The organism is Burkholderia metallica (genome assembly GCF_902832845.1).
Classification (GTDB): domain Bacteria; phylum Pseudomonadota; class Gammaproteobacteria; order Burkholderiales; family Burkholderiaceae; genus Burkholderia; species Burkholderia metallica.
Window position 1 is genome coordinate 1,375,840 of the sequence record NZ_CADFDB010000001.1, and the last position, 230,198, is coordinate 1,606,037.

The window sequence follows — 230,198 nt, forward strand, 5'->3', positions numbered from 1 at the left end:
GCGCGAGATGCCTTCCCGCATCGCGCGCGCGAACGCCGGATACGACCACGCGCCGATGCCGGTTTCCGGATCGGGCGTGAGGTTGGTCGTGTAGATCGTGCCGAACGGCGTATCGAGCGCGAGCCCGCCCGCGTTGGTCGCGCCGCCCGGCGCGGTGTGACACACCGCGCAATCGCCGGCGAGCGCCACCTGACGGCCGCGCTCGAGCGTCGCCGCGCTCCACATCGCGCCGTCCGCGCCGCCGGTCGTCACGGGGGCGATCGGCGCGGGGCCCGGCAGGATCGCGCATGCGAGACCGATCAGCCCGCCGACCACGCCGCCCACGCCGCCGCCGGCCAGCCAGCGGCGCCAGCGCGACGCACGGCGCGGGGCGCCCTGTGGCCCTTCGCCGGCATCGACCGGCACCGGCCGCGCCAGCGCCGCGCGAATGCGCGCGGCATCGAACGGCGGTGCGCGAAACCGCACGCCCGTCGCGTCGTACAGCGCGTTCGCGATCGCCGCCGCGGCCGGCGCGGCCGCCTGCTCGATCCGGCGTGCATCGTGCGCGGACAGTTCGCCGTGTGCGCGATGCGCGGTGGCGTCGAGCGCCACCAGTTCGTGTGCGATCGCGTCCGGCGGCGTGCCCGCGCCGGGTTCGTCATGCGCGGGCCGCGCGGACAGGCGCGCACCCATCACGCGCGAAATCGCCGCCTCGATCTGCCACGCCGGCAAGCCGGCCATCGATGCGGCGCCCGGCTCGCCGGCGCCCTGCCCGGCCACGACGCGCCGCACCGCGACGTCGCCCGTCGTGCGGTCGACGTCGAGATCGACGACCCATGCGGACCACTGCGCAGCGCCGTCGTGTCTCTCGGCGGCGGCAGCAGCAGCGGCCGGTGGCGTGTTGCCGGACGGTGCGACGGCGCCGTCGAAAGCGAAACCGCGCCCGCTCAGGCGCGCCTGCGCACCTGGGTCGATCGCGGCCGGCGCGCCCCATGCGGCGCGTTCGCTGACCATCCGGATGATTTCGCGCGGCCCCGTGTCCCGCGCCGCATCGAGATGCTGCAGGCGCAACGCGACCGGGTCGCGCCGCAACGCGCCCGCGAGTTCGTCGACGAAGGATTCGCGCGCGAACGCATGCGCGTGCCCGGGAATCGCGTGGCCGGCGTCGGCGAGTTCGATCGACGTCTGCGCGTGCCGGTAGACGAACGGCGCGACGGGGGCGGGTTCCGCGCGCTCGGTCTTGGCGCCATGCGGTGCGTGAAGATCGTCCGTGGCCGCCCGCGCGCGATAGCGCCAGGTCGTCATCCGTCCGTCGGACGCGGTCCGCGTTTCGACGTCGAGCGATACCTGCGCGCCTGCATGCGCATCTCCGAGCGGCCATGTGTAGCGCGCATGGTGCGCGCACAATGCATCGACGCTAACGTCATCGCGCGGCTCGGGTAACGTGACGCGCGCCGGCGCGACGGGCAGGCCTGCGTCAGGCTTCATCGTCGCCTCGCAGATAGCGCGCCGCGCGCTGCACGGCCCGGATGATCTCCAGGTGCGTGCCGCAGCGGCACAGGTTGAAGCGCAACGCATCGCGGATCGCCGCATCGTCCGGGGCCGGATTGCGGTCGAGCAGCGCCTTCGTGCTCATGATCATCCCGTTCAGGCAGTAACCGCATTGCGCGGCCTGCTCGTCGATGAACGCGCGCTGGATCGGATGCGGCGCGTCGCGCGAGCCGAGCCCTTCCAGCGTCGTGACGTCGCGCCCGTTCGCGGCGGCGGCCGGCACGACGCACGAACGCGTCGCCTGCCCGTCGACCAGCACCGTGCATGCGCCGCACTGCCCGAGCCCGCAGCCGTATTTCGGGCCGTTGAGCGCGCAGTCGTTGCGCAGGACCAGCAGCAGCGGCGCATCGGGCGCCGCGTCGTCGAAGGTGTGCGGCGTGCCGTTCACGCGAAACGCCGGCGGCCGCGACAAAGAAGCGGAATGGGACATGAATGAATCCGGAATGCGGCGCGCGGGACGAAGGCGGCCGTTGGCAAGCGGCCGGCGGCGGGCACGGCCACCGGCGCGCCCGACATATAACACGCCGAAAAACAGGCGTACCGGCGCACGGGCGCCCGCCGCGGCGACGCAGCGAAGCGCCGTCCGGCGCAAGCGCCGCGCACGTGTCAGGCCGCCGCCGCGATCCCGTTGCGCGACGGCGCGACGAGCGGCACGTCGAACACGTCGTAGCCGAACACCCACGACGGATCCTCGTTCGTGCGCAGCCACGTGTTGTTGTGCGACACGAGTTGCACCTTCGACGCACGCGCCGCGCGATTCGCCTCGTACAGCGCGAACGCTGCGGCGTAATCGCCGACGCCGACTTCGCCGAGGCAGCGCGCGAGCATCGCGGCGTCCTCGATCGCCATCGCCGCGCCCTGTGCCATGTGCGGCTTCATCGGATGGCACGCGTCGCCGAGCAGCACGAGGCGGCCGCGGCTCCACAGCGGCAGCGGATCGCGTTCGAGCAGCGGCCACTTGGTGATCGACGGCGACACGTCGATCAGGTGCTGGATGTCCGCATGAAAACCCGCGAACGCTTCGCGCATCTCGTCGCGGCTGCTGTCGACCATCGATACGCCCTCGGGCCATTCCGCCTGCGGCACGCCGGTCACGTAGTAATACTCGTCGCGCTTCTCGGTCACGTAGTAGACCATCATGTGGCGATCCTCCGACCACCACTTCACGCACATGTCGTACGGCTTGTGGCCGAGCAGCGACGCCGGGAACACCGCGCGGTGCGCGACGTAGCCCGTGTAGCGCGGCGGCTCCGCGCCGAGCAGGTGCTCGCGGATCCGCGAATTCACGCCGTCCGCGCCGATCACGATGTCGGCCGTCTCGATGCTGCCGTCGGCGAACGTCAGGCGCACCGCATCGCCGGTGTCGTCCACCGCCGCGAGCCGCTTGCCGAAGCGGATCGTGCCGGGCGTCACCGCCTGCGTCATCAGCGCATGGAAATCGCCGCGATGCACGGTCAGGTAGCTCGCGCCGTAGGTCTTGCGCGCGTAGTCGCCGAGCGGAATCTGCGCGAGCACGTCGGCCGTGCGCCAGTCGCGGCTGTACCAGCAATCCGGATGCGAACCCATCGCCTCCAGCGCCTCCTCGCAGCCGATGCGCCGCATGATCTTCATCACGTTCGGGCCGAGATGGATGCCCGCGCCGAGGCGCGAGAACGCCGACGCCTGCTCGTACAGCGCGACGTCGTAGCCGCGGCGCTGCAACAGCGCCGCGGCGGCCGTGCCGCCGAGACCGGCGCCGATGATTGCGATACGGGGTGTGCTCATGCGGATCTCCTGATCGTGGGCCCGTTGCCGAACGCGGCGCGGGAACGGGCGGATTGAATGGCGTTTATGTAGCGTACACACTCAATTTATTCAGGACAAGCGGATTGTTGGTCGTCGCAACAGCATTCGGGAAAACACCAATAATCCCTCTAATTTTCTTATCGACAAACGCTTACGGCGCGATCGACATCATTTTGATACATTGCCATTTTCAAATGTACACACTAGACTTTGCTCGACATCAGGCGATCCCGCGCCAGCGCATCGCCCCACTCTTACCGACACGGAGCCTCCCGTCATGAGCAAGACCTACCGCATCGGCCAGATCGTGCCGAGTTCCAACACGACGATGGAAACCGAGATTCCCGCGATGCTGCGGCTGCGCGAAGCGATCCGTCCCGAGCGCTTCACGTATCACTCGAGCCGGATGCGGATGAAGAAGGTCGTCAAGGAAGAACTCGCGGCGATGGACGCCGAATCCGACCGCTGCGCGGTGGAACTGAGCGACGCGCGCGTCGACGTGCTCGGCTATGCGTGCCTCGTCGCGATCATGGCGATGGGGCACGGCTACCACCGCGTGTCGCAGGCGCGCCTGACGAGGCACACGGCCGACAACGGCGCGCAGGCGCCGGTGCTGACGAGCGCCGGCGCGCTCGTCGACGCGCTGAAGGTGATCGGCGCGAAGCGGATCGTCGTCGTCGCGCCGTACATGCTGCCGCTCACCGAACTCGTGGTCGACTACATCCGCAACGAAGGCTTCGACGTGCTCGCGTACCGCGCGCTGGAAATCCCCGACAACCTCGACGTCGGCCGCCACGACCCGGCGCGCCTGCCCGACATCGTGAAGACGCTGCCGTACCGGGACGCCGATGCGATCGTGCTGTCCGCGTGCGTGCAGATGCCGTCGCTGCCGGCCGTCGCGAAGGTCGAGGCGATGACGGGCAAGCCCGTGATCACGGCCGCGATCGCGACGACCTACGCGATGCTGCGCGAACTCGACCTCGAACCGGTCGTGCCCGGCGCCGGCGCGCTGCTGTCCGGCGCGTACTGAGCGCGGCCCTTTCGACGGAGTCCATCCATGCCCTCGACTTTCCTGTACGGCGCGAACGTCCGCGCCAACGGCATCCGCCAGCACTATCTGCGCTACGGCGGCGCGACCGGCGCACGCGCGGCGCGCCCGGCGATCGTGCTGATTCCCGGCATCACGAGCCCCGCGATCACGTGGGGGTTCGTCGGCGAAGTATTCGGCGCGGCGTTCGATACCTATGTGCTCGACGTGCGCGGGCGCGGGCTGTCCGACGCGTCGCCGTCACTCGACTACGGCCTCGACGCGCAGGCCGACGACGTCGCGGCGCTCGTCGCCGCGCTCGGCCTGCCGCGCACGAGCCTCGTCGGCCATTCGATGGGGGCGCGGATCGCCGCGCGCGCCGCGCGACGCGGCATCCGCGGCCTCGCGTCGGTCGTGCTCGTCGATCCGCCCGTGTCGGGCCCGAACCGGCGCGACTATCCGGGCAAGCTGCCGTGGTACATCGACTCGATGGCGCTCGCGCGCGCCGGCACCGACGCCGACGGCATGCGCGCGTTCTGCCCGACCTGGACCGACGCCGAACTGCAGTTGCGCGCCGAATGGCTGCACACCTGCGACGAGCGCGCGGTGCGCGCATCGTACGAAGGGTTTCATACCGACGATTTCCACGCGGACGCCGCGCAACTCGCGGTGCCGTCGCTGCTGATCACGGCCGAGCGCGGCGACGTGGTGCGCGACGACGACGTCGCCGAGCTGCAGCGCGCGACGCCGTCGATGCGGCACGTGCGCGTGCCCGACGCCGGCCACATGATTCCCTGGGACAACGCACCGGGCTTCTACGCGGCGTTCGGCGACTTCCTCGGCGCGCCGCTCGCGGCCTGATCGCGCGGCGCCCGCCCCTTTCCTTCACGCCTTTACCGGAGCCGACGATGCCAGTCAGCGACATTCAACTGATCGACGCGTGGAAGCAGGTGCTCACGCTGTCGCGCCTCGAACCGGGCCAGACCGTCACGATCCTGACGAGCGCGGCCACCCACCCGCAGACGCTGTCGTGCGCGCTGATCGCGACGCAATCGATGGGCGCCATCGTCAACCGGCTCGACCTGCCGCCGGTAAACGGCGACAAGGCGTTCAGCCGCGACCCGCTCGCGTATCTCGGCACGACGCCGCTGACCGGCAACCGCGCGGCGATCGCCGCGCTGCGCGAGAGCGACCTCGTGCTCGACCTGATGACGCTGCTGTTCTCGCCCGAACAGCACGAGATCCTGAAGGCCGGCACGAAGATCCTGCTCGCGGTCGAGCCGCCCGAAGTGCTGGTGCGGATGGTGCCGACGCTCGCCGACCGCACGCGCGTGCTGGCCGCGGCGAAACGGATCGCCGCCGCCCGCGAGATGCGCGTGACGTCGGCGGCCGGCACCGCGCTCGTGTGTCCGCTCGGCGAGTTCCCGCCGACGGCCGAATACGGCTTCGTCGACGCGCCGGGCCGCTGGGACCACTGGCCGAGCGGCTTCGCGCTGACCTACCCGAACGACCGCACCGCGCGCGGCACGATCGTGATCGATCGCGGCGACATCCTGCTGCCGCAGAAGCACTACGTGAGCGAGCCGATCGCGCTGACCGTCGAAGGCGGCTATGCAACGCGCATCGAAGGCGGCGTCGACGCAGACCTGCTGCGCGACTACATGGAGACCTTCGCCGACCCCGAAGGCTATGCGATCTCGCATGTCGGCTGGGGGCTGCAACCGCGGGCGCGCTGGTCGACGCTCGGGCTGTACGACCGGGAAGCGACGATCGGGATGGACGCACGCGCATTCGAGGGCAACTTCCTGTTCTCGCTCGGCCCGAACAACGAAGGCGGCGGCAACCGCACGACCACCTGCCACATCGACATCCCGCTGCGCCGCTGCACGGTCGAACTCGACGGCGCAACCGTCGTGCGCGACGGCCGCGTGACCGATCAACCCGCGTGACCCACGAGCACCCGACACCATGAACGATCTTTCCCGCCACGCCGAAGCGAACGTCTATCGCCAGCAGGGTTTCGGCACGCCGCTGCCGCCGCACGGCAACCTCGGCCTGCTGATCGTCGACTTCGTGGTCGGCTTCGCCGATCCCGCGACGTTCGGCGGCGGCAACATCGCGCCGGCGATCGCGCGCACGACGCATGCGCTCGCGCTCGCCCGCGCACGCGGCTGGCCCGTCGCGCACAGCCGCATCGTGTATGCGGACGACGGCAGCGACGACAACGTGTTCTCGCTGAAGGTGCCCGGCATGGCGACGCTGACCGAGCACCATCCGAACAGCGCGATCGTGCCGGAGCTCACGCCGGCGCCAGGCGAACTCGTCGTGCGCAAGACCGTGCCGTCGGCGTTCTTCGGCACCCAGCTCGCGCCGTGGCTCGCGCAGCGTGCAGTGCAGACGCTGCTCGTCGCGGGTGCCGTGACGAGCGGCTGCGTGCGCGCGAGCGTGGTCGACGCGATGTCGCACGGGTTCCGTCCGCTCGTGCTCGCCGACTGTGTAGGCGATCGCGCGATTGCGCCGCACGACGCGAACCTGTTCGACATGCAGCAGAAATACGCGGCGGTGATGCCGCTCGACGATGCGGTCGCCGCGATCGATGCGATGCACGCGCGCACGCGCTGAAGCGCCGCGGCGGGCCGGCGACGTGGCTGGCCGGCGCCCGTCCGCGCGATTGACGCTGCGCTTTTGGCGGCCTAGATTGGTGCCGCGCATGCTCGCGGCGACGGCCACCGTCACCGTGCTTGGCACACACCGCGAACCGGATGGCTGCGCCGCCGGCCGCCTCGCCCCGCACACGCCGCAGCCGGCCGCGCGCCGCCCCCTCCTCGACAGGACCCTCGATCCGTGAACCGCTCCGAACTGCTCGCGCGCGACGGCTGCCTGACCGTGATCCGGCCGCCCCCGCCGCCCGTCAAGCCGGCGCCCGGCCAGCCGGGCAGCCTGTCGTCCTACGTGCCGGCGCTGCCCGAGGTGTTCGTCGCGATCCTCGACGACGGCCGCATCCTCGCATTCAACGGCCACGTCGATCTCGGCACCGGCATCCGGACGTCGCTCGCGCAGATCGTCGCCGAGGAACTCGACGTGCCGGCCGCGCGCGTGACGATGGTGCTCGGCGACACCGCCGCGACACCGAACCAGGGCCCGACCATCGCGAGCGCGACGATCCAGATTTCCGCGGCACCGCTGCGCTGCGCCGCCGCGCAGGCGCGTCACGCGCTGCTCGCGCTCGCCGCCGAACGGTTCGGAGCAGACGCGGCGCAACTGCACGTCGACGACGCGACGATCTCGGCGAACGGACACACGGCAACGTTCGCCGCGCTCGTCGCCGCGCGCCGGATCGCGCTGACGCTGGACCTGAGCACCCGCACGAAGGACCCCGCCCGATACCGGATCGTCGGCCGTTCGTCGCCGCGCGTCGACCTGCCCGCGAAGGCGACCGGCCAGCTCACGTTCGTGCACGACGTGCGCGTGCCGGGCATGCTGCACGGCCGCGTCGTGCGGCCGCCGTATGCGGGCCACGACAGCGGCGCATTCGTCGGCACGTCGCTCGTCGACGTCGACCGCGCGTCGGTGGCCGACGTGCCGGGGCTCGTGGCCGTCGTGACGATCGGCGATTTCGTCGGCGTGGTGGCCGAGCGCGAGGAACACGCGATCCGCGCGGCGCGGCAGTTGCGCGTGACGTGGCGGCCGCTCCCCGTGCTGCCGCCGCTCGACGAGCCGGCCGCCGCGATCGCCGCCGCGCCGGCCACGCGCCGCGTGCTGCTCGATGAAGGCGACGTCGACGCCGCGCGTGCGCAGGCCGACACGATCACGCTGTCGCGCACCTATGCGTGGCCGTACCAGATGCACGGCTCGATCGGCCCGTCCTGCGCGCTCGCCGACTACCGCGCGCCCGGCTGCGGCCGGATCACCGTGTGGTCCGGCACGCAGAATCCCGTGTCGCTGCGCTACGACCTCGCGACGCTCATCGCGCGCGACGAAGCCGATTTCGACGTCGTGCGGATGGAAGCGGCCGGCTGCTACGGCCGCAACGGCGCGGACGACGTATGCGGCGACGCGCTGCTGCTGTCGCGCGCGGTCGGCCGCCCGGTGCGCGTGCAGCTCTCGCGCGCGGACGAACATCTGTGGGAACCGAAAGGCACGGGCCAGCTGATGCAGGTGACCGGCACCGTCACGCGCGACGGCCACCTGCTCGGCTACGACTTCACGACGCGCTATCCGTCCAACGACGCGCCGCTGCTCGCGGCGCTGCTGACCGGCGCGATCGCGCCCGGGCCGCGCGTGTTCGAGATGGGCGACCGCACGGCCGTGTCGCCGTACGCGAGCCCGCATCGCCGCTTCGTCTGCGAGGATCTCGCGCCGCTCGTGCGCGCGTCGTGGCTGCGCGGCGTGTCGGCGCTGCCGAACTCGTTCGCGCACGATGCGTTCGCCGACGAATGCGCGGCGCTGACCGGCGTCGATCCGCTCGCGTTCCGGCTGCGTCATCTGCAGGATGCGCGCGCGATCGAACTGCTGCAGGCGGTGGCCGAGCGCGCGGGTTGGACACCACGTGTGCCGCGCCAAGATCGCGAGCGCGACGGGTCGCGGCACGTGCACGGCCGCGGCATCGCGTACGCGCGCTACGTCCACAGCCGCTTCCCCGGTTTCGGCGCGGCGTGGTCGGCATGGATCGTCGACCTGAGCGTCGATCGCGTGTCGGGCGAGATCCGTATCGAACGCGTCACGGTCGGCCAGGACACGGGCACGATGATCAATCCCGACGGCGTGCGCCATCAGATCCACGGCAACGTGATCCAGGTATTGAGCCGCACGCTGAAGGAGCGCGTGCGCTTCGCCGACGGCAAGGTCGCGTCGCGCGAATGGGCGAGCTATCCGATCCTCACCTTCGCGGAAGTGCCGGACGTCGACGTCGTGCTGATGCCGAGGCAGGGCGAGCCGCCGCTCGGCGCGGGCGAATCGGCGTCGGTGCCGGGCCCCGCCGCCGTCGCGAACGCGTTGTTCGATGCGACCGGCGTGCGGTTCTACGCGCCGCCGTTTACGCCGGAGACGGTCCGCGCCGCGTTGCGCGACGCAGGCCGGTTGATGACGGTCGGTGCGGTCGATGCGGTCGGTGCGCAAACGGCAGCCGGCACGGTCTAGAGGCCACGGGTTTCATCGCGGGATCGCGCCCGACGGGCGGCGCACGTCACGCGTCGCCGTCTTCGTCCATCATCTTGCGCAGCAGGAACTGCAGCGCGACCCGTTCGCCCGGATTGAGCGTGCCATACGTGCGCTCCGTCACCTGCCGCGCGAACGGCACCGTGCGGTCGATCAGCGCGAGGCCCGTAGCGGTCGCGCGCACGATCAGCTTGCGGCCGTCGTTCGGATCGGGCAGCACCTCGACCAGTGCACGCGCCTTCAGTCGATCGACCACGCCGCGAATCGTCGCCTGGTCGATCGCGGTTGCCTTGACGATGTCGTTGAGCGAGCACGCCTGGCGCTCCTTGACCGCGCACAGCGTGACGAACTGCGCGGCCGTGAGATCCGAATCGGGGATCGCTTCCTGGAAGATCGACACGTGCCGCTGATACGCGCGGCGCAGCAAGTGCCCGATCTGATCGTGAAAGTCGTAGGAATCCTTCGAAGACGCCATGAAAGTGCAGGCCCACGCCGCATGTAAGGGAAAGACAAGCAGTGTACACCCTCCATTCGGCGCGACCGGCCGGCGGGGTGCCGCTTCATTGCGGTGCATCAGGATGCGCGGTGGTCAGCGCGCGGTGCGCCCGACGATCGCCCGACACGGCTTGCCTCGTCCGCCGCGCGCGTCGCCGCGACTGGCGCCGCCGCAGGGGCAAGCCGGTTTCCGCGCAGATGCTCGAGCGCATTGGCAGACTTCCGTTCACACACTCTACTTTTAAGCGCATACGCACGAATTTTGCGCATGCCGCCCGCACCTGTCCTCTTCTTATAAATCGTACGACTTTCCGTAAAAAACCTCGTTCCAAACGCAGTTTTTCACACGTAAACACCCTCCTCACGGCGGCCGGATTCATGCCTGTGCGATTCGGTATTTTCTAGTGTGTACGCTATTTAATTGCCGTGATATACAGACTCCAGTGCGCAGCGGAACGTCCGCTCGCGTCGATCGGCCACCCATTCATCCGTCACATTCGAACAGGGGCAATCCCATGTCTACCGCACACCCGAGCGCCGCCGTTTCCCCCGACGGCGCGCTGCACGGCAATCTGTATCGCAAGGTCACGCTGCGCCTGATCACCCTCTTCTGCCTGTGCTACTTCGCGGCCTATCTCGACCGCATCAACATCGGGCTCGCGAAACTCCAGATGCTCGACGCGCTGAAGTTCAGCGATACCGTGTACGGGCTCGGCGCCGGCCTGTTCTTCGCCGGCTACATCCTGTTCGAAGTCCCGAGCAACCTGGTGCTGCAACGCGTCGGCGCGAAGCTGTGGATCGCGCGGATCATGATCACGTGGGGGCTGCTGTCGGGGGCGACGATGTTCGTGCACACGCCGATGCAGTTCTACGTCGTGCGCTTCCTGCTCGGCGCGGCCGAGGCCGGCTTCCTGCCCGGCGTGCTGCTGTACCTGACGCAGTGGTATCCCGATGCGCGCCGCGCGCGGATCGTCGCGCTGTTCATGGTCGGGCTGCCGCTGTCGAGCATGATCGGCAGCCCGATTTCCGGCTGGATCATGCGTGCGTTCGACGGCGCGCACGGGCTCGGCGGCTGGCAGTGGTTGTTTCTGCTCGAAGCGCTGCCGTCGGTGCTGCTCGGCTTCGCGGTGCTGCGCTGGCTGCCCAACGGCATCGAATCCGCGCACTGGCTGAACGCCGACGAGAAGCGCACGTTGCGCGCGAATCTCGACGCCGATCCGGCCGGCAACAAGAGTCATGCACTCGCCAACGCGTTCTCCGATCCGAAGGTATGGGCGCTCGGCCTGATCGACCTGTGCGTGCTGCTCGGCCTCTATGCGGTGAGCTTCTGGCTACCGACGATCCTGCGCGACACCGGCGTGAAGGACGCGTATCACATCGGCTGGCTGATGGTGATTCCGAATGCCGCGGCCGTGCTCGCGACGCTGTACTGCGGCGCCAGCTCCGACCGCGCGCGCGAGCGCCGCTGGCATATCGTCGTGCCCTTCATGGTGTCGGCCGTCGCGCTGGCGATCGCGGCATCGTCGTCGCACGGCACGTTCGGCACGGTGCTGCTGTTCTCGCTGATCAACGCGGGCGCGGCCGCCGCGATGCCGGTCGTCTGGGCATTGCCGTCGACGTTCCTGAAAGGGCCGGCCGCAGCCGGCGGGATCGCGTTCGCGTGCTCGATCGCGAACCTCGGCGGATTCGGCAGCACCTATTTCATCGGCTGGCTGCGCGACACGTTTCATACGCAAAGCGCGGGGTTGTACGGTTTCGCCGCATGCATGGTGGTCGGCTGCGCACTCGCGCTCGCCTATCCGGCCCGGCTCGTGAACCGCTGACGCCACACGCTGCCCGCGCGGTACGGTCGTTTTTACAACCGCGCCGATCGCCGGGCCACCTCGCCCCCCCACGCGCCGCGCTCCGACGGCGCGTGCGCGCGTCCCGCCGCCGCTTCCCGTCGCCCGCCTCGTCACTTTCTCGCCGCCCCGCGCCGTGCAGGCACACCGCTTGCGCCATCCACGCGCCCGCCGATCCGGCGGACAGCCATCCTTCCCTCAACCGGCGTTGCGCCCCGCGCGACTTTTCGCGCGGCGACCCCGCATCGCAAGCAGGCTCCCTGAACGAGAGGACAACATGAAATCAATACGAACGCTGGTAGCCCTGTGCTCGGTCGTTTCCGTACTCGCGGCATGTGGCGGCGACGGTAACGACGCCGGCACGGTACTCGGTATCTCGAAGCCGCAGGCGCGCTTCATCAACGCGGTCCCGGCCGGGCCGAACCTCGATTACTACCTGAATGCGAAGCTCGACCAGTCGGGCATCGCGTACAAGGGCGTGACGCGCTATCACGACGTCGATTCGGGCACGCAGAACGCCAGCTACGATGTGTCCGGCACGACGTCGACGGTCGCCTCGCAATCGTTCAGCGCGGCGAACGGCCACCACTACACGACGATCGCGCTGCCGAGCACGACGTCGCTGATCTCGGTGATCGACGATCCGTACGACAAGGGCCTGCTGTCCGACAAGGCGCGCGTGCGCAGCTTCAACGCATCGCCGAATGCGCAGAACGTCGACGTGTACGTCGTGCCGCCGGGCACCGACATCACGACGCAGAGCCCGACGATGGCGGGCACCGCGTACCAGAACGCCGTGCCGGCGTCGACGCAGGATTCGGTCTACCTGAACGGCGGCAGCTACCAGGTGATCGTCACGACGGCCGGCAGCAAGACGCCGATCCTCAAGACCGCGCCGGTCAACATCAACAACAATGCCGACTGGCTGCTCCTGACGATTCCGTCCGGCGGGGTCGGCGACGTGACGCCGAACGACATTCACGTGCTCGTCGCGCAGGGCAACGACGCCGATACGTCCGCGCAGGAACTGGGTCCGCAGTAAGGGCCTGAAACGGTCGAGGCGGCCGGTGCGCTCGGCACCGGCCGCCTCGATGGTTCGACCTCCGTATCAATCGGTCCGCTCGAAGCGGATCACGTGCTCGGCGCGCGTACTGCTGCCGTGCTCGACATCGACGTCGCCGACGTGGCGCACGCGCCAGCCCGGCCGGGTCGCGATCTGCGGCAGGTTGCCCGATGACCGGCTCTCGATTCCGCCGAGCCCCTGGTCCGGCGTGTCGACCGCGTCGTCGAGCGACGCATTCGAATAGATCACGTTGTCCTGCCGTTCCGACGCGCCGCTGCGCGCCTGGAGGCCCTTGCCGTCGACGTCGACCGTGCTGTCGGTCATCGCCATGTTCGCGTTGTCGAGCGTGACGATCCGGCCGGCGGCCCGGCGCACCGGGTCACCGCTGTCGACCGCATGCGCGTCGACGTCGATCGGCGGCAGGCCCGTCGGCATCTTCCCGGCGATCGCCTCGGGCGTCAGCGGGCGCTGCGCGACCTCCGCCGCCTGGGTCGCCGCATCCGGCATGTCGCCGCCGGCCGCCGGCGTCTTTACCGGGCTCTTCTCGATCTGTTCGCGCTGCTTTTCCGGGGTTGAGTTCGATTCCGCGTTCTGCATCGCACCTCCTTGCCCGGCCGGCGAACGCCGGCTTCATGCGGGCGTCGCCGGTCCGGAAATCGCTACAACGATTCTTGCAAATCCTTCATGCGCACGGCCGCGCGCACGCACGCCGGCCGGCGCGCGTGCCCGGCCGGCACTGCACGGCCCTCGAACGGGCGGCGAATCTACCGGCGCGCAGCCGGCGCCGCCCGTGCCGCGAACCGCGCGTCAGCCGCCGCTCGCACCGGCCGGCGCGGAGGCCGCGCCCGGCATGCTCGCGCCGCTGTCGCTGCTGCCCATCGCGCCGCTGCTCGGCATAGCCGACGGTGCGGTGGACGGCGCGGCCGACATGCCGCTCGCACCCGAGTCGGAACTCGCGGCACCGTTGTCGTTCTTCTTCTGGCAACCCGCGCCTGCCGCCAGGCCCGCAATCAGGATGCCGGCGAAGACGGCTCGCGATACGTGACGAATGGAATATCGCTGCATGACACCTCCGCTGATGTCGATGTGGATGGAACTTGTCGGCGAGCAAGCCGCATGCCGCCCGTCGTCCACCCGGCCGTACGCGCCCCATTCATTTTTCAAATACCCCCCAACGGAATATTTAATTTCCCATCATGATGGCGCCCACCCATACTCGGGAACAAATCCGAGACATAACGTCCACGGCGGCCGGGCCGGCGCAGCGCTCCCACGCTGCCGGTTTCGCGCCCCGCACATGGAAGGAGACAACGGCGTGCAACTGGAAGCCACCCACCGCGCGGGCATCGTGCCCCGCGCGGACGACGCATCGCATCGAACCGATTCGGCCGCGCGCGACCCCGCGCTGAGCCCGCGGCTGCACAATCCCGACCTCGCGCCGACGAAGGCCGAGGGCCGCACGTGGGGCCGCTACAGCATCTTCGCGCTGTGGACCAACGACGTGCACAACATCGCGAACTATTCGTTCGCGATCGGGCTGTTCGCGCTCGGCCTGTCGGGCTGGCAGATGCTCGCGTCGCTCGCGATCGGCGCGATGCTCGTGTACTGCTTCATGAACCTCACCGGCTACATGGGCCAGAAGACCGGCGTGCCGTTCCCGGTGATCAGCCGCATGAGCTTCGGCATCTACGGCGCGCTGCTGCCCGCGCTGATCCGCGCGGTGATCGCGATCGCATGGTTCGGTATCCAGACCTATCTCGCGTCGGTCGTGCTGCGCGTGCTGCTCACCGCGATCTGGCCGGGCCTCGCCGCATTCGACCAGAACGCGATCTTCGGGCTGTCGACGCTCGGCTGGGTCACGTTCGTCGCGATCTGGCTCGTGCAGATCGGCATCCTCACGTACGGGATGGAGATGGTCCGCAAGTACGAGGGGCTGGCCGGCCCGGTGATCCTCGTCACGACGCTGTCGCTCGCCGCGTGGATGTATAGCCGCACGGGCGGCCATCTCGCGATGTCGATCGGCAAGCCGATGACGGGCTTCCGGATGTGGACCGAAGTGTTCGCGGGCGGCTCGCTGTGGCTCGCGATCTACGGCACGCTGGTGCTCAACTTCTGCGATTTCGCCCGTTCGTCGCCGAGCGCGAAGACGGTGCGCGTCGGCAACTTCTGGGGCCTGCCCGTCAACATCCTGGTGTTCGCGACGATCAGCTTCGTGCTCGCCGGCGCGCAGTTCAAGCTGAACGGCCACATCATCCACAGCCCCACCGAAATCATCGCGACGGTGCCGAACAAGCTGTTCCTCGTGCTCGGCTGTCTCGCGTTCCTGATCGTGACGGTCGCGGTGAACATCATGGCGAACTTCGTCGCGCCGGCCTTCGTGCTGACGAGCCTCGCGCCGCACCGCCTGTCGTTTCGCCGCGCGGGCCTGATCAGCGCGACGATCGCCGTGCTGATCCTGCCGTGGAACCTGTACAACAGCCCGATCGTGATCGTCTACTTCCTGTCCGGCCTCGGTGCGCTGCTCGGCCCGCTGTACGGGATCATCACGGTCGACTACTGGCTCGTGCGCAAGCAGCGCGTGAACGTGCCCGATCTCTATACGGAAGCGCCGACCGGCGCCTACTTCTACACGCGCGGCGTGAACCGCAAGGCGCTCGCGGCGCTCGTGCCGTCCGCGCTGATCTCGATCACGCTCGCCGTCGTGCCCGCGTTCAGCGCGATGACGCCGTTCTCGTGGCTGCTCGGCGCGGCCATCGCGGGCAGCGTGTACTGGCTGACGGCCGATCGCAACCGGCAATACGACGAGCGTTCGGGCGAATCCATCGCGGTCGCCTGCGCGCGACACTGAAACACCCGCATACGGAGTCGCAATGAGGATCCTGGTAGTCAACGTCAACACCACCGAGTCGATCACCGATGCGATCGCCGCGCAGGCGCAGGCCGCCGCATCGCCGGGCACGGAGATCGTCGGGCTGACGCCGCGCTTCGGCGCGGAGTCGGTCGAAGGCAACTTCGAGAGCTACCTCGCGGCGATCGCCGTGATGGATCGCGTGCTGAGCTACGACGAGCCATACGACGCGGTGATCCAGGCCGGCTACGGCGAACACGGCCGCGAAGGGCTGCAGGAGCTGCTGACGGTGCCCGTCGTCGACATCACCGAAGCGGCCGCGAGCGTCGCGATGCTGCTCGGCCACCGCTACTCGGTCGTGACGACGCTCGACCGCACGGTGCCGCTGATCGAGGACCGCCTGAAGCTCGCCGGGCTCGACGCGCGCTGCGCGTCGGTGCGCGCGAGCGGCCTCGCGGTGCTCGAACTCGAAGAGAACCCGGCCCGCGCGATCGAATCGATCGTCGGCCAGGCCGAGCGCGCGGTGAAGGACGATCACGCCGAAGTGATCTGCCTCGGCTGCGGCGGGATGGCCGGCCTCGACCGGCAGATCGAGGAATGCACGGGCGTGCCGGTCGTCGACGGCGTGTCGGCCGCGGTCGCGCTCGCCGAGTCGCTGGTGCGCCTGAAACTGAAGACGTCGAAGGTCCGCACGTACGCGCCGCCGCGCGCGAAGCGGATCGTCGGCTGGCCGGGCACCTTCGCAAAATGATGCGCGGCCGGCCCGCCCCCGCATCGCACTCGGGCATCGCGTCGCCGGGACGCGTATCGGCATGCGGGACCCGCTAGACCCGGCCGCGCTGCCCCGCGCCGCGGCCGATGCCGCGGGCGCGCTCGACGTGCTCGATGCACGGCTGATGCGCATCCTGCTCGTGCTGCTGACCGAGCGCACCGTATCGCGCGCGGCCGTGCGCCTGAACATGTCGCAACCGGCGACGAGCGCCGCGCTCAAGCGGCTGCGGACGCTGCTCGGCGATCCGCTGCTGGTGCGCAGCCGCTACGGGATGGTGCCGACCGAGTTCGGCGCGCGGCTGATCGAGCCGCTGCGCAACGCGCTGCGCGTGATCGACTTCATCCGCATCCAGCAGCCGACGTTCGACGCGCGCACGTCGGTGCGTACCTACCGGATCGGCTGCCCCGACTACCTGAACGTGCTGTTCGTGCCGAAGCTCGTCGCGCTGTTCCGCGAACGCGCGCCAAACGCGCAACTCGTGTTCCATCCGCTCGGCGACGGCTTCGACGACGAGCGTGCGCTGGCCGACGGCGAACTCGACGTCGTGATCGACAATCACCCGGCGCGCGCGTCGCGCTTCCGGCAGGACGACCTGTTCGACGATCGTATCGTGTGCCTGATGCGCGCGACGCATCCGCTCGCGCGGCGCGGCGCGTTGACGGCGGCCGATTTTGCCGAAGCGCCGCAGCTGTGCCCGACGCCGTCGTGGCTCGAAGCGTCCGGCGCGATCGACCGGCAGCTCGAACGCGTGGGCCTGCAAAGGCGGATCGTCGTCACGCTGCCGCACTTCGAACTCGCCGCGCATGCGCTCGTGCGCACCGACATGCTCCTGACCACCACGTACCGGCTCGCGCGGCACTATGCGAAGCTGCTGCCGCTCGCCGCCGTCGCGCTGCCGGCCGAACCGCCGGACATCGTGTACCGGATGACCTGGAACGAAGCGGGAGAATGCACCGAAGGCGTGCGCTGGCTGCGCGGGCTGATCGCCGAAGCGACGCGCGCGTGGCTCGACGCCGACGCGATGCGGCCGGCCGTCGCCGCGGTGGCCGCCGCCGCTGCCGATGCGGATAGCCGACCAACCGCGCCGCCCGCCGCCGATACACCGGAGCCCGTGCGGCGCACGCGCCGCAGGCGGGCGACACATTGCCGTGCGTCACACCCGGCGCGCGTCGCCCATGCGGCACGCATCCATCGCGGCGCGACGAAGCCGCACTGACCGTCGACGCCCGCACGCCGCGACGATTCGCGCGACAGCAACGCGCTGTCAGACCGGTCCTATTTACCCGGCCCGCACCGTATCGTCAGAATGACGCCTCGCACACTGGCGAATGGACATCGGCATCGACGATGCCCGTCGCGCCCTATCGAGGAAAACCGCATGAAGAAGGCACTCATCGCGCTGGCCGTGCCGGTCGCGCTGCTCGCGAGCACCGGCGCGTTCGCCGAAACGCAGGACTGCGCGACGCGCATCCGCGCGTTGCAAACGCAGATCGACACCGCGAAGCGGTTCGGCAATGCCAATCAGGCGATGCGCCAGCAGGCCGCGCTCGACCAGATCAAGACCCATTGCACGGACGCCGGCCAGCTCGCGCGCGCCGAACGCAAGGTGGTCGACAAACAGCGGGATCTGCAGCGTGCGCAGGATGACGTGGAGGACGCGAAGGCACGCATCCACAACGCCGAAGCACGCGGCGATGCGAAGAAGTTGAGCAACGCGCAGCGCAAGCTCGCCGACAAGCAGCAGAAGCTGCGCGACGCCACGCGCGACCTGCACGCCGCGCAGGCCGACCGCGACGCGCTGACACGCTGACGTGACGCGCTCGGGCGGTGGGTCGCGTCAGACGTGCCGCGCGAGCGCCAGCAGCACCGACAGCGACACGATCGACCCGAGCGTCGACAACAGGATCGTGCGCGACGTCACGTGCGCTTCCCGCCCGTAGAACTCGGCCAGCATGTACGGCCCCGTGCCGGTCGGCAACGCGGCGAGCACGACCGCGATCTGCGCGAGGACCGGCGGCAGCGCGAACACGCGCACGCCGAGCCACCACGCGAGCGCCGGCTGCACGAACAGCTTCACCGCCGTCAGCGCGATGCTGCCGCGCGGCACGGCGCCGGACGCGTCGCGCTTCTCCGCGAGAAACAGCCCGAGGCTGACGAGCGCACACGGGCTCGCGGCCGCGCCGAGCAGCTTCAGGAACGTGTCGACGGGCGCGCCGAGCGGCACCTGCGCGGCCGACACGCAAACGCCGGCCAGCGGCGCGACGATCAGCGGGTTGCGCAGCAGCGCGCCGACCACCTTCCCCATCAGCCGCAGCGGCGCACGGTCGCGCTGCAGCCCGATCTCGATCAGCACGATCGCGCCGGCGAACAGCACGCACGCGACGAGAATGGTCGCGATCGTGGTCGGCGTGAGGCTGTCGGTGCCGAAGGCGAGCAGGCACAGCGGGAAGCCGAGATAGCCGGTGTTCGGATACGACGCGGCGATCGCATCGATGCTCGCATCGGCGAGCCCGCGCCCCGCGAACAGGCGCCACGCGAGCACGCCGGCGAACACGAGCGCGCAGGTCAGCGCGAACGTGGCGACGAAGGCCGGCTGATACAGCTGAGGCCACGATGCGTGCGCCATGATCTGGAACAGCAGCGCGGGCAGCGCGAGCCACACGACGAACCGGTTGAGTTCCGAGGCCGCCGCCGGCCCGAGTACGCCGCGCCGGCGGCACAGGAACCCTGCCGCGATCAGCCCGAACACGGGCAACAGAATCTCGATCGTCGATGACATCTTGAATACGCTACGTGAAACCGGAACGCGCCAGCTTAATGGTTCCGGGCAAGCGCGTCCAATGCACGGCGTGCGTGCGCCGGTTCGTCACGCGCCGTCGCGCATCGGTTGCGTAAGCAACTTGTATGCAACGCGCGCGGTGACGAGCGCGAGTACGCCGCTCACCGTCGGCGCATCGGCGAACCCGCTCGCGAACGCGACGGGCGCTGCCTGCGCGAACGTGCCGGCGGCCGGGCAAGACGCCGCGTGAATCGCCCACGTGCGGCGACAGCGGCCGTATCGACCGTATCGGCGGTGACAGCCGTCGCCGCGCGAATACGGAATATGCATTGCACGATTCGATGTTTGTCGGCCGGAAACCGATTTCGTAACCTGCCCGGCAGCCGCGCCGCCTTGCGCGCGGATCACCGAGGACCCACCGCCGATGAACCCCTCTTCCGCTGCGGCGCGCCGCCGCGCGCTGCAGCGTCTTGCCGCCCTCGCCGCCGCGCCGCTCGCCGGCGGCATCGCCCGCCCCGCCCATGCGGCCGCCGCCGACCCGTCGGGCGTGACGCTCGTGCTCGGCGACCAGGCCGGCGGCCTGCGCGCGCTCGCCGAAGCCGCGCGCGTGCTCGACGGCACGCGCTACCGGTTCCGCTGGGCCAATTTCCAGGGTGCCGCGCCGCTGTTCGAGGCGCAGCGCGCGGGGGCGATCGATCTCGCGCCGGCCGGCGACCTGCCCGTGCTGACGGCCGCGCTCGGCGATCCGTCGTTGCGGATCGTCGCGACGCGGGTCGGCTCGCCGGCATCGCTCGGCATCGTCGTGCAGCCCGATTCGCCGGTGCGCACCGTCGCCGACCTGAAAGGGCAAACCGTCGTCGTGTCGTCCGCGCGCGGCAGCATCTCGCAGTACCAGTTGTACGGCGCGCTGCACGAACACGGCCTCGCGCCGCGCGACGTCGACGTGCGCTTCGTGCTGCCCGTCGACGCGTTCGCCGCGTTCGAGGCGAAGCGGATCGCGATCTGGGCAACGTTCGATCCGTACTACGGGCATGCAGTACGACGCGGCGCGCGCATCGTCCGCGACGGCAGCGGCATCAATTCCGGGCTGGCGTTCCTCACGTCGCCGGTCGACACGCTCGACGATCCCGCGAAGCGCGCGGCGCTCGCGGACGTGCTGGCGCGGCTCGCCCGCGCGGGCCAATGGGCGCTCGCGCACCCGGCCGACTATGCGGGCGTCTATGCATCGCTCACGCGCCTGCCGCCCGACGCGGCCTCCGACATCACGCACCGGGCCGCGCTCGCGCAGCGCAGCGTCAGCAGCGCGGACATCGACGTGCTGCAGCGTGTCGCCGACCGCGCGGCGGCCGACGCGATCCTGCCGCGGCGCGTCGATGTCGGATCGATCGCGATCCGGAACGTATCCGCGTGAACGGGAAGGCGTGCGGCCGACGACGACTGCCGCCCCGGTGTGCGTCGAGATGAAACGCATCCGGGCCGTCATGCGCCGCCGCACGGGCGACGTTCCGGCGCCGCATGTATCGTCACCCGGCCCACCGCGATAAGCATAGTTCAAATCGTTTCTTGTCCGGCCTTGGCACGTGATCGAGAATGCGCCGACGGGCTCACGCCCGGCCTCGTTTTCCAACGTTCCGGACCCATCGATTCATGCTTCCACTGCGCCTGCTTCGATCGCTGCTGATCGCGTCCCTCTTCGCGCTGCCGGCCGCCGCCGCGCATGCCGACCCCGTCACCACCATCCGCATCGGCGTCGCCCAGCAAGGCACCGGCGATCCGCCGACGTTCGGCGGATCGAGCGCCGCCACCGCGCAGTTGCAGCAGCTGGTCGAAAAGGAGTTCGCGGCCGACGGCATCAAGGTGCAGTGGCTGTTCTTCAAGGGCGCGGGGCCGGCCGTCAACGAGGCGATCGCGAACAACGCGCTCGACTTCGCGTACCAGGGCGACCTGCCCGCCGTGCTCGCGCGCGCGAACGGGATCAAGACGCGCCTGCTGCTCGCCGCGAGCGTGCGCTCGGGCGTCAAGATCGCGGTACCGCCCGACTCCGCGATCCGCTCGATCAAGGACCTGAAGGAGCGCCGCGTGTCGATCTTCCGCGGCACGAACCTGCAGCTCGTCGCCGACAACGCGCTCGCGAGGAACGGCCTGAGCGAACGCGACCTGCGCGTGATCAACCTCGACTCCGCGAGCGCGCTCGCCGCGCTTGCGTCGAAAGGCATCGACGCATCGGTGGGCGACTACCAGCTCTACAAGCTGCGCGACGCGGGGCTCGCGAAGATCATCTACGAATCGCAGAACGACGGCCCGCAGCTCACGCGCCAGACTCACCTGCTCGTGCTCGACGACTTCGAGCGCGCGCATCCGGACATCGTGCAGCGTGTCGTCAACGCACTCGTGAAGGGCGCGCAATGGTCGTCCGACGAAGCGAACCGCGATGCGCTGTTCCGGCTGTGGGCGAAGAGCGGCGTGCCGGTTTCATCGTGGCAGGCCGACTATGCGAACCAGCGCCTGAAGGATCGCCTGTCGCCGCTGATCGATCCGTTCCTCGTCGCGCGCTACAAGTCCGTCGCGCAGGATGCGCTCGCGCTGAAGCTGATCCGCCAGCCGGTGAACGTCGATGGCTGGTTCGAGCCGAAGTATCTCGACCACGCGCTGCGCACGCTGAAGCTCGAAAACTACTGGCAGCGCTACGACGCGGCCGGCAAACCGCTTTCCTGACCCGGACCGCCCGATGAGCGACACCGCGATTTCCGTTGCGTCGTCCGGCCGCCCCGCGCTCGCCGCGCCGCCGCATCGTGCGGCGGCCGTGAAACGGTGGGCGTGGCGGCTCGCGCCGTGGCTGCTGCCCGCGCTGCTGTTCGTGCTGTGGAGCGTCGGCAGCGCGCGCGGCTGGATCGCGCCGCAGATCCTGCCGCCGCCGCAACGCGTGTACGACGCGCTCGCGGATCTCGCGACGAGCGGCGACCTCGTGCGCCACACGCTGATCAGCCTGCAGCGCGTGCTGGTCGGGTTCGCGGCCGGCACGCTGCTCGGCTTCGCAATCGGCGACGCGCTCGGCCTGTCGCGCACGCTGGAAGCCTACGTGCTGCCCGGTTTCAACGCGCTCGTGCAGATTCCGGTGCTCGGCTGGCTGCCGTTCCTGCTGCTGCTCGTCGGCGTCGGCGAGCCGCTCAAGTACCTGCTGATCGCGCATGCGGCGCTGGTCCCCGTCACGCTGAGCACGTTGCAAGGGTTTCGGCAGACACCGCCCGCGCTCGACGAGGTAGCACGCATATTCGGCTACACGCGCCGGCAACGCATCGTGTACGTCGTGCTGCCCGCCGCGATCCCGACGCTCGCGACCGGCGTGCGGCTCGCGTTCACGAAATCGTGGCTCGCGCTCGTCGTCGTCGAGCTCGTCGCATCGTCCGAAGGCCTCGGCTACCTGATCGTGTACGGGCGGCAACTGTTCCAGCTCGACCTCGTGATGGCGGCCGTGATCGTCGTCGGCGCGGTCGGCCTGCTGATCAACCGGCTGCTCGACGCGCTCGAAGCGCGCCTGCGCCGAGGCGTGCCGTCCGCGTTCCGCGGCTGAACGCCGTTGCCCGCGCAATCGAAGGAGACCCATCCGTGACGCATTCCGCCTCGCAAGACGCTGCGCCGCCGGCCGCCCGCCGCCTGCACACCCCCGACTGGCGCGGTTTCGTGCTGCCGCTCGTCGCGTTCGCGCTGTGGTGGGCGATCGCGTCCGCGCATCTCGTGAACAGCGGGCTGCTGGTCGGGCCGGCCGACGTCCTGCGCACCGCGTGGGCGCAGGCCGCGAGCGGCGCACTCGGTCGCGCGCTGTCCGCGTCGCTCGCGCGCGAAGCGTGCGGTTTCGCGCTCGGCGCGACCGGCGGCCTGCTGCTCGGCGCCGCGCTCGGGCTGTCGCGCGTCGCGGCGCGGATGGTCGGCCCGAGCTTCGACACGTTCAAGCAGATCTCGCTGTTCGCATGGATTCCGCTGATTTCGGTGTGGTTCGGCCTCGGCGACGTCGCGAAGGTCGTGTTCCTGTCGCTCGCCGCGCTGCTGCCCGTCGCCGCGCACACCTGCGACGGCATTCATGCGGTGCCGCGCGCGTATGTCGACGTCGCCCGCGCGCTGCGCTACTCGCGGCTGCAACTCGTGCGCTACGTGATCCTGCCGGCCGCGCTGCCGTCGATCTTCACCGGGCTGTATCTCGGGCTGATCTATTCGTGGCTCGCGACGCTCGGCGCCGAATACCTGCTGGTCGCCGGCAGCGGCATCGGCAACACGCTGATCGACGGCAGCGAGCAGTTCCGGATGGATCTCGTGCTGTTCGGGATCATCGTCGTCGGCGTGACCGGCTGGGCCCTGAACGCGATCGCGCGTGCGATCGAGCGCACGGTGCTGGCCCGCCGCGGCGACCTGCCGCGCTGATCGCCCTTCCCTTTCCCGCCACCACGTTCCTCGCGCCGCCATGACGACCCTCGCCTCCGATTCGCTCGACATCCTCCACGTGAGCAAGCACTACGCACAACGCGGCGCCGCGCTCGCCGTTCTCGACGACGTGTCGCTGCACGTGCGCGCCGGCGAATTCGTGACGATCGTCGGCGCGAGCGGTTGCGGCAAGTCGACGCTGCTGCGGCTGATCGCCGGGCTCGACACCGACTACGCGGGCGAGATCCGGGCCGGCGCCGAGCGCGTGCGCGACACGTCGCTGCAGCGCGGCATCGTGTTCCAGGATCACCGGCTGTTCCCGTGGCTGACCGTCGCGCAAAACATCGAGGCCGCGCTGCGCAATGCGCCGCTCGACGCGGCCGCGAAGCGGCGCGCGGTGGCCGATCACGTCGCGCTCGTCGGGCTGAACGGCTTCGAGCACGCGTATCCGAACCAGCTGTCGGGCGGGATGGCGCAGCGCGTCGCGATCGCGCGCGGCCTCGTGAACCGCCCGCGCGTGCTGCTGCTCGACGAACCGTTCGGCGCGCTCGATGCGCAGACGCGTGCGCGGATGCAGAACGAACTGCTGCGCATCTGGGAACAGGAGCGCATCACGATGATTCTCGTCACGCACGACGTCGACGAAGCCGTGTATCTCGGCGACCGCGTCGTGACGATGGCGCCGCGCCCGGGCCGCATCGAGCGCATCGTCGACGTCGCGTTGCCGCGCCCGCGCCGGCGCGATTCGCCGGAGTTCGCGCGGTTGCGCGACACCGTGCTCGCCGATTTCGACGACCGCGACCCGCCGGGCGACGATCGCCCGGGCGGCACGCCCGTCGAGACTCCGCGCCCGCACCGGATCGGCGAATGGCGGCTCGCGTGGTAGCACGCGCGACGCCCCGATTCGTTCAGCATGACGACACATATCGATCATCGCAGCGCACACGCTAAGGTTGTGACGAATCATCGGTTCCGCTTGCGCGCGGTCCCTGCTTGAATGGAGATTCGACCGACCCGACTCCAGGAGACTCCCGATGTCAGAAGTCCAGCACGCCGCTCACTCGTCCTCGCCTGTTTCGCACGCCGCGCCGCGCACGGCCGCCGCCCCGCTCCAGCTTCGCCAGGTCGCCGGCCGGATCGGCGCCGAGATCGCCGGCGTGCGGCTGTCGGGCACGCTCGACGACGCGACGTTCGATGCGATCCACACCGCGCTGCTGCGCCACAAGGTGCTGTTCTTCCGCGGCCAGCAGCATCTCGACGACACCGCGCAGGAGGCGTTCGCGCGCCGCTTCGGCGATACCGTCGCCCACCCGACCGTACCGTCCGTCGATGGCAGCGCGAAACTGCTCGAACTCGATTCCGCCCATGGCGCGCGCGCGAATTCGTGGCACACCGACGTGACCTTCGTCGATGCGTACCCGAAGATCTCGATCCTGCGCGCGGTCGTGATTCCGCCGTTCGGCGGCGACACCGTGTGGGCCAACACGGCCGCCGCATACACGCATCTTCCCGACCCGCTGCGCGCGCTCGCCGACACGCTGTGGGCGCTGCATACGAACGCGTACGACTACGCGTCGACGCACGTGCATGCCGACGACGCGCAACTAAAGCGCTACCGCGAGGTGTTCACCTCGACCGTCTACGAAACCGAGCATCCGGTCGTGCGCGTCCATCCGGAAACCGGCGAACGCACGCTCGTGCTCGGGCATTTCGTGCAGCGGCTCAAGGGGCTGTCGGCACAGGATTCCGCGCATCTGCTGCAGGTGTTCCACGAGCACGTGACGCGCCTCGAGAACACCGTGCGCTGGAACTGGCAGGAAGGCGACGTCGCGATCTGGGACAACCGCGCGACGCAGCACTACGCGATCAACGACTACGGCGATGCACGCCGTGTGGTGCGCCGTGCGACGGTGCACGGCGACGTGCCGGTCGGCATCGACGGCCGCCGGAGCGTGTTGCTGAAGGGGCCGGGCGCGACGCTGCAATAACGCGCGCGTCCCGCGGCGGCGGTGCGCGATGCGCGCCGCCGCGCCCGCCCCGCTTTCCTCAACCGGACACCCGACCATGCCCTTCCCGCCACCGGCCCGACGCCTGCCCGCGCAACGATGTCGGCCCTGCGCCCCGTTCACTTCCGCCAGGAGCGTCGCATGAGCGCCCTACTCGAACCCGCTGCCCACCCCGTCGACGTGATTCCGCTGTCCGCCCACATCGGCGCGGAAATCCGCGGCGTCGATCTCACGCAACCGCTGACCACGCCGCAGATCGCCGCGATTCGTGCCGCGCTGCTGAAGTGGCGCGTGATCTTCTTCCGCGAGCAGTTCCTCACGCACGACCAGCACGTCGCGTTCTCCGCGCAGTTCGGCGAGCCGACCGTCGGGCACCCGGTGTTCGGGCACGTCGACGGGCATCCGGCCGTCTATTCGATCGCGAAGCATCGCAAGGCCACCCGCTTCGAAGGCGAGCCGGTGCGCCGGCCGTGGACCGGCTGGCACACCGACGTGACGGCCGCCGTGAACCCGCCGTGGGCATCGATCCTGCGCGGCGTGACGATTCCGCCGTACGGCGGCGACACCCACTGGACGAACCTCGTGCGCGCCTACGACACGCTGTCCGCGCCGCTGCGCGGCTTCGTCGACGGCCTGCGCGGCATTCATCGCTTCACGCCGCCGGCCGGTGCGCGCGCGACCGGCGCGTTCGACGACGCGGTCGAACGCCGCCCGCTCGTGACCGAGCATCCGCTCGTGCGCGTGCATCCGGAGACCGGCGAACGCGCGCTGTACGTGAGCCCGAGCTTCCTGAAATCGATCGTCGGGCTCGCCCCGCGCGAGAGTCAGGCACTGCTCGAACTGCTGTGGGAACACGTGACGCGGCCGGAATTCACGATCCGCTTCAAGTGGGAGCCGCGCAGCATCGCGTTCTGGGACAACCGCGCGACCGCCCACCTCGCGCCCGTCGACATCTTCGATCTCGACTTCGACCGCCAGCTCTATCGCACGACGCTCACCGGCGACGTGCCGGTCGGCCCGGACGGCCGGCCGTCGGTCGCGCTCGAAGGCTCGCCGGTCGAAACGGCAGCGGCCGTCGCGCTCAACTGAACGCCGCACCGGCGGCACCCGGTCGCCCCCGGCGCGCATCGCGCCGGTCTTTCCCGTCACGCCGTGCGGACGAAAGCGCAAACCGCGCGCGTCCGCACGGCCCGTCCGTCAGTCCAGCCACACACCATCGAAGCGGTGCCCGCCGAGCGGCGAGAACGTCAGCCCGTGCACGCGTTTCGACACGGGCAGCGACACGATCGACGTCGCGATCGGCGTGAACGGCACCTGGTCCTTGAACACGACCTGCGCCTGCTCGTACAGCGCCGTGCGCTTCGCGACGTCCGCGTTGGAACGCGCCGTGTCCACCAGCTTCTCGAAGTCGCGATTGCACCATTTCGCGAGGTTGCTGCCGTGCACCGCGTCGCACCCGAGCAGCGTGCCGAGCCAGTTGTCGGGATCGCCGTTGTCGCCCGACCAGCCGTACAGGATCGCGTCGTGCTGCCCGTCGTGCTTCGCGCGGCGGTTGTATTCGCCCCATTCGTAGCTGACGATCTTCGCGCGCACGCCGATCTTCGCCCAGTCCTGCTGGATCAGTTGCGCCATCAACTGCGCATTCGGGTTGTACGGACGCTGCACGGGCATCGCCCACAGCGTCAGGTCGAAGCCGTTCGGGAAGCCGGCCTGCGCGAGCAGCGCCTTCGCGGCCCCCGGATCGCGCGGCGCATCCTTCAGGCGCGGGTTGTACGACCATTGCGCGGGCGGCATCGGGTTCGTCGCGATCTTCGCGTCGCCGTTGAACACGGTCTTCACGATCGCCGACTTGTCGATCGCGATGTCGAGCGCACGGCGCACGTCGACGCGATCGAGCGGCGCATGCTGCGTGTTGTACGCGACGAATCCGACGTTGAAGCCCATCCCGGAGAACAACGTGAGCTTCGGGTCGCGCCGCACCGTGTCGAGATCGGCCGGCCGCGGAAACGCCGACACCTGGCACTCGTCGGCCACCAGTTTCTGCAGGCGCGCGGCCGGGTCGGGCGTGATCGCGAACACGAGGCGCGCGAGCTTCACGTCGTCCGGTTTCCAGTAGTCGGGATTCGCGTCGTAGCGGATCAGCGCGTCCTTCTGGTACGTGCGCAGCAGGAACGGCCCCGTGCCGACCGGGAACTGGTTGATGTCGGCCTCGCGATGGCGCGCCGCGAGCTGCGACGCATACTCGGCCGACAGGATCGACGCGAACGCCATCGCGAGATTGCGCACGAACACGACGTCGGGCGTCTTCAGCACGAAACGCACCGTATAGTCGTCGACCTTGTCGATGCGTTCGACGTTGCGGTCGAAACCGAGATCGCTGAAATACGGAAAGCTGACCGGATAGGCCTTGCGGAACGGATCGTCCGCATCGAGCATCCGGTGGAACGTGAAGACGACGTCGTCGGCCTGAAACGGCCGAGTCGGCGTGAACCATGCGGTGGTCTGGAACTTCACGCCGCGCCGCAGATGGAACGTGATCGTGCGCTGGTCGGGCGACACGTCCCAGCTCGTCGCGAGCGACGGTTCGAGATCGAGCGTGCCGCGCCTGAACTGCACGAGCCCGTTGTAGACCGTGTACGTGCTCGCGTCGAAATCGGTGCTCGTCGTATGCTGGCCCGGATCGAAGCCCGCCGGGCTGCCTTCGGTGCAGTACACGAGCGTCTTGCCGGCCGGCGCGGCGAGTGCCGGCGTGAGCGCGCCGGCGAGCAGCAGCGCCGCCGCGATGCCGCGCAGCGCGGCAGCGGCATGGGGGATGCCGCGCGCACGGCGCGCGGCTGACGAAACGAAAGCATTCTTCATGGTGGCGGAGATGACGGATGGCTGTCATGCGAATGACGACCGCCGATCTTCGCGCGCCTCCCGCCGATCGCTTACCAATTAATTTCGCGTTGCTTATCGTCGCGGATGCATCCCGCTGCCCGTGCGCGGAAACGTCCGCGCGAGCGCCGGGCGGCCTTCCCGGGCGGTCTGCTTGCGCGCCGTCTTCCGGCCATCTTCCGGCCCCCTGCAGACTCGCCCGAAATGGCGCATCGTATCGGCTGGCCAACGTCGGCAAGGGTGCCCCGGGATCGTCCCGGCACCGCCGCGCCGCCAATTCCAGGAGGACCCACGATGCCCGTCAGCTCCGATACGTCCACCCGCCCCGTGAAGACGCCGGGCCCCGATCATCCGATCACGGTCGAACCGCACCCGCGGCGCGTCGTGGTCAAGGCGGCCGGCAAGATCGTCGCGGATACGCGCCGCGCGCTGGCGCTGCGCGAAGCCGCTTACCCGGCCGTGCTCTACATTCCGCGCGAGGACGCCGACATGACGCTGCTGCAACGCACCGATCACGCGACGTACTGCCCGTACAAGGGCGACGCCGCCTACTACTCGATTCCGGCCGGCGGCGCGCGAGCGGTCAATGCCGTCTGGACCTACGAGGCGCCCTATCCGGCCGTCGATGCGATCCGCGGCCACCTCGCGTTCTATCCGGATCGCGTCGATTCGATCGAGGAAGGGCCGGCCGGCTCCGATTGAGTGTCGCGGCGGTCGTTTGGCGTTTGGCGTTTGCCGGTTTCGGTTCGCGCTTCGCCTGGCACCGCGAGTCGGGGGCCGGGCGTCAGGCGCCGAGCAGCCGCGCATGCAACGCATGCGATACCGCCCGCACTGCGCGCCGAGCCACCCCGCCCCGGCGTGCTCCCGCGTGCATAACCGCCCCAAACGAAGCCATTGCGCTTGCCGCTGATTTGCATATGCGCATTCGTTGGTTGGCTGCCGGCACGCGTGGCCGTATCGTCCTGAATCCGGCGCGCGGGCCGGCCCGTGGCGCGCATTGTCCGCATCGGGCCCCGCCCCGCGCCGACCGCGCCGCCTGTCGCGCGCGGCCCGTGAACCCGCAAGCAGGACGCTTCGATGAACGACACACCGCACGCAGACGTTGAACCCACCCCGGCGAATCCGCATCGCCGCCAGTGGCTGCAAGGCGCGGCCGCCGGCCTGGCCGGGCTCGCGCTCGGCCCGCTCGCCGGCCTGCCCGCGCACGCGCAAGACAGCGGCTCGCGGCTGCGCATCGGCTTCCAGAAATACGGCAACTTCGTCGTGCTCAAGGCGCGCGGCACACTGGAGAAGCGGCTCGCGAGCCAGGGCGTCACCGTGCAATGGCTCGAATTTCCGGCCGGCCCGCAATTGCTCGAGGGCCTGAACGCAGGCGCGATCGACGTCGGCACGGTCGGCGAGACGCCGCCGATCTTCGCGCAGGCGGGCGGCGTCGATTTCGTCTACATCGGCAACGAGCCGCCCGCGCCGCAGGGCGAGGCGATCGTCGTGCTGCCCGATTCGCCGATCCGCAACGTCGCGCAGCTGCGCGGCAAGAAGGTCGCGTTCAACAAGGGCTCGAACGTCCACTACCTGCTCGTGAAGGCGCTCGAGCACGCGGGCCTGACGTATGCCGACATCCAGCCGATCTACCTGACGCCCGCCGACGCGCGCGCCGCGTTCGTGCAGCGCAACGTCGATGCATGGGTGATCTGGGACCCGTACCTGGCCGCCGCCGAGCGGCAGATCGGCGCGCGCGTGATCGCAAACGGCGAAGGGCTCGTGCGCAATACGCAGTACTACCTCGCCGCGCGCAAGTATGCGGCCGCTCACCCGCAGGTGGTGCGCGCGCTGCTCGACGAAGTCGACGCGGTCGACCGCTGGGCGCGCGACCATGCGCCGGAAGTCGCCGCGCAACTGTCGCCGCTCGTCGGCCTCGACGCGCCGACGCTCGAAGTCGCGCTCAAGCGCGCCGGCTACGGCGTGCAGCCGATCACCGACGCGACGCTCGCGTATCAGCAGAACATCGCGGACGCGTTCAGCACGCTGAAGCTGATTCCGGGCAAGCTGTCGGTCGCCAGCGCACGCTGACGCACGTCACCGTCACCGACCACCGTCACCGCCGACGCGCGGCGCGGCACGCGTAAATCAACGCGCGGGCGCCGCGCCGATGCGCCGCCATTCGTCGTAATCGGTCACGAGCCCCGCTTCGTCGACCGCGATATCGGCCGCATAAGTACCGCTTTCATAGCGGTACACGTGCGGCGCGGTGCGCGTATAGCGCTGCTCGCCGCGCACGAATTCGAAATCCGGAAAGCGCAGCCACGCGGTATGGATCACGGCCGTGTCGCCGACGGCCAGCGCGAGCCGCCGGATCGGCAACGTATTCGTCGACGGGCTGAAACCGAGATCGACATCGGTCGCACCCGCGAGCGCCGGTACGTCGACGCCATCGATCGTCCACCGCCCCGCATCGCACGCGATCTCCCGTTGACGCGGCGGCAGCGCACCGCTCCACTGCGTGATGCGCGCCGAGCGCGTGAGCCAGTCGGCGCCGCAGGCGATCGCATAATCGATGCGAAACGGCGAACCGCCGATCGCCCCCGATACCGAACCCGACAGGTCGATTCCCGTTCGCGACTCGACGAGCCGGCACCATTCGGCCGCCTGCCACGTCTGCACGATCTGCCACGCCACGCAGCGTGTGCGACCCGCTTCATCCTGTTGCGTCATGTCGTCGTCCCCAGTCGCTCGCACCGATGCCGATTGTCGCCGATCGAACGGGCGAACACACGCGGCTTCGGCCACCGATGGTCAGTATCGGTTCGCCGCGCACCTTCGGGCGGCCCCGCTTTGGTACCATCCGTCGATCGGCATCAACCGGAACCGGACAAGGGGCGCGACTTCATGGATTTGCTGGCGACGATGCGCATCTACGTCCGGGTCGTCGAGCGCGGCACGATGTCCGGCGCGGCGCGCGATCTCGACATGGGCCAGCCGGCCGTCAGCGAGCGCATCGAACGGCTCGAGAAGCATCTCGGCACGCGGCTCCTGATGCGCAGTGCGCGCACCCTCGTCTGCACGGAGGAAGGCCGGATCTTCTATGAACGCAGCAAGGCGCTGCTCGAAGCGGCCGACGATGCGGTCGCATCGGTCTCGAAGTCGGAGAATGCGCTCGACGGCACGATCCGGCTCGCTGCGCCGCAATGCTTCGGCGAAGTCGTGCTGCCGCGCGTGCTGATGCATGTCCGCACCGCGTATCCGAACCTGCATATCGATCTGGTCCTGAACGACGACATCGTCGATCCGGTCACCGAAGGCGTCGACATTTCGATCCGCGTCGGCCAGCTCGGCGACGGCGGATTCATCGCATACCCGGTCGGCGCGGTCGGCCGCCGGCTCGTCGCCGCGCCGTCGTATCTCGAGCGGCACGGCCCGCTCGACACGGCGGCCGAGCTTGCGCACCATCCGTTCATCCGCGTGAAAGGCGTGTTCGCCAGCGAACGGCTGCCGCTGCAGCACGAAGGCGGCCCGCTCGAATACGCGCGCATCCGCACGATCATGACGACGAGCCATTGGCGTCCGATGTTCGACACGATCGCGGCCGGCGGCGGAATCGGCGTGGTCCAGCAGCCGGCCTGCGCCGACGCGCTCGCGTCCGGCACGCTCGTCGAGCTGCTGCCGCGGTACGCGCTGCCCGACTTCGCGCTCAACGTGCTCGTCCATGCACAGCGCCCGCTGCCGCCGCGCGTACAGGCCGTCGTCGACCTGCTGAAGCAGGACATCCCCACGCTGTTGGGCCGCGCTGCTCGATGACACCGTGACCAGGTGACGGCGGCGACCGCCGCCGAAGTCACGCGTGCAGCGACTTCCCCGGCATCGTCACGTGCGCATCGCGATCGCATCCGACATCGTCATCGCCTGCGCGACCTATTCATGGCGATTGCGGTCGCACATCGCGATCTGGTCGCGACTCACGCTCGCCATCAGGACGATGCGGTTCGACGTCGACCGCTTCGAGATCACCGCACGACACATGGCGCGCGCAAGCATGCTCACTTGCGCGCCGCCCGACCGTGCGGTACCGTCCACCTCTCCGGGATAACCGAAGCCTCGCGTCGAAACCCATCCGTCGATTCGATCCGATGCGGCCCCGCCCCTACCCGGCGCGGTCGCGTCGTCCGTACAGGAGGGGTTTCAATGGACGTTCGCGTGTACCTGCTGGCCGCCGCCGTGTTCCTGGCCGGCGTCGCCGAAAACATCTGCGTCGGCATCCTGCCGGCGATCTCGGCCGGCCTTCATGTGTCGATCGCCGCCGCCGGCCAGCTCACCACGATCTTCTCCGCCGTGTTCGCGCTTGCCGCGCTCGTCGCGGCCGCCTGCGTCGCGCGGGTCGAGCGGCGCACCGCGCTGCTCGCGGCGCTCGGCGTGTTCGCGGCCGCGAATCTGTGCGCCGCGGCCAGCCCCGGCTATGCGAGCCTGTTCGCCGCGCGCGTGCTGATGGCCGCGAGCTGCGCGACGCTGATCCTCGTCGCGACGCGATTCGCGGCCGAACTCGCGCCGGCGTCGCAACGCGGCCGCGCGATCGGCATCGTGTTCATGGGAATCAGCGCGTCGCTCGTGCTCGGCGTGCCGATCGGGATGCGGATCGCCGACTGGGCCGGCTGGCGTGCGGTGTTCGTCTCGATCGCCGTGCCCGCGCTGCCGCTCGGAATCTGGCTCGGCCGACGATTGCCGCGCATGGCGCCGGCCGCCGCCAACGAAGCGACAGCCGCGGCCACCCCGCCGTCCTATCGCGCCGTGCTCGCACGCCCGCGGCTGCTTGCCGCCCAACTCGTCTCCATCGCGATGATCGGCGGGCATTTCACGCTGTTCGCGTATCTCACGCCGTATCTGCAGGCGCTGCTGTCGCCCGGCGCGGCCGCGCTCGAAGGGTTGTACGTCGCGTTCGGGATCGCCGGCGTGACCGGCGCGTGGCTCGGCGGCTTCTTCTCGGACCGGCTCGGCGCGGCGCGCGCGCTGTGCGCGTGCCCGGCCGTGTTCCTCGTCGCGATGGCCGTGCTGCCGGCGGCCGCGGGCGTGTCGCCGCTCGCATTCGTGCCCGCGATGATGCTGTGGGGCGGCATCAGCTGGTCGATCTCGCCGATCGTGCAGAGCTACCTGATCCACACCGCGCCGTCGCTGGCCGATGCGAGCGTCGGCATCAACGTATCGGCCATGCATGCGGGCGTCGCGCTCGGCGCGGCGTTCGGCGGCGTACTCGTCGAACGCGGCGCGCTGCTCGTCACGCCGTGGGCCGGCTGCGCGCTCGTCGCGCTTGCGCTCGCATGCGCGTGCGGCGCGGCATGGCCCGGGCGGCCGGCCGCGAGCGCATCGTGAATGCCTGGCGACGGCCAGCGCGGCGCGCCCGCCCGCCGCGTCACCACGCCTGCCGGTAAATTTCCAGCGCGTCGGCCTCCGTCACCTCGCGCGGATTGTTCACGAGCAGGCGCGTCTGCAGCATCGCGTCCGACGCCATCCTCGGCAGATCGCCTTCGCCGATGCCGACTTCGCGCAGCGTGCGCGGAATGCCCGTCGCGGCGATCAGCCGGTCGATCTCGGCGATCAGCGCATGCGTCCGCGCTTCGTCGCTGCCCGTGGCCGACGGCGCGACGATCGCCGCGAGTTCCGCATACAGCGGCGCGGCGGCCGGCGCGTTGAAACGCAGCACGTGCGGCAGCACGAGCGCATTCGACAGCCCGTGCGGCACATGGAAGATCCCGCCGACCGGATAGGCGAGCGCATGCACGGCCGCGACCGGCGCATTCGCGAACGCCTGCCCCGCGAACATCGCGCCGACCAGCATCGCTTCGCGCGCCTGGCGATCGTGGCCGTCGTCGCACGCCGCGAGCAGGTTGCGCGACAGCAGCGTCAGCGCGTGCACGGCCAGCATGTCGGACACCGGGTTCTTCAGCCGCGCGGACGTATAGGCTTCGATCGCATGCACCATCGCGTCGATGCCGGTGGCGGCCGTCGCCGCGCGCGGCAGGCCGAGTGTCAGTTCGGCGTCGAGGATCGCGACGTCCGCGAACAGGTGCGGCGACACGACGCCCATCTTGCGCGCCTCGCCGACCGTGACGATCGACACGGCCGTGACTTCGGAGCCGGTGCCGGCCGTCGTCGGCATCTGCACGAGCGGCAGCCGCGCGCTCGCGACCTTGTCGACGCCGTACATGTCCGCCAGCGCCTGCTGCCCCGGTGCGAGCACCGCGATCAGCTTCGCGACGTCCATCGACGATCCGCCGCCCAGGCCGAGCACGATCTCGGCATCGGCCGCCACCGCCCGTTCGGTCGCTTCCAGCACCACGTGTTCGGGCGGATCGGCGATCACGTCGTCGATCACGGTGACCTGCCAGCCGTGCGCGGCGAGGCTCGCCAGCGCGGGCGCGAGCACGCCGCTGCGATGCAGGAACGCGTCCGTGACCACGCACACGCGCACGAGCGCCGGAAAGCGTTCGCGCAACAACGCGCCGAGCCGGCGCGCGGCGCCGAATTCGACGACCTGCGTCGGAACGGTACGGAATTGAAACGGGTTCATCGGGTGCCCCCTGGTGGCGTCGCCGTGCCGGTGTCCGGCTGCACCATGTAGCGCGTCACGTCGCGGCGATCGAGCAACGGCATGATCGCGCCGATTCCGATCCGCTGGAAATGCGGCGTTTCCCGATGCACGTCGAGGCCGTCCTCGGTGGAATAGCGCTCGAGGATCACGATGTGGTCGGGATTCTCCGCCGACCGGAAATACGCGTAGTCGAGATTCTTCGGCTCGTCGCGGGTGGCCGGTGCGAGCTCCGCGAGCAATTCGAGCACGCGGTCGCCGTTGCCGGGTTTCGCGTAGAAATGCGCGATGACCTGCAGGTAGGGTTCGTTCATGTTGCACTCCGTATTCGACGAAGGTTCGACGACGGTTCGACGAAGGCCCGTCACGCCGACGGGTCGAACTCCACCACGCGCGGTCGCTCGTCGATATCGCAACCGCCTCGTGCCGTGCCGCCGCGCGCCGCGTACGCCGTCCGCAGCACCGGGAACGCCGTGCCCAGCGAATCGCGCATGTGCGGCGAACGCAGCAGCGCCGCCGTGGTGACGACTCAACGCTGCATTGTATGGGATCGGCACCGCGTTCACCGCGTCGCGGGCCGCGCGCTACCATGCGGCCCGTGCGGCCACCGCGACGTCGCCGCGCAGCGACAAAACAGGCACGCGCCTTCCGCGTATGCATGCGACCGATGCGCGGAACCGGCGAGCGTGCCGGGCACCGCCTGCGGCACGGCCACCCCGTCGCAAAAAATCGCCGCAAGGTCGCGCCAGCGGCCGCACAGCTCCAGCATGTGGGCGCCGAAGCCCGCGCTGCGCGTGAAGCCTTCCACGCGCTTGCCGTCAAGCGCATCCGGTTATGCGACGCACCGCGACTCGTTGCGCACGCAACCCTATCGGCAGTTTCCCGAGCATCGTGAATCCGCTCGAAGCTGCCGCGTCGTCCGGTGTCGGTTCGCGCTCACCACGGCACCGTCCGCCCCAGATAGTCGAGGAATTCGAGCCCGGGCCGCGCGCGCTTCGCGAGCAGCACGTCGACGAGGCTCGGCACGCTCTCGGCGATCGTCAGCCGCGCATCGGGCCCGCCCAGGTCGGTGCGGACCCAGCCGGGCGCCATCAGCGCCATCGCGCGACGCGTATCGGCCTGACGCGCCGCGAAGCTGCGCATGAACTGGTTCAGCGCGGCCTTGCTGCCGCGATATACCTCGCGCATGCCGTTCACGTTGTTCGCGACGCTGCCCTGCCCCGACGACATCGCGCCGATCAGGCCGTCGTCGGTGACGAGATCCTGCAGCGTCTCGATCACGCGCATCGGCGCCAGCGCATTCGTGATCATCACGCGCACGAATTCGTCGGTCGTCACTTCGCCGATCGTCTCGGTCGGTTCGTTCGTCGTTCCCGCATTCACGAACAGCATGTCGAAGCGCCGGCCCGCCAGCCGCGCGCGCAATGCGGCCAGTTGCGCCGGCTCGCAGATGTCGAGCGTCTCGATGTCGAGCCGGCCGTCGAACCGGTCGACGAGCTCGTGCAATTGCGTGCGCCCCGATCCTGCGCGCACGGTGCCCGTGACACGCCAGCCCCGCTTCAGAAATGCCTCCGCCATCGCGAGCCCGAGGCCGCGAGATGCCGCGACGAGCAGGATCGCGGGTACGTGCTGGTTCGATACGGTCGATTGCATGGTGTGCGCCTTTGCCGGGTTTCGTGATGCAGCCACTATAGGTGCGCAACACGACAGGCGCCAGACGCATCGCATTCAATTCATAGTTGTACCAGACGCCATGTGATGTCGCGCGGTGGCGTATCCTGTCGTCATGGACGACATCGACCTGAACCTCGTCACCGCGCTCGACGTGCTGCTGTCGGAAGGCAGCGTGACCGGCGCCGCGCGCCGGCTCGGCCTGAGCACGTCCGCGATGAGCCGCACGCTCACGCGGCTGCGGCTCGCCACCGGCGATCAGCTGCTCGTGCGCGCCGGACGCAAGCTCGTGCCGACACCGCACGCAGCCGCGCTGCGCGACCGTGTGCACGCAATCGCAACGGAGGCGCGCGCGGTGCTGCGGCCGGCGACGGCCGACGTCGACATGGCGACGCACGCCGCCACGTTCACGATCCGCGCGGCCGCGTCGTTCATGGAAATGTTGTCCGGCCCGGTGGTCGCCGCACTCGGCGAAGTCGCGCCACAGGTGCGCGTGCGCTTCGTCCCGAAGTCCGACCGCGATCCGCAGGCGCTGCGCGACGGCGCCGTCGATCTGGAAATCGGCAAACGCGGCGACGATGCGCCCGAACTGCACACGCGCATGCTGTTCCACGACTGGCACGTCGCGGTCGCGCGCGCCGGGCATCCGCTGTTCGCGTCGGGCAGGATCACGCCCGCCCGCTATGCGGCCTGCCGTCACGTGATCGCCTCGCAGCTGGGCGACTTCGGCGGGCCGGCCGACGACCCGGCCGCTCCGGCCCACCCGGGCCACACCGTGTGCGTCGTCGTACCGGGCTATCCCGACGCGATGCGTGTCGCGGCCAGCACCGACCTGATCGCGCTCGTACCGCGCTCGAGCCTCGCCAACGCGTTCTCGCCGGGGCTGACGGAGGCCCTCGGGCTGCGCAGCTTCGAGATTCCGGTGCGCCTGCCCGAGATCCTCGTTTCCGCGCTGTGGCATCCGCGCATGCACGGCGACCCGGTACATCGCCGCCTGCGCGATGCGGTCATCGCCGTCTGCCAGCAAGCGTATCCGGATGCCCGCGCGCCGCGCCCGCCGGCGAGCCGCGCGCGCACGCGCGCTGCGGGCTGACGCGCGGCTCAGACCAGCCGGCCGCCGCCGTCGATGTGCAGGATCTCGCCGTTCATGAAGCCGTTGCCCAGCAGGAACGCGATCGCATCCCCCACTTCGTCGGCGCGCCCGACACGGCCGCCGGGCAACGCCGCCGCGGCGCCCGCGAGGATCGTGCCGCGCGCGTCCGGGCCGAACACGTCGTACAGCGGCGTCTCGACGAAGCCGGGCGCAACGACGTTCACGCGAATCGGCTTCAGCTCCAGCGCGAGCGACTGCGCCAGCGCCTCGACGCCGCGCACGGCCGCGGCGATCACTGACGTGCCCTGCGCGGCCGGACGATCCGACAGTTGGCCGCCGGTCAGCACGATCGAGCCGGTCGCGGGCATCCGCGGCAATGCGGCCCGGATCGCGTAGACCGGCCCGGCGATACGCTCCTGGAGCGCGACGAGCACGTGATCGGGGTCGGTCTCGCCCAGCTTGCCGGCGATGAAGCGGCCGGCCGTGACGACCAGGTGATCGACGCGTGCGATCGTGTCGAATGCGGCCTGCACCGCATGCCGGTCCGCGATGTCGGCCACCGCGATGCGCGCGCCGCCGATCGCTTGCGCGGCGGCTTCGAGCGTCGCGCGGGTCCGGCCGATCAGCGTCACGCTGGCGCCTTTCGCCTTCGCGGCGGCCGCGGCCGCGAGGCCGATTCCGGAACTCCCGCCGAATACCACCACGTGCGCACCGTCCAGTGCCGAAGATGGCGTTGCCTCGTTCATGTCGACTCCTCATCGGGGATTGAAGGTGCGTGAACGTTAGGTCATTCTCGATTGCGCTGGAACGTGCGAAACTTAAATAAGACTCATGCCATAAGGGAATAAGATGGATTCGCTGCGATCCATGCGCGTGTTCGTCCGCGCGATCGAGCTCGGCAATTTCTCGGCGGTCGCGCGCGAGGAAGGCACCGGCCAGCCGACGATCAGCAAGATCGTCGCCGCATTCGAACGGGAACTGGGCGTGCGCCTTCTCGAACGCTCGACCACGAGCCTCGCGCCCACCGACGAAGGCCGGCGGTTCTACGACCGCTGCAAGCGCGTGATCGACGAATACGCAAGCGCGGTGGCCGACGTGCGCGGGCAAACGGTGCGGCCGGTCGGCAAGCTGGTCGTCAATGCGCCGCTCGGGCTGGGGGAACTCAGGCTGAACGCGCTCGTGCTCGACTTCCTCTCCGCGTGGCCCGAGATCGAAGTCGAGCTGCAATTGACCGACCGCGCGATCGACCTCGTCGAAGAAGGCGTCGACGTCGCGATTCGCCTCGGCCACCTGCTGCCGCCGGATGCCGTGGCGCGCCACGTCGCGTCGTCGCCGCGCCTGCTGGTCGCCACGCCGGGATACGTCGCGCAGGCCCCGAAGCTTCGCCGCCCGGAAGACCTGACGAAGCATGCGTATGTCGGCTACGCGCGCGCTGACATCGGCAACGAACTGACATTCGCCCGCGGCGACGAGCAGGTCGTCGTTCCGGTGCACGGCAGGTATCGCGTGAACAGCTCGATCGCGCTGCGGGAATGCTTCCTGGCCGGAAACGCGGTGGGCAGCGCGCCCGCGTGGCTCGTTCAGGACCTGATCGACAGCGGGCAGCTCGTGCGCTTGCTGTCGAGGTGGGCCATGCCGCCGCCGCATGCGCTGCACGTCGTCTGCGCATCGCGCCGGTATCTGCCGCTTCGCACCCGCACGTTCCTGCAGTTCATGGAACAGCGGATTCCCGCGCTACCCGGATTCCATGCGATCCCCGCACCGACCGCCATCCCGACCGTGCCCGCCGCGCGGCAAGCCCGCTGACCGACGGGCGCCGCGGTCGTCACCCGCTGGGCGCCGATCCTCCGCCATTTTTACCCGATCCCGTCGAATCCCCGCTATTGCGCTGCCCCCGGCGGCGCCGGCGGGCCGTTCGGCTAAAATGCCGCACTTTCCACCTCGTCCGGCCCGCTCGCCATGCAACCCGCCTCCTCCGCCCAACCCGCCGCCCACGGCGCCGATGCCGCACATTCGGCCCGCGACCTCGTCTACGGCCCGAACGACCGGCCGGCGCCGATGGTCGCCTTCGTCGCCGCACTACAGCACCTGCTGGCGATCATCGTGCCGATCGTCACGCCCGGCCTGCTGATCTGCCAGGCGCTCGGCGTATCCAGCCGCGATACGACCCTGATCGTGTCGATGTCGCTGGTGATTTCCGGCATCGCCACCTTCGTCCAGTGCAAGCGCTTCGGCCCGCTGGGCGCCGGCCTGCTGATCGTCCAGGGCACGAGCTTCAACTTCGTCGGCCCGCTGATCGCCGGCGGCAGCCTGATGGTCAAGCAAGGCACGCCGGTCGAGACCGTGATGGCCGCGATCTTCGGCGTCGTGATTGCCGGGTCGTTCGTCGAGATGGGCGTGTCGCGCATCCTGCCATTCGTGAAGCGCCTGATCACACCGCTCGTCACCGGCATCGTCGTGCTGCTGATCGGCCTCACGCTGATCAAGGTCGGCCTCATCAGCATGGGCGGCGGCTTCGGCGCGATGGCCAAGGGCACGTTCGCGAGCGCGGAGAACCTGACGCTGTCCGGCCTCGTGCTCGGCACGATCATCCTGCTCAACCGCGTGCCGGTCGTGTGGGTGCGCAGCACCGCGCTCGTCATCGCGCTCGCGATCGGCTATCTCGCGGCCGCGTTCCTCGGCCGCCTCGACTTCACCGGCATGCATCAGGCCGCGCTGTTCCAGGTGCCGACGCCGCTGCACTTCGGCATCGGCTTCTCGTGGTCGCTGTTCGTGCCGATGCTGATCATCTACCTCGTCACGTCGCTCGAAGCGATCGGCGACGTCACGGCCACCAGCAAGATTTCGAACGAGCCCGTCGAAGGCCCGGTGTGGATGCAGCGAATCAAGGGCGGCGTGCTCGTAAACGGCGCGAACTCGCTGCTGGCCGGCGTGTTCAACACGTTCCCGAGCTCGGTATTCGCACAGAACAACGGCGTGATCCAGATCACCGGCGTCGCCAGCCGCCACGTCGGCATCTGGATCGCGGGGATGCTGGTCGTGCTCGGGCTGTTCCCGGTCGTCGCCGGCGTGCTGCAGGCCGTGCCCGAGCCCGTACTCGGCGGCGCGGCGATGGTGATGTTCGGCGCGGTGGCCGCATCGGGCATCAACATCCTCGCGGGTGTCCAGCTCGACCGTCGCGCGCTGCTGATCATCGCGGTGTCGCTCGCGCTCGGCCTCGGCGTGTCGCAGGTGCCGGACATCCTCAACAGCCTGCCGCACGCGCTGAAGAACGTGCTCGAATCGGGTGTGGCCACGGGCGGCATCTGTGCGCTCGTGATGAACTGGTTCCTGCCGGAAAAGAAGTAAGCGGACGAGCAACTCGTCCGGGAACGCAGGGGCGTCCGTGAAGGCAGCCGCCTCACGGATACCCGCGTTGCAGACCGGCACGTCGAACGCGGCAGGCGCGGCCTGCGCAATGTGCATAGCCGCTTCGACAGGCGACGCGATGTCGGCCTCGATCCGCTGAAGCTCGGCACCTGGCGGCAACGTCAGCGTGTCCGGACACGTGCTGGCGGCGGCCAAAAGTCAAACCCGGTCAGGTCGGCTTGGCCGATCGATTCGCGCTGGTTAGAATCACCGCATGCCCCAGCGCCCCGCACCCAATATCGCCTCCGAAGCGAGCGCCGTTCCGGTCAAGGAACGCGCGACCGTCGTCTGCTATCGCGGCGAACGAGTCTTGCTCGTCGCGCGCGCCGCGTCGCGCTGGGCCCTTCCGGGCGGCACGATCAAGCGCGGGGAAGCGCCGCTCGAAGCCGCGCATCGCGAGCTGTTCGAAGAAACCGGCATCACCGGCCAGTCTCTTGTCTACTCGATGCAGTTCACCGGGCTCGCCAAGATCCATCACGTGTTCTTCGCGGAAGTCGGCCCGGACCAGACGCCGCAAGCGAACAACGAGATCGATAAATGCAAGTGGTTTCCGGTCGACAGCGTCGACGGGCTGCGCGCCAGCATTCCGACGAAGCGCATCGTCGAACTCGTCTACCAGCACGAAATCAGCAAGACGTAACGCGCGTTACGGGCGCGCGCGCTCACGGGCCGGCAGCCGACCCGGATCAACGTGCGTGAATCGGCGGCGCGTGAGCGCTCAGTGCGGACGCCTTCTTCGCAACTCGTGCGTGGAATAGACGACCAGGAAGATGCCCAGCATCGCCACGCCGGACGCCATGAAGTCGTTCGCGCTTCCCGAGCTGTTCAGGGATTGCGGGAAAATGCCGAGACTCAATCCTGCGAGAGCGAGAAGCAACCCTGCGGCCACACCCCAGATCGGCCCGACCGTCTTTTCGATTTTATTTTTCATACAGCACCCGTCTACAGTCATTACCTGAACGGTATCGGCAAAAGGTGCCGCGTCTACCTTCAGTGATTTCACTATAGCCGGAAAATAATTCGCAGACTTGTAGTAATTTTCCCGATCAAGTTTCGTCGGGCGCGGACGCCGGCACTGGCGCCGGCGTGCACTTGCACGTCGATTGGCGCGGGCCGGGGAGACAGGAAAGAACGAGGGGGTATCGCACACGCCCGGTGTCGAACCGACCCGGGCGTGTGCGACACTCACAATCGACCTCGAAGGCAGATTCCACCGCAAGCGCGATCCGTGGACAGGTCGAGGCCAGCAACACCCTGCGTGCTCGAGCCATCGTCGATGCGGTCGATACGGACGGTGACGTGGCACGGCAAAAGAACCCATGCCGTCGGCTCACACCACGCGGTGCTCTCGCCGTTCCTTGACCAGCACTTCGCCGCCTCTACATTCAGAAGACACAACTGTTCCGCACCTCACCGACTTCTCTCGAAGTCATGCCCGCGCTTTATTCTGCGCGGCGCGGCTCGATTCACAAGCCAAACCACAAGTCTTATCCGATCAATTCCGATATTTGTCACTCGCCGCGAAATACCACCTCAAGGCTACCGTTCACGGATTGCCACTACCGCTTCCAGCAGACACAAAATCGTCCGGATATTTTTAAAATTATAAATTTCATAACCGATAATTTAATTTCACAATCAAGCTATATTACACAAAACATCTTGACCATCGCCCAAACGATACCCATACTGGCGCCGCTCAAGTGCATTTCCTCGAGCATGAGTCACCGCAATATTGATTTAATCGATAACACGCAGCATTCAAACGATGCTTTATTTGAAACAATCATAAAAACGAAACAACAAACGATCAAGACAAGCAAATTTTCACGCTGAATTTTCACTGAAATGAAACACCGGGGCAGATAGTTTCCATACCATCCTATAGACATCCGCTTTTATTTTTCAAGTAACGTTTCTAATCAGAATTCATAGCAATCCAAAGACCAAGGATCATGAAATGATTGGCAAATCGAAACTCGACCGCTTCCACGCTGGCCGCTCCGTCAGAAAAAATCCGCACGGCGCGCTCCTGCTTTGCAGCCTGATGCTCGCCTCCACGCCAGGATTCGCCGGCATCAATCAAGGAACGTACTTCCCGCCGACAAACCCTACGGGGAATGTGATAAATATCGACTACGACTTTCCAGCCAGCCGCCCCGCAAGATATTTCGACAAGCTGGAGACGAGCTTCACCTTCAACAAACTGAATTCCAACCCGATCGGCACACGATTTGTCGCGACTCAATTCTGGCTGGATCCGACAAACGGAGCCGGTGGCGGAGATACGATATACATCGGCATCAACCCGACCGTGCAATCTTACGGCTACGGCGGCCAGGCGCATTTCTCGTATTTCGGTAAAAATGCGGGCCAACTCTACAACAGCAATTGTGCCAAAGGCGCCGATGGCGGAAGCGGCATTACCTGCGCGCTCAATCTGCCGACGACACAAGGATATACCTATCACCTCACGGCAACCCTGATCGAAAGCACTGCTCAGCATGCAGTCCTGTCCGGCACCGTCGACGTACTCGATGGCGCCGGCGATCCGGTCCAGACTGTCGAGATCGGGAAATTCGAGATTCTGCGCGGCAACATGGCATTGAGTTATCCGGGGAGCTGGGTAGAAGGAAGTTCCGATCCTTGTACCTCCCTGGTAAAAACCGGCATTACCTTCAGCCCTCTGCTCGTCACCTATTTCAACACGGGCGGAAAAGATAAATATACGGCGCCGATCAACACCGTATCGTCGAATAAATGCGGCGTGAATGCGACGCCTGTCGGCGTGAGAATGGACTACGGGCGTTGACATCGCTCACGCGCGCCAAGCCGGATGAGCCACGCCGGCTTGGTGAAGACGTGCAAGCTTGACAGAAGCAGGCTCGAATACGACCTGGCTGCCCGGGTGGTCATTCGAACGCAGGCGAAGGCACGTTACATCGACCGGAGCGGCGTGAAATGGTGCAGATCGGCCGGGCGTGCGCACCGGCCAAGCCGCGCGGCACGCCGCGGTGCGTTTCATCCCTGGATGCGAATGAGCGAAATTCGGAGGGCTGTCCCGACGGGATTGGATCTTCGCCGGGAAGCATCACGAACGGGCGCGCGAAACTCCGTCAGCATACCCGAACGACTTGAAGCCCGTGGGGTGGAAGGCAGTCGACTACAACTACCACTCGCACGGCAGCTTGCGAATCCAATACGGCATCGCCAAAGCCTCTTCGTCCGGGATTGAAAACGTAGACGCCGCTCGACCGGAATCGCTCACAGGATGAAAAATACGGCGACAGCGACGCATATCGAGATGATCAGCAGACCCATGCATTGATTTCCGTAAAGTCTGACAGCATCGCCTACATTCATCGAACCGACAATCGGCCCAGTCCGAGCTGCAGCGCCACACGCACAAAATGCGCCCCGCCCGAATCCGATCAGCCGGATTTCTTACCCCGCCGAATACCGCAACCGACGTCGTGCCGCCTAGATGACGTCTGTGGGCGCGCGCCGTGGGCATTCATGCAATCCGCTGCTTCGGTCTTGACTATCGAGCAATCGCCAACGAGGCGCGTCGCGATGTCGGCGTCCGCGTCGATTGAATTTTGAGTCGATGGCTCAAATTTCGGTCGACGTCCATTCCTCCGGGAAGATCAGACTCGCCTCTACATGCGCAACCGCCGCGGCGACAAGGTGAAGCCGACAAAACGATAGCTTTGCGGAAAAGGGAGAAATTTGCGGAAATGAATCGCGCACATTTAGGCGAAGTGCGATTCTCCGAAACCATTGTGGCGGAAGGCAGCCGGAGTCGAACCGACCCGGGAGTGTCTGACACCCCCAACCGGGTTTGAAGCCCGGCCGTACCACCGGATACGAATGCCTTCCGTGGGGAAAAGAATCAAAAGACCAACGAGTGCCTACGCCTGAATACCCGCCCAACCGCTGTCAGGCCGCAGGAAGTGAAGATCGCGGTGGAAGCGAGTATACCCAACCCGGTCGAAGAACTCGAGAATCTGGATCGCGCGCTTGCGGCCGAGCCCCGTCGCGTCGCGGAACGTCGCCGCGTCGAGCCCGCCGCCGAGCGACGGCGCGAGATGCGCGACCAGTGCAGCAAGCTCACGCACGACGTCCGCGTGATAGAACAGGTCGCGCACGACCTGGTGCACGTCGCCGCGCCGCGCGAGCTTGCGCAGCAAGGTCCGCACCGCGTCCTCGGCCGCCCCCGTATCGCGCGCCAGGTCGCGCACCCACGGCGGATCGAAGCGCCCCGCATGCAGCCACGGCAGCAGCTGCTGCGCCAGCGCTTCCTCGCGCGGCTCGAGGCTCACCGCATGCGACGGCAAATGCAGCCACGGCCCGCTGCGCGCCGCTTCGCCGCTCGCCACCAGCGCGTCGACGAGCGCACGCCACAGCGCATCGCCGGCGAGCGGCGCAGCCATCCGCCGCAAGCGCGCGGCGTCGAGCCCCTGCTCGTCCGGCATGCGTTCGTGATACGCACGCAACGTATCGATCGCGCGCGTCTGCATTGCACGCCAGTGCGCATGCGCAATCACCGCGCCGTCGTTCGACGCGGCATCGCGCTGGCCGATCGCCAGCGCATCGTCCGGCAACGCGAGCGCGTTCGGCGCGAAACCCGTCAGATGCGTGAGCGTCGCGCGCGGGATACCGAGCGGCGCCTGCGCGAGCAATGCATCGACGCGTCCTTCGTCGAGCCATTCGGCCAGCGCGTCGAGCCACGCGCGACGCTGCGGCGTGCGACGCTTGCGTGCGGGCCCGAACGGATCGAGCACGCGACCGCCGCCGACCGTGCGCGTCGCCTGCGGATTGCGGACGATGAAGCGGTCGCCCGGCAGCGCGAACACCGGCTCGTCGAAGACCAGTTGCACGCGCATCCGCTGGCCGGCCGCGAGCGTATCGCCGTCGAGCAGCGCGACGTGCGCGACCCGATGCAGCGTGCCGAGATGCACGTGCAGCGGCGCCCAGTGCGTGAGCGTGAGCCCCGCGTCCGCGAGCAGCGTCAGTTCGACGTCGAGACGCGGCGACGTCGCGACGAGCCGCGCATCGGCGACCGTATCGCCGCGCTCCACCTCGGCCTTGTCGACGCCCGCCAGATTCAGTGCGCAACGCTCGCCCGCACGGCCGGCCTCGACCGGCCGGTTCTGCGCATGGATGCTGCGCACGCGCGCCGCGCCGCCCGTGCGCACGATCGCGAGCGTGTCGCCGGTCGCGACGCGGCCCGCGAACGCGGTACCCGTCACGACGGTGCCCTGCCCCGCGAGCGTGAACACGCGATCGACCGCGAGCCGGAAAAGGCCGTCGTCGCGCCGCGCGCGCCATGCGATTGCAGCGTCCGTCAGGTAGCGCTTCAACTCGGCGACGCCGGCATCGCCCGAAGCCGTCGCACGCGTTTCGAAGATCGGCACGCCGGCCAGCGTCGAGTCGCGCAGCCACGCGGCAATCTCGTCGCGCACGTCGGCCACGCGCGCGGCATCGACGCGATCGCACTTCGTCAGCGCGACCGCGCCATGCGTGACGCCGAGCAGTTGCAGGATCGCAAGATGCTCGCGCGTCTGCGGCATCACGCCGTCGTCGGCCGCGATCACGAGCAGCGCGAAGTCGATCCCGCATGCGCCGGCCGCCATCGTATGAATCAGCTTCTCGTGGCCCGGCACGTCGATCAGGCCGAGCACGTCGCCGTTGTCGAGCGGCGTATACGCATAGCCGAGCTCGATCGAGATGCCGCGCGCCTTCTCTTCCTTCAGGCGATCGGTATCGACGCCCGTCAGCGCACGCACGAGCGTCGTCTTGCCGTGGTCGATGTGTCCGGCGGTACCGACGATCATGCAGCGGGCCCCGCGAACGCCCCGCACTGCGCGACGAACGCCGCCTCGTCGGCGGCTTCGAGACAGCGCAGGTCGAGCCGCAGCGCATTGTCGGCCACGCGGCCGATCACCGGGCGCGGCCATTCGCGCAGCCGTTTCTCGAGTTGCGCCAGCGCGCGGCCGGCGCGCTTACCGTCCGCCGTGCGCACGACGAGCCCGGCGCTCGGCAACTGGTCGACCGGCAGCGCGCCGCTGCCGATCTGGCTGAACATCGGCTCTACCGTCACGTCGAAACCGCTGCCGAGCGCGGCCTCCAGCGCCGGACGCACGCGTTCGGCGGCCTCGGCGATCTCGTGCTGCGCGCGCGTGAGCAGGCGCAGCGTCGTGAGCCGGTCACGCAGGAATTCGGGGGACTGGTAGAGACGCAGCACGGGTTCGAGCGCCGCGAGCGTCAGCTTGCCGACGCGCAGCGCACGCTTGAGCGGATGTTTCCTGATCTTCGCGACGAGCGCGCGATCGCCGACGATCAGGCCGGCCTGCGGGCCGCCGAGCAGCTTGTCGCCGCTGAACGTGACAACGTTTGCACCGGCGGCCACGGTTTCCTGCACGGTGGTTTCGTGCGGCAGCCCCCATTGCGTCAGGTCGGCGAGCGTGCCGCTGCCGAGATCGACGGCAACCGGCAGCCCGTGCTCGCGCGCGAGCGGCGCGAGCTCGGCGAGCGTCGCCTCCTTCGTGAAGCCGCTGATCGCGTAGTTGCTGCAGTGCACCTTCATCAGCAGCGCGGTGCGCGGGCCGATGGCATCCGCGTAGTCGCGCAGATGCGTGCGGTTGGTCGTGCCGACTTCACGCAGCCGGGCGCCCGCGCGGCTCATGATGTCGGGAATGCGGAATGCGCCGCCGATTTCGACCAGCTCGCCGCGCGACACGACGACTTCCCGCTTCGTCGCGAGCGCCGACAGCGTCAGCAGCACGGCCGCCGCATTGTTGTTCACGACGGTCGCGGCTTCCGCGCCGGTCAGTTCGCACAGCAGATCGTCGATCAGGTCGTCGCGATCGCCGCGGCGGCCCGTGGCGAGGTCGAATTCGAGGTTGACGGGGCGTGTGAGCGCGTCGACCACGGCCCGCACCGCGTCGTCGGGCAACAGCGCACGCCCGAGGTTCGTGTGCAGCACGGTGCCGGTCAGGTTGAACACGGCGCGCACGGCGCCCGTGCTCTGCGCGGCCAGCGTACGCGCGACGGCCGCGGCGATGCGCGGCTCGTCGAGCGGTTCCGCCGCTGCCGGATCGTGCTGCGCGGCGGTACGCCAGCGTTCGAGCTCGGCGCGCACGGCGTTCAGCACGCGTGTGCGGCCGTAGTCGGCAAGCAGCGGCTGCAGCGGCGCCGACGACAGCACGCGCTCGACCGACGGCACGCGCGCCAGCACGGCATTCAATTCATTCAAACCGGGTTCGGTCACGTCGAGGTGGCTCCAGTCTCATGCTTCACAGTGGGCCGGCACCCGCGCTCGCGCGCCGCCCCGGCCCCTGCCGTCAATCCGCTTCCCGCGCAACGTCCGGCCACAACAGCGGGTTCGGCGAACTGCGCTGATAGCCGGCCTCGTTCATCAGCAGGTCGAGCGTGAGACTCGCGAGATCGTCCGCCAGCGGCTCGAACTCGTAGTCCTTGTCCTGATAGCCGATCTTGCGATAGGTCTTGCACTCGTCGCACGATTCGGCCTTGACGGCTTCGCTGCCGCCCTCGATCCCGTGATATGCGATGCCCTTCGTCGAATCGCAGTGCGAGCACTTCGTGCGCACCATGTGCCATTCGGTCGTGCACAGCCCGCATTGCAGGAAACGGTAGCCCTGGTACTGGCCGCCGACGCGCACGACGCTCGCGACCGGATGCGACCCGCATACGGGGCACAGCCCCGGCTGGTCGAGATACGGGACGTCGGCCGGCGCAACGCGGCTCGCGAGATCCGTCCAGACGACCTGCAGCGCGGCCATCAGGAACGGCGCGGTGGCCGGATCGACTTCGGCGAAGCGCAGCGCGAGGATCGCGTCGGCCTGCGCGTCGAGTTCGGCAGGCGCCATCAGGCGCAGCCGGTCGAGCAGCTTCGCGAGCTGCGGGTTCACGAGCCCGGCGCCTTCGACGCGGTCGAGCAACTCGTACAGCACGGCGCGCCAGCGCGCATCGCGCTCGCCGTCGAGCGCCGGCACGAGCGGCATCGAATGCTGCTGCGCCCGCGCGATCGCGTCCTTCGACGGCAGCGGCAGTTCGAGCGTCTGCAGCGTCGCGTGCTGCGCATCGGCGACGGTGGCCATCAGCCGCAGGTAGCCGCTGATCGGGTTCAGGTCGGCCAGCTTGCGCAGCCGCGCGGCGCGCGCCGCGAACGCGGTGGCGCGCTCCGGCAGGCGAAAGCGCGGAATGGCCGAATGATCGAGTGCCGAGATCTCGGTCGGTTCGAGAATACGTTGTGTCACGAGAATGTCTTCCAAATAAACAAGCGCCGACGAGTCGGCGCTTTCAGGCGGTTCCGACGGCTGACGGGCCGGCCCGCCGCGATCGGCGAGCCGGCCCGCTCCGGTGCGTCATTTCACGCTTTCACGGAACCACTTCGGGTGATGCTTGCGAGCCCAGCCCAGCGTGACGGTGCCGCGCACCATCGCGCCGATCGAGCCCTTCACCCACAACGCCGCATAAATGTGCACGATGATGCTCGCGATCAGCACGAAGGCCGCCACGGCATGCACGACAGCGGCCGCGCGGATCACCCCGATCGGGAAGTAGAACGAGAAGTAGCGCCGCCAGATCACGACTCCCGACAGCAGGAGCAGCAGCAGGCACGCCACCAACGTAAAGAATAGCAGCTTCTGTCCGGCGTTATAGCGCCCGACCGGCGGCAGCTTGTCTTCCTGATTGGTCAGCACGTCGTCGATCTGCCTGAGCCACTGGCGATCGTCCGCGTCGAGCATGTTGTGGTGCCAGAAGCGCACCACCAGGATCGCGAACGACACAAACATCACGAGGCCGACGAACGGGTGCAGGATCCGCGTCCACTGGCCGCCGCCGAACAGCGCGGTCAGCCAGAACATCGACGGATGGAACAGCGCGAGCCCGGACAGCGCGAGCAGCACGAACGTGATCGCGGTGATCCAGTGATTCGTGCGCTCGTTCGGCGTGTAGCGGACGATCAGGTTGGGGTCGTCGTGCTTCATTTCGCGTCCTCCTTGATGCGTCGCGCCTCGGCGCGCGCGGCGGCTTCCTCTTCGTCACTCACCTCGTTCGGACCGACGCGGACGTAGTGGAAGAACCCGGCGAGCGCCGTGAGCGCGAGGCCGGCGACCGCGAGCGGCTTCGCGATGCCCTTCCACAGCTTCACCATCGGGCTGATCGACGGGTTGTCGGGCAGCCCGTGGTACAGCGACGGCTTGTCCGCGTGGTGCAGCACGTACATCACGTGCGTGCCGCCCACCCCTTGCGGGTCGTACAGCCCCGCATGCTCGAAGCCGCGCTCCTTCAGGTCCTCGATCCGCTCGGCCGCGTGCTGCTTCATGTCCTCCTTGGTGCCGAACACGATCGCGCCCGTCGGGCAGGTCTTCACGCAGGCCGGTTCCTGGCCGACCGCGACGCGGTCGGAACAGAGCGTGCACTTGTACGCGCGATGATCCTTCTTCGAGATCCGCGGCACGTTGAACGGGCAGCCGGTCACGCAATAGCCGCAGCCGATGCAGTTCTCCTCGTGGAAATCGACGATCCCGTTGTTGTACTGCACGATCGCGCCCGGCGACGGACACGCCTTCAGGCAGCCCGGATCCTCGCAGTGCATGCAGCCGTCCTTGCGGATCAGCCACTCGAGGTCGCCCGCGGGGTTCTCGTATTCGGAGAACCGCATGACCGTCCACGAATGCTCGGTCAGGTCGGCCGGGTTGTCGTACACGCCGACGTTGGTACCGACTTCGTCGCGCAGGTCGTTCCACTCCATGCATGCCGTCTGGCATGCCTTGCAGCCGATGCACTTCGATACGTCGATCAGCTTCGCGACGCTCCCGGTCACCGGTTCGCGCACCGTGGGCGGTGGCGTCGTGGTGGCCGAGACGCGCTTGATATCCAGCGATTGCAATGCCATCTCTTTCCCCTTACGCCTTTTCGACCTTCACCAGAAACGACTTGAATTCCGGTGTATAGGAGTTGCCGTCGCCCACGGACGGAGTCAGGGTATTGGCGAGATAGCCGGGCTTCGTCAGACCCTTGAAGCCCCAGTGCAACGGGACGCCGACCGTCTGGACCTTCTTGCCGTCGACCGTCAGCGGCTTGATCCGCTTCGTGACGAGGGCGACCGCGACGATGTAGCCGCGCTTGGACGACACCTTCACGCGCTCGCCGTGCGCGACGCCGACTTCCTTCGCGAGATCTTCGCCGATCTCGACGAATTGCTCGGGCTGGATGATCGAGTTCAGCCGCGCATGCTTGGTCCAGTAGTGGAAGTGCTCGGTCAGCCGGTACGTCGTCGCCACGTGCGGGAAGTCTGCCACCTTGCCGAACGACGCGCGGTCGTCCGGGAACACGCGGGCAGCCGGGTTGTTCAGCGCCTGCGGGTTGTTCGGGTGCAGCGGGTTCGCGTCGAGCGGCGTCTCGAACGGCTCGTAGTGCTCGGGGAACGGACCTTCGTTCATCCCCGCGCGCGCGAAGAAGCGTGCGACACCTTCGGGATTCATGATGAACGGCCCCATCCCGTTTTCGGGCGATTCGTCCACCTTGAAGTCCGGCACGTCGGCGCCCTTCCACGCGCTGCCGTTCCAGCCGATCAGCTTGCGGGTCGGGTCGAACGGCTTGCCGGCGACGTCGCACGACGCGCGGTTGTACAGGATCCGCCGGTTCGCCGGCCACGCCCACGCCCAGTTCAGCGTCTGGCCGATGCCGGTCGGGTCGGAGTTGTCGCGCCGCCCCATCTGGTTGCCGGCCTGCGTCCATGCGCCGCAGAAGATCCAGCAGCCGCTCGCGGTCGTGCCGTCGTCCTTCAGCTGCGCGAACCCGGCGAGCTGCTCGCCCTTCTTCACGAGCGTCTTGGTCGGGTCCTTCGGATCGGGCAGATCGGCGAGCGCCTTCCCGTTGAACTCCATCGCGAGCTCTTCGGGCGTCGGGCTTTCCGGGTTCGCGTACGGCCAGGTCAGGTTGACGATCGGGTCCGGATACTTGCCGCCGTCCGTCTGGTACATCTTGCGCATGCGCAGGAACAGCCCGGACATGATCTCGAGGTCGCTCCGTGCTTCGCCCGGCGGCTCCGCGCCCTTCCAGTGCCACTGCAGCACGCGGCTCGAACTCACGAGCGAGCCGTTTTCCTCCGCGAAGCAGGTGGTCGGCAGACGGAACACCTCGGTCTGGATCTTCGACGCATCGACGTCGTTGTAGTCGCCGTGATGCTTCCAGAACTCGGACGTCTCGGTCGCGAGCGGATCCATGATCACGAGCCACTTCAGCTTCGCGAGGCCGGCCGCCGTCTTCACCTTCGACGGCGCCGCCGCGAGCGGGTTGAAGCCCTGGCAGATGTAGCCGTTCATCTTGCCGGCGTTCATCAGCTCGATCGCCTGCATCAGGTCGTACTGCTTGTCCAGCTTCGGCAGGTAGTCGTAAGCCCAGTTGTTCTCGGCGGTCGCCGCATCGCCCCACCACGACTTCATGAAGCTGACGTGGAACGCCTTGTAGTTCTTCCAGTAGCTCAGCTGGTTCGGCCGCAGCGGCAGTTGCACGCGCTTCTTCAGGTAGCCGTCGAAATCCTGCTCGGCCTGCATCGGCAGCGTCATGTAGCCCGGCAGCAGGTTCGACATCAGCCCGAGGTCGGTCAGCCCCTGGATGTTCGAGTGGCCGCGCAGCGCGTTCATCCCGCCGCCGGCGATGCCGATGTTGCCGAGCAGCAGCTGCACCATCGCGCCGGTGCGGATGATCTGCGCGCCGATCGAGTGGTGGGTCCAGCCGAGCGCGTACAGCACCGTGCCGGCGCGGCCGGGAACCGCGGTGGTCGCGAGCATCTCGCACACCTTCAGGAATTTCTCCTTCGGCGTACCGCAGACCTGCTGGACCATGTCCGGCGTATAGCGCGCGTAGTGCTGCTTCAGCAGGTTGTACACGCAGCGCGGATGCTGCAGCGTCGGGTCGACCTTCACGAAGCCGTCGTCGCCGCGCTCGTAGTCCCAGCTCGACTTGTCCGGGTACGCGTGCTTCTCGGCGTCATATCCGGAATAGATGCCGTCGTTGAACGCGAAATCCTCGCGCACGATGAACGAGAAGTCGGTGTAGTTCTTCACGTACTCGTGCTGGATCTTGTCGTTTGTCAGCAGATAGTTGATGACGCCGCCCAGGAAGACGATGTCGGTGCCGGTGCGGATCGGCGCGTAGTAATCGGCCACCGAGGCCGTACGCGTGAAGCGCGGGTCGACGACGATCAGCCGCGCCTTGCGGTGCGCCTTCGCCTCCGTCACCCACTTGAAACCGCAAGGATGGGCCTCGGCTGCATTGCCGCCCATCACGAGAATCACGTCCGCGTTCTTGATGTCGACCCAATGGTTCGTCATCGCTCCACGGCCAAACGTCGGGGCAAGACCTGCCACCGTCGGGCCATGTCAGACACGCGCCTGATTGTCGAATGCGAGCATCCCGAGACTGCGGACCGTCTTGTGCGTCAGGTAGCCCACTTCGTTGCTGCCGGCCGACGCGGCCAGCATGCCGGTGGTCAGCCAGCGGTTGACCTTCGCCCCGTCTTCCGCCGTCTCGACGAAGTTCGCGTCGCGGTCGGCCTTCATCAGCTTCGCGATGCGGTCGAGCGCGTCATTCCACGAGATCGGCTCCCACTTGTCCGAGCCGGGCGCCCGATACTCGGGGTGCGTGAGGCGGTTCGGGCTGTGGATGAAGTCGATCAGGCTCGCGCCCTTCGGGCACAGCGTGCCGCGATTGACGGGGTGGTCGGGATCGCCTTCGATATGGATGATGCTCGGCTGCGCGTTCTTCGCGCCGTCTCCGAGGCTGTACATCAGGATGCCGCAACCCACTGAACAGTAAGGACAGGTGTTGCGCGTTTCGACGGTGCGCGCCAGCTTGTACTGTCGGACTTCGGCGAGCGCTTCGGACGGCGAGAAGCCCATCAGGGCTAGACTCGATCCGGCAAGCGACGTAGCCGTCACCTTCAGGAACTGGCGCCGGGACATTTGTAGCATGGCTGGTCTCGGCGTTATTGTGGGGGTGGGGAAACTGAAAGGAATTATAGACAGTTCGCGCAACTATGTTCGAATCCTCGGATCAATACCGAATTGTATGATTACCAACGATGATCCGCGTTCCGCGCGCACCCGAACCGTCATGAAACGACCGATCACTTCCGAAGCCAGCCGTCTCGCCCAACGACAGGCCAACTGGGCCCTCACCGCGTTCAAGCGCTTTTCGGCCGACCGCTGCTCCGCGATGGCCGCGGGCATCGCATTTTTCTCCGCGTTCTCGCTCGCGCCGATGCTCGTGATGGTGATCGCGGTGGCCGGCTGGTTCTACGGCGACGATGCCGCGCGCGGCCAGGTGTTCGAACAGGCGCACCAGTTGATCGGCGACGATGCGGCGGCCAGCATCCAGACGATCGTGCAGAACGCGCACCGCGCGGGCGAGCGCGGCGGGCTCGCCACCCTGATCTCGTTCGCCGCGCTCGCGATCGGTGCGTCGGCCACCTTCGCGTCGCTCAGCGCCGCGCTCAGCGTGATCTGGCCGGCCACCGAAAACCGCTGGTCGAGCATGCTCGGGCTCGTGCGCGTGCGGCTGATCTCGTTCGGGCTCGTGCTCGGCGTCGCGTTCCTGCTGATCGTGTCGCTCGTGCTCGACACCGCGATCACGTTCGTCGGCACGTGGCTGCTGGGCAATTCGCCGTATGTGGTCGTCACGAACCTCGTGCAGTTCTTCGTCGGCATCGCGGTGCTCGCGGGCGCGTTCGCGTCGCTGATGAAGTTTCTGCCCGATGCGCGCGTCGCATGGCGCGACGCCGCGATCGGCGGCGTCGTGTCCGCGATCCTGTTCTCCGGCGGCAAGAAGCTGTTCGCGCTGTACCTCGCGCACGCGGGCACGGCGAGCGCGTTCGGCGCGGCGGGATCGTTCGCGGTCCTGCTGATGTGGCTGTACTTCTCCGCGATCGTGTTGTTGCTCGGCGCGGAATTCGCGGCGGCCCGGGGCAACGCGCATCGGCCCGCCGGTGCCGCGCAGGCGGCGCCCGTTCGAGCCGACGGGCTCGACGTTCGCAACGGCGACGATTGATTCGCTTCGCTCCCGACACTGCTGGGCACCCCTGCACAACCCGTCCACCGCTTGCAACCACGCGACCCGCCGCGCAATCGCGCGGCGTTGACACGCTCTTTACCTGCGTGCGTAATCGTCGCTGCAACCGCAAACGTTTGCATGCGCCTTTTTCCGTGCGGCAACGGGCCAAAACAGGCTACCCGCCGCGATGCGCACCGTCCGTTGAAACAATCGCACCGCAACAATTGTCAACTATTTCAAAAATGGGAATAGTCGTTGATGTGCTTGATATATATGGACTTTTTCCCGCTGTTACCTTTTCGAGACACTTTATTTTTTAAGCTTTCTTGCGTGTATGGCACTGAGCTATTCTCCAATCCGCAACAAATAACGATGAATCACTTGCGTGGAGAAACTCAACGATGAAGAAACTTGCTCTCTCGACCCTCTCGCTCGCCCTGCTGGGTGCCGCTGGTGCCGCTCAGGCTCAGTCGAGCGTGACGCTCTACGGCGTGATCGACACGTCGATCACGTACGTTCACGGCAACGCCGGTCAAGGTAACAATTCGTGGTCGATGGGTAGCGGCAACCTGCAAGGCAGCCGCTTCGGCCTGAAGGGTTCCGAAGACCTCGGTGGCGGCCTGAAGGCGATCTTCCAGTTGGAAAACGGCTTCAACTCGGCATCGGGCGCACTGGGCCAGGGTGGCCGCATGTTCGGTCGCCAGGCTTTCGTCGGCCTGGAAAGCAGCCAGTTCGGTACGGTAACGCTGGGTCGTCAGTATGACCCGCTCGTCGACCTGGTTCAGGCAGTGACGGCCGACAACTACTTCGGCAGCGTGTTCGCCACGCCGGGTGACGTCGACAACAACGACAACAGCCTGCGCGTCAGCAACGCGATCAAGTACACGTCGCCGGTGTTCGGCGGCCTGCAGTTCGAAGGCATGTACGCGCTCGGCGGCGTCGCCGGCTCGACCGGCAAGGGCCAGACGTGGGCCGCAGCCGCAGCGTACAACAACGGCCCGCTCGGCGTGGCTGCAGGTTACTTCCACGCAAACAACGCATCGGCGCTCACCGCTGGCAAGCGCAGCGGCTGGACCGGTACGTCGGACGCAATCTTCGACGGCGACTCGGGCACGACCTTCATCAACAACGCGTTCACGTCGTCGACGTCGATCGGCATCGCGCAAGTGGCCGCCCAGTACGCATTCGGCCCGGTGACGGTCGGTGCCGGCTACAGCAACGCCCAGTACAAGGCTGACGGCGCGTCGACGTTCGGCACGAACCAGAAGTACAACACGGGTCGCGGTTTCGTCACGTACCAGGCATCGGCACCGCTGCTGCTGGGCCTCGGCTACATCTACACGAAGGGTAGCGGCGACAACAACGCCAAGTACCATCAGGTTTCGCTCGGTGCGGACTACTCGCTGTCGAAGCGCACCGACGTGTACCTGGTCGGCGCATACCAGCATGCAAGCGGCCACAACGCCGACGGCAGCGATGCTCAGGCATCGGTTGGCTCGTACGGCATCGCCGGCAAGAGCTCGCAGGAAATCGTCGCACTCGGCATGCGCCACAAGTTCTAAAAACGAAGTATCCGGTGTGCATGGCGTCTCCGACGCCCTGCCGCCGACCTGGAAAGCCAGTCACCGGTTTCGGCCGTGGCTGGCTTTTTTTCGTCCGTCGCCGGCAGCCAGCCCGGCACCCTCTGCACGGGCCGCCGCGCAAAAAACGGTCCCGATGTACCTCGGCCGACCGGCAGCGGCACCTGGCGCCCGCAACGCGTGCGCAGCCGCCTTTCCGGATGTCCGCGCAGGTCGCCATTTCTCCTCGCGACGACTACCATCCGCACTGTCGGCACCCACGGTTCATCCGGTGTGACGATTGTTTGCTCCGCATGTCGATTTCGGCGAGCGTCGTCCGTCGTATCGATGGCGGCACATGGTTCGCCCCAGTCCCATACAGACAGAGAGACAGACAGGAGCTTCGTCATGACGATTCAAAAGATCACGCCTTTCCTGTGGTATTCGACGGAAGCCGAAGAAGCCGCGGCCTTCTATGCGGGCATCTTTCCGGATTCGCGCGTCGTGCGCGTCACGGCGGTGCCCGGCGCCGAAGGCACGCGGATGGTCGAGTTCGAGCTGTTCGGGCAGCCGTTCTTCGCGATGAGCCACTCGCGCACCGAGACGTTCAATCACGCGATCTCGCTGCTGGTCAGTTGCGCCGATCAGGCGGAACTCGACCGCTACTGGGACGCGCTGATCGGCAACGGCGGCACCGCCGACGCGTGCGGCTGGCTGCGGGACCGCTACGGCGTCTCGTGGCAGATCGTTCCGGAGACGTTGATCCCGATGGTGTCCGACCGCGATACGGTCAAGGCCACGCGCGTGGCCGCCGCGATGATGCAGATGATCAAGCTCGACGACGCCGCGCTGAAAGCCGCCTACGCCGGCACGGCGAGCTGACGCAGCACGCCGCACCGCGCATGCGCGAAGGCGCGCCGGGCCGCTGACAGATGTCGGGCGTGCGGCTCCGACGGCATGCGCGTGCGGTTGCCGTGCGAAGGCCCCAACGATCCCGATCGGTGCCGGCCCGCACGTCGATCACGTTCGCGGCATCTGCCGCTGCGTCGACAGCAGCATCGATTCGGCCGTTCGCCACTCGTGGCCGATGAATGCGGCGAGCGGTTCGCCCGACAGGATCGCCGCGTGTTCGTCGCGGAGAACAGGCGGCGCGTGCGGCCACCACCACCGGCCGGTACGTTTCCGGCAGGCGCTCCCAAGCACCCCCGTCGCGGCGACGTCCTTGGGCGCGATCCTGCCAGTCGCGGCGCTGTACCCGATGCGTGCGAGCGCAAGCACCACATTGCGCTCGTCACTGCACCGGTCTGGTTCGGCATTCCACTGCGCGACCGTCGCGAGCAGCACGGTGGAGAAATCGCACGTGCGCACCGGTTCGAGCGATGCAATCGCCGGCGTGCTGGCCGGCACGACACTGTGCCAACACACCTTCGTCAACAGGATCGCAAGATCGTGATCGACGAGCCGCGGTTCGACGATGCCGGCTCCCAGGTCGCGACGCAGCCACTCGCCGAACTGCCGTTCGCGCCGCGCCGGATGACGCCACGGCACGGCACGACTTCATCGTGCGCGACGGCGGTCGCTTCCAGTGCGCGCACGCCGCCGTCGCGGGCGGACGGCGCCGACAAGGCAAGCAGGTCGAGCATCAGCGCATGTCGCGCCGGCTCGTCGGCTCGTCGGCTCGTCGGCCGAACCGACACGGTCGCCAGCAGGTCGATGTCGCTGCGCGGTTTCAGGCCGCCGTCGAGCGCCGACCCGAACAGGTGTATCGCCTTCAACGTCGCGCCGAGATGCCGCTCGATCGTGCGGCACGCCATGGCGACCTGGGCGGCGATTTCGTCGGGAATGGATGCGGTCACGATGCGCGTGTCTCGCGATGCGCATGCAACGGGCGCAGCGAGCGCGACGGGCGCCTGCGAATCGACCGCGAACCCGGGCGAGGATAGCGATTCGTCATCGCGCATGCGCGGCCCGTCATCCCGGCTGCGCCACGCGCCGAACCGGCCTTCCGCCGGACCACCGCTTCACCGCTTCACCGCTTCTCTGCTTCTCCGCCGCGCGATTTGCGCAGCGCAATAAAAATCCCCGCACGCTTTCGCGTACGGGGATCGTCGGACATCGCAGCGGCTGCCGAATACATTCGGCAGCCGCCGGGCGGCATTACGCTGCCGCGTCCTTCAGCTTCTTCAGCGCACGTGCCTTCACGCGCACGCTGGCCGGCTTCGCCGGGAACCAACGCTCTTCGCCCGTGAACGGATCCTTGCCGAAGCGCTTCTTCTTCGCCGGCACGACTTGTGCCGTGATCTTCAGCAGACCCGGCAGCGTGAACTCGCCCGCGCCCTTCTTGTGGACCGAGCCCAGCACGACGTTCTCGAGTGCGACGAGCACTGCCTTGACTGCCTTCACTTCGACAGCTGCGCGCTCAGCGATGTGCGTGGCGAGCGATGCCTTCGTGAACTTGTCCTTCAGCGGCGTCGGAGCGGCCGGTGCCGCCTTCGCGACAACCTTCTTCGCCACTACTTTCTTCGCGGGCGCAGCCTTTTTGGCAGCCACTTTCTTGGTCGCCGGTGCGGCAGCCTTCTTGGCCACCTTTTTTGCGGAAGTCGCCATGTTTCTCCTACCAGGTGTGGTCGTTGGATACACGAAGCGTGCAACGCGCGCGCTTCAACGCCGGATTCTACAAGCGCCTTGACGCTTCGTGCAGTACTTTTATGCGTTTTCCCGGGGTTTCCCGCAGGTTTTTTTGCATGCGGCCGCGTTCATCGACGCTCGAGCATCGAAAAACGCCTTCACGTAGGCACCCGAACGCGAATTACGTTCGATATTTGCGCACCTATACTGGGCGCGCTCAATGCCCGGATGCCTCCATGCGCGAAGCCAGATACGTCAAAGGACTCGACGGCCTGCGAGCCCTCGCCGTCATCCTCGTTTTCCTGTCCCACAAAGGCCACGTCCTTGCCGTCGACGTCGGCAAGCTCGGCGTGTGGACGTTTTTCCTCATCAGCGGATTCCTGATCGTCGGCGAGCTGCATCGCAATCGCCAGGCCGTCGAGTGCGGCACCATGACGCGCCGCCACGCGTTCGCGCTGTTCCTCGCGAAGCGCGCGCTGCGGATCTTTCCCGTGTACTACCTGCTGCTCGCCGCGCTCGCGATCGCGCACGCGCTGTTCTACCAGCGCGGCGTCAATCTCGGGCTCGCGTGGCACGCGGCGTTCCTGTCGAATTACTGGATCGGTGTCGTGAAGGACGGCTGGCCGGGCTCCACGTCGCACTTCTGGAGCCTCGCGGTTGAACAGCAGTTCTATCTGATCGCTCCGCTCGCGCTGCTCGCGGTGCCTGCCGCGCGACACGTCGCGCTCGGCGTCGCGGCCGTCGTGCTGTGTGCGTTCGCGCATCTCGCGCTCTACCTGTGCGACGCGTCGCCGGTGCTGATCTACGCGTTTTCCCCGTGGAATTTCGCGCTGATCGCGCTCGGCGGCGTCGGCGCGATGGCGCTCGCCGATCGCGGCACGGCCGTCGTACGGCGCGCGCCGCCCGGCTGGCTCGGCGCGGCAGGCGTCGTGTTCTTCCTCGTGCTGCCCGCGTGCACGGCGCTGCCCGACACGCTCGCGGGACTCGCGGATCTCGGCCTGTCCGCGTCGCTCGGCGCGCTGCTGCTGTGGATCGTCCGCAAACCCGGGCATCCCGTCGTCGCGCTGCTCGACCGGGCGCCGCTCGTCTATCTCGGCACCATCAGCTACGGCTTCTACCTGTTCCACAACCTGATTCCGGCGCGCTTCGGCGTGCTGCCCACGCACGTCGCACATGTCGCGATACCGGAAATCGTGCGCGACACGCTGCCAGAGATACTCCAGTTCGCACTCGCCGTGCTGCTCGCACACCTGTCCTGGCGCTATCTTGAAAAGCGGCTGCTCGATTTCAAGAAGCCGGTCGCCGCGATGCTGGCCCGGCATTTCGTCGCGCGGCCGAGCACGTCGGCGCGTTGAACGCCGCACGGACGCGGCGGCAATCGAACGGGAAAACCGCGATTCGGGCCGCGCGCGCAAGCTGACGATCGACCGACGCGGTTTCGCGCCGTCGTGGCGTCGTGGCGTCGTTGCGTCGTGGCGTCGCATTATCGACCGGCCCCGGCGCAAACCGTGCGGTCGAACGTCGACGTTCAGCGCATCGCGCTACCGGACCGCACCGCCGGCCCGATCACTCTGCCGCCCGCTGCGGCACCGGCTTCAGGCGTGGCATTCGTTCCCGTCGGAACACCCCGCTTCGCACGCGGCACGGCACGCCCAGCCGCGCAAACCCGCCACCCTGCACGCCGACGGCGCGCGCCAATCACGCATCTGCACCACGATCACGCATCCGCGCCCCGCACACGCAAAAAAGCCCCGACGCGCGAGCGGCCGGGGCCAACGGAACAACCACCACCTGAAACAACGGAGCGCGCGGCCGCCTAGGCGACAGCAGCCAGCGCGGGCAAGCAGGTACGCAGATACGCCTCGAATTCGCGGCTTACTTCCGGATGCTGAAGCGCGAGCTCGACGGTCGCCTTGAGATAGCCGAGCTTGCTGCCGCAGTCGAAGCGCGTGCCGTAGTAGCGATACGCGAGCACCTGCTCGTTCGCGAGCAGCGACTGGACCGCATCGGTCAGCTGCAACTCGCCGCCGGCGCCCGGCTTGAGCTTGCGCAGGTGATCGAAGATCGTCGGCATGAACACGTAGCGGCCGACCACGCCGAGATTCGACGGCGCATCCTCGGGCGCGGGCTTCTCGATGATGCCCGACAGCTTGATGATGTCCTCTTCCCATTCGCGGCCTTCGACGACGCCGTACGAACGGCTGTCCTCGCGCGGGATCGTCTCGACCCCGATCACCGAGCTGTGATAGTGGTCGAACACGTCGACGAGCTGCTTGAGCACCGGCTGTTCGCCGTGCAGCAGGTCGTCGGCGAGGATCACCGCGAACGGCTCGCCGTGCACCAGCTTCTCCGCGCACAGCACCGCGTGACCGAGGCCGAGCGCTTCCGGCTGGCGCACGTAGAAGCAGTTGACATGGCTCGGCTTGATGCCGCGCACGAGCTCCAGCAGCTTTTCCTTGCCGCGCGCCTCGAGTTCGGCCTCGATCTCGTACGACTTGTCGAAGTGATCCTCGATTGCGCGCTTGCTGCGCCCGGTGACGAAGATCATCTCGGTGATACCGGCGTTGATCGCTTCCTCGACCGCGTACTGAATCAGCGGCTTGTCGACGACGGGCAGCATTTCCTTCGGGCTCGCCTTCGTTGCCGGGAGGAACCGCGTGCCGAGACCGGCAACGGGGAACACGGCCTTGGTGACTTTCAACATGTTCGCATCCTGATTGCGTTGACTGCGCCGCGTCGACCTGCGACCCGGCGCGATTGTGTTCCGAACGGCATATCGAGAATCGACGGTACGGCCAATTCGACTCCGCTCATTTTCGATATGGACTGATTGCCCAATGATTCCGGAAAAAATATAATCCTTTCAACCCGGTCGACATTACCGAACCGAGTGCCGAGGCAGAAACAAATTACCGATTTTCCAGATACAAATTCTTACGATTCGAATTCCTCGATATAGGGCACGCCGCCCCGTTCGAGACCCGGGCGAATCGGCTCGTTCTTCAGCGCCTCGCGGTACGCCGACAGCACGGCCATGACCAGCAGTACTGCAGCGCTCGCGATCCAATGCATGTCCATCTTGCCGCTCCTTGCATCAATCAACTGGAGCTTCAAACTATCAGAAAAAAATCGGTAAATAATTGACCCGTGTCGCAGAACCGCTTTCTGAACGCGATTGAACCATGATGCGGAATACCGATATTTCAGGGCGAGATTTTTTTATTCATTGATCGAATTCTTGCGCATTACGATTGAATGAAACTTCCCGTCCATCCGTCGCAAGGAATCGAATCGCATGCAAGCTTTCAGCGGATCGTCTCTGGCCGCGCCGCCCGTCGCCGATCACAAGGAACACGTGATCGACGCGATGCGCGGCTTCGCGGCGCTGCTCGTCGCCTATTTCCACTGCCGGCAAGTCGTCTGGGTCGGGATGCAGGGCTTCCATCACGCTTACGGCCATGCGCTCACCCCGGGCGCGATCGCCGGCTACCTGACCTTCCCGTTCGCGTGGGGCTCCGCCGGCGTGCCGATCTTCTTCGTGATCAGCGGCTACTGCATCCACCGCAACGCGGCGCTCAAGCTCGCCGCCGATCCCGCGTACCGGCTCGACGCGCCGAACTTCTGGGTGCGCCGGTTCGCGCGCATCTACCCGGTGCTGCTCGCCGCGCTGCTGTTCACGCTCGCGCTCGACTCGGTCAGCCTGCAGATCGAGCCCGTCAGCCACAAGATCCGCGACGTCGGCCTCGTCGCGTTCCTCGTGAACCTGTTCTCGCTGCAGGGCGTCGCCGGCTACACGTACGGGTCGAACGGCGCGCTGTGGACGCTGTCGCTCGAAGTGCAGTTCTACGCGATCTACCCGCTGCTGTTCGCGATCCGCCGGCGCATCGGCATGCCGGCGGTCGTGGCCGCGGTCGCGCTCGTCAACGTCGCGTCCGCGTGGCTGCTCGAACGGCACGACCTGCAGTTCTTCACGTCGTACTGGCTGTCCTGGACGATCGGCGCGTGGATCGCCGACGTGCGCGCGCAGCAGGCGCACGGCACGGCCACCGTGCCGTCGCGCGCGTGGTACGGCGCGGCCGCCGTGCTGCTGGCCGGCGGCTGCGGCGCATTCCATTTCGGTCAGTACGGCGCATTCCAGCTGTGGTCGGCCGGCTTCGCGTGCTTCCTGTACCGCGCGCTCGCCCGTCCGCCGCGCCCGACGCCGCCGCTGCGCGTGCTGAGCTGGTTCGGCGACTTCAGCTATTCGCTGTACCTGATCCACCTGCCGCTGTTCGTCTGCCTCGGCTCGGTGCTGTTCCATTCCGAGCTGCAGTTGTCGATCTGGCCGTCGTTCGCGTTCATGGCCACCGCGATTCCCGTCGCGTACCTGTTCTACCGGATGTTCGAGCGGCCCGCGATGACGTGGTCGGCCAGCTTCAAGCCGACCCGATCCGCCCGCGTCGTCGCGCCGGCGCCCGAACGGGCTGCCTGAACCGGCTGGCGCGCTTTCTCGTGCCCCCGCGCGACGTGATGCTGCGCGGGGGTTCTTACATGGTCTGAACGCGTCGGTGCGCCGCGTGGGTGCCAGGGGCTGGCCGCCGGTGTTACGGCCGCGCTACGGACCGCCTGGGCCGTCCCGGAGCGACGTTCGCCGCGCGGGACTGCTTGCACCACCTTCTTGCACCAACCTCTTAGGCCAACCTCTCGCAACATCCTCACGCATCGCCCGCCCCCAATCGACGCGCGCCCGGGAACATGCTCGCCCCCCACAACAAACCCGCGCCCCACTCACCCGACAAAAAAACCACACTGAAAAACAAAGCCCCCACGCAGCACACCGCCGCATGAGGGCCCGTTTCCCGCCGGCTCGCGCCGCCTACCGCTTCTTCGCCTTCGCGGCCTTCGCCGTATCCGCGAGGATCTTCTCGACCCGCTCCACGTAGGTCTCGGTGCCGAACCGGCGCACCGCCGTCGCGCGCCCGCTCGCAACGAGTCGCTCACGCAGCGCGCCGTCGCGCTTCAGCGTACCCAGCGCATCGGCCAGCGCGGCCGCATCGCCCGGCGCGCAGAGCAGCCCGTTGTCGCCGTCCTCGATGATCTCGACGACGCCGCCCGCGCGGGCCGCGACGACCGGCCGGCGCGCGAGCATCCCCTCGACGATCACGCGCCCGAACGGCTCGGGCGTGATCGACGTATGCGCGACGACGTCGACCGCCGTCATGCACGCGGCCACGTCGCGCTGGAACCCGAGGAAATGCACGCGCTCGTCCATCCCGTGCCGGGCGACGATTTCGTGCAACTGCGCCGCATAGTCGTCCTCGCCGAACAGCGGCGCGCCGACCAGCACCACGTGCATGTCGGGATGCCGCGCGGCGGCCTCCAGCAGCACGTGCTGCCCCTTCCAGTGCGCGAGGCGGCTGAACGAGCCGACGAGCCACGCGTGCTCGGGCAGCCCCAGCCGCGCGCGCAGCGCAGCCTGGCTGACGCCTTCCAGCGCATCGAACGGCTCGGCCGAAATGCCGTTGAACACGACGTCGACGTGCTGCGGCGTGAAGCCCGTCAGCGCGCGGAACGCCTGCGCGGACGCGTCGGAATTCGCGATCACGCGCGTGACGCCGAGCCGCGCGCAGTACTTGATCGCCAGCAGTTGCTTGCTGCCGAAATGGTCGGTGCTGACGATGTCGCGCAGATGCCACACCACCGGCTTGCGCGCGAGCCGCCCGGCGAGCGCGGCCACCACCATCGCGCGCTGCGTGTTCGCATAGATCACCTCGGCCCGGCGCGCACGCCGCGCGACGTCGCGCACCAGCCGCGCGAGCTGCTTCACCGCGCCGAACGACACGCCGCCCTGCTTGCGCACGCCCGCGAGCGCGCCCTGGTCGACCACGTCGACGCGCGCGCCGATCTCGTCGAGCGCCGCGCGGAACGGGCCGTCGTCGAACAGCAGCACGTCGGCGTTCGCGCGCATGTGCTTCATGATCTCGAGCAGCGACAGCTCCGCGCCGCCGAGCACGCCGCTCTGGTCGAGCACGAGCGTCGCCGGGCCGCGCGCGGCCGGCATCGGCGCGACGGCCGTGCCGCGCTGCGCGGTCGAGCCGGGCAGCGTGGCCTCCACATAGTCGAGAAAGCGCCGCCGGAACGTATCGGCGGAGAACCGCTCGGCGTTCGCGCGGCACGCGTGCGGCGCGAAGCGCTGCGGCGCGCGCTCGAAATCGTCGACGGCCGCGACGATCGCGTGCGGCGTCTGTTCGTCGAAAAAGAGCCCGGTCGGGTTCAGGCTCGACTGCGGATCGAGCACGGTTTCGAGCGCACCTCCCTTGCCGTACGCGATCACCGGCGTGCCGCACGCCTGCGCCTCGACCACCGAAATCCCGAAATCCTCCTCGGCCGCGAACACGAACGCCTTCGCGCGCCGCATCCGGTCGTGCAGCACCGCGAACGGCTGGTAACCCATGATCTCCACGTTCGGGCCGGCCTTCGCGCGGATCTTCTGCATCTCGGGGCCGTCGCCGATCACGACGAGCTTGCGCTCGGGCGTGCGCGAAAACGCGTCGACGATCAGGTCGATCTTCTTGTACGGCACCATCCGCGACGCGGTCAGGTAGAAATCCTCCTTCTGCGCGTTCAACGAAAACGCGTCGACGTCGACCGGCGGGAAAATCACCGCCGCGTCCCGGTGGTAGACCTTCTTGATCCGCCGCGCGATGAACGCGGAATTCGCGACGAAGCCATCCACCGCATTCGCGGTGCGCGTGTCCCAGTTGCGGATGTAATGCAGGATCATCCGCGCGAGCAGCGATTTCGGCCCGTGCGTGAGGTTCGACTGTTCCAGATACTGGTGCTGCAGATCCCACGCATAGCGGATCGGCGAATGCACGTAGCTGATGTGCACCTGGTCCGGCCCCGTCAGCACGCCCTTCGCGACCGCGTGGCTGCTCGAGATCACGAGGTCGTACTCGGACACGTCGAGCTGCTCGATCGCGAGCGGCATCAGCGGCAGGTAGCTGCGATATTTGGTGCGCGCGAACGGCAGCTTCTGGATGAACGACGTCGTCACCCGCTTGCCGCGCACGAACGCGCGATCGTCGAGGAAGTCGACGAGGCTGAACAGGTCCGCGTCGGGAAAGCACGCGACGATCTGCTCGAGCACGCGTTCGGCACCGGCATAGGTGACGAGCCAGTCGTGGACGATCGCCACGCGCAGCGCGCGCGCCGGCTGGCGCGCGGCGGCCCGCTCGGCCGGCCCGGGCCGGCGCAGTGCGGCGGCGTCGCCGGCTTCGGCCACGGCCGCATCGGCGGTGGCGAGATTCAATACGGCGTGTTCCGCCAGATCGCGATTCATGCTGTTTTCCTCGCATTGAGACGGACAAACAGGTCGCGCACGAGTGCGCGCAACCCCGGCGTCATCGTGAGCGACCACGCGACGTTCAGCACCAGCACGACCGCGCACATGCCGATCGACTCGCCGAGCCCCGGCCACGCCTGCGCGAGCAACAGGCTCGCGAGCAGGAAGGCCAGGTGCGCGAGCATGTCGAGCACGATCGCGCGCATCCGGATCGCCGACAGATACAGCAGCACGCCGTAGTCGACGAGCGCGCGCGCCGCGACGACCACCGCCGCGCCGATCAGCCCGAAGTGATGGATGCCGAACCACAGCCCGCCGACGAAGAACGGCATCTCGACGAGCCCGGCGAATGCCGCGCGGGCCGGGTTGACCTGCGACTGGATCAGGATTCGCGTGACGCTCGCCTGGCCGACGAGCCATACGCTGATCACCAGCACGCGGCCGACCGGCGCCGAGTGCGCGGCGAGGTCCGCGCCGACCCACAGCGTGAGAAACGGCGCGAGCGCGAAGATCGCGACGATGCCGACCGGCGTGAACACGCCGTTCAGGAATTCGAGCGACTGGCGCGCGAGCGCGTCCGCATGATCGCGGCCGACCGCCGACAGGCGCGGAAACAGCGTGCGCACCAGCGCGTTCGGCAGCATGTTCAGCCGCGTGACGAGGTTCTGCGGCACCGTGTAGTAGGTGACGAATTTCGCGCCCATGCCGGCGCCGAGCATCACGCGGTCGAGCGTGTCGGCGATCATGCTCGTCGTGCTCGCGATCAGCATCCAGCCACCGAAGTTGAACAGCCCTTTCGCGGTGCCCCACTGCGGCGGATCGATGCGCCGGATGCCGAGCACCTTGATGCTGGCGTGGCCAAGCATCACCGCCGCGACCAGCCGCGCGACGACGGCCGCGGCGAGCACCGTCTGCAGGTTCGGCGCGATCCACCACGCGGCGCCGAGCGGCAGCAGCTGGAACAGGAACGTGCCGATCGTCTGGTTCGTGTTGAACACGCCGAACCGTTCGGCGCCGTTGATCGCGCCGGCGAACACCCACGACACGTTCGCGAGCGGAATCGCGAGCGCGAGCCACGGCAGCGCGAGATACACCTCGTGCTGCATCGCCGCCGACACCTTCGTGAAGTACGCGGTGTAGACGAACGCGCCGAAATAGATCAGCAGCCCGCCCGCGATGCCGGTGCCGAGGTTCAGCCAGAATGCGCTCCAGAACACGCGCGCGCTTTCGTCGGCGTTGCCGCTCGCGAGCGCCTTCGAGATGTGGTTCTGCGCGGCCATGCTCATCCCGAGATCGAGGATCCCGAAATAGCCGATCAGCGTCCATACGAGACTCACGACACCATAGCGTTCGACGCCGAGCGCGTGAATATAGGCGGGCACCGTCACCAGCGACACGAAGGTCGGCAGGATCAGCCCGATGAAGTTGATCGAAACGTTCTTGAGTATGCCTTTGTCCATGCTTGTGCCTTGTATGACGCCGCCCGTCACGGTTTCCAGCGGTACATCAGTACCTTGCCGCGCGCGTCTTCCTCGACGAATACGAGGTACTCGCCGTTCTCGCGCCGGAACGCGCTGATGCCGAACGGCACGTCGACCCAGCCGGATGCCTTGCCGACTTCGGCGCCCGGGCTCATCACGCCCACTTCCTTGCCGGTTTCCTTGTCGTACACGTGGATCTTGCCGACCGGCTCCACCCCGAACAGATAGCGGCCCTCGACCGTGATCCCGATCAGGTCGAAAATCGGCTTCGCATCGAGCTGCCACGGCAGCGCGACCTGGTAGCGCACGACCGGCGAGCCCGTCGACCACTTGTCGAAGCGCACCAGCACGCGGCCCACTTCCTTGTTGATGCCCGGCTGCGGCGGTGCGTCGGCCGTGTAGCCGGTCGCGTACAGCGTGTCCGTCTGCGCGTCGTAGATCGCGCGGCGCAGTTGCGTGAACGGCTGCGGCATCGGGTAGGTCGTGACCTTGTCGTACGCGTAGACCGGGTTGCCCGCCTTGTCGACGCCGCCGTAGCGGAAGCGGTGGATGCCGCGCACGTCGCTCGTGCGCCAGATGTCGCCCTTCGTGTCGACCCACCAGCCCCAGCCGCCCGCCTTCGCCTTGCCCGTCGTGTTGATTTCGAACTCGTCGGCGTCCAGCCGGCCGTTGCCGTTCGCGTCGCGCCACAGCCAGTCGCCGCCCGGCGGCTTGTTCGGCACGTTGTCGACCGGCCGCGCGCGGCCCGCGATCAGGCCCGACGGAATCGCCACCTCGCCGTCGCGCTTCGCGTCGAAGCGGTAGATCTTCAGGTGATCGGCGTACATGTCGGTCAGGTACAGGAACGTGCGGCCGTCGACGCGTCGCGCGATCGGCATGCCCGGCCACTGGTCCGTATGGAACACGGGGTCGTCCGGATACTTGAAGCGGTTCGACAGGAAGCCGACGTATTTCCAGTCCTGGCCCGGCGGCTTCGACAGGTCGAGCTCGAAGCGTTTGTTGCCCGTATACACGCTGTTCGGCCGCGCCGGGTCGAGCCATGCGCCGTCGACGAACAGCAGCCCCTGCACCTGCCAGCGCAACTTACCGTCCGGCGTATAGCTTTCGAGCACCGCGCCGAGCCCGGCGCCGATCGTGTCGTGGCGCGGCCCGATCCCGTTCATCGACACGTAGACGTTGCCCGCCCGGTCGACGCCGACACCCGTCAGCCCGTTGAAACGCTGCGGCCCCGGCCGGCCCGGCACCGGGCCCGCGAAGATGCCGCCGCGCTCGCCGAGCGCGCTCGACTGCGCATAGCCGTTGCTGCCTTTCGAGAAGATCAGGATCTGCTGGCGCGGGCCGTTGTCCGCGACCAGCACGCGCCCTTTCGCGTCGACGGCCACGTCCACCGCATCGGTGCCTGCCGGCAGCGCGGGCGCGTCGTCGAGCTTGCGGCCGTCCGCGCGCACGTGCACCAGGTGCGCGGGCCCGTTGATCGTGTCCGTGAGCAGCCACAGCGTGCCGTCGCCCGCGAGCGCGAGGCGGCCCGGCTCGTGCGCGCTCCACGTGCCCTTGCGCTGCATCGTTTCCGCGTCGAACACGTCCACGGCGTCGCGCGACGGATTCGTCGCGAACACCGTCTTGTCGTCGGCCGCGAGGCCGCCGACTTCCGCCTTCTGCTCGCCCACTTCCGAGCGCGCGGGCGCCGTCACTTCGTTCATCACCATGAAGCTCGCGGCCATCCGCGCGCGGCCGGCGTCGGCGCGACCGCCCGGTGCCACCTGCGGCGCCGCGCGGAACGGCGCCGGCTGCTTCATGTCGCCGATCGTGCGCCGCGAGATGCCGAACCACTGCTTGCCCTTGTCCGGCCAGATGCCGGGCGACTGCAGGTGGCCGCGCTCGTTGCCGACGCCGATCGCGACATACGCGTACTTGCTGTTCACGGCGATCGCGCTGCCGCCGAGGTTGCCCCAGCCGTGCGTGCCGCCGGCGAAGCCGAGCATCTTCCCGTCCTGGTAGACGCTCGCCTCGGCCCCGCTCTCGTCCCACGGCGCATTCGTATACACCTTGCCTTCCGGCGTCACCGCGATCGCGCGGATGTCGATCTGCGTCCAGCTGCCGTCGCCATAGCCGAACGTATTGCCGATCCACGACGTCGTCGCGGGCAACACCGTTTCGGCCGGTACGGCGCTCGTGAGCAACGTCGCGCATACCGTCATGCCTACCAGAATCAGACGTCGCAATGCGCTTCTCCAGACTGAATGCAACAGCGACCGGCGTCCGCCGCGGACTGCCGCCGGCGCACGCTGTCGCTAAATAGGTTTCAAACGTCGCGATGCAGGTTACAAGCAAAAATAATCACAAGAAATTTGGAAATATTTGGGGATGTTTCCGCCTGAAATATCGAGCCGGAACAAGCGCGCAAAGCCGCTCCAAAACGGCAATAACGACCGCCTTTTCGCGTTCCAGTCTGTAGAAAATGCCGCTTCTCGACGCCAGTCGGGGCTCGCCCGGCAGTGGCCTTTCGTCCGCCGACCGAAATGACCGGCGATTTAATGTGGGCCATCAGATAAATGACGCGCGTTTTTTTGCCGATTTCTTTTCCCTAGAATCGATTTCGATTCGATATTTCATTTAATGGCATGCATTACGTTCACGTTCACGCATCGGAAGTGCGACACGCCCCGGCTCACGCCGCGCGTCGCGAAGGAGCGGCGCGATGACGGGCATCTCGCGACCCGCGGACCTCACCCCGCCGCAACACGGCCGCATCGTGCAGCTCGACGGGCTGCGCGCGATCGCCGTGGGCGCCGTGTTCCTGCAGCACGCGCTGAAGGCGCCGCTGTGGATGGGCGTCGACCTCTTCTTCGTGCTGAGCGGCCTGCTGATCACCGGCATCCTGCTCGACCGCAAGGCGCGCGGGCAGTCGTACTTCAGCCACTTCTACGCCCGCCGCGTGCGCCGCATCCTGCCGCCGTACGTGCTGCTGCTCGTGGTGTCGACGATCCTGTTCGGCGCGAGCTGGCTGCCGCACTGGCCGTGGTTCGCATTTTTCTCGACCAACATCGGGCTGTCGCTCGGCAGCATCGGCCATGACAGCCTGAACGTGCTGTGGTCGCTCGCGGTCGAGGAGCAGTTCTACATCTTCTGGCCGTTCGTCGTGCTGTGGTGCTCGGAGCGCGCGCTGCTGTGGGTCGCCGCCGCGCTGATCGTCGCGGCGCCCGTGCTGCGCGCGATCGCGACGCCGTGGTTCGACTCGTTCTGGCCGATCTACTACCTGACGCCGTTCCGGATGGATCTGCTCGCGGCCGGCGCGCTGCTCGCGATCGTGCTGCGCCGCGACCGCCGTGCGCTGGAGCCGTTCTATCCGCTCGCGATCGTCGGCGCGCTCGTGTCGCTCGCGATCCTCGGCTGGCTGCACCTGTCGTTCCCGCGTTTTCGCGCGGCGAACACGCCGATGTCGAATGCGGCGCTTTACAGCATCTCGCTGCTGCTCTGCACGTCGATCGTCGTGATCGCGCTACGCGGCCGCGGCGTCGTGCAGCGCGTGCTGACGAACCCGCTGCTCGTCTACGTGGGCACCGTCAGCTACACCGTGTACCTGATCCACCTGAGCGTGCTGTACGCGCTGTGGCCGCTGCACCTGAACCGCTTCGTCACGGCCGCGCTGGCGCTCGCGATCACGCTCGCGTACGCGACCCTGAGCTGGTACGGCTTCGAACGGCGCCTGACGCGCGGTCCCGCGCGCCGCGCGCTGCCGGCCGCCGCCGGCACGACCGCCTGACTTTCCCTTTCCATCGTTTCTACCAGGACAACGTCATGAGCCAAACCCGCAAGAAGGCCATCATCACCGGGATCTCGGGGCAGGACGGTGCCTACCTGACCAAGCTGCTGCTCGACAAGGGCTACGAGGTCACCGGCACCTACCGCCGCACCAGCTCGGTGAATTTCTGGCGCATCGCCGAGCTCGGCGTCGACACGCACCCGAACCTCACGCTCGTCGAGCACGACCTGACCGACGCCGGCTCGAGCCTGCGCCTGCTCGAACGCACACAGCCCGACGAGCTGTACAACCTCGCCGCGCAGAGTTTCGTCGGCGTGTCGTTCGACCAGCCGGCGACGACCGCCGAAGTGACGGGCCTCGGTCCGCTGAATCTGCTCGAGGCAATCCGCGTCGTGAGTCCGAAGACGCGCTTCTACCAGGCGTCGACGTCCGAGATGTTCGGCAAGGTGCAGTCGATTCCGCAGACGGAAGCGACGTCGTTCTACCCGCGCAGCCCGTACGGCGTCGCGAAGCTGTACGCGCACTGGATGACGGTGAACTACCGCGAATCGTACGGCCTGTTCGGCAGCAGCGGCATCCTGTTCAATCACGAATCGCCGCTGCGCGGCCGCGAGTTCGTCACGCGCAAGATCACCGACACCGTCGCGAAGATCAAACTCGGCAAGGCGAGCCGCCTCGAGCTCGGCAACCTCGACGCGAAGCGCGACTGGGGCTTCGCGCTCGAATACGTCGAAGGCATGTGGCGCATGCTGCAGGCCGACGAACCCGACACCTACGTGCTCGCGACCAACCGCACCGAGACCGTGCGCGATTTCGTGCGGATGGCGTTCGCGGCGGCCGGCTATCAGATCGAATGGACCGGCAAGGGCGAACAGGAGCGCGGCCTCGACGCGGCGAACGGCAACGTGCTCGTGGAAGTGAATCCGAAGTTCTATCGTCCCGCGGAAGTCGACCTGCTGATCGGCTGCGCGGACAAGGCGAAATCCAAGCTCGGCTGGGAGCCGAAGACGACGCTCGAACAACTTTGCCAGATGATGGTCGAAGCGGATTTGACGCGGAATCGACACCATGACACGTTCTGAAGCCCCGCGCCCGTCGCGCCGTGCGTTCGTCACGGGCCTGACGGGCTTCACGGGCCGCTACATGGCCGAGCGCCTGCAGGCGGCCGGCTACGAGGTCTGGGGCACGGTCGCGTCCGGCGCGGCGCGGCCCGACGATCCGGCCTTCGCGCACTGCACGCTGCTGCCCGTCGACCTCCTCGACGCCGAGGCGCTGCGCGCGGCCGCCGCCGACGCGCGGCCCGACGCGGTCGTGCATCTCGCCGCGCGCGCGCATGTCGCGCAGGACGAGCCGTCGCAGACTTACGCGGTCAACATCGTCGGCACGCGCAACCTGCTGGCGGCGCTCGCGGGCCTCGACCGCCGCCCGTCGGCCGTGCTGCTCGCCAGCAGCGCGAACGTCTACGGCAATTCGACGGCCGGCGTGCTCGACGAAACCGTCGCCCCTGCCCCGGCGAACGACTACGCGGTCAGCAAGCTCGCGATGGAATACGCGGCGAAGCTATGGGCCGACCGGCTGCCGATCGTGATCGCGCGGCCGTTCAACTACACGGGTGTCGGCCAGAGCGATGCGTACCTGCTGCCGAAGCTCGTCGCGCACTACGCGCGCAACGCCCCTCGGATCTCGCTCGGCAATCTCGACGTGAGCCGCGATTTCTCCGACGTGCGCGACGTGACGGCCGCGTACCTGAAGCTGGTCGAAGCCGCGCCGGCCGGCGAGACGTTCAACGTCTGCTCGGAGCGCGCGTATTCGCTGAAGGAAGTGCTGGCGATGCTGTCGCGCATCGCCGGTTACGTAATCGACGTGACGGTCGATCCGCGTTTCGTGCGGCACAACGAGGTGAAGCGCCTGAGCGGGTCGCGCGAGAAGCTGCGGCGCGCGGTGGGCGAGCTGCCCGTCACGCCGCTCGACGAAACGCTGCGATGGATGGTGGATGCGATGCGCGACACGCCCGCGCACGCCGGCTGAATCACGCGCGGCGCACGCGCGAACGTGGTGCGCCGGACGACCTCGCGCGACGCGGAAAAAACCACGGGCCGCCTGTTTCGCAGGCGGCCCGTTGCCGTTGATACGTCGATGCGTTCCTACGTCTGCGAACGCCCCGCGCCGCTCAGCCTTCCAGGCCGCGCGCCAGATCGTTACGCAGGTCGCCCGCGTTCTCGAGCCCGACCGACAGGCGGATCAACCCTTCGGTAATCCCCGCGGCCGCGCGCGCTTCCGGCGTGATGCGGCCGTGCGTCGTCGTCGCCGGATGCGTGATCGTCGTGCGCGTATCGCCGAGGTTGCCGGTAATCGAGATCAGCTTCGTGCTGTCGATCACGCGCCATGCGTTCGCGCGCTGCTGCTCGGGCGTGTCGCCCTTCAGCTCGAACGACAGGATCGCGCCGCCCGCCTTCTGCTGACGCTTCGCGAGTTCGTGCTGCGGATGCGACTCGAGGCCCGGATGAAACACCCGCGCCACCGCCGGATGCGAATCGAGCCAGCGCGCGATTTCCAGCGCGTTCGCCGATTGCTTCTCGACGCGCAGCGACAGCGTTTCCATCCCCTTCAGCAGCACCCACGCGTTGAACGCCGACAGCGTCGGGCCCGCGCTGCGCACGAACGGGAACACCTTGCCCATGATGAATTCCTTCGAGCCGACCAGCGCGCCGCCGAGCACGCGGCCCTGGCCGTCGAGGAATTTCGTCGCCGAATGCATCACGACGTCGGCGCCGAGCTTCAGCGGCTGCTGCAGCACCGGGCTGCAGAAACAGTTGTCGACGACGAACAGCGCGTTCGCGGCCTTCGCGATCTTGCCGATCGCCTCGATGTCCGCGAGCTCGGTCAGCGGATTCGACGGCGTCTCGAGGAAGAACATCTTCGTTTCCGGCCGCACGGCTTCCTTCCATGCGTTCAGGTCGGTCGGGTCGACGAAGGTCGTCGTGATCCCGAACTTGCTGAAGATCTGCGAGAACATCCCGAGCGTCGAACCGAACAGGCTGCGCGAGCTGACGAGGTGATCGCCGGCCTGAAGCGCCGCCATCACGACCGACATGATCGCGGCCATGCCGGACGCGGTCGCGATGCATGCCTCGCCGCCCTCGAGCGCCGCGAGACGCTCCTGGAACATCGTGACGGTCGGGTTCGTGAAGCGCGAATAGGTGAAGTAGTCTTCCGAATTCGCGAAGCGCTCGGCCGCATCGGCCGCGCTCTGGAAGCAGAAGCTCGACGTGAGGAACAGCGCTTCCGAGTGCTCGTTGAAGTCGCTGCGCAGCGTGCCCGCGCGCACGGCAAGCGTGTCGAAGTTGAGGGAGTCGTCCATGTTTCGTTTTCCGTATTCGATGGCCGCGCGCGTGGCGCGAACCCGGTCAAACCCAGGGCAAAACAAAAAGCCCGCTATGCGTCGGCATCAGCGGGCTTCGGTGCGGTACGACAGCGATCGACTCGGGCCGGTTGCCACCGGCCTTCGCTTTAGCTGTTTGGGGAAATCGCCCCGCGTCCGCAAGCTGATATCAAATCGACGCAAGGCCACATCGTATCACGCGTCGACGAAAGCGTGCGCCGGTGTCACTCGACCGACAGCTGCAGGTTCATCTGCGAGCGTTCGGTGTCGCCGGCCGTGTCGCGATCGGCCTGCGACGCCGGCGTGAGGCGCGCGCGCTCGATCGCGTCGAGATACTCGGGCGTCACGTCGCCGGTGATGTAGTTGCCGTCGAAGCACGACGCCTCGAAGCGTTCGAGCTTCGGGTTGATGTCGCGCACCGCGCGGCGCAGATCGTCGACGTCCTGGTAGATCAGGTGGTCGGCGCCGATGATCTTCGCGACTTCCTCGTCGGTGCGGCCGTGCGCGACGAGTTCGCCGCGCGTCGGCATGTCGATGCCGTACACGTTCGGGAACTTCACCGGCGGCGCCGCCGACGCGAAGATCACCGATTTCGCGCCCGCATCGCGCGCCATCTGCACGATCTCATGCGAGGTCGTGCCGCGCACGATCGAATCGTCGACGATCAGCACGTGCTTGTCCTTGAACTCGATGCTCATCGCGTTGAGCTTCTGGCGCACCGACTTCTTGCGCACGGCCTGCCCCGGCATGATGAACGTCCGGCCGACGTAGCGGTTCTTGAAGAAGCCTTCGCGGTACTCGACGCCGAGCTTCGCGGCGACCTGCATCGCGGCCGGGCGCGACGAATCGGGAATCGGCATCACGACGTCGATCGGCACGTTCGGCAGCTCGCGCTTGATCTTCTCGGCGAGATAGTCGCCCATGCGCAGGCGCACGTTGTAGACGGGCACGCCGTCGAGGCACGAATCCGGACGCGCGAGGTACACGTATTCGAACATGCACGGATTCAGCGTCGGCTGTTCCGCGCATTGCTGGCTGTGGAAGTTGCCGGCCGGGTCGATGAAGATCGCCTCGCCCGGCTGCACGTCGCGCACGAATTCGAAACCGATGCCCTCGACGGCCACCGACTCCGACGCGACCATCCACTCGGTGCCGTGTTCGGTTTCGAGCTTGCCGATGCACAGCGGGCGGATGCCGAACGGATCGCGGAATGCGAGCAGGCCGTAGCCGGCGATCAGCGACACGATCGCGTACGAGCCCTGCAGGCGGCGATGCACGCCCGAGACGGCCTTGAACACCGACGCCGGATCGAGCTCGAGGCCCGTGGTCGACAGTTGCAGCTCGTGCGCGAACACGTTGAGCAGCACTTCGCTGTCGGAATTGGTATTGATGTGCCGGCGGTCGATCCGGAACATCTCGTCCTTCAGTTGCTGCCAGTTCGTCAGGTTGCCGTTGTGCGCGAGGATGATCCCGAACGGCGCGTTCACGTAGAACGGCTGCGCCTCGGCTTCGCTCGACGCCGAGCCGGCCGTCGGGTAGCGCACCTGGCCGATGCCGTAGGTGCCGGGCAGGCTGCGCATGTTGCGCGTGCGGAACACGTCGCGCACCATGCCGTTCGCCTTGTACATGTGGAAATTGCTGCCGTCCGCCGTCGCGATGCCCGCCGCGTCCTGACCGCGATGCTGCAGCAGCAGCAGGCTGTCATAGATCAGCTGATTGACCGGGGATTGGGAGATAACGCCTACGATGCCGCACATGGCATGTCCTTCAGAATGACAAAATCGGTTCCGTCCTGCCCGGCCGCGTCGTCACACGCGTACGTACTGGGCCATGCCGTCGGGCAGGAGCTGCTTCAGCTCGTGCACGCCCTGTTCGGCAATAGGACGCAATAGCGCATTGCGCCAGAATTCCTGTTTGGGCAGTTCGGTCAGCCCGGCCGCCGCGACCAGCAGCACCACCAGCACGCAGCCGCGGACGAGCCCGAACATCATGCCCAGCGAGCGGTCGACGCCGCCCAGGCCGCTCGCCTGCGCGATCCGCGACAGCAGCGCGTTCGCCACGCCGGCGACCAGCACCACGCCGATCACGATCAACGCGAAGGCGATCACCCACTGCGTCAGCGCACCGCCCGGCCAGTTCGCCGGAATGTACGGCACGACCAGCCCGACGTAGCGGCCCGCGATCACGATCGCCGCAATCCAGCCGATCAGCCCGAAAATCTCCGATACGAAGCCGCGCCACGCGCCGCGCAGCGCCGACAACGCGATCACCGCCAATACAGCGTAGTCGAAAGCCGTCAGCATCGTGCGTTACTGCGTCAGACCGGCTTCGCGCACCTTCGCGATCGCGGCGGACGCCGCCGCGCGATCCGCGAACGGGCCTGCACGCAACAGTGTAGCCGTGCTGCCGTCCGCCTGCTTGCGATGCTCGACATATGCGGGCACGCCCGCCGATTTCAATTTGGTCGCCCACGAACGGGCCGTCGCGTCGTCCTTGAACGAACCGAGCTGCACCGCGAAGCGCGCACCGGCCGGCGACGCCGGCGACGACGCGTCGCCGCTGTCCGGGCTCGCGGTGTCGGCGTTCGCGACGGGCGCGGGCTTCGGCGTGGCCGGCTTTGCCGCGGGCGCGGCCGGTTTCGGCGCGGGCTTCGGCGGCGTCACGCTCGCCGTGGTCGTGGTATCGGGCCTGGCGGCCGGCTTCGGCGCGGGCGCCGGCGCGGCGGCGACGGCCGTATCGGATGCCGGCGGCTCGTCATGTGCGACGCCGGCCTGCACGTCGGACGACTCGTCGTCGCGCGGCGCGACCGCCTGGTGCGCGGGCCGGTTCGGGATGTCGATCGCGATGTCGTCCGTCACCGGCTTCGGGTGCGAGTCGAGCACCATCGGCAGCACGATCACGGCGGCGACGACGAGCGCGATCGCGCCGACGAGGCGACGGCGCGCGCGTTGCTTTTCTGGAAGGGTCGGATCGAGGAGCAGTGCGTCCGATTCCGGACGCTCGGTGCGGCGCGAGCGTCGCTCGACGCGTTCAGTGGTGCGCTCCGTGCGCACGTTCCGGGAGGTCCCGGTGCGACCGCCGCGCCGCGGAGGCGCGTCGTCGTCTTTTTTGCCGAACGAGAAAATTCCCATGTATGGCTGAGTCCGAAACTGCCCGTCAGTCAGTGTTGCTGCGATTTACGGTAGGCCAGCACGCCGGCAACCGTATGGAAACTGCCGAAAACCACGATTCTATCATTCTCGGATGCTCTTTTTAGCGCATCGCGAAACGCTTCCGCGGGCGACGCGTAGCGCGTGACGCTCGAATCGGGCCCCTCCTCGACGCCGGCCTTGCGCAGTGCGGCTTCGAGCTGCTCCGCGGACGCCGCGCGCGGCAGCGGCAGGTCGGTCACGCACCAGTGGTCGATCTCGCCCTTCAGGTGCTGCAGCACGCCGTCGATGTCCTTGTCGTGCATCGCGCCGAACACCGCGTACGTGTACGGGAAGAAGCCCATGTTGCCGAGGTTCTGCTCGAGCACGGCCGCCGCGTGCGGGTTGTGCGCGACGTCGAGCACGATCGCCGGCTTGCCGGGCAGCACCTGGAAGCGCCCGGGCAGCTCGACGTTCGCGAGCCCGAGCCGGATGTCCTGCGCGGACACCGGCAGCACCGGACGCAACGCTTCGAGCGCGGCCAGCGCGGCCGACGCATTGATCAGCTGATTCGCGCCGCGCAGCGCCGGATACGCGAGCGCCGGGTAGCGCTTCTCGCGCCCGAGGTAGCTCCACTGCTGGCGCTCGGCGCCCGCCTGCGCCTCGTAGCGGAAATCGCGGCCGACGAGCCACAGGTCGGCGCCGATCGCCTCCGCGTGGTCGATCAGCGTTTGCGGCGCGGCCGGATCGCCGCAGATCGCCGGCTTGCCGGCGCGGAAGATCCCGGCTTTCTCGAACGCGATCTTCTCGCGCGTGTCGCCGAGGTATTCGGTATGGTCAATGTCGATGCTCGTGACGATCGCGCAGTCGGTATCGATGATGTTCACCGCGTCGAGCCGGCCGCCGAGGCCGACCTCGAGGATCACCGCGTCGAGCCCGCGCGACGCGAACAGGTGCAGGATCGCGAGCGTCGTGAATTCGAAGTACGTGAGCGATACCGGCTCGGACAGCGACGTGCGCGCCGCTTCGACGGCCTCGAAGTGCGGCAGCAGTTCGTCGTCGGTGACGTTCTGCCCGTTCACGCGCGCGCGCTCGTTGAACTCGAGCAGGTGCGGCGACGTGTGGCAGCCGACCTTGTAGCCCGCGCGCACGAGAATCGTCTCGAGGAATGCACAGGTCGAGCCCTTGCCGTTCGTGCCGCCGACGGTGATGACGGGGCACGCGAATTCGAGCTGCAGCGCCGCCTTGACCTGCCCGATGCGGGTCAGGCCCATGTCGATGCCGACCGGGTGCGCGCGTTCGAGATGCGAAAGCCACGCGTCGAGAGTGGGAAAAGTGCTCATCGGTTCAAATCTGGATCGGGACCGCCACTACGCCAAAAAACGAAGCGCGCCGCCTGACGCTGAAGCCAGGCGACGCGCAGTGTGCACAACCTCGCGCCGGTCAGGCCAGCGCGTCGGCCGGTTGCCGCTGCAGCAGCGCGAGCAGTTGCGCGATCTCGTCGCGCATCTTGCGGCGGTCGACGATCATGTCGATCGCGCCCGTCTTCAGCAGGAATTCGGCGCGCTGGAAGCCTTCCGGCAGCTTCTCGCGGACCGTCTGCTCGATCACGCGCGGGCCGGCGAAGCCGATCAGCGCCTTCGGTTCGGCGATCACGACGTCGCCGAGGAACGCGAAGCTCGCCGACACGCCGCCCATCGTCGGGTCGGTCAGCACCGAGATGAACGGCAGCTTCGCTTCCGCGAGCTTGGTCAGCATCGCGGTGGTTTTCGCCATCTGCATCAGCGACAGCAGGCTTTCCTGCATCCGTGCGCCGCCCGATGCGGTGAAGCAGATGAACGGCACGTGCTGCTCCAGCGCGTTCTGCGCGCCGCGCGCGAAGCGCTCGCCGACCACCGAGCCCATCGAGCCGCCCATGAACGAGAACTCGAAGCAGGCCGCGACCACCGGCAGCGTGTGGATCGCCCCGCCCATCACGACCATCGCGTCGGTTTCGCCCGTGTCGTCCATCGCTTCCTTCAGACGATCGGGGTACTTGCGGCTGTCCTTGAACTTCAGCGAGTCGACCGGCACGATTTCCTGGCCGATTTCGTAGCGGCCTTCCGGATCGAGCAGCCCGTCGAGGCGCTCACGCGCACCGATGCGCATGTGGTGATCGCACTTCGGGCACACGTGCAGATTCGCGTCCACGTCGTTGCGGTACAGCACGGCCTCGCAGGACGGGCACTTGACCCACAGGCCTTCCGGAATGCCCTTGCGGCTCTTCGGGTCGGTCTGCTTGATCTTCGGCGGCAACAGTTTGTCGAGCCAGCTCATCGTATGGTTTCCTGTTCCGTGGCGGGCCGGGCCAACCGGCCCGTTCCCGCTTCCTGTTGTGTTTATCGCGCCCTCTTGCCCGCGCCGTCCAGGGCGGCGCGCAGCTCGGCGATGAAGGTCTTCAGCGCGGCGGCGGCGCCTTCCGGCGCGGCGCTTTCGAGCAGCTGCACGAGGCGGCTGCCGATCACGACGGCGTCCGACACTTCGGCCACCGCGCGCGCCGTTTCGGCGTCGCGGATGCCGAAGCCGACGCCTACCGGAACCGGCACGCGCGACTTGATGGCCGGGATTTTACCCGCAATGCTCGAAACATCCAGATTTCCCGCGCCGGTCACGCCCTTGAGCGACACGTAATACACGTAGCCGCTCGCGATCTTGCCGACGTCGGCGATGCGTTCGTCGGTCGACGTGGGCGCAAGCAGGAAGATCGGATCGATCTGCGCGGCGCGCATTTTCTCGGCGAACACGCCCGCCTCTTCCGGCGGATAGTCGACGACGAGCACGCCGTCGACGCCGGCCGCCTGTGCTTGCTCCGCGAACGCGTCGACGCCCATCCGCTCGATCGGGTTCGCATAGCCCATCAGCACGACGGGGGTTTTGGGGTCGGTTTCTCGAAAGCGCTTCACGTCGGCGAGCACGCTCTTCAACGTGACGCCGCGCGCGAGCGCGCGCTCCGACGAGCGCTGGATCACGGGGCCGTCGGCCATCGGGTCCGAGAACGGCACGCCGAGTTCGATCACGTCCGCGCCGCCTGCGGCGAGCGCGTGCATGAATTCGACGGTTTTCGCGGGATCGGGGTCGCCGGCCGTGATGAACGGGATCAGGCCCTTACGGCCTTGTTCGGCGAGCGCGGCGAAGGTCTGCTGAATACGGGACATGGCAATTTTCCTGGATGCGTTGCGTTCGGCGATGCGGCGGCGCGATTCACGCGCACGCCGGCGCGGCGAGCGCGTTCACACGCTCGTGCGCGATCGCACAATAGCTTTCGTTGATCTCGTAGCCGACGAAGTCGCGCCCCTGCCGTGCGCAGGCCACCGCGGTCGTGCCGCTGCCCATGAACGGATCGAGCACGCGGCCGCCCGGCGGGCAGCTGGCGAGCACCATCCGCTCGATGATTTCCAGCGGTTTCTGGGTCGGATGATCGACGCGCTCCGCGTGCTGCCGGTGCAGGCGCGAGACCGACCAGACGTCCTTCGGGTTGTAGCCCATCTCCAGCCACTTGCTGCCTTCGAACAGCTTGCGCGAGCGGGCCTTCTTCGTGTCGGCGTCGTACGGGATGCGGACCGGATCGAGATCGAAGTAATACGCTTTGGAAACCGCGAAAAAGCCGATGTTGTCGTGCACCGACGTGAAACGGCGCGTCGTGCCGCCCATGCTCGGCACGCGTCGGTCCCAGATGATCTCGTTGACCATCGTGAGCTGCGTCTTCAGGAAACTGAAGATTTCCGGCGCGTACTGCCACGTGCAGAAGATGTACATCGACCCGCTCGGCTTCAGCTTCGGAATCGCGAGCTCGAGCCACGCGCGCGTCCACGCGAGGAAATCGTCGCCCGAACGCTTGTCCGAGTCGTTGCCGTAGTCCTTGCCGAGCCCGTACGGCGGATCGGCGACGATCAGGTCGATCGACGCGTCCGGCAGATGCACGGCATCGGTCAGGAAATCGCGGTTGTGCAGTTCGATCCCGGACGGCAGCGCGCGCGGCACGGCAGCGGCGGGCTGAACCGCCTCCGCGTCGCTCGCGGCGCCGCCGCCCGGTTCTTCGATCAGGTCACGCATCGGTCGGGGTCAGAGCTCGATGCCCGATCGCTCGGCGACCGTGTGCATGTCCTTGTCGCCGCGGCCCGACAGGTTGACGAGCAGGATCTTGTCCTTCGGCAACGTCGGCGCGAGCTTCACGCCATACGCGATCGCATGGCTCGACTCGAGCGCGGGGATGATCCCCTCGATCCGGCAGCAGTCGTGGAACGCCTTCAGCGCTTCGTCGTCGGTGATGCCGACGTACTGCGCGCGGCCGCTGTCCTTCAGCCATGCGTGCTCGGGGCCGACGCCCGGATAGTCGAGGCCCGCCGACACCGAATGCGTCTCGATGATCTGGCCGTTCTCGTCCTGCAGCAGATACGTGCGGTTGCCGTGCAGCACGCCCGGGCTGCCGGCGATCAGCGACGCCGCGTGATGGCCCGTGTCGAGGCCGTCGCCGGCCGCTTCGACGCCGATCAGCTGCACCGACGTGTCGTCGATGTACGGATAGAAGATGCCCATCGCGTTCGAGCCGCCGCCCACGCATGCGATCACCGCATCGGGCTGCCGGCCGGCGAGTTCGGGCATCTGTACCTTGCACTCGTCGCCGATCACGCGCTGGAAGTCGCGCACCATCATCGGGTACGGGTGCGGGCCCGCGACCGTGCCGATGATGTAGAACGTGTTCTCGATGTTCGTGACCCAGTCGCGCATCGCTTCGTTCAGCGCGTCCTTCAGCGTGCGCGAACCCGATTCGACCGGCACGACGGTCGCGCCGAGCAGCTTCATCCGGTAGACGTTCGCGGCCTGGCGGCGCACGTCTTCCGAACCCATGTAGACGACGCACTCCATCCCGAAGCGCGCGCAGATCGTCGCGGTCGCGACGCCGTGCTGGCCGGCGCCCGTCTCGGCGATCACGCGCTTCTTGCCCATGCGCTTCGCGAGCAGCGCCTGGCCGATCACGTTGTTGATCTTGTGCGCGCCCGTGTGGTTCAGGTCTTCGCGCTTCAGGTAGATCTGCGCGCCGCCGAGCGTCTCGCTCCAGCGCTGCGCGTGGTAGATCGGCGACGGGCGGCCGACGAAATGCTTCAGCTCGCGCTCGAATTCGGCGACGAAACCGGGGTCGTTCTGGAATTTTTCATACGCCGCGCGCAGCTCGTCGAGTGCGTGAACCAGCGTCTCGGCGACGAACGTGCCGCCATACGGGCCGAAGTGGCCGCGATCATCAGGAAGGTTGTACATGGTGTCTCTCTCGATCGGTCGGTGCGCCGCGCTTTCGGGGCCGCACCGGCTTGCATCACCCGGCGTCCGCTTCGCGCACCGCGCGTACGAACGCCGCCATCCGGGCGTGATCCTTCACGCCCTTCGCGCCCTCCACTTCGATGCCACTCGAGACATCGACAGCAAACGGGCGCAACTGGCGAATCGCATCACCGACGTTTTGCGCGCTCAAGCCACCACTCAAAACGGCCCGATGCGCGAGCTCTGCGGGAATAAGAGACCAATCGAAGACCTTGCCGCTACCGCCGTAATCCGGCACCAGGGTGTCGAACAGGAGGCCGCGCGCTTTCGAATAACGAAGAGCCGATTCTACCAAATCGGACGGCTGCGTCGAGGGGCCGACGCGCACCGCGCGCAGCCACGGCAGCCGTGCCGCGCGGCCGAGCGCGTCGCACTGCTCCGGCGTCTCGTCGCCGTGAAACTGCAGGAGCGTGAGCGGCACGTCGCGCACGACGGCCTCGATCTCGGCTTCGGTCGCATTCACGAACAGCCCGACCACCGACACGAACGGCGGCGCCAGGCTCGCCAGCTCGGCCGCCTGCGCGATCGACACCGCGCGCGGGCTCTTCGGGTAGAACACGAGACCGATCGCATCGGCGCCGAGCGCCGCCGCGTGCAGCACGTCGTCGGGGCGCGACAGCCCGCACAGCTTGATGCGCGTGCGCGGCGGCAGGCCGGTCGCGGCGGGGGTCGAAGAAGACACGGCGTGATCCGTCATGATTGAGGGTCCAGATCGGCCCAGACGCTGCTCCACGGCACGCTGCCGAGCTGCGCGGGCGGGACGGCGAATTCCGCCGGGTAGCCGACGTGGGCGAGGTACAGCCCGTCGGCCATGAACGTGGGCGCTGCGAGCGTGCGGTCGCGCCCGGCCAGCACGTCGGCGAGCCAGTCGGCCGGATAGCGGCCGCGACCGACCGCCACGAGGCAGCCCATCAGGTTGCGCACCATGTGATGCAGGAACGCGTTGGCGCGGAAGCGGAAATGAATGAAATGCCCCGCGCGCCGCACGTCGATCTCGTACAGGTGTTTGACCGGCGTCTTCGACTGGCATTCCGACGACCGGAACGACGAGAAATCGTGCTCGCCGATCAGGTGCGCGGCGGCAGCGCGCATCGCGTCGTCGTCGAGCGGCGTATGGATCCAGCCGGCGCGCCCCGCCAGCATCGGCGAGCGCACCGGATGCACGTACAGCGCGTAGTAATAGGTGCGCTCGAACGCGGAGAAGCGCGCGTGGAACGTCTCCGGCATCGGCTTCGCCCATTGCACCGCCACGGTCGACGGCAGGAACGCGTTGGTGCCGCGCACCCACGAGAACACCTCGCGATCGAGGTCGGTATCGAAGTGCACGACTTGCCCGAGCCCGTGCACGCCCGTGTCGGTCCGCCCGGCCACCGTCGTATGCAGCGGCACGCGCGCGAACTCGGCCAGCGCGTGTTCGAGCCGGTCCTGCACGGTCTTGCCGTGCGGCTGCGCCTGCCAGCCGCAGAACGCCGCGCCGTCGTACTGAATGCCGAGAGCGATCCGCATCACGCTTCGTCCGCCAGCTTCGCGAGCAGCGCGCGCGCATCGTCGCGCGTCGCGGCGTCGTTGGCATCGACCACTTCCTGCAGCAGCGTCCGCGCGCCGGACAGGTCGCCCAGCTCGACGTATTCGGCCGCGAGGTCGAGCTTGTTGCGCGCGATGCGGGCAAGCTCGTCCGGCGTCAGCGCCGGCAACGCGGCGCCCGGCGTGGCCGGCAGGTCGAGATCGAAATCGAGCTTCAGCGCGCCGAACTGCGCGCCGCCGAGCGGCGCCAGCGACGACGGCGCGCCCGGGCTGCCCGCGTGGCCGGCAGGCGTCGGCGCGTCCGGCTCCCAGTCGATCTCGTCGTCCTGGTCGGCCGGATGTTCCGGGGCCGGATCGATCGAGCCAATCGGCGGGCGCTGGGCGGCTTGACCGTTAGTTGCAATTCCATCGGTGTCGGACGGCGCTGCCGGCGCGGCAGACCCGTCGGCCGCCAGCGAAGGCTCGTCCGGCGTGCGCGGCGGCAACGGCATGTCGAGGCTGTTGAGCGCGCTGATCGCGTTCTGCATCAGCGCGGCATGCTGCGCGTCGGCGGCTGCGGGGGCGGCTGCGGCGGGGGCAATTGGCGTCTCGGCGGGCTTTCCCGCAAGCTTTTCCACCGGCTCTTCGGCAGCCACCTTTTCTTCCGGCTCGACATCGTGCGGCACCCGAGCCGCGTCGCTCGCGAGCGGCTCCGCGGTGTGCGCCGTCGGCAATTCGGGCGGCTCGTCGTGCAGTTTCGCCGCTTCCGGCGCCGGCGGCACAGCCGTATCCGGCGTCTCGGCCGGCTGCGCCGCTGCGGCCACTGCCGCGACAAGGCTCAAGTCGGAAGCTGCGTCGCGCGAGACCGGCGTCTCGGGCCGAATCGGCAGTTCCGGCTCGACGGACGGCGCGGCTTCGGTTTCCGCCACCGCAGTCGCGGCACCGCCCGCTGCGGCTGCCGTCGTACCCGCGCCCGTATCCGCATCGTCCGCGCGCCGGCCTTTGCGGCGCTTGCGCCACGCAAAACCTGCCGCGAGGACGATCATGGCCGCGCCGGCCAGCGCGGCCGGACGCCAGTCCATCTGCTCGGTACGGGGTGCGGGTGCCGCCACCGGCGCGGCCGGTTGCGCGGGCGCCGCTACCGATGCCGGCTGCACCGCGCTCGCGGCGACGCCGGACGCGGCTTCGCCTGCCGTCGGCGCGGCAGCGGACGCACCCGCATCGTTCGCGGCCGGGCGCGGCGCAACAGGTGCCGGCGCGGGAGCCGGTGTGACCTCGTTCGTCGTGGCCGGCTTGCCGATGCCGTGCTTCTGCAATTCCATCAGCACGCGATTCTTCAGCGCCAGCAGTTGCTGCAGGCTCGACGGCCGCGGCTGCGACGCACCCGCGACGGGCGCCGCGCCTGCCGGTTCGCCGATGCCCGAAACCTGGCTGCCCGAAGTAGCGGGCGGAACCGCGGCACCGCTCGCGGTCGACGGCACCGACTGGATCGCCCCGCTCCACACGTGCGGACCGCTTGCGCCAGAGACAGGCGCCGCCGGCTGCATGCTGACGACAGCCGATGCACCGTTCGCAGCCGAAGCGCCGACCGACGCCGACGCCAACGCCGATGCCGACGCACCGGCGGCCGTCGCGACGCTTGCGCCGCCCGGCGCCGCATGCATGGCCGACGCCACCGGCGCGGGTTGCACGGCCGAGCCCGGATGCGGTGCGGACGCAGCGTGCTGTGCGAGCGCCGTCCCGCCCGATGTGGCAGCGGGCGCGGAAGCCGCCGCCGTAGCCGATGCGGCCGACGCGGCGGCCGGCACGAGCGCCGCGCCTGTCGCGTCGAGCGCCGGCACGGTCAGCGTCGCGCCGACTTTCAGGCGGCTCGCGTCGCGCTTCATGAACGCCTGCGGATTGGCGTCGAACAGCGCGCGGCCGGCACGGGCGAGCACAGCGGGATCGTGCGATTGCGTGGCGGCCTTCGCGATGTCGTTCAGCGACTGGCCCGGCTGAACCGTGACGGTGAGCGGCACTGCACCGCCGGCAGCGGACGCCGGCAGCTCGCCGGTGCCGGCCGCCCAGGCCGATGCGGTTGCGCCGAGCGCCAGGATCGCCAGCGCGCCACGCACGGCGCGCGACAGACGGGACTGGCGCGGAAACAAGGAAATTCGGGACATCGTTGGCTCTATCGCCGCGCGCGGGCGCGGCTCGGATTCGCGGTTGAAAGCGTCAAAAAGTTGCCGCAGAAATGCAAAAGCGTCGCGTGGAACGCGACGCTTTCGGCGGGTCTGTGCGTCGTAACCGCGTAGTTTACTTCACACGATCGCGTTCGGGCCGAATTCGTCGCCGACCGGCGCAACCGGCCGCGGTCGCGCGTCGGCGCGGCCGGCGATCGGGCTACGTCGACACGCGGATGCGCACGCTGCGACCCGCGCCGTCGATCGATCGGAAGCGCACCGCGCCCGCAGCCGAAAAACCGCCCGACCGCATCGCATTCCGAACGCGTGCCGCGGCTGCGGGCGCGATGGCGCGCCATGACCGGAAAATCGGGCACGCCTGCTCAATAATTCACGCTTCCCGCCGTTAATGGATTAACGATCTCCAATCAGAATAAATCCGGACATTCACCAACCCCATTCAAATCCATTTCAATTGATCGATAAGAGGCCAACTCCCCTCTCTTATCGTCGGATTGAACGCTCACACCGCAAAACCCCCGACCCACAAGGCTCTCCAGCCTACCCCCGCTCCATTGTTCGCACGAAATCAATCATTTCGACAGCAATTCAATTACATTACACAAAATTACACAGATCGAATAATTGCCGTCGTTACGATCGTCTTCAAACAAGAATCGGCGCAGTTCGACCCTCGCACCCGCTCCTGCCGTCGATGCGGGCGTGCAGTCGGCCGGGGTGACGCCGCGAGGTGCCAGGGAGGCATCGCGCAGTCGCACGACTGCATTTACTCACCAGCTCGTTACGGGGATCGAACATGGGCTATCAACAGGGCTTGAGCGGGTTGGCCGGCGCGGCGAACCATCTCGACGTGATCGGCAACAACATCGCGAATGCCAACACGGTCGGCTTCAAGCAGGGCCGCGCGAACTTCGCGGACATGTACGCGAATTCGGTCGCGACGTCGACCAACACGCAGATCGGCATCGGCACGCGGCTCACGTCGGTGCAGCAGCAATTCGGCCAGGGAACGATCAACACCACGAAGTCGTCGCTCGACATCGCGATCAACGGCAACGGCTTCTTCCAGATGTCGAACAACGGCGTGACGACGTACTCGCGTGACGGCGTATTCCACCGCGACAAGAGCGGCGCGATCGTCGACGCGCAAAACCGCAACCTGATGGGCTATGCGGCAGGCCCCGGCGGCGTGATCAACACCGCGGCGACCGTGCCGCTACAGGCGCCGACCAGCAACATCGCGCCGCAGGCGACGACGAAGATCACCGGCCAGTTCAACCTGAACTCGCAGGACAAGGTGCCGGCCAAGACGCCGTTCAGCGCGGGCGACAACACCACGTACAACTACAACTCGTCGATCCAGGTGTACGACACGCTCGGCGGCGCGCAACAGGTGTCGATGTACTTCACGAAGAACGCGGCGGGCAGCTGGCAGGCGTACGCCGGCGTGCAGGGCCAGACGCCGACGAATCTCGGCACCGTCACGTTCGACGCCTCGGGCCGGATCAGCTCGACCACGTCGGCCGCCACCGGCCAGCCGACGCCGAGCGTCGGCCAGTTCGCGTTCTCGATCCCCAACGCATCGGGCGGCGCCAATCCGCAGAATCTGACGCTCGACCTGAGCGGCACGACGCAGTTCGGCGGGAAAAGCGGCGTGAACAATCTCGCGCAGGACGGCTTCGCGAGCGGCACGCTGACGACGTTCTCGATCGGCACCGACGGCAAGCTGACCGGCAATTACTCGAACGGCCAGAGCACGGTGCTCGGCCTGATCGCGCTCGCGAACTTCAACAACCCGAACGGGCTCGAGAACATCGGCGGCAACCAGTACGTGGAAACCGCCGCGTCGGGCGTGCCGCAGATCTCCGCGCCGGGCAGCACGAACCACGGCACGCTGCAGGGCAGCGCGCTGGAAAACTCGAACGTCGACCTGACGACCGAGCTCGTGAATCTGATCAAGGCACAGCGCGATTACCAGGCGAACGCGCAGACGATCAAGACCCAGCAGACCGTCGACCAGACGCTCCTGAACATGCGCTGACCCGCGCATGAAAAACGCGCCGCGCCGGCCTCGATATCGTCAAGGCCGGCGCGGCGCGCAGTCTGGTGCAACGCGGCCCGCGGAGCGCGGGCCGGAAGCGGGCTTTACTTGTCGAGCAGGATGCGCAGCATGCGGCGCAGCGGCTCGGCCGCACCCCACAGCAGCTGGTCGCCGACCGTGAACGCCGACAGGTATTCACCGCCCATCGCGAGCTTGCGCAGGCGGCCGACCGGCACCGTCAGCGTGCCCGTGACGTTCGCCGGCGACAGGTCGCGCATCGACGCTTCACGCTCGTTCGGCACGACCTTCACCCAGTCGTTCGCCGACGCGAGGATGCCGTTGATCTCGTCGAGCGGCACGTCCTTGTTCAGCTTGATCGTCAGCGCCTGCGAATGGCAGCGCATCGCGCCGATCCGCACGCACAGGCCGTCGACCGGAATCGAACCCGGCTCGCCCATGGCCGGCTTGCCGAGGATCTTGTTGGTTTCCGCGCCGCCCTTCCACTCTTCCTTCGACATCCCGTTGCCGAGATCCTTGTCGATCCACGGGATCAGCGAGCCGGCGAGCGGCACGCCGAAGTTGCTCGTCGGCATCGCATCGCTGTTCATCGCGGCCAGCACGCGGCGGTCGATGTCGAGGATCGCGGAAGCCGGATCGGCGAGCTGCGCCTGAACCGCGCCGTTCAGCGTGCCCATCTGCGACAGCAGTTCGCGCATGTTCTGCGCGCCCGCGCCCGACGCGGCCTGGTAGGTCATCGCCGTCATCCAGTCGACGAGGTTCTCGCGGAACAGGCCGCCGAGCGCCATCAGCATCAGGCTGACCGTACAGTTGCCGCCGATGAAGTTCTTCGTGCCCTTGACGAGCGCGTCCTTGATCACGTCGAGGTTGACCGGATCGAGGATGATGACCGCGTCGTCCTTCATCCGCAGCGACGATGCCGCGTCGATCCAGTAGCCGTTCCAGCCGGCCGCGCGCAGCTTCGGGAACACGTCGTTCGTGTAGTCGCCGCCCTGGCACGTGATGATCACGTCGCACTTCTTCAGCTCGTCGACGTTGGTCGCGTCCTTGAGCGTAGTCTCGTTTTTCGCGAACGACGGCGCTTTGCCGCCCGTGTTGCTGGTGCTGAAAAACACCGGTTCGATCAGGTCGAAATCGCCCTCTTCCTGCATGCGCTGCATCAGGACGCTGCCGACCATGCCGCGCCAACCTACGAGACCTACGTTCATGACTAACCCTTTGATGGAGCTTCCCCGCCATTTCCGTCCCCGCTGTGACCGCGCGGGGAAAAAGGCGGGCACGACGGACGATCAGCGTTTAATGATCGTTTTCGTGGTAATGGTTTTCGTGATGACGATGGCGCGCGCACCCGCACGGGCAGTGTTGCCGTGGAGTTTCAAGACCGGGGAGATCAGGGATTTAAGCGCCATCGTTCGAGTCTACACAAAGCCGGTGGCCCGCACAACGACCAACCGCACGCGAACCGGCCGATTTCGCGGCCTGTTCGCGCCCTTTCTACATGCTTGCGTTACAGCGCCGCGACCACCGCGTCGCCCATTGCCGTCGTACCGACCTGCCGGCAGCCCGGCGTCGCGATGTCGCCCGTCCGATAGCCCTGTTCGAGCACCGTTTTGACCGCGCGCTCGATGCGATCGGCCTGCTCCGCGCGATTCAGCGAGTAGCGCAGCATCATCGCGGCCGACAGGATCGTCGCGAGCGGATTCGCGATGCCCTTGCCCGCGATGTCCGGCGCCGAACCGTGCGACGGCTCGTACAGGCCCTTGTTGTTCTTGTCGAGCGACGCCGACGGCAGCATGCCGATCGAGCCCGTCAGCATCGACGCTTCATCCGACAGGATGTCGCCGAACATGTTGCCGGTGACGATCACGTCGAACTGCTTCGGCGCCTTCGCGAGCTGCATCGCCGCGTTGTCGACGTACATGTGCGACAGCTCGACGTCCGCGTATTCCTTCGACACGTCGATCATGATGTCGCGCCAGAACTGCGACGTTTCGAGCACGTTCGCCTTGTCGACCGACAGCAGTTTCTTCGCGCGCTTGCGCGCTGCCTGGAACGCGACGTGCGCGATGCGGCGCACTTCCGGTTCCGAATAGCGCATCGTGTCGAAGCCTTCGCGTTCGCCCGCGAACAGGCCGTCCGGTGCCGCGCGCACGCCGCGCGGCTGGCCGAAGTAGATGTCGCCGTTCAGCTCGCGCACGATCAGGATGTCGAGGCCCGCGACCAGCTCGGGCTTCAGCGGCGACGCATCGACGAGTTGCGGATAGCAGATCGCCGGACGGAAGTTCGCGAACAGCTCCAGATGCTTGCGCAGCCCGAGGATCGCCTGTTCGGGGCGCAGCGCGCGCTCGAGCGAGTCGTACTTCCAGTCGCCGACCGCGCCGAATAGGATCGCGTCCGCGGCCTTCGCGAGCGCGAGCGTCGCGTCGGGCAGCGGATGGCCGCTCGCCTCGTAGCCCGCGCCGCCGACCGGCGCCTGTTCGAGTTCGAACTTCTCGTCGAGTGCGTTCAGCACCTTCACCGCTTCATTGACGATTTCCGGACCGATGCCGTCGCCGGGCAGCACTGCAATCTTCATGCGAAATTCCTGACTGAGTAGGTTTTTATGGAGGCAGGCCGGCGAACGCGCCGCCGGCGCGCCCGCCCGAAAGGGGACTTCAGCCGACCAGCTTGGTGTTGAGCCACGGCTGCTTCACGAGGCGCTCGGCCTCGAACTGGCGGATCTTGTCCGCGTGGCGCAGCGTGAGGCCGATATCGTCGAAACCGTTCAGCAGGCAGTACTTGCGGAACGCGGTGATCTCGAACGGATACGTGCGGCCATCGCCCGTGCGCACGACCTGCGCGTCGAGGTCGACCGTCACCTCGAAGCCGTTGAACGCGACCGTCTCGTTGAACAGGTGATCGACCTGCTGCTCGGTCAGCACGATCGGCAGCAGGCCGTTCTTGAAGCAGTTGTTGAAGAAGATGTCAGCGAAGCTCGGCGCGATGATCGCGCGAAAGCCGTACTGCTGCAGCGCCCACGGCGCATGCTCGCGCGAGCTGCCGCAGCCGAAGTTCTTGCGCGCGAGCAGCACCGACGCACCCTGGTAGCGGGGCTGGTTCAGCACGAAGTCCGGATTCAGCGGACGCTTCGAGTTGTCCTGGCCCGGCTCGCCGTGATCGAGGTAGCGCCATTCGTCGAACGCGTTCGGACCGAAGCCCGTGCGCTTGATCGACTTCAGGAACTGCTTCGGAATGATCGCGTCGGTGTCGACGTTCTCGCGATCGAGCGGCGCCACGACGCCGGTATGTACAGTGAATTTTTCCATGATCCGTCTATCCGGTTGAAGGGCCGGCACGCGGCCGGCACACATCGACAAATTCTCGGTGGCGGTGTCAGTCCGCGGCGCGCTTGAGCGCGCTGCCGGCGGCGTTGACGTCCTCGCCGAAGCCGCGGACGGTGTTGCAGCCCGCGAGGCCGAAGCCCAGCCCCGCCAGCGCCAGCACGGCAACCAGCCGCGCAATGACCTTCGATGCCGTCACGCGTTACCCCAGCTGGCGAATGTCGACGAAATGACCTTCGATCGCCGCGGCCGCCGCCATCGCGGGGCTCACGAGGTGCGTGCGACCGCCCGCGCCCTGACGGCCTTCGAAGTTGCGGTTCGACGTCGACGCGCAGCGCTCGCCCGGCTCGAGCCGGTCGGCGTTCATCGCGAGGCACATCGAGCAGCCCGGCTCGCGCCATTCGAAGCCGGCGTCCGTGAACACCTTGTCGAGCCCTTCGCGCTCGGCCTGCGCCTTCACGAGACCCGAGCCCGGCACGACCATCGCGAGCCGCACGTTCGATGCCACGCGGCGGTTCAGCTTCTTCACGACGTACGCAGCCGCGCGGATGTCTTCGATTCGCGCGTTCGTGCACGAGCCGATGAAGATCTTGTCGACCTTGATCGATTCGATCGGCGTGTTCGGCTCGAGCGCCATGTAGGCCAGCGCGCGCTCCATCGCGTCGCGCTTGACCGGATCCTTCTCGCGCTCGGGATCGGGCACGCGGCCGTCGATCGACGTGACCATTTCCGGCGACGTGCCCCACGTGACCTGCGGGACGATCTCGGCCGCGTTCAGCTCGACCACGCGGTCGAACTGCGCGCCGTCGTCCGACTTGAACTGGCGCCAGTATTCGACGGCCTGATCCCATTCCGCGCCGGTCGGCACGAACGGACGGCCCTTCAGGTAATCGATCGTCGTGTCGTCCACCGCGACCATGCCCGCGCGCGCGCCGGCCTCGATCGCCATGTTGCAGACGGTCATGCGCCCTTCCATCGACAGCGCGCGGATCGTCGAGCCGCCGAATTCGATCGCGTAGCCCGTGCCGCCGGCCGTGCCGATCTTGCCGATGATCGCGAGCACGATGTCCTTCGCGGTACAGCCGCGCGGCAGTGCGCCGTCGACCTTCACGAGCATGTTCTTGCTCTTCTTCTGCAGCAGGGTTTGCGTGGCGAGCACGTGCTCGACTTCCGACGTGCCGATGCCGTGCGCGAGCGCGCCGAACGCGCCGTGCGTCGACGTATGCGAATCGCCGCACACGATCGTCATGCCCGGCAGCGTCGCGCCCTGCTCCGGCCCGATGATGTGGACGATGCCCTGGCGCACGTCGTTCATCTTGAACTGCGTGATGCCGAACGCGTCGCAATTTGCGTCGAGCGTGTCGACCTGCAGCTTCGAGACGGGATCGGCAATGCCGTGGCTGCGATCGGTGGTCGGCACGTTGTGGTCCGACACGGCCAGGTTCGCGCTGATGCGCCATACCGGACGCTGCGCCATCTTCAGCCCTTCGAATGCCTGCGGGCTCGTGACTTCATGCAGCAGCTGACGGTCGATGTAAAGCAGCGTCGTGCCGTCTTCCTCGGTGTGGACCACGTGGGTGTTCCACAGTTTGTCGTAGAGAGTCTGTGCCATGGGTATGCGGGGTCGTTGTGACTACAAGCCTTGCGGATGCGGTCGATTATGCCACGCAGAACGCGTCGCGGCGCAGGCCGCGCGCGAAAAAACCCATTAAAAACAGTGGTTTGGCTGGTAGTGTCAATACCTGTATCGGCATTACCCGGCAAACGGGGCACGCATGATCCGGGCGGCGGCGAGCGCGAAAACGCGCCGCCCGCAGCGCGCTCGCCGCACGCGGACCCGCGGGCCTAGCCGTTCGGATATTCGCGATTGATCAGGTCGAGCCGCAGCATCGCGAGCTGCATGCCGGCATTGCTCATCAGGTAAAGATCGCGCCGCCGCATCGCCGGCTGCTGCGCCGATGCATCGTATGCGTCCGGCAGCGACAATCCGGCCGGCACCGCCGCCTGCATCCCCGCCGCATTCGACACGCGCACGGCGATCGATGCCTGGTCCCGATGCGTGACGACGCCGACCTTGCCGAGCGCCGCGGCCGAGCCGGCCTGCCTGACGATCGCGGCGGCCACGCCGTCGGGCGTGGGGATCGGGCTGCCGGCAACCGGGGCCGGGGTCGCGATCGACGTCACGCCGGCCGTCAGCCCGTACTTCGATGCGAGCGCGCTCGCGACTTCCTGCTGCGCGAAGATCGGCACCGAAACCTTCTGTCGAAGCTGGAACACGGCGTCGGCGATCGCCTCGTTCACGGGGCCCGGCACCGGCGTGGTGCCGGATGCGGCGCGAGCGCCGAAGCTGAACGCGACGATCGTGCCGATGCCGGCAGCGTCGACGGCGGACGGCGTCCACGAGAAAAACGTGTCGAGCAGGTAGCCGGTCTCGTCGGCGGCGGCCGTCCGGTCGTTCAGCTCGTGCGTCAGCTTGCCGAGCATCTGGCGCTGCAGTTCCGCATCGGAGGCGGGGGCGTCGCTCGCGAAAGCGGGCGCAGCGGCGGCGCACGATGCGGCGAACAATGAAGTGGAGGCCAGGAAATGGCGGCGGTTCGTCATGGTCACGGGATTCGAATGAGAAACGGAAGGCATCAGCCCTTCGGGAACGCCTGCATCGTCGCGGTCATCGCGCGCGTCAGCATCTGCGCGTACATGTCGTGCACGAGATAGAGGCTGCGGTTGCGCGTCCACGGCTGGCCCGATTGCGGGTCGTACGTCGTCGGCAGGGGCACCTCGGCCACCGCCGCCGCCTGCATGCCCGCCTGCTGCGAGGTCTGGATGCAGCGCTTCGCATGATCGCGATGGCCGACCACCGCGACGGTGCCCATCGCCGTCGCGCCGCCCGCGCGGGACACGGCCACGGCCGCGACGCCCGCGGTGCTCAGGTACACGATCGAGCCATCGTTCGCGACCACCGGCTCGATCGACGACAGCACGTCGGTGCCCATCCCGTATTTCGACACGAGAAAGCGCGCGATCTCCCACTGCGCGTAGACCTTGACGGGCTTCAACTGGCGGATGCGGTACACGGCGTCCGCGAGCGCCTCGTTGACGGGTCCGGGATCGGGCAGCGCGGACTGGTTGCCGCCGGTGCTCGACGTATTGCCGCTCGCCGCATTCGGGCGATTGCCGAAGCTGTACGCGACGATTGCGCCGATCTGCGCGGCCGGCACCGTCGGGAGAGACCATGCGAAGCCGACATCGGTCAGCGCGGGCATGATCGCGCTGACCGTCGCCGCATCGCCGAGCTGGGCGTTCAGCTTCGCGGACATCTGTGCGGCCAGCGTCGCATCGGTGACGGGGGCCGACGCGACGTCGTCGCCACCGCATGCGCTCAGCAGCGGTGCCGCGGCCATCGCGGGCGCGGCAGCAAGGAATTTTCTACGCAAGGAAGCCGACGGGTTCAGATTCATGAGAAATACGAAACGATGCGAGCGACGCCGGCAGCCGGCCACGGCGTTGCAAATCGCGGGTTCACGGGAAATGACGACCGGGCGCGTCGAGCGGTCGGGCGAGGAGTCGCAGCGTCGACGCTCGAATCGAATCGCTGCGCATCGGTCGATTGACGCAGCGGGATAGTAGTGGGCGTTTATTAAATCGCGGTGAACCCGTCGATCGAAATCCGACGACCGTCACGCCGTTTCATCGATGGACGAATGCGTTTCATCCATGGCGAGCGTGTGCCGTCGTCGTTTCATCGGCTTCTCCGACGACTTCTCGACCTGGGTGTTCTTCTACGGCCCCGAAGGCGGCGAGCGCAACGCATAGCGCGCGGCACTTTTCCTGCCATCGCCTAGACTGTTTAATCGCAGCGGGCGGCGCGCGACGCGCGGCCGCCCGGTCGTCACGATGCCGGCGCAAGCCGGTTCAACGAACGGGAACACGGCATGCGATACGAACTGTATTACTGGCCCGAGATCCAGGGCCGTGGCGAGTACGTGCGGCTAGCGCTCGAAGCGGCCGAAGCCGACTATGTCGACGTCGCGCGTGAATCGGGGCGCGGGATGGGTGTGCCGGCCATGATGCGGATGATGGACGGCACGAAGGCGGAATGCGTACCGTTCGCGCCGCCGTTCCTGAAGGCCGGCGATCTGGTCGTCGGGCAGACCGCGAACATCCTGCTGTTTCTCGGCGCGCGGCTCGGGCTCGCGCCTGACGACGAAGCCGGCCGGCTGTGGGTGCACCAGCTTCAGCTGACCATCGCCGATTTCGTCACCGAGATCCACGACACGCACCATCCGATCGCAAGCTGCCTCTACTACGAAGACCAGAAAGCGGAAGCCGCCGAGCGCGCCGCCGATTTTCTCGAAAACCGGCTGCCGAAATTCCTCGGCTATTTCGAACGTGTACTCGACCAGAATCCGCACAAGAGCGGCTACCTCGCCGGCAATGCCCTCAGCTACGCGGACCTGTCGACGTTCCAGCTGATCGAGGGCCTGCGCTACGCGTTTCCGAAAGCGATGAAGCGCGCGGAGCGGAAGATCGCGGGGCTCGTCGCGCTGCACGACCGCGTCGCACTGCATCCGCCGGTCGCGCACTATCTCGAGTCGGAACGCCGCATCCCGTTCAACGACATGGGCATTTTCCGGCACTATCCGGAGCTGGACAAATAACGCCGGTACGGCCGCCGCATCGCTTCATGCGCGGCGGCCGCATCGGCACCGGCCGCTCGATACGCGCCGGCGCCCGTTCCGCGCGCTCGGTGCCGGGCCGTCAGCGCGGCTGCCCGTGCTGCGTGGCCGCTGCATCGACGGCTTCGACGGAACGCGTCAGCCACGGCCCGATGTCCATCTCGTCGTAGCGCACGAGCCGGCTCTTGTGCGCCCGGCGATACGCCCACCAGATCGCGACGAACAGCGGAATCCACACGTAGATCGACAGCACTTCCATCCAGTCGATGCGGGCCGCGAAGAACGCCTGGTAATCCTGTCCGAGCGAGATCACGACGCAGATCGCGATCGCGAACAGCGGCCCGAACGGGAACCATTTCGCGCGGTACGGCAGTTGCTCGAGCCGGTAGCCCTGCTTCAGAAATCCCTTGCGGAACCGGTAATGGCAAACCGCGATGCCGAGCCACGCGATGAAGCCCGTGATGCCGACCGTATTCAGCAGCCACAGATAGATGCTCTGGTTGTTGGTCAGCGACGTGAGGAAGCACAGCCCGCCGACGGCCATCGTCGCATACAGCGCATTGCGCGGCACGCCGCCCGGCGACAGCGTCGCGAACATCGCCGGCGCGCGCCCTTCCGCCGCGAGGTTGTACAGCATTCGCGTGGCCGCGTAGGTGCCGGAATTGCCGGCCGACAACACAGCCGTCAGGATCACGAGATTCATTGCGCCGGCCGCAAGCCGGAAACCCGCGTGGCTGAACACCAGCGTGAACGGACTCACGCCGATGTCGGTCACGTCGCTCTTCAGCAGGTTCGGGTCCGTGTACGGCACCAGCAGGCCGATCACGAAGATCGCGAACACGTAGAACAGCATGATCCGCCAGAAGATCTGCTTCACCGCGCGCGGGATCGTCTTGCGCGGGTTTTCGGATTCGCCGGCCGTGATCCCGACCAGCTCGGTGCCGAGAAACGAGAAGCCCGCGATCAGCGCGACGCTCATCATCGCGTGCACGCCGCCGACGAACGGCGCGTCGCCCGTCGTGAAGTTGCGCAAACCGACCGGATGCCCGTTGCCGATCAGGCCGGCCGCGATCAGCAGCCCGGCCGCGATGAACGCGACGACGGTGACGACCTTGATCAGCGAGAACCAGTATTCCGACTCGCCGAAGCCGCGCACCGACAGCGTATTCAGCAGGAAGATCAGCACGAGGAAACCGGCGCCCCACCAGATGCCGGGCACGGCCGGAAACCAGTAGCGCATCACTATCTGCGCGGCGACCAGCTCGATCGCGATCGTCACGGCCCAGCTGTACCAGTAGGTCCAGCCGAGCGCGACGCCGAAGCCCTCGTCGACGTATTTCTCGCCGTAGATCGCGAACGAGCCCGACACCGGCATCAGCGCGGCCATTTCACCGAGGCCCGTGACGACGAAATAGACCATCAGCCCGATCGCGATATACGCGGCGATCGCCCCGCCCGGCCCCGCCTGCGCGACCGACGCGCCCGACGCGACGAACAGCCCCGTGCCGATCGAGCCGCCGATCGCGATCATCGCGATGTGACGCCCCTGCAGGCGGCGCTTCAGCGTCGTTCCGGACGGTGCGGCCGTCTCCGCTGCAGCTTGCAAAGCATCCATAGTGTTCACCCTGATTGGATTCGAGCCCGGCGATTTGATTCGGAATGCAAATCGTCTAGCCCGGTCATTCGCGTTGATACCGGCCCTTCCCGGCCGGCCGCGTCACACGACGCTGCGCTTGATCGCCTGCAGTTCGGCCGTCGTCACGATCCTCTCGATCCGGAACCGCGGGCTTTCCAGCCACACGTTCGCGATCCGCCGGTACTCGTCGAGATCCTCGCATGCGAGCCGCACGAGAAAATCGAACGTGCCGCTGACGAGCCAGCAATCGAGCACGGCCGGATTCGCCCGCATTTCGTCCTCGAACGGCGCCTGCGAACGCCCGTGGTCGGCCAGCGTGATCTGCGCGATCACGACGATCGGCTTGGTCGCGCGCGGCGCGTTGATCACCGCGCGGTAGCCTTCGATCACGCCGAGCGCCTCGAGCCGCTCCACGCGCGCCTGGCACGGCCGCGGCGTGAGGTTCACGAGTTCCGACAGCTTCCGGTACGAAATCCGCCCGTCGGTGCGCAGGATGTCGAGGATCCGGATATCGATCTTGTCGAGCTGCATCTTCTTGTCGGTCATCCGCGTTCGCTCCGGTCGGGTCGTGGCTGGTGCGCGGAACGCCTGCCGTTCCGCGCGGGGGCCACATTATCCGGCCGAAGCGCCCGCGCGCCAATCGGCTAGAACCGCAGCGACAGGCAGGTCAGGCCGCCGTCCATCTTGCGGAACTCGCTCGTGTCGATCACGTGCAGCGGCATGCCGAGCGACGCGATCGCGTCGTGCACGCGCGGATAACCGGCCGGCGTGATCAGCGTGCCGTTCACGCGCAGCGTGTTGCCCGCGTATTCGTCGGCGGCCGAAATCGCGATCCGGTGGTAGTCTGCGAACGCCGGATGCGCGGCGAGCGCTTCGGTCACGAGCAGCGTGTCGTCGCCGAGCGCGTTGACGACCGACTTGAGATGCAGGCCGGCGCCCACCGGCACCGCGACGACCGAATAGCCGTAGCGCGACACCAGCGATTCGAACGCGGCGATGCCTTCGGCGTCGGTACGGCCCGTCAGGCCGATGTAGAAGCGCTTGCCGACCTGCATCACGTCGCCGCCGTCGAGACGGCCGCCCTGCATCGGCAGCAGGTCGCGATGCGCGGCGAGCGCCGCCTCGATGTGCGCCGTCTCGCCACGCCGCGCGGGCGCGCCGGGCCGCGTGATCACCGCGAATTCCGGCGTCACGACCGCGGTGTCCTCGACGAAGTGCGAATCCGGAAACGCGTCCAGCGGCGGCAGTTCGGTCAGCTCGACGCCGAGCGTGCGCAGCGCTTCGCAGTATGCGTGGAACTGGGTGAGCGTCTTGTCGTAATCGGGCGCGCCGAGGTCGGCGGTGGTCAGGCCCGCGCCACAGGACGGCGCGGGTCGGCGAACGATCGCTTGCGTGAATTGCATCGACTCCTCCATGGTCAGCGCCACATCCGTGCGTCACACGGGCGGCTGCGTTGTGTCCGGACCATTATCGGAAGCCAATTTCCGCAATTCGCGTCGATTTCCGCTGCGCCCGCAGCCGATTGCGTCGAATTGCGCATGGCGCGCAGCGGATTCGGCACACGGCCGTTCGTCGCAGGGCGAACGGCCGTGCGCGCCTGCGGGATGCCGGCTACGCGCCCGGCGCGAACCCCATCTGCGAACGGCCGAGCGCCGTGAGATCGCCCTCCGCGCCGCGCCCGTCGAATTCGACCTCGAAATGATCGGCAGGGAAATCGGGCGGGCTCTCGCCGCGCAAGAACGCGGCCCGCTGGCGCCGCAGGTACGCGTCGTTCTTCGCACAACCGGGTGCGGCCGCGATGTACATCACGTTGCTGTCGCCCTTGCCGCGATGCGCATCCTCGACCGCATGCACGACGTCGCCGTGCCAGAACACCGCATCGCCCGGCTCCATGTGCGGGATCGGCACCAGCGCGTCGAGCAGCAGCGCGTGCCATTCGGGCCGGATCGACAGCGCGCGGCCCGGGCGCGCGCCGCACAGGTCGTCGTCGGCGACGTCGTCCTGCAGCGCGCGCAACACGACGTAGGCCATCGCGTTCGCGACCGGGATCAGTTGCAGCGTGCCGTCGCCGGGCCCCTGCGGCGTCAGCGCGGTCCAGCCCTGGAACGTGCGGAACATCGAGCACACGGCCGGCGACGGAATCTCCTCGACGTCGGGACGGAACGCCGCATCGAACGGGTCGTAATCGCGCCAGCGGCCGGCCAGCACGTGACGGTAGACCTGACGAAAATTCGCACCGAGCCAGCGCTCGACCGAGCCGCCGTCGACGTGCGGCGACAGTCCGAGCGACGTCGAACCGGGCGGCCGGCGGCGGATCCGGTCCGCATACGCCGGCACCTGGTCGGGATCGAAGTGCGTGCGCACGCCGTCCGCATGCCGCCACAGACGGTTCAGGAACACGCGTGCTTGCGTCAGCGCCGGCGACTGGCGCGCGGCCACCTGCGGCTTCGACCAGTAGACGCCGTAGATCTGCGGCTTGCCCGACGCGAGGTTGCCGAAATAGCGATCCTCGGCGCGCGCATCGAGCCGCTCGGCGAAGCGGTTCGCATCCAGGTACGCGCCGATCTCGTCGTTCCAGTCGCGCGCCTGCCGCGCGTCGAACACGCCGCGGATCACGACCGCGCCATGCGTGCGGATCGCGGCAATCGCGTGCGGATCGACGGTCCCGCTGGCGATCGCCGCGAACGGCACCACCGGGATCACGTCATGGCCGTGCGCGTGCGCGCGCCGGATCGCGTCGACCTGCCGCGCGATGTCGCCTTCCAGTTCCCGGAACGTGGCCGCGTAAGCAGGCAGGTCGGCGCGCAGCGCGCTTTTCGCGTCGCGAATCGCGGCGGGCAGGTCGTCAATCGTCAGTTGCATCGTGGTCTCCTCGCGGACAGGTGTCGTGATGTGCCGTCAGCGTACGATCGGCGCCCGCCCGCGAGTACCCCTATCCGGCCAACTATCGATACAATCCTGACAACCGTGCATCACTCGGCGCGATGGCAGACCACGCACAGCTTGTTGCCGTCCGGATCGCGGAAATAGGCGCCGTAGTAGTCGCGGTGATAGTCCGGCCGCAGGCCCGGCGGCCCTTCGCAGGTGCCGCCGTGACGCAGCGCGAGCGCGTGGCAGCGATCGACGTGCGCGCGCGTCGGCGCGGCGAACGCGATCGTATGGCCGTTGCCCGGCTCGGGCGCGCGGCCGTCGAGCGGCCGGCCGAAGAAGAACAGCGGCCGGTCGGCGTCGGCCGGCATCCAGCCCGACCAGCCGTCCGGTTCGCGGAATTTCAGACGCAGCCCGAGTTCCGCGAACAGCGGCGCGTAGAAATCGTAGGCGCGCGCGGTGTCGGTCACACCCACGCAAACATGTGAAAACATGGCATCGCTCCGTCGTGACGATCGCTCACGATCATGCCACGGCGCGATGCCGGCCCTCGCCCGGAGGCCGCGATGAAACCGCAGTACGAGCACGTGACGTTCGCCCCAGGCAGTTCGATCCGCGTGTACCACCGCCAGCTCGCGCGCATCCCGTTCGAATGGCATCGCCATCCCGAATACGAACTGACGCTGACACTCAACAGCCGCGGCCGCCGCTTCATCGGCGATCACGTCGCGCATTACGCGGACGACGATCTGGTGCTCGTGCCGCCCAACCTGCCGCATACCTGGGCGTCGAACGCCCGCATCGATCCCGATGCGCCCGAAGTCGCGCTCGTCATCTGGTTCGACGGCGACTGGGTGCGCCGGCTGGCCGACTGTTGCCCAGAATACGCGCCGCTGCGCTCGCTGCTGCGGCGTGCCGCGCCGGGCCTGCGCTTCGACGCGGATGCGGCCCGCGCGATGCGGGCGCGGCTGCCGCAGTTGCTCGATCCGTCGCCGCGCACCCGGCTCGCGGCCGCGCTCGACACGCTCGCCGATCTCGCGGAAGCCGGCGGCGAACCGCTCGCCACCGCGCACGCTTACGACCGCGCCGACGGCGCGGCACCGCCCGCCGACACGGCCGCGCCCGAAGCCGAGCGCCTCGACCGCGTGCTCGACGCGATCGACCGGCACTTCCACGAACCGCTGCGCGTCGACGCGCTCGCCGCCGCCGCGCACATGTCCGAACGCACGCTGCAGCGCCTGTTCGTCCGGCATCTCGGTGAAAGCGTCGGACGCTACGTGCAGCGGCTGCGGCTCGCACATGCGTGCCGCCATCTCGTCGGCACCGACTGGCCGATCGCGACCGTGGCCGCGCGCTGCGGCATTCCGAATGCCGCGAACTTCAACCGCCAGTTCCTCGCCGCCCGCGGGATGACGCCGGGCGCCTACCGGCAGTGCTTCGCGCAGCACGGGCGCGCGCCCGACGACGACACGCCCGCACTCGACACACGCCCGCCGTCGCTGGAGCGCGGCGCCGTGACGGACGAGCCGCGGCCGCACAAATGAAAACACCCCGACGGGGTGACCCGTCGGGGTGTCGTGACGTTGCGTTTCGCCAGACGCGAGCGGCCTGCCGGCCGTTCGCGCCGCGCACGACTTAACGTGCGTCGAGCGGCTTCGCTTCGCGCGGCGTATCGCCGATGAACAGCTGGCGCGGACGGCCGATCTTCTGCTCCGGATCGCCGATCATTTCGTTCCACTGGGCGATCCAGCCGACCGTACGTGCCATCGCGAAGATACACGTGAACATCGACGTCGGGATGCCCAGCGCGCGCTGGACGATGCCCGAGTAGAAGTCGACGTTCGGGTACAGCTTGCGCGACACGAAGTATTCGTCTTCCAGCGCGATCTTCTCGAGCTGCATCGCGAGCTTGAACAGCGGGTCGTCGTGCAGGCCCAGTTCGTTCAGCACTTCGTAGCACGTTTCGCGCATCAGCTTCGCACGCGGGTCGTAGTTCTTGTACACGCGGTGGCCGAAGCCCATCAGCTTCACGCCCGAATTCTTGTCCTTCACCTGCTTGATGAATTCGGGGATGTTGTCCGGCGAACCGATCTGCTCGAGCATGTTCAGCGCGGCTTCGTTCGCACCACCGTGCGCCGGGCCCCACAGACAGGCGATACCGGCCGCGATACATGCGAACGGGTTCGCGCCCGACGAACCGGCCAGGCGGACCGTCGACGTCGATGCGTTCTGCTCGTGGTCGGCGTGCAGGATCAGGATGCGGTCGAGTGCGCGGACGAGCACGTCGTTGACCTTGTACTCTTCGCACGGGTTCGAGAACATCATGTGCATGAAGTTCGCGCTGTACGACAGCGAGTTCTTCGGATACACGAACGGCTGACCGATGCTGTACTTGTACGCCATCGCGACGAGCGTCGGCAGCTTCGCGATCATGCGGATCGCCGACACTTCGCGGTGACGCGGATCGTTGATGTCGAGCGAGTCGTGATAGAACGCCGACAGCGCGCCGACTGCGGCGACCAGGATCGCCATCGGGTGCGCGTCGCGACGGAAGCCACGGAAGAAGAAGTGCATCTGCTCGTGCACCATCGTGTGCTTCGTGACGGTGTCGACGAATTCCTTCTTCTGCGCTGCGTTCGGCAGTTCACCCTTCAGCAGCAGGTAGCAGCTTTCGAGGAAGTCCGCGTTTTGCGCGAGGTTGTCGATCGGGTAGCCGCGGTACAGCAGCTCGCCCTTGTCGCCGTCGATGTACGTGATCGCCGAATTGCAAGCTGCCGTCGACATGAAGCCCGGGTCGTACGTGAACTTGCCGGTCTGGCCGTACAGCTTGCGGATGTCGATCACGTCCGGGCCCATCGTGCCCTTGTAGATCGGCAGTTCGACGCTCGGCGAGTTGTCGCTGAACGATAGCGTGGCTTTAACATCAGACGGAGTCATGGCACATCCTCAATCGAAATAAAGAAACGGGATTCGATAACGGGCACAGCGCGTTACACCTTGGCGTTACACCTTGGCGTTACACGTTGCGCAGCATCTCCAACAGCCGGTGAATGTCCGGGCTGTCTAGGTCGCCTTCTGGTTCCTTGCGCGCGAGGAGCAAGTCCATCAGGTCGTTGTCGCTCAGATCGAGCAGGCGCGACAACGCGCCTACGTCTGCATCGGTGAGGTCATGCTCGTATCTGCCGAAGAAACGCTCGAAGACGATGTCGTTTTCCAGCAGACCCCGCCGCGCGCGCCAGCGAAGGCGCGCACGGCGGTGCGGGTCGGATTGATGCGAATCGTCGCTCATCTCGCAGACTCCCGCAGGGCCGCCCCAAGGGTGTCGACACCCCCTCGGGGGGCAGCGAACGCAGTGAGCTTGGGGGTCGTCATATCAAACCGCGCGGCGAACCATCAGTTCCTTGATCTTGCCGATCGCCTTCGTCGGGTTCAGGCCCTTCGGGCAAACGTCGACGCAGTTCATGATCGTGTGGCAACGGAACAGACGGTACGGGTCTTCCAGGTTGTCGAGACGCTCGCCGGTAGCGGTGTCGCGGCTGTCCGCGATGAAGCGGTAAGCCTGCAGCAGACCGGCCGGGCCGACGAACTTGTCCGGGTTCCACCAGAAGCTCGGGCACGACGTCGAGCAGCTCGCGCACAGAATGCACTCGTACACGCCGTCGAGTTCGTCGCGTTCTTCCGGCGACTGGAGGCGTTCCTTCTCCGGCGGCGGCGCGTCGTTGATCAGATACGGCTTGATCGAGTGATACTGGTTGAAGAAGTGCGTCATGTCGACGATCAGGTCGCGCACGACGGGCAGGCCCGGCAGCGGACGCAGCACGATCTTCTGCGGCAGGTCGTTCAGGTTCGTCAGGCACGCGAGACCGTTCTTGCCGTTGATGTTCATCGCGTCCGAACCGCACACGCCTTCACGGCACGAGCGGCGGAACGACAGCGTCTCGTCCAGTGCCTTCAGCTTGACCAGTGCGTCGAGCAGCATGCGCTCATGCTGGATCTCGAGCTCGTACGTCTGCATGCGCGGCGCCGCGTCCTTGTCCGGATCGTAGCGGTAGACTTCAAAAATGCGTTTTGCCATTTCGGATTCCTTTGACTCGGCTTAGAACGTGCGCGGCTTCGGCGGCACGGATTCGACCGTCAGCGGCTTCATTTGAACCGGCTTGTAGTCGAGGCGATCGCCTTCGCTGTACCACAGCGTGTGGCGCAGCCAGTTGTCGTCGTCGCGGTGTTCGTAGTCGCTGTGCGCGTGCGCGCCGCGGCTTTCCTTGCGTGCTTCCGCCGACACCATCGTGGCGCGGGCCACTTCGATCAGGTTCTCCAGCTCGAGCGCTTCGACGCGCGCGGTGTTGAACACCTTCGACTTGTCCTTCAGGTGGATGTTGTCCACGCGTGCCGCCAGGCCGGCCATCTGCTCGACGCCTTCCTTCAGCAGCGCCGACGTACGGAACACGCCCGCGTGCTTCTGCATCGTCGCGCGGATGTCGTTCGCGACGTCCTGCGTGTATTCGCCCGAGCTCGACTTGTCGAGCTTGTTCAGGCGCGCCAGCGAGAATTCGCCTGCGTCGGCCGGCAGCGGCTTGTGTTCCTTCTGGTTCTTCACGTGCTCGACGATGTGGTTGCCGGCCGCACGGCCGAACACCACGAGGTCCAGCAGCGAGTTCGTGCCGAGGCGGTTCGCGCCGTGCACGGACACGCACGAGCATTCGCCCACTGCGTAGAAGCCGTTGACCGGATCCTTGTGGCCGCGCGACGTGCCGACGACCTGACCGTGGATGTTGGTCGGGATGCCGCCCATCTGGTAGTGGATCGTCGGGACGACCGGGATCGGTTCCTTGATCGCGTCGACGTTCGCGAACTTCAGCGCGATTTCGCGGATCGACGGCAGACGCTTCATGATCGTCTCGGCGCCGATGTGCGACAGGTCGAGCAGCACGTGATCCTTGTTCGGACCGACGCCGCGACCTTCCTTGATTTCCTGGTCCATCGAACGCGAAACGAAGTCACGCGGCGCCAGGTCCTTCAGCGTCGGCGCGTAGCGCTCCATGAAACGCTCGCCGTTCGCGTTGCGCAGGATACCGCCTTCGCCGCGCACGCCTTCGGTGATCAGCACGCCCGCGCCGGCCACGCCGGTCGGGTGGAACTGCCAGAACTCCATGTCCTGCAGCGCGATGCCCGAACGCGCGGCCATGCCGAGGCCGTCGCCGGTGTTGATGAACGCGTTGGTCGATGCCGCGAAGATCCGGCCCGCGCCGCCCGTCGCGAACAGCGTGGTCTTGCCTTCCATGATGTAGACGTCGCCCGTCTCCATCTCGAGGGCCGTCACGCCGAGCACGTCGCCTTCCGCGTCGCGGATCAGGTCGAGCGCCATCCATTCGACGAAGAACTGCGTCTTCGCTTCGACGTTCTGCTGGTACAGCGTGTGCAGCAGCGCGTGACCGGTACGGTCGGCGGCCGCGCAAGCGCGCTGGACCGGCTTCTCGCCGTAGTTCGCGGTGTGGCCGCCGAACGGACGCTGGTAGATCGTGCCGTCCGCGTTGCGGTCGAACGGCATGCCGAAGTGCTCGAGTTCGTACACGACGTTCGGCGCTTCACGGCACATGAACTCGATCGCGTCCTGGTCGCCGAGCCAGTCGGAGCCCTTGATCGTGTCGTAGAAGTGGAAGTGCCAGTTGTCTTCGCTCATGTTGCCGAGCGACGCACCGATACCGCCCTGCGCGGCCACCGTGTGCGAGCGGGTCGGGAACACCTTCGACAGCACGCCGACCGACAGGCCCGCGCGCGACAGTTGCAGCGCCGCGCGCAAGCCGGAGCCGCCTGCGCCGACGATCACCACATCGAACTTGCGGCGCGGGAGGTTAGTTTTGATTGCAGCCATTCTTTACACTCTCCAGAGAATCTGCGCGGCATAGCCCGCACATGCGAGCAGCCAGACGATGGTCAGCGATTGCAGCAGCAGGCGCACACCGACGGGCTTCACGTAGTCCATCCAGATGTCGCGCACGCCGACCCATGCGTGGTAGAAGAGGGAAAGCAGCATCACGAAGGTCGCGAGCTTCATCCATTGCGCGGCGAAGATCGAGGCCCAGCCTTCGTACGAGAAGTCGTGTGCGCCGAAGAACAGGACGAGCAGAATGACCGTGTAGACCGCCATGATCGTGGCGGTGATGCGCTGCGCAAGCCAGTCGCGCAGGCCGTAGTGTGCGCCGACGACGAGGCGCTTCGAGCCGATTCGGTTGTTGGCTGCCATTTTCTTAGAATGCTCCGAACAGTTTGAGTGCCATGGCGATCGTCAGCGCGATCGAGACGACGAAGACGACGACGGCCGTCCGCTTGCCGCCTTCCTTCGTGACGGCGTCGTGGTTGACGTCCATCAGCAGGTGGCGAATGCCGGCGCAGAAATGGTGGAAGAAGGCCCACGACAGTGCGAGGACGATCAGCTTGACGATGATGTTGGAGAGGAAAGCCTTGAAGACTTCGAAGCTGAGCTCGGACGTGAGGCTCTGGTCGAAGAGGAACAGCAGGAACGGCAGGAACAAGAACAGCAGCGCGCCGCTGACTCGATGGAGGATCGACAATATCGCTGCCAGCGGCATGCGATATTTCATCGTGATATCGCCGAATCCGATGTTCCGGTATTCCGGCCTCGGCTTTCTTACTGCATCAGTCATGCTAGACCCCTACTATGTTGTCACACTAATCCGCGATTTTAGCGCCTTTTTATATCGCGCTGCAGCGAAAGTCTGCTCTGGATAATTGCGCGAACAAGAACAAAGGCGGCCCGAAACGTGCTTCGCGAGCGTGGGATTCGCGAACGCACTCGGCTTGAGCCGATACACCGTCAACTCAAGTCATTCTGATAGTAGTACCCGGTCGTGACATACCAGCCGCGACGCACTTCCACCGGCCGGTCTCCGTATGTATAGGACACGCGCTCGACCGACAGCAGCGGGAACCCCGCCGGCACGTGCAGCAGGTCGGCCACCGCCGGCTCCGCCGCCACCGCGCGGATCTTCTCCGTCGCACGGATCATCCGCGTGCCGAACTCGGTCTCGAACATCGCGTAGAGCGGCCCCTTGTACTCGCTCAGCCGCTCGAACGTGAGCCCGCGGAACATCGCGCCCGGCAGCCAGATCTCGTCGAGCACCGTCGCTTCGTTCTCGAACTCCAGCAGGCGGCGCACCTGCACGACGGGATCGGCCGGCTTCAGGTCGAGCTGCCGCGCGATCTCGGCCGGCGCGCGCAGGCGGCGGCACTCGAGCAGGCGGCTGACGTGCGGATGTTCGGCGCCGTCGTCGGCCAGCAGGCGCAGGAAACGGAACTGCGCGCGATCTTCATTGTGCGTCGCAACAAAAGTACCCTTGCCCTGCCGCCGGACCACGAGGTTTTCGGCGGCCAGCTCGTCGATCGCCTTGCGCACGGTGCCCTGGCTGACCTTGTAGCGGGCCGCGAGCTCCACCTCGCTCGGGATGATCTCGCCCGGCTTCCATTCGCCGGATTCGAGACTTTGCGTGATCAATGACTTAATCTGCTGGTATAACGGGCTGAACGTCGGCGACGGCGCCGCCGCAGGCGAAGGTGCGGGATCGCTCGCGCCCGGCTGCCCTGGGCCGCCTGCGCCGGTCTGATTCGCGGTATTCGCCTGGTTCGATGTCATGGCGCGCATTTCATCACAAACCGCACTTTTTCGTCCACTCAATTTCCGCAAAACATCTGTCTTATATAAGACATATGATACCGTTTGACTTTGCGCGTGACGGCTCCTACACTCCCGGTCGAGCAAGGGTTCGCGGGTGCCACAGCGCGTCCCCGGCTACGTGCCACGGCCGTCTCCAGGTTCACCGCGTCTGCCATCGCGAGTCCTCCGCCCTGCTTCAATGCAACGTTACGCACAACGCGCATAGAATGGCGTTTTCGCTAGCGTCCAACGCTTCACCCGTCCTGGAGATTTTCAATGGCTAAGCCCGCAAAGCGCGTTGCCGTCACCGGCGCCGCAGGTCAAATCGCTTACTCCCTGCTGTTCCGCATCGCGAACGGCGACCTGCTCGGCAAGGATCAGCCGGTCATCCTGCAACTGCTCGACCTCCCGCAAGCCCAAGCCGCCGTCAAAGGCGTCGTGATGGAACTCGACGATTGCGCGTTCCCGCTGCTCGCGGGCGTCGTGATCACCGACGATCCGAAGGTCGCATTCAAGGATGCCGACGTCGCACTGCTGGTCGGCGCACGTCCGCGCTCGAAGGGCATGGAGCGCAAGGACCTGCTGTCGGCGAACGCCGAAATCTTCACGGTCCAGGGCGCCGCGCTGAACGAAGTCGCGAGCCGCGACGTGAAGGTGCTGGTCGTCGGCAACCCGGCGAACACGAACGCGTACATCGCGATGAAGTCGGCGCCGGATCTGCCGAAGAAGAACTTCACCGCGATGCTGCGCCTCGACCACAACCGCGCGCTGTCGCAGCTCGCCGCCAAGTCGGGCAAGCCGGTCGCATCGATCGAGAAGCTCGCCGTGTGGGGCAACCACTCGCCGACGATGTACCCCGACTTCCGCTTCGCGACCGCCGAAGGCGAATCGCTGCTGAAGCTGATCAACGACGACGTGTGGAACCGCAACACGTTCATCCCGACCGTCGGCAAGCGCGGCGCGGCGATCATCGAAGCGCGCGGCCTGTCGTCGGCGGCATCGGCGGCCAACGCGGCGATCGACCACGTGCGTGACTGGGTCCTCGGCACGAACGGCAAGTGGGTCACGATGGGCATCCCGTCGGACGGCTCGTACGGCATCCCCGAAGACATCATCTACGGCGTGCCGGTCGTGTGCGAAAACGGCGAGTACAAGCGCGTCGAAGGCCTGGAAATCGACGCGTTCTCGCGCGAGAAGATGGACGGCACGCTGGCCGAACTGCTCGAAGAGCGCGATGGCGTCGCCCACCTGCTGAAGAACTAAGCATCACGCATCGTGCCGGGCGGCCTTCGGGCAGCCCGGCACGGCCCGCACCGGCTGCCGCCCGCGCCCGCCGCGCACCGGCCCAGAACGCGTCCGAATCCGATTTTCTCCCCGTTGACCCGCTCCCCTGACGTAGACGAGATGGCCGCGCTCACTCCTGCACAAGTGCTGTACGACGGGGCGTCCCCGCCCCCGATCCTGCCCTGCTGCGATCACTACGCGGGCAGCGAAAAGCTGATGCGCAAGTCGCTCGCGCTGCAGGCCGAGCTGGGCCCCGTGTTCGACATCACGCTCGACTGCGAGGACGGCGCGGCCGTCGGCCAGGAAGCCGCGCACGCGGCGCTCGTCGCCGACATCCTCGGCAGCGACGAGAACCGCTTCGGCCGCGTCGGCGTCCGCATCCACGACTTTTCCCACCCGCACTGGCGCGACGACGTGCGCATCGTGCTGCGTGCGGCGCGCGCGCCCGCCTACATCACGCTCCCGAAAGTCGCGAGTGCCGCCGACGCGGCCGAAATGACCGCGTTCGTCGAAGGCACGCGCCGCGAGCTCGGCATCGCGCAGCCGATTCCCGTCGACGTGCTGGTCGAGACGCACGGCGCGCTCGCGCAGGCGGCGGCGCTCGCCGCGTTGCCGACGGTCGGCACGCTGAGCTTCGGGCTGATGGATTTCGTGTCCGCGCACCACGGCGCGATCCCCGATTCCGCGATGCGCTCGCCCGGCCAGTTCGAGCACCCGCTCGTGCGCCGCGCGAAGCTGGAAATCGCCGCGGCCTGCCACGCGCACGGCAAGACGCCGTCGCACAACGTAACGACCGAGGTGCGCGACATGAGCGTCGTCGCCGGCGATGCACGCCGCGCGCGCGACGAATTCGCGTTCACGCGGATGTGGAGCATCCACCCCGCGCAGATCCGCCCGATCGTCGACGCATTCGCGCCGCGCACCGACGAAATCGCGCTGGCCGCCGAAATCCTGCTGGCCGCGCAGGCCGCCGACTGGGGGCCGACACGCCACGGTGATACGCTGCACGATCGCGCGAGTTACCGGTATTACTGGTCGGTGCTGCGCCGCGCGCGCGCCGCCGGCCAGCCCGTGCCGGCCGAGGCCGCGCCGCTGTACGGGCCGGCCGCCGCGGGCAGCGCGCCGTGAGCGCGCGCCGCGGGCCGATACCCGAGTTTCATGCATGCGACGACGCGCGAACCGGATAGAGGTTTGCGAAACGACAAAAAACGTAACGGAGCCCGAAAACCTGATATATGCACGGCCAAATAGGTGAAAATAGCGGCCGCTGCGCGCTTTCGGGGCGCGTGCAGTTTCAAACCGGCCGGCAGTTTCGATTGCCGGCCCTTGTCAACTGATTATCGAAAGGTTCTGACTCCATGAAGAAACTCCTGATCGCTACCGCCATCGGCGCCTTGTCCGCCACGATGCTGGTGTCGGCTCCGAGCGCGTTTGCCCAGGGTACGGCCACGACGACCGCGAAGAAGGCAGCGGCCAAGCGCCCGGCGCCGGCCAAACGCATCATCCCGCGCAGCAAGAAAGCCCAGGCGCGTGCCGCGGCCAAGGTCGATCCGGTGCCGGAAGGCGCGGTCAAGTGGTCCTGCAAGGAAGGCCTGTCGTTCGACCTCGCTGGCGACATGAAGCGTGACCAGGTCGTCACGGTTCACTGGGCGAAGAAGAACTACAAGCTGCCGCGTCAGACCACGACGACGGGCGCCGACACGTTCTACGATCCGGCAGCAGGCTTCAAGCTGGTCGTGATCCCGACCAAGGCGATGCTGTTCTCCGATGCGAACGGCGGCGAGCGCCTCGCGGACGAATGCGTGACGCCGGAAATGGCGCAAGGCACGCCGGCACCGACGCAATCGAACGAGCTGAAGCCGGCAACGAACTAAGCGCGTTCCCATCGGCCCCTCGATGTCCGCCCCGGTCTCCAACGTCCGCCCTGCTCCGGATACGGTACTCGTCGATATCGTCGACTACGTGCTGAATGCCGGCATCGACAGCGCGCTCGCGCTGGAGACGGCGCGTCATTGCCTGATCGACACGCTCGGATGCGGACTCGAGGCGCTGTCCTACCCTGCCTGCACCAAGCTGCTCGGCCCCGTCGTGCCCGGCACGATCGTGCCGAACGGCGCGAAGGTGCCGGGCACCTCCTTCCAGCTCGATCCCGTCCAGGCCGCGTTCGGCATCGGCGCGATGATCCGCTGGCTGGACTTCAACGACACCTGGCTCGCCGCCGAATGGGGCCATCCGTCCGACAACCTGGGCGGTATCCTGGCGACGGCCGACTGGCTCTCCCGCACGGCCGTCGCGGCCGGCCGGAAGCCGCTCACGATGCGCGACGTGCTGGTCGCGATGATCCAGGCCCACGAGATCCAGGGCTGCCTCGCGCTCGAAAATTCGTTCAACGCGGTCGGGCTCGACCACGTGCTGCTCGTGAAAGTCGCATCGACAGCCGTCGTCGGCCGGCTGCTCGGGCTCACGCGCGACGAGCTGATCAATGCGGTGTCCAACGCGTTCGTCGACGGCCACGCGCTGCGCACCTACCGCCACGCGCCGAACACGGGTTCGCGCAAATCATGGGCGGCCGGCGACGCGACGTCCCGCGCGGTGCGCCTCGCGCTGATCGCGAAAACGGGTGAAATGGGCTACCCGTCGGCGCTCACCGCAAAAACCTGGGGCTTCTACGACGTGCTGTTCGACGGCAGGCCGTTCCGCTTCCAGCGCCCGTACGGCACGTACGTGATGGAAAACGTGCTGTTCAAGATCGCGTTTCCCGCCGAATTCCACGCGCAAACGGCCGCCGAGGCCGCACTGCAGCTGCACGCCCAGCTCGCCGCCGCGGGCCGCACCACCGACGACATCGGCCGGCTCACGATCCGTACGCACGCAGCCGCGATCCGCATCATCGACAAGCAGGGCCCGCTCGCCAATCCGGCCGACCGCGACCACTGCATCCAGTACATGGTCGCCGTGCCGCTGCTGTTCGGCCGGCTGACCGCGGCCGACTACGAGGATTCGGCCGCGGCGGACCCGCGCATCGACGCGCTGCGCGCGAAAGTCGTGTGCGTCGAGGATCCGCAGTTCACGAAGGATTACCACGACCCGGACAAGCGCTCGATCGCGAATGCACTGACGATCGAGTTCACCGACGGGTCGAAGCTTGCCGAGGTGGCGGTCGAATACCCGCTCGGCCACCGGCGGCGGCGGGCCGAAGGCACCCCGCTCCTGGTCGAGAAGTTCAGGACCAACCTCGCCCGCCGTTTTCCGGCCAAGCAGCAACAAGCGATTCTCGACGTGTCGCTGGACCAGGCAAAGCTCGAAGCAATGCCGGTCGATGAGTACGTCGACTTGTATGTGATATAGCCGTCAGATACAGGACTCTTTGTTTCCTAGCCTTAAACCCAGGAAAATCACCATGGCCCACAATCTCCACAAGACCCTCAAGGAATTCGACAGCGGTTCCGGCAAAGGCAAGTTCTACTCGCTGCCGCAGCTCGGCAAGGAACTGAAGACGAAGATCGAACGCCTGCCGGTGTCGATCCGTATCGTGCTCGAGTCCGTACTGCGCAACTACGACGGCAAAAAGATCACCGAAGAGCACATCGAGCAGCTCGCGAACTGGAAGCCGAATGCGAAGCGCGTCGACGAGATTCCGTTCGTGGTGTCGCGCGTCGTGCTGCAGGACTTCACGGGCGTGCCGCTGCTCGCCGACATCGCGGCCATGCGCGGCGTCGCCGAGCGCACGGGCAAGAACCCGAAGAAGATCGAGCCGCTGGTCCCGGTCGATCTCGTCGTCGACCACTCGGTCCAGATCGACTATTTCCGCCAGAAGGACGCGCTCGACCTGAACATGAAGCTGGAATTCCAGCGCAACAACGAGCGCTACCAGTTCATGAAGTGGGGCATGCAGGCGTTCGACACGTTCAAGGTCGTGCCGCCGGGCGTCGGCATCGTCCACCAGGTGAACCTCGAATACCTCGCGCGCGGCGTCCATAAGAAGGCGGACGGCGGCGACACCGTGTACTACCCGGACACCCTCGTCGGCACGGACAGCCACACGACGATGATCAACGGCATCGGCGTGGTCGGCTGGGGCGTGGGCGGCATCGAGGCGGAAGCCGGCATGCTCGGCCAGCCGGTGTACTTCCTGACGCCGGACGTGGTCGGCGTCGAGCTGAAAGGCAGGCTGCGCGAAGGCGTGACGGCCACCGACCTGGTGCTGACGATCACCGAAATGCTGCGCAAGGAGAAGGTCGTCGGCAAGTTCGTCGAATTCTTCGGCGAAGGCACGAAGTCGCTGTCGCTGCCGGACCGCGCAACGATCGGCAACATGGCGCCGGAATACGGCGCGACGATGGGCTTCTTCCCGGTCGACGAAAAGACGATCGACTACTTCGAAGGCACCGGCCGCACGAAGGCGGAAATCGCCGCGTTCGAAAACTACTTCAAGGCGCAGAAGCTGTTCGGCATCCCGAAGGCCGGCGACATCGACTACACGAAGACGGTGACGCTCGACCTCGCAACGGTCGCACCGTCGCTGGCCGGCCCGAAGCGCCCGCAGGACCGCATCGAGATCGGCCACGTCAAGTCGACGTTCACCGACCTGTTCTCGAAGCCGGTCGCGGAGAACGGCTTCGCGAAGAAGGCGGAAGACCTCGACAAGCAGTACACGACGAGCAACAACGTCGACGTGAAGAACGGCGACGTGCTGATCGCCGCGATCACGTCGTGCACGAACACGTCGAACCCGAGCGTGCTGCTGGCCGCCGGCCTGCTCGCGAAGAAGGCGGTCGAGGCCGGCCTCACCGTCGATCCGAAGATCAAGACCTCGCTCGCGCCGGGATCGCGCATCGTCACCGAGTACCTGACGAAGACGGGCCTGCTGCCCTACCTGTCGAAGCTCGGCTTCGAAGTCGCGGCCTACGGCTGCACGACCTGTATCGGCAACGCGGGCGACCTCACGCCGGAACTGAACGAAGCGATCACGAAAAACGACATCGTCGCGGCGGCCGTGCTGTCCGGCAACCGTAACTTCGAAGCGCGCATCCACCCGAACATCCGCGCGAACTTCCTCGCGTCGCCGCCGCTCGTCGTCGCGTACGCGATCGCCGGCAACATCACGCGCGACCTGATGACCGAGCCGGTCGGCAAGGGCAAGGGCGGCCGCGACATCTACCTCGGCGACATCTGGCCGACGAGCGAAGAAATCCACGCGCTGCTCAAGTTCGCGCTCGATCCGAAGAAATTCGAGGACAACTACTCGAAGCTGACCAAGAAGGGCGACCTCTGGAGCAAGATCGAGGGCGAATCCGGTGAGGTCTACGACTGGCCGAAGTCGACCTACATCGCCGAGCCGCCGTTCTTCGGCAACGACTTCTCGATGGAACCGGCTGCGTCGATCCCGACGGTCAAGGGCGCGCGCGCGCTCGGCATCTTCGGCGATTCGGTCACGACCGACCACATCAGCCCGGCAGGCTCGATCAAGGAAGACTCGCCGGCAGGCAAGTGGCTGAAGGAAAATGGCGTGCAGAAGGCCGACTTCAACAGCTACGGCTCGCGCCGCGGCAACCACGACGTGATGATGCGCGGCACGTTCGCGAACGTCCGGATCAAGAACCTGATGATCCCGGTGAACGCAGACGGCACGCGTGTCGAAGGCGGCCTGACGATTCATCAGCCGAGCGGCGAACAGTTGTCGATCTACGATGCGGCGATGAAGTACGTCGACGCCGGCACGCCGACCGTCGTGTTCGCGGGCGAAGAGTACGGCACGGGCTCATCGCGCGACTGGGCCGCGAAGGGCACGCAACTGCTCGGCGTGAAGGCCGTGATCGCACGCAGCTTCGAGCGCATCCACCGCTCGAACCTGGTCGGCATGGGCGTGCTGCCGCTGCAGTTCAAGGGCTCGGACAGCGTCCAGTCGCTCGGCATCACCGGTGACGAAACGTACGACATCGAAGGCCTCGGCGACGACTTCAAGCCGCAGCAGGACGTCACGCTCGTGATCCACCGCAAGAACGGCGAATCGCAGCGCGTGCAGGTGCTGCTGCGCATCGATACGCCGATCGAAGTCGACTACTACAAGCACGGCGGTATCCTGCCGTTCGTGCTGCGCTCGCTGCTCGCAGCGTAAGCGCTGTTGCAGGTGCCGTAGCCGCCTCGCGGGCGGCTGCGGCCGATTTGGATGCCCGACCTCGTGTCGGGCTTTTTTTTCGTCTCCGAATTGCCGGGCACCGACCGCACGCACGTTTTCGATCGGCATCGCGTGTCACAATGGCGCGACCGTCGATCCCGCCCCCACGCCATGCGCCGCCTCGCCCTGCAACTCGCCGCGACACTTTTCACGTTGATGATCGCCACGGCGGCGCTCGCCGATCTTCAGTATTTCCACAAGCGCTTTGCAGGACGGATCGGCGGCCGCTATGCGTTCACGATGGACGTCAAGAATGTCGACGGAAAGCTGACGGGCAGCTACCGCTACGTCGGCAAGCACGCCGATATTCCGCTGAGCGGCAAGATCGACCCGTCGGGCAGCTTCACGATGGACGAGACGGGCGGCACCGGGCAACGCACCGGCACGTTCACGGGCAAGGTGGCCGGCAACACGCTGGACGGCACCTGGGCATCGTCCGACGGTGCTCGGCGCCTGCCCGTCGACGCGCAACAGACCTCTGAAATCGTCATCGGCTCGAAGCGCGAGATTCTCACGCAGGCGATCGGCACTTACGCGCTCGACAGCGTCTCCGGCTCCGGTGGCGCCAATGCGATGTGGGACTCGTGGCGGAACAAAGGCCGATGGGAATCCAACGTATCGAGCATTTCGATGGCGCGGCGCGAATTCTCGGACGTGAGCCTCACGCGCAAGGATCTGCGGCGACTCGACAGCATGACGATCACCGTGGACCCGGCGCTCGCCACGCGCCTGAACGTCGATGGCAAGGTACTGGTGTCGATCCCGTACCGCGACGCGGGGATGCAGTACGAGATCGGCGCGCCCCACGACAGTGTCGTGGAAGACGGGCTGAAAGCACTGTCGCCTGCCACCACGGTGCATGACGAGCAGCTCTACCTGCTCGCCCGCGACGCGATCGACTTCGTCCCCGCGATGTCGGGAAATTTCCTGCCCGACGACAGTCCGGACATCGTGACGGTCAGCTATGCCGTCGTCGACAAAACCTTCACCGTCTACCTGCAAGACGGCAACTGCTGCGGCGGCACCCTGTTCACGTTCCGACGCAAGGGCAAGTGACGCGATCCGCGCTCGCACGTAGGGCCGCTGACGGACAGTGCGCGACGCGTCGAGGCGCGGACAGCGGCATTCAGGACAATCCTGCCCGGGACGTTCGACGTCCGCGCAAGTGCTGCCGGTAATCGCGCGTCGCCCAAAGCGTCACGCCGCGTTGTCCGCACGCGCCTTCGCGCCGGCACCGGCGCCCGCTCGCCGCGCATTCTTCTTCAAATGCGTGCGGTTGTATTCGATCGCCGCGCGCACGAGCTGCTTCAGCGCCCGCTTGTCGAGCCGGTCGCCTTCGAAGAAATCGATCGCGCGCCGCGCATTGCCGTCGAGGCCGTCGTTGAACAGCTGGTCGGGATCGGGCAGGTGCGCGCCGTGCATGAAGGTCACCTTCACCTTGCCCTTGTGCGCATTCGCGACGGCGATCATTCCGTCGCACGCCCAAACGGGACTGCCCATCCATTTCCATTCCTCGACGATGCCCGCTTGCGCGCCGAGGATCGTCTCGCGCAGCTCGGCGAAGGTCTTGCCGCGCCAGTCGTCGATGCCGGCGATCAGCGCGTCGATACGCTGCGACGGCGTGAGGTCCGTGGTGCTCATGTGCGCGCCTCCGTGCCTGCGTCCGGGCGGGCCAGGACCTGTTCGAGCGCGTCGAGGAACCGGACCCAGCCGTGCTGCGCGCCGCGGTACGCCTGCTCCTGATCCGTGCGGAAACCGACCTGCTCCATCCGCAGGTGCGTGCCGGCGGGCGTTGGCGTGAGCGTCCACGTGACGACGCTTTCGAGCCCGTACGCGGCCCACGTATAAGACAGCGCGCGCGGCGGCTCGATCGTCAGGATCGTGCAGTCGACCGAACCCCAGTCGGCGCGGAAGCTGAAGGCGCGGCCCGCGACGGGCTCGAAGTCGCTCTTCATCAACCATGCCTCGATCAGATGCGGTTGCGTGAGTGCGCGCCAGATCTTCTCCGGCGGATGAGGCAGCTCCCGTTCGACGACGACGGAACGCGTTTCGGTGGTGGCCTGGTTCATTACTGATCCATCCTTTTCAGAAGGTCTTCGAGGGCGTCGAACCGGTTCTGCCAGAAGCCGGCCATCTGGCTCGTCCAGTCGATCAACGGGGCCAGCGCTTGCGGCTGCGCGCTGTAGTGCGTCTGCCGGCCTTCGTGACGGTCGCTCACGAGCCCGGCCTGCTTCAGGACGCCGAGATGCTTCGAGACGGCCGGCTGCGAGACGCCCGCGTGGGCCGTCAACGCGGCGACCGTCAGTTCGCCGTCCGCGCATAGACGCTCGAAGAGCGCACGGCGCGTCGGATCGGCAAGCGTCCTGAAAAGCATGTCGTGGGCGTTCTGCATGTCCTTATTCATAACTCGCTGGTTATGGGTTGAAGGATATCCGGTGAACGGCGAGAGTCAAGGCGGAATTTCACGCACGACGCTGCGCGATCTTGCGCGTGCCCGTCGTCCGCCCGGCACGCGCATGCGCAGGTCTGGATTCGAGCAATCCCTCTAATCCGCAATTGCCGCATGCGATCCGAAAGCCGCCCGCAAGACCGCCGGAAGCCCCGTTCCACAGTTCGGGAAACGTTCGCGACCGGCCGGCCTCTTTTTTATGCACGTGCGAAACCGTTCGTGCCGCAGCGCCCCGTTTGACCACATAGTGCGACGCGGCACGCGGCAACGACCGGACACGCACGCTGCACGCACGCGTCGATCCGCTCTGCGATCGTGTACGTTCCGGCGCCGCGACGAGCGACTCGTGCGTACGAACGTCGCGCGTTGCCGCGCCGTCGTGTCGAGAACCGGTTCCGTTCGTCGCGGGCGCGATCGCGTGCGCGCGGGCCGCCCTGCCTGCGCGCACACGTGCCGATGTCAGAACTGACAGCTAGGGAAACTGGCAGCTACCTGAACGGCAGCGACGCCCTACGCTCGTCACCGCTCGCGACCCCACAAGGGTCGAGGGCTCCAGCAACGTCGTCTCTCCTAAAAAGGACTCCCGATGAAAAGGAATGCCTGGTTTGCCCTGCCCCTGCCGTCGCCCCGCCGCCTCGCGTGCGTGGCACCGCTCGTGTTCGCCGCCGCTGCGGCGCATGCGGCGACGGATTGGGTCGACACCCATACGAAGGCCTTTCTGACCGGCCCGCAGTTGATGGCGCGCAGCGCGGCGCCGTCGCTCGAACTCGCGGCCGGCGAAACGACCAACGTCGTCGTCAGCCTGAAGCTGCGCAACGCCGCGCAGCTCAAGCAACTGGCGCGCGACGTGAACAGGCCGGGCAGCGCGCACTACCACCAGTACCTGACGCCCGAGCAGTTCCTCTCCAGCTACGCGCCGACCGAAGCGCAGGTGAAGTCGGTGGTCGACTATCTGCACAAGAGCGGCTTCACGAACGTCGAGGTCGCGCCGAACCGGCTGCTGGTCTCCGCCAGCGGCACGGCCGGCACGGTGAAGGCCGCGTTCAACACGTCGCTCGTGCACTTCCAGTACGCGGGCCGTTCTGGTTACGCGAACACGTCGACCGCACAGGTGCCGCGCGCGCTCGGCGACGTCGTCGGCTCGGTGCTCGGGCTGCAGAACGTCGCGCGTGCCCATCCGATGCTGCGCATCGGCAACGTGGCGAAGCCGCAGGCGCTCGCGGCCGGCACGGCCACCGGCCACTATCCGAAGGAATTCCCGGGTCTCTACAACGCGACCGGCGTGCCGACCGCGGCCGGCGTGACCGTCGGCATCATCACGATCGGCGGCGTGTCGCAGACGCTCGCGGACCTGAAGCAGTTCACGTCGAGCAACGGTTACGGCACGGTGTCGACGCAGACGGTCAAGACCAACGGCTCGGGCGGCAGCTATACCGACGACCAGGACGGCCAGGGCGAATGGGATCTCGACAGCCAGTCGATCGTCGGCTCGGCCGGCGGCCAGGTCGGCAAGCTCGTGTTCTACATGGCGGACCTCAACGCCAGCGGCAACACGGGGCTCACGCAGGCGTTCAACCGCGCGGTGTCGGACAACACCGCGAAGGTGATCAACGTATCGCTCGGCTGGTGCGAAACCGACGCGAACGCCGACGGCACGATCGACGCCGAGGAACAGATCTTCACGACCGCCGCCGCGCAAGGCCAGACGTTCTCCGTTTCGTCGGGCGACGAAGGCGTGTACGAGTGCAACAACCGCGGCTATCCGGACGGCGCGAACTACACGGTGTCGTGGCCGGCTTCGTCGCCGCACGTGCTCGCGATCGGCGGCACGACGCTCTACACGACGTCGGCGGGCGCGTTCTCGAACGAGACGGTGTGGAACGAAGGGCTCGACGGCAACGGCAAGCTGTGGTCGACGGGCGGCGGCGTCAGCACGATCCTGCCCGCGCCGTCGTGGCAGTCGGGCAGCAACCGCCAGTTGCCGGACGTCGCGTTCGACGCCGCGCAAAGCACCGGCGCGTACATCTACAACTACGGCCAGTTGCAGCAGATCGGCGGCACGAGCCTCGCCGCACCGATCTTCACCGGCTTCTGGGCGCGTCTGCTCGCAGCCAACGGCACGGGGATCGGCTTCCCCGCCGGCAATTTCTACGCCGACATTCCGTCGAACCCGTCGCTCGTGCGCTACGACGTGGTATCGGGGAACAACGGCTATCAGGGGTATGGCTACAAGGCAGGCACCGGCTGGGATTACACGACCGGCTTCGGCAGCCTGAACATCGCGAACCTCAACTCGCTGATCAAGTCGGGCAGGTTCTAAGCGAAGCGTGACGGCCGGCGCGCGGCGGGGGTGCGTTGCGCGCCGGTTCGAGATTTTCCGGCGATCGCGGTCCGATCGTCGGCCTGCGCGTGGACCGCGCCCATCCCTACTCGGTCGCGCGCTCGCTCGCAGGCTCCGACGCGGCCGGCACACCGGCCCGATGCGACGGCACAAAGAGCCGCAGCCCGCTCGCGACGCTCGCGGCCCCGGCGAAGCCCGCACCGAGCATCAGTGCCAGTGTGGGCCCGTGGCGCCCCGCGATCCCGAACGACAGTGCGACGAGCGCCGCGCCCGTCGCCTGCCCGATCAGCCGCGCGGTCGCGATGATCCCGCTGGCGCCGCCGCTGCGCTCGGGCGGCGCGCTCGACATCAGCGCCTTCAGGTTCGGCGACTGGAAAAAACCGAAGCCCGCGCCGCACAGCATCATCCGCCAGCCGATGTCGATGACGCCCGGCGCCGCCGGCAACGCGGCGAGCGACACCATGCCCGCGCTCAGCAATGCAAGACCGATCGCGCCGAGCAGGCCTGGCGGATAGCGATCCGACAACCGGCCCGCGATCGGCGCGGCGAACGCGACGATCGCCGACCACGGCGTCATCAGGAACCCCGTCTCGACCGCGTTGCGATGCAGGACGGTTTCGAAATAGAACGGCAGCGACACGAACGCAAGCCCCTGCGCGGCGAACGCGCACACGGCGGTCAGTGCCGACAGCGTGAACACCGGCCGGCGAAACAGGTCGACCGGCAGCATCGGCGCCGGATGCCCGGCCTGGCGGCGGATCAGCAGCCAGCCGAACGTGACCGCGACCGCGGCCGCCGCGCACACGACGGCAAGCGGCCCGCGCTGCGCGAATTCGCCGAGCGCGAAGATCAGCGACGCGAACGTGATCACGTTGAACAATGCGGCGACCGGATCGAACACATGCTTGCCGCGCGCCGTCTGCGGCAGCGACGGAATCGCGACTGCAAGCGCGAACACGCCGAGCGGCACGTTCACCGCAAACAGCCACGGCCACGCGGCAACCGACAGGATCAGCGATGCGATCGTCGGCCCCACCGCGAACGACACGCCGACCACGAGCGCGTTGAAGCCGACGCCGCGCCCGAGCCGGTGCGCGGGAAACAGGCCGCGGATCAGCGCGACGTTGACGCTCATGATCGCGCTCGCGCCGAAGCCCTGCACGATCCGCGCGGCCGTCAGCATCGGCAGCGTCGACGCGAGCGAGCAGCCGAGCGATGCGAGCGTGAACACCGCGAGCCCGGCGACGTACACGCGCTTGTGGCCGACGATGTCACCGAGCGACGCGAACGGCAGCAGCGTCGCGACCATCGCGAGCTGGTATGCGTTGATGATCCACACGGACGCGGCCGGCGACGCATGCAGGTCGGTCGCGATCGCGGGCAGCGCGGTGTTCGCGATCGCGGTGTCGAGCGTCGCGAGCGCGACGGCCAGCAGCACGGCGGACATCGCGCGCCAGTTGACGGCCGGCTCATGCGCGCCGGCTGGGGTAGCGAATTCGGACAAGATGAAGCTCGGCTGACGAGCGACGCGGGGTGCCGCGTCGCGGATTGGACTCGCGGCGGCGTTCCGGTCGCACCGCACGGAACGCGTGCCGCCGCGCCCCGTATTGTTGCAGAGCCGCATCGAACGTGCAGGCCGCCGCGTCGTCAGTCAGCGAAATGAAAGCCGCCGCGTGGCCGTGCGGGAAGCACGACCAGCGGGCGCGGCACGCCGGCCCGCCTCGTCAGCTCACCGCGCGCCGCGCATTGCGCCCGCGCAGCCATTCGAGCGCCAGCAGCAGGCTCGTCGAGAAAATGATCAGGATCGTTGCGAGCGCAGCGATCGTCGGACTGATGTTCTCGCGAATGCCGGTGAACATCTGGCGCGGCAGCGTCGTCTGGTCCGCACCCGCGAGGAACAGCGTGACGACCACCTCGTCGAACGACGTCGCGAACGCGAACAGCGCGCCCGACATCACGCCCGGCGCGATCACCGGCAGCGTCACGCGAAAGAACGTCGACACCGGGTTCGCGCCGAGCGACAGGCTCGCGCGCACGAGGTTCTGGTTGAAGCCCTGCAGTGTCGCGGCAACCGTCGTCACGACGAACGGCACGCCGAGCGCCGCGTGCGCGGCGATCAGCCCCGTGTAGGTGTTCGCGAGCCCGAGCGGCGCGAAAAACAGGTACATGCCGACGCCCACCACGACCACCGGCACGATCATCGGCGACAGCAGCACGGCCATCAGCAGCCCCTTGCCGCGGAAGTCGGCCTTCGTCAGACCGATCGCCGCGAGCGTGCCGAGCACGGTCGCGACGACGGTCGCCGACGGCGCGACGATGAAGCTGTTCTTCGCGGCCATCCGCCACTCGTCGGATGCGATCAGGTTCTCGTACCAGCGCGTCGAGAAGCCCGGGATCGGATAGACGAGGAACGTGCTCGACGAGAACGACAGCGGCACGATCGCGAGCACCGGCAGGATCAGGTACAGCAGCGTCAGCACGACGAGCACGCGCAGCGCGACGTACCACGCGCGCTCGACGAACGACATGTGCGGCGCGAACAGCGGCCTGGCGAGTTTCATGGTTCGAATTCCCTTCCCGTTTCGTGGCGTGTTCCGGCCCGGCCGCTCAGCCGAGGCTCACGTTGGTGCGCGTGAAGCGCCCGTACACCGCGTACAGCACGAGCGTCGCCGCGAGCAGCAGCCCGCCGAGCGCACACGCCATGCCCCAGTTGATCGTCACGTTCGTGAAGTACGCGACGTAGTAGCTGACCATCTGGTCGTTCGGCCCGCCGAGCAGCGCGGGCGTGATGTAGTAGCCGATCGCGAGGATGAACACGAGCAGCGCGCCCGCGCCGACGCCCGGATAGGTCTGCGGCACGTACACGCGCCAGAACGCGGCGAACGGATGGCTGCCGAGCGACACGGCCGCGCGCTGATAGGTCGGCGGGATCGACTTCATCACGCTGTAGAGCGGCAGGATCATGAACGGCAGCAGGATGTGCGTCATCGAGATGTACACGCCGACGCGGTTGAACAGCAGCGTGAGCGGATGCGAGATCAGCCCGCTGCCGATCAGCGCCTTGTTGACGAGCCCTTCGCTCTGCAGCAGCACGATCCATGCGGCGACGCGCACGAGCACCGAGGTCCAGAACGGGATCAGCACGAGGATCATCACGAGGTTCGCGCGACGCTCGGACAGCGTCGAGATCCAGTACGCGAGCGGGTAGCCGAGCAGCAGCGCGAACAGCGTGACGGCCACGCCGATCACGAACGTGCGGCCGAAGATCGCAAGATAGATCGACTGGTCGGGATCGGCCTGCACGATATGGCCGAAGCCGTCCTGCTTGTGGTCGAGCGCGGCAAGCAGGTAGAACGGCGACACCTGGCTGCCGTTCTTCGCGATCGCCTGCCAGTATGCGACGTCGCCCCAGCGCGAATCGAGGTCGATGAATTTCGCGCGCATCTGCGCGGGCGTGAGCGCCGCGTCATTGTCGCCCTTCAGCGGCATCGCGCGCGCCGTCTTCGCGACGAGCGAGCGATAGCCGGGAATCTCGGTGTTCAGGCGCCGCGCGAGCGCCCCCATCGCCTCGCTGTCGGCCACCTTCGTCATGTCGGCCGCGAGCGCGACGTACGCGGCGTCTGCCGGCGGCGCCTTGCGGTCCCAGCCCGACAGCGCGGCGACCGTGTTCGGCAACGCGGTCGCGATCTCCGGGTTCTGCACCGCGCGCGTGAGCAGCGTGCCGATCGGCACGACGAAAATCAGCAGCAGGAAAATCGCGAGCGGCGCGACCAGCAGCAGCGCCATCGTGCGCTTGCGGGCCTCGGCGGCTTTCAGCTCGCGCTTGAGCGCGGCGTTCGGCGGCGAGGAAGGCGCGATCGTCATCGTATTCAACGGTTCTCTCCGGCCGGGCACGTTCCGGCGGAAGGCCGCGCGACACGATCGACGTGCCGCGCGGCCGGTTGCATCAGGACACCGTTCAGGAGGCCTGACCGGTTACTTCGTCGCCCATGCGGCGAAGCGCTGCTCGAGCTCGTCGCTGTGGTCGGTCCAGAAGCCGATGTCTTCCAGCACCGCGTTCTTGCCGTTGGCCGGCGAGTTGGGCAGGTTCGCGAGCGTCTTCGGGTCGAGCGCCTTGATCGCCGCAATGTTCGCCGGGCCGTACGCGATGTGCTGCGCATACGCCTGCTGCGGCTTCGGCGTCAGCGAATACGCGATGTACTGCTCGGCCAGCGCCTTGTTCGGCGAACCCTTCGGAATCGCCCAGTAGTCGAGGTCGTAGATGCTGCCGTTCCACACGACCTTCAGGTTCTTGCCTTCCTTCTGCGCGGCGTCGATGCGGCCGTTGTACGCGGTCGACATCACGACGTCGCCGGCGACGAGGAACTGCGGCGGCTGCGCGCCGGCTTCCCACCACTGGATGTACGGCTTCAGCTCGTCGAGCTTCTTGAACGCGCGGTCCTGGCCGGCCTTCGTGCCGAGCACCTTGTACACGTCCTTCGGCGCGACGCCGTCGGCCATCAGCGCGAATTCGAGGTTGTAGCGCGCACCCTTGCGCATGCCGCGCTTGCCGGGGAATTTCTTTACGTTCCAGAAATCGGCCCAGCCGGTCGGCGCCGACTTCAGCTTGTCCGCGTTGTACGACAGCGCCGTCGACCACACGAAGAAACCGACGCCGCACACCTGCGGCGATTCCGGAATCAGGTCGGACTTCTTCGCGATCTTCGACCAGTCGAGCTTCTCGTACAGCCCTTCGTCGCAGCCGCGGTTCAGGTCGCCCGATTCGACTTCGACCACGTCCCAGTTGACGTGCTTCGCCTCGACCATCGCCTTCACCTTCGCCTGCTCGCCGTTGTATTCGACGGCGGTGACCTTGTTGCCGGTCGCCTTCTCGAACGGCTGGTTGAACGCGACCTTCTGCGCGTCGCCGTTCGCGCCGCCGAAGTTGACGACCGTAAGCTCGGCAGCCGATGCCGATGCGCCGACGACGGCGAGCGCCAGTGCCAGCGCGGTGCGCCGTGCGGTAAAGCGTGCTCGGTTCATGGTGGTTCCTCTCCTCTCGTGGTGGAAGTGGGCAGTTGTTGTTGACGACGTGCTGCGGAAAATCGGGAAAACCCTGCTCAAGCGAACACGCGCAGGTGTTCGGGCGCGAACGCGAGCGCGACCGGTGCGCCGGGCAAGAACGCATCGAGCGCGCCGGTGCCGAGCGGCACCTTCACGAAGCATTCGTCCTGGCCCGGCAGCGCGCAGCGCATGCGCACGTGATCGCCGAAATAGATGAGGCTGCGGGCCTCGCCGCTCAGCCGGTTGGCGGCCGCGCCGTTCGCGTGACCGTTCGCGCCGTGCACGGCCAGGCTCATGCGTTCGGGGCGGATGCACGCGACGGCCGGCGCGCCTTCCGCGGCTTCGCCGATGCGGCGGCCGACGAGCTTCGTGCCGTCGTCGAGCCGGAATTCGCAGAACTCGCCGTCGACGCGCGCGATGGTGCCGCGCAGCCGGTTGCTGTCGCCGATGAAGTTCGCGACGAATTCGTTGCACGGCGATTCGTACAGGCGGTCGACGGTGTCGAGCTGCTGCACGATGCCCTTGTCGAACACGGCGACGCGATCGGACATCGTCAGCGCCTCGCCCTGGTCGTGCGTCACGTACACGAAGGTCACGCCGAGCTTTTCGTGCAGCGCCTTCAGTTCGTACTGCATGTGTTCGCGCAACTGCTTGTCGAGCGCGCCGAGCGGCTCGTCCATCAGCACCAGCTTCGGCTCGAACACGAGCGCACGCGCGAGCGCGATGCGCTGCTGCTGGCCGCCCGACAGCTGCGCCGGGTAGCGTTTCGCGAAGCGCTCCATCTGCACCATCTTCAGCGCATGCGCGACACGCTCCACGCGCTCGGCCGCCGGCAGCTTGCGCACGGTCAGCGGATACGCGACGTTCTGCTCGACCGTCAGGTGCGGAAACAGTGCGTAGTTCTGGAACACCATGCCGATGTTGCGCTTGTGCGGCGGCACGGTGTTCAGCAGCTCGCCGTCGAGGCGGATCTCGCCGCCGGTCGGGAATTCAAAGCCGGCGAGCATCATCAGGCAGGTCGTCTTGCCGGAGCCCGACGGCCCGAGCAGCGTCAGGAATTCCCCGCGGTGGATGTCGAGGTCGAGCGATTTGACGACCAGCGTTTCGCCGTCGTAGGTCTTCCGCACGCCGCGAAAGCTGACGATCACATCATCGGACTTCATCGTGGCTGTCCCCTTGCTTCGCGACAATTGATTTTGAGATGCGAGCCACTATACGGCGCGCACGGTTCTACAATAGGGAACCATTTCAATATTACTAGTAGGACCACTTTGGATACCGTGATCCTCGCCGACTGGCTCTCCGCCCGTCTCGACCGCAGCTCGCCCGAGCCGATGTACCGGCAGTTGCTGCAGCAGATGCAACAGGCCATCCTGACCGGGGAATTGGGGCCAGGAATCAAGCTGCCGAGTTCGCGCACGCTGGCGGCCGACCTGTCGATCGCGCGCAATACCGTGCTGCACGTGTACGACCAGTTGACGGCCGAAGGCTATGTGCTGACGACCACCGGCAGCGGTACCTACGTGGCCGACACGCGGCCGGACGCCGCGGCGATCCACGTGCCGGGCGCCGCGCCGTCGCCGTCGAGCCCCGACGAAGCGCCGCTGCCGGACGCGCAGGGCGGGCTGTCGATGCGCGGCCGGCAACTGATCGAGCACGCCGGCGTGTCGCGGCGCCAGTGGGGCGCGTTCATGCCGGGCGTGCCGGACGTGTCGGAATTCCCGAGCCGGACGTGGAGCCGCCTGCAGGCGCGGCTGTGGAAGGAGGCGAACCCGGAGCTGCTGACCTATGCGCCGGGCGGCGGCTACCGGCCGTTGCGGCGCGCGCTCGCCGATTACCTGCGTGTCGCGCGCTCGGTCAAATGCTCGCCGGACCAGGTGATCATCACGACGGGCATCCACCAGTCGATCGATCTCGCGGTGCGGCTGCTGTCCGACATCGGCGATCGCGCGTGGGTCGAGGAGCCGTGCTACTGGGGCGTGCGCAGCGTGTTGCAGGCGGCCGGCCTCGCACTGACGCCGGTGCCGGTCGACCAGGAAGGGCTCGACCCGCGCGCGAGCGACATGCAGCATCCGCCGCGGCTCGTGCTCGTCACGCCGTCGCATCAATACCCGCTCGGGATGGTGATGAGCCTCGCACGGCGCCGGATGCTGCTCGAATACGCACGCCGGCACCGCTGCTGGATCATCGAGGACGACTACGACAGCGAGTTCCGCTACGGCAGCCGCCCGCTCGCATCGCTGCAGGGGCTCGACGACGGCGGTCGCGTGATCTACGTCGGCAGCCTCGGCAAGATGCTGTTCCCGGGGCTGCGGATGGGCTACATGGTCGTGCCCGAGCATCTGGTCGACACGTTCCGCACCGGGTTGTCGGAGCTGTACCGCGAAGGCCAGCTGATGCAGCAGGCCGTGCTCGCCGAATTCATCATGGACGGCCACCTGACTTCGCACGTCAGACGAATGCGTACGCTGTACGGCGAGCGCCGGCAGCTGATGATCGACGCGATCCGCGCGCGCTTCGGCGACGCGCTGCCCGTGATGGGCGACGAGGCCGGCCTGCATCTCGTGCTCGGCCTGCCCGACGCGTGCGACGATCGCGCGGTCACGCAGAGCGCGTTCGACGCGGGCGTGATCGTGCGCCCGCTCACCAGCTACTACAGCAGCGTGGACACCGCGCAGCGCGGCCTGCTGCTCGGCTATGCGTGCGTCGCGCACGAAGGCATCGGGCCCGCGTTCGACACGCTCGCGAATACCATCGAGCAACACCTGCCGCGCGATCTCACGCGCGCGGCATAGCGGCCCGCGCCCACGTTACGGCGTGCCGCCCGCCCCGCGATCGAGCGATGCCGCGCGCACGGCTTCGCCGGGCTTCGTGAACACGCGCTGCCGCAGCGCGGCGATCTGCGCGTCGCGATCCTGCGGCGACAGGCCGGCCGATTCGATCTGCTTGCGCTGCGTCGCATAATCCGCGTAGCGGCTCTGCCACGATGCATCGTCCTGCTGCATCTGCGCGACCCACGCGGCGGCTTCGGGGCCGAGCGTCTGCGTCAGTTGCGCGCGCATCGCATCGGGCGTCGCGCCGCTCTTCTGCAATTGCGCGATCTGGTCGATCGCCGCGCGCTGCTGGTCGATGCGCTGCCGTTCGGCGCGTTCGCCGGCCGGCATCTGCTGGTCGAGCGCGGCGAGCCGTTCGGCCTTCTGCGCGTCCGTCAACGCGGGATCCTGCGCGATCTTCAGCCGCGCGAGGTCGTAGCGCTGCCGCCACTGCTCGTCACCGAAGAACGGCTGGCTCCAGTCGCCGAGCGTGCGATACGCGATCGACGCGCGCTGGTCGAGCGCGAGTTGCAACGCGCCCAGGTCGGACTTGTCGACCGCGCCGGCGTCGCGCAGTTTCGCGAGCGCGTCGAGATACGCGCGATACCGGTGCCACACGTCGAGCGCGTCGGCCTGTGCCGCGGTGCCGTCGAGCTGCGCGGCAATCTCGCGCACGACGAACGCGTCGAGCGCGGCCGCGCTCAGGTCGCTCCGCGCGGTCAGGCAATAGTCGAAGAAATCGCGCACCGCGTGCGATTTCGCAAGACGGCCGCCGGCATCGAGCGGCAAGCGCGGCGCACTGGAACCTGCCAGCGACGGCGGCAATCCCGCGCTGGCCGGCACGGCAGCCTGCGCCGGTACGGCGGCGGAGCCGCCTGCCGCCGACGCGTCCGGCAACTCGCCGGCGGTGCCGGCCCCGCGATGCCAGCCGGCGCCGCTCCACATCGCCACGCCGGCAATCGCCGCCAGCCCGACGACACCGTAGACCACGGCGCGCCGCGCCAGCGGCGCGCGCCCTTCTCGTACCGTCATCGATTACACGCCCGCCAGCTTCAGCCGGTTCGCATGCGTGCGGATCACGGCGACCGGATCTTCCGCATACGCGCCGCGCACGCCGAGCAACTGGTTGATCTCGTCGAGATGGTTCCACTTGTAGCTCGTGCTCAGCACCTTGCCGTACAGCGCACTGCACTTCGACACGAGCCCGTCGTTCTGCCCGGAGCCGCGGTTGATCATCACCGTGCCGGTGCCGAACAGCGCGAGCGTAGACAGGTCCAGCGCATTCGCCGGATCCACGACAGGAATGGTGCTCGTATCCGTCGCCCCGGTGACGCCGAGCACCGACAGCGTCGGCTGGATCGCCGTGCCGGCCCACGAATACAGCAGGTGCGTGCTGCCGCCGACGGTTTCCGTCGGCGCGCCGGTCTGGCAACTGCCCGGCGCACCCAGGCCCGCGCTCGGGTAGTTCTGGTTGTACGTCGCTGCCCGTGCGGTCGTCAGCGTCTGCAGCGCGGCAAGCGCGTCCTGGTTCGTGTTGTGGCTGCTGCTCGTCAGGATGCCGAACACATTGACGAACGCGGCGATCACCGATGACGACAGCCCGGTGGGATCGTAGGCGAGCACGCTCTGCACGAAGTCGGCGAACTCGGAGCCGCGATGCGGCGTGCCGATCGTCGTCACCGACGCGACGAGATCGGGCGCGACGGCCGCGACATAGCGCGACGTGAGACCGCCCTGGCTGTGGCCGACGAGATTGACCTTGGTCGCCCCCGTCGCCGCGAGCACCGTCTTCACGTATGCGAGCAGCTGTTCACCACGCCCGTTCGGGCCGTCGTCGCTCTGGAACCCCGACAGGTTCGCGACGTAGACGGTCGCACCGTTCTTTTGCAGGTCCTCCTGGATACCGTACCAATACTCGAGCACGCCGGCGTACTTGTCGGTACCCGTCAGCCCGTGCACGAGGATGATCGGATAACGCGTCGCCGCGTAGCCGTCGGCGGGCGCGGTCGCCGCCATCGCCGCGTGCGTCGTCGCCAACGTCGTCACGGCGGTCGCCCCCGCGAACGGCGCGATGCTCATCGCGCATGCCACTGCCCCTGCCACCACCCTGGAACGCATCGATCTGGCCATGCATGTTCTCCTGATTATTGTGCTGCCGGTGCGAATGAAGCCCAATCGATCCACACGATGTGTCGCGAACGTCGGAACCACCGCATGCATCGAATGCGGGAGTGAAGCACGAGTCGCGAACGTTTGCGCGCCGACTAGACACGGTTCTCTAATCGGTTGACGCGCCCCGCCCGTTCGGGCGGGGCCGCGTTCATGCGCGCGCATGCTGCAACGCACACGCGCGATGCGTCACAGCTTCGCGCTCACGCGCACCCAGGCGGTACGGCCCGGCTCCATCACCGGCGAGTTCGCCGGATAGCCGAAGCCCGCGTTGCCGGCGAGGTTCAGGTGCTCGGTGTAGGCCTTGTTCAGCACGTTGTCGACGCCAACCGAGATCTGCACGGTCTTGCTGACGTTGTACTGCGTGTGCAGCGACAGCACGCCGAATCCGGCGCTCGGCCCGAAGTCCTTGCCGACCACGTTGCCCTCGTTCAGCGCGTAGCGATGCTGCGGCGCAACGATGCGCCACAGCCCCCCTGCCGACCACGCACCCCGCGTATATTCGAGCCCGATGCGCGCGTCGAGCGGCGGCATCTGCGGCAGCGGATCGCCGCTCGCGACGTTGCGCCCCCACGCATACGCGAGCGACGTCTCGATGCGCAGCGGTGAAACCGGTTTCCACGACACGCCCGCTTCGCCGCCCATGATCTGCGCGTTGACGTTGGTCGCCTGCGTAGTCGGGCCCATCATGCCGGCCGCGTAGTTGAACAGGATGAAGTCCTGCACGTAGCCCGCGTAGGCCGACACCCACGCATCGAGCCGTTCGCTCTTGTATTGCGCGCCGATGTCGAGCTGGGTGGTCTTCTCAGGCTGCACCGCCGAGAACGCGTTGACCGAGCCGGCCGGCCCGCGCTTCGCAGAGAACAGCTCCCAGTAGTCCGGATAGCGCTCCGTATGGCCGACGCCCGCGTACCACGTGACGGGCAGTGACGCGAGGTCGCGCTCGTAGCGAACGAAGCCGCTCGGCAGCACGCGCGTGCGATCGTCGTCGAAGGTCGGATTCGGCTTGCTCTTCATCATGCCGCTCGTCGTCGCACGCTTGTCGCGTGCGCTCGCATAGTCGACGCGCGCGCCGCCGATCACGCGCGACACGTCGCTCGCGTACCACGTCAGCTCGCCGAACACGCCCGCGTTCCACATCGTCGCCTGCGCATCCCACGGCATGTCGCCGTAGTTCTGCCGCCCCATCGCCGAGCGCGAGTCGAGCCGGTTCGACTGCGCATCGACGCCCGTCACGAGCTTGAAGTCGTCGGCGAAACGGAACGTCGCGGCCGCGCGCGCGCCGAACGTGCGACGCCGCACCTCCGACGCCATCCGCATCGGCATGCTGCTGGTCGGGTCCGGTTGCCGCAACGTGTAGTTGTCCATCACGTGATCGGCTTCGTTGTAGTACACGCGCGCCTCGATCCGGTCGAGCACGTCGCCGAGATGCTTCTTGTCGAACGACAGGCCGAACGTCTCGCGGCGAAAATGCGCGCCGTCCATGCCGCGTCCCGCGTAGCGCGCATAACCGTCGCCGGTGCCGGCGGTCAGCTCGACGCGCGTATGGTCGTCCGGCGTCCAGCCGAGCGCCGCATCGGCGTTCCACTTGTCCCACTGCGACGGCACGGTGTTGCCGTTGCCGTCCTTGTAGTCCTGCGAATGCGCGTGGTTCGCGCTCACGCGGCCGTAGACGTCCGGCGTGCCGGCCGTCACGTCGATGTTCTGGTCGTTGCGGCCGAACGAGCCGCCGACCACGCTGCCGTCGAAACGCATGCCGGGTTTGTCGAAGCGCGGCGTCACGCGCTCGAACATCACGGTGCCGGCCGACGCGCCGGGACCGTACAGCACCGTCTGCGGCCCCTTCACGACGGTGACCTTGTCGTAGCTCTCCGGTGCGATGTACGACGTGGGCGCATCCATGCGGCCCGGACATGCGCCGAGCGTCGACATCCCGTTCGCCAGGATGTTCAGCCGCGAACCGAACATCCCGCGCAGCACGAGGTCGCCGTTGGTGCCGCCGCTGCGGATCGACGTGAAACCGGGGATCGTCTTCAGGTAATCCGCGCCGTCGCTGGCGGGCAGCGGCTGGCGCGGGGTCTTCGGGTCCGTGACGACGACGAGCGGCGTCGACAGCGGCGACGCGACGACTTCGACGGCCGGCAGCGGCGCGGCCGGGTCGTCGCGCGGCACGCCCGCGGCACGCGCCGTTTCGGCCGCCGCGGCGCTCGCGGCCAGCGCGCCGGCTGCGAGCGCGGGAACGGTGAGTTTCAGCACGCGCGGCATGCGCCGCGCACAGGCATTGCGTGACGCCTGCGGCGCACGCAACTGGAAAATGGTCATGATCGAAAGCCCGAGTGACGCCCTCCACGCGGCCTCGACGGCCCGCACGGATAGCGGCGATGAAAAGAACGGAAACAGCGCGTCAGGCGCGCTCGGGCGGTGCGCGCGGGTACGCGCGCGGATAGCGGTCGGCACGCGCCGCGACGGCAGGCGGCGCGACGGCGGATACGGAAACGACGGAAACGGAAGCGAGTGCCGCGGCGGCAGGCCCGCCGATCGCGGGGCTGTGCGCGAAAAAGCCGCAGTACCCGCACGCATCGAGATGCAGCGCATGATCGTGCAGGCGGCTCGCATCGGGCGACCCGTGCGCGCGATGCTCGGTACCGCAGACGATCGCGTCGGGCGTGGCCGCCTGCGCGACGCGCCACTGCGACACCAGCGGCGCCGCGATCGCGAACCAGATCGCGAGCACGCCGAGCCAGGCGGTCAGGTGACGATGTCGGTGCAGCATGCGCGGCGGCCAGTAAGCGGAATGTAAAAACAGCCGAGATGTTACCGAATGTTCAACGGGCTGACCAGTACGGATGCCGGTAAACGGACCGGGGGCGCATGGTTGTCAACACAACCATGCGCCCCCGCCTGCCGCCTGCTTTCGACACGCGCCGTTCAGGGCGCCATGCGCCGCAGCACGTCGTCGCGCCGGATGAAATGATGGTAGAGCGCGGCCAGCGCGTGCAGCCCGATCACGAAGTAGAACGCATTGCCGAGCAGTTCGTGCGCCTCCTTGATCGTCGGCCGCAGCGCCTTGTCAGGGCCGAACAGCGTGAACGACACGCCGAGCCAGTCGAGCGACACCGGCTTGCCGCCCAGGTTGATCATCATGATGCCGAGCAGCGGCTGCGCGATGATGAACACGTAGAGCGCGACATGCGCAAGCTTCGAGAGCCAGCGCAGCAGCGCCGCCTGCGCAATGGGCTCGGGCACGCGGCTGACGGCGCGCCACAGTACGCGCAGCACCGACAGCACGAGCACGAGCGTGCCGGCGGTGAGATGCACGTTCATCCAGAACACCCGGCTGTCGCTGCCTTTCGGCCCGCGGATCTCGATCGCGAGGTAGGCCAGCGCCACCAGCAGGAAAACGGCCCAGTGGAAGAAGATCGCCGGCGAGCTGTAGCGCGTCTGTTTCGCGAGGATGTTTCTCATGCTTCGTCTCGTGTGGTATGCGGGGAGGAGCGCACGCGGTAACCGGCCGGCAGCCCGGCAGGGCTGCCCCGATTGTAGCCGCACGGGCGCACGGTTTTGCACGACGCGCGCAAATATCCGACGAATCGCAACCCCGCGCCGCACGGCGCGTCATATGGAAAATCCGCATCGCGCGCGCGAACGGCTGTGGCACGATGAAATTTTGGTGCGACGGCGCGCGGGCATCATGAGCAAAGCGTTCTTCGTTGCGGCCTATCGGCTGATCGCCGCGCTGCTCGCGGTATCCACCACGCTGCACAGCGTCGCCAACTACTGGCACCTGCCGGGCTTTCATCTCGGCAACTACCTCAGCTACTTCACGCAACTGAGCAGCCTCTACGCGGCCGCGATGCTCGCCGCCGGGCTCCCGCGCATCACGCGCCCCGGCTCGGCCCGCTACGAATCGATGCGCGGCGCCGCGGTGCTGTACGTGCTGATCACCGCGATCGTCTACGAACTCCTGCTCGCGCGGCTCGATGCGCTGCGTCACGTCACGCCGGCGTTCAACAACTGGGTGCTGCACCGGATCGTGCCGCTCGTCATGCTGTGCGACTGGCTGTACGTGGAGCCGCGCCTGCCGATCCCGCGGCGCAGCGCGTTCGCCTGGCTCGGCTTTCCGGTCGTCTATCTCGGCTATACGCTCGTGCGCGGCTCGCTGGAGAACTGGTATCCGTATCCGTTCGTCGATCCGCGGCCGCACGGCTACCTGCCGGTCGCGATCCAGTGCTCGCTGATCGCGATCGGTGCGGCGGCGCTCGCGCTGGGCATTCGCTGGGTCGGCAATCGCGCGCGACCCTCCGGCGCGGTTACGCTCGGGAAAGGATGAAGCGGGGAATGCTGAAAAGGCGGGCGTGTGCGCCGCCCGGCGCACACGGAGTGACGCGAGCCGTCAGCCGCCATTGCGCGGCAGGAAGTTCATCGGATCGACGACCTTGCCGTTCTGGCGGACTTCGAACTCGAACGTCGAGCGCCCGCTTGCGTCGGTGCTCATTTCGGCGATCGGCTGGCCCTGGCGCACCGCGTCGCCTTCGTTGACGAGCAGCTGGCCGTTGTGTCCATAGGCCGTGATGAGCCCGTTCTCATGCTTCAGGATCACGAGCGGGCCGTAGGCCTTGACGCCCGATCCGGCGTAGACCACACGCCCGGCCGCCGCGGCCCGCACCGAACGGTCGGGCCCGGATGCGGCGATCACGACGCCGCGCGTCTTGCCGGCCGAAAACGGCGTCGCCACGACACCGGTGGCCGGCCACGCGAGCGAACCCGGCTGGGCGGCCGCCGCGGGCGGCTGCCCGGGCTGTGCCGCGGCCGGCGGCGGCGCGACGCGCAGCACCTGGCCCGGATACACGGCATCGGTCGGCGCCATGTGGTTCCAGCTGGCCACGTCCTGCACGCGCTGCCCGTAGGCGCTCGCGACGCCCGCGAGCGTATCGCCCGGATTCACGCGGTAGTAGCCGGCGATCACGCCCGGCGTCGCGGCCGTCGTGGGTGCCGGCTGACGCGTCGGCTGCCAGTTGTCGGTCCATGGCGTCATCGTGCAGCCCGTCAGCGCGATGGCCGCGGCAACGAGCGCCGCCTGCGGCAGCCGGCGCGTCAGCGCATCGTGGATGGGAAAAGTTTCTCTCAAGGGTCCTCCCGGATTTGCGTCGCTGCGCCACCCGCCGCCCCCCGGCGCGCGACGCACGATGTCCGGCCCAACGGCCGGACCAATCAGTATCCGACCGCTCGCGCGGCCGTCAGTTTCCACGGCGGAACGTCGTCGCGAATGGGCTCACCGGCCCCTTTTCCGCGTCGTCCCGACCGGCAAAGATACCATCTGTGGCGGGCAGAGCCGCGACAGAGGCCCGATCCGGCAACAATCTTGCGGCGCCGCAGCAGCGCGCCGGCGGCCTGCAAGCCGCGCCGCGCGGGCCGCCGGGCAGGCTGGACGGGGATTCGCCGCCCGCGTGGCCGCCCTTGCCCGCCGTATCGGTCCCGTCACATTCTCCCCTTCGATCGCCGCCTATACTCGGTGATGCACTGCGCGATCCAACGACAACGAGGAGCATGACAATGAACAACGCGACGTTTCTTTCCGTGCAGCTCAACGCCGACGACTTCTCCGGTTCCAGCGGCCTGGTCGAATTGCTCAACCGGCACCTGCTGTTCGCCACCGACGTCGCCGAGGCGGCCGATGCGCTCGTCCAGCTCGCGAGCGTCGCGCACATGACCGGCGCCACGCGTCACAGCGTCGAGCTGCCGGTGCTCGCGATCGAACGGCTGCGCGAGGCGCTCGACACGTTGAGCGGCTACGACGAAACGTGGCTCCAGGTGCTGGAGCCGGCCGAAGCGCTGTTCCGCGATATCGGGCGCGGCAGACGCCCGCTGCACTGAACCGGCGGCAGGCGCGCGACGCGCGCCGCCAATGAAAACAGCCCGCCGTTCCGGATCACGGAACGGCGGGCTGTTCGTACTTCAGGGGTCGGATCAGGCCGCCGAGGCGGCCGCACCATTAACGACCCTTGTAGATCGGCGCGTCGTCGGCGATGCGCTTGACTTGCCAGCCGGTCTTGGCCTTGGCCGGTGCGCCCGATTCCTGCGCGGCAACCGGTTGTGCGCCGTAGCCGGTGGTATCGGCGGCAGCGACGTTCTGTTGCGGGTTCAGGCGGGCTTCAGCAGCCTGGATGCCTTCCGGGTAGTTCGTCCGGTCGCTGCCCAGCTTGTAGCCGGCCTGTTGGACGGCGACGAGGTCGGCCTTCACCTGGGCGCGGGTGACCGGCGCATTCTGTTGGGCGAACGACACGGCGGGAACGGCGAGGACGGCAGCTGCGGCGAACGTTGCGATCAGCGATTTCATGATTACCTCCGGGATTTTTTTGCTCCGCCGCACACACCATGTCTGCAGCGATGGAACAGAGTTTAGTCCCGACGTCCCCTAGGGAAAACCATGAAAGAACGAAAACACTGTTTCCCCGGAGCTAACAATGTCGGCATCCGGGATAGAAAAACCCTATTCAAAGAATAGATTTTCGCAACAATGCCGCCGCCGCCCGACGCTTACGACCAGTTCGCGTGGAAGCTGCCCGGCTTGTCGGTGCGCTCGAACGTGTGCGCGCCGAAGAAGTCTCGCTGCGCCTGCACAAGGTTCGCCGGCAGCCGCTCGGAACGGTAGCTGTCGAAGTACGCGACCGCCGACGCGAACGCCGGCACCGGCACGCCGGCCTTCACCGCGGCGACCACGACGTCGCGCAGCGCCGTCTGGTAGTTCGCGGCGATGTCCTTGAAGTACGGGTCGAGCAGCAGGTTCGCGAGCGCCGGGTCCTTCGCATAGGCATCCGTGATCTTCTGCAGGAAGCGCGCGCGGATGATGCAGCCCGCCCGGAAGATCTTCGCGATGGTCCCGAGATCGAGGTTCCAGCCGTACTCTTCCGACGCCGTGCGCAGTTGCGCGAAGCCCTGCGCGTACGAGATCACCTTGCTCAGATACAGCGCGCGGCGCACCGCTTCGATGAACTCGGCGCGATCGCCTGCGAACGGCGCGGCGGCCGGGCCCGACAGGATCTTGCTGGCCGCGACGCGCTCGGTCTTCAGCGACGACAGCACGCGCGCGAACACCGACTCCGTGATGAGCGGCAGCGGCACGCCGAGATCCAGCGCGTTCTGGCTCGTCCACTTGCCGGTGCCCTTCTGCGCGGCGCGATCGAGGATCACGTCGACGAGGTGCTTGCCGGTTTCGTCGTCCTTCTTGCCGAAGATCTTCGACGTGATCTCGATCAGGTAGCTGTCGAGTTCGCCCTGGTTCCATTCGGTGTACACCGCGCCCAGTTCGTCGTTGGTCAGCCCCGCGACGTCCTTCAGCACCGCATAGCTCTCGGCGATCAGCTGCATGTCGCCGTATTCGATGCCGTTGTGGACCATCTTCACGTAGTGGCCCGCGCCGTCCGGGCCCATGTACGCGACGCACGGCTCGCCGTCCGACGGCGCCTTCGCCGCGATCTGCTTGAGGATCGGCTCGACCAGGTCGTACGCGTCGCGCTGGCCGCCGGGCATGATCGACGGGCCGCGCAGCGCGCCCTCTTCGCCGCCCGACACGCCGGTGCCGATGAAGTGCAGGCCCGATTGCGCGAGCTCCTGGTTGCGGCGGATCGTGTCGGTGAAGTGCGTATTGCCGCCGTCGATCAGCACGTCGCCCTTCTCGAGCAGCGGCTTGAGCGAGGCGATCGTCGCGTCGGTCGCTTCGCCGGCCTTCACCATCATCAGGATCCGGCGCGGCGTTTCGAGCGACGCGACGAATTCCTCGAGCGTATGGGTCGGCACCAGATTGCGGCCGGGGAATTCGGCGATCAGTTCGTCGGTTTTCTCGCGGCTGCGGTTGTACACAGACACCGCGTAACCGCGGCTCTCGATATTGAGTGCGAGATTGCGGCCCATCACCGCGAGCCCGATCACACCGATTGCTTGTTTGCCCATTAGTCAATTCTCCGGAAAAAACGGGGCGCGACCCGAGCCGGGTCGCGCGCACAGGCGAAAGGATAGTGGAAACCCGGCGGCGATGCGCGCTTGCGTGTCACTGTTCCGCGTGCGGCAGCCGGCGGAACACGACGCTCAGGTTGTTCGCCGGCATCTCGACCACCTCGATGCAGTCGAGCCCGCGATCGAGGCCGAGCGCGACGACGGTCTCGAGATCGCGCACGCCCCACGACGGGTCGCGGCTGCGCAATTGCAGGTCGAACGCTTCGTTCGACGGCGCCGTGTGCCGGCCCTCGCGGCGATACGGCCCGTACAGGAACAGCACGCCGCCCGGGCGCAGCACGCGCGACGCGCCCGCGAACAGCGCGTCGGTGCAGGCCCACGGCGAGATGTGAATCATGTTGATGCAGACGATTGCATCGAGCGCGTCGAACGGCCATGACGCGTCGCGCACGTCGAATGCGAGCGGCTGCGCGACATTCGCGAGGCCGGCATGCGCGACCCACGCGGCGATCGAGCGGCGTGCCTGCACATCGGGATCGCTCGGCTGCCAGTGCAGGCCCGGCAGCGCCTGCGCGAAGTGGACCGCGTGCTGCCCGGTGCCGCTCGCGATTTCGAGCACGCGGCCGCTCGTCGGCAGCACGCGGCGCAACACGTCGAGGATCGGCCCGCGATTGCGTTCGGCCGCCGGCGCCGACAGCCGCGCGGACGGATCGGGCGACGCTGCCGGGCCGGTCACGACGCTAGCTCCGGTGTATGGCCGGCGAGGCCCAGCCGCGCGGTCAGCGCGCCGAGCGCGGGCGCGCAGCGCGCCTCGATCTTCAACGTCAGCATCGGATCGGCGCGCGTATGGCCGAGATTGAGCGCGGCGACCGGCTTGTGCCGCGCCTGCGCCCACACGCAGAAGCGGTAGCCGGAATACACCATCAGCGACGAGCCGACGACGAGCAGCGCATCGGCCGCGTCGAGCGCCTGCGACGCGAGCGCCACGCGCTCGCGCGGCACGTTTTCGCCGAAGAACACGACCGCCGGCTTCAGCAACCCGCCGCACGCGGGGCACGCCGGGATGCGGAACGTGTCGAGCGCGGCCCATTCGAGGTGCGCGTCGCCATCCGCGGCCGGCTCGGCCTGCGCGCCCAGCAGCTCGGGATTGTCGGCCTCGAGCATCAGTTGGATCGTCGCGCGCGCATGCTGCGCGCCGCAGTCGAGGCACGTGACGCCGTCGATGCCGCCGTGCAGCTCGATCACGCCGCCGCTGCCCGCGCGCTGGTGCAGCCCGTCGACGTTCTGGGTGACGAGACGCTCGATCCGCCCCGCGCCGCCGAGCCGCGCCAGCGCGACGTGCGACCCGTTCGGCTGCGCACGGCCCACGACGGGCCAGCCGATCATGCTGCGCGCCCAGTAGCGACGCCGCGCGGCATCGGAGCCGAGGAATTCGTGGAGCTGGATCGGCGGCGAGCGCATCCACTGGCCGTTGCGGTCACGATAGCCGGGAATGCCGGAGTCGGTGCTGATACCCGCACCCGTCAGCACCAGCAAGCGCGGATGACGCTCGACGAACGTGTGCAGCGCATCGAGAGCGGCCGGGTCGACGTCGGTGCTCGAGGAGTCGTGGTGGGCTTTGTCGTTCATGTTCTCAACGCGTGATCGGGCGCGCCGGCAAACCGTGCGCCCGCACGGGCGGCCAGGCACGCCAGCACATGATACAGAACGCCGCGCGATCGGGCCGGGGGCGCGCGTCGCACACCGGCGCGCAAAAAAAGACGCCCATCCGCCACTCGGCGATGGGCGCTTCAACAATTGATCCATCGGGGTAGTGGATCAACTGACAGCACGATTTCGCGGCGTCCGCCATACCGCCGGCGGCGAACGCTTCCCCTGGACTGCATGTGTTTCGCGATGCCGAACGCATCGATGCGCGCAGGCTTTCCGCTGCGATCCGGTCCGGTCCCGCCGCGCCGACGCGATGCACGGCGCACGCACGCGGGCGCCGCGCGACGACTCGCGTTGCGCGCGGCGGCATGACGATCCGGGATCCGGGCCGGGCCATCCCAACGCATTCGACGTTCGTCCCCGACGGCCGACAGGCACCCGTCGGCCTCGTGCGTCACACCTGCACGTCGTCGTTCAGAACGAACCCGATTGCTCGGATGGAACGGAAAGCCGCGCGCTCAGGTCGCCTCGATCGAAGGCGAAGCGAATATCCTGGCAGGTCGGCGATTCATGTTTGCAACACGACACGTTGCGATTCGGTCTGTTCTCATTCTCTTGTCCCCGTCTCCGATACGTCCGACCCACTGAAGCGATCGCCGGACCGACTGCGTCCGCGACCGCGCTCACGGCCCGTACAGATATGCAAGGAGCGCACCATGCTTCATGCCGCAAGGCCGCGCGGGTCGAGGCGGCGCGATCGACGCGAATCGCGCACCGACGGGCCGCGCGAACGTTTCGAAACTGAAACGCGTGCCGGATCGGCGGGCGTCGGCCGGGCGCGCCGACAGGTCGTGCCGGCCCGGCCCGCGCGGGCGGCGCGGCGTTGCATCAACGCGACTGCCGATCGACTTACAATCGCCCCACAGTGCCGCGCACCCTTGAACGGGTCGCATGCGCCGCGCGTCACGACGCGTGGCGTCGCGCCTCGGCCTCACGCTGCGCGGCACAACGCTGCGGATCGCGTAGCACCGTGGCCGGCGCGACACCGCCACTCAACGAAAGGCTTCGATCACCTTGATGCGGCGCTCGGTTTCGTCGACGAAGCAACTGTCGACCTCCACGAGCCCGAGCGTGCCGCCCGCATCGGGCTGGCGCGCCTCCGCGCACGCGGCATCCCGCATCTTGAGCCAGCGGCGTTCGTCGTTGCGCAACCGCGTCTTGCCCTGCTCGTCCAGGCTCGCCATCTTCGTCTTGTAGACGGCATTCAAGCGCCGGTCGGCCGCGCCGTATTTCAGCGCGAGGCAATTGCGGATGTCGGCCGTGTAGCCCGTCTCCTCGGCGGTCTTGCAGACGGCGGCGCGCGCCGCGTCGTCCGCACGCGCGTCAGTCGTGAGCGCGAACAGCAGCGCGCTCGCCGCCAGACCGATCGCCGTGTGTCGAAGCGTGTTCATCCGGATGCGTTGTTTTCAATGACGGAAGGCGTCGATTATGCCCGGCCGGCTGCCTGCATGGCTGTCGTCGTCTCGACATGCGCCCGTCACCGCGCATGCCGTGCCGCGCAACCGGGATGCAAACACGCTAGCATTCGGACACGCAACGTCGCACGTTCGCTTCGCCTGCCTCCAAGGACCCGACATGACCACGCCCGCCCCTGCCCGCCCCGACGTCGCGCACCGCGTCTTTTCGGCCGGGCAGCTGTCGATCGGCCTCACGCTTCCGCTGCTTCGCGCGGGCCATATCGTCGCCGACTTCGACGAGCAGCTCGAGCTGGCGGCCCTGGCCGACACGCTCGGCTTTCGCGCGCTGTGGATTCGCGACGTGCCGCTGAACAGCGCCGACTACCCCGACCCGGTCGGGCACCTCGATCCGTGGGTCCTGCTCGGCGCGCTGGCGGCGCGCACACGCCGGATCGTGCTCGCAAGCGGCGCGATCGTGCTGCCGCTGCGTCATCCGCTGCATATCGCGAAAGGCGCGCTGTCGGTCGCGACGCTGTCGGGCGGACGCTTCATCCTCGGGCTCGGCTCCGGCGACCGGCCGCCCGAGTATGCGGCGTTCGGTATCGATGCGGACACGCGGCGCGACCGCTACCGCGCGCACTGGGACGTCGTCGCGGCCGCGCTCGGCGTGCCGTCGCGCGTGGTTCCCGACGAAGCGCCGCCCGATGCGCCCGAATTCACGCTGCTGCCGCGCGGCGCCGACGCGGTGCCGATGCTGGCGGTCGGCTCGGGTGGCCAAAGCGTCGACTGGATCGCGCGGCACTCGATCGGCTGGATGACGTACCATCGCGATCCGGATACGCAGCGCGCACGCTATTCGATGTGGCGCGCGGCGGTCGACCGGCTCGCGTCGCCGGCCTTTCGCGCGTTCGCCGTGTCGATGCGACTCGACCTCGCCGCGAATCCCGATGCGCCGGCCACCGCGTTGCCGCTCGGCTATGCAACCGGACGCCGCGCATTGATCGATATCCTGCAGGACATGCGCGCGGCGGGCACGCATCACGTTACGCTGAATCCTGGGACGGACCGCCCCATGCGCGAAGTCATCGAAGAAATCGCACGATACGTTCTGCCGATATTTCACGACGGACAAACCTGATCGCGCAGGACTCCGTATTAATTCGATGCGGCGCGATGCGATGAACGCGACACTCGCCATTGTCGACCGGAAAAAGTTACAAATACATTTCATTTCGACGATCACGGTGCCGTGATTCATCCGGATGTCTACCGTCCGCGTCCATACATGACCGCATCAACGCCCCCACCGCAAACGTCCGCGCTGCGTCGGGCAGGCCCGATTCGGGCGATCGTCGACGGAACTATTCGGTTCCGATCGCGATCATGTTAACTTCCGTCCATCGTTCAGCCTAGCGGGCCGATGCGCGCCCGCATGCCCACCCCATGCGACATGTCCTCCTCGGCTGGCTGCTCGCCGCCGTCGTCTCGGCCGCCCACGCGGCCGCTCCCGCCCCGGCCGCCGCGCCGGCCGCTTCCGGCGCCGCGCCCGCGCTGACGCCGCAACAGGCACAGCAGGCACTCAATGTGCTCCAGAATCCGCGCGAGCGCGCCCAGGTCGAAACGACGCTGCGCGCCATCGCGGCCGTCGGTGCGCTGAACACGCCCGCGGTCGCGGCAAGCGATGCGGCGGCCGCCAGCAGCGCGCCTGCGGCCGCGGCCCCGGCCGCGCTCACGTCGAACGGGCTCGCGTCGATGCTGGTGCGGCAGGGATCGCGCTGGACCATCGAAATCGGCGGTGCGCTGAAGGAATCGCTGCACTCGCTCCTCGATATCGGCTCGGTCGGAAGCTGGTGGCGCGAGAAACTGGTCCGCGCCGACGAACGCGCGGATCTTGCGCAAGCGCTCTGGATCATCATCGCGGTGCTCGTGCCCGCGCTCGCCGTCGAATGGCTCGCGAAGCGGCTGTTGCGACGCGCGCTGGCCACAGTGGCCGCGCGGCGGGCCGGCGCGTCGCACGGCACCGCGCCGGACTCCGTTGCACCGGAGCGCGTTGTACCGGACTCCGTTACGCCCGACGACGATGCCCCGCCGGACACCCCCGACGCCGCGCCCGCAGCGTCGCAGGCCCGCGGCCACGCGCGTCGCCACACCACGCTGCTGCACCGGATGCCGCGCGCGCTCGTCAGTCTCGCGTTGCGCGCCGTGCCGCTGCTCGTGTTCGTCGGCGTCGCGAGCCTGACGATGTCGATGATCGCCGATACGGATACCCCGATCGAATCGGCGCTCGAAGCGCTGATCGACATCTACGTGATCTGCCGGCTCGTGACGATCGTCAGCCGGCTGTTCTTCCAGCCCGATGCGCGGCAGTTGCGGTTGCTGCACATCAGCGATGCGTGGGCCGGCTTCGCGCAACGCTCGATCGCGCGAATCGCGATCGTGGTCGGCGCGTGCACGGCCGTGGTCGAGATCGCCGCGAACTTCGGCCTGACCGACGCCGGCCACGTCGCGCTGCTGAAAGCGGTCGCGCTCGTCGCGCACCTGATGGTTTCGGCGCTGATCCTGCAGTGCCGCAGGCCGGTCGCCGCGCGCATCCGCGCGGCCGGCGATGACCGTCCATCGGTCGCGATGATCGCCAACGCGCTCGCGGACGCGTGGGCGCCCGTCGCGGTATTCATCGTGATGGCGCTGTGGTTCGTGTGGGCGCTCGACGTCCACAACGGCTACCGCGTGCTGATCACGCTCGGCGGCCGCTCGATCGCCGTGATGATCTTCATGCGGATCGTGTCGATCGTCGTGTTCGGCGCACTCGCACGCGTGTTCCAGCGCCGCGACGAAGACCGCACGCTCGTCCATCTGCACGCATACCGCTACTACCCGCTGCTGCGTCAGTTCGTGTCGGGCGCGATCGGCATCGTCACCGTCGTGCTGCTGTTGCAGATCTGGGGCGTACCGATCTTCCGCGCGTTCGAAACCGGCACGATCGGTCACCGGCTCGCGTCGGCGCTGGTGACGATCGCCATCGCGGCCATCGTCGCGCTCATCGTGTGGGAAGCCGCGAACATCGCGATCGAGCGCCGGCTGCAACGCTGGACGCGCGAAGGCAATCTCGTGCGCGCGGCGCGGCTGCGCACGCTGCTGCCGATGCTGCGCTCGCTGCTGTTCGTGATAATCGCGCTCGTCGTCGTGCTGACGGGCCTCAGCCAGCTCGGCGTGAACGTCGGCCCGCTGCTGGCCGGCGCCAGCATCTTCGGCGTCGCGCTCGGCTTCGGCTCGCAGAAGCTCGTGCAGGATTTCATCACCGGGATCTTCCTGCTGATGGAGAACGCGATGCAGGTCGGCGACTGGGTCACGCTCGCCGGCGTGTCCGGCACGGTCGAGTACCTGTCGATCCGCACCGTGCGGCTGCGCGCCGGCGACGGGTCGCTGTACACGATCCCGTTCAGCTCGGTGACGACCGTCAACAACACGAATCGCGGGCTCGGCAACGCAGCCGTCAAGATCAGCATTGCCTACGGCGAGGATATCGATCGCGCGATCGCGACGCTGAAGGAGATCGGCGCCGCGTTGCGCGACGATCCGAAATACCGCGACGGCATCCTGTCGGACTTCAGCTACTGGGGTATCGACCAGGTCGACGGCGCGGCGATCGCGCTGGCCGGACAGATGCAATGCACGGACTCGACGCGCTGGAGCGTGCAGCGCGAATTCAACCGGCGGATCGCGGAGACGTTCCGCGAACGCGGCATCCGGATCGCCAATCCGCAGCGCAGCGTCATCGCGTACGCGGACGGGTCACGGGCGGGCGGCGATGACGAAAACGGCAGCAACGGCGGCAACGGCCACGCGGCCGAACCGACGGCCCGGCCGCCGTCGCCCGCCGCACCGGCGCGCAAGCCGGGCTGACCGGCCCGAGCCGACGTCGCGCCGCGTTCAACGCGCGGCGGGCTTGCTCACGCGCCGGGTGCGCTTCGCGGCGGGCGTCGACGCCCCCGCCTTCGCGTTGCGTTTCGACGCCGCGCCCTGCCCGCGCGTTGAGCCGGCTTTCGGGCCGGCAGCCGATGCGTCGCGCTGCGCGTGCCATTGCTCGAGCAGCACGCGCGTCTGGTCGGCGATCGTGTCGATCAGCAGTGCCGCACGCTCGCCCTCGAACGCTTCCCATCCGAGCAACTGCAGCGCCGAGCGCTGCGCGATGTGGAACACCGTGATCTGCCCGAACAGGCTCAGCGCACGCAAGCGCGTGACGGGGTCGTCGGCCGGCCGGCCCGAGATGCGGCCGATCAGTTCGGCGCTCACGTCGTTGAGCGGCTTGCGCATGCGCGTCATCAGGATTTCGCTCGCGCTCGCCGGCTCCTGGCCGACTTGCTCGCGCGCGAAGAACATCCGCTGGTTCAGCGTCTTCGGCGCGGTGAACATCCGGTCCGACAGCGCGCGCAGCAGCCCGACGAACGCGTCGATCAGCACGTCGACGTCCGCATCCGCATCGAGCATCGCCCACGCATGGCCGACCGACGGCGCGAACACCTCCCAGCCGTGCTCCGCGATCGTTTCCACGCACGCGCGGTACACGCCTTCCTTGTTTTCGAAGTAGTACTGGAGCGCCGGCGCGTTCACGCCGGCCATCGCGGCGATCTCGCGCGTCGACGCGCCCGCGAACCCGCGCTCGCCGAACAGTTCGATCGCCGCCTCGATGATCCGCTGGCGCGTTTCGTCGCCGCGAGCGTAACCGCCCGCCGACGTGCGGCGCAGCTTCTTCGCTTCGTTCATGCCGTCCTCGTCATTCGATCGATCGACATTCTACTTGACACAATTCTATCAACTGGAATAATTCTTCCACTTGGAATAAATTGGATCCCAGCATGTCGACGCAGCAAGAGCCGCCACAGAAAGCAGATCGTCAGGAACCCACAACAATGCCGCGCAACGGCAACGGATCGAAGCGGCGCATCCTGCTCGTCGTCGCGGTGCTCGCGGCCATCGGCGGCGCCGTGTGGCTGGGCCGCTGGTGGACGGTCGGCCGCTTCATCGAAAGCACCAACGACGCGTACCTGCAGGCGGACAGCATGACGGCCGCGCCGAAGGTCGCCGGCTACGTGACCGATGTCTACGTGCGCGACAACCAGGCCGTGAAGGCCGGCGATCCGCTCGTGCGGCTCGACGTACGCCAGTACCAGGTCGCGCTCGCGCAATCGCTCGCGACCGTCGACGCGCGCCGCGCGGATATCGCTCGCGCCGAGGCCGACATCAGCCAGCAGCGCGCGAATCTCGAGCAGGCCACTGCGCAGGCGAAGGTATCGCGGATCAACGCGCAGCACGCCAGCGACGAATACGCGCGCTATGCGCCGCTCGCGGCGACCGGCGCCGAGACGCACGAACGCGTGGCCGACCTGAAGAGCACGCGCGACCAGGCAGCCGCGACGCTCGCCGCGAACGATGCGTCGATCGCCGCCGCGCGCACGCAGATCGCATCGTTCACCGCGCAGCTCCAGCAGGCGCGCGCGCAGCTCGAGGCCGCGCAGGCCAGCGCCGCGCAGGCCCAGCTCGACCTCGACAACACGATCGTGCGCAGCACCCTCGCGGGCCGCGTCGGCGATCGCACGGTGCGCGTCGGTCAATACGTGCAGCCCGGCACGCGGCTGCTGACCGTGGTGCCGGTCGACTCGATCTACCTCGTCGCGAACTTCAAGGAAACGCAGATCGGCAACATGCGCATCGGCCAGCCCGTCGAGCTGCACGTCGATGCGCTGCCGGACGGCACGCTGTCCGGCGTCGTCGACAGCTTCGCACCCGGCACCGGCGCGCAGTTCGCACTGCTGCCGCCCGAGAATGCGACCGGCAACTTCACGAAGATCGTCCAGCGCGTGCCGGTGCGCATCCGCCTCGCGGCGAACACGCGCGCGCAGCGCATGCTGCTGCCGGGGCTGTCGGTGACGGTCGACGTCGATACGCGCTCGGCCCGCGACGAGACGCATCATGGCTGAACCGTCCGCCACGATGCCCGCGCCGCCGCACGAAGGCCGCGCGAGCGTGACCGACTGGATCGCGGTCGCGGCCGGCGCGCTCGGCGCGCTGATGGCGACGCTCGACATCTCGATCACGAACTCCGCGCTGCCGCAGATCCAGGGCGAAATCGGCGCGACCGGCACCGAAGGCACGTGGATCTCGACCGGCTACCTGATGTCGGAGATCGTGATGATCCCGCTCGCCGCGTGGCTCACGCGCGTGTTCGGGCTGCGCAATTTCCTGCTGACGAACTCCGCGCTGTTCATCGCGTTCTCGATGATGTGCGGCTGGTCGCATTCGCTGCCGATGATGATCGCGGGCCGGATCGGCCAGGGCTTCACCGGCGGTGCGCTGATCCCCACCGCGCAGACCATCATCCGCACGCGGTTGCCGCTGTCGCAGTTGCCGGTCGGCATGACGCTGTTCGGCCTGATCGTGCTGCTCGGGCCGCTGTTCGGCCCCGTGCTCGGCGGCTGGCTCGCGGAGAACGTGAGCTGGAGCTGGTGCTTTTTCCTGAACCTGCCGGTGTGCCTGCTGCTGATGGCACTGCTGTGGTTCGGACTGCCGTCGGACCGCCCGCAGTGGAACACGTTCTTCAATGCCGACTGGCTCGGAATCGCCGGCCTCGCGATCGGGCTGAGCTCGCTCACCGTCGTGCTCGAGGAAGGTCAGCGCGAACGCTGGTTCGAATCGCAGATGATCGTCACGCTGAGCGTCGTGTCGCTGTTCGGCATGATCCTGATCGCGCTGTCGCAGATCTTCGCGAAGCGGCCGATCATGCGGCTGTCGCTGATGCGCAACCCGCGCTACGCGAGCGTGATCGTGATCGTGTCCGCGGTCGGCGCGGGGCTGTACGGCGTGTCCTACCTGCTGCCGCAGTTCCTCGCGATCGTCGCCGGCTACAACGCGGAACAGGCGGGCGCGATCATGCTGCTGTCGGGGCTGCCGGCATTTCTCGTGATGCCGATCCTGCCGCGCCTGCTCGGCAAGGTCGATTTCCGCATCCTCGTGATCTCGGGGCTGCTGCTGTTCTGCCTGAGCTGCATGCTCGACATCAGCCTGACCGCGCAGAGCGTCGGCCACGACTTCGTATGGTCGCAACTGATCCGCGGCGTCGCGCAGATGCTCGCGATGATGCCGCTCAACCAGGCGTCGATGGCCGCCGTCGCGCGCGAAGACTCGGGCGATGCGGCCGGGCTCTACAACATGGCGCGCAATCTCGGCGGCTCGATCGGGCTCGCGATCATCGGCACCGTGATCGATCGGCGTACGACCTTCCACACGGCCGCGCTGCGCGAATCGGTCACCGCCAACTCGCTGATCGGGCAGGACCGGCTGTCGGCCTACGCGGCCAACTGGTTCGCGCACACCGGCGACCTCGCGTATTCGAACATGCGCGCACTCGGACAACTGGCGCAGCAGATCCAGATCCAGGCCGTCGTGATGACCTATTCCGAAACCTTCTATCTGCTGGGCCTGGCGCTGCTCGCCTGCGTACCGCTCGCGCTGCTGCTGAGAACGCCGCGCGGGCCGCAACCGATGTCGTCCGGCCACTGAACCGTCTTACGCGATGAAACCCTTGTCCCTGCCCCGCCGCCCCGCGCTCACGCTGTGCGCGGCCGCGTGCCTGCTCGCCGGCTGCACGGTCGGCCCCGACTATCGCGGCGCGCCCGCCGCACCGGATGCGCCCGTCTTCGTGCGCGCGCCGGCCTCCGGCGTCGACGCCACCGCGCCCGCGCCGAGCGCGTGGTGGCACGCGCTGAACGATCGCCAGCTCGACGAGCTGATCACCGCCGCACTCGTGTACAACCCCGATCTGCACGCCGCGCAGGCGCGCCTGCGCGCGGCGCGTGCGCAGCTCTCGCAACAGCGAGCGGCGCAGTTGCCGAAATCGTCGGCCACCGTCGCCGCCATCCGCACGCGCGAACCGGACATCGGCGCGCTCGGTTCGCTGCTGCCGTCGAACGGCTCGAACCAGTCGGGCGGCACGTCGCCGACGCCTGGCGGCTCGGGCCCGCTTCAGCTCTATTCGGCCGGCTTCGATGCAACCTGGGAAATCGACCTGTTCGGCGGCACGCGCCGCGCGGTCGAAGCCGCGTCCGCGCAGGCGGAAGCGGTCAACGCCGATCTCGCCGATACGCAGGTATCGATCGCGGCCGAAGTCGCGAACGCGTACGTCGACCTGCGCGACCAGCAGCAGCGGCTTGCACTGTCGCGGCGTACCGCCGAGTTGCAGCAGAAGATGCTCGAACTCACGCAGCAGCGCCGCGCACGCGGCGTCGCCGCCGATGCCGACATCGAACGCCTGACGACCCAGGTCGAAAACACGCGCGCGTCGCTGATCCCGCTCGACGCGCAGGTGACGGAGTCGCTCGACCGGCTCGCGATCCTGACGGGCCGCGCGCCCGGCGCGCTCGACGCGGCGCTGTCGACCGCGGACGCTCCGCTGCCGACGCTGCCCGCCAGCGTGGCGATCGGAGACCCGGCCACGCTGCTGAAACAGCGCCCCGACATTCGCGCGGCCGAGCGTCGGCTCGCATCGAGCAATGCGCAGATCGGCGAGCATGTCGCCGACTATTTCCCGAAGGTGACGCTGCTCGGCGATCTCGGTTTCAGCGCGACCGACCCGGGGCATCTGTTCCGCAAGCAGAACTTCAACTGGGTCGGTGCGCCGTATCTGCAATGGAACATTCTCGACTTCGGGCGCACGCGCGGCGCGGTGCGCGCGGCCGAAGCATCGCGCGACGAAGCGGACGCGAACTATCAGAAGGCCGTGCTCGGCGCGTTGCAGGATGCGAACACCGCATTGCAGCGCTACGGGCACCAGCGCGAGCACGTCGTCGCGCTCGCCAGGGTGCAGACGTCGGCCGTGCATTCCCGGTCGCTGATGGATGAGCGTTATCGCGCGGGCGTCGCCTCGATGATCGACCTGCTCGATACGCGACGCGAAGCGCTGGCCGCGCAGCAAAACGTGATCGCCGGGCAAGCCGAACTGATCAAGGACTACGTGTCGCTGCAGAAGAGCCTCGGGCTCGGGTGGCAGACCGGCGCGGGTTGACGACGAGGGGATCGGTGCCGCGCGGCCGGGTCTGGCGACGCTGGCGCGGCACCGATGCCCGCAACGCGGATCGCACGACACAACGACTCATTGCGCACGCAACAATATTTGTTCGCTGCACCAACAACGACGGGGCGCGCACCGCATCGATGCCGATACTATCGGCTGCATACCCAATATCAATTAGCCAATCATCTGACGATCTCTTCTAATTCAACCGGTTTCCCCACCACCGATCGGATTCAAGGAGTTCCATCGTCATGTCTTCATCCTCCAGTCGCGTGCTGAGACACGCGGTCGCCGCGGTCTGCGTTGCACTTTCCGCGTCTTCCCATGCCGCCGAACTCACCCGGGACACGGGCGCGCCCATCGGCGACAACGAGAATTCGCAGACGGCCGGCCCGGCGGGCCCCGTGCTCCTGCAAGACTCCGCACTCATCGAGAAACTGCAGCGCTTCGATCGCGAGCGCATTCCGGAGCGCGTCGTGCATGCCCGCGGCACCGGCGCATTCGGCGAGTTCGAGCCGAGCGCCGACATCTCGGACCTGACGAAAGCGAAGGTCTTCACGCCGGGCACCCGCACACCGGTATTCGTGCGCTTTTCGACCGTGATGGGCTATCGCGGCTCGCCCGAACAGGCGCGCGATCCGCGCGGTTTCGCGGTGAAGTTCTATACGCAGCAGGGCAACTGGGACATGGTCGGCATCAACTGGCCCGTGTTCTTCATTCGCGACGGCATCAAGTTCCCCGACTTCGTTCACGCGAACAAGCCGAGCGCCGTGACCGGCGTGCAGGACCCGAACCTCGCATTCGACTTCTTCGCGCACACGCCCGAGGCGACGCACATGCTGACGATGCTGTACACGAATGCGGGCATGCCCGATTCGTATCGTCACATGGACGGCTTCGCGGTGCACGCGTTCAAGTTCGTCAATGCGCGCGGCGACGTGCACTACGTGAAGTTCCACTGGAAAAGCCGGCAAGGCGTGCACGGCCTGCGGCCGCAGGATATCGCCGCGTCGATCGGGCACGACTGGAACATGATGACGAACGACCTGTACGGGGCGCTGAAGCAACGCGATTTCCCGAAGTGGGATCTGTACGTGCAGGTGCTCACGCCGCAGGAACTGAACCGGTTCGACTTCGATGCACTGGACGACACGAAAGTCTGGACCGGCGTCCCCGAGCGCAAGATCGGCACGATGACGCTGAACCGCGTGCCCGAGAACTACTTCCAGTCGACCGAGGAATCGGCGTTCGCCCCGTCGCGGCTCGTGCCCGGCATCGAGCCGTCCGAAGACCGGATGCTGCAGGATCGCCTGTTCGCCTACGCCGACACGCAGATGTACCGGCTCGGCGCGAACTACCAGGATCTGCCGATCAACCGGCCTGCCGTGCCGGTGGTCAGCAACAACCAGGACGGCGCGATGAACGCCGGCGACCGCAAGGGCGAAGTGAACTACGAACCGTCGACGCTGCATGAACTCGCGCCCAATCCGCAGTACAAGTCCGTACGCATGGCGCTCAGCGGAACGACGCAGCAGGAGGCGATCCACAAGAAGCTGCTGTTCCGTCAGGCGGGCGAGTACTACCGCAGCCTGTCGCAACAGGACAGGGACGACCTGATCACCGCGCTGTCCGGCGATCTCGGCAAGGTGACGAACGCACCCAACCAGTACGCGATGCTGTCGTACTTCTACAAGGCCGATGCCGACTACGGCACGCGTCTCGCGCAGGCCGTTCACGCCGACGTCGGGCAAGTGCAGGCGCTCGCGGCGAAGCTGAGCGAGAACTGATCCCGCGGCTGCGGCCGCCGTCGACGTGCGGGGTGCCGCGCCGCGCACGTCGACCTCACCCATCCATCAGGACATCCTCATGCCATCCGAACGCCTGACGCGCGCGATCCGTTCGATCGCCGCGGCCCTGGCGCTGGCCGCGATCGCCGGCTGCGCGCACCTTCCCGACCGGCCGGCGTATTCGCGGGCCGCCCCCGCCGCGCTGCGCCACTACGACGATGACTGGTTCGACGCCGCCCGCGTCGGACGCGTCGACATCCTGCGCGCGTTGCACGACGCCGGCTATCCCGTGGACGCCGCCGACGGCCACGGCTTTACGGCCGTGATACTCGCGTCCTACGACGGCCAGCCGGCCGCACTCGACTACCTGCTGTCGGCCGGCGCAAACGCATGCGTAGGCGACCGTCACGGCAACACCGCGCTGATGGGCGCCCTCTTCAGGAACGAACCCGACATCGCGCGGCGCCTGATCGACACGGATTGCCCGATCGACCAGACGAACGGCGCCGGCGAAACCGCGCTGGGATTCGCGACGCTGTTCAATCGCTTCGAGCTGATTCCGCTGCTGGTCGCACGCGGGGCGAATCCGGATCATGTCGATCGGCGCGGCCAGTCGCTGCTGCAACTCGCGCTGTCGCACGGCAATACATATGCCGCGGACGCGCTGCGGCAAGCGGGGGCAAAACAGTAGCGCGACTACGAATCGACCGTCTGAACGATGCGATCGCACCGTGCTATCGTGCCGCTGGTTTCATCGCACGGAGACAGGAAAATGCTGAATCGCTTCGCCATTGTTCTTGTTGCCGCCGGTGCGGCAACCAGTCTCGCGGCGACGGCCGCAAGCACCCAGCCGGACAACGCCAATTCGTATCGGCAGTTGCGCACGCGGCTGTTTGCCGGCACGACCGTCACCGCGATCTTTTCACCGAACCAGTGCCGGAACGCGCAGCCCGCGCAAGCGCAGGCAACGGTGCCCACCGTGTCCGGCGGCTTCGCGATACGCGACTTCATGGAAGTCGGCGGCAACACGCTCGCGTTCGCCAACCAGCACCTGACCGTCCAGCCGAGCGGAACGACGGTACTCGAACTGATCCAGTACCGCGTCATGCAGGATGAAAGCGCGACGGTGACGGTGCGCTCGCTTTCGCCCACCACGTATCAACCCGTCGCGCCGGCCCAGGTTTTCCAGTGCACGCTCGGCGACGGTCTCCGTTTTTCCTATGCATGGCGCGAACGCGACTGACGAAGGCGATTCGTAGCGGACGCGAAATTCCTCGATTGAAAAGCAGGACTACTACGGAATAAAGGTGATGCGCGGCGCAAGGAGCCCGTCTCGTGCCCCGCCTGTGTACACCCGAAAAATCAGAAAAAATCGTCGAGCGGCCGGTAGAACGCGATCCGAGCCGGATCGGGAGAAGAAAGGCGCGCCCCCTTCGCTGCCGAGATCTGCTTCGATATCGGGCGCCGCCAGCGCCAGATCCTGATGGCGAGCGACTACGCCGAGTCACCCGCAGCGCGTCGGCAATTCGAGTCATGCCTCGAACACGGTCAGCCTCGTCGCGCGAATTACGCATCGAACCAGAAAGTATCGGCAATTCGAATTGGGCCTTCCTTTCTTTGCCGAGCGCGAATATTACAAATTACTGCCAATAGTTTCAAAAACATTTCACTTATTCGCTTTAATTTAGTTTCATATAATCAAAAAAAGTTTGACACCGCGCTTTCGTTCTTGATACCGTCCGATCCAGTCAATCTGACGAATTGCTCGCCACGCAAGCGCTTCCGCTCTACGTTTTTTCGCTTCCGCTGCACCGCCGTGCTCGCCGCCGGCCGTATCGTTCTCGCCGGCGCATGCAACACCCCGATGCATTTCACTGGACGACTGCCATCCGGCAGCAGGCCGAAGGATCGAATCAAATGAGCAGGACAACGAAACTGTTGCTCTAGCAATCCCGCCCGCGCGCTGTCCGCGCGGCTGCATCGCATCGCGGCGCAGCCCTCTCGTTACCGCATTTTCCGTATTTCGCCCCCGGAGAAAAACCGCTTTCCGGATCGGGCGAAAGGCCCTGTCGCGTCCGTGCCATCCGCACGCGTGCGACAGAAACCGGCGGTGCATGACCCGCACCGCTGTCGACCGTCGTTGTTCGTGCCGTTCGATGTTCAACCGGAGGGGTAATTCAAATGAATCAGGTTGCAGACAAGAATCAAAAACACAAGCGCTTCGTCAAGCTCGCATTCGCCGTCGCCGCTGCCGCGTCGTTCGGCATGGCCACCGTTCACGCCGCGCCTGCTGCCGGCTGGACCGAAACGCGTACCAAGGGTTTCCTGCCGCTCGTGCAGCAAAACGAAGCCGGTGCGGCCGGTGCGCCTGCCGCGAGCACGGCTGCCGCTGCGGCGGCGGCCATCGAGATGGCGCCCGGCGAATCGGTGGACATCGTGCTCGGGCTGAACCTGCGCAACGAAGCACAGCTCGACCAGTACCTGCACGACCTGCATACGCCCGGTTCCCCGCACTACCGGCAGTTCCTCACGCCGGCGCAGTTCGCGGCGCAATACGCGCCGACCGACCAGCAGGTCGCCTCCGTCGTCGCCCATCTGCGCAAGGCGGGCTTCGTGAACATCGTGGTCGCGCCGAACCGGCTGCTGGTATCCGCGTCCGGCACCGCGGCGACCGTCAAGTCCGCGTTCCGCACCACGCTCAAGCGCTTCACGCACAACGGCCGCAGCGTCTATGCGAACACCGACGCCGCGCAGGTGCCGAACGCGATCGGCGGCGTCGTGGGCGCGGTGCTGGGGCTGCAGAACGTCGAGCTGATGCACACGGGCGCGGGCAGCCAGCCGCAGGGCAACACCGGCAACCTGACGATTCCGTCCGGCGCATCGGCGGTGCCCCACAACCCGACCGAATTCTCGTCGATCTACGGCGGCGACGGCACGCCGACGGCGTCGCAGACCACCGTCGGCATCATCTCCGAAGGCGATCTGTCGCAGACGGTGAGCGACCTCAATACGTTCGCCGCGAACAACGGCCTCGGCACGATCAGCAGCAGCATCGTGAAGACGGGCCCGTCCGGCAGTTCGTACACCGACACCGACGGCACCGTCGAATGGAACCTCGACAGCCAGTCGATCGTCGGCGCGGCCGGCGGCAGCGTGAAGCAGGTCGTGTTCTACGTCGCGCCGTCGATGACGCTCACGGCGATCACCGCCGCGTACAACAAGGCCGTGACCGACAACGTCGCGAAAGTGATCAACGTATCGCTCGGCGTGTGCGAATCGTCCGCGAACAGCACCGGCTCGCAGGCAACCGACGACACCATCTTCAAGCAGGCGATCGCGCAAGGGCAGACCTTCTCCGTATCCGCCGGCGATCACGGCGCGTACGAATGCGCGGGCGGCACGCCGTCGCGCTCGACCTACACGGTGAGCGAGCCGGCAACGTCGCCGTACGTGATCGCGGTGGGCGGCACGACGCTGTTCACCAACACGTCGACCCGCGCGTACAACAGCGAGATCGTCTGGAACGATCCGAGCTGGCAGCCGGGCACCGTGTGGTCGACGGGCGGCGGGTACAGCAAGTACGAAGCCGCGCCGTCGTGGCAATCGTCGACCCTCACGGGATCGACCAAGCGCGCGCTGCCCGACGTCGGCTTCGATGCGGACCTGCGCACCGGTGCGATTCTCGTCGTGAACGGCCAGACGTCCGACACGCTGTGGGGCTCGGGCTACCTGAACAACGAAGGCGGCACGAGCCTCGCCGCGCCGATCTTCACGGGCATCTGGGCGCGCTTGCAGTCCGCGAACAACAATGCGCTCGGGTTCCCCGCGTCGAGCATCTACAAGTATTTCCCGAGCAACGCGGCGCTGCTGCACGACGTCACGTCCGGCAACAACGGCAGCGGCACCTACGGCTACAAGGCGAAGGCAGGCTGGGACGCGACGACCGGTTTCGGCAGCGTGAACATCTCGAAGCTGAACGCGTTCATCCAGAGCACGCCGGATTTCGCACGCTGATGGATCGACGACCGCCCGGTTCCGCGTGCAGCCCGTAGCGCACGCTTGGAGCCGGACCCGATCGTATGAACGACCCGCGACGGCTGCCCGGCCGTCGCGGGTTTTTGCATTTCGCGCCAGCTCGCGGAGCGCGCAGCAGGCGAGGCGATGCAGGTGTCAATCCTGCAATCACGCTGCGACCTGAAGGCAGCATCGCCCCACGCACTGCATGCCGCCGTGTACCGCGAAACCGCACGGCCCTTGCCCCGCAGATCACTCGGCCCAGTTGCGAACGTAGTCCGGTACCGGCATGTCGCGATCGGCATGAACCGGCGCGCCGCGCGTCGTCTTCAGCGGCAGGATTCCCGTCCAGACGGCGAGCGCGAGATCTTCGTCCTTGTCGGACGGCATCGAATCGCTGACTTTCACCGCGGCTTCCGCAAGGGCGATCCGCAGCACGCTGGTCGCATTGATTTCATTCACGTTGCCCGGCCGCGCGTGATGCGTGCGTCCCGGCGCGATCTTCTCCATCAATGCATCCAGCGCCGCCAGCTTGTCAGGGCCGCCCTCCACGACGTCGAAGCGCCCGTAGATCACCGCGGATCGATAGTTCATCGAATGGTTGAAGGCCGACCGGGCCAGCACGAGACCGTCGAGCAGCGTAATCGCGACGCACGCCTGCGCGCCCGCCGACAGCGCCTTGATCATCCTGCTGCCGTTGGACCCGTGAACGTAGAGGTCATCGCCGCGTCTCCAGTGCGCGGTCGGAATGCAGTGCGTATCGTCGCCTGCACCGAATGCGATGTGGCATACGTACGCTTCGTCCACGATGCGATTGAGCATCGTCCGATCGCGATTCGCCAGTTCCGGCAGCCGGCGAATGGTGGTGCGTGACGTGGACGGGATGACGTTCTGGTCTTTCATGTTTCGTTTTCCTGTTTGCGCGCGCTGACGCGCATCGAGCGGCCTGCGGTTCGGGAAGCTGCAGGCATCCGCTCGAAATATATTTGCACTACGAAGTTAATGGAATCGAACTCGCGCAACTTCAACGCGTGAACGCGCGGTCGATCGACCATCGACAGTCGCCTGCCAGATCGATCAAAATACGCGCGTTCCGCTTTCCGCGACGATCGCCGGAAACGCCCGCGTGCCGGCCGGCACCGCGAGAACGTGAACGATACGACGCGCACCGACTCTTCAAAAGAACCAGCTCAACGATAAATTCTGGAACCAGCTCATGGATCTCGCGCTACTCATCTCGTCGCTTGCCAGCCCGGACGGCACGACGCGCCACAGCCAGCAGGAAGCCCTCTACCGGCGCCTGCGCGACCTGCTGCTGGACGGGCAAATCCCGCCCGGCACGCGGCTCGTGTCGACGCGCGTGCTCGCCGCCGAGCTGGGGATCGCACGCAATTCGGCGGTCTATGCCTACGAGCGTCTCGCCGAGGAAGGCTTCGTCGCGGCCACGCGCAACGGCACGATCACGCTATGGGACGGGTGCGACCGTTCGGCCGCAGCGCGCGAAAGCCGCACGGCGCCGGTTCAATTGTCCGAGCGCGTGCGCGGGCTGGAGAACGCCGATCCCGAACCCGAACGCATGCTGCCGTTCGTGCCCGGCCTTCCGTCGCTCGACGAATTCCCCGTCGCTCAATGGCGCCGCTGCATCGAGCGCGCGTGGAAAGTCATCCGGCCCGCGCAGCTCGCCTACGGCCCGGTCGAAGGACTGCCCGAACTGCGGCGCGCCGTCGCCGCATACATCCGGGTCTCGCGAGGCGTGCGTTGCGAAACGGGCCAGGTCTTCATCACCGACGGCACACAAGGCAGCCTCGAACTGTGCGCCCGCATGCTGGCGAATCCCGGCGAATTCGGCTGGCTCGAGAATCCCTGCTACAACGGCGCCCGAACCGCGTTCCGGTCGACCGGTCTGGCTCTCGTCCCGATCGAGGTCGACGAGGAAGGAATGGTGCCCACCGACGAGCAGTGGCGCACCCTGCCGCCGAGACTGATCTACACGACCCCGTCGCACCAATACCCGCTCGGCGCGCTGATGAGCCCGCGGCGGCGAGCGGCGCTCGTCGAACGCGCGCGGGCGTGCGGCGCCTGGATCATCGAGGACGATTACGACAGCGAGTTCCGCCACGGCGGGCAGCCGCTGCCCGCGATCCAGGGCTTGCAAGCCGACGCGCCTGTCTGCTATCTCGGCACCTTCAGCAAGACGATGTTTCCCGCCCTTCGGCTCGGATTCATGGTGGTGCCCCCGGTGCTGGTCGAACGCTTCACCCGAACGCTGCGCGAACTCGTCCATCGCGGCCACCCGGCCGATCAGCTCGCGATGGCCGAATTCATCGACACCGGCCTCTTTGCGCGCCACCTGCGCAGGATGAGAACGCTGTACGCCGAGCGGCGAAGCAGCCTCGAGGCGGCGCTCGCGCGCCACCTCGGCACTGCGTTGCGCGTTCGGGAAAGCCCGGGCGGCATGCATCTGTCGGCGGATCTCGCGATGCCGCTGCACGATACCGACGTCGCCCGCGCGGGAGCCGCGCATGGCTTGCTGCTTCAGTCGCTGAGCAGCTATCGGGTCGGCGCAGGCCGGCCGTACAACGGCTTCGTGCTGGGATACGCCGGCCTGAACGACGCGACGATCGAGACCGCGACGACGCAGTTCGCGGCCGTCATCGAACAGCTCGGCCGCACGCGCGGCTGAGCGTCGCTCACAGTTGCGATTCGATCGGAAACAGCCCGAGAAACCAGACTTCCATCCGCCGCGCGGGCGACACTTCCGGCTCGTGATCGAGCTCGGTGACCTTGCCGTCCGAATCGGTCTGAATCCACTTGAGTTGCCCGCCGCCCGCCGTGCCGGGCCTCGGCTCGACCCGCCACGCGATTCGGTCGAGCCGTGCCTCCAGATCGTTGGCCACCTGCGACGCAATCGCCGGGCTCTCGCAGTACACGCCGATCTCGGTATTGAGGTTCAGCGAGCGCGGATCGAGATTCATCGACCCGATGAAAATGCTCTTGTGGTCGAACACGTAGGTCTTCGCATGCAGCGACGCGCGCGACGAGCCGATGATGACCTGCTTCGAAATGCTCTTGTCGCCCGACGGCCGCCGTTCGTAAAGCCGGACGCCGGCGGCGACGAGATCGTTTCGGTAGTGCCGGTACCCGGCATGTACGGCCGCCACGTCGGTCGACGCGAGCGAGTTCGTCAGTACTGTGACGCGCACGCCGCGCGCCGTGAGCGCGCGCAGCCGCTCGACGAACTCCTTGCCCGGCACGAAATACGGCGACACGATCAGCAGGTCATGTTCGGGCTGCAACGCGAGCGCCCGCAACTGCGGCAGCAGGTGCCCGGCGCTGTCCTTCGGCGCATGCGCGATCTTCGACGGATCGTCGTACAGCACCGTCGCACGGCCCCACGAGAGTTCCGTGCCCTGCCCATGCACGATCCGGTCGAGCCGCTGCCGCGCCTCGAGCACGTACGGATTGTCCTCCATCGCCCGCAGGTAGTCGCGCAACCGTTCGCGCTCGCGATCCAGCCCGCCCGGCGTCGCGTCGTGCCCGACCAGCGCACTGATCGGATACGCGTACGGGGAATTCCAGAACGTGTCGAATTCGGTCGAGATGTCCTTCACGACCGGGCCGTGGACGACGACGTCGAGATCGCCGAATTCCAGCATCGACGATGCGCCGAAATACTCGTCGCCGATATTTCGGCCGCCGACGATCGCGGCCTGGTTGTCCGCGATCATCGCCTTGTTGTGCATGCGCCGGTTGACGCGCGAGAACTCGAACACCGTGCCGATCTTCTTGAATCGGCGCGTGGCGACCGGATTGAACAGCCGGATCTCGATGTTCGGGTGCGAACTGATCTCGAGCAGCTTGCGGTCGTCCGCGTTCGTGCCGAGATCGTCGAGCAGCGCACGCACGCGCACGCCGCGATCGGCCGCGCGAATGATCGCGTCGGCCAGTTCGTGTCCGGTCAGGTCGTCATGCCAGATGTAGTACTGAAGGTCGAGCGACCGGCCCGCGCGATCGGCAAGCAACACGCGCGCATCCAGCGCATCGACCGGATCGGTCAGCAGATGAAACGCGTCCTGCCCCGGATGGGCGGCGGCCTGCTGCCGGAACGCGATGCCGAGCCGCGTGTCGTCCGTATCGGTGTATGCGTGCGTCGGTGTGCGCTCGGCCTGCGGCGGCAGGCTCGCGCATGCAACGAGCGCCAGCAACGAAAGAATCGCACCCCACGTACGCAGCATGATCATGATTGCCGTCCCACTCCCGGCCGATGTCTGTTTGTTCTCGCCGCCGGACGGATCGCGCGGCTGTCTGGCTTGCCTTCGGCCGCAATCGGTATTGCGTGTGAAACGGCCGCGCCACAGCATACTTCGATTGATGGTGGTGCGGCGCCTTCTCGGTACTTTCCTGATCCCGTCACGTGTTACGCGTGCACGCAAAGAAAAACCCGCGACGCATGAAGCCATCGCGGGTTTCGGCATGCCGCGCAAGCGCGCGCATGAAATCTGGTGGGCCCGGCGGGGTTCGAACCCGCGACCAATCGATTATGAGTCGACTGCTCTAACCGCTGAGCTACAAGCCCTGATGAGAAGCGAAGCGTGTTACGCGCCGCCCCGGCGAAGACGCCGGGCCGGCATTGTAACAACAAAGGAGACGAACGCCACCGGCATCACGCGGATGCCGACGGCGTTCGCAGCAGAGACGCTGGAAATCAGTTCCCTTCGAGGAACGACTTCAGCTTGTCGGAACGGCTCGGGTGACGCAGCTTGCGCAGCGCCTTGGCCTCGATCTGACGGATCCGCTCGCGCGTGACGTCGAACTGCTTGCCGACTTCCTCGAGCGTGTGATCGGTGCTCATCTCGATGCCGAAGCGCATCCGCAGCACCTTCGCCTCGCGCGGCGTCAGCGAATCGAGCACGTCCTTCACGACGTCGCGCATGCTCGCATGCAGCGCGGCATCCGCCGGCGCGACCGTGTTGGTGTCCTCGATGAAGTCGCCGAGATGGGAATCGTCGTCGTCACCGATCGGCGTTTCCATCGAGATCGGCTCCTTCGCGATCTTCATGATCTTGCGGATCTTGTCTTCCGGCATTTCCATCTTCTCGGCGAGCGTTGCCGGATCCGGCTCGAGACCGGTTTCCTGCAGGATCTGCCGCGAGATGCGGTTCATCTTGTTGATCGTCTCGATCATGTGAACCGGAATACGGATCGTGCGCGCCTGGTCCGCGATCGAGCGCGTGATGGCCTGGCGGATCCACCACGTCGCATAGGTCGAGAACTTGTAGCCGCGACGGTATTCGAACTTGTCCACCGCCTTCATCAGACCGATGTTGCCTTCCTGGATCAGGTCGAGGAACTGCAGGCCGCGGTTCGTGTACTTCTTCGCAATCGAGATCACGAGACGCAGGTTCGCCTCGGTCATTTCGCGCTTCGCCTGGCGTGCCTTCAGTTCGCCGGCCGCCATCTGGCGGTTGGTTTCCTTCAGGTCCTTCAGCGGCAGCACGACGCGCGCCTGCAGGTCGAGCAGGCGCTGCTGCTGTTCGCGGATCGCCGGAACGTTACGCGACAGCACCGCGCTGTACGAATGGCCTTCGGCCATGATCTTCTCGGCCCAGTCGAGATCGGTCTCGTTGCCCGGGAAGCGTGCGATGAATTCCGAACGCGGCATCCCGCACTTGTCGACGACGATGTGCAGGATCTGGCGCTCGACCTGACGCACTTCGTCCACCTGCGCACGCAGCGTGTCGCACAGGCGCTCGACGGTACGCGCGGTGAAGCGGATCGTCATCAGTTCGCTCTGGATCGTTTCCTGCGCCTTCAGGTAGGCCTTCGACTTGTAGCCTTCCTTTTCGAACGCGCGGCGCATCTTGTCGAACCACTCGCTGATCTGCGAGAACTTCTCGAGCGACGCGCGCTTGAGGGCTTCGAGCTGGGCGGCGTTGGCCGATGCCTGCGCGGCACCGTCGTCTTCCTCCTCTTCCTCTTCTTCCTCTTCCTCTTCGGCTTCCTCGTCCTCGTTCTCGATGGCTTCCGCTTCCTTCGCGGAGAAGCCGTCGGTATCGGCGGAGTCCGACGCATTCGGATCGAGCAGGCCGTCGACGAGCTCGTCGACGCGGATCTCTTCGTTCGCGACGCGTTCGGCCATCGCGAGGATGTCGGCGATCGTCGTCGGGCACGCGGAGATGGCCATCACCATGTGGCGCAGGCCGTCCTCGATCCGCTTCGCGATCTCGATTTCGCCTTCGCGCGTGAGCAGCTCGACGGTGCCCATTTCACGCATGTACATCCGGACCGGATCGGTCGTACGGCCGAATTCCGAATCGACGGTGGACAGCGCGACTTCCGCTTCCTCTTCGACTTCATCGTCCGACGACGCGGCGGGCGCGTTGTCGTTCAGGAGCAGCGTTTCCGCGTCCGGCGCCTGCTCGTAGACCGCCACGCCCATGTCGTTGAACGTGCCGATGATGCCTTCCAGGGCTTCGGTCTCGGTGAAGTTGTCCGGCAGGTGGTCGTTGATTTCGGCGTACGTCAGGAAGCCGCGCTCCTTGCCGAGCTTGATCAGCGCGCGCAGTTTCACGCGGCGCTCTTCGAGCTCCTCGGCCGTACCCGGCGTGCTCGTCGCGAACGCTTCCTTCAGCAGCGCCTTTTCCTTGGCGCGACGATCGCGCACCTTGGATTTGCCCGGTGCAGCCGCCGCTGCGGGCTGCTCGTCGCTCTGATTTGCGTCGTCTTCGACGGATACTTCGTTCAGCTTTTTGGTCATGGAGTTCGCCGTACCGGCTATATCGACTCGCGGCTGCTGGACGACAGCCGGTTGAACCGTGGGTGCATGAGTAGTACGTACTGCCGTTTCGTCCGCGGCGGCAGTCGTGTCCCTTGCGCTTTTCGCACTTGCCCGCTTCGCCGCCGGCTTGGCCGGCCCGGAGTCGGGTCTGGCGGCAGCCCGTGTTCTGGCTGCCGGTGCCGGCGCAGCCTGAGCAGTGCCGGCCGCGGTTTTCTTTCCTGCCGGGGCTGTCGTGGCTGAAGACGTCGTCCTGGTGGAAGAAGCAGACTTGGCCGCTGTGACCTTCTTGGTCGGCTCCGTCGAGCCCTTGCCTGTTGCTTTCTTTCCGCCTGTCGTCTTTGCCATCGCGATTCTCGCCTCTGCTTGGAAAACAAACCGCTGGAAACCTTATATTATAGCACGCTGGGGAACCCTCTCTAAGCTCCCCGGCCGCCTACAGCCCGAGCCGACGCTTCATGTCGGTTCGCTGCTGGTTCAATTCCGTCAATTCGGCCAATTCCTCGGGTGTGAAGGCGGATTGCCGCGCCAGCCTGTCGAGCCGGTCGCAGCAGGCGTCGTAACGCATCTTGAGCACCGCCGCCTGAAGTTCCTCCCCCGCGATCCGCTCCTGCTCGCGCTGCCGCTCGGGCACCGTCTCGTCTTCCGGATTCTGTAACAGCAAGTCGCGGACGTTTTCATCATAGTCCAGAATTTCGCGGAAGATTTCCTCGTAAGTCGCGCCGTTCGAGGACGTCCGCAGCACATCCGACAGCAGCCGGAATTCCGCGCCGTCGCCCAGCGCGCGCGCATGCTCGACGACTTCCGCGAACAGTTCGCCGATGCGCGGCAACGCGCGCAGGGTCGCAATCTGCTCGTCGTCGAGCTGCGACGCGATGCGCGGATGCATCACCAGCGTGCGCAGCGCGCGCTTTTCGCTGTCCGTCACGCGCCGCCGCTCGCTGCGCGCGGGCGCCTGGCGCGGCGGCGGCGCGATCCGCGTATCGACGTCGGACAGCGCCGCGACCTCTTCGAACGGGATATCGAGGCGGTCGGCGAACATGTGCATGATCTGCGCGCGCAACGCATTCGCGGGCAGCGCCTGCAGCAGCGGCTTCGCATCGAACAGCGCCTTCGCGCGGCCTTCCGGCTGATCGAGCGCCTTGCCGGAAATTGCTTCGTTCAGCAGAAATTGCGACAGCGGCATCGCGCGCTCGATCTGCTCGGAGAACGCCGCCTCGCCGAATTCGCGCACGTAGCTGTCCGGATCGTGCTCGGCCGGCAGAAAAAGGAACCGGATCGTGCGGTTGTCCCCGGCGTGCGGCAGGCAGGCCTCGAGCGCGCGCCGGGCTGCCCGCCGCCCGGCCGAATCGCCGTCGAAACTGAAAATGACCGTATCGGTCTGGCGCAGCAGCTTCTGCACGTGAATCGGCGTGCATGCGGTGCCGAGCGTCGCGACCGCGTTCGGGAACCCGAGCTGCGCGAGCGCGACGACATCCATGTAGCCTTCGACGACCAGCACGTACTTGCGCTCGCGAATCGCGAGCCGCGCCTCGAATAGCCCGTACAGCTCGCTGCCTTTGTTGAACAGCGGGGTTTCGGGCGAATTCAGGTACTTCGGCTCGCCGCTGCCGAGCACGCGTCCGCCGAAACCGATCACCTGCCCCTTCACGTTACGGATCGGGAACATGATCCGCTCGCGGAACCGGTCGTAGCGGCGCGCGACGCCCTGCGCATCGGTCTTCTCGCTGACGATCACGAGCCCCGCCTCGACGAGCGACTCGTCGCGATAGTCGGGAAACGCGGCCTCGAGGTTCTGCCAGCCGTCCGGCGCATAGCCGAGCCCGAAGCGCGCGGCGATTTCGCCGGTCAGGCCCCGGTTCTTCAGGTACTGGATCGCGACGGTCGCGCCGCGCAACTGCTTGCGGTAGTAGTCGCACGCGGCGGTCATCGCGTCGGACAACGCGGTCGCGACCGATTTCGACACCGGCGCCGGATAGTCGCCGCCACCGCCTCCGCCCCCACCGCCGCCGCGCATCGACGGCTCGTGCGGCACGGTCAGCCCGACCGACTGCGCGAGCTCCTGCACGGCTTCCGGGAACGTGAGCCCCGCGTGTTCCATCAGGAAGCCGATCGCCGTGCCGTGCGCGCCGCAACCGAAGCAGTGATAGAACTGCTTGGTCGGGCTGACGGTAAACGACGGGCTCTTCTCGTTATGGAACGGGCACAGCCCCATGAAATTGGCGCCGCCCTTCTTGAGCTGCACGTACCGGCCCACCACGTCGACGATATCGACGCGGTTCAGCAAATCCTGCAGGAACGAATGCGGAATCACCGTGGGATCGAGCGAAAAAAAGACAATACGACACCCCCGGCGCCCGCACGGCGCGCGCCGGAGAAACCGGTGTTACTTCGAAAGCGCGGCCTTGACCAGCGCGGAAATGGCCGTCATGTCGGCACGGCCGGCAAGCTTGCCCTTCAGCACGCCCATCACCTTGCCCATGTCCTGCGGGCCGGCGGCGCCCGTCTGCGCGACCGCGGCCTGGACTTCGGCAGCCACCTCGGCTTCCGACAGCTGCTCGGGCATGTAGCCGCTCAGCACGACCAGTTCGGCCTGCTCCTTCGCGACGAGGTCGTCACGGCCGGCCGCCTGGAACTGGCTGATCGAATCCTTGCGCTGCTTGATCATCTTGTCGATCACGGCCGTGATGCCCGCGTCGTCGAGGGTGACCTGATCGTCGACTTCGCGCTGCTTGATCGCGGCCATCAGCAAGCGAATCGTTGCCAGGCGCTCGCTTTCCTTCGCGCGCATCGCGGCCTTCATGTCTTCGCTGATCTGCTCTTTCAAACTCATCTTTCACCCGGGAAGGAAACGTGAATCCGACGCCCGCCAAAGGGCGTCAACACAAAAACCCGCTTGGGACAATGTCTCAAGCGGGTTGCTCGAATCCGGCATCGGCGGCTCGCCTGATCGGTCGCGCGATCATGCATGATCTTCCGCGACCGCACGGAGTCGCCGGTGCGCCGCTCAGCGAACCGCGCGGCGCCCAATCGTTCAGTACAGTTTCTTCGGCAACGTCTGGCTGCGAATCCGCTTGTAATGACGCTTCACCGCAGCAGCCTTCTTGCGCTTGCGCTCTGCGGTCGGCTTCTCGTAAAACTCGCGCGCGCGAAGCTCGGTCAACAGACCATTCTTCTCGATCGTGCGCTTGAAGCGACGCATTGCAACTTCGAACGGCTCGTTCTCTTTAACGCGAATGATCGTCATGATCCGACACGAATAAAGGTTTGCAGGGAAAGACTACCGAGTATAGCAGAGCGATTGCCTAAAGGCACGGGGCCGGGCCCCGCCAGAACGGCGCCGGCGCGGCGTCTCAGGCGCCGCGCGCGTACTCCGCCGCGGCCTGCCCGGCCGCGGTACCGGACGCCCATGCCCACTGGAAGTTGTAGCCGCCGAGCCAGCCCGTCACGTCCACCGCCTCGCCGACGAAGAAGAGCCCCGGCACGCGCGCGCTCATCATCGTCGACGACGACAGCTCGCGCGTATCGACGCCGCCCTTCGTCACTTCGGCCTTCTTGTAGCCCTCGGTGCCGTTCGGCGTCAGCGTCCAGCCGGACAGCGCGTCGCCGATCTGACGGAGCGTCTTGTCGGGCAGGTCGGCGAGCCGCGCGTCGGCGGCCACGCGGTGCGTGTCGAGCCATGCATGGGCGAGGCGCGACGGCACCCAGTCCGCGAGCAGCGAGCCGATCTGGCGCTTCGACGTGCGCTTCGCATCGAGCAGGTCGGCCACCGTGTCGCGCTGCGGCAGCAGGTCGACGCGGATCGGGTCGCCGGGCTGCCAGTAGCTCGAAATCTGCAGGATGCCGGGCCCGGACAGGCCGCGATGGGTCAGCAGCAGGTCTTCGACGAATTCGCCGCCGCGCTTCCTGTCGCCGGTCGATACGCGCACTTCGAGCGATACGCCGGACAACGCCGCGAACGGCGCCCAGTCCTGCGGCGCGAACGTCAACGGCACGAGCGCGGGCCGCGTATCGACGAGCTTGTGGCCGAACTGCTTCGCGAGCCGGTAGCCGAAGTCGGTCGCGCCGATCTTCGGGATCGACAGACCGCCGGTCGCGATGATCAGCGCGCGCGCCCCGATCGTCCCCGCCTGCTGCGTGTCGAGCGTGAAGCCGTCGGCCGGCGCGTGACGCACCGCGTCGACGACGACGGGCCGGCGCCACGCGATGCCGCCCGCGTCGCACTCGTGCTTCAGCATGTCGATGATCGCGTCGCTGCCGTGGTCGCAGAAGAGCTGGCCCTTGTGCTTTTCGTGCCAGGTCACGTGATGGCGCTTGAGCAGCCCGAGGAAGTCGCGCGGCGTATAGCGCGCCAGCGCCGAGCGCGCGAAATGCGGATTCGACGACAGGTAGTTGTCGGGGCCCGCGTACAGGTTCGTGAAGTTGCAGCGGCCGCCGCCCGAGATGCGGATCTTCTCGGCGAGCCGCGGCGCGTGATCGATCAGCACGACGCGGCGACCGAGTTGCCCGGCCACCGCGGCGCTCATCATCCCGGCCGCACCCGCGCCGATCACGGCGATATCATAAGTTTCCATGGCGCGGATTGTACCCGCCCGGCCTCCGCCCCGGGCCGCAGCCAGCGGCGGCAGGCCCCCGCCTGCTATACTTTCTGGTTACGTTGACCTTCCCGCGGCGCGTCCGATACGGCGCGCCCTGCCCGCACCCATGCTCGTTCTCGGCATCGAAAGCTCCTGTGACGAAACCGGCCTCGCGCTCTACGACACGCAGCGCGGCCTGCTCGCGCACGCGCTCCATTCGCAGATCGCGATGCACCGCGAGTACGGCGGCGTCGTGCCCGAACTCGCGTCGCGCGACCATATCCGCCGCGCGCTGCCGCTGCTCGAGGAAGTGATGGCGCAAAGCGGCACGCGCCGCGAAGACATCGACGCGATCGCGTTCACGCAAGGCCCGGGACTCGCCGGCGCGCTGCTGGTCGGCGCGAGCATCGCGAATGCGCTCGCGCTCGCGTGGAACAAGCCGACCGTCGGCATCCATCACCTCGAAGGCCACCTGCTGTCGCCGCTGCTCGTCGAGCAGCCGCCGCCGTTCCCGTTCGTCGCGCTGCTGGTGTCCGGCGGCCATACGCAACTGATGCGCGTGACCGACGTCGGCGTGTACGAGACGCTCGGCGAAACGCTCGACGACGCGGCCGGCGAAGCGTTCGACAAGACGGCCAAGCTGATCGGCCTCGGCTATCCGGGCGGCCCGGAAGTGTCGAAGCTCGCCGAAACCGGTACGCCGGGGGCGGTCGTGCTGCCGCGCCCGATGCTGCATTCGGGCGATCTCGACTTCAGTTTCAGCGGCCTGAAGACAGCGGTGCTCACGCAGATGAAGAAGTTCGAAGCGGCGAAGCTCGACGGCGAAGCGCTCGAACGCGCGAAGGCCGACCTCGCGCGCGGCTTCGTCGACGCGGCCGTCGACGTGCTCGTCGCGAAGTCGCTCGCCGCGCTGAAGAAGACGAAGCTCAAGCGCCTCGTGGTCGCGGGCGGTGTCGGCGCGAACCGCCAGTTGCGCGCCGCGCTGTCGGCCGCCGCGGCCAAGCGCGGCTTCGACGTCCACTACCCCGACCTCGCGCTCTGCACCGACAACGGCGCGATGATCGCGCTCGCCGGCGCATTGCGGCTCGGCCGCTGGCCCGAGCAGGCGAATGCCGATTACGCATTCACGGTGAAGCCGCGCTGGGATCTCGCGTCGCTCGCGCGCTGAGCCGCGCGACAACAAAAAGGCCGCTCGTTCGAGCGGCCTTTCTCATCGGCGCGACAAAAAGACGCAGCGTTATGCCGCCTGACGCTTGTCGCGCTCGATCAGCGCATACGCGCTGTGGTTGTGGATCGACTCGAAGTTCTCGGCTTCGAGCACGTAGGCCATCACGCGCTCGTCCGCATCGAGACGCTGCGCGACGTCGCGCACGAGATCCTCGACGAACTTCGGGTTCTCGTACGCACGCTCGGTGACGAACTTCTCGTCCGGACGCTTCAGCAGGCCCCACAGCTCGCACGACGCCTCTTCCTCCGCGATGCGGATCAGCGCCTCGACCGGCAGGTCGGCCGCGAGTTCGGCATCGATCGTCACGTGCGAACGCTGGTTGTGCGCGCCGTACTGCGAGATCTTCTTCGAGCACGGGCAGAGGCTCGTCACCGGCACGAGCACCTTCAGGAACAGGCGCGTGTCGCCGTTGCGGCTTTCGCCCGCGAGCGTCACTTCATAGTCGAGCAGGCTCTGCACACCCGACACCGGCGCCGTCTTGTTCACGAAGTACGGGAACGTGACTTCGATGCGGCCGGCCTCGGCTTCCAGCTTTTCCAGCATCGACGCGAGCATCGCGCGGAAACGCTCGACCGTCAGCGGCGCGCGATTCTCTTCGAGCAGCGCGACGAAGCGCGACATGTGCGTGCCCTTCTGGTCGGCCGGCAGGCGCACGTCGAGGTTCCAGACGCCGACGGTCGGCTGCACGTCGCCGCCTTCGGTACGCACCGTCAACGGATGCCGGACCGCCTTCACGCCCACGCGCTGAATCGGAATCTGGCGGGTATCCACCGTGCTCTGCACGTCGGGCATCACGAAGGCGGGATTCATCTGGTTCATCTTGTTCAATCCTTGTAAGCCGCGCGTTCGACGACGCGCACGCCGCGTCATGCGGCAGCCGGAAAAGCAACATGGGCCCGCAGGCCCATGTTTTCCGCATCAATGAAGACCGGTCGCGCCAGTCGCACCGGCACCGCCGTCGGGCGGCGCCGGCTTATGCGACGCGCTTCGCCTGACCGGCGACATCGGCCGCCGGATTCAGAAAGCGTTCGCGAATCGATTTCGCGATACCCGCGCCGTCGAGGCCGCATTGCGACAGCAGCTTCGCGGGGTCGCCGTGATCGATGAACTGGTCAGGGAGGCCCAATTGTAGTACGGGTCGGATAACCCCACTCTCCATCAGGGCTTCCACGCAGGCCGAGCCCGCGCCGCCCATCACGCACCCTTCCTCGACCGTCACGAGGTAGTCGTGCGTCTCGGCGAGCTCGCGCACGAGCGCTGCATCGATCGGCTTCACGAAGCGCATGTTCGCGACGGTGGCATCGAGCTCTTCGCCGGCGGCCAGCGACGGGGCGACCATCGTGCCGAACGCGAGGATCGCGACGCGCTTGCCTTCCGGCTGCGACGTGCGGCGACGCACTTCGCCCTTGCCGAGCGGGATCTCGGTGAATTCCTTCACCGTCGCCACGCCCGTGCCCGCGCCGCGCGGATAGCGCACCGCAGTCGGGTTCGGCTGCTGCAGCGCCGTGTGCAGCATCTGGCGGCATTCGTTTTCGTCGGATGCGGCCATGATCGTCATGTTCGGGATGCAGCGCATGAACGCGAGATCGTATGCACCCGCGTGCGTCGCGCCGTCCGCGCCGACGAGGCCCGCGCGGTCGATCGCGAACACGACCGGCAGGTTCTGCAGCGCGACATCGTGGATCAGCTGATCGTACGCACGCTGCAGGAACGTCGAGTAGATCGCGACGACCGGCTTCAGCCCTTCGGTCGCGAGGCCGCCCGCGAACGTCACCGCGTGCTGCTCGGCGATGCCAACGTCGTAGTAGCGATCCTTGAAGCGCTTCTCGAACTCGACCATGCCCGAGCCTTCGCGCATCGCGGGCGTGATGCCGACGACGCGCGTATCGCGCTCGGCTTCGTCGCACAGCCATTCGCCGAACACCTGCGTGTAGGTCTTTTTCGCGGGCGTGGTCGACGGCTTGATGCCTTCTGCCGGGTTGAACTTGCCGGGGCCGTGGTAGAGCACGGGATCGGCTTCGGCGAGCTTGTAGCCCTGGCCTTTCTTCGTCACCACGTGCAGGAACTGCGGGCCGCGCAGTTCGCGGATGTTCTGCAGCGTCGGAATCAGCGAATCGAGATCGTGACCGTCGATCGGACCGATGTAGTTGAAGCCGAATTCCTCGAACAGCGTGGCCGGCACGACCATGCCCTTCGCATGCTCCTCGAGCTTGCGCGCGAGTTCGAGCACCGGCGGCGCAACGCTCAGCACGCGCTCGACGCCCGCGCGCGCAGCCGCATAGAAGCGGCCCGACATCAGGCGGGCGAGATGGCGATTCAGCGCGCCGACCGGCGGCGAGATCGACATGTCGTTGTCGTTCAGGATCACGAGCAGCTTCGCATCTTCCGACACGCCCGCGTTGTTCATCGCCTCGAACGCCATGCCGGCCGTCATCGCGCCGTCGCCGATCACGGCGATCGAGAAGCGGTCGTCGCCGTTCAGCTGGCTGCCGATCGCCATGCCGAGCGCGGCCGAGATCGACGTGCTCGAGTGCGCGGTGCCGAACGTGTCGTATTCGGATTCGCTGCGGCGCGGGAAGCCCGAGATACCGTCGTACTGGCGCAGCGAATGCATCTGGTCACGGCGGCCCGTCAGGATCTTGTGCGGGTAGGTCTGGTGGCCCACGTCCCAGACGATGCGATCGTTCGGCGTGTTGAACACGTAGTGCAACGCGATCGTCAGCTCGACCGTCCCGAGGTTGGACGACAGATGGCCGCCCGTCTTCGACACGCTGTCGAGCACGAACGAGCGCAGCTCGTCCGCGAGCGGTTGAAGTTGGCGACGATCGAGGCGGCGCAAATCCGCCGGGTCGTCGATGGTTTTCAGCAAGTCGTACATCGTCGTTCCATTGTAGGAAATCAAACGCGCCCGCATTCTATTGCACGCACCGTGGCAGGTGCGCGGCGGCGGGCTTTCGCGTCAGCTGACCCGGTTCACTACCAGGTCGGCAAGTTCGGCGAGACGCTGTGCGCGTGCGCCGAACGGTTTCAGCGCGTCGTGCGCTTCGGCGCGCAATTGCGCTGCGAGCTCGCGCGACGCCTCGAGACCGAGGATCGATACATAGGTCGGCTTGTCGTTCGCCGCGTCCTTGCCGGCCGTCTTGCCGAGCGTCGCCGAATCGGTCGTGACGTCGAGAATGTCGTCGACGACCTGGAAGGCCAGACCCACGGCCCCCGCGTATACGTCGAGCGCCGCCATCGTTTCCGCGGACGGCGTCTCGCCGGCCAGCGCGCCCATCCGCACGGCCGCGCGCAGCAATGCGCCCGTCTTCATCCGGTGCATCGTCTCGAGCTGCTCGCGCGTCAGCTTGAGGCCGACGCTCGCCAGGTCGATCGCCTGCCCGCCGGCCATGCCGATCGAGCCGCTCGCCAGCGCCAGCTCGCGCACGAGCGCGGCCTGCTGCACCGGCGACAGCGCGGCGGCGTCGGTCAGCGCGACGAACGCCTGCGACTGCAGCGCGTCGCCGACGAGCAATGCCGTCGGCTCGTCGTACTGCACGTGCACGGTCGGCTTGCCGCGACGCAGCGCGTCGTCGTCCATGCACGGCATGTCGTCGTGCACGAGCGAGTAGACGTGGATCATCTCCAGTGCCGCCGCCGCCGCATTGCGCGCCGCTTCCGTCGCGCCGGTCAGTTCGCCTGCTGCATGGCACAGCAGCGGGCGAACGCGTTTGCCGCCGCCGAGGACCGCATAGCGCATCGCCTCGTGAAGCGTCGCCGGCACCGCGGTGTCAGCGGGCAAATAGTGGCCGAGAGCGTCCTCGACACGGTCTAGCACGGACCGCATCCATTGTTCGAATGTCATAGATCGTCGTCTTCGCCGTCCGTGGCGGCCGTTCCGGACGAAAGCGGCTTCAGCGTCGCGCCGTCGAGCACGCGTACCTGCTGCTCCACTTTCTCAAGCTGCTGTTGGCAAAACGCAACGAGGGTCGCACCGCGGCGATACGCCGCCAGTGAATCCTCGAGGCTCAACGCGCCGCCTTCCATCCGGGCAACCAGCGTCTCGAGTTCCGCGAGCGCCGTTTCGTAATTGTCCGGCAACGGTTCGGTACCATTGCCGGGCGGCGTGGCGCCTGGGGATGCGGTTTTCGCCATGGACGAGGGTGTCAAATTTCAAAACAAGTCGGACATTCTACGGCAAAAGAGAATTTTCCGACCTGCCGTCGTGGGCACCCGGGTACAGATTCCGGTCCCACCTTCGGCGTACATTGTGCGCCTCCCGATTGTCGCCCGACAAAAAATTGACACAAATCAGGCACTTAATCCTAGCCTTGCGGGGCGAACCGGGTATAATTCTCCGTTTCCCTAAATCGATTTTTCGATGGTTGGGTTGTTCACTGCTTTCACGCTAACACCGGGAGTGGGAATGTCCAATCTGAGCGACGCGCTTCAGTTGAAGTCGGCTCACAGCCAGCTTCCAGTCACTGCATATTTCGATGAGGCGCTACTCGAGCGCGAGATCGAAACCCTCTTCAAGAAAGGACCTCGTTACATCGGGCACGAGTTGATGGTGCCCGAGGCGGGGGATTACTTCGCGCTGCCGTCCGAGAAGGAAGGCCGCGTGCTGGTCCGCAACCAGACGAACCAGATCGAACTGCTGTCGAACGTCTGCCGGCACCGGCAGGCGATCATGCTCAACGGGCGCGGCCATACGCAGAACATCGTGTGCCCGCTGCATCGCTGGACGTACGATCTGGAAGGCCAGTTGCTCGGGGCGCCGCACTTCCCCGACAAGCCGTGCCTGAACCTCGGCAAGAGCCCGCTGCAGAACTGGCAGGGGCTGCTGTTCGAGGCCGAAGGCCGCAATGTCGCGCGCGACCTCGCGAACCTCGGCACGAAACATCATTTCGACTTCTCCGAGTACCTCTTCGATCACGTCGAAGTGCACGAGTGCGATTACAACTGGAAGACGTTCATCGAGGTCTACCTCGAGGATTACCACGTCGTCCCGTTCCATCCGGGCCTCGGCAGCTTCGTGTCGTGCGACGACCTCACGTGGGAGTTCGGCGACTGGTACAGCGTGCAGACGGTCGGCGTGCACAACGCGCTCGCGAAGCCGGGCAGCGCGACCTACCAGAAATGGCACGAGCAGGTGCTGAAGTTCCGCAACGGCGTGCCGCCGGAGTTCGGCGCGATCTGGATGGTCTACTACCCGGGCCTGATGATCGAGTGGTATCCGCACGTGCTCGTCGTGTCGTGGCTGATCCCGCGCGGCCCGCAGAAGACGACCAACATCGTCGAGTTCTATTACCCCGAGGAAATCGCGCTGTTCGAGCGCGAATTCGTCGAAGCCGAACGTGCCGCCTATATGGAAACGGCCGTCGAGGACGACGAAATCGCGATGCGGATGGACGCCGGCCGCCGTGCATTGATGGTACGCGGCGAGTCGCAGGTCGGCCCGTACCAGAGCCCGATGGAAGACGGCATGCAGCACTTCCACGAGTTCCTGCGCCGCCACCTCGGCGACCTCTGACGGCCGGTGCGGCGCCCTGACGCCGCACGCCATCCGGCAGACGAAAAGACGGGCTTCGGCCCGTCTTTTTTTGTTTAGACTTGGAATGTCAGGCCATTCGCACTCCAGGGAGCCGTCATGCCACACACTCACTACACCACGCTCATCTCCGCCGCCAATCTCGCCGAGCGCCTGGCGGCGGCGCCCGGCAGCGTCGCGCTGTTCGACTGCCGCTTCGATCTCGCCGATCCCGCTGCCGGCGAAGCCGCCTATGCGGCCGGCCATCTCCCCGGCGCCCAGTACCTCCATCTCGACCGCGACCTGTCGGGCCGCAAGACGGGCACCAACGGCCGCCACCCGCTGCCGACGCGCGACGCACTCGCCACACTGCTCGCCAGCCGCGGCCTCAAGCAAGGCCAGCAGGTCGTCGCGTACGACGCGCAAGGCGGCGCCTATGCGGCGCGCCTGTGGTGGCTGCTGCGCTGGCTCGGCCACGATTCGGTCGCCGTGCTCGACGGCGGGCTGCAGGCCTGGGAAGCCGCCGGCCAGCCGCTGACGACCGACGTGCCGCAACCGGCTGCCGGCGATTTCCGCACGGCTGCGCCGCTCGAATCGACGGTCGACGCGGCGGCCGTGCTCGCGAACGTGACGTCACCCACGCGCGTCGTGATCGATGCGCGCGCACCGGACCGCTATCGCGGCGAAAACGAAACGATCGATCGTGTGGGCGGCCATATCCCCGGTGCGCGCAATCGCTTCTTCAAGGACAACCTGGCCGCCGACGGCCGCTTCAAGAGCGGCCATGAGCTGCGCGAGGCGTTTTCCGCCGTGCTGGCGGGCACCGAGCCAAATCGCGTGATCCTGCAATGCGGCTCGGGCGTCACCGCCTGCCACAACGCGCTTGCGCTCGAGGTTGCGGGCCTGCACGGCGCGTCGCTGTATCCGGGCTCGTGGAGCGAATGGAGCGCCGATCCGTCGCGGCCGATCGCAACCGGCCCGACACCGTAAGCCAAGCGCCGGCGCGGCGCAGTCGTGACGAAGCGGCGGCATCTTCCGCCGCTTGCCGTTTACATCACGCCGTACTTGTGAAGCCACGCGATCGCGCGCTTCCAGCTCTCCTCCGCATCGGCCTTCACGTAGCTCGGCCGGTAATCGGCAAAGAACGCGTGACCGGCATCCGGATACACGACGATCTCCGATTCGCGTGCGAGCTTCGAATCGCTCGCCTGGATCGCCTTGCGCATGTCCGCGAGCGACGCCTGCGTAATGTTCGTGTCTTTCTCGCCATAGAGGCCGAGCACGGGCACCTTCAGCAGCGACGCATGATCGACCGGGTTGAACGGCGTCATCTCGTCGGTCTTGCCTTCGACGAACCCGTACCACGCAACGGCCGCCCGCACGTGCGGGTTGTGCTCCGCATACAGCCAGCTCTGGCGGCCGCCCCAGCAGAACCCGACCACGCCGAGACGCGACAGGTCGCCGCCGTTCTTGCCGGCCCACGCGACGGTCGCGTCGAGATCCTCGGTCACCTGGCGGTCGGGCACCTTGCTGACGATGTGCTCGACGAGATCCTTGATCGTCGGATACTTCGCCGCATTGCCCTGCCGCGCGAACAGGTCGGGCGCGATCGCGAGATAACCGAGCTTCGCGAAGCGGCGGCACACATCGGCGATGTGCGCGTGCACGCCGAAGATCTCGTGAATCACGATGACGACCGGCAGGTTCGTCTTGTCTTTCGGCTGCGCGCGATACGCGGGCACGCTCGCATCGCCCGAGCGGATCTCGACGGTGTCGACGTCCAGCCCTTCGCTGTCGGTCGTGACCGTCTGCGCCGACACGGGCAGCACGGCCGCCGCGAAGGCCCCGCCCAGCGCGGCCTGCATGAACTTGCGGCGCGAGAACGGAACGTGGGGAACCAGGCTGTCGACTTCGGGTTTCAACATGAATGCACTCCTCGATTGGGCGCCGCCGTCACGGCCACGAAGACGGCATGACGGGGCATCGCGCCGTCGCTCGGCGCGGAGGTCGCGGCGGTTGGCACCCCGCCGCTAACGGAAACCCGGACAAGATGCCCAATATTCCGTTGTCGCGTCAACTGTCGGCGTTGTAAGACTCGATTACGACAGGGTGATTCGGCAGCACGGAAACCCCGGGCGCCCCGTCGAACGCCCGCTCAGTGCAGCTTGACGCGCGGCAGCGTCGTGCGCCGCAGCCAGTGCGCGACCGTGTCGAGCATCATGCGCGGATAGCCGTGCAGCGCGGCAATGTGCATCCGGTACAGCGACATGTACATGAAGCGCGCGAACAGCCCTTCGATCAGCATGTTGCCGCCGATCAGCCCGCCCATCAGGTTGCCGACCGCGCTGAAATGGCCGAGCGACACGAGCGAGCCCAGGTCGCGATACGTGAATTCGGGCAGCGGGCGCCCGTCGAGCCGGCAGCCGATTGCCTTGAGCAGAAAGCTCGCCTGCTGGTGCGCCGCCTGCGCGCGCGGCGGCACGTTGCGCTCGTTGCCCGGCCATGCGCAGGCCGCGCAATCGCCGAGCGCGAACACGTTGTCGTCGGTGAAGGTCTGCAGCGTGCGGCGTACTTCGAGCTGGCCGAGCCTGTTGACCTGGAGGCCGTCGAGATTGGCGAGCACGGACGGCGCCTTGATGCCGGCCGCCCAGACCGTCAGGTCGGCACGCACCGTCTTGCCGCTCGCCGTATGAACGGCGCCGGGCGCCACTTCGGTCACGCGCTCGGAGAGCATCAGCCGCACGCCGATCTTTTCGAGCAGTTCGGCCGTCGCCGACGACACGCGCTCCGGCAACGCCGGGAGAATTCGCGGCCCCGATTCGATCAGCACGATGCCGACGTCGTGCCGCGGGTCGAGCTTGTGCAGCCCGTAGGCCGACAACACCTGCGCGGTATTGCGCAGTTCGGCCGACAACTCGACGCCCGTCGCGCCGCCGCCGACGATCGCGACCTGGATGCGCGGCTCGGCCGCCTCGCCCGGTGCGGTCGGCACCGGTGCCTGATGCTCGGCGCGCATGCACGCGCCGATCAACCGCTTGCGGAAACGCTCGGCCTCGCCGACGGTATCGAGCGCGATCGCGTTTTCCGCCGCGCCCTGCACGCCGAAGAAGTGAGTCGTGCTGCCGATCGCGATCACGAGCGTGTCGTATTCCAGCTCGCGGGCCGGCAGCAGTTCCTCGCCATCGCTGTCGTTGACCGGCGAGAGCGTGATGCGCTTCGCCGCGCGGTCGAGCCCGGTCAGCCCGCCCTGCTGAAACTCGAAGCCGTGCCAGCGCGCCTGCGCCGCATATTCGAGCTCCTGAGTGAACGGGTCCATGCTGCCGGCCGCCACCTCGTGCAGCAGCGGTTTCCAGATGTGGGTCGGATTGCGGTCGACGAGCGTGACGAGCGCGCGCGCCGAACGATTGCCGCGCGCACCGTAACGGTCGCCGAGCCGCGTCGCCAGTTCCAGGCCGCCCGCGCCTCCGCCTACGATGATGATCCGATGCATCTGTTCCCCCTTTGCGATTCGAAACTGCTGCCGCCGGGCGATGCGAACGCGATGCATTCGCGCCACCCGGTGGATTAACCGGTTCGGACATCATCGATGTGCAGTTCGAAGCAGTTCGAAGCACTTCGATGCGTCCGGTCCCGGAACGCGGGGCGCGCATGCCCCGAGTCAATGACCTGCATTGTCCGGGAGCTTGCGCGTTGACCACAAGCAAACCATCTCGATATTCAGCATCCCTGCAACAATATGCCGCAGGAATCGGGAACCGCGCGACGGTGCGTCAGTGTGCCTCTTCCCAGTTCGCACCGGCGCCCACTTCGGCCACCAGCGGCACCTTCAGCTTCGCCACGCCGCACATCATTTCCGGCAGTTTCTCGCGCACCAGCGACAGTTCGTCGTCCGGCACCTCGAGCACCAGTTCATCGTGCACCTGCATGATCATCCGCGACGCCAGCTTGTCGCGCGTGAGCCAGTCGTCCACCGCGATCATCGACAGCTTGATCAGGTCGGCCGCCGTGCCCTGCATCGGCGCATTGATGGCCGCGCGCTCGGCCGCCTGGCGACGCGGGCCGTTGCCGCCGTTGATCTCCGGCAGCCACAGGCGGCGACCGAACACGGTTTCGACGTAGCCCTTCTCCTTGGCCGCTGCGCGCGTGTCTTCCATGTACTGCGCGACGCCCGGATAGCGCGTGAAATAGCGGTCGATATAGAGTTTCGCGGCATCGCGCGTGATGCCGAGGTTCGATGCAAGCCCGAACGCGCTCATCCCGTAGATGAGCCCGAAGTTGATCACCTTAGCGATCCGGCGCTGGTCGGAATTGACCTCCAGCGGCGTCACGCCGAACACCTCGGCGGCCGTCGCGCGGTGGATGTCCTCGCCCTGCGAGAACGCGCGCAGCAGCGACGCGTCGCCCGAGATGTGCGCCATGATCCGCAGTTCGATCTGCGAATAATCGGCCGACACGATCCGGTGGCCCGGCGACGCGATGAACGCCTCGCGGATGCGACGGCCTTCGGCCGTGCGCACCGGAATGTTCTGAAGATTCGGATCGTTCGACGCCAGGCGGCCCGTGACCGCGACGGCCTGCGCGTAATTCGTGTGCACGCGGCCCGTCGACGGATTCACCATGCGCGGCAGCTTGTCGGTATAGGTCGACTTCAGCTTCGACAGCCCGCGATGCTCGAGCAGCAGCTTCGGCAGCGGGTAGTCTTCGGCCAGCTTCTGCAGCACTTCCTCGTCGGTCGACGGCGCGCCGCTCGGCGTCTTTTTCACGACCGGCAACTGCAGCTTCTCGAAGAAGATCTGCCCGATCTGTTTCGGCGAGCCGAGATTGAATTCGCCGCCGGCCAGCTCGTACGCCTGCCCTTCGAGCTCGATCAGGCGCGTCGCGATTTCGGTGCTCTGCGCGTGCAGGCGCGCATCGTCGATCAGCACGCCCGTGCGCTCCATCTTGCGCAGCACGAGCGACACCGGCATCTCGATCTCGCGATACACGCGCTCGAGGCCCGCTTCGCGCGCCACCTGCGGATACAGCGCGTGGTGCAGCTGCAGCGTCACGTCCGCATCTTCGGCCGCGTATTCGGCGGCCTGCGCGAGCGCCACTTCGTCGAAACCGATCTGCTTCGCGCCCTTGCCGGCCACGTCTTCATACTTGATCGTCTTGACGCCCAGATGACGCAGCGCGAGGCTGTCCATGTCGTGCGTGCGATGCGATTCGAGCACGTACGATTCGAGCAGCGTGTCGTGCTCGATGCCGTTCAGCGCGATGCCGTAGTTCGCGAGCACCTGCGCGTCGTACTTCAGGTGCTGGCCGACTTTCTTGCGATCGGCCGATTCGAGCCACGGCTTCAGCCGCGCGAGCACCTCGTCGAGCGGGAGCTGTTCGGGCATGTCGGGGCCGCGGTGCGCGACCGGCAGGTACGCCGCCTTGCCCGGCTCGACCGAGAACGACAGGCCGACGAGCCGCGCGAGCATCGGGTCGAGCGCGGTGGTTTCCGTGTCGAACGCGGTCAGCGCGGCCGCGTCGATCTTCGAGAACCACGCGTCGAATTGCGCCCAGGTCTGGATCGTGTCGTATTCGCGCACGATGTCGGCCGCCACCACCGGCGCCGGCTCGCCTTCCGGTGCATCCGCGCCGCCGCCTTCCGCCGGCGCGCTGTCGACTTCGCGCAGCCAGGTCTTGAAGCCGTAGCGCGCGAAGATGTCGCGCAGCAGGTCGCGCGCTTCGCCGTCGGTCTTCAACGACGCTTCGATCGATTCGAGATGCGGGGCGAGGTCGCACGCCGTCTCGACGGTCACGAGCTTGCGGCCGAGCGGCAGGAAGTCGAGCGCGCGGCGCAGGTTGTCGCCGACCACGCCCTTGATGTCGCCCGCATGCTCGATCACGCCGTCGAGGCTGTCGTACTGCGCAAGCCATTTCACGGCCGTCTTCGGTCCGCACTTCTCGACGCCCGGCACGTTGTCGACGGTGTCGCCGATCAGGGCGAGGTAGTCGATGATGCGCTCGGGCGGCACGCCGAACTTCGCGATCACGCCGTCGCGATCGAGCGTCTCGTTGGTCATCGTATTGACGAGCGTGACGCGGTCGGTCACGAGCTGCGCGAGATCCTTGTCGCCGGTCGACACGATCACGTTCATTCCATGCCGCTCCGCTTCGCGCGCGAGCGTGCCGATCACGTCGTCGGCCTCGACGCCTTCGACCATCAGCAGCGGCCAGCCGAGCGCGCGCACCGCGCCGTGGATCGGCTCGACCTGCAGTGCGAGGTCGGGCGGCATCGACGGACGGTTTGCCTTATAGTCGGCATAAAGGTCGTCACGGAACGTCTTGCCCTTTGCATCGAACACGCAAGCGCTATACTCTGCACTGACTTCCTTGCGCATACGGCGCAGCATGTTGATGATTCCGTAGAGCGCTCCGGTCGGCTCCCCGCCAGGGCCACGCAAATCAGGCATCGCATGGTAAGCCCGATACAGATAGCTCGAACCGTCAACCAATAGCAGGGTCTTACCTTCCAGATTTCGTTCTTCAGGCATTATGAACAAGAGAAAAGTGATTCCGAGTCTGCGTTCGCTCGCAGATCAAGAACGCGCGACGGCCAAGAAGGCGCGCGCATCGTGGCAGATGTTCACGATTATGGCAGAGTTTATCGAGGCGACCGAGTACCTGTCGGAGATCCGCCCGGCCGTCAGCATCTACGGTTCTGCCCGCCTCAAACCCGACACGCCGCACTACAAGCTCGCCGTGCAGATCGCGCGCAAGCTGTCCGACGCCGGTTTCGCTGTGATCTCCGGCGGCGGCCCCGGCATCATGGAAGCGGCGAACAAGGGCGCGCACGCCGGCAAGGCGCCGTCGGTCGGCCTGAACATCGAGCTGCCGCACGAGCAGGCCGGCAACCACTACCAGGACATCTCGCTGCGCTTTCGCCACTTCTTCACGCGCAAGGTCACGTTCGTGAAGAACTCGGATGCGGTGATCGTGATGCCGGGCGGCTTCGGCACGCTCGACGAGCTGTCGGAAGTGCTCACGCTGATCCAGACGAAGAAGTCGCGCCTCGTGCCGATCATCCTCGTCGGCAGCGAATTCTGGAAGGGGCTGCTGCAGTGGTTCCGCGACCAGTTGATTCCGATGGGCCTCATCAATCCGGAAGACATGGATCTGATGCAGGTGATCGACGATCCCGACCAGGTGCTCGACGCGGTGCTCGCGTTCTACGAGGACAGCGGTGAAGAGGAAGGCTCGGACGATGACGGTCATCCGCCGCGCCCTGAAGAAGACCGGATGTTCTATCTGTAATCGCTTCGCGACGACAGCCGGCCCGACGGCCGGCGCACCGCGTTTCGCGCGGCAGGCAGGGCGGCCCCGCCCCCCTGCCGCGCGTCACTTTGTAACGCGCCATTAATCGCGCTTCGCGGCCGTACGCGTTCGAATGTCAAATCCGCGTGGCCGATCGCGGGCAACGCGCGCATTACCTTCCGCACACGCGGGCCGTCATTGTCAAATGACGCGGCCTGATACCTTCGCCGCACGCCTGCGGGCCGCCAATCCGCCGTAACAAACCCGCCTCGCGTTTTCCGTCGTGCGCCAGCACACTGTATGTGTCGGTGCGGCGTTTCCCCCCGGTGGAACGATCCCCCTCGCTTCCATCGCGTCGCGCCGGCCCTTTACAACGACACCACGGAAAAGAACATGCAACGCTCGCTGATCGCCCTCGCCTTCGCCGGCCTCGGACTTTCGCTGTCCGGCCTCGCCCATGCCGTCAACGTCGACGTCAACATCGGCACGCCCGCACCGGTCGTGGTCGCTCCGGCGCCCGCGGTCATCGTCGGCTGGCATGGCGACCGCTACTGGGACGGCCATCGTTACTGGGAACGCCGCGAGTGGGAAGACCACCAGCGTCATCACGGCCATGACGATCGCCGCGGCTACCACTGCCCGCCGGGACACGCAAAGAAAGGCGAGTGCTGACCGACACCGCACGGCCGCTCGATACGCAAGGCCGCCCGCGAACCTGACGTTCGCGGGCGGCCTTCGTCATTGAAAGCGCCGCCGGCGCGGGCGGGCTTGCCGGCTTATTGAAACGCCACTTCCGCGAAGCTGCGCAGCTTGCGGCTATGCAGCTTGTCGAGCCCGTTCGTGCGCAGGATCTCCATCGCCCGCACGCCGATCTGCAGATGCTGGTCGACCTGCCCGCGATAGAACGTGTCGGCCATGCCCGGCAGTTTCAGCTCGCCGTGCAGCGGTTTGTCGGACACGCACAGCAGCGTGCCGTACGGCACGCGGAAGCGGAAGCCGTTCGCGGCGATCGTCGCGCTTTCCATGTCGAGCGCGATCGCGCGGCTCTGCGACAGCCGCTGCACGGGTTCGCGATGATCGCGCAGCTCCCAGTTGCGGTTGTCGACGCTCGCGACCGTGCCCGTGCGCATCACGCGCTTCAGTTCGACGCCGTCGAGCTGCGTGACGTCGGCCACCCCGCGTTCGAGCGCGAGCTGTACTTCGGCGAGCGCCGGAATCGGCACCCACAGCGGCAGGTCGGCATCGAGCACGTGATCTTCGCGCACGTAACCGTGTGCGAGCACGTAATCGCCGAGACGCTGCGTGTTGCGCAGCCCCGCGCAGTGGCCGAGCATCACCCACGCGTGCGGACGCAGCACCGCGATGTGATCGGTGATCGTCTTCGCGTTCGACGGGCCGACGCCGATGTTGACCATCGTGATCCCGCTGCCGTCCGCGCGCTTCAGGTGATACGCGGGCATCTGCGGCAGGCGCGGCGGCGCCGCGCCCTCGACCGGCTCGCTGCCGAGGTTCGCGTTGTACGTGACGACATCGCCCGGCTCGACGAACGAGCTGTACTGGCTGCGGTACGCGCGCACCTCGGGATCGTCGCTCTCCGTCATCACCGTGCGGCCGAGCTTCACGAACTCGTCGATGTAGAACTGATAGTTCGTGTACAGCACGTAGTTCTGGAAATGCGTGGGCGACGTCGCCGTGTAGTGGCGCAGCCGGTGCAGCGAGAAGTCGACGCGCGCGGCAGTGAACAGCGCGAGCGGATGCGGCTCGCCCGGCGCCGGCTCGAACGTGCCGTTGACGATGCGGTCGTCGAGATACGACAGGTCGGGCGTATCGAAGATGTCGCGCATCGCGAGCAGGCGGTCGCGGTCGAGCTCGCCCTCGAGATGGATGCCTTCGGGAAACGCGAAATGGATCGGAATCGGCTGCGACGACACGCCGATCTCGATCTTCACATGGTGGTTCTTCGCCAGCAGGCGCAGTTGCTCGCGGTAGTAGTTCGCGAACAGGTCGGGGCGCGTGACCGTCGTCTCGAACACACCGGGGCCCGCGACGAAACCGTACGAACGGCGCGAATCGACGTGCGTGTTGACGTCGGTGCGGATCCGTACGAACGGGTAGCACGCGCGCACGTGCTCGGTGATCGGTTCGTGGCGGCGATAGCGCGCGAACGCATCGCGCAGGAAGCCCGTGTTCGTGTCGTAAATGGCGGACAGCCGCGCGACGGCGGCGACCGGATCGTCGAATGCCTCGACCGCCGGGCTTTCGGGCGTCAGCAGTCGGTGTCGGCGGCTCAAATCGTTCTTCATTTTCATCACCTCGTCTGATCGGACGACATTACCACGGAACCCGGTCACCCTTATTGAGCCCCCATGCACGCGAGGGCCGGATGGCGCGCAGTATTTGCTAAAATCGGTGGGTTCACTGGAGACTCATCATGAAGCCGCTCATTCTCGTCGCCGCTGCCGCCGCGTTTGCCGCCGCCAGCGTCGCTTACGCCGCCGGCGGCACGCCTGACGCCGACGCGCAGGCTCGGGCCGAGGCCAACGAGGCCGCCGGCCTCCCCGATCTCCGCAAGATCAACCGGCCGGCCGCCGAAGTCACGTCGAAAGTCGACTTCGCCGACATCCGCCGCACCCCGAGCTTCCACGAAAAGAGCAAGAACGGCACCGAAGTGACCGAGTACCGCGATCGCGGCAAACCGGTCGAGATCGACGTGAAGTCGAACTTCGGCACGCGCTACCAGATGAGCTCGACGCCCGACACGTCGCCGAAGCCGCACGACGCGGGCATCCCGATCACGCGCCTGCCGTCGCTGAACCTGCGCTACTGATTCCGCGGCGCGGCGCATCGAACGCCGCGCACCGCCCCCCTTCACCTGCTGTCGCGACGCACGCCGCCCGCGTGCCGACACCCTGACCTGACGCATCCCGCATGGCCGTTTTCACTGCTGTTTCCGACTCCGATCTCGCGCAATGGATGCGCCACTACGAACTGGGCGACGTGCTCGCGTTTCGCGGCATTCCGTCCGGTATCGAGAACAGCAATTTCTTCCTGACGACGACGCGCGGCGAATACGTCCTCACGATCTTCGAAAAGCTCACGGCGCAACAGCTGCCGTTCTACCTCGACCTGATGCGCCACCTGGCCAGCCACGGCGTGCCGGTGCCGGACCCGGTCCCGCGTGACGACGGCGCGCTGTTCGGCGAGCTGCACGGCAAGCCGGCCGCGATCGTCACGAAGCTCGACGGCTCCGCCGAACTCGCGCCGGGGGTCGAACACTGCATCGAGGTCGGGCAGATGCTCGCGCGCCTGCACCTAGCCGGCCGCGACTATCCGCGCCACCAGCCGAACCTGCGCAGCCTGCCGTGGTGGCAGGACAACGTGCCGGCGATCGTGCCGTTCGTCACGGACGAGCAGCGCGCGCTGCTGGAAGGCGAACTCGCGCACCAGGCCCGTTTCTTCGCGTCGGACGACTACGCGGCGCTGCCGGCCGGCCCGTGCCATTGCGACCTGTTCCGCGACAACGTGCTGTTCGCGCACGCGGCGCCTAACACCGGCCACGACGTGCGGCTCGGCGGGTTCTTCGACTTCTATTTCGCGGGCTGCGACAAGTGGCTGTTCGACGTCGCGGTCACGGTCAACGACTGGTGCGTCGACCTTGCGACCGGCGTGCTCGACACCGCGCGCGCCGATGCGCTGCTGCGCGCGTACCAGACGGTCCGGCCGTTCACGGCCGAGGAGCGCCGTCACTGGAGCGACATGCTGCGCGCGGGCGCGTACCGCTTCTGGGTGTCGCGCCTGTACGATTTCTATCTGCCGCGCGCGGCCGAGATGCTCAAGCCGCACGACCCCGGTCATTTCGAACGCATCCTGCGCGAGCGTATCGCGCATACGCCCGCGCTTCCCGAGATCCAAACCGCATGCAACTGATCGAAGTGCCCGCGAAAACGGGCTATGTCTGGTTCCGTCAAGGCATCTGGCTGTTCCGCCGGAACCCGCTCGCGTTCATCACGCTGTTCTTCACATACCTGCTGGCGATCACGCTGATATCGATGGTGCCCGTGATCGGCTCCGCGCTGCCGCTGGTGTTCATTCCCGGCGTCGCGGTCGGCTTCATGGCCGCGTGCCGGGACACGGTGGCCGGCAAGACCGTGATGCCGACGATCCTCGTCGACGGCTTCCGCTCGTACGGCACCGTCGCGACCCAGCGGCTGCTCGTGCTCGGCGTGATCTACGTCGCGTCGATGATCCTGGTGTTCGCGGCTTCGTCGTTCGTCGACGGCGGCGCGCTGTTCCACGTGATGATGGGCGCGGCCGACGAAGCGAACACGACGCCGGAAACGCTCGCCGCGCAAGGCACGCTCGGCGCGCTGTTCTTCGCGACGCTGCTCTACCTGCCGGTTGCGATGCTATTCTGGTTCGCGCCGGTGCTGGTCGCGTGGCATGACGTGCCGCCCGCCAAGGCGCTGTTCTTCAGCGTCGTCAGTTGCTGGCGCAATCGCGGCGCGTTCGTCGTGTACGGCGCGCTGTGGTTCTGCGTCGCGCTCGGCACGTCGCTCGCGCTGTCGCTGCTGCTGCAGGCGCTCGGCGCCGGCGCCTATGCGCTGACGATCATGATGCCGGTGACGATCATCATCGTCACGATGCTGTACTGCTCGTTCTACGCGACCTATCGCGGCTGCTTCGGTGTGCAGGAACCGACCGCGACGCCCACCCCGTCGGGCCGCTGAAACCCTCCCCGGCCGGCGCGTGTCGCCGGCCCGCCGTTCTCCGCGCCGGGCCGGCTCCCGGCGCCCTCTTTCCCCCGCCGCGGCGCCCCTGTTCATCCCGATCTTTTGCGCGCAAAATGATTTGCGTACAAATTGTTCGCGCGTTCATCGCGCTTCCCGGATCATGGACCGCCTGCCCCCACTGCCCCAGACGCTCGACGAGCAACTCTGCTTCGCGCTCTACGCGACTTCGCACGCGATGACGAAGGCGTACAAGCCGCTGCTCGACAAACTGTCGCTGACCTATCCCCAATATCTGGCGATGCTCGTGCTGTGGGAGCGCGACGACATCGCCGTGAAGGACATCGCCGCGCGGCTCGATCTCGACCCGGCCACGGTCACGCCGCTGCTGAAGCGGCTGGAAGCGCTCGGCTACGTCGAACGCGTGCGCAGCGCGGCCGACGAACGCGTGGTGAACGTACGCGTGACGCCGGAGGGCCGGGCGCTGAAGGACCGCGCGCGCTCGGTGCCGGCCGATCTCTTTTGCGCGATGCAGCAATCCCCCGAATTCCTGTTCAGGCTGCGCGCCGATCTCCAGCAGCTGCGCGACGCGCTGTCGGCCGCCAACGAACGCTGACGGGCGAGCCTCGGCGACCCGGGGCGGAACTACCGGCTTTTTCTTCGAAAATTAATTTGCATACTAATGATTTGTGTTCTATATTTTCCTCGTGGCCGGCCACACCCCGTTCGACCGGACCGCTTTTCCTCCCTTTCCAGACAGGAGCTGCACGATGAACATTCTGTACAAGACCAGCGCCACGAGCACGGGTGGCCGCGACGGCCGCGCGGTATCCGCCGACAACAAGCTGGAAGTGAAGCTGGCCGCGCCGCGCGAACTCGGCGGCACGGGCGCGGAAGGTACGAATCCGGAGCAGCTGTTTGCCGCAGGTTACTCGGCCTGCTTCCTGAGCGCGATGAAATTCGTCGCTGGCCAGGACAAGAAGGCACTGCCGGCCGACACGCAGGTCACGGCGGAAGTGGGCATCGGCCCGAACGACGCAGGCGGCTTCGGGCTCGACATCGAGCTGCGCGTGTCGCTCCCGGGGCTCGACAAGGCCGACGCGCAGGCGCTGGTCGACAAGGCGCACCACGTGTGCCCGTATTCGAATGCGACACGCAATAACGTGCCGGTGCGCCTGACGGTGGTCTGACGCGACGCGAGGCCGTGAATGCAAAAAGGGCGCGTGCGACCAGATGTCGCACGCGCCCTTTTTTGCTGCGTGACTCGCCGGAATGGCGGACCCGAGGGCCCGCGCTGCGCTGCTTAGCGCGCGCCGAGCGAATACGGACGGTTCATCGCCGCTTCGCGATCGATCTTGCGCATGCGGAATTCGAGGTCATAGATGTCGGTCGCTTCGGACAGGTACGCCTCGGCGCGCTCTTTCGCAGCCGTTTCAGCGTTCTTGGTCAACATCAGGAAAAGGTGGCTCAGCAGGTACATGGTCGATCTCGCAATCCAAGGGTTCTTTGACTAGGGTTTTCCCGAATTATAGGGAAAACCCTAGTTCTTGGCCAGCGTCGATCAGACGATGCGTCGTTCGGTCGCCACAGCGCGCCGATGGGTTTCGAAAAAGGCCCAGATCATCGCGCTCGCGTCGGGGCCGACCGCCGCGTGAAACGGTACGGCTTCATCGCCGCCGGCCCACGCGTGATCGAGCCCTTTCACATGACAAAGCCGGACGACCGGCTCGCCGTCGCGGCAGACATCGGTGATCTGCGCGCCGGCCTCGCGGGTCTCGACCCGTTCGCCGCCCCGCAATGCGCCGCGGCTGTCGGCGAGCCCGTTCAGGCGCATGAACTGCACGGTCAGCTGGTCGGCGTTCTTCGGTGCGACCACGTGGTCGCCATCGCCCTGGACGATCAGCGCCGGCATGCCGGGATACGCGGCGACATCGACCAGCGCATCGACGGCCGCGGCCGGATTTTGCCGCACGCCGCGCCGCATCACGTCCATCGCGGTGATGCCGGAATTCGCCTCGCCGAGCGCGGGGCCCGAGTGCAGCGCCACCGCCGCGAAACGGTCGGGATGGTGCAGCGCAAGAAGCGACGCGAGACCCGCGCCAGCCGACAGCCCCGCGACATAGACGCGCGACGCGTCGAAACCGTGTTCGTCGACGAGGGCGTCGACGAGCGACGCCACCGTGTTCGCCTCGCCGCGACCCGCGCGGTCGGTGTCCTCATACCAGTGCCAGCAGCCATGCGCGTGCGCGCGCGTCGACTGCTCCGGATACAGCACCGCGAAGCCGTGCTTGTCGGCCAGCAGGTTCATCCGCGTGCCCTGCACGAATTCGTCGACCGACTGCTGGCAGCCGTGCAGCATCACGACGAGCGGCATCGCGCCGCGCCGGCGGCCGGGCGGCACGTAGAGGCCGTAGGCAAGATTCTGGACGAGGCGCCCGAGCGCGGGCGCCATCGGATGTTCGCCGCGCGTCCACTCGCCGGCCGCCCACGCGGCCGCGCGCGGTCGCACGCGCGATTCGCGCGGCGGGGACAGATCGGATACGGCGGGAGAGGCCGCGGCCTCGAGTGCGTCGCGTGTGATGCGCTGCGCATCGCGCGCCGCACGCTTGGCGGCCGGAGACAGCATGCGTTTCATGCCGCCCAGCCACACCTTGGTCAGACTTTTGGTCATCGATCGGGCTCGCAGTCAGGAAAAATAGGGGCACCACAGCGGATGCAGCGTTCGACTTTGTGCAATGCACCATAACATTGTTTCTGGGATTTTTCCTGCCCGCGGATAGTTCCCTCCCGCGGGAAAAACGGGGCGCGTGCGCACGCGGCGCTATACTGGGGTTTCGCCGCTTGTATCCGTTGTAGTCGTTCTTTCCGGCTCGCGCGTTGATTTAAGCATCGTCCCCGCCCTCGTTCGTCCCCTTCCCGATGTTCGACCTGTCGTCTCACCTGTGGATCACGATCACCGCGTTCGGCGGTGCCGGCCTGACCTTGCCGCTCGCGATCACGATCGCCGTCTGGCTCGCGCTCGGCTATTCGTGGCAACGCGCGGCCGCATGGCTCGGCGTGCTCGCGGCCGCGATCGGCGTGGTCGCGCTCACGAAAATCGCGTTCCTCGGCTGGGGGATCGGCATCCGCAAGTGGGATTTCACGGGATTCAGCGGCCACGCGATGCTGTCGACGTCGGTCTACCCGGTCGCGATTTTCCTCGCGCTGATCCGCACGCGTACGCCGGTGCGGATCGCCGGCATCGCGCTCGGGCTCGCGGCCGGTGTCGCGGTCGGCGTATCGCGCGTCGCGCTCGACGCGCACTCGCCGTCCGAATCGATCACCGGGTGCATCGTCGGCGCGCTCGCCGCGCTCGCATTCATCGCCGGTTCCTGGCGCGCGGTGCCGCACCGCTGGTCGGTGCCGGCGGTCGTCGCGAGCCTCGCGCTCGTGACCGTGGCGCTGCACGGCATCACGGTGCCGTCGCATCGCTGGGTCACCAAGGTGGCGCTGCAACTGTCGGGCCACGAGCGCCCGTTCGTGCGCGCGCGCTGGAAGGCGAACCCGAACTACCGCCCCGCGTCGCAACCGTCCGCGCTGCAGCGCACCCGATCGGCGCCGCTGACGCTCCATACGTGAGCGGCCGCGCGGTCGTCATCGCTGCCCATTTTCAAGTCTGATCATTCCATGCGCACCGTCGCATGAGCGGTATGTCGAGCGTTATAACCCGCCCTATATTACGATTACGGTTTCCACCCATTCGAACGAACTCACCATGCGCTCAACCGTCCGCCCGCTTCGCCGCACCCTGCTCCGCCTGCTGCCGATCGCCACGCTCGCCGCGGCCGGCATCGCGTTCAGCGCGCCCGCTTCCGCGGCCGACGAACTGGTCGTGTCGGCCGCCGCCAGCCTGACGAACGCGTTCAAGGCCGTCGGCGAAGCATACGAAAAGCAGCATCCGGACACCAAGGTGCTGTTCAACTTCGGCGCGTCGGACGTGCTGATGCAGCAGATCGCCAAGGGCGCGCCGGCCGACGTGTTCGCGTCGGCCGACCAGAAGGCGATGGATCGCGCGGTCGCCGAAAAGGTGATCGTGCCCGGCACGCGTCGCGATTTCGCGGCGAACTCGCTCGTGCTGATCGTGCCGGCCGACAGCCGTGCCGCCGCGCCGACGTCGCTGAACGACCTGACGGCGGCCGGCGTGAAGCGCATCGCGTACGGCGACCCGGCATCGGTGCCGGTCGGCCGCTACACGGAAGGCGCGCTGCGCGCGGCCGGCGTGTGGGACGCGGTCAGCGCGAAAGGCGTGCTGGCCGCGAACGTGCGCCAGAGCCTCGACTATGTCGCGCGCGGCGAAGTCGACGCGGGCTTCGTGTTCGGCACCGACGCCGCGATCATGCCGGGCCGCGTGAAGGTCGCGCTGACCGTGCCGACCCAGACGGCCATCACCTACCCGATCGCCGTGGTCAAGGACAGCCGCCACGCCGCGCAGGCGCAGTCGTTCATCGACTTCGTCGCGTCGCCGCAGGGCCAGGCCGTGCTGTCGACGTTCGGCTTCAAGCCCGCGAGCAAGTGAGCGTAGCGCGATGCAAGACGCCTGGGTACCGCTGCTGCTGTCGCTGAAGGTTGCCGGATGGGCGACCGCGCTCGACATCGTGCTCGGCGTCGCGACCGCGTTCATGCTCGCGCGCTGGCGCTCGCCGCTGCGCGACGTCGTCGATTCCGTGCTGACGCTGCCGCTCGTGCTGCCGCCGACGGTGCTCGGCTATTACCTGCTGGTGCTGCTCGGCCGGCGCGGCGTGTTCGGCGCGTGGCTCGACCGGCTCGGCATCGAGCTCGTCTTCACGTGGCAGGGCGCGGTCATCGCGTCGATGGTCGTCGCGTTTCCGTTGATCCTGAAATCGGCTCGGGCCGCGTTCGAAGGCGTCGACCCGCATCTCGAGCGCGCGGCGCGCACCCTCGGGCTCGGCGAAGTCGCCGTGTTCTTCCGCGTGACGCTGCCGCTTGCCACACGCGGAATTCTCGCGGGCGCGCTGCTCGCGTTCGCGCGTGCGCTCGGCGAATTCGGCGCGACGCTGATGATCGCGGGCAACCTGCCCGGCCGCACGCAGACGCTGTCGGTCGCGATCTACGCGGCCGTGCAGGCCGGCGACGACCATACCGCCAACTTCCTCGTGCTGGTGACGTCGATCACCTGCGTGCTCGTGTTGCTCGCGACCGGCTGGCTCGTGCCGTCGCGCGCGCGGCGGAGCCAGCTGACATGACGCGCTCCCCTCGCCCATCGTGCTGCGTGGCCGGGTGGCTTCGGCGGAGGCCCGCATGAGCCTCGTCGTCGACATCCGCAAGACCTACGCGAACGCCGAGCGCCGCTTCACGCTCGACGTGTCGTTCACCGCGACGACGCAGCGCGTCGTGCTGTTCGGGCCGTCCGGCGCGGGCAAGAGCATGACGCTGCAGGCGATCGCCGGGCTGCTGTCGCCCGACGCCGGCACGATCTCGCTGAACGGCGAACCGCTGTTCGACGCCGCGCGCCGCATCGACGTGCCGACCCGCGAACGTCGCGTCGCGTATCTGTTCCAGGACTACGCGCTGTTTCCGCATCTGAACGTGCGCCAGAACATCGCGTTCGGCCTCACGGCCGGGCTGCGCAATCCGCGCGCGAAGACGGTGCCGCCGGAAGTCGCGTACTGGTTGCAGGCATTCGATCTCGAAGCGCTCGCGGGGCAGTATCCGTCGCAGCTGTCCGGCGGGCAGAAGCAGCGCGTCGCGCTCGCGCGCGCACTGGTCGCGCAGCCGCGGATCCTGCTGCTCGACGAACCGTTCGCGGCGCTCGACGGCGTGATGCGCCAGCGCATGCGCCACGAACTGGCCGAGTTGCAGGCGCGGCTCGACATCCCGATGGTGCTGATCTCGCACGATCCCGACGACGTCGCCGCGTTCGGCGACCAGGTCGTGCAGTTGAGCGAAGGACGCGTGCAGGCGGCTGCGCCGCACGCCGAGTGGCCGACGCGCATCACGTGAGCGCGCGAGGCCGTGGTCGTGGTGGTGGCAACACGCACGTTGGAGCCTGAGAGAAGCCGCATGAAGCGGCATGTAGCGACATAAAGCGGCACAAGCAGAAAGCGGCAACGAAGCCGGCACCGGCCCGATACGACGGCGATACCGGCTTCGCACCGTCCGTCACGCGACAGCCGACGCGCGCAGGTGGATCGCCTCGCGTGGAGTCAGCCCGTCACCGCAAGAATCACGCTCGACGCCTTGAACAGCGCGATCGCCGCCCGGCCGACGTCGAGCCGCAGCGCATCGACACTGTCGTTGGTCACGACGGCCGTGAGCGTGCCGCCGCCGTCGAGCGCCAGCGTCACCTCGCTGTTCACCGCGCCCGCCGCAACGGTTTGCACGCTGCCGCGCAGCTGATTGCGCGCGGACACCTTCAACTCGTGCTCGCCGTCGTCGACCGCGAGCACGACCCACGACGCCTTCACCAGCGCGCAGGCCTCCGCGCCGGCCTGCAAGCCGAGCGCGTCGGCGCTCTCGTGCGTCAGCACGGCAACGATCGGCTGCCCGCCGGGCAGCATGAGCGTGACCTCGTCGTTGACGGTGCCGCGCACGATCGATGCGACCTTCCCGAACAACTGGTTGCGCGCACTGGTCTTCATCCCGATCCGGCCGATCAGCGCCCAGTCGACGTCGAAGCCGGCCACGGCCGCGCTCGCGGCCTCGATGAACCGGCGATGCTCGCGCTCGATCGTGCGGAACGCGGCGATCAGCGACGTCGCGCGCGGCGTCAGCGTCGTACCGCCGCCGCCCTTGCCGCCCGTCGAGCGCGCGACGAGCGGTTCGCCGGCGAGATTGTTCATCGTGTCGACCGCATCCCACGCGGCCTTGTAGCTGAGGCCGACGGCCTTCGCCGCGCGCGTGATCGAACCGGTGTCGCCGATCGCCGCGAGCAGCGCGATGCGGGTCGCGCCGCCGAGCGTCTGCTCGCCCGCGCGCAGCCATAGCTCGCCGCCCAGTTCGAGCGGTTCGGCGGACGGGGAAGAATGCGGTGCGTCGGTCATCGGAATACGGGCGGGAATCGGGAAGGAAACGGGAAAGAATCGAGCAGGAAGCGGGCGGCCATTATAGTCGGCGCGTGCCGGTCAGCCGCTCAGCCGGGCTTGCCGTCGAGTTTCGGCGGCCGCAGGCTGGCCAGCAGCGTCTCGGCGTCGCGCGCCGCGCGCTGCGCGAGCGCCGCGCCGTAGCCGCGCACGAAACCGAGCTGGTACGGCGGCGCGCCGAGTTTTTCAAGATGCTGGAGCGCGACCATCGTGTCGTTCGCTTCGCCGAGCACGCTCTGCACGCGCGCGAGCGTCTTGACCGTGTCGGTGCGCGTGCGGCGCGACGCAAGCGACGCGAAGAATTCGAGCGCATAGCGCAGCCGTTTCGCATCGATGCGCACCTGATGGCGCGCGGCCGTGTCGAGCGACGTGAGCGACGGCGATGCGTACAGATGACCGAACAGCCGCCGCACGCGCTTCGTCGCGTGGCGCCGCAGCGACGGTGCATCGCCGTCTTCGGCGGACGGCAGCGCGAGCGAACCCAGCCATTCGAGCCAGCCGAGCGTCAGCCGCGCATAGCGGGCCGAATGCAGCGCCTGCCGCAGCTCGATCCGCGCGGCCGCGCACTGCGCACGGGCGGCGTCGAGCGTGCCGCTCCACTCGCCGTCGCCGCCGTCGGCCTCGATCAGCGCAGGCAGGCTTTCGGTCGCGAACACGTCCCAGTCGCGCACCGTGCCGAGCAGCGCGGCCAGCCAGCGCAGGTCGGCACCGAGCGTGTCGCGCCACTGGCGGTCGGCAAAGCGCGGGAAGAAGCGCATCAGCGTGCGCAGACGGCGCAGCGCGACCCGCATCTGATGCACGTATTCGGGATCGTCGTGCTCGAGCACGCCGGCCTCGTTGCCGAGCCATTGCGCGGTGATGTCGCCGGACAGCGCGAACAGCGCGGCGCGCTGCGTACGCATGCCGGTCAGGTCGACGAGCTGCGCCTTGACGGGCCCGCAGGCAGCCGGCTCGTCCGCGCATGCGCGATCGATCACGCTCGTCAGTTGTACGAACGCAGGCCACGCGCCGCTCAATTCGCGCGCCGCGGCGAACAGCGCGTGCAGTGCGGCCGTGCGCGCGGGCAGCGTTTCCCAGTCGGGCGCGGCGAGACGCAGCTCGACGTAGCGGCGCGGCGCTTCGCTATCGCGATGCAGCGTGACGTCGTCGAGCGTCATCTCGACCACGACGCCGCTATCGTCGGCCCAGCGCCCGCGCCGCCGCTCGCTGACGAGACGCAGCGCCGACGCTTCCGGCCGGCTGTCGGCCGCCTCCGGGCGCGCGGCCGTGTCGGGTGCGGCGCCGTCGGTTTCGCCTGTCGACGCGCCGGCCGCTTCGGGCAAGGGCAACGGCATCGCGACGACGATGCCCGCATGTTCCGCGTCGAACAGTTCGCGCGCTGTGACACCGGGCGCAAACGCCTGCGTGCGCGATGCGACGACCCGCCTGCCGTGCGCATTCGTCTCGACCCACGTCCACCAGCTCGCGCCGGGGCTCGGCTCGGCCTCCTCGATCCGGCAGGGTTCGATCGTCACGCGCTCGTGGCCGCGGCGCATGCGGACCTGCGGGCAGATTCGCCACGCGCGCACGAGTTCGGCGCCGAAATCGCGCTGCGTGCCGCGGGCACGACTCGCAGCCTTGACCGGCCATCCTTCCAGCGACAGCGACAACACGATTTCCAGCACACGCGACATGGAGGCTCCTGCACATGAAGAATCGCCGGCGCATCGTCCGCGCCGGCGTCGCCCGCGAAGCAGCTTCCATAGTACACGTCGCAAAAACGGGCCGGCGACGATCCGGCCCTGTCGCGCTGTCGCAGATCAAACCGCGTATTGCGCGATGCCGTTGCCGAACGACCAGTCCTCCTTCAGCACCTCGACGAGGCTGATGAAGACGTCCTGCTGCCGCACGCCGGGCTGCGCCGCGAGGTTGTCCGCGATCGCCCGGTACAGCGCCCGCTTCTGCTCGAGCGTGCGCGTGTTGTTCGCGGTGATCTGGATCATCACGAGATCGTCGCTGCGTTCGATGTCGTAGTAGTGGCGGCCGAACACGAAGTTCTCGGCCGCATGCTCGGTGACGACCATGAAGATGTCGTCCTCGGGCACGTTGAACGTGTGCATCAGCGCGCGATGCACGCCATTGACGAGCGCCGCGCGGTACGCGGCCGGCTTGCCTTCGCGGACGGCGATACGGGTGAAGGGCATGGTCCTGCTCCTGTCGGTGAGAGTGACGTGGAAGAACGAAAACACGACGTCAGGTTAGGCTCGCCAAACTATAATGAACAGTCATCAATGAATATTTCATCCATTTTCATCTGAAATGAAAGTCCTCGACCTCGATACCGTGCGCGCGTTCGTGCTGGTGGCCGATCTCGCCAGCTTCACGCGCGCCGCCGACGCGCTCGGCACCACGCAGTCGGCCGTCAGCCTGAAGCTGAAGCGGCTCGAGGCGCACCTCGGCAAGCCGCTGCTCGCGCGCACGCCGCGCGTCGTCAAGCTGGCCGCCGACGGCGAGCATTTCCTGCCGGCCGCCCGCGCGCTGCTCGACGCGCACGACCATGCGCTCGGCGCCATTTCGGCCGGCACGCACCGGCTGGCGCTCGGCGTCAGCGAGCATGTCTCGGTGCCCGACCTGCCCGCCGTGCTCACGAGCCTGCACCGGCAGGACCCCGGGTTGTCGCTGGAAATGCACCTGGGCACGTCGACGAACCTGCTCGCGCAATACGACGAACGCCGGTTCGATGCGGTGATCGTGCGGCACGAGCCGGGCGAAGACCCGCCGCGCGAAGACGGCACGCTGCTGTTTTCCGAACCGCTGGCGTGGCTCGCCGCGCCGGACTGGGCCCCGCGCGCGGGCGAGCCGCTGCCGCTCGCGGTGCTGGCCGGCCCGTGCGGCGTGCGGGCCGCCGCGCTGCGCGCGCTCGACCATGCAGGGCGGCCGTGGCGCGAGCGCTTCACCGGCGGCGGCGTTGCGGCGGTCACGGCCGCCGCCGCCGCGGGGCTCGCCGTCTGCCCGCTCGCGCGACGTGTCGCGCCGCGCACGCTGGTCGACGTCGGCGCGAAATTCGGGCTGCCGCCGCTGCCGCTCTCGCAGGTCGTCCTGTATTCACGCGTACGCGACGCCCGTGCGGCCGCCGCCTTGCGCAGGTTTGCCGACAGCCTTGCAATCTCGGCGTAAACTGGCGGGTTCCGCTGCCCGTAATCTCCAGAAGAATTCCGATGAAGTCCGACGCCCGCAAGCACCTCCGTGCCAACCTGCTGATGCTCGCCGCCGCCGCGATCTGGGGCTCGGCTTTCGTCGCGCAACGCCTGAGCCTCGACGTGATCGGGCCGTTCCTGTTCACGGGGCTGCGCTTCCTGCTCGGCGCGCTGGCGCTGGTGCCGCTGCTGATGCTGAACACGGCGGCGCGCGCGCAGTTCGCGGCGATCCGCCGCGAACCGGTGCTGCTGCTGCCGGGCCTCGCGCTCGGGGGGCTGCTCGCGGTATCGATCTCGCTGCAGCAGGTCGGCCTGCAGTACACGCGCATCGCCAATGCGGGCTTCATCAGCTCGCTGTACGTCGTGATCGTGCCGCTGATGGGCGTGTTCGCCCGTCACCGCACGGGCGCGGGCACATGGTTCGGCGCGCTGCTCGCGGCGATCGGCCTGTATTTCCTCAGCATCGACGAGCATTTCTCGGTGCTGTACGGCGACTGGTTCCAGCTGGCCGGCGCCGTGATCATCGCCGCGCACGTGATGGCCGTCGGCCGTTTCGCGAAGCGGCACGATCCGCTCGTGCTCGCGTTCCTGCAGTTCCTCGTGTGCGGCGCGGCGTGTCTCGTCGTCGGCCTCGCCGTCGAACCGGTCAGCGCCGCGATGCTGCGCGGCGCGCTGCCGACGCTGCTGTACGGCGGCCTGCTGTCGGTCGGTGTCGGCTATACGCTGCAGGTCGTCGCGCAACGCGATGCGGCGCCCGCGCACGCGGCCGTGATCTTCAGCATGGAAGGCGTGTTCGCGGCGATCGCCGGCTGGGCCGCGCTCGGCGAGACGCTGACGCTGCGCGCGCTCGTCGGCTGCGCGCTGATGCTGGCCGGCCTGCTCGCATGCCAGTTGCTGCCGAACGGCGACGCCCGGAAAAAGGACGAGGACGCGCTGCCGGCGTGACCCGCACCGTCCCTATAATGGCGGTTCGCGTGACTTCCACGCCAACCGCTTCCGACAGGCCAGCTCCGTGACGTCTCCTTCCGTCGATCCCGCCGCCGACCTGCTGCGCGAACGCGCAGCGCACTACGCCGCCCAGGCGGCGCTGTTCCTGCGCGACCAGGCGCTCTCCACCGCGTCGCACGACCTGCGCAGCCCGCTGAACGCGATGCACAGCTGGGCATACGTGCTCGAGCGCCAGCTCGCCCATGCCGATCCGAACCTGCAGCGCGCGCTCGCGGGCATTCGCACCGGAATCGAGCAGCAGGTCGCGCTGATCGACGACGTACTCGATGCGCCGCGCACCGAAACGCGCTTGCTCGCCGTCGCGCCGCAGCCGTTCGCGCTGCGCGCGCTGCTCGACGACACGATCGCGCTCGTGCGTTTCGCGCTCGCCGACGCACGGCAGGTCGCGCTCGACGTGACGCTGCCGGACGGCGAACCGTCGCTCACCGCCGACCGCGAACGCATCGCCCAGGCGCTGTGGACGATGCTGACGGCGGCCGTCGAAACCAGCGCCGCCGGCGGCCGCGTGACGTTCGCGTGCGCACGCGACCGCGCGCAGTTCACCGCGCGCGTCACCTGCACCGTGAACGCCGCTGCGCTCGCCGATCCCGCGCAGCCGCACGCGTTCGAATCGTTCGCGCGACGCGAGATGCTGCGCGAGCGGGACGCGAAGCGGGTCGCGTGGACGCTCGGGCTCTGCCAGCGCGTCGCGCTCGCGCACGGCGGCACGTTCGCGCACGACCTGTTCGCCGACGGCGCCACGACCACCCTCACGTTCTCGGTCCCCTGCGAGGCGCCGGTGTAAGCAATCGGCCGTCCGACACATTACAGATTCCTTTCCGGCTCTATACTGACGGGCCTGCAATAACCGGAGTGCTTCTTTGTTACAGATCTTCGCGCTCATCGGCGCGTTGTTCCTGGTGGCCCTGAACGGGTTCTTCGTCGCGGCCGAATTCGGCCTCGTCAAACTGCGCGCCACGCGCGTCAAGACACTGGCCCGCAAGCACGGCCTGCGCGGCCGCATCCTCGGCATCGTGCACGGCCGGCTCGACGCGTATCTTTCCGCGTGCCAGCTCGGCATCACGCTCGCGTCGCTCGGCCTCGGCTGGGTCGGCGAACCGGCCTTCGCGCAACTGCTCGGCCCGCTGCTCGACCTGCTCGGCGTGCAGTCCGAACGCGTCGTGCACCTGATCTCGCTCGTGTTCGCGTTCTCGCTGATCTCGTTCCTGCACATCGTCGTCGGCGAGCTGGCGCCGAAATCGATGGCGATCCGCCAGTCGGAGAAGGTCGGCCTGTGGGTCGCGCTGCCGCTCTATGCGTTCTACTGGGCGATGTATCCGGCGATCTGGGTGCTCAACAACAGCGCCAACGCGGTGCTGCGGCTCGCGGGGCTGTCCGCCGACCACGGCAGCGACGCCCACTACTCGACCGACGAGCTGAAGCTGATCCTGCGCAGCCGCCGCAGCACGACCGGCAATCCGGCGCAGCCGGCGCGCGGCACGTACAGCAACGACGAGTGGAACACGCTCGCGCATTCGCTCGACTTTTCGTCGATGACCGTGTCGGACCTGATGCGGCCGGCCCATGAAATGATCGGCCTGCGCCGCGACCTGCCGCTGCCCGACAACATGGAAATCGTCGCGCGGCACCGCTTCAGCCGCTATCCGCTGTTCGACGATGCGTCGCGCGAGCAGGTGAGCGGGCTGATCCACCTGAAGGACCTGCTGCTCGCGCGTCACGCGGGCGCGGCGCTCGACGACCTGTCCGACTACGTGCGCCCGGTGCAGTACGTGAAACCCGACACGCCGGCGCTCGAACTGTTCCGCCGCTTCCGCAAGGGCGCGCCGCACTTCGCGCTGGTCGGCGACAAGGGCGCGAAGCCGATCGGCTTCCTGACGCTCGACAACCTGCTCGGCGCGCTGGTCGGCCAGATCCACGACGAGTTCCGCCAGGGCGACGCCGACTGGAGCCGCCTCGACGACGGCACGCTGATGGGCAAGGGCAGCCTGCCCGTCGTGTCGCTCGAACAGGCGCTCGGCATCGACATCGACGAAGGCCGCGCGGAATCGGTCGGCGGCCTCGTGATCCAGGCGCTCGGCGATCTGCCGACCGAAGGGCAGCGCGTGTCGTTCGACCGCTTCGACGTCGTCGTGAAGAAGATGAACGGGCCGCGCATCGTGCTCGTACGCGTGTACCCGAAGATCGCGAAAGAGGCCGACGAATGACGGCCGCGCTTCGCCATACGCGATGAACGCCGCGCTGCCGCGCTGCTGCGTGATCACGCCGGAACCGGCGTCCGCGTCGGCAGCCGATTGCGCGGCGTTCCTCGACCGGCTGTCGGCGGTACTCGCACGCGGCGAGTCGCTCGTGCAACTGCGCGTGAAGTCGCTCGACGCGAGCGCGTTCGCCCGGCTCGCCGCCGACGCGCTCGCGCGCTGCGGCGCGGCCGGCGCGCACCTGATGCTGAACGGGCCGATCGATGCGGCCGGCGTGATGCGGCTCGACGGCGCCGGCTGGCATCTCGACGGCACCGCGTTGCGGGCCGCCACGCAGCGGCCGTTGCCCGCCGGAAGATGGGTGTCCGCGGCCTGTCATACCCACGATGACCTGCTGCTGGCCGCGCGCGCCGGCGCGGATTTCGTCACGCTGTCGCCGGTGCTGCCGACGCTCAGCCATCCCGGTGCGCCGGCGCTCGGCTGGCAGCGGTTCGAAACACTGGCCGCCGAAGCCGCGATGCCCGTCCTGGCCCTCGGCGGCATGACGCGCGCCCATCTCGACGACGCGCGCCGCCACGGCGCTTACGGCATCGCCGGCATTCGCGGGTTCTGGTAACGCGGGCCTTGCCTGCGGCACGGCCGGGCCCACCTGCGCCCGGCCGTGCGGTTGCTTGCCCGCTCACATCGTCATGCGTTCAGGTTCGGACGCAATCCGCGCCACGCGCCGTCGTCGAGGCGACGCGCATCGTGCGTGAGCGCATACCGGTTCACGTCCCCCGTCAGCCATGCGACGAGCGAATACGGCGGCAACGCCCCGTCGTCGACGCGGTCGCGCGCACGCGCCGGCGTCTCGAACACGACCCGCCCGCGCGGCGCGTCGAACGGCACCGCGTCGGGCGACAGGTTCAACGCGATCGTCAGCGTCTCGTCGTCGGCGAGCTGCCATGACGCGAGCAGCGCGTCGGCATCGCCGTCGCCGTCCGACTTCAGCGCACGCGCCTCGCGCGGCCGGCAATCGGACAGCCGCGGCGAGATCAGCTTCGCGCGCACCGCCAGCGCCGACTGCACGAAATGCGCGCGATCGGCATCGCACGCGGTTTCGTCGAAGATCAACGGAATCTGCGGCGTGAGCAGCGACAGCGCGAGCGCGGCCAGCCCGGCCGCCTGCCCGGGATCGCCGTGGCCGCAGTCGCGCCACGCGCCGTCGGACAGCACCAGCGACGTCAGCGACAGCCCGGTGTCGGCGCCCATGCCCTCCGTCGACCCGGCCGGCTGGAAGGCCGCGCCGGCCGCGGTCAGCGCGCGGGCGAGCGTATGGATCGACTGGTGCGTGGAAATGCCTTCATGGGCCGATACGTCGCGCCCGGTCAGCCGGTGCAGCGCGCGCTCGCCGCAGCCGTTCCACTGCGCATCGAAATGGGTATCGGCAAGATGCGCCGGATGCCGTTCGCTGCCGAGGACGAGATGGATCAGCCGGTCGGCCGGGACGGCCGCGCGCACGCGGTCCGCGATCTCGCGCAGCCACGACGCGCCGATCCGGTCGGCTTCGCGCAGGCGCAGCCCGTCGCAGCGGTATTCGTCGATCCAGTACAGCGCGTTGTCGCAGAAGAAATCGCAGACTTCCGGATGATCGAGCGCGAGCGGGGGCGCCTGCAACGGATCGTCGCGCGTGTGGAAGAACGGCGCCGCATAGTGGCGCAGCGCCTCGGTGCCGCTGCCGAAGCGCGCGTAATCGAGCTCCAGCAGCACCGCGAGACCGTAGCCGTGCGCATCGTCGATCAGCGCCTTCAGCGCGTCGGGGCCGCCTTCGGCCGCGAGCGGCGCGAACGGCAGGCTGTCGTGCGACGCGAGCAGCTCCAGCGCGGTCACGCCGAGCCGCGCGAGCTGCGGCAGGCGCCGGCGCACGCCGTCGAAGCCGCCCACCCCGTGCGGGCGAACCGCATAGAGCGCGATGTCTTCCCATGCGCGCCCGTGCCAGAACGTGTTGCGCCACGTGAACGCGCGCGGATCGACGACCTGGCTCGGGCCGTTGAGCCCTTCGGGTTGCGAGCGCGACGCGGGATCGGGAATCGATACCGCATCGTCGAGCCGATAGCGGTAGAGCGAACCCGCGCCGCAATCGGCAAAAACTTCGAACCAGTTCGCGCCGGCTGCCGTCATCGGGACGCGCAACGGGCCGAAGCCGGTATCGAGTTCGAGCTGGACCTGCGTGCTGCCCGGCGCCCACACGCGAAAATGCGTGCGCGGCGCCGCGCGGAGCGCGCCACAGGGCTGCGCGCCGAACGGCAGGCAATGAATATGGTGCTGCGCATACGGATCGTGCGGACAATCGGACATCATGCGCTCCTCATGCATACCGAGCGGCATGGCCGCGCCAGCGGCGCGGCGCATCGGGGCCCGGCATGCGACGGCCAGGCGAAGGGGAGAGAAACGAGTATGCGCCGGATTTTCCGTCGCGATGCAGCGTTCCCGGACATTTTTAAATGCGAATCGACCCCTGGGAAACCGGCGCTCCGGCCGGCGCGACGCGAGTCGGGTAGCCGGCATACCGGAATGACTGCTCGCCTTGTTGCGCCGGCCGCGCACGCTTACGCTCAGCGGCATGCTCGCGGGCACGTCGCCCGCTTCCGACCGGAGAAACCCGTCATGTCGCTTCCCTCCAGCGCCGCCAAATTCGATCCGGCGCGCGCCCACGAATACGCCGAGCAATCGCGCATCGCGCTCGCCGGCTACGATGCCTGTCACGAACTCACTGCTTGCATGCTCGCATCGGCGATCGATGCGCCCGATGCGCGGCTTCTCGTCGCGGGCGCGGGCGGCACCGGGCAGGAAATCTGCGTGGCGGCCGCGCTCGAGCCGGGCTGGCGGTTCACGGCCGTCGATCCGTCCGCGCCGATGCTCGCGCTCGCGCGCTCGAACGTCGAGGCCGCGGGCTTCGGCGCGCGCACGGCGTTCGTCGAGGACGATGTCGATGCGTTGCCCGATGCGCCCGCGTTCGACGGCGCGACGCTGATCGGCGTGCTGCATCACGTGCCGGGCGACGCGGCGAAGGCGGCGCTGCTGCAGGCGATCGCGCGGCGCCTGAAACCCGGCGCGCCGCTCGTGCTCGCCGGCAATCATCGTCGCTACGCGGACCACCCTCGCTTGCTCGATGCATGGCAGCAGCGCTGGCGGATGAAAGGCGCGACGCCCGACGCGGTGCGCGCGCAACTCGCGAAGATCCTGCAGGGCGCCGATCCGCCGGCGTCCGAGGACGCGGTGTTCGGCCTGCTGCACGACGCGGGCTTCGATGCGCCGCTGCGCTTTTTCGCGAGCCTGTTCTGGGGCGCGTGGATCGCGGTACGGCGCGCATGATGGATCGGTGAGGCCGGCCAGGTGCGGCCGGCCAGGTGCGATCGGCCATGCGCGGTCAGCTAGACACGGCGCGCGACGCATTTCCCGTACGCGCCATCCGCGCTGGGTATGATGTCGTTCCCGCCCCCACTTCCCGGCGTCGACATGCTCACCGTCCACCACCTGAACAACTCGCGCTCGCAGCGCGTGCTCTGGCTGCTCGAAGAACTGGATGTGCCGTACGAGATCGTGCGCTACGAACGCGATCCGAAGACGATGCTCGCGCCGCCCGCATTGCGCGCGATCCATCCGCTCGGCAAGTCGCCGGTCGTCACCGATGAAGGCCGCACGTACGCCGAATCGGGCGCGATCATCGAGTACCTGGTCGAGCGCTACGGCAACGGGCGCCTGGCGCCGCCGCCCGGCACGCCCGAGCGGCACGACTACACGTACTGGCTGCACTACGCGGAGGGGTCGGCGATGCCGCCGCTGCTGCTCAAGCTCGTCGCGCTGCGGATCGCGCATGCGCCGATGCCGTTCTTCGCACGACCGGTCGCGCGCAAGATCGCCGCGACGCTGCAATCGAGCTTCGTCGACCCGCAGATCGCGCTGCATCTCGGCCATATCGACGACACGCTGAGCCGCACCGGATGGTTCGTCGGCGACGGTTTCAGCGCGGCCGACATCCAGATGAGCTTTCCGCTCGAAGCCGCGACCGCGCGCGGCGGCGACGGCCGGCATCCGGCGATCGCGCGCTTTCTCGACGCGATCCACGCGCGGCCGGCCTACCAACGGGCGCTGGAGCGCGGCGGCCCGTACGAACTGCTCAAGTAACGCCCCCGCCGACGTCGGCCTGCGTCAACTCAGCAGGCCCGCCGCGACGTTGATCGACAGCCCGAGCACGGCCATGTTGAAGTAGAACGACAGGATCGACTGCGCGAGCACCGAACGCCGCGCGGAGCGGTTCGTCATCGACACGTCGGCCGTCTGCGACGCGACCGCGATCGTAAACGCGAAATACAGGAAATCCCAGTAATCGGGTTCGAGGTTCTGGTCCGGGAAGCGCAGCGCGCGATCCTTGGCCGGCGAACCGTAATAGAGCCGCGCATAGTGCAGCGTGAAGATCGTCGGGATCAGGAACCACGCGCCGAACAGCGTCGCGCCCGTGATCGCGTAGTGGCTAAGCCCCGCGCTGAAGCCGACGCTCTTGGCGGTCGCGAGTTCGATCGCGATCGCCGCCACGCTCGCGACGGTCGCGAGACATACGACAGTCAGCACGGTCGTCGCGTTTTCATCCTCGCGAATCGCGACTTCGCGCACCATGTGATGATGCGCGGTGACCATGCGCACCCACATCAGCACGAGATACAGCCACACCGCGCAATCCCAGCCGATCAGCGCCCGCGCGGTCGCGCGCAGCGGAAACGGCAACAGCACCGCGCACAGCACGCCGCCGACGAATGCCGCGACCATGCGCGGCCGGTTGCGTAATACCTGCGGATAAAACGTCATCGTGTGATTCCGAAAGCGGATGGAAAGGGTTCGGCGGGCGCACGGGACGGCCCGCTGCGCCGCGCCGACGCGTCACGCGCCCCGATTATCGCCATTCCGTCGTGACGTGGCGATGGGCGGGAGCGCCTAAGATAGTCAGATGACTGCCACCGCCCCCCTCTGCCACCATCCGGCGAACGCGGCCGGGCGCGACTTCGTCGTCGGCGACCTGCACGGCTGCGTGGATGTGCTGCGCGCGCTGCTGCACGACGTCCGCTTCGATCCGGCTCGCGACCGGCTGTTCTCGGTCGGCGACCTCGTCGATCGCGGTCCCGCGTCCGAAACCGCGCTCGAACTGCTCGACCGCCCGTGGTGCCACGTCGTGCGCGGCAATCACGAGGAGGTGCTGAGCCGCGTCGCGCGCGGCAAGCTGCCACCCGACGCGTGGCGCGGGATCGGCGGCGACTGGGGCGCCGACCTGCCGCCGGAACGACTGCACGCGCATGCGGCGCGCGTCGACGCGCTGCCGCTCGTGCGTGTGGTCGGCGACGGTCCCGGGCGCTTCAACGTGCTGCATGCGGAGTTCTTCGGCTCGGACGCCGATCTCGACACCGGCAGCTACTCGCACGACGTGCGCGAGCGCCTGATCTGGGGCCGCGATCTCGTCCAGGGGCTCGCCGATCCCGCGCGGCAGGCCGGGCTGTCGCTGACCTGCACCGGGCATACGCCGGTGCGCGCCCCGCAGCGGATCGGCGCGCAATGGTTCATCGACACGGGCGCGTTCGCACCGGCCGGCCGGCTCACGCTCGCCGAGCCGCGCACCGGGCGCACCTGGTCGATGACGCAGGCCGAAGCACGCGAGCGCCGCGCGGGCGACTGGCCGCTGCCGTAATGCGCAGGTGTGCTGATTGCCGCTGATGCCGCTGATGCCCGCGACTACCGTACCCTAGCCGACCTGGTTCAGTTCGAACACCGCATCGACGGCCGAGCCGTTCCAGTTGTATTCGAGGTACGCCGCGTGATGGCAGTCGCGCAGCAGCGCGGTGCGGAACGCCGCCAGGCATTCGCCGCGCGGATCGCGCACCGACGGATAGACGATCCCCGCGCCGCCGACATTGCGCACCGCGCGACCGAGCGCTTGCCCGGCGCTGTAGTCGAGCGGATGCAGCAGCGCCGGATCGCGCTTCGGCCACGCGCGCACGTCGACCACGTCGCCTTGCGCGATCACCGTGTAGAGCCGCATCTGCTGACGCATCGGCATCTCCTTCGTGGCAGCCAGGAACAGCGCGCTGTGGTAACGCGTTTCGGCGATCGCGGTATCGCGCGAACGGGCGCAGTAGAACACGCCGTAGCTGCCGTCGGAAAAGCGGCTGCCCTGCGGATTCAGGTGCGTGAACGCGGCCATGATCGGCCCCCAGCCCTGCCCGTAGCGGCGCTCGGCGGGCGGCACGAGGTCGAGCGTGCCGACTTCGTTGCGGATGCGGTCGTTGGTCAGCGATTCGAGCGCGTAAAGCGCGTCGAAATCGTCCGCCGACGCCACGCGGTCGAACAGGTTGATCGCCGGAAAACGGGTGGGAATCACGCGATAGGCAGGCGCCCAGTCGACCGCGGACGTGGGCCAGGGTTGTGCTTGGTTCGGCAGCGTCACGCCCATCCACCTCGCATCGCGTCGAGATATTGCCGCACGGCGACCAGATCGCCGACGTTGCCGGCCAGCATCCGGTCGAGTGCGCGCTTGCCGCCGAACGGCGCCGCGTCGTTGGGCCGCTTGACCCACGCATCGGCCGCGGCCGGCTGCGGCAGCAGGATCTGCAGCGCCTTGTAGATGCCGAGCAGCAGCGATAGCCGCTCGAGCGTATCGCGCGGCAGCCGCGCCGCTTCCGGCGCGGCCTTCCACTTGAAGAACGTCGACCGGCCGGGCGACCCGAGCAGCACGATCTGCTCGTCGATCGTCAGTTCCCAGTCGCGCGCGATGTTGAAAAACGCACGCAGGCCGGCCGCCGACATCTGCGCGACCGATGCCTGCGGCGGGGGGGAATAGGACTCGTACGCGGGCTGTGACATGATCGTTAGTCTCTAAATGAATCTACTAACAAGACTAGTCCATTTTCGTATTTTTGCAAGGGTCGAGACCCGTCGATCGATCGGCGTCGTCGCGTGCCACCCGGAAAACGATATTTTTTTGTCCATTCTGGACTCTTATTTTATTTTCTGCGTTAATGCCCGTGCGGACACCGCGCGCAGCTGCGGCGGGTCCGTGAAACCGTATCGCCCGGAAACCCGGAAGCACCCGCCAAGGAACGCACCATGAAGAGACTGATTGCCGCTGTTTCGATCGCCCTGCTCGCGATCTCCGCCGGCCCCGCCGTCGCGAAGGACTGGACCACGATCCGCTTCGGCACCGACGCCAGCTACGCGCCGTTCGAGTCGAAGGCGCCCGACGGCAAGCTCGTCGGCTTCGACATCGACCTCGGCAACGAGATCTGCGCGCGGCTGAAGGCAAAGTGCGTGTGGCTCGAGAACGATTTCGACGGGATGATTCCGGCGCTGAAGGCGAAGAAGTTCGACGCAGTGCTGTCGTCGATGTCGATCACGCCGCAGCGTGCGCAGCAGATCGGCTTCACGACGAAGATCTACAACCAGCCTACGCGGCTCGTCGTGAAGAAGGGCTCGCCGCTGCTGCCGACGGCCGAATCGCTGAAGGGCAAATCGATCGGCGTCGAACAGGGCACGACGCAGGAGACGTACGCAAAGGCGTACTGGGGCAAGCAAGGCGCGAACGTCGTGTCGTACCAGAACCAGGACGGCGTGTACGCGGATCTCACGTCGGGCCGCCTCGACGCGGCGCTGCAGGATGAAGTGCAGGCGGCGATCGGTTTCCTGAAATCGCCGCGCGGCGCGAACTACACGTTCGTCGGCCCCGAACTCGTCGACGAGAAAGTGCTCGGCATCGGCGCCGGCATCGGGCTGCGCAAGGAGGACACCGACCTGAAAGCGAAGATCGACGGCGCGATCCTCGACATGGTCAAGGACGGCACCTACAAGCGGCTCGCGTCGAAATACTTCGACTTCGACATCTACGGCGGCTGAAACGGCGTCGCGCGCGTACGGGCGCCACTCCGGTCGCGCGCGTCCGACCGCCCCTCCCCTCACCACCGGACGGCACCGGCATGAGGCCGGTTGCCGTCGCGTCGCATCGCATGCGTCATCCGCCGCACGGGCGGCACGACGCTGCGCATTTCATCCGGACTGCAGATCGATCTGTTCGCCGCGGCGAGGCCGGCGCGAAGGAAAATCGTGCCGTTTCAATCGTACGGTCAGTACGCGAAGAGCGGGCGTCGAGGAACCGGCGCCCGTGCGCACATGCCCTTGCGAACCGTGTTCGCATGCAGGAAAGTACCGACCCGGCGCGGATGACCGGCAATCAGCCGGATCCGCCTCGCACCGGGCGCGGAGAGATGGCCTGTCGACGCATGCCGGCCGGCGGCGAGAACGACGCTCGAGCGGCGACGCGTCGACTCACTGCGATCGCGGCCTGCCGGCCGCGGCGTGTGGCGATCGATCATTTTTCTACCCCGTTTCAGTCTCGTTGCTTGTTCCGGCAACCGGACCACACCGGTGCCCCGACGATCAGGCGACGACGTTCCGTACTCGCCGGAATGCGGCTGCTGTACCGCGCTCCGACGCCGCATCCCCGCGGACCGGGCCCTGGCCGCGACCGACAGCGTTCGCTGCCGAACCGGACGGACCTTGCATCGTCGACTTTCGCACGCCTACTTCCGCAAGGACCGGGCCAGCTTCGCGCGAGCCCGTCCGGACAAGGGATCGGCCTGGCAGCACGGCAGCCGGAACGGGTGCCGAAGGCGGGAAGTTACGAAACTGAAACATGGGGCGCGCGGCATGCGCCGGGCCGCGTGACGGCCGTGCCTTGCGGGATAAGGCTGAACAATGAAGCGCGACATTATTACCGACGGGCGGCAGGCCGTTCGCCCGACGTTCACCCCGATTTGCGGCGCAATTTCGCCGGGCGGCCGCGGCGAAATGTTTCATGCGCTTTACATGCGGTCGGCGGCACACGTGCCGCAGGTTGGCCGTGCTGTGCGCCGACCGAAGTCGGCCGCCCGCTACGTTCGCGCCGCACCGGCACCGGACCTGTCGCCGACCCGGTGCGTGCACCGCTCAGCCGACCCGCTGATGTCCCGCGTCGCCGGACGGCGTGCCGTCGTGACCGCCGTTGTCGCCGTTGTGGTCGTGATCGTTCAGCCCGTGCTCGATCATCATCCGGTAGAGCGTCACGCGTGAAATGCCGAGTTCGGCGGCAGCCTTGTTGATGCGGTGATCGTTGCGCAGCAGCGCATTCTCGATCGCGGTGCGCTCGGCGAATGCGCGTGCCTGTTCGAGCGTCACGGGTTCGGTTTCGCCGGGCGTGTCGAGCCCGAGATCGTGCGGCGTCAGCAACCGGCTCTCGGCCATCACGATCGCGCGCCGCACGCGGTTGATCAGTTCGCGCACGTTGCCGGGCCATTCGTAGCGCCGCATCGCGTCGAGCGCGGCAGACGTGAAGCCGCTGATCTTGCGGCCGCTGTCGGACTTGTATTTCTGCAGCACGTAGTGCGCGAGGATGTCGATGTCCTTGCCGCGCGCGCGCAGCGGCGGTTCGTGGATGCGCAGCACGCACAGGCGGTGATACAGGTCCGCGCGAAAGCGCGCGGCCTCGACCGCGCCGTCGAGATCCACGTGGGTGGCCGAGATGATCCGCACGTCGACCCGAATCGATTCCTGCCCGCCGAGCCGCTCGATCTTGCCTTCCTGCAGGAAGCGCAGCAGGCTCGCCTGGCTTTCGACCGGCATGTCGCCGATTTCGTCGAGAAACAGCGTGCCGCCGTTCGCCGATTCGATCCGGCCCGCCCGCCGCTGGTTCGCGCCGGTGAACGCACCGCGCTCGTAGCCGAACAGTTCCGACTGCAGCAGGTGGTGCGGAATCGCGCCGCAATTGATCGCGACGAACGGCCCCTTGCCGCGGCCGGAGCGCTCGTGAATCGCGAGCGCCGTCAGCTCCTTGCCGGTGCCCGACTCGCCGGAGATGAACACGCTCGCGTCGGTCTTCGCGACCTTGCGGATCGTGCTGAACAGCTGCTGCATCGCCTCGCAGTTGCCGATCATCCCGTGTTCGCCGATCGACGCCGCATAGGCCGCGCCGTCGACGCGATCGAGTGCGGCCATCCCGCGCGCATGGCCGAGCACGTGCGAAATCCATTCATAGGGCAACGGCAGCGTCACGTAATCGAAGCAGTAGCTGCGGATCAGTTCGCGCACGGCGGGGCTGATCGTGATGCCGGCCTGCGCGATGGAAATCCAGCCGATCGACGGCTGGCTCAGACACGCCTTCAGCGCGGGATAGTCGCGCGACGTGAATCCGGTGAAATCGACCAGCCCGGCCGCGACGCTCACGCCGGACGTCATGTTCTGCGCGGCGCCGGCCGTCTTCGCGACCGCGATTTCCCAGCCCAGCCCGCGCAGTTGCGCCAGCAACGGCTCGTCGGGGGAACGCATGATCACGAACAGCTTGCGTCCGTCCTCGGGCGCGGTGACGGACACATGCGTCGTCTCGGGCGCCGCGTGCCCGTTTGCGTCAGGTGACCTAGCAACCATCGTTGTTCCCCGCTTGGCGTTGGTATCGCGCGCCGGCTCGCCGTCGCGCACGACGGACCTCGATCGAACCGACATATTGGCCGCATTTCCGTCCGAATAAAATCCCCCCGTGAAGGAATCGCACGTGAGGTGGACATTGTCATGAACGGTATATCGATGCGGCCCGCGCGCGGCTAGATGGGTGTTATCCCGGTGGCGGATGCGGCGCGCGCGGTGAACCGGCGGCTGCGCGGCGCGCAAAGCCGCGCCGGTACTGGCGCGCGGCGTGCTCGGACGATGCCGCGCGCGAGAAATCGGCTCGCCCGCGCATGCGTGCGCGGACGCTCGACCGGCCGACGGGACGCCCGCGTACCCGGTTCGAATTGATTTCGGTCAATCGTCAGAGGAAGCCGGCCGATGCGGGAACGCAACAGGCGCGGCATGGCGCCGCGCGCGCCGGCATGGGGGCATATCAGCGGCCCGACGCGAGCGGCGCCGGTGCGCTCGTGCGGCCGCGGCCGCGGCCGGCCGGCGCGCCGCGGTGTTCGCCGTAGGTGGCGGCCAGCGCATCGACCCGCGCGAGATGGTGATGATTGTCGTGATCCCACGGATGGAAGCCCGGCCGGAAGAAGCTCAGCCATTCGCCGGCGATGCGCGGGAACAGCCCGCGGCGCGGCCCGTACAGGAACGCGACCATCCGCAGCATGCCGCGCACGTGATGGCCGGCGCCGCGATCGCGCCACAACAGCGTCGCGTGCATCAGGAACACGGTCGGCCAGAACGTCAGCGTCGTCAGCAGATACACGCCGATGCGGATCAGGTAACGGCGCAACCCCGGTCTCATTGCCGCATTCCAGACGTCGAACGACACGGCCTTGTGCTCGGTTTCCTCGAGCGCGTGCCAGATCCACATCTGGCGGTAGCCCTCGACCGAACCGTCGAGGCGCGTCGGATCGCGCAGCAGCCAGTCGGCGAGCATCGCCGTGTAATGCTCCGCCGCGACCGTATGCGCGAGCTGCACCGAATGCGGCAGCTTGCGCTTCATGTAGCCGAGCACCGCCCACACGCGCTTGTCGAGCTTGCGCGCGGGCAGACGGTTCGCCTGCATCAGCTCGTTATATTCGATGTGCTCGCGCGTATGCATCGCCTCCTGGCCGATGAAGCCGAGCACCTGCTGCTTCAGCACGGGATCGTCGATCCGGTCGCGATAGTTGCGCACCGAATCCATGAAAAAGCGTTCGCCGGCCGGAAACAGCAGCGACAGCGCGTTGAAGAAATGGGTCACGTGCGACCCGAGGCCATGCCAGTCCTTCGCGCGTTCGACCGGCAGGTCGAAACGCAGGTCGCGGCGCACCGGCATGATCCCGGCTGCGGTGGCGGCAGCGGCTGACTTCATGTTCATCGTTCTCCTGGTTCCGGGGCGGCCCGGCGCATCGTTCGACGCGGCCGGCGCGGGCCCGGGCGGTGCGTCGCGCACCGCCAAAATCTTGACATCGACAGCTGTAAAGATAGGCTGCCCGCAGCCGCGCGCGCAAGCCGCGCGGTAGATGCGCGCTTCCAAACAGTGCACGGTCGATGAGGTGGAAAAAACGGCGCTCGAACAGCGTCGGGACGGCGGGGGATTCGAACGCGCGAGACCGTGCGCGCGTAATGTTCTGGGAGTGAAGCCGCATCGCACCAATGGTCGGAAATCCCCGTGCGGCGGGCGTTGCGCGGAAGCCGGCGCCCGCGCGCGGCATTCGGCCGGGCATCCCGGTAGCACCGATTCATACGCGCGTCGCACGCGCGCGGTGCAACCGCTGTCGCAAGGTCCGCGAAAAATTCAAACGCGCGTTCCATTTGCGTGCCGGGCGATCGCGGCCGAGATGGGCCGCCCCAGTCCGCAGCACGCGCGGGACCGGCCGGAAACCGCACGGGGCGGCCCGCTGCGCGCTCGCCTACAATAGCGGTTTTACCCATCCTTTTTCAGGAGAAGTCATGTCTGTCATCACGACCGAATCGGGCCTCAAATACGAAGACCTGACCGAAGGCACCGGCGCGGAAGCGCAAGCCGGCAAGACCGTCAGCGTCCACTACACGGGCTGGCTGACCGACGGTCAGAAATTCGATTCGAGCAAGGATCGCAACGACCCGTTCGCGTTCGTGCTCGGCGGCGGCATGGTCATCAAGGGCTGGGACGAAGGCGTGCAGGGCATGAAGGTCGGCGGCGTGCGTCGCCTGACGATTCCGCCGCAACTCGGCTACGGCGTGCGCGGCGCCGGCGGCGTGATTCCGCCGAACGCCACGCTCGTGTTCGAAGTCGAACTGCTCGACGTCTGATACGGCTCGCGCCGCCGGCTGACGCCCCGCCTCATGGCACACCTTCCGTCTCCCACCGTCGCACTGCAACGCTACGACATGCGCGAAGCGTCGGACGTGCACGACTTTCACCAGATCGTGCTCGGCATCGACGGCGCGATGGTGATGGCGGTGGACGGCGTCAGCCAGCGTCTGGACCGCCACGCCGCATGGCTGGTTCCGGCCGGCGCGCGCCACGATTACGCGGGCCTCGGCGAGAACCGCCAGCTCGTGCTCAATCTTCCGCTCGCATCGCTCGCGGTACCGCAGCGGCTGTTCGACAGCGCGCGCGCGATGGCGATCGATCCGGCGCTCACCGCGCTGGTCGCGCAGATCGCGGCGGCCGCCGCGCAACTCGACGCTCCCGCCGGCGACGCACAGCGCGCCGCTGCGCACCGTTTCCAGTGGCAGGCTGCCGCACGGCTGTGCGGCGCGCTGCTCGACGAACGCGGTATCGCGGCGCCCGCATCGGGCCTCGATTTCGCGCGCATCGACCGCTGGCTGCGCGCACGGCTCGCGGAGCCGCTGCGCATCGCCGACCTCGCCGCGCACTGCGGCTACGGGATGCGCCGGTTTCATCAACTGTTCGTCGATGCGTTCGGCGAAACGCCGCATCGCTACCTGCAACGGCTCAGGCTCGACGCGGCCGTGATCCTGCTCGCGGACGGCCGTGATCCGCTCGTCGATATCGCCGGGAGGGTCGGCTTCGCCGATCAAAGCACGTTCACGCACGCGTTCACGAAGCGCTTCGGCGTCGCGCCGGGACGCTGGCGCGGCGAACGGCATTGAACGCAGCCGCGGGCCTGTGTTGAGCACGCAGCGACGCGTGTAGCGGCAAGGTTCGAGAAAGCGCGTTCGGCGCCGGCCTGTGCGCCGTCTTCGTTGTTCTCGCTTCGCTCTCCGCCTCATTCCCGCTTTGCCCCCTTTGTTCCGGCTTCGCTTCCCCTTCGTTCCCGCTGCGTCGCACTCCGCATTCTGCGTTTCGCGTTTCGCGTTTCGGCGTTCCATCGTTTCGCGTTTCGACACTTCAGCGTTTCGACGCTTCACGTCCCACTGAAACATCCGCTACCGGCCGCCTCCTACGCTTGACGCATGGATACGACCGCCCCCGCCTCCCCCTTTCCGCCCGCGCTCGCGCGCATCGTCGCGACCGTCAGCACCGGTTTCGTCGTCACGCAGCTCGACGTGACGATCGTCAACATCGCGCTCGCGCATCTCGCCGCCGACCTGCGCTTGCCGGTGGCCGGCCTGCAGTGGGTCGTCGATGCGTACACGCTCGCGTTCGCGGTGCTGATGCTGTCGGGCGGCGCGCTCGGCGACCGCTTCGGCGCACGTCGCCTGTACGTCGCCGGCCTCGCGCTGTTCGCGCTCGCGTCGCTTGCGTGCGGCGCCGCGAGCACGCCCGCGATGCTGATCGCGGCGCGCGCGCTGCAAGGCGTCGGCGCCGCCGCGATGCTGCCCAATTCGCTCGCGCTGCTCAACGACGCGTGCCGGCACGACCCGCACCTGCGCGCACGGGCCGTCGGCGGATGGACGGCGGCCGGTTCTGTGTCGATCGCGGCCGGCCCTGTGGTCGGCGGCCTGCTGATCGCGGCGTGGGGCTGGCGCGGCATCTTCCTCGTGAACCTGCCGCTGTGCGCGGCCGGGCTGGCGGCCGCCTATGCGTGGGTGCCCGCACGTCGCGCGGCGGCCACGGCGTCCGCGCCATCCACTTCCATTCGCACGCTCGACCTGCGCGGCCAGTTCATCGCGATCGTCATGCTGACCGCGCTGACCGGCGCCGTGATCGAATGGCGGCCGCTCGGCTTCACGCATCCGGTCGTCGCCGGCGGCTTCGCGCTGGCCGCCCTTGCCGCGCTCGCGTTCGTCGCGGCGGAAGCACGCACGGCCACGCCGATGCTGCCGCTGTCGCTGTTCCGCCATCGCACGTTCAGCGCGGCCGTGCTGTTCGGGATCTGCGTGAACCTCACGTACTACGGCACCGTGTTCGTGCTCGCGCTGTATCTGCAGCGCGCACGCGGCGAATCGGCGTTGCAGGCCGGTCTCGCGTTCCTGCCGCTGACGGGCGGCTTCCTGCTGTCGAACCTCGCGAGCGGCCGCGTCGTCGCGCGTCACGGCCCGCGTGCGCCGATGCTGGCGGGCGCGCTCGTCGCCGCGCTCGGTTACGGGTCGCTGCATTTCGTCGACGCATCGACGCCGCTGGCCGCCCTGCTCGTGCCGTTCCTGCTGATTCCGTCGGGCATGGGTTTCGCGGTGCCGGCGATGACGACCGCCGTGCTCGCGTCGGTCGCGCCCGAGCGCGCGGGCATCGCGTCGGCCGTGCTGAATACCGCGCGGCAGGCCGGCGGCGCGATGGGGGTGGCCGCGTTCGGCGCGCTCGCCGGCGGAGGCGGCGCGGCGCAGGTCGTAGCCGGCCTGCGGATCGACACGGCAGTATCGGTCGCGCTGCTCGCCGCCGCCGCGCTGCTCGCGACACGGGTGCGGCCCGACGCGCATCGCGGCGCACCGCCCGCGCGTCAGGCGACGGCGGCCGATTGAACGGCGGCGGTCATGCGTCGCCGGGGTCGCGCTGAATCAGGTGACGCCACGGAAACACGTTGCCCTCGAAGTGACGCACGTAGCCGCCGCTGCCGGCCTGGATCACCATGAACGACAGCCGCGGATGCAGCGCCTGCAGCGCTTCGAGCGCGTCCCGGTCGAGACAGGTATTTCTCAGCGTCAGCGCGTGGAGGCGCTGGCCGGCCGGGCTCTTCAGCAAGCGCTCGTATGCGTCGAACGACGTCACGCTGCCGGCGACGCGCGCGTGCTTCCACGTCGAATGCAACGCGGTCGACTCGGAGAAATCGAGCGAGCCGAGCGACGCCATGTTGTCGCTGCCCGCAAGACGTTCGATGAACTGCTGCGTGTCGTCCGCGCCGCCGATGCGCAGCCGCGCGAGATACGGCAACGGCACGTCGAAGAACCGCGCATCGGGTGCGTTCGGCACCGTCAGTTCGGTGAGAAACGGCGCCTTCGCGGCAAAGCGCGCAATCTCGCCGCCCTCCTGCATGATCAGGTCGCGGCGCACGATCATCGACTGGTTGTGATCGGCCGGCTCGGTCGGCCGCACATACAGCGAACGCAGCATCGGAAAGCGCGCATCCGAATCGAGCAGCGGACCGAAATCCCATTCGCGCGTGCCGTTCGCACCTTCGTCCGGCCCGCTGAATGCCAGATCGGTCACGACGCTCGCAACGTCCCGTTGCGCCAGGCACGCCAGCGTCCAGTCGAACGGTTCGCCCCACGTTTCGCCGAAGTACCTGACATGCAGCCCGGCCCGCATCGGCGCGACGTCGACATGATTGAAATCGGTCAGCCACAGCGGCTCCGCCGGATCGCGATGGTCGCGCCCGTCCTCGGCCGCTTCGCGCTCGCCATGGTCGTGAATCCGGCGCTGCAGGTCGAGCAGGCGCCGATAACCGGCGGAATCCAGCGGATGGGTCATGGCGAGGCGGCTCCGGTCGATGGCGATCGCGACAGTCTATCCGACGGTGTCGCCCGTTCGCACGACGCTCAGGGGCGCGTCTTGGCGGCCTCGTCGCCGAGCTTCCTCACGACCGTCTCGGCCGCCTTCAACGGCCGGCCGTCGTCGTGCCGCAGCGCGAGCTTGCGGATCGCGCGCCCGGTGCCGCGATCGACCAGCACCGAATGCGGCTCGCCGCGCGCGAACAGGTTCGCCTCGCCCCACTGCCGCAGCATCACGATCACCGGGAAGAGCCCCTCGCCCTTTCTGGTCAGCGCGTACTCCTGATATGCGCTGCCGTCCGACGCCGGCACGACGTCGAACACGCCGGCGTCCACCAGCATCCGGAGCCGGTCGGACAGGATGTTGCTCGCGACGCCGAGGCTCGCGCGGAAATCGCCGAAGCGACGCACGCCGTCGAACGCGTCGCGCACGATCAGCAACGCCCAGCGATCGCCGACGATATCGGTCGCCCGCGCCACCGGGCACGGCGAATCCGCAAGACTTTTCTGCCTGGCCATGTTCCTCTCCGCATTCGTGCCGGCCGCCGTCGCGGCAGCGCCGGCCACCCGTGCGCGAGCTGCCGCCCGCCGCACAACAGGTTGCATTTTAAAACTACTTTCCCTACACTCCAAACCAGTTTTAATTTGCAACTACTTTGCACGAGGGAACCCGTGGCGTCTTCCTGTCATACCGGCACCGCTGCATCGAACGCCGCTGCGCATGCGGCGCCCCCGGCCGACGGCGGCCGCCTGTCCGCGGCACGTGTCGCGCTGCTGGCCGTCTGCTGCGCGGCGAGTGTCGCGAACGTCTACTACGCGCAACCGCTGCTCGACTCGATCGCGCGGGATTTCGGTGTGTCGCAGGCGGCCGTCGGCGGCGTCATCACCGCGACGCAGCTCGGCTGTGCGCTCGCGCTGCTGTTCGTCGTGCCGCTCGGCGACCGGCTGAACCGCAAGCGCCTGATCGCCGTGCAGCTTCTGCTGCTGACGGCGGCCTGCCTCGGCGTGGCCGCGTCGTCGACGCGCGTCGCGCTGCTGGCGGGCATGGTCGCCGTCGGGCTGCTCGGCACCGCGATGACGCAAGGGCTGATCGCCTGCTCGGCCGCCCTCGCGGGCGCGGGCGAACGCGGGCGCGTGGTGGGCGCCGCGCAGGGCGGCGTGGTGGTCGGGTTGCTGGCCGCGCGCTCGCTGGCCGGTGTCGTCACCGATCTCGCAGGCTGGCGGGCCGTCTATCTCGTGTCGGGCGCGCTCGCGATCGCGATGCTCGTCGTGCTGTCGCGGCTGCTGCCGGACGAGCGCGCACCGCGCGAGCGCATCGGCTACGCGGCGCTGCTGCGATCGATGGTGTCGCTGCTGCGCGACGAACGCGTGCTGCGCGTGCGCGGCGCGATCGCGCTGCTGATGTTCGCGGCATTCAGCATCTTCTGGAGCGCGCTCGTGCTGCCGTTGAGCGCGCCGCCGCATGCGATGTCGCATACGCAAATCGGCGCGTTCGGCCTCGTCGGCGCACTGGGCGCGGCGGCGGCGGCCCGTGCGGGCCGGCTCGCCGATCGCGGGCGCGGCGAAGCGACGACCGGCGCCGCGCTCGCGCTGCTCGCGTGTTCGTGGCTGCCGCTCGCGTTCGGCGATACGTCGATTGCACTGCTGATCGTCGGCATCGTGCTGCTCGACGTCGGCGGGCAGGCCGTCCACGTCGTGAACCAGAGCCTGATTCTCGGCGCACGACCCGATGCGCATGCGCGCCTCGTCGGCTGCTACATGCTCTTCTATTCAGCCGGCAGCGGGCTCGGCGCGATTGCGTCGACGATGATGTATGCGCGCGCGGGATGGACGGGCGTCTGCGTGCTCGGCGCGGTCGTGAGCGTGGCGGCGCTCGGCGTCTGGGCCGCGACGCTCAGGCGCGCGTGACGCGCGCCGGCGCCGTGTGTTGCATGAAGAACGCCGGCCCGCCGTGAGCGGCCCGCATGCGAACCGGCGCGCACGCCTCGCGCCGGATGGGCGCGCTCAGCCGGCCGCCTGGATCGCCTCTTCGTACACGCCGGCCACGCGCCGCGCGATCACCGCGTTGTCGAAATGATCGCGCGCATAGCGCTTGCACGCGGCGGCGTCGGGCAGCGTGATCGCACCCGACAGCGCGGCGCCGAGCCCTTCCGCGATCGCGCCCGCGCCCGTGGACGGCAGCACGAGATCGTCGGACAGCCCCGCCACCGCCTCCGGCAGCCCGCCGACCGGCGTGACCAGCACCGGCGTGCCGGACGCGAGCGATTCGACGGTGATCAGCCCGAAGCCTTCGAGCGCGACCGTCGGCACGACGCTGACCGTCGCCGCACGGTACAGCGCCGCGAGGTGGTGGTCGGGCACGAAGCCGAGCAGCTTCACGTTGTCCTGCAGCCCGGCCGCATCGATGCGCTGCTGCAGTTCCTCGCCGATCTTGCCCTTGCCCGCGATCAGCAGCAGCACGTCCGGGTGGCGGTGCCGGAGCAGGCCGATCGCGTCGATCAGATCCTCGAGCCCCATGCGCCGCACCAGCCGGCGCACGGCCAGCACGATCGGCCGGTCCTGCGGCAGTTGCAGCTTGTGGCGCGCCTCGCCGGGCGTGAGCGGCGTGTCGAACTGCGCGGTATCGACGCAGCCGGGAATCACGCGCACGCGCGACGGATCGATCCCGTAGCGGTTCGTCAGGATCTGGCCGAACGCCTGCGACAGCACGATCAGCCGCGACGAACGCGTATAGACGGCCTGTTCGAGATAGCGCTTCGCGCGCTGGCCGAGCGACGCGGCGCCTTCGACCTGGCTTTCGTCCGCCCACGGCCCCTGGAAGTGCGACACCTGCGGAATCCCGCGCGTGACGTCGAGGCCCGGGAACGTGTACAGCGCGAAGTGCGACGAGATCACGTCGGGCCGCTCGCTGCGGATCTGCTCGCGCAGCGCGCGCCGCGCGGCGAGCATCCGGCGCGCGAGCGACTCCGACGCGGGGCCGAAGCCCTGGATCGCACCGGCCGTGTCGTCGGCGACCTTCGGCGAGCCGGCGACGAGCCCGCGCACCTCGACGCCCGCGCCCGGCAGCGCGCCGACGAGCGAGTAGTACATCCGGTCGAGGCCGCCGGCGCGCTCGGGAAACCAGTGCATGCCGATTTGCAACGATTTGATCGGCCGGGAAGAGTGGGACATCAAGAGTGCTCCTGCGTGAGCGCAGGCTCGACCCGCTCGAAAGCGGTCGGCTGCGAGGGTTGGCCGATGCGCCGGTAAAGCGCGACATACTGGGCGCCCATGTGCGCCCAGCCGAAGCCGGTCATCAGTTCACGGGCCGCGTCGCCCATCGCGCGACAGGTGTCGCGCGACGCCGCGAGCGAGCCGATCGCCTGTGCGAGCGCCGCCGGATCGTCCGGGTCCTCCAGCACGATCCCGCATTCGCGCGTGATGATTTCCGCGCCGCCCGCGGTGCGCGCGGTGACGACCGGCAGCCCGGCCGCCATCGCCTCGAGCAGCGACAGGCTCATCGCTTCGTAGCGCGACGGGAACACGTAGGCGTCGACCGAGCGCATCAGCGTCGGCATGTTTTTCACGAGACCGAGGAAATGCACGCGCGACGCGATGCCGAGCGCGCGCGCCTCGTCCGGATACGGGCTGCCGGGCAGATAGCCGGCCACCGCCAGATGCACGTTCTCCGGCAGCTTCGTCAGCGCCTTCAGCACGGTGCCGAGGTTCTTGCGCGGCGTGCGCAAATCGCCGACGAACAGCAGCAGGAACGCGTCGTCCGGCAGCTTGAACGCCGCGCGGTCGGCCTGTGCGCCCGCGAACGCACTGCCGTCGACGCCGTTGTAGATCACGCTGATCTTGCGGCTGTCGATACCGAGCCCGGCGATCTCGTCGGCCACCTTCTGCGACACGGCCGTGATCGCACGCGAGCGCCGGTATGCCCAGCGCTCGAGCGTGGTGTTCACGCGCGTGTAGACGTACTGGTAAGCCGACCACAGCCCCTTGGTCGGGCCGAACGGATAGTACGGACTCTTGAACCAGCCGCCGTGCACGAAGTGCGCGGTATTCACGTCGGCCTTGATCCACGAGATGAAGCCGTTCACGTGCAGCACGTCGTACGCGTCGCGATGCGCGCGCAGCCACGCCGCGCTCTTCAGCGCGAACACCTGCTGCTTGACGAGATTCGACGGCCAGAAGCCGCCGACCTTCACCGGCACCCAGCGCACGCGCGGGTCGGCCAGCAGTTCGGGCGCGACGTACGACGCGACCAGCGTGACCTCGTAGTTTTCGGCCAGCGCCGCGCGCGCGATTTCGTAATTGACGCGGCCCTGCCCGTCGTTATGTCGCACGACGTGCGTGACGATTGCGATTCTCAATGGTCGCCTCCCCGTAAACGCGCGGCGGCCAGCTGGCGTTGCGTCTTTTGCCAGTGCGCCGCGGAAAGAATCGAAAAAATAGCTGTGAACATCAGCAGGCCGCCCGTGCCGATCAGCGAGTTCGTGAACACGAGCATCGCGAGGGTCGACAGGCACAGGCTCAGGCACGCGGCGACGAACTTGTCCTTGCGCAGCCTGAACGCCGCGCGCAGCGTGCGGCCGAACAGCATCGCGACGCCGGCGAGATACAGCAGCGTGCCGGGCCAGCCGAGCACGAAAGGCACGTTCATCACGCCGCTGTCGAAGCTGCCGTACTTGCCGAGCTCGCCGCTGTCGCTCGACAGCTTCGTGGATGCCCCCGTCGCGCCCATCCCTTCGCCGGCGACGTCGGTGAACGCCGTCTGCGCGAAGGTCGCGTAGAACTTGTTGCGGTCGTCGTAGCTGCGGTCGTCCTTCAGGTTCGTGATCGACTGCAGACGCTGGCCGAGACGATCGGCCACCGGCCCGACGGTCAGCAGCGGCACGCACAGCCCGACCAGCACGACGCCGCTGATCAGGATGCGCATCCGCACACGGTTGTTCGACTGCGCGAGCTGGATCGCGAGCGCGATCACCCAGCCGCCCCAGGTCGAGCGCACGAGACACAGCGCAAACGACACGAAACCGGCCGCGCCGGCGAACCAGCGGATCTTCTGCGGCGCCGCGAACACGAACACCAGCGCGCCCATGATCGCGAACGCGAACGGCCCCGACGAGTTCATCGTGCTGAACACGCGCACGCCGTACGGCACCGGCTCGCCCTGCGAACCCATGTCGGAGCCGATCATCCACAGGACGTCCCACTGCGGCATCACGAAATACTGGACGATGCCGTACAGGCCCATCACGAGCGCGCCCCACATGAACGTGGACAGCAGCACGTCGCGGTACTCCGGGTAGTCGCGCGCGTTGACCATGATGTGAAAGCCGATCAGCACCGGGTACACCCAGTTCGCGAGGTCGTAGGTCGCGGCCATCACGCCGCTCGACACGATCCCGACGAGGTACGCGTACGCGAGCCCGAACAGCATCAGCAGAATCGGAATCCCGCGCCGCTGCGCGAGCACGCGGTAATGCCGGATCAGACCGAGGCCGGCGATCATCGTCACCGCGAGCGGCGCGACCTGGATCAGGCTCGTCGGCGTGAACGCGCCCTTCGACCAGTCGGCGAGACGCCGCACTTCCGGGCTCAGGAACCACACCCACCACATGAAGCCGACGTAGCGCGCCGGGCTCTTGAAATACAGCCACAGGCCGACCGCGATGGCCAGCACCGGAAACGCGAGCGTCAGCACCTTGCCCTGGTGAATGGCGATCAGCGCGGCGGTGAACGTCCACAGCCCCGCCTGCCCGACCCAGTGCTTCGGTTCGGGCAGGCGGCGGCGGTTGCGCGACGGGGCGCGTTCGGCGGCGATCGTACTCATCGATCCGCGCTCACCGCGACGACGGGTGCGAATCCGCGAGCGGCATCGCCACGCCCGCGGCCGCCGGCGTGCGGCGCCGGCGCAGCATGTCGCGCGTGATCCGCACATGCTGCTCGGCGAACGCCTGCGTGGTCAGGTCGCGTTCGCGCAGGCACGCGGCGGCGGCCCGCGCGCAATCGAGCGCCGCGGCCGGATCGGCGACGAAGCGATCGGCGGCCTGGCGCATCGCCTGCGCGTCGAACGCCGGCACGTAGGCGGCCGTATCGTGCGGGAAGTAGTCGCTGAGCCCGCCCACGTCGGACACGATCATCGGCTTGCCGACGGCTGCCGCCTCGAGCATCACGGTGATGCCCGACGCGTGGAAGTTCGGCCGCAGCGGCACGACGATCACGTCGGCCCACGCATACAGCTCGTGCTGCTTCGCGAGCCCCGACGCCGAGCCGATCTGCACGTTCGGCGCGTGCCACTCGCGCGGCACGCGGCGGCGCGTCGCGAGCCGCACGTCGTAGCGCGCGTCGCCGCCGAACGCGGCGAGGAACGTGCGCCAGTCGCGGTCGCGGTCGTTGCCGATCGCCGCGATCCGCAGCGGCCGGTTCGGTTGCCATTGCCGCGGCTCGGTGAGCGGGAAGTCCTGCGTATTCAGCCCGTAGTACACGAACTCGGCGTCGCGGCCGAGATAGCGGCGGCACAGCTCGGCGTTGTCGCGGGCGAGCGTGGTCAGCGCATCGGCGCGCGCGATCAGCTTGCGATACAGCCAGCGGCGCGGACCGCCGAAGCTGCCCCACTTGTCGAACAGCCACACGCTCTGCGCGAGCAGCAGCGGGCGCTTGCCCCGCTCGCCGGCGAGCTTCAGGATCAGCGACGCGGCGAGATGCTCCTGTTCCGTGTGCGTCCAGATCACGTCAGTGTTCAGCAGCGCGGCGCGGTTGCGCCACGCGTGCACGAGGTCGAAGCCGAGCGCCGCCTTCAGCGCGCGGCGCGCGAGGCCGACGACACGGTTCTCGCCGCCGTCCTGCGAATAGGTCAGCCGGAATTCGGCGGACTCGGCGTGGTGATAGCCGTACAGGCAGCCGATGTTCTCGCCTTTCCGGTAGGTACGCGGATCGGCGCCGTGAAACAGATGGACGTGGACGTTCGTTGCAGTCATGCGAGCCCTCCGTGGGTGGCCGCGCGCGAGGCGCGCAGGCCGTTCAAGACGTCACCGGCGGCATCGCCGCACGATGGGGGGCAAGGTTCGCGCGGCGGGCGTCGCGCGCGCCGCGGCGCACCGCGCGCCAGTGCTCGCGCATCCGCTCGCGCTTCGTCGTATGCAGCGACAGCAGCACGTGTGCGAGGCCCGGGTAGACGCGCGTCCCGACGAGCGTCCACCACCACCACGCGATCTCGCGCTTCAGCGGCGGCAAGTGCTCGCGCAGGATCAGGTGCAGGTTGTACGCGCCGTTGCTGATCGCATTCAGCGACGCGGCATCGCGCCGGTCGTCGTCGAAGCGTTCGGCCGGAAAATGATCGACCGCGATCGACGGGTCGTAGACGAGCTTCCAGCCGTCGCGCCGCACGCGCATGCTGAAACCCATGTCGTTGTGCACCTGCGCGCCGGCGCCGCGCAGCCGCGTGTCGAAGCGCAGCCGCTCGATCGCGGCGCGGCGGTAGCTCATGTTCGCGCCTTTGAGCATGTCGACTTCGCGCGGGCCGCCGACGCCGAGATGATGATTGCCGACGATCTTGCCGGACAGCGTGAGCTGCCCCACGCGTTCGCGCGATTCGTCGAGCACGCGGCCCTTCTCGTGGACCCAGTCGCGGCCGCCGACCGCGCCCACGCGCGGATCGGCGGCGAACACCGACTCGACGCGGGCAAGCCAGTCGGGATGCGGCGCCGCGTCGTCGTCGGTGATCGCGACGATGTCGCCGTTCGCCGAGTCGAGCCCCTTGTTCAGCGCGGCGACCTGGCCCGGCACGTCGACCGGCACGATGCGCAGCGGCAGCGCGCCGCCGACCGCCGGATCGGCGAGCCGTTCGTGCGTGGCATCGTCCTCCGGGCGCGCGACGACGATCACCTCGTCGGGCAGCCGATGCTGCCGCTGCAGCGCCAGCAGGCAGCGCGCGAGGTCGGCGGGACGCCGATAGGTCGGAACGAGCACGGAAATTTTCATCGTTGGTTCTCCTGTCGGCCGGGCGCGCGGCGTGCGCCGCCCGCCCGGTTACGTGCGATGCGGGTCAGGCGCTCAGGTATTCGTGCACGGCCGCATAGCCGCGGCCGTAGCCGCGCGCCTTCGGCGGCACGCCGTTGAAGATCCCGCCTTCCAGGTCGACGCCCGCGGTGCGCAGGCGCTTGATCGCGTCGGCGATCTCGCCTTCGGTATGCATGCCCGAGCGCAGCACGAGGAAGGTCGAGCCGGCCATCCGGCCGATGATCGTCGCGTCGGTCACCGCCAGCACCGGCGGCGAATCGATCAGCACGACGTCGTAGCGCTTGCCGAGCCCTTCGAGGTATTGCGGCAGGCGCGTCGACATCAGCAGCTCCGACGGGTTTGGCGGGCGCGTGCCGGCCGAGATGAACGACAGGCCCTGCACCGGTGTCTCGCGCACGGCCTCCTCGAGCGCCGACTGGTCGCTCAGCAGCTCGGACAGCCCCGGCTGCGACGTGAGGCCGAAGTAGCGGTCGAGCACGCCGCGGCGCATGTCGGCGTCGATCAGCAGCACGCGCTTGCCCGAATGGGCGAGCAGCACCGCGAGGTTGACCGTCAGGAAGCTCTTGCCGATGCCCGGCGTCGGGCCCGTCAGCACGATCACGCGGTTCTTCGCGTCCATCATCGCGAACTGCATCGCGGTGCGCAGGCTGCGCAGACTCTCGACGCTCAGATCCTTCGGACGCAGGCTCGCGAGGATCGGACGCGTGCGGCTGCCGCCCTTCTCGGCCTGCGCGTCGAGCTTCACCTGCTCGGCGCTTTGCGGCACCAGCCCGTACAGCGGCAGGTTGAACGCGCGCTCGATGCGGTCCGGATCCTCGATGCCCTGGAACAGGTTGCGGCGCAGGAACACGACGCCGGTGCCGAGGATCAGCCCGAGGAACACCGCCGCCGACAGGATCAGCACCTTCTTCGGCTTGACCGGGTCGCCCGGACGCAGCGCCGAATCGATGAGGTGGATGTTGCCGCCCGTGCCGGCCTTCTGCACCGACAGCTCCTGCACGCGGTTCAGCAGCAGCACGTAGATGTCCTCGGCGACCTTCGCGTCGCGCTGCAGCTGAACGGCCTTCACCTCGGTAGCCGGCAGGCTGCGGAAGCGGTTGCTGAACTTGTCCTTCTCGGCCTGCAGCTCCGCGAGCTGCTGCTTCGCGGCGATTACCATCGGATGCGAATCGGTGAAGCGCTGCGCGAGCGACGCGAGCTGCAGGCGCTGGGCGGCGATCTGCTGCTCGTACTGCACGCTGCCCTCGAGGTAGACCTTCGCCTCGTCGCTCGCGTTGATCGAGCCCGACGTGCGCTGGTACTGCGTGAGGGCGGCCTCCGCGCGTTCGAGATCGGTCTTCAGGCGCGGCTCCTCGCTCTTCAGGAAGTCGAGCATCTTGGTCGCCTCGGCCTGCTTCGCGATCACGTGCTGATTCAGGTACGACTGGGCGAGCGCGTTCGCGATCGCGGCGGTCTGGTCCGGGTCCTTGCCTTCGAGCGAAATCTGCACGACGCCCGTCTGCTTGCCCTGCTCGGTCACCTGGATACCGGCCTGGAAACCGCTGATCGCGTCGAGGTCGTTGTAGCGCACCACCGTGAACTGCGTGCCGGGGCGCGCGACGAGCTTCGACACGAGCAGCGTCACGCCGCCGCCCTGCGCCGATTCGCCGACATGGCCCGACAGCAGCCGCACGCCGTTCGGGTCGACGACCGAATAGGTGCCGTTCGGGCCGGCCGTCAGCGTCAGCTTCTTGCCTTCGAGCGCGGGCACGACGCTGATCGAATCGACGTCGGCGACTTCGCCGCCCCACGCATACGACTTCAGGCCGAGCCACGGCCGCGCCGGCTGGCCCGGCGTCGCGACGCGCGCGGCGAGGCTGCCGATCACCGGCAGCGTCTTCGGCACGACCGAGAAGTTCAGCTTGAACTGCTCGACCACCGGCGCGACCACGCCGCGGCTCTTGATGATCTCGATTTCCGCATCGGTCGGCGCCTGCTGCGGACCGCTGTTGATCATCGCGCCCGTCTGCGTCTGCGTGAGCGCCTGCGTCGTGCTGTCGTTGCCTTCGACTCGCACGTGCACGTCGGCCTGGTAGACCGGCTTCGCGATGTAGCAGTAGAGGCCGGCGAGCGCGACAACCGTCACCGCGATGCCGAGCAGCAGCCAGATGTCGTCCATGATCACCTGGAGCAACTGGCCGAGGACGACGTCCTCTTCCTCGGTTTTCGCGCTCAGGTCTGCGTAGGAGTGTTTCGCTTGCGTGTTCACCATTCGTTCCCGCTTGAGTGGTGCCGGGGAGGCGGGCGCCGCCCCGGCGGGCTATCAGCGCGTGATTTGCCGCATGTAGAAGATCGTCTGGATCGTCGGCAGCACCTGCTGCAGTACGCGGTTGAACTGCACCGAGCTGGCCGTGCTGACGTACACGACGTCGAGCGGTTGAAGCGGGAAGCGGCTCGACAGCATCAACGCATCGGGCTGCGTCATGTCGAGGCGGAACACTTCGGGCTTGGTCGGGTTGTCGCGCATGCCGCGCATCACGTAGATCTTGCGCGGGTTCGCGTCGGTGTCGAGGATGCCGCCGCCCGCGGTCAGCGCATCGGCGATCGTCAGCCTGCCCTTGAGCATCGGCACCGTGACCGGCGTCTTGACCTCGCCCATGATGAACACGCGGCTGTCGCTGCGGTCCGGCACGTTGACGATGTCGCCCGGCTGCAGCATCACGTTCTGCTTCACCTCGCCGCGATCGAGCACGCCGTTCGCGTCGAGCGTGTAGAGCTTGCCGTCGCGCGTGAGGCGCACGCGCTGCAGGTCGGCTTCGCTGGTCGAGCCGCCCGAGCGCGAGATCGCGTCGACGAGCGTCAGCGGCACGTCGCTCACCGCGAGCGGGCCCGGCTGCTTCACCTCGCCCGTCACCTGCACCTTCTGGCTGCGGAACGACAGCACGCGCACGTCGAGCTGCGGATTCTTCACGTAGCGCGCGAGCGTCGCGGCCATCTGCTCGCGGATCTGCGCGACCGTCTTGCCGGCCACGTGGATGCGGCCGACGAACGGGAAGAAGATCGTGCCGTCGGCGGCCACCGTCTGGCCGTACGGATCGGCCTGGCCCGGCAGCGCGGTCGTATACGGCTGCTGCAGCGCACCCGCGACCGATTGCGTCGTGTTGCCGCCGCTCGAGAACGACTGGCCCTGCGGCGTCGTCAGCTCGGGGTGGTCCCAGACGGTCACGCCGAGGATGTCCTGCGGGCCGACGCGATACACGTATTGCGACGGATCGGTGTAGCGTCCGGGCGGCAGCGGATGGTCGACCTGCGCTTTCTGCAGCTGGTCCATCACCACCTTCGCGTCGATGTAATGAACCGGATAGGTCTCGGCCGCTTGCTGCCGGCCTTCGTCCTTCAGGTTCGACGAGTCGAGATAGTTGCCGGGCGCGGTTGCACAGGCCGACAGGAAAGTCGTCAGCGCGACGGCAAGCGCCACCGGGCGCATCGGGCGTTTCAGCATAGTTTCTGTAGCCATCCTTGAACCAGACGTTCGATCAGTGAGTAGCTCTCGCGGTAATCGGCCTCGGGGCCGCCGTGCGGGTCGGCAATCTCGGCCCCTTCCCACTTGCCGAGCAGGTGGACCTTGCCGCGCGCGAACGGATCGACCGATTCGACGGCCGCGATCTGTCCGCGCTCGCTGACGAGAATCAGGTCGGCGTCGCGCACGAGCCGGCGCGACAGCCGCCGCGAGCGGTGCGGCGTCGCATCGACGCCCCGCTCGGCGAGCAACTGCCGCATCACCGGATCGATGCCGTCGCCGTCGTTCGCATGCACGCCGGCCGAGTGGAACGTCGGACGCGGGCCGCCGCGCGACGCGGCGTGCGACTTGAACAGCATTTCCGCTGCCGGACTGCGGCAGACGTTCGCGTGGCAGACGATCAGGATGTTCCGGAACATGGCGCCTCGTGACGAGTGACGGGGAAACGGGTTACGCGCTCGCGGGCGCGGTGCCCGGCACGCGGGCGGCGATGGCCTGGCGCGAGCCCGGCCGGCCGATCGGGTGGTATTCGATGCCCTGCTCGCTCATCGCCTCCGGCTCGTACAGGTTGCGGCCGTCGAAGATCACGGGCGTTTTCCACAGGCGGCCGAGCGCGACGAAGTCCGGGCTCTTGAACGCCTTCCATTCGGTGACGATCACGAGCGCGTC

Annotated in this window: 201 protein-coding genes, 2 tRNA genes and 2 pseudogenes (2 of these 205 only partly in view); 87 read left to right on the forward strand and 118 right to left on the reverse strand. The window is 67.6% G+C overall.

Going from position 1 to position 230,198, the window contains the following annotated elements; all coding sequences use genetic code 11:
• The 3 genes from HWX08_RS06015 to HWX08_RS06025 form a co-directional block, all read right to left on the reverse strand.
• Positions 1-1,467, reverse strand: the 5' portion of a protein-coding gene (locus tag HWX08_RS06015) for a cytochrome c (RefSeq protein WP_175806987.1). The gene continues 960 nt to the left of window position 1, outside the view; 1,467 of the gene's 2,427 nt are visible here — the first part of the coding sequence; its start codon is at positions 1,465-1,467; the stop codon falls past the left edge of the window.
• Positions 1,457-1,960 carry a (2Fe-2S)-binding protein gene (locus HWX08_RS06020; protein ID WP_069259597.1) on the reverse strand — a complete coding sequence of 168 codons (504 nt, stop codon included), beginning with the start codon at positions 1,958-1,960 and terminating at the stop codon, positions 1,457-1,459. Before HWX08_RS06020 ends, HWX08_RS06015 begins: the two co-directional genes overlap by 11 nt.
• Positions 1,961-2,136: 176 nt before the next feature.
• Complete coding sequence (locus HWX08_RS06025) at positions 2,137-3,294, reverse strand: FAD-dependent monooxygenase (RefSeq protein ID WP_174923177.1); 1,158 nt, start codon at positions 3,292-3,294, stop codon at positions 2,137-2,139.
• Between the two features lie 298 nt (positions 3,295-3,592).
• Between HWX08_RS06025 and HWX08_RS06030 the strand changes: the two genes are divergently transcribed.
• The 5 genes from HWX08_RS06030 (at position 3,593) to HWX08_RS06050 (ending at position 9,481) form a co-directional block, all read left to right on the forward strand.
• Positions 3,593-4,345: a maleate cis-trans isomerase family protein gene (locus HWX08_RS06030; protein WP_174923175.1), complete on the forward strand. Its 753-nt coding sequence runs from the start codon at positions 3,593-3,595 to the stop codon at positions 4,343-4,345.
• A 27-nt stretch (positions 4,346-4,372) separates the two neighbouring features.
• Positions 4,373-5,203, forward strand: coding sequence for an alpha/beta fold hydrolase (locus HWX08_RS06035; RefSeq protein ID WP_069259595.1), 831 nt, complete (start codon positions 4,373-4,375; stop codon positions 5,201-5,203).
• 47 nt (positions 5,204-5,250) lie between these two features.
• On the forward strand, positions 5,251-6,291 hold the full coding sequence (locus HWX08_RS06040; protein WP_174923174.1) for a 2,5-dihydroxypyridine 5,6-dioxygenase NicX family protein: 1,041 nt from the start codon (positions 5,251-5,253) through the stop codon (positions 6,289-6,291).
• A gap of 19 nt (positions 6,292-6,310) precedes the next feature.
• The gene (locus HWX08_RS06045) at positions 6,311-6,964 is read left to right on the forward strand and encodes an isochorismatase family protein (protein ID WP_174923172.1); all 654 of its coding nucleotides are present in this window, start codon (positions 6,311-6,313) and stop codon (positions 6,962-6,964) included.
• A 222-nt stretch (positions 6,965-7,186) separates the two neighbouring features.
• On the forward strand, positions 7,187-9,481 hold the full coding sequence (locus HWX08_RS06050) for a xanthine dehydrogenase family protein molybdopterin-binding subunit (protein ID WP_174923170.1): 2,295 nt from the start codon (positions 7,187-7,189) through the stop codon (positions 9,479-9,481).
• A 46-nt stretch (positions 9,482-9,527) separates the two neighbouring features.
• Here HWX08_RS06050 and HWX08_RS06055 read toward each other — a convergent pair whose 3' ends face one another.
• The gene (locus HWX08_RS06055; RefSeq protein ID WP_069259591.1) at positions 9,528-9,974 is read right to left on the reverse strand and encodes a MarR family winged helix-turn-helix transcriptional regulator; all 447 of its coding nucleotides are present in this window, start codon (positions 9,972-9,974) and stop codon (positions 9,528-9,530) included.
• 535 nt (positions 9,975-10,509) lie between these two features.
• On the opposite strand from HWX08_RS06055, the gene HWX08_RS06060 reads away from it, so the two are divergent.
• Complete coding sequence (locus HWX08_RS06060) at positions 10,510-11,817, forward strand: MFS transporter (RefSeq protein WP_069259590.1); 1,308 nt, start codon at positions 10,510-10,512, stop codon at positions 11,815-11,817.
• 295 nt (positions 11,818-12,112) lie between these two features.
• Positions 12,113-12,877 (forward strand): DUF4397 domain-containing protein, encoded by a 765-nt coding sequence (locus tag HWX08_RS06065; RefSeq protein WP_069259589.1) that lies wholly within the window; start codon positions 12,113-12,115, stop codon positions 12,875-12,877.
• A gap of 66 nt (positions 12,878-12,943) precedes the next feature.
• Here HWX08_RS06065 and HWX08_RS06070 read toward each other — a convergent pair whose 3' ends face one another.
• Entirely contained in the window at positions 12,944-13,495 is a 552-nt protein-coding gene (locus HWX08_RS06070; protein WP_174923169.1) for a DUF3005 domain-containing protein, read from the reverse strand.
• A gap of 193 nt (positions 13,496-13,688) precedes the next feature.
• Between HWX08_RS06070 and HWX08_RS06075 the strand changes: the two genes are divergently transcribed.
• The 5 genes from HWX08_RS06075 to HWX08_RS06095 all read left to right on the forward strand — a co-directional run bounded on the left by HWX08_RS06075 (position 13,689) and on the right by HWX08_RS06095 (position 18,328).
• On the forward strand, positions 13,689-13,943 hold the full coding sequence (locus tag HWX08_RS06075; RefSeq protein WP_226240140.1) for a hypothetical protein: 255 nt from the start codon (positions 13,689-13,691) through the stop codon (positions 13,941-13,943).
• Between the two features lie 252 nt (positions 13,944-14,195).
• Entirely contained in the window at positions 14,196-15,746 is a 1,551-nt protein-coding gene (locus HWX08_RS06080) for an NCS1 family nucleobase:cation symporter-1 (RefSeq protein ID WP_084636110.1), read from the forward strand.
• Between the two features lie 22 nt (positions 15,747-15,768).
• A complete protein-coding gene (locus tag HWX08_RS06085; RefSeq protein WP_174922606.1) occupies positions 15,769-16,497 on the forward strand; it encodes an aspartate/glutamate racemase family protein in 729 nt (242 codons plus the stop codon).
• A gap of 61 nt (positions 16,498-16,558) precedes the next feature.
• Positions 16,559-17,734, forward strand: coding sequence for a LysR family transcriptional regulator (locus HWX08_RS06090; protein WP_174922605.1), 1,176 nt, complete (start codon positions 16,559-16,561; stop codon positions 17,732-17,734).
• Between the two features lie 162 nt (positions 17,735-17,896).
• On the forward strand, positions 17,897-18,328 hold the full coding sequence (locus HWX08_RS06095; RefSeq protein ID WP_069259585.1) for a DUF1090 family protein: 432 nt from the start codon (positions 17,897-17,899) through the stop codon (positions 18,326-18,328).
• 27 nt (positions 18,329-18,355) lie between these two features.
• On the opposite strand, the gene HWX08_RS06100 is transcribed toward HWX08_RS06095, so the two are convergent.
• A complete protein-coding gene (locus HWX08_RS06100) occupies positions 18,356-19,297 on the reverse strand; it encodes an AEC family transporter (RefSeq protein ID WP_174922604.1) in 942 nt (313 codons plus the stop codon).
• A gap of 87 nt (positions 19,298-19,384) precedes the next feature.
• Complete coding sequence (locus HWX08_RS06105) at positions 19,385-19,627, reverse strand: hypothetical protein (RefSeq protein WP_174922582.1); 243 nt, start codon at positions 19,625-19,627, stop codon at positions 19,385-19,387.
• Between the two features lie 94 nt (positions 19,628-19,721).
• Here HWX08_RS06105 and HWX08_RS06110 point away from each other — a divergent pair, with 94 nt between their 5' ends.
• The 7 genes from HWX08_RS06110 to HWX08_RS06140 all read left to right on the forward strand — a co-directional run bounded on the left by HWX08_RS06110 (position 19,722) and on the right by HWX08_RS06140 (position 26,808).
• Positions 19,722-20,708: an ABC transporter substrate-binding protein gene (locus HWX08_RS06110; protein ID WP_069259582.1), complete on the forward strand. Its 987-nt coding sequence runs from the start codon at positions 19,722-19,724 to the stop codon at positions 20,706-20,708.
• Between the two features lie 236 nt (positions 20,709-20,944).
• Positions 20,945-22,012: an ABC transporter substrate-binding protein gene (locus HWX08_RS06115; protein ID WP_174922603.1), complete on the forward strand. Its 1,068-nt coding sequence runs from the start codon at positions 20,945-20,947 to the stop codon at positions 22,010-22,012.
• Positions 22,013-22,025: 13 nt separating this feature from the next.
• Positions 22,026-22,868 (forward strand): ABC transporter permease, encoded by an 843-nt coding sequence (locus tag HWX08_RS06120; RefSeq protein ID WP_174922602.1) that lies wholly within the window; start codon positions 22,026-22,028, stop codon positions 22,866-22,868.
• Between the two features lie 35 nt (positions 22,869-22,903).
• Positions 22,904-23,713, forward strand: coding sequence for an ABC transporter permease (locus HWX08_RS06125; protein WP_174922601.1), 810 nt, complete (start codon positions 22,904-22,906; stop codon positions 23,711-23,713).
• Positions 23,714-23,753: 40 nt separating this feature from the next.
• Entirely contained in the window at positions 23,754-24,599 is an 846-nt protein-coding gene (locus tag HWX08_RS06130; RefSeq protein ID WP_069259578.1) for an ABC transporter ATP-binding protein, read from the forward strand.
• Between the two features lie 148 nt (positions 24,600-24,747).
• Positions 24,748-25,701 (forward strand): TauD/TfdA dioxygenase family protein, encoded by a 954-nt coding sequence (locus tag HWX08_RS06135; RefSeq protein ID WP_174922600.1) that lies wholly within the window; start codon positions 24,748-24,750, stop codon positions 25,699-25,701.
• Between the two features lie 159 nt (positions 25,702-25,860).
• Complete coding sequence (locus HWX08_RS06140; protein WP_107314427.1) at positions 25,861-26,808, forward strand: TauD/TfdA dioxygenase family protein; 948 nt, start codon at positions 25,861-25,863, stop codon at positions 26,806-26,808.
• Positions 26,809-26,916: 108 nt separating this feature from the next.
• Here the strand turns inward: HWX08_RS06140 and HWX08_RS06145 are convergent, their stop codons facing one another.
• Positions 26,917-28,578 (reverse strand): ABC transporter substrate-binding protein, encoded by a 1,662-nt coding sequence (locus tag HWX08_RS06145; RefSeq protein WP_174922599.1) that lies wholly within the window; start codon positions 28,576-28,578, stop codon positions 26,917-26,919.
• Between the two features lie 312 nt (positions 28,579-28,890).
• Between HWX08_RS06145 and HWX08_RS06150 the strand changes: the two genes are divergently transcribed.
• Both HWX08_RS06150 and HWX08_RS06155 read left to right on the forward strand, forming a co-directional pair.
• On the forward strand, positions 28,891-29,298 hold the full coding sequence (locus HWX08_RS06150; RefSeq protein ID WP_069259574.1) for a DUF427 domain-containing protein: 408 nt from the start codon (positions 28,891-28,893) through the stop codon (positions 29,296-29,298).
• 375 nt (positions 29,299-29,673) lie between these two features.
• A complete protein-coding gene (locus HWX08_RS06155) occupies positions 29,674-30,666 on the forward strand; it encodes a sulfonate ABC transporter substrate-binding protein (protein ID WP_069259573.1) in 993 nt (330 codons plus the stop codon).
• A gap of 57 nt (positions 30,667-30,723) precedes the next feature.
• On the opposite strand, the gene HWX08_RS06160 is transcribed toward HWX08_RS06155, so the two are convergent.
• Positions 30,724-31,308: a putative glycolipid-binding domain-containing protein gene (locus HWX08_RS06160; protein ID WP_069259572.1), complete on the reverse strand. Its 585-nt coding sequence runs from the start codon at positions 31,306-31,308 to the stop codon at positions 30,724-30,726.
• 174 nt (positions 31,309-31,482) lie between these two features.
• Here HWX08_RS06160 and HWX08_RS06165 point away from each other — a divergent pair, with 174 nt between their 5' ends.
• The 3 genes from HWX08_RS06165 (at position 31,483) to HWX08_RS06175 (ending at position 33,954) form a co-directional block, all read left to right on the forward strand.
• A complete protein-coding gene (locus tag HWX08_RS06165) occupies positions 31,483-32,391 on the forward strand; it encodes a LysR family transcriptional regulator (RefSeq protein ID WP_174922598.1) in 909 nt (302 codons plus the stop codon).
• 70 nt (positions 32,392-32,461) lie between these two features.
• Positions 32,462-32,680, forward strand: a complete 219-nt coding sequence (locus tag HWX08_RS06170) for a hypothetical protein (RefSeq protein ID WP_174922597.1) — start codon at positions 32,462-32,464, stop codon at positions 32,678-32,680.
• Between the two features lie 95 nt (positions 32,681-32,775).
• Entirely contained in the window at positions 32,776-33,954 is a 1,179-nt protein-coding gene (locus tag HWX08_RS06175) for an MFS transporter (protein WP_174922596.1), read from the forward strand.
• Positions 33,955-33,994: 40 nt separating this feature from the next.
• Here the strand turns inward: HWX08_RS06175 and HWX08_RS06180 are convergent, their stop codons facing one another.
• The 4 genes and pseudogenes from HWX08_RS06180 to HWX08_RS06195 all read right to left on the reverse strand — a co-directional run bounded on the left by HWX08_RS06180 (position 33,995) and on the right by HWX08_RS06195 (position 36,823).
• Positions 33,995-35,152 (reverse strand): iron-containing alcohol dehydrogenase, encoded by a 1,158-nt coding sequence (locus tag HWX08_RS06180; protein ID WP_069259569.1) that lies wholly within the window; start codon positions 35,150-35,152, stop codon positions 33,995-33,997.
• Entirely contained in the window at positions 35,149-35,484 is a 336-nt protein-coding gene (locus HWX08_RS06185; RefSeq protein WP_174922595.1) for a putative quinol monooxygenase, read from the reverse strand. The genes HWX08_RS06180 and HWX08_RS06185 overlap by 4 nt, the downstream gene beginning before the upstream one ends.
• Before the next feature lie 50 nt (positions 35,485-35,534).
• Positions 35,535-35,993 (reverse strand): annotated as a pseudogene (locus HWX08_RS06190) (hypothetical protein); the annotation flags it as partial.
• Positions 35,994-36,106: 113 nt separating this feature from the next.
• Entirely contained in the window at positions 36,107-36,823 is a 717-nt protein-coding gene (locus tag HWX08_RS06195; RefSeq protein WP_174922594.1) for an SDR family oxidoreductase, read from the reverse strand.
• Between the two features lie 133 nt (positions 36,824-36,956).
• Here HWX08_RS06195 and HWX08_RS06200 point away from each other — a divergent pair, with 133 nt between their 5' ends.
• On the forward strand, positions 36,957-37,934 hold the full coding sequence (locus HWX08_RS06200) for a LysR family transcriptional regulator (RefSeq protein WP_174922593.1): 978 nt from the start codon (positions 36,957-36,959) through the stop codon (positions 37,932-37,934).
• An 8-nt stretch (positions 37,935-37,942) separates the two neighbouring features.
• Here the strand turns inward: HWX08_RS06200 and HWX08_RS06205 are convergent, their stop codons facing one another.
• Entirely contained in the window at positions 37,943-38,680 is a 738-nt protein-coding gene (locus HWX08_RS06205) for an SDR family oxidoreductase (protein ID WP_069259564.1), read from the reverse strand.
• A gap of 103 nt (positions 38,681-38,783) precedes the next feature.
• Here HWX08_RS06205 and HWX08_RS06210 point away from each other — a divergent pair, with 103 nt between their 5' ends.
• The 3 genes from HWX08_RS06210 to HWX08_RS06220 all read left to right on the forward strand — a co-directional run bounded on the left by HWX08_RS06210 (position 38,784) and on the right by HWX08_RS06220 (position 41,982).
• Complete coding sequence (locus tag HWX08_RS06210) at positions 38,784-39,740, forward strand: LysR family transcriptional regulator (RefSeq protein ID WP_174922592.1); 957 nt, start codon at positions 38,784-38,786, stop codon at positions 39,738-39,740.
• 153 nt (positions 39,741-39,893) lie between these two features.
• Entirely contained in the window at positions 39,894-41,282 is a 1,389-nt protein-coding gene (locus HWX08_RS06215) for a nucleobase:cation symporter-2 family protein (protein ID WP_069259562.1), read from the forward strand.
• 274 nt (positions 41,283-41,556) lie between these two features.
• Positions 41,557-41,982, forward strand: coding sequence for an NUDIX hydrolase (locus HWX08_RS06220; protein WP_174922591.1), 426 nt, complete (start codon positions 41,557-41,559; stop codon positions 41,980-41,982).
• Positions 41,983-42,060: 78 nt separating this feature from the next.
• On the opposite strand, the gene HWX08_RS06225 is transcribed toward HWX08_RS06220, so the two are convergent.
• Entirely contained in the window at positions 42,061-42,273 is a 213-nt protein-coding gene (locus HWX08_RS06225) for a hypothetical protein (RefSeq protein ID WP_107310324.1), read from the reverse strand.
• A 1,029-nt stretch (positions 42,274-43,302) separates the two neighbouring features.
• Between HWX08_RS06225 and HWX08_RS06230 the strand changes: the two genes are divergently transcribed.
• Entirely contained in the window at positions 43,303-44,154 is an 852-nt protein-coding gene (locus HWX08_RS06230) for a hypothetical protein (protein WP_174922590.1), read from the forward strand.
• A 971-nt stretch (positions 44,155-45,125) separates the two neighbouring features.
• Here the strand turns inward: HWX08_RS06230 and HWX08_RS06235 are convergent.
• The 7 genes from HWX08_RS06235 to fdnG form a co-directional block, all read right to left on the reverse strand.
• A tRNA-Sec gene (locus HWX08_RS06235) sits at positions 45,126-45,221 on the reverse strand.
• Between the two features lie 32 nt (positions 45,222-45,253).
• Positions 45,254-47,179: a selenocysteine-specific translation elongation factor gene (gene selB, locus HWX08_RS06240; protein ID WP_174922589.1), complete on the reverse strand. Its 1,926-nt coding sequence runs from the start codon at positions 47,177-47,179 to the stop codon at positions 45,254-45,256.
• Complete coding sequence (selA, locus tag HWX08_RS06245; RefSeq protein WP_174922588.1) at positions 47,176-48,615, reverse strand: L-seryl-tRNA(Sec) selenium transferase; 1,440 nt, start codon at positions 48,613-48,615, stop codon at positions 47,176-47,178. The genes selB and selA overlap by 4 nt, the downstream gene beginning before the upstream one ends.
• A gap of 73 nt (positions 48,616-48,688) precedes the next feature.
• The gene (gene fdhE, locus HWX08_RS06250) at positions 48,689-49,624 is read right to left on the reverse strand and encodes a formate dehydrogenase accessory protein FdhE (protein WP_174922587.1); all 936 of its coding nucleotides are present in this window, start codon (positions 49,622-49,624) and stop codon (positions 48,689-48,691) included.
• Positions 49,625-49,732: 108 nt separating this feature from the next.
• Positions 49,733-50,359, reverse strand: coding sequence for a formate dehydrogenase subunit gamma (locus tag HWX08_RS06255; protein ID WP_069259555.1), 627 nt, complete (start codon positions 50,357-50,359; stop codon positions 49,733-49,735).
• Positions 50,356-51,270 (reverse strand): formate dehydrogenase subunit beta, encoded by a 915-nt coding sequence (fdxH, locus tag HWX08_RS06260; RefSeq protein WP_069259554.1) that lies wholly within the window; start codon positions 51,268-51,270, stop codon positions 50,356-50,358. Before fdxH ends, HWX08_RS06255 begins: the two co-directional genes overlap by 4 nt.
• 10 nt (positions 51,271-51,280) lie before the next feature.
• The gene (gene fdnG, locus HWX08_RS06265) at positions 51,281-54,352 is read right to left on the reverse strand and encodes a formate dehydrogenase-N subunit alpha (RefSeq protein WP_107313295.1); all 3,072 of its coding nucleotides are present in this window, start codon (positions 54,350-54,352) and stop codon (positions 51,281-51,283) included.
• A gap of 142 nt (positions 54,353-54,494) precedes the next feature.
• Between fdnG and HWX08_RS06270 the strand changes: the two genes are divergently transcribed.
• The 3 genes from HWX08_RS06270 to HWX08_RS06280 all read left to right on the forward strand — a co-directional run bounded on the left by HWX08_RS06270 (position 54,495) and on the right by HWX08_RS06280 (position 57,871).
• A complete protein-coding gene (locus tag HWX08_RS06270) occupies positions 54,495-55,427 on the forward strand; it encodes a YihY/virulence factor BrkB family protein (protein ID WP_069261112.1) in 933 nt (310 codons plus the stop codon).
• 404 nt (positions 55,428-55,831) lie between these two features.
• Positions 55,832-56,992, forward strand: a complete 1,161-nt coding sequence (locus tag HWX08_RS06275; RefSeq protein ID WP_174922586.1) for a porin — start codon at positions 55,832-55,834, stop codon at positions 56,990-56,992.
• A 405-nt stretch (positions 56,993-57,397) separates the two neighbouring features.
• Positions 57,398-57,871, forward strand: coding sequence for a VOC family protein (locus HWX08_RS06280; protein WP_069259551.1), 474 nt, complete (start codon positions 57,398-57,400; stop codon positions 57,869-57,871).
• A 138-nt stretch (positions 57,872-58,009) separates the two neighbouring features.
• Here HWX08_RS06280 and HWX08_RS34280 read toward each other — a convergent pair.
• Together HWX08_RS34280 and HWX08_RS06290 are read right to left on the reverse strand one after the other, a co-directional pair.
• Positions 58,010-58,845: pseudogene (locus tag HWX08_RS34280) on the reverse strand (aminoglycoside adenylyltransferase family protein).
• A gap of 301 nt (positions 58,846-59,146) precedes the next feature.
• Positions 59,147-59,596: an HU family DNA-binding protein gene (locus HWX08_RS06290; RefSeq protein WP_011355701.1), complete on the reverse strand. Its 450-nt coding sequence runs from the start codon at positions 59,594-59,596 to the stop codon at positions 59,147-59,149.
• Between the two features lie 257 nt (positions 59,597-59,853).
• Here HWX08_RS06290 and HWX08_RS06295 point away from each other — a divergent pair, with 257 nt between their 5' ends.
• Positions 59,854-60,972: an acyltransferase family protein gene (locus HWX08_RS06295; RefSeq protein ID WP_174922585.1), complete on the forward strand. Its 1,119-nt coding sequence runs from the start codon at positions 59,854-59,856 to the stop codon at positions 60,970-60,972.
• Positions 60,973-61,433: 461 nt separating this feature from the next.
• Here HWX08_RS06295 and galU read toward each other — a convergent pair whose 3' ends face one another.
• Entirely contained in the window at positions 61,434-62,321 is an 888-nt protein-coding gene (galU, locus tag HWX08_RS06300) for a UTP--glucose-1-phosphate uridylyltransferase GalU (protein ID WP_006482949.1), read from the reverse strand.
• 230 nt (positions 62,322-62,551) lie between these two features.
• Positions 62,552-62,695, reverse strand: coding sequence for a hypothetical protein (locus HWX08_RS06305; RefSeq protein ID WP_006479318.1), 144 nt, complete (start codon positions 62,693-62,695; stop codon positions 62,552-62,554).
• Positions 62,696-62,912: 217 nt separating this feature from the next.
• On the opposite strand from HWX08_RS06305, the gene HWX08_RS06310 reads away from it, so the two are divergent.
• The gene (locus tag HWX08_RS06310) at positions 62,913-64,088 is read left to right on the forward strand and encodes an acyltransferase family protein (protein ID WP_174922584.1); all 1,176 of its coding nucleotides are present in this window, start codon (positions 62,913-62,915) and stop codon (positions 64,086-64,088) included.
• Positions 64,089-64,472: 384 nt separating this feature from the next.
• Here HWX08_RS06310 and HWX08_RS06315 read toward each other — a convergent pair whose 3' ends face one another.
• From HWX08_RS06315 to HWX08_RS06325, 3 genes are read right to left on the reverse strand one after another with little or no spacing between them, the layout of a single operon-like run.
• Positions 64,473-66,938: a glycosyltransferase family 4 protein gene (locus tag HWX08_RS06315; protein ID WP_175806989.1), complete on the reverse strand. Its 2,466-nt coding sequence runs from the start codon at positions 66,936-66,938 to the stop codon at positions 64,473-64,475.
• Entirely contained in the window at positions 66,935-68,401 is a 1,467-nt protein-coding gene (locus HWX08_RS06320; protein ID WP_174922268.1) for an oligosaccharide flippase family protein, read from the reverse strand. Before HWX08_RS06320 ends, HWX08_RS06315 begins: the two co-directional genes overlap by 4 nt.
• A 26-nt stretch (positions 68,402-68,427) precedes the next feature.
• Positions 68,428-70,620, reverse strand: a complete 2,193-nt coding sequence (locus tag HWX08_RS06325) for an NHL repeat-containing protein (RefSeq protein WP_174922270.1) — start codon at positions 70,618-70,620, stop codon at positions 68,428-68,430.
• A 500-nt stretch (positions 70,621-71,120) separates the two neighbouring features.
• Here HWX08_RS06325 and HWX08_RS06330 point away from each other — a divergent pair, with 500 nt between their 5' ends.
• Genes HWX08_RS06330 through HWX08_RS06340 form a run of 3 tightly spaced genes read left to right on the forward strand, consistent with a single transcriptional unit; the run spans position 71,121 to position 74,213 of the window.
• Positions 71,121-72,185, forward strand: coding sequence for an acyltransferase family protein (locus HWX08_RS06330; RefSeq protein ID WP_107313304.1), 1,065 nt, complete (start codon positions 71,121-71,123; stop codon positions 72,183-72,185).
• 35 nt (positions 72,186-72,220) lie between these two features.
• Entirely contained in the window at positions 72,221-73,267 is a 1,047-nt protein-coding gene (gmd, locus tag HWX08_RS06335; RefSeq protein WP_174922267.1) for a GDP-mannose 4,6-dehydratase, read from the forward strand.
• The gene (locus HWX08_RS06340; protein WP_174922266.1) at positions 73,254-74,213 is read left to right on the forward strand and encodes an NAD-dependent epimerase/dehydratase family protein; all 960 of its coding nucleotides are present in this window, start codon (positions 73,254-73,256) and stop codon (positions 74,211-74,213) included. Before gmd ends, HWX08_RS06340 begins: the two co-directional genes overlap by 14 nt.
• 142 nt (positions 74,214-74,355) lie before the next feature.
• On the opposite strand, the gene HWX08_RS06345 is transcribed toward HWX08_RS06340, so the two are convergent.
• The 12 genes from HWX08_RS06345 to HWX08_RS06400 all read right to left on the reverse strand — a co-directional run bounded on the left by HWX08_RS06345 (position 74,356) and on the right by HWX08_RS06400 (position 87,715).
• Positions 74,356-75,546, reverse strand: coding sequence for an O-succinylhomoserine sulfhydrylase (locus HWX08_RS06345; protein ID WP_069259542.1), 1,191 nt, complete (start codon positions 75,544-75,546; stop codon positions 74,356-74,358).
• Positions 75,547-75,791: 245 nt separating this feature from the next.
• On the reverse strand, positions 75,792-77,324 hold the full coding sequence (purF, locus tag HWX08_RS06350) for an amidophosphoribosyltransferase (protein WP_069259541.1): 1,533 nt from the start codon (positions 77,322-77,324) through the stop codon (positions 75,792-75,794).
• A gap of 51 nt (positions 77,325-77,375) precedes the next feature.
• The gene (locus tag HWX08_RS06355) at positions 77,376-77,870 is read right to left on the reverse strand and encodes a CvpA family protein (protein WP_069259540.1); all 495 of its coding nucleotides are present in this window, start codon (positions 77,868-77,870) and stop codon (positions 77,376-77,378) included.
• Positions 77,871-77,876: 6 nt separating this feature from the next.
• Complete coding sequence (locus HWX08_RS06360; protein ID WP_174922265.1) at positions 77,877-78,698, reverse strand: SPOR domain-containing protein; 822 nt, start codon at positions 78,696-78,698, stop codon at positions 77,877-77,879.
• 29 nt (positions 78,699-78,727) lie between these two features.
• On the reverse strand, positions 78,728-80,038 hold the full coding sequence (folC, locus tag HWX08_RS06365; RefSeq protein ID WP_174922264.1) for a bifunctional tetrahydrofolate synthase/dihydrofolate synthase: 1,311 nt from the start codon (positions 80,036-80,038) through the stop codon (positions 78,728-78,730).
• 100 nt (positions 80,039-80,138) lie between these two features.
• Entirely contained in the window at positions 80,139-81,011 is an 873-nt protein-coding gene (gene accD / locus HWX08_RS06370) for an acetyl-CoA carboxylase, carboxyltransferase subunit beta (RefSeq protein WP_069259537.1), read from the reverse strand.
• A gap of 62 nt (positions 81,012-81,073) precedes the next feature.
• Positions 81,074-81,889, reverse strand: a complete 816-nt coding sequence (gene trpA / locus HWX08_RS06375) for a tryptophan synthase subunit alpha (protein WP_174922263.1) — start codon at positions 81,887-81,889, stop codon at positions 81,074-81,076.
• Positions 81,890-81,935: 46 nt separating this feature from the next.
• Positions 81,936-82,787 (reverse strand): DNA-methyltransferase, encoded by an 852-nt coding sequence (locus HWX08_RS06380; protein WP_069259535.1) that lies wholly within the window; start codon positions 82,785-82,787, stop codon positions 81,936-81,938.
• A 9-nt stretch (positions 82,788-82,796) separates the two neighbouring features.
• Positions 82,797-83,990, reverse strand: coding sequence for a tryptophan synthase subunit beta (gene trpB / locus HWX08_RS06385; RefSeq protein ID WP_069259534.1), 1,194 nt, complete (start codon positions 83,988-83,990; stop codon positions 82,797-82,799).
• Between the two features lie 55 nt (positions 83,991-84,045).
• Positions 84,046-84,747: a phosphoribosylanthranilate isomerase gene (locus tag HWX08_RS06390; protein ID WP_107313561.1), complete on the reverse strand. Its 702-nt coding sequence runs from the start codon at positions 84,745-84,747 to the stop codon at positions 84,046-84,048.
• A complete protein-coding gene (gene truA / locus HWX08_RS06395) occupies positions 84,744-85,556 on the reverse strand; it encodes a tRNA pseudouridine(38-40) synthase TruA (protein ID WP_069259532.1) in 813 nt (270 codons plus the stop codon). The genes HWX08_RS06390 and truA overlap by 4 nt, the downstream gene beginning before the upstream one ends.
• Entirely contained in the window at positions 85,556-87,715 is a 2,160-nt protein-coding gene (locus tag HWX08_RS06400; protein WP_174922262.1) for a motility hub landmark protein FimV, read from the reverse strand. The genes truA and HWX08_RS06400 overlap by 1 nt, the downstream gene beginning before the upstream one ends.
• Positions 87,716-88,532: 817 nt before the next feature.
• Here HWX08_RS06400 and flgE point away from each other — a divergent pair.
• Positions 88,533-89,777 carry a flagellar hook protein FlgE gene (gene flgE, locus HWX08_RS06405; RefSeq protein ID WP_174922261.1) on the forward strand — a complete coding sequence of 415 codons (1,245 nt, stop codon included), beginning with the start codon at positions 88,533-88,535 and terminating at the stop codon, positions 89,775-89,777.
• Between the two features lie 104 nt (positions 89,778-89,881).
• Here the strand turns inward: flgE and asd are convergent, their stop codons facing one another.
• The 7 genes from asd to HWX08_RS06445 form a co-directional block, all read right to left on the reverse strand.
• Positions 89,882-91,003 carry an aspartate-semialdehyde dehydrogenase gene (asd, locus tag HWX08_RS06410; RefSeq protein WP_069259528.1) on the reverse strand — a complete coding sequence of 374 codons (1,122 nt, stop codon included), beginning with the start codon at positions 91,001-91,003 and terminating at the stop codon, positions 89,882-89,884.
• Positions 91,004-91,302: 299 nt separating this feature from the next.
• Positions 91,303-92,370 carry a 3-isopropylmalate dehydrogenase gene (gene leuB, locus HWX08_RS06420; RefSeq protein ID WP_069259527.1) on the reverse strand — a complete coding sequence of 356 codons (1,068 nt, stop codon included), beginning with the start codon at positions 92,368-92,370 and terminating at the stop codon, positions 91,303-91,305.
• Between the two features lie 79 nt (positions 92,371-92,449).
• Positions 92,450-93,100 (reverse strand): 3-isopropylmalate dehydratase small subunit, encoded by a 651-nt coding sequence (gene leuD / locus HWX08_RS06425; protein ID WP_069259526.1) that lies wholly within the window; start codon positions 93,098-93,100, stop codon positions 92,450-92,452.
• 67 nt (positions 93,101-93,167) lie between these two features.
• Positions 93,168-93,314: an entericidin A/B family lipoprotein gene (locus HWX08_RS06430; RefSeq protein ID WP_174922260.1), complete on the reverse strand. Its 147-nt coding sequence runs from the start codon at positions 93,312-93,314 to the stop codon at positions 93,168-93,170.
• Between the two features lie 3 nt (positions 93,315-93,317).
• Complete coding sequence (leuC, locus tag HWX08_RS06435) at positions 93,318-94,727, reverse strand: 3-isopropylmalate dehydratase large subunit (protein WP_069259524.1); 1,410 nt, start codon at positions 94,725-94,727, stop codon at positions 93,318-93,320.
• A gap of 233 nt (positions 94,728-94,960) precedes the next feature.
• Entirely contained in the window at positions 94,961-95,716 is a 756-nt protein-coding gene (locus tag HWX08_RS06440; protein WP_174922259.1) for a Tat pathway signal protein, read from the reverse strand.
• 32 nt (positions 95,717-95,748) lie between these two features.
• The gene (locus tag HWX08_RS06445) at positions 95,749-96,570 is read right to left on the reverse strand and encodes a hypothetical protein (RefSeq protein ID WP_174922258.1); all 822 of its coding nucleotides are present in this window, start codon (positions 96,568-96,570) and stop codon (positions 95,749-95,751) included.
• Positions 96,571-97,044: 474 nt separating this feature from the next.
• Between HWX08_RS06445 and HWX08_RS06455 the strand changes: the two genes are divergently transcribed.
• Positions 97,045-97,770 (forward strand): glutathione S-transferase, encoded by a 726-nt coding sequence (locus tag HWX08_RS06455; RefSeq protein ID WP_174922257.1) that lies wholly within the window; start codon positions 97,045-97,047, stop codon positions 97,768-97,770.
• Positions 97,771-97,870: 100 nt separating this feature from the next.
• On the opposite strand, the gene HWX08_RS06460 is transcribed toward HWX08_RS06455, so the two are convergent.
• From HWX08_RS06460 to HWX08_RS06480, 5 genes are all read right to left on the reverse strand, one after another.
• On the reverse strand, positions 97,871-99,403 hold the full coding sequence (locus HWX08_RS06460; RefSeq protein ID WP_174922256.1) for an amino acid permease: 1,533 nt from the start codon (positions 99,401-99,403) through the stop codon (positions 97,871-97,873).
• 102 nt (positions 99,404-99,505) lie between these two features.
• Positions 99,506-99,970 (reverse strand): Lrp/AsnC family transcriptional regulator, encoded by a 465-nt coding sequence (locus tag HWX08_RS06465; RefSeq protein ID WP_069259519.1) that lies wholly within the window; start codon positions 99,968-99,970, stop codon positions 99,506-99,508.
• Between the two features lie 98 nt (positions 99,971-100,068).
• Entirely contained in the window at positions 100,069-100,827 is a 759-nt protein-coding gene (locus tag HWX08_RS06470) for a dimethylarginine dimethylaminohydrolase family protein (RefSeq protein ID WP_174922255.1), read from the reverse strand.
• A gap of 208 nt (positions 100,828-101,035) precedes the next feature.
• Positions 101,036-102,286, reverse strand: coding sequence for a DUF1479 domain-containing protein (locus tag HWX08_RS06475; protein WP_174922254.1), 1,251 nt, complete (start codon positions 102,284-102,286; stop codon positions 101,036-101,038).
• A gap of 110 nt (positions 102,287-102,396) precedes the next feature.
• Positions 102,397-102,786: a VOC family protein gene (locus tag HWX08_RS06480; protein ID WP_174922253.1), complete on the reverse strand. Its 390-nt coding sequence runs from the start codon at positions 102,784-102,786 to the stop codon at positions 102,397-102,399.
• A gap of 72 nt (positions 102,787-102,858) precedes the next feature.
• On the opposite strand from HWX08_RS06480, the gene HWX08_RS06485 reads away from it, so the two are divergent.
• The gene (locus HWX08_RS06485) at positions 102,859-103,836 is read left to right on the forward strand and encodes a helix-turn-helix domain-containing protein (protein ID WP_174922252.1); all 978 of its coding nucleotides are present in this window, start codon (positions 102,859-102,861) and stop codon (positions 103,834-103,836) included.
• A gap of 91 nt (positions 103,837-103,927) precedes the next feature.
• On the opposite strand, the gene gltA is transcribed toward HWX08_RS06485, so the two are convergent.
• The 7 genes from gltA to HWX08_RS06520 form a co-directional block, all read right to left on the reverse strand.
• Positions 103,928-105,229, reverse strand: a complete 1,302-nt coding sequence (gene gltA / locus HWX08_RS06490; RefSeq protein WP_039358262.1) for a citrate synthase — start codon at positions 105,227-105,229, stop codon at positions 103,928-103,930.
• Positions 105,230-105,308: 79 nt separating this feature from the next.
• Entirely contained in the window at positions 105,309-105,581 is a 273-nt protein-coding gene (locus HWX08_RS06495) for an FAD assembly factor SdhE (protein WP_011548107.1), read from the reverse strand.
• A gap of 84 nt (positions 105,582-105,665) precedes the next feature.
• Entirely contained in the window at positions 105,666-106,367 is a 702-nt protein-coding gene (locus HWX08_RS06500) for a succinate dehydrogenase iron-sulfur subunit (RefSeq protein WP_006479352.1), read from the reverse strand.
• Positions 106,368-106,388: 21 nt separating this feature from the next.
• The gene (gene sdhA, locus HWX08_RS06505) at positions 106,389-108,164 is read right to left on the reverse strand and encodes a succinate dehydrogenase flavoprotein subunit (RefSeq protein WP_069259515.1); all 1,776 of its coding nucleotides are present in this window, start codon (positions 108,162-108,164) and stop codon (positions 106,389-106,391) included.
• A gap of 3 nt (positions 108,165-108,167) precedes the next feature.
• Positions 108,168-108,536, reverse strand: coding sequence for a succinate dehydrogenase, hydrophobic membrane anchor protein (gene sdhD, locus HWX08_RS06510; RefSeq protein ID WP_011355745.1), 369 nt, complete (start codon positions 108,534-108,536; stop codon positions 108,168-108,170).
• 4 nt (positions 108,537-108,540) lie between these two features.
• Complete coding sequence (sdhC, locus tag HWX08_RS06515; RefSeq protein WP_034185792.1) at positions 108,541-108,957, reverse strand: succinate dehydrogenase, cytochrome b556 subunit; 417 nt, start codon at positions 108,955-108,957, stop codon at positions 108,541-108,543.
• Between the two features lie 170 nt (positions 108,958-109,127).
• Positions 109,128-109,952, reverse strand: a complete 825-nt coding sequence (locus tag HWX08_RS06520; protein WP_076606001.1) for a GntR family transcriptional regulator — start codon at positions 109,950-109,952, stop codon at positions 109,128-109,130.
• Positions 109,953-110,240: 288 nt separating this feature from the next.
• Here HWX08_RS06520 and HWX08_RS06525 point away from each other — a divergent pair, with 288 nt between their 5' ends.
• From HWX08_RS06525 to HWX08_RS06550, 6 genes are all read left to right on the forward strand, one after another.
• The gene (locus HWX08_RS06525) at positions 110,241-111,227 is read left to right on the forward strand and encodes a malate dehydrogenase (RefSeq protein WP_174922251.1); all 987 of its coding nucleotides are present in this window, start codon (positions 110,241-110,243) and stop codon (positions 111,225-111,227) included.
• A 141-nt stretch (positions 111,228-111,368) separates the two neighbouring features.
• Complete coding sequence (locus HWX08_RS06530; RefSeq protein ID WP_069259513.1) at positions 111,369-112,376, forward strand: HpcH/HpaI aldolase/citrate lyase family protein; 1,008 nt, start codon at positions 111,369-111,371, stop codon at positions 112,374-112,376.
• Between the two features lie 230 nt (positions 112,377-112,606).
• On the forward strand, positions 112,607-113,122 hold the full coding sequence (locus HWX08_RS06535; RefSeq protein WP_069259512.1) for a hypothetical protein: 516 nt from the start codon (positions 112,607-112,609) through the stop codon (positions 113,120-113,122).
• A 22-nt stretch (positions 113,123-113,144) separates the two neighbouring features.
• Positions 113,145-114,596 (forward strand): bifunctional 2-methylcitrate dehydratase/aconitate hydratase, encoded by a 1,452-nt coding sequence (locus HWX08_RS06540; RefSeq protein WP_174922250.1) that lies wholly within the window; start codon positions 113,145-113,147, stop codon positions 114,594-114,596.
• Between the two features lie 52 nt (positions 114,597-114,648).
• Positions 114,649-117,366 (forward strand): aconitate hydratase AcnA, encoded by a 2,718-nt coding sequence (gene acnA, locus HWX08_RS06545; RefSeq protein ID WP_174922249.1) that lies wholly within the window; start codon positions 114,649-114,651, stop codon positions 117,364-117,366.
• Between the two features lie 51 nt (positions 117,367-117,417).
• Positions 117,418-118,482 carry a hypothetical protein gene (locus HWX08_RS06550; RefSeq protein WP_244122681.1) on the forward strand — a complete coding sequence of 355 codons (1,065 nt, stop codon included), beginning with the start codon at positions 117,418-117,420 and terminating at the stop codon, positions 118,480-118,482.
• Positions 118,483-118,623: 141 nt separating this feature from the next.
• Here the strand turns inward: HWX08_RS06550 and HWX08_RS06555 are convergent, their stop codons facing one another.
• Genes HWX08_RS06555 through HWX08_RS06565 form a run of 3 tightly spaced genes read right to left on the reverse strand, consistent with a single transcriptional unit; the run spans position 118,624 to position 119,818 of the window.
• On the reverse strand, positions 118,624-119,067 hold the full coding sequence (locus HWX08_RS06555; protein ID WP_174922248.1) for a DUF1801 domain-containing protein: 444 nt from the start codon (positions 119,065-119,067) through the stop codon (positions 118,624-118,626).
• Positions 119,064-119,495: an SRPBCC family protein gene (locus HWX08_RS06560; RefSeq protein WP_069259508.1), complete on the reverse strand. Its 432-nt coding sequence runs from the start codon at positions 119,493-119,495 to the stop codon at positions 119,064-119,066. The genes HWX08_RS06555 and HWX08_RS06560 overlap by 4 nt, the downstream gene beginning before the upstream one ends.
• Positions 119,495-119,818: an ArsR/SmtB family transcription factor gene (locus HWX08_RS06565; protein WP_041493622.1), complete on the reverse strand. Its 324-nt coding sequence runs from the start codon at positions 119,816-119,818 to the stop codon at positions 119,495-119,497. The genes HWX08_RS06560 and HWX08_RS06565 overlap by 1 nt, the downstream gene beginning before the upstream one ends.
• A gap of 643 nt (positions 119,819-120,461) precedes the next feature.
• On the opposite strand from HWX08_RS06565, the gene HWX08_RS06570 reads away from it, so the two are divergent.
• Complete coding sequence (locus tag HWX08_RS06570) at positions 120,462-122,195, forward strand: S53 family peptidase (protein ID WP_107309830.1); 1,734 nt, start codon at positions 120,462-120,464, stop codon at positions 122,193-122,195.
• Between the two features lie 106 nt (positions 122,196-122,301).
• Here the strand turns inward: HWX08_RS06570 and HWX08_RS06575 are convergent, their stop codons facing one another.
• The 5 genes from HWX08_RS06575 to HWX08_RS06595 all read right to left on the reverse strand — a co-directional run bounded on the left by HWX08_RS06575 (position 122,302) and on the right by HWX08_RS06595 (position 128,422).
• On the reverse strand, positions 122,302-123,720 hold the full coding sequence (locus tag HWX08_RS06575; RefSeq protein ID WP_174922247.1) for an MFS transporter: 1,419 nt from the start codon (positions 123,718-123,720) through the stop codon (positions 122,302-122,304).
• Positions 123,721-123,940: 220 nt separating this feature from the next.
• On the reverse strand, positions 123,941-124,777 hold the full coding sequence (locus HWX08_RS06580; RefSeq protein ID WP_049032914.1) for an ABC transporter permease: 837 nt from the start codon (positions 124,775-124,777) through the stop codon (positions 123,941-123,943).
• A gap of 46 nt (positions 124,778-124,823) precedes the next feature.
• Complete coding sequence (locus HWX08_RS06585) at positions 124,824-126,080, reverse strand: ABC transporter permease (protein ID WP_069261107.1); 1,257 nt, start codon at positions 126,078-126,080, stop codon at positions 124,824-124,826.
• 111 nt (positions 126,081-126,191) lie between these two features.
• Entirely contained in the window at positions 126,192-127,238 is a 1,047-nt protein-coding gene (locus HWX08_RS06590; RefSeq protein ID WP_069259506.1) for an ABC transporter substrate-binding protein, read from the reverse strand.
• 77 nt (positions 127,239-127,315) lie between these two features.
• Positions 127,316-128,422 carry an ABC transporter ATP-binding protein gene (locus HWX08_RS06595; protein ID WP_174922246.1) on the reverse strand — a complete coding sequence of 369 codons (1,107 nt, stop codon included), beginning with the start codon at positions 128,420-128,422 and terminating at the stop codon, positions 127,316-127,318.
• A 108-nt stretch (positions 128,423-128,530) separates the two neighbouring features.
• On the opposite strand from HWX08_RS06595, the gene pdxR (HWX08_RS06600) reads away from it, so the two are divergent.
• Complete coding sequence (gene pdxR / locus HWX08_RS06600) at positions 128,531-130,054, forward strand: MocR-like pyridoxine biosynthesis transcription factor PdxR (RefSeq protein ID WP_174922245.1); 1,524 nt, start codon at positions 128,531-128,533, stop codon at positions 130,052-130,054.
• Positions 130,055-130,069: 15 nt separating this feature from the next.
• On the opposite strand, the gene HWX08_RS06605 is transcribed toward pdxR (HWX08_RS06600), so the two are convergent.
• From HWX08_RS06605 to HWX08_RS06625, 5 genes are all read right to left on the reverse strand, one after another.
• Entirely contained in the window at positions 130,070-131,104 is a 1,035-nt protein-coding gene (locus HWX08_RS06605) for a lipase secretion chaperone (RefSeq protein ID WP_174922244.1), read from the reverse strand.
• Positions 131,105-131,107: 3 nt separating this feature from the next.
• Positions 131,108-132,202 carry a triacylglycerol lipase gene (locus tag HWX08_RS06610; protein WP_069259502.1) on the reverse strand — a complete coding sequence of 365 codons (1,095 nt, stop codon included), beginning with the start codon at positions 132,200-132,202 and terminating at the stop codon, positions 131,108-131,110.
• Between the two features lie 228 nt (positions 132,203-132,430).
• A complete protein-coding gene (locus HWX08_RS06615; RefSeq protein WP_175806991.1) occupies positions 132,431-134,563 on the reverse strand; it encodes a TonB-dependent copper receptor in 2,133 nt (710 codons plus the stop codon).
• An 82-nt stretch (positions 134,564-134,645) separates the two neighbouring features.
• The gene (locus HWX08_RS06620; protein WP_174922413.1) at positions 134,646-135,014 is read right to left on the reverse strand and encodes a DUF2946 domain-containing protein; all 369 of its coding nucleotides are present in this window, start codon (positions 135,012-135,014) and stop codon (positions 134,646-134,648) included.
• Positions 135,015-135,169: 155 nt separating this feature from the next.
• Positions 135,170-135,706 (reverse strand): cytochrome b, encoded by a 537-nt coding sequence (locus tag HWX08_RS06625; protein ID WP_107309840.1) that lies wholly within the window; start codon positions 135,704-135,706, stop codon positions 135,170-135,172.
• Between the two features lie 226 nt (positions 135,707-135,932).
• Here HWX08_RS06625 and HWX08_RS06630 point away from each other — a divergent pair, with 226 nt between their 5' ends.
• Positions 135,933-136,571, forward strand: coding sequence for a Pr6Pr family membrane protein (locus HWX08_RS06630; RefSeq protein ID WP_069261106.1), 639 nt, complete (start codon positions 135,933-135,935; stop codon positions 136,569-136,571).
• 63 nt (positions 136,572-136,634) lie between these two features.
• Here the strand turns inward: HWX08_RS06630 and HWX08_RS06635 are convergent, their stop codons facing one another.
• Positions 136,635-137,369 (reverse strand): peptidoglycan DD-metalloendopeptidase family protein, encoded by a 735-nt coding sequence (locus HWX08_RS06635; protein ID WP_174922412.1) that lies wholly within the window; start codon positions 137,367-137,369, stop codon positions 136,635-136,637.
• Positions 137,370-137,794: 425 nt separating this feature from the next.
• On the opposite strand from HWX08_RS06635, the gene HWX08_RS06640 reads away from it, so the two are divergent.
• Positions 137,795-138,115, forward strand: coding sequence for a hypothetical protein (locus tag HWX08_RS06640; protein WP_069259497.1), 321 nt, complete (start codon positions 137,795-137,797; stop codon positions 138,113-138,115).
• 118 nt (positions 138,116-138,233) lie between these two features.
• On the opposite strand, the gene HWX08_RS06645 is transcribed toward HWX08_RS06640, so the two are convergent.
• From HWX08_RS06645 to HWX08_RS06665, 5 genes are all read right to left on the reverse strand, one after another.
• The gene (locus tag HWX08_RS06645; protein ID WP_069259496.1) at positions 138,234-138,578 is read right to left on the reverse strand and encodes a DUF4148 domain-containing protein; all 345 of its coding nucleotides are present in this window, start codon (positions 138,576-138,578) and stop codon (positions 138,234-138,236) included.
• Between the two features lie 200 nt (positions 138,579-138,778).
• Complete coding sequence (gene gndA / locus HWX08_RS06650) at positions 138,779-140,191, reverse strand: NADP-dependent phosphogluconate dehydrogenase (RefSeq protein WP_174922411.1); 1,413 nt, start codon at positions 140,189-140,191, stop codon at positions 138,779-138,781.
• Between the two features lie 97 nt (positions 140,192-140,288).
• On the reverse strand, positions 140,289-140,930 hold the full coding sequence (locus HWX08_RS06655) for a DUF938 domain-containing protein (RefSeq protein WP_174922410.1): 642 nt from the start codon (positions 140,928-140,930) through the stop codon (positions 140,289-140,291).
• Positions 140,927-141,823 carry an NAD-dependent protein deacetylase gene (locus tag HWX08_RS06660; protein WP_174922409.1) on the reverse strand — a complete coding sequence of 299 codons (897 nt, stop codon included), beginning with the start codon at positions 141,821-141,823 and terminating at the stop codon, positions 140,927-140,929. Before HWX08_RS06660 ends, HWX08_RS06655 begins: the two co-directional genes overlap by 4 nt.
• A 1,073-nt stretch (positions 141,824-142,896) precedes the next feature.
• Positions 142,897-143,295, reverse strand: a complete 399-nt coding sequence (locus HWX08_RS06665; RefSeq protein ID WP_069259492.1) for a lysozyme inhibitor LprI family protein — start codon at positions 143,293-143,295, stop codon at positions 142,897-142,899.
• A 184-nt stretch (positions 143,296-143,479) separates the two neighbouring features.
• Between HWX08_RS06665 and HWX08_RS06670 the strand changes: the two genes are divergently transcribed.
• Together HWX08_RS06670 and HWX08_RS06675 are read left to right on the forward strand one after the other, a co-directional pair.
• Positions 143,480-144,439: an LLM class oxidoreductase gene (locus HWX08_RS06670; RefSeq protein WP_174922408.1), complete on the forward strand. Its 960-nt coding sequence runs from the start codon at positions 143,480-143,482 to the stop codon at positions 144,437-144,439.
• Positions 144,440-144,744: 305 nt separating this feature from the next.
• Positions 144,745-147,204 carry a mechanosensitive ion channel domain-containing protein gene (locus HWX08_RS06675; RefSeq protein ID WP_174922407.1) on the forward strand — a complete coding sequence of 820 codons (2,460 nt, stop codon included), beginning with the start codon at positions 144,745-144,747 and terminating at the stop codon, positions 147,202-147,204.
• 27 nt (positions 147,205-147,231) lie between these two features.
• Here the strand turns inward: HWX08_RS06675 and HWX08_RS06680 are convergent, their stop codons facing one another.
• Positions 147,232-148,065: a CerR family C-terminal domain-containing protein gene (locus HWX08_RS06680; protein ID WP_107309847.1), complete on the reverse strand. Its 834-nt coding sequence runs from the start codon at positions 148,063-148,065 to the stop codon at positions 147,232-147,234.
• Positions 148,066-148,157: 92 nt separating this feature from the next.
• Here HWX08_RS06680 and HWX08_RS06685 point away from each other — a divergent pair, with 92 nt between their 5' ends.
• From HWX08_RS06685 to HWX08_RS06720, 7 genes are all read left to right on the forward strand, one after another.
• Positions 148,158-149,279, forward strand: a complete 1,122-nt coding sequence (locus tag HWX08_RS06685; protein ID WP_174922406.1) for an HlyD family secretion protein — start codon at positions 148,158-148,160, stop codon at positions 149,277-149,279.
• Entirely contained in the window at positions 149,272-150,858 is a 1,587-nt protein-coding gene (locus HWX08_RS06690) for an MDR family MFS transporter (RefSeq protein ID WP_069259487.1), read from the forward strand. Before HWX08_RS06685 ends, HWX08_RS06690 begins: the two co-directional genes overlap by 8 nt.
• 13 nt (positions 150,859-150,871) lie before the next feature.
• Positions 150,872-152,359, forward strand: a complete 1,488-nt coding sequence (locus tag HWX08_RS06695) for an efflux transporter outer membrane subunit (RefSeq protein WP_174922405.1) — start codon at positions 150,872-150,874, stop codon at positions 152,357-152,359.
• Between the two features lie 260 nt (positions 152,360-152,619).
• Positions 152,620-154,155 (forward strand): catalase, encoded by a 1,536-nt coding sequence (locus tag HWX08_RS06700; RefSeq protein WP_174922404.1) that lies wholly within the window; start codon positions 152,620-152,622, stop codon positions 154,153-154,155.
• A 79-nt stretch (positions 154,156-154,234) separates the two neighbouring features.
• A complete protein-coding gene (locus tag HWX08_RS06705; protein ID WP_174922403.1) occupies positions 154,235-154,846 on the forward strand; it encodes an ankyrin repeat domain-containing protein in 612 nt (203 codons plus the stop codon).
• 81 nt (positions 154,847-154,927) lie between these two features.
• On the forward strand, positions 154,928-155,398 hold the full coding sequence (locus tag HWX08_RS06710) for a VirK family protein (RefSeq protein WP_069259483.1): 471 nt from the start codon (positions 154,928-154,930) through the stop codon (positions 155,396-155,398).
• Between the two features lie 938 nt (positions 155,399-156,336).
• The gene (locus HWX08_RS06720) at positions 156,337-158,169 is read left to right on the forward strand and encodes a S53 family peptidase (RefSeq protein WP_174922402.1); all 1,833 of its coding nucleotides are present in this window, start codon (positions 156,337-156,339) and stop codon (positions 158,167-158,169) included.
• Positions 158,170-158,421: 252 nt separating this feature from the next.
• Here HWX08_RS06720 and HWX08_RS06725 read toward each other — a convergent pair whose 3' ends face one another.
• Complete coding sequence (locus HWX08_RS06725) at positions 158,422-159,072, reverse strand: pyridoxamine 5'-phosphate oxidase family protein (RefSeq protein WP_174922401.1); 651 nt, start codon at positions 159,070-159,072, stop codon at positions 158,422-158,424.
• Positions 159,073-159,385: 313 nt separating this feature from the next.
• Here HWX08_RS06725 and pdxR (HWX08_RS06730) point away from each other — a divergent pair, with 313 nt between their 5' ends.
• On the forward strand, positions 159,386-160,852 hold the full coding sequence (pdxR, locus tag HWX08_RS06730; RefSeq protein ID WP_174922400.1) for a MocR-like pyridoxine biosynthesis transcription factor PdxR: 1,467 nt from the start codon (positions 159,386-159,388) through the stop codon (positions 160,850-160,852).
• Between the two features lie 7 nt (positions 160,853-160,859).
• On the opposite strand, the gene HWX08_RS06735 is transcribed toward pdxR (HWX08_RS06730), so the two are convergent.
• From HWX08_RS06735 to HWX08_RS06770, 7 genes are all read right to left on the reverse strand, one after another.
• Positions 160,860-162,410, reverse strand: a complete 1,551-nt coding sequence (locus tag HWX08_RS06735; RefSeq protein ID WP_174922399.1) for a phospholipase D family protein — start codon at positions 162,408-162,410, stop codon at positions 160,860-160,862.
• Positions 162,411-162,669: 259 nt separating this feature from the next.
• Positions 162,670-162,745: transfer RNA gene (locus HWX08_RS06745), tRNA-Ile, on the reverse strand.
• A gap of 129 nt (positions 162,746-162,874) precedes the next feature.
• Positions 162,875-165,292: an RNA polymerase sigma factor RpoD gene (gene rpoD / locus HWX08_RS06750; RefSeq protein WP_076606000.1), complete on the reverse strand. Its 2,418-nt coding sequence runs from the start codon at positions 165,290-165,292 to the stop codon at positions 162,875-162,877.
• Between the two features lie 88 nt (positions 165,293-165,380).
• Positions 165,381-167,258, reverse strand: coding sequence for a DNA primase (dnaG, locus tag HWX08_RS06755; RefSeq protein ID WP_069259477.1), 1,878 nt, complete (start codon positions 167,256-167,258; stop codon positions 165,381-165,383).
• A 72-nt stretch (positions 167,259-167,330) separates the two neighbouring features.
• A complete protein-coding gene (locus HWX08_RS06760) occupies positions 167,331-167,777 on the reverse strand; it encodes a GatB/YqeY domain-containing protein (protein ID WP_069259476.1) in 447 nt (148 codons plus the stop codon).
• A gap of 201 nt (positions 167,778-167,978) precedes the next feature.
• Positions 167,979-168,191 (reverse strand): 30S ribosomal protein S21, encoded by a 213-nt coding sequence (gene rpsU, locus HWX08_RS06765; protein WP_006479415.1) that lies wholly within the window; start codon positions 168,189-168,191, stop codon positions 167,979-167,981.
• A gap of 106 nt (positions 168,192-168,297) precedes the next feature.
• On the reverse strand, positions 168,298-169,518 hold the full coding sequence (locus HWX08_RS06770; protein ID WP_174922398.1) for a BaiN/RdsA family NAD(P)/FAD-dependent oxidoreductase: 1,221 nt from the start codon (positions 169,516-169,518) through the stop codon (positions 168,298-168,300).
• Positions 169,519-169,648: 130 nt separating this feature from the next.
• Between HWX08_RS06770 and tsaD the strand changes: the two genes are divergently transcribed.
• Positions 169,649-170,689: a tRNA (adenosine(37)-N6)-threonylcarbamoyltransferase complex transferase subunit TsaD gene (gene tsaD / locus HWX08_RS06775; protein WP_069259474.1), complete on the forward strand. Its 1,041-nt coding sequence runs from the start codon at positions 169,649-169,651 to the stop codon at positions 170,687-170,689.
• 69 nt (positions 170,690-170,758) lie between these two features.
• Here the strand turns inward: tsaD and folE2 are convergent, their stop codons facing one another.
• The 4 genes from folE2 to HWX08_RS06795 all read right to left on the reverse strand — a co-directional run bounded on the left by folE2 (position 170,759) and on the right by HWX08_RS06795 (position 174,883).
• A complete protein-coding gene (gene folE2, locus HWX08_RS06780; RefSeq protein WP_174922397.1) occupies positions 170,759-171,568 on the reverse strand; it encodes a GTP cyclohydrolase FolE2 in 810 nt (269 codons plus the stop codon).
• Between the two features lie 154 nt (positions 171,569-171,722).
• Complete coding sequence (gene dxs, locus HWX08_RS06785) at positions 171,723-173,627, reverse strand: 1-deoxy-D-xylulose-5-phosphate synthase (protein WP_069259473.1); 1,905 nt, start codon at positions 173,625-173,627, stop codon at positions 171,723-171,725.
• Positions 173,628-173,708: 81 nt separating this feature from the next.
• Positions 173,709-174,593 carry a polyprenyl synthetase family protein gene (locus tag HWX08_RS06790; protein ID WP_069259472.1) on the reverse strand — a complete coding sequence of 295 codons (885 nt, stop codon included), beginning with the start codon at positions 174,591-174,593 and terminating at the stop codon, positions 173,709-173,711.
• Positions 174,590-174,883 (reverse strand): exodeoxyribonuclease VII small subunit, encoded by a 294-nt coding sequence (locus tag HWX08_RS06795; RefSeq protein ID WP_040139363.1) that lies wholly within the window; start codon positions 174,881-174,883, stop codon positions 174,590-174,592. Before HWX08_RS06795 ends, HWX08_RS06790 begins: the two co-directional genes overlap by 4 nt.
• Positions 174,884-175,154: 271 nt before the next feature.
• Between HWX08_RS06795 and HWX08_RS06800 the strand changes: the two genes are divergently transcribed.
• The gene (locus tag HWX08_RS06800) at positions 175,155-176,261 is read left to right on the forward strand and encodes an aromatic ring-hydroxylating oxygenase subunit alpha (protein WP_174922396.1); all 1,107 of its coding nucleotides are present in this window, start codon (positions 175,155-175,157) and stop codon (positions 176,259-176,261) included.
• 117 nt (positions 176,262-176,378) lie between these two features.
• Entirely contained in the window at positions 176,379-177,248 is an 870-nt protein-coding gene (locus HWX08_RS06805) for a sulfurtransferase (RefSeq protein ID WP_069259470.1), read from the forward strand.
• A 59-nt stretch (positions 177,249-177,307) separates the two neighbouring features.
• On the opposite strand, the gene HWX08_RS06810 is transcribed toward HWX08_RS06805, so the two are convergent.
• The 3 genes from HWX08_RS06810 to polA form a co-directional block, all read right to left on the reverse strand.
• Positions 177,308-178,183, reverse strand: a complete 876-nt coding sequence (locus tag HWX08_RS06810; protein ID WP_174922395.1) for a dienelactone hydrolase family protein — start codon at positions 178,181-178,183, stop codon at positions 177,308-177,310.
• Positions 178,184-178,413: 230 nt separating this feature from the next.
• On the reverse strand, positions 178,414-179,748 hold the full coding sequence (locus HWX08_RS06815; protein ID WP_069259468.1) for an NAD(P)/FAD-dependent oxidoreductase: 1,335 nt from the start codon (positions 179,746-179,748) through the stop codon (positions 178,414-178,416).
• Between the two features lie 280 nt (positions 179,749-180,028).
• Complete coding sequence (gene polA / locus HWX08_RS06820; protein WP_069259467.1) at positions 180,029-182,782, reverse strand: DNA polymerase I; 2,754 nt, start codon at positions 182,780-182,782, stop codon at positions 180,029-180,031.
• A 1-nt stretch (position 182,783) separates the two neighbouring features.
• Here polA and HWX08_RS06825 point away from each other — a divergent pair, with 1 nt between their 5' ends.
• Complete coding sequence (locus HWX08_RS06825) at positions 182,784-183,542, forward strand: LOG family protein (RefSeq protein ID WP_069259466.1); 759 nt, start codon at positions 182,784-182,786, stop codon at positions 183,540-183,542.
• A 393-nt stretch (positions 183,543-183,935) separates the two neighbouring features.
• Positions 183,936-184,214 (forward strand): hypothetical protein, encoded by a 279-nt coding sequence (locus HWX08_RS06830; RefSeq protein ID WP_069259465.1) that lies wholly within the window; start codon positions 183,936-183,938, stop codon positions 184,212-184,214.
• 104 nt (positions 184,215-184,318) lie between these two features.
• Here HWX08_RS06830 and HWX08_RS06835 read toward each other — a convergent pair whose 3' ends face one another.
• Positions 184,319-185,845, reverse strand: a complete 1,527-nt coding sequence (locus HWX08_RS06835; RefSeq protein ID WP_069261104.1) for an AMP nucleosidase — start codon at positions 185,843-185,845, stop codon at positions 184,319-184,321.
• A gap of 128 nt (positions 185,846-185,973) precedes the next feature.
• Between HWX08_RS06835 and HWX08_RS06840 the strand changes: the two genes are divergently transcribed.
• The 5 genes from HWX08_RS06840 (at position 185,974) to HWX08_RS06860 (ending at position 189,459) form a co-directional block, all read left to right on the forward strand.
• Positions 185,974-186,369, forward strand: a complete 396-nt coding sequence (locus HWX08_RS06840) for a hypothetical protein (protein WP_069259464.1) — start codon at positions 185,974-185,976, stop codon at positions 186,367-186,369.
• 101 nt (positions 186,370-186,470) lie between these two features.
• Positions 186,471-187,469, forward strand: a complete 999-nt coding sequence (locus HWX08_RS06845; RefSeq protein ID WP_069259463.1) for a homoserine kinase — start codon at positions 186,471-186,473, stop codon at positions 187,467-187,469.
• Positions 187,460-188,269, forward strand: coding sequence for a BPSS1780 family membrane protein (locus HWX08_RS06850; protein ID WP_069259462.1), 810 nt, complete (start codon positions 187,460-187,462; stop codon positions 188,267-188,269). The genes HWX08_RS06845 and HWX08_RS06850 overlap by 10 nt, the downstream gene beginning before the upstream one ends.
• Positions 188,270-188,432: 163 nt before the next feature.
• On the forward strand, positions 188,433-188,885 hold the full coding sequence (locus tag HWX08_RS06855; RefSeq protein ID WP_174922394.1) for a MarR family winged helix-turn-helix transcriptional regulator: 453 nt from the start codon (positions 188,433-188,435) through the stop codon (positions 188,883-188,885).
• 154 nt (positions 188,886-189,039) lie between these two features.
• Positions 189,040-189,459, forward strand: a complete 420-nt coding sequence (locus tag HWX08_RS06860) for an organic hydroperoxide resistance protein (RefSeq protein WP_107309873.1) — start codon at positions 189,040-189,042, stop codon at positions 189,457-189,459.
• Positions 189,460-189,572: 113 nt separating this feature from the next.
• On the opposite strand, the gene HWX08_RS06865 is transcribed toward HWX08_RS06860, so the two are convergent.
• Complete coding sequence (locus tag HWX08_RS06865; protein WP_069259459.1) at positions 189,573-189,749, reverse strand: DUF3563 family protein; 177 nt, start codon at positions 189,747-189,749, stop codon at positions 189,573-189,575.
• A gap of 81 nt (positions 189,750-189,830) precedes the next feature.
• A complete protein-coding gene (locus HWX08_RS06870; RefSeq protein WP_069259458.1) occupies positions 189,831-190,940 on the reverse strand; it encodes an extracellular catalytic domain type 1 short-chain-length polyhydroxyalkanoate depolymerase in 1,110 nt (369 codons plus the stop codon).
• Positions 190,941-191,188: 248 nt separating this feature from the next.
• Here HWX08_RS06870 and HWX08_RS06875 point away from each other — a divergent pair, with 248 nt between their 5' ends.
• The 4 genes from HWX08_RS06875 (at position 191,189) to HWX08_RS06890 (ending at position 194,269) form a co-directional block, all read left to right on the forward strand.
• Positions 191,189-191,887 carry a phosphatase PAP2 family protein gene (locus HWX08_RS06875; RefSeq protein WP_174922393.1) on the forward strand — a complete coding sequence of 233 codons (699 nt, stop codon included), beginning with the start codon at positions 191,189-191,191 and terminating at the stop codon, positions 191,885-191,887.
• A 136-nt stretch (positions 191,888-192,023) separates the two neighbouring features.
• A complete protein-coding gene (gene modA / locus HWX08_RS06880) occupies positions 192,024-192,824 on the forward strand; it encodes a molybdate ABC transporter substrate-binding protein (protein ID WP_174922392.1) in 801 nt (266 codons plus the stop codon).
• A gap of 10 nt (positions 192,825-192,834) precedes the next feature.
• Complete coding sequence (modB, locus tag HWX08_RS06885) at positions 192,835-193,512, forward strand: molybdate ABC transporter permease subunit (RefSeq protein ID WP_069259455.1); 678 nt, start codon at positions 192,835-192,837, stop codon at positions 193,510-193,512.
• Positions 193,513-193,567: 55 nt separating this feature from the next.
• Positions 193,568-194,269 carry a sulfate/molybdate ABC transporter ATP-binding protein gene (locus HWX08_RS06890; RefSeq protein WP_069259454.1) on the forward strand — a complete coding sequence of 234 codons (702 nt, stop codon included), beginning with the start codon at positions 193,568-193,570 and terminating at the stop codon, positions 194,267-194,269.
• 203 nt (positions 194,270-194,472) lie between these two features.
• On the opposite strand, the gene HWX08_RS06895 is transcribed toward HWX08_RS06890, so the two are convergent.
• The 3 genes from HWX08_RS06895 to HWX08_RS06905 all read right to left on the reverse strand — a co-directional run bounded on the left by HWX08_RS06895 (position 194,473) and on the right by HWX08_RS06905 (position 197,531).
• Positions 194,473-195,309: a TOBE domain-containing protein gene (locus HWX08_RS06895; RefSeq protein ID WP_174922391.1), complete on the reverse strand. Its 837-nt coding sequence runs from the start codon at positions 195,307-195,309 to the stop codon at positions 194,473-194,475.
• Positions 195,310-195,398: 89 nt separating this feature from the next.
• On the reverse strand, positions 195,399-197,021 hold the full coding sequence (locus tag HWX08_RS06900; protein WP_174922390.1) for a CHAD domain-containing protein: 1,623 nt from the start codon (positions 197,019-197,021) through the stop codon (positions 195,399-195,401).
• A 126-nt stretch (positions 197,022-197,147) separates the two neighbouring features.
• Positions 197,148-197,531, reverse strand: a complete 384-nt coding sequence (locus tag HWX08_RS06905) for a tautomerase family protein (RefSeq protein WP_069259451.1) — start codon at positions 197,529-197,531, stop codon at positions 197,148-197,150.
• Positions 197,532-197,646: 115 nt separating this feature from the next.
• On the opposite strand from HWX08_RS06905, the gene HWX08_RS06910 reads away from it, so the two are divergent.
• The 5 genes from HWX08_RS06910 to HWX08_RS06930 all read left to right on the forward strand — a co-directional run bounded on the left by HWX08_RS06910 (position 197,647) and on the right by HWX08_RS06930 (position 202,343).
• A complete protein-coding gene (locus HWX08_RS06910; RefSeq protein ID WP_069259450.1) occupies positions 197,647-198,504 on the forward strand; it encodes a LysR family transcriptional regulator in 858 nt (285 codons plus the stop codon).
• 41 nt (positions 198,505-198,545) lie between these two features.
• A complete protein-coding gene (locus tag HWX08_RS06915) occupies positions 198,546-199,469 on the forward strand; it encodes a DMT family transporter (protein ID WP_069259449.1) in 924 nt (307 codons plus the stop codon).
• Positions 199,470-199,536: 67 nt separating this feature from the next.
• On the forward strand, positions 199,537-200,316 hold the full coding sequence (locus HWX08_RS06920) for a sensor histidine kinase (RefSeq protein WP_174922324.1): 780 nt from the start codon (positions 199,537-199,539) through the stop codon (positions 200,314-200,316).
• A gap of 76 nt (positions 200,317-200,392) precedes the next feature.
• Complete coding sequence (locus tag HWX08_RS06925; RefSeq protein ID WP_069259447.1) at positions 200,393-201,736, forward strand: hemolysin family protein; 1,344 nt, start codon at positions 200,393-200,395, stop codon at positions 201,734-201,736.
• 22 nt (positions 201,737-201,758) lie between these two features.
• Positions 201,759-202,343 carry a thiamine phosphate synthase gene (locus HWX08_RS06930; protein ID WP_174922323.1) on the forward strand — a complete coding sequence of 195 codons (585 nt, stop codon included), beginning with the start codon at positions 201,759-201,761 and terminating at the stop codon, positions 202,341-202,343.
• A gap of 71 nt (positions 202,344-202,414) precedes the next feature.
• On the opposite strand, the gene HWX08_RS06935 is transcribed toward HWX08_RS06930, so the two are convergent.
• A complete protein-coding gene (locus HWX08_RS06935) occupies positions 202,415-204,064 on the reverse strand; it encodes a DUF3459 domain-containing protein (protein WP_174922329.1) in 1,650 nt (549 codons plus the stop codon).
• 309 nt (positions 204,065-204,373) lie between these two features.
• Here HWX08_RS06935 and HWX08_RS06940 point away from each other — a divergent pair, with 309 nt between their 5' ends.
• Both HWX08_RS06940 and HWX08_RS06945 read left to right on the forward strand, forming a co-directional pair.
• Positions 204,374-205,081 carry a class I SAM-dependent methyltransferase gene (locus HWX08_RS06940; protein ID WP_174922322.1) on the forward strand — a complete coding sequence of 236 codons (708 nt, stop codon included), beginning with the start codon at positions 204,374-204,376 and terminating at the stop codon, positions 205,079-205,081.
• A gap of 144 nt (positions 205,082-205,225) precedes the next feature.
• Positions 205,226-205,894: a glutathione S-transferase gene (locus HWX08_RS06945; RefSeq protein ID WP_069261102.1), complete on the forward strand. Its 669-nt coding sequence runs from the start codon at positions 205,226-205,228 to the stop codon at positions 205,892-205,894.
• Between the two features lie 24 nt (positions 205,895-205,918).
• Here HWX08_RS06945 and HWX08_RS06950 read toward each other — a convergent pair whose 3' ends face one another.
• Complete coding sequence (locus tag HWX08_RS06950) at positions 205,919-206,572, reverse strand: DUF1345 domain-containing protein (RefSeq protein ID WP_069259444.1); 654 nt, start codon at positions 206,570-206,572, stop codon at positions 205,919-205,921.
• A 139-nt stretch (positions 206,573-206,711) separates the two neighbouring features.
• On the opposite strand from HWX08_RS06950, the gene HWX08_RS06955 reads away from it, so the two are divergent.
• Positions 206,712-207,443, forward strand: a complete 732-nt coding sequence (locus tag HWX08_RS06955) for a metallophosphoesterase (RefSeq protein ID WP_174922321.1) — start codon at positions 206,712-206,714, stop codon at positions 207,441-207,443.
• A 54-nt stretch (positions 207,444-207,497) separates the two neighbouring features.
• Here HWX08_RS06955 and HWX08_RS06960 read toward each other — a convergent pair whose 3' ends face one another.
• Positions 207,498-208,205 carry an RES family NAD+ phosphorylase gene (locus HWX08_RS06960; RefSeq protein WP_069259442.1) on the reverse strand — a complete coding sequence of 236 codons (708 nt, stop codon included), beginning with the start codon at positions 208,203-208,205 and terminating at the stop codon, positions 207,498-207,500.
• Entirely contained in the window at positions 208,196-208,615 is a 420-nt protein-coding gene (locus HWX08_RS06965) for an MbcA/ParS/Xre antitoxin family protein (protein ID WP_069259441.1), read from the reverse strand. The genes HWX08_RS06960 and HWX08_RS06965 overlap by 10 nt, the downstream gene beginning before the upstream one ends.
• Before the next feature lie 243 nt (positions 208,616-208,858).
• On the opposite strand from HWX08_RS06965, the gene HWX08_RS06970 reads away from it, so the two are divergent.
• Positions 208,859-209,641 carry an ABC transporter substrate-binding protein gene (locus HWX08_RS06970; RefSeq protein WP_107311192.1) on the forward strand — a complete coding sequence of 261 codons (783 nt, stop codon included), beginning with the start codon at positions 208,859-208,861 and terminating at the stop codon, positions 209,639-209,641.
• 1,089 nt (positions 209,642-210,730) lie between these two features.
• Here HWX08_RS06970 and HWX08_RS06975 read toward each other — a convergent pair.
• Together HWX08_RS06975 and HWX08_RS06980 are read right to left on the reverse strand one after the other, a co-directional pair.
• Complete coding sequence (locus HWX08_RS06975) at positions 210,731-212,203, reverse strand: sigma-54 dependent transcriptional regulator (RefSeq protein ID WP_069261101.1); 1,473 nt, start codon at positions 212,201-212,203, stop codon at positions 210,731-210,733.
• Between the two features lie 451 nt (positions 212,204-212,654).
• Positions 212,655-213,578: a metal-dependent hydrolase gene (locus HWX08_RS06980; RefSeq protein WP_174922320.1), complete on the reverse strand. Its 924-nt coding sequence runs from the start codon at positions 213,576-213,578 to the stop codon at positions 212,655-212,657.
• Positions 213,579-214,159: 581 nt separating this feature from the next.
• On the opposite strand from HWX08_RS06980, the gene HWX08_RS06985 reads away from it, so the two are divergent.
• The 3 genes from HWX08_RS06985 to HWX08_RS06995 all read left to right on the forward strand — a co-directional run bounded on the left by HWX08_RS06985 (position 214,160) and on the right by HWX08_RS06995 (position 217,057).
• Positions 214,160-214,501: an FKBP-type peptidyl-prolyl cis-trans isomerase gene (locus tag HWX08_RS06985; protein ID WP_069259438.1), complete on the forward strand. Its 342-nt coding sequence runs from the start codon at positions 214,160-214,162 to the stop codon at positions 214,499-214,501.
• Between the two features lie 33 nt (positions 214,502-214,534).
• Complete coding sequence (locus HWX08_RS06990; protein ID WP_174922319.1) at positions 214,535-215,308, forward strand: AraC family transcriptional regulator; 774 nt, start codon at positions 214,535-214,537, stop codon at positions 215,306-215,308.
• Between the two features lie 303 nt (positions 215,309-215,611).
• On the forward strand, positions 215,612-217,057 hold the full coding sequence (locus HWX08_RS06995; protein WP_174922318.1) for an MFS transporter: 1,446 nt from the start codon (positions 215,612-215,614) through the stop codon (positions 217,055-217,057).
• Between the two features lie 10 nt (positions 217,058-217,067).
• Here the strand turns inward: HWX08_RS06995 and HWX08_RS07000 are convergent, their stop codons facing one another.
• Both HWX08_RS07000 and HWX08_RS07005 read right to left on the reverse strand, forming a co-directional pair.
• Positions 217,068-218,003, reverse strand: coding sequence for a hypothetical protein (locus tag HWX08_RS07000; RefSeq protein ID WP_069259435.1), 936 nt, complete (start codon positions 218,001-218,003; stop codon positions 217,068-217,070).
• Positions 218,004-218,071: 68 nt separating this feature from the next.
• Positions 218,072-218,542: a winged helix-turn-helix transcriptional regulator gene (locus HWX08_RS07005; RefSeq protein ID WP_069261099.1), complete on the reverse strand. Its 471-nt coding sequence runs from the start codon at positions 218,540-218,542 to the stop codon at positions 218,072-218,074.
• A gap of 153 nt (positions 218,543-218,695) precedes the next feature.
• Between HWX08_RS07005 and HWX08_RS07010 the strand changes: the two genes are divergently transcribed.
• A complete protein-coding gene (locus HWX08_RS07010) occupies positions 218,696-219,931 on the forward strand; it encodes an MFS transporter (RefSeq protein WP_174922317.1) in 1,236 nt (411 codons plus the stop codon).
• Positions 219,932-220,027: 96 nt separating this feature from the next.
• Here the strand turns inward: HWX08_RS07010 and HWX08_RS07015 are convergent, their stop codons facing one another.
• The 9 genes from HWX08_RS07015 to HWX08_RS07055 all read right to left on the reverse strand — a co-directional run.
• A complete protein-coding gene (locus HWX08_RS07015; RefSeq protein ID WP_069259433.1) occupies positions 220,028-221,194 on the reverse strand; it encodes a glycosyltransferase family 4 protein in 1,167 nt (388 codons plus the stop codon).
• The gene (locus HWX08_RS07020) at positions 221,194-222,378 is read right to left on the reverse strand and encodes a glycosyltransferase family 4 protein (RefSeq protein WP_069259432.1); all 1,185 of its coding nucleotides are present in this window, start codon (positions 222,376-222,378) and stop codon (positions 221,194-221,196) included. The genes HWX08_RS07015 and HWX08_RS07020 overlap by 1 nt, the downstream gene beginning before the upstream one ends.
• The gene (locus HWX08_RS07025) at positions 222,375-223,841 is read right to left on the reverse strand and encodes an O-antigen ligase family protein (protein ID WP_107314060.1); all 1,467 of its coding nucleotides are present in this window, start codon (positions 223,839-223,841) and stop codon (positions 222,375-222,377) included. Before HWX08_RS07025 ends, HWX08_RS07020 begins: the two co-directional genes overlap by 4 nt.
• Before the next feature lie 10 nt (positions 223,842-223,851).
• Positions 223,852-224,988, reverse strand: coding sequence for a glycosyltransferase family 4 protein (locus HWX08_RS07030; protein WP_107314059.1), 1,137 nt, complete (start codon positions 224,986-224,988; stop codon positions 223,852-223,854).
• Between the two features lie 43 nt (positions 224,989-225,031).
• Positions 225,032-225,991: a glycosyltransferase family 2 protein gene (locus HWX08_RS07035; protein WP_174922316.1), complete on the reverse strand. Its 960-nt coding sequence runs from the start codon at positions 225,989-225,991 to the stop codon at positions 225,032-225,034.
• A gap of 64 nt (positions 225,992-226,055) precedes the next feature.
• On the reverse strand, positions 226,056-228,281 hold the full coding sequence (locus HWX08_RS07040; protein WP_174922315.1) for a polysaccharide biosynthesis tyrosine autokinase: 2,226 nt from the start codon (positions 228,279-228,281) through the stop codon (positions 226,056-226,058).
• Between the two features lie 51 nt (positions 228,282-228,332).
• The gene (locus HWX08_RS07045; protein ID WP_174922328.1) at positions 228,333-229,511 is read right to left on the reverse strand and encodes a polysaccharide biosynthesis/export family protein; all 1,179 of its coding nucleotides are present in this window, start codon (positions 229,509-229,511) and stop codon (positions 228,333-228,335) included.
• Positions 229,505-229,948, reverse strand: coding sequence for a low molecular weight protein-tyrosine-phosphatase (locus HWX08_RS07050; RefSeq protein WP_069259426.1), 444 nt, complete (start codon positions 229,946-229,948; stop codon positions 229,505-229,507). The genes HWX08_RS07045 and HWX08_RS07050 overlap by 7 nt, the downstream gene beginning before the upstream one ends.
• Positions 229,949-229,979: 31 nt before the next feature.
• Positions 229,980-230,198 carry the 3' end of a UDP-glucose dehydrogenase family protein gene (locus HWX08_RS07055; RefSeq protein WP_107314057.1) on the reverse strand. Its footprint extends 1,194 nt past the window's final position, so only the last 219 of its 1,413 coding nucleotides appear in the window; the start codon falls outside the window, past its right edge — the gene reads right to left on this strand; the stop codon is at positions 229,980-229,982.

Coding starts and splice junctions, on each gene's coding strand:
- HWX08_RS06995 (WP_174922318.1), top strand. CDS start 215,612: ATGGATACGACCGCCCCCGCCTCCCCCTTTCCGCCCGCGCTCGCGCGC.
- HWX08_RS06205 (WP_069259564.1), bottom strand. CDS start 38,680: ATGAACGAGGCAACGCCATCTTCGGCACTGGACGGTGCGCACGTGGTG.
- HWX08_RS07045 (WP_174922328.1), bottom strand. CDS start 229,511: ATGCTGAAACGCCCGATGCGCCCGGTGGCGCTTGCCGTCGCGCTGACG.
- HWX08_RS06195 (WP_174922594.1), bottom strand. CDS start 36,823: ATGCAATCGACCGTATCGAACCAGCACGTACCCGCGATCCTGCTCGTC.
- HWX08_RS06805 (WP_069259470.1), top strand. CDS start 176,379: ATGCCACACACTCACTACACCACGCTCATCTCCGCCGCCAATCTCGCC.
- HWX08_RS06145 (WP_174922599.1), bottom strand. CDS start 28,578: ATGAAGAATGCTTTCGTTTCGTCAGCCGCGCGCCGTGCGCGCGGCATC.
- pdxR (WP_174922400.1), top strand. CDS start 159,386: ATGGATCTCGCGCTACTCATCTCGTCGCTTGCCAGCCCGGACGGCACG.
- HWX08_RS06320 (WP_174922268.1), bottom strand. CDS start 68,401: ATGGACAAAGGCATACTCAAGAACGTTTCGATCAACTTCATCGGGCTG.
- HWX08_RS06345 (WP_069259542.1), bottom strand. CDS start 75,546: ATGGACGACTCCCTCAACTTCGACACGCTTGCCGTGCGCGCGGGCACG.
- HWX08_RS06115 (WP_174922603.1), top strand. CDS start 20,945: ATGCTTCCACTGCGCCTGCTTCGATCGCTGCTGATCGCGTCCCTCTTC.
- HWX08_RS06840 (WP_069259464.1), top strand. CDS start 185,974: ATGAAGCCGCTCATTCTCGTCGCCGCTGCCGCCGCGTTTGCCGCCGCC.
- trpA (WP_174922263.1), bottom strand. CDS start 81,889: ATGTCCCGTATTCAGCAGACCTTCGCCGCGCTCGCCGAACAAGGCCGT.
- HWX08_RS06900 (WP_174922390.1), bottom strand. CDS start 197,021: ATGTCGCGTGTGCTGGAAATCGTGTTGTCGCTGTCGCTGGAAGGATGG.
- HWX08_RS07040 (WP_174922315.1), bottom strand. CDS start 228,281: ATGGTGAACACGCAAGCGAAACACTCCTACGCAGACCTGAGCGCGAAA.
- HWX08_RS06865 (WP_069259459.1), bottom strand. CDS start 189,749: ATGTACCTGCTGAGCCACCTTTTCCTGATGTTGACCAAGAACGCTGAA.
- HWX08_RS06905 (WP_069259451.1), bottom strand. CDS start 197,531: ATGCCCTTCACCCGTATCGCCGTCCGCGAAGGCAAGCCGGCCGCGTAC.
- HWX08_RS06570 (WP_107309830.1), top strand. CDS start 120,462: ATGAAAAGGAATGCCTGGTTTGCCCTGCCCCTGCCGTCGCCCCGCCGC.
- HWX08_RS06255 (WP_069259555.1), bottom strand. CDS start 50,359: ATGAAGCACGACGACCCCAACCTGATCGTCCGCTACACGCCGAACGAG.
- HWX08_RS06550 (WP_244122681.1), top strand. CDS start 117,418: ATGCCCGACCTCGTGTCGGGCTTTTTTTTCGTCTCCGAATTGCCGGGC.
- HWX08_RS07000 (WP_069259435.1), bottom strand. CDS start 218,003: ATGACCCATCCGCTGGATTCCGCCGGTTATCGGCGCCTGCTCGACCTG.
- HWX08_RS06930 (WP_174922323.1), top strand. CDS start 201,759: ATGAACGCCGCGCTGCCGCGCTGCTGCGTGATCACGCCGGAACCGGCG.
- HWX08_RS06585 (WP_069261107.1), bottom strand. CDS start 126,080: ATGACGATCGCGCCTTCCTCGCCGCCGAACGCCGCGCTCAAGCGCGAG.
- HWX08_RS06110 (WP_069259582.1), top strand. CDS start 19,722: ATGAACCCCTCTTCCGCTGCGGCGCGCCGCCGCGCGCTGCAGCGTCTT.
- fdxH (WP_069259554.1), bottom strand. CDS start 51,270: ATGGCATTGCAATCGCTGGATATCAAGCGCGTCTCGGCCACCACGACG.
- HWX08_RS06955 (WP_174922321.1), top strand. CDS start 206,712: ATGACTGCCACCGCCCCCCTCTGCCACCATCCGGCGAACGCGGCCGGG.
- selB (WP_174922589.1), bottom strand. CDS start 47,179: ATGATCGTCGGTACCGCCGGACACATCGACCACGGCAAGACGACGCTC.
- HWX08_RS06475 (WP_174922254.1), bottom strand. CDS start 102,286: ATGCAACTGACGATTGACGACCTGCCCGCCGCGATTCGCGACGCGAAA.
- HWX08_RS06825 (WP_069259466.1), top strand. CDS start 182,784: ATGAACAAGAGAAAAGTGATTCCGAGTCTGCGTTCGCTCGCAGATCAA.
- HWX08_RS06220 (WP_174922591.1), top strand. CDS start 41,557: ATGCCCCAGCGCCCCGCACCCAATATCGCCTCCGAAGCGAGCGCCGTT.
- HWX08_RS06215 (WP_069259562.1), top strand. CDS start 39,894: ATGCAACCCGCCTCCTCCGCCCAACCCGCCGCCCACGGCGCCGATGCC.
- purF (WP_069259541.1), bottom strand. CDS start 77,324: ATGTGCGGCATCGTAGGCGTTATCTCCCAATCCCCGGTCAATCAGCTG.
- HWX08_RS06340 (WP_174922266.1), top strand. CDS start 73,254: ATGACACGTTCTGAAGCCCCGCGCCCGTCGCGCCGTGCGTTCGTCACG.
- sdhD (WP_011355745.1), bottom strand. CDS start 108,536: ATGGCAGCCAACAACCGAATCGGCTCGAAGCGCCTCGTCGTCGGCGCA.
- HWX08_RS06625 (WP_107309840.1), bottom strand. CDS start 135,706: ATGAGAAACATCCTCGCGAAACAGACGCGCTACAGCTCGCCGGCGATC.
- HWX08_RS06695 (WP_174922405.1), top strand. CDS start 150,872: ATGAAACCCTTGTCCCTGCCCCGCCGCCCCGCGCTCACGCTGTGCGCG.
- HWX08_RS06035 (WP_069259595.1), top strand. CDS start 4,373: ATGCCCTCGACTTTCCTGTACGGCGCGAACGTCCGCGCCAACGGCATC.
- HWX08_RS06290 (WP_011355701.1), bottom strand. CDS start 59,596: ATGGCGACTTCCGCAAAAAAGGTGGCCAAGAAGGCTGCCGCACCGGCG.
- HWX08_RS06690 (WP_069259487.1), top strand. CDS start 149,272: ATGGCTGAACCGTCCGCCACGATGCCCGCGCCGCCGCACGAAGGCCGC.
- HWX08_RS06735 (WP_174922399.1), bottom strand. CDS start 162,410: ATGATCATGCTGCGTACGTGGGGTGCGATTCTTTCGTTGCTGGCGCTC.
- HWX08_RS06270 (WP_069261112.1), top strand. CDS start 54,495: ATGAAACGACCGATCACTTCCGAAGCCAGCCGTCTCGCCCAACGACAG.
- HWX08_RS06130 (WP_069259578.1), top strand. CDS start 23,754: ATGACGACCCTCGCCTCCGATTCGCTCGACATCCTCCACGTGAGCAAG.
- galU (WP_006482949.1), bottom strand. CDS start 62,321: ATGTTGAAAGTCACCAAGGCCGTGTTCCCCGTTGCCGGTCTCGGCACG.
- HWX08_RS06200 (WP_174922593.1), top strand. CDS start 36,957: ATGGACGACATCGACCTGAACCTCGTCACCGCGCTCGACGTGCTGCTG.
- gmd (WP_174922267.1), top strand. CDS start 72,221: ATGAGCCAAACCCGCAAGAAGGCCATCATCACCGGGATCTCGGGGCAG.
- HWX08_RS06630 (WP_069261106.1), top strand. CDS start 135,933: ATGAGCAAAGCGTTCTTCGTTGCGGCCTATCGGCTGATCGCCGCGCTG.
- HWX08_RS06140 (WP_107314427.1), top strand. CDS start 25,861: ATGAGCGCCCTACTCGAACCCGCTGCCCACCCCGTCGACGTGATTCCG.
- acnA (WP_174922249.1), top strand. CDS start 114,649: ATGGCCCACAATCTCCACAAGACCCTCAAGGAATTCGACAGCGGTTCC.
- HWX08_RS06085 (WP_174922606.1), top strand. CDS start 15,769: ATGAGGATCCTGGTAGTCAACGTCAACACCACCGAGTCGATCACCGAT.
- rpsU (WP_006479415.1), bottom strand. CDS start 168,191: ATGACGATCATTCGCGTTAAAGAGAACGAGCCGTTCGAAGTTGCAATG.
- asd (WP_069259528.1), bottom strand. CDS start 91,003: ATGAACGTAGGTCTCGTAGGTTGGCGCGGCATGGTCGGCAGCGTCCTG.
- HWX08_RS06135 (WP_174922600.1), top strand. CDS start 24,748: ATGTCAGAAGTCCAGCACGCCGCTCACTCGTCCTCGCCTGTTTCGCAC.
- HWX08_RS06855 (WP_174922394.1), top strand. CDS start 188,433: ATGGACCGCCTGCCCCCACTGCCCCAGACGCTCGACGAGCAACTCTGC.
- gltA (WP_039358262.1), bottom strand. CDS start 105,229: ATGACTCCGTCTGATGTTAAAGCCACGCTATCGTTCAGCGACAACTCG.
- HWX08_RS06810 (WP_174922395.1), bottom strand. CDS start 178,183: ATGTTGAAACCCGAAGTCGACAGCCTGGTTCCCCACGTTCCGTTCTCG.
- HWX08_RS06090 (WP_174922605.1), top strand. CDS start 16,559: ATGCGGGACCCGCTAGACCCGGCCGCGCTGCCCCGCGCCGCGGCCGAT.
- HWX08_RS06890 (WP_069259454.1), top strand. CDS start 193,568: ATGAGCCTCGTCGTCGACATCCGCAAGACCTACGCGAACGCCGAGCGC.
- truA (WP_069259532.1), bottom strand. CDS start 85,556: ATGCGGATCGCTCTCGGCATTCAGTACGACGGCGCGGCGTTCTGCGGC.
- HWX08_RS06845 (WP_069259463.1), top strand. CDS start 186,471: ATGGCCGTTTTCACTGCTGTTTCCGACTCCGATCTCGCGCAATGGATG.
- HWX08_RS06970 (WP_107311192.1), top strand. CDS start 208,859: ATGAAGAGACTGATTGCCGCTGTTTCGATCGCCCTGCTCGCGATCTCC.
- HWX08_RS06210 (WP_174922592.1), top strand. CDS start 38,784: ATGGATTCGCTGCGATCCATGCGCGTGTTCGTCCGCGCGATCGAGCTC.
- HWX08_RS06295 (WP_174922585.1), top strand. CDS start 59,854: ATGCGCGAAGCCAGATACGTCAAAGGACTCGACGGCCTGCGAGCCCTC.
- HWX08_RS06975 (WP_069261101.1), bottom strand. CDS start 212,203: ATGGTTGCTAGGTCACCTGACGCAAACGGGCACGCGGCGCCCGAGACG.
- HWX08_RS06460 (WP_174922256.1), bottom strand. CDS start 99,403: ATGGATGCTTTGCAAGCTGCAGCGGAGACGGCCGCACCGTCCGGAACG.
- dxs (WP_069259473.1), bottom strand. CDS start 173,627: ATGTACGACTTGCTGAAAACCATCGACGACCCGGCGGATTTGCGCCGC.
- HWX08_RS06440 (WP_174922259.1), bottom strand. CDS start 95,716: ATGACGAACCGCCGCCATTTCCTGGCCTCCACTTCATTGTTCGCCGCA.
- HWX08_RS06960 (WP_069259442.1), bottom strand. CDS start 208,205: ATGGGCGTGACGCTGCCGAACCAAGCACAACCCTGGCCCACGTCCGCG.
- HWX08_RS06180 (WP_069259569.1), bottom strand. CDS start 35,152: ATGAACCCGTTTCAATTCCGTACCGTTCCGACGCAGGTCGTCGAATTC.
- HWX08_RS07015 (WP_069259433.1), bottom strand. CDS start 221,194: ATGTCCCACTCTTCCCGGCCGATCAAATCGTTGCAAATCGGCATGCAC.
- HWX08_RS06055 (WP_069259591.1), bottom strand. CDS start 9,974: ATGGCGTCTTCGAAGGATTCCTACGACTTTCACGATCAGATCGGGCAC.
- HWX08_RS06620 (WP_174922413.1), bottom strand. CDS start 135,014: ATGCTGCACCGACATCGTCACCTGACCGCCTGGCTCGGCGTGCTCGCG.
- HWX08_RS06390 (WP_107313561.1), bottom strand. CDS start 84,747: ATGACGGATCACGCCGTGTCTTCTTCGACCCCCGCCGCGACCGGCCTG.
- HWX08_RS06555 (WP_174922248.1), bottom strand. CDS start 119,067: ATGAGCACCACGGACCTCACGCCGTCGCAGCGTATCGACGCGCTGATC.
- HWX08_RS06645 (WP_069259496.1), bottom strand. CDS start 138,578: ATGAAATCGCTGATCGCAACGTTCGCCGCAGCTGCCGTCCTCGCCGTT.
- HWX08_RS06535 (WP_069259512.1), top strand. CDS start 112,607: ATGAAGAAACTCCTGATCGCTACCGCCATCGGCGCCTTGTCCGCCACG.
- HWX08_RS07025 (WP_107314060.1), bottom strand. CDS start 223,841: ATGAGTACGATCGCCGCCGAACGCGCCCCGTCGCGCAACCGCCGCCGC.
- HWX08_RS06850 (WP_069259462.1), top strand. CDS start 187,460: ATGCAACTGATCGAAGTGCCCGCGAAAACGGGCTATGTCTGGTTCCGT.
- HWX08_RS06950 (WP_069259444.1), bottom strand. CDS start 206,572: ATGACGTTTTATCCGCAGGTATTACGCAACCGGCCGCGCATGGTCGCG.
- tsaD (WP_069259474.1), top strand. CDS start 169,649: ATGCTCGTTCTCGGCATCGAAAGCTCCTGTGACGAAACCGGCCTCGCG.
- HWX08_RS06965 (WP_069259441.1), bottom strand. CDS start 208,615: ATGTCACAGCCCGCGTACGAGTCCTATTCCCCCCCGCCGCAGGCATCG.
- gndA (WP_174922411.1), bottom strand. CDS start 140,191: ATGGGCAAACAAGCAATCGGTGTGATCGGGCTCGCGGTGATGGGCCGC.
- HWX08_RS06305 (WP_006479318.1), bottom strand. CDS start 62,695: ATGGACATGCATTGGATCGCGAGCGCTGCAGTACTGCTGGTCATGGCC.
- HWX08_RS06595 (WP_174922246.1), bottom strand. CDS start 128,422: ATGAAGTCCGATGATGTGATCGTCAGCTTTCGCGGCGTGCGGAAGACC.
- folC (WP_174922264.1), bottom strand. CDS start 80,038: ATGAGCACTTTTCCCACTCTCGACGCGTGGCTTTCGCATCTCGAACGC.
- folE2 (WP_174922397.1), bottom strand. CDS start 171,568: ATGAACCAGATGAATCCCGCCTTCGTGATGCCCGACGTGCAGAGCACG.
- HWX08_RS06330 (WP_107313304.1), top strand. CDS start 71,121: ATGACGGGCATCTCGCGACCCGCGGACCTCACCCCGCCGCAACACGGC.
- HWX08_RS06100 (WP_174922604.1), bottom strand. CDS start 19,297: ATGTCATCGACGATCGAGATTCTGTTGCCCGTGTTCGGGCTGATCGCG.
- HWX08_RS06615 (WP_175806991.1), bottom strand. CDS start 134,563: ATGACCATTTTCCAGTTGCGTGCGCCGCAGGCGTCACGCAATGCCTGT.
- HWX08_RS06590 (WP_069259506.1), bottom strand. CDS start 127,238: ATGAACCGAGCACGCTTTACCGCACGGCGCACCGCGCTGGCACTGGCG.
- HWX08_RS06795 (WP_040139363.1), bottom strand. CDS start 174,883: ATGGCGAAAACCGCATCCCCAGGCGCCACGCCGCCCGGCAATGGTACC.
- HWX08_RS06720 (WP_174922402.1), top strand. CDS start 156,337: ATGAATCAGGTTGCAGACAAGAATCAAAAACACAAGCGCTTCGTCAAG.
- HWX08_RS06455 (WP_174922257.1), top strand. CDS start 97,045: ATGCGATACGAACTGTATTACTGGCCCGAGATCCAGGGCCGTGGCGAG.
- HWX08_RS06045 (WP_174923172.1), top strand. CDS start 6,311: ATGAACGATCTTTCCCGCCACGCCGAAGCGAACGTCTATCGCCAGCAG.
- HWX08_RS06070 (WP_174923169.1), bottom strand. CDS start 13,495: ATGCAGAACGCGGAATCGAACTCAACCCCGGAAAAGCAGCGCGAACAG.
- HWX08_RS06480 (WP_174922253.1), bottom strand. CDS start 102,786: ATGTTTTCACATGTTTGCGTGGGTGTGACCGACACCGCGCGCGCCTAC.
- HWX08_RS06670 (WP_174922408.1), top strand. CDS start 143,480: ATGACCACGCCCGCCCCTGCCCGCCCCGACGTCGCGCACCGCGTCTTT.
- HWX08_RS06980 (WP_174922320.1), bottom strand. CDS start 213,578: ATGAAGTCAGCCGCTGCCGCCACCGCAGCCGGGATCATGCCGGTGCGC.
- HWX08_RS06500 (WP_006479352.1), bottom strand. CDS start 106,367: ATGGCAAAACGCATTTTTGAAGTCTACCGCTACGATCCGGACAAGGAC.
- HWX08_RS06080 (WP_084636110.1), top strand. CDS start 14,196: ATGGAAGGAGACAACGGCGTGCAACTGGAAGCCACCCACCGCGCGGGC.
- HWX08_RS06105 (WP_174922582.1), bottom strand. CDS start 19,627: ATGCATATTCCGTATTCGCGCGGCGACGGCTGTCACCGCCGATACGGT.
- HWX08_RS06685 (WP_174922406.1), top strand. CDS start 148,158: ATGTCGACGCAGCAAGAGCCGCCACAGAAAGCAGATCGTCAGGAACCC.
- HWX08_RS06310 (WP_174922584.1), top strand. CDS start 62,913: ATGCAAGCTTTCAGCGGATCGTCTCTGGCCGCGCCGCCCGTCGCCGAT.
- HWX08_RS06040 (WP_174923174.1), top strand. CDS start 5,251: ATGCCAGTCAGCGACATTCAACTGATCGACGCGTGGAAGCAGGTGCTC.
- HWX08_RS06800 (WP_174922396.1), top strand. CDS start 175,155: ATGTCCAATCTGAGCGACGCGCTTCAGTTGAAGTCGGCTCACAGCCAG.
- HWX08_RS06445 (WP_174922258.1), bottom strand. CDS start 96,570: ATGAATCTGAACCCGTCGGCTTCCTTGCGTAGAAAATTCCTTGCTGCC.
- HWX08_RS06030 (WP_174923175.1), top strand. CDS start 3,593: ATGAGCAAGACCTACCGCATCGGCCAGATCGTGCCGAGTTCCAACACG.
- HWX08_RS06770 (WP_174922398.1), bottom strand. CDS start 169,518: ATGGAAACTTATGATATCGCCGTGATCGGCGCGGGTGCGGCCGGGATG.
- HWX08_RS06835 (WP_069261104.1), bottom strand. CDS start 185,845: ATGAAGAACGATTTGAGCCGCCGACACCGACTGCTGACGCCCGAAAGC.
- HWX08_RS06360 (WP_174922265.1), bottom strand. CDS start 78,698: ATGGGAATTTTCTCGTTCGGCAAAAAAGACGACGACGCGCCTCCGCGG.
- HWX08_RS06640 (WP_069259497.1), top strand. CDS start 137,795: ATGAACAACGCGACGTTTCTTTCCGTGCAGCTCAACGCCGACGACTTC.
- HWX08_RS07050 (WP_069259426.1), bottom strand. CDS start 229,948: ATGTTCCGGAACATCCTGATCGTCTGCCACGCGAACGTCTGCCGCAGT.
- HWX08_RS06355 (WP_069259540.1), bottom strand. CDS start 77,870: ATGCTGACGGCTTTCGACTACGCTGTATTGGCGGTGATCGCGTTGTCG.
- HWX08_RS06485 (WP_174922252.1), top strand. CDS start 102,859: ATGAAACCGCAGTACGAGCACGTGACGTTCGCCCCAGGCAGTTCGATC.
- polA (WP_069259467.1), bottom strand. CDS start 182,782: ATGCCTGAAGAACGAAATCTGGAAGGTAAGACCCTGCTATTGGTTGAC.
- HWX08_RS06160 (WP_069259572.1), bottom strand. CDS start 31,308: ATGACGCAACAGGATGAAGCGGGTCGCACACGCTGCGTGGCGTGGCAG.
- HWX08_RS06150 (WP_069259574.1), top strand. CDS start 28,891: ATGCCCGTCAGCTCCGATACGTCCACCCGCCCCGTGAAGACGCCGGGC.
- HWX08_RS06815 (WP_069259468.1), bottom strand. CDS start 179,748: ATGCATCGGATCATCATCGTAGGCGGAGGCGCGGGCGGCCTGGAACTG.
- HWX08_RS06875 (WP_174922393.1), top strand. CDS start 191,189: ATGTTCGACCTGTCGTCTCACCTGTGGATCACGATCACCGCGTTCGGC.
- HWX08_RS06315 (WP_175806989.1), bottom strand. CDS start 66,938: ATGAATCGCGATCTGGCGGAACACGCCGTATTGAATCTCGCCACCGCC.
- HWX08_RS07030 (WP_107314059.1), bottom strand. CDS start 224,988: ATGACTGCAACGAACGTCCACGTCCATCTGTTTCACGGCGCCGATCCG.
- HWX08_RS06990 (WP_174922319.1), top strand. CDS start 214,535: ATGGCACACCTTCCGTCTCCCACCGTCGCACTGCAACGCTACGACATG.
- HWX08_RS06230 (WP_174922590.1), top strand. CDS start 43,303: ATGATTGGCAAATCGAAACTCGACCGCTTCCACGCTGGCCGCTCCGTC.
- HWX08_RS06495 (WP_011548107.1), bottom strand. CDS start 105,581: ATGAGCGACGATTCGCATCAATCCGACCCGCACCGCCGTGCGCGCCTT.
- HWX08_RS06155 (WP_069259573.1), top strand. CDS start 29,674: ATGAACGACACACCGCACGCAGACGTTGAACCCACCCCGGCGAATCCG.
- flgE (WP_174922261.1), top strand. CDS start 88,533: ATGGGCTATCAACAGGGCTTGAGCGGGTTGGCCGGCGCGGCGAACCAT.
- HWX08_RS06915 (WP_069259449.1), top strand. CDS start 198,546: ATGAAGTCCGACGCCCGCAAGCACCTCCGTGCCAACCTGCTGATGCTC.
- leuD (WP_069259526.1), bottom strand. CDS start 93,100: ATGGAAAAATTCACTGTACATACCGGCGTCGTGGCGCCGCTCGATCGC.
- HWX08_RS06175 (WP_174922596.1), top strand. CDS start 32,776: ATGGACGTTCGCGTGTACCTGCTGGCCGCCGCCGTGTTCCTGGCCGGC.
- HWX08_RS06400 (WP_174922262.1), bottom strand. CDS start 87,715: ATGTCCCGAATTTCCTTGTTTCCGCGCCAGTCCCGTCTGTCGCGCGCC.
- HWX08_RS06565 (WP_041493622.1), bottom strand. CDS start 119,818: ATGCAGAACGCCCACGACATGCTTTTCAGGACGCTTGCCGATCCGACG.
- accD (WP_069259537.1), bottom strand. CDS start 81,011: ATGAGCTGGCTCGACAAACTGTTGCCGCCGAAGATCAAGCAGACCGAC.
- HWX08_RS06665 (WP_069259492.1), bottom strand. CDS start 143,295: ATGAACACGCTTCGACACACGGCGATCGGTCTGGCGGCGAGCGCGCTG.
- HWX08_RS06060 (WP_069259590.1), top strand. CDS start 10,510: ATGTCTACCGCACACCCGAGCGCCGCCGTTTCCCCCGACGGCGCGCTG.
- sdhA (WP_069259515.1), bottom strand. CDS start 108,164: ATGGCTGCAATCAAAACTAACCTCCCGCGCCGCAAGTTCGATGTGGTG.
- HWX08_RS06870 (WP_069259458.1), bottom strand. CDS start 190,940: ATGACCAAAAGTCTGACCAAGGTGTGGCTGGGCGGCATGAAACGCATG.
- HWX08_RS06760 (WP_069259476.1), bottom strand. CDS start 167,777: ATGAGTTTGAAAGAGCAGATCAGCGAAGACATGAAGGCCGCGATGCGC.
- HWX08_RS06710 (WP_069259483.1), top strand. CDS start 154,928: ATGCTGAATCGCTTCGCCATTGTTCTTGTTGCCGCCGGTGCGGCAACC.
- HWX08_RS06700 (WP_174922404.1), top strand. CDS start 152,620: ATGTCTTCATCCTCCAGTCGCGTGCTGAGACACGCGGTCGCCGCGGTC.
- HWX08_RS06605 (WP_174922244.1), bottom strand. CDS start 131,104: ATGACGGTACGAGAAGGGCGCGCGCCGCTGGCGCGGCGCGCCGTGGTC.
- HWX08_RS07005 (WP_069261099.1), bottom strand. CDS start 218,542: ATGGCCAGGCAGAAAAGTCTTGCGGATTCGCCGTGCCCGGTGGCGCGG.
- HWX08_RS06560 (WP_069259508.1), bottom strand. CDS start 119,495: ATGAACCAGGCCACCACCGAAACGCGTTCCGTCGTCGTCGAACGGGAG.
- HWX08_RS06165 (WP_174922598.1), top strand. CDS start 31,483: ATGGATTTGCTGGCGACGATGCGCATCTACGTCCGGGTCGTCGAGCGC.
- HWX08_RS06705 (WP_174922403.1), top strand. CDS start 154,235: ATGCCATCCGAACGCCTGACGCGCGCGATCCGTTCGATCGCCGCGGCC.
- HWX08_RS06065 (WP_069259589.1), top strand. CDS start 12,113: ATGAAATCAATACGAACGCTGGTAGCCCTGTGCTCGGTCGTTTCCGTA.
- HWX08_RS06790 (WP_069259472.1), bottom strand. CDS start 174,593: ATGACATTCGAACAATGGATGCGGTCCGTGCTAGACCGTGTCGAGGAC.
- HWX08_RS06465 (WP_069259519.1), bottom strand. CDS start 99,970: ATGACCGACAAGAAGATGCAGCTCGACAAGATCGATATCCGGATCCTC.
- HWX08_RS06580 (WP_049032914.1), bottom strand. CDS start 124,777: ATGAAACTCGCCAGGCCGCTGTTCGCGCCGCACATGTCGTTCGTCGAG.
- HWX08_RS06540 (WP_174922250.1), top strand. CDS start 113,145: ATGTCCGCCCCGGTCTCCAACGTCCGCCCTGCTCCGGATACGGTACTC.
- HWX08_RS06225 (WP_107310324.1), bottom strand. CDS start 42,273: ATGAAAAATAAAATCGAAAAGACGGTCGGGCCGATCTGGGGTGTGGCC.
- HWX08_RS06020 (WP_069259597.1), bottom strand. CDS start 1,960: ATGTCCCATTCCGCTTCTTTGTCGCGGCCGCCGGCGTTTCGCGTGAAC.
- HWX08_RS07035 (WP_174922316.1), bottom strand. CDS start 225,991: ATGAAAATTTCCGTGCTCGTTCCGACCTATCGGCGTCCCGCCGACCTC.
- trpB (WP_069259534.1), bottom strand. CDS start 83,990: ATGTACAACCTTCCTGATGATCGCGGCCACTTCGGCCCGTATGGCGGC.
- HWX08_RS06530 (WP_069259513.1), top strand. CDS start 111,369: ATGGCCGCGCTCACTCCTGCACAAGTGCTGTACGACGGGGCGTCCCCG.
- HWX08_RS06380 (WP_069259535.1), bottom strand. CDS start 82,787: ATGCGTGACCTGATCGAAGAACCGGGCGGCGGCGCCGCGAGCGACGCG.
- HWX08_RS06725 (WP_174922401.1), bottom strand. CDS start 159,072: ATGAAAGACCAGAACGTCATCCCGTCCACGTCACGCACCACCATTCGC.
- modA (WP_174922392.1), top strand. CDS start 192,024: ATGCGCTCAACCGTCCGCCCGCTTCGCCGCACCCTGCTCCGCCTGCTG.
- HWX08_RS06830 (WP_069259465.1), top strand. CDS start 183,936: ATGCAACGCTCGCTGATCGCCCTCGCCTTCGCCGGCCTCGGACTTTCG.
- HWX08_RS06470 (WP_174922255.1), bottom strand. CDS start 100,827: ATGCAATTCACGCAAGCGATCGTTCGCCGACCCGCGCCGTCCTGTGGC.
- HWX08_RS06945 (WP_069261102.1), top strand. CDS start 205,226: ATGCTCACCGTCCACCACCTGAACAACTCGCGCTCGCAGCGCGTGCTC.
- HWX08_RS06095 (WP_069259585.1), top strand. CDS start 17,897: ATGAAGAAGGCACTCATCGCGCTGGCCGTGCCGGTCGCGCTGCTCGCG.
- HWX08_RS06935 (WP_174922329.1), bottom strand. CDS start 204,064: ATGTCCGATTGTCCGCACGATCCGTATGCGCAGCACCATATTCATTGC.
- leuB (WP_069259527.1), bottom strand. CDS start 92,370: ATGAAGATTGCAGTGCTGCCCGGCGACGGCATCGGTCCGGAAATCGTC.
- HWX08_RS06610 (WP_069259502.1), bottom strand. CDS start 132,202: ATGGCCAGATCGATGCGTTCCAGGGTGGTGGCAGGGGCAGTGGCATGC.
- HWX08_RS06025 (WP_174923177.1), bottom strand. CDS start 3,294: ATGAGCACACCCCGTATCGCAATCATCGGCGCCGGTCTCGGCGGCACG.
- modB (WP_069259455.1), top strand. CDS start 192,835: ATGCAAGACGCCTGGGTACCGCTGCTGCTGTCGCTGAAGGTTGCCGGA.
- HWX08_RS06675 (WP_174922407.1), top strand. CDS start 144,745: ATGCGACATGTCCTCCTCGGCTGGCTGCTCGCCGCCGTCGTCTCGGCC.
- HWX08_RS06895 (WP_174922391.1), bottom strand. CDS start 195,309: ATGACCGACGCACCGCATTCTTCCCCGTCCGCCGAACCGCTCGAACTG.
- rpoD (WP_076606000.1), bottom strand. CDS start 165,292: ATGGCAAAGACGACAGGCGGAAAGAAAGCAACAGGCAAGGGCTCGACG.
- HWX08_RS06525 (WP_174922251.1), top strand. CDS start 110,241: ATGGCTAAGCCCGCAAAGCGCGTTGCCGTCACCGGCGCCGCAGGTCAA.
- HWX08_RS06660 (WP_174922409.1), bottom strand. CDS start 141,823: ATGAACGACAAAGCCCACCACGACTCCTCGAGCACCGACGTCGACCCG.
- HWX08_RS06910 (WP_069259450.1), top strand. CDS start 197,647: ATGAAAGTCCTCGACCTCGATACCGTGCGCGCGTTCGTGCTGGTGGCC.
- sdhC (WP_034185792.1), bottom strand. CDS start 108,957: ATGACTGATGCAGTAAGAAAGCCGAGGCCGGAATACCGGAACATCGGA.
- HWX08_RS06860 (WP_107309873.1), top strand. CDS start 189,040: ATGAACATTCTGTACAAGACCAGCGCCACGAGCACGGGTGGCCGCGAC.
- leuC (WP_069259524.1), bottom strand. CDS start 94,727: ATGGCACAGACTCTCTACGACAAACTGTGGAACACCCACGTGGTCCAC.
- HWX08_RS06275 (WP_174922586.1), top strand. CDS start 55,832: ATGAAGAAACTTGCTCTCTCGACCCTCTCGCTCGCCCTGCTGGGTGCC.
- HWX08_RS06680 (WP_107309847.1), bottom strand. CDS start 148,065: ATGAACGAAGCGAAGAAGCTGCGCCGCACGTCGGCGGGCGGTTACGCT.
- HWX08_RS06520 (WP_076606001.1), bottom strand. CDS start 109,952: ATGCGCGCCATGACATCGAACCAGGCGAATACCGCGAATCAGACCGGC.
- HWX08_RS06280 (WP_069259551.1), top strand. CDS start 57,398: ATGACGATTCAAAAGATCACGCCTTTCCTGTGGTATTCGACGGAAGCC.
- HWX08_RS06120 (WP_174922602.1), top strand. CDS start 22,026: ATGAGCGACACCGCGATTTCCGTTGCGTCGTCCGGCCGCCCCGCGCTC.
- HWX08_RS06325 (WP_174922270.1), bottom strand. CDS start 70,620: ATGACGGTATGCGCGACGTTGCTCACGAGCGCCGTACCGGCCGAAACG.
- HWX08_RS06985 (WP_069259438.1), top strand. CDS start 214,160: ATGTCTGTCATCACGACCGAATCGGGCCTCAAATACGAAGACCTGACC.
- HWX08_RS06185 (WP_174922595.1), bottom strand. CDS start 35,484: ATGAACGAACCCTACCTGCAGGTCATCGCGCATTTCTACGCGAAACCC.
- HWX08_RS06940 (WP_174922322.1), top strand. CDS start 204,374: ATGTCGCTTCCCTCCAGCGCCGCCAAATTCGATCCGGCGCGCGCCCAC.